This window comes from Achromobacter aegrifaciens, assembly GCF_902859735.1.
Classification (GTDB): Bacteria; Pseudomonadota; Gammaproteobacteria; order Burkholderiales; family Burkholderiaceae_B; genus Achromobacter; species Achromobacter aegrifaciens.
Window position 1 is genome coordinate 1 of the sequence record NZ_CADIJY010000005.1, and the last position, 227,104, is coordinate 227,104.

A 227,104-nucleotide genomic window follows, 5' to 3' on the forward strand; every position below is an offset into this window, starting at 1 on the left:
AGCTTACGGCCGCCCGCGCGGCCGTAAGCTACGGGCAACGCAAGACTCGTCACCGATCACGGATCTAGCAGCGCAGCGACCCAAGACGTACGTAGCCCGTAGGCGCGGGCGACCTACGAAGAACGCGCAGCCGCCAAAAAGATCAAGTCTTAACCGACCGATGCCGACTAACACTCATCATGATCCCAAACGCAATCCCCATGGTGAACAAAGCCGTCCCCCCATAGCTCATGAACGGCAACGGCACCCCCACCACAGGCAGAATCCCCGTCACCATCCCCACGTTCACGAATACATAGATGAACAGCATCATCGTCAGCGCCCCGACCAGCAACCTGCCGAACTGCGACGATGCCCGTGACGCGATCGTCAGTCCTCGCGCCATCATCAGCCCATACAGCACCAGCATGGCGATGCCGCCGTAGAGTCCGAATTCTTCCGCGTACACCGCGAAGATGAAGTCGGTGGTGCGTTCGGGGATGAAGTCCAGGTGCGTCTGCGTGCCCTTCATGTAGCCCTTGCCGTACACCCCGCCCGAGCCCACCGCGATCATCGACTGGATCGTATGGAAGCCCTTGCCCAGCGGATCGGAACTGGGGTTGAGCAGCGTGCACACCCGGTGCTTCTGGTAGTCGTGCAGCACCACCCAGTCCACGTCGGGCTCGCATAACTGGTCTTCGTAGTAGATCAGCGTGCCTATGCCGATGATGCCCGCCAGCATTACCGGCACCAGCAGCTTGAAAGACAGGCCCGCGAAATAGATCACGAAGAAGCCGGCGCCAAACACCAGCAGCGCCGTCCCCAGGTCGGGCTGCAGCACGATCAGGGCGAAAGGCGCGGCCAGCATGGCGGCGGCGGCCAGGAAGTCGCGGATGCGGACGGCGCCTTCGTGGCGCTGGAAGTACCAGGCCAGCATCATGGGCACGGCGATCTTCATCATCTCGGAAGGCTGGATGCGGGTCACGCCCAGGTTCAGCCAGCGGGTCGCGCCCTTGCTGGTTTCGCCGAAGAACTCCACGCCCAGCAGCAGCACTACCCCCACCACGTAGAAGGGCAAGGCCAGCTTCATCAGCCACTTCGGCGGAATCAGGGCCATGGTCCACATGGCAAAGAAGGCGATGATGAAATTGCGCGACTGTTCGGCGAAGCGCCAGTCCGTGCCGCCCACCGCGGAATGCATGACCGTCATGCCCAGCGCGGCGAACATCAGCAGGATCGCCAGCAGCGGCCAATCGAAGGCCGTGAACACACGTAGCAGGATAAGGCCCAGGCGTTTCATTATCGGCGCACCACGTCGGAAGCGATTTCCTCGACCGAGGCCAGGGGGTCGGCGCGCTCGGGCCGCACGATCTTGTCCTGACGGTCCTTGGCCAGCCAATAGTCGAACACCTTGCGCGCGACCGGAGCGGCGACGCTCGCGCCCCAGCCGGCGTTCTCGACGATCAGCGCCACCGCGATGCGCGGATGCTCAAGCGGCGCAAAGCCCATGAACAAGGCGTGGTCGCGCAGGCGTTCGTCGATGGCGCTGGCGCGGTAATGGCCGCCGCGCAGGCTGAACACCTGCGCGGTGCCGGTCTTGCCGGCCGCCTGGTAGGCCGTATTGGCGAACGCGCGCCGCGCCGTACCGGCGCGCACCACATCCGCCATGGCGTTCTTGATCACATCCACGTTGGCCTGCTTGAGGGGAATGCGGTAGTCGGGCGCGGACTCGGTGGCCTTGGCCACGCCGCTGCGCGGATCGCGCACCGCGTGCACCAGGTGCGGGCGGCGGTACAGGCCGTTGTTGGCCAGGGTGGACGTGCCCTGCGCCAGCTGCAACAGCGTGAAGGCGTTGTAGCCCTGACCCACCGCCACCGAAATCGTTTCGCCCGCGTACCAGCGCTGGCGGTCCTTGTCCTTGTAGGCCGAGCGTTTCCAGTCGGTCGAAGGCAGCACGCCGCGCTTTTCGCCTTCCAGGTCGATGCCTGTGATCTGGCCGAAGCCGAACTGCTTGGCGAAATCATGCAGCGCGTTCACGCCGATTTCCGGACCCAGCGAATAGAAATAGGTGTCGGACGACACCACGATCGCCTTGTGCATGTCCGTCATGCCATAGGCCGCGCCGCCGGCGTTGCGGAATTTCTGGCCGCCGAATTCGTAATAGCCGGGGTCGGAGATGCGATCGGTGGCGCGGCGCTTGCCCAGTTCCAGCGCGGCCAGGCCCACAAAGGGCTTGTAGGTGGAACCGATGGGATAGGTGCCGTACAGCGGCCGGTTGATAAGGGGATGGTCCGGCGATTCATTCAGCATGCGCCAATTGTCCACGTCGATGCCGTCCACGAACAGGTTCGGGTCGTAGGAAGGCTGCGAGACAAAGGCCAGTACCTCGCCGGTATCGGGGTCGATGGCGACCAGCGCCCCGCGCTGCCCCTCGAATGCGGCTTCGGCCACCTTCTGCAGCCCCAGGTCGATGGACAGCATGATGTCGGAGCCCGGCACCGGGTCGATCCGGCGCAGCGTGCGCATGGGGCGTCCGCCTGCGGTGACTTCGACTTCTTCCAGCCCGGTGCGGCCGTGCAGCTGCTCCTCCCAGGTCTTTTCGATGCCCTTCTTGCCGATGACGTCGGTGCCGCGATAGTTGCCCAGCTGGCCGGCGCGGTCCAGTTCTTCGATATCGCCTTCGGCGATGCGGCCGATGTAGCCGACCACGTGGGCCGCCGACACGCCCTGCGGATACTCGCGCACCCAGCGCGCGCGCAGCTCCACGCCCGGGAACTGGAACGAATGCGCGGCGAACCAGGCGGCTTCGGTTTCGTTGAGGTTATTGCGCAGCTGCAGGCTGGCGTAGCGGCTGGACTCGGCGGCGCGGCGCTTGAAGCGGCGCTGGTCGGCCGGGCTGATGTACACGACTTCGGTCAGGCGTTCGAACAGCGCGCTGAGGTTCCCTGCCTGTGCCGGCACGACCTCCAGCGTATAGGTGCGGTAGTTGCGCGCCAGCACCTCGCCGTTGCGGTCCAGGATCTCGCCGCGTCGCGGCGGGATGGGCACGACCGCGATGCGGTTGCGGTCGGCGCGCTCGGACAGACCCTCGTAGCGGTCGACCTGCAGGTACCAGAAGCGGCCGATCAGCACGCCGAAGCAGGCCAGCGCGAACAGCCCGCCCACCCAGGCGCGCAGGCGGAAACGCTGCTTCTGCTGCTGGCCGGTTTTCTTGAATTCGAACATGACGCGGCGCCGCCGTCAGGCGGAGGAGGATTCAGCGTCGTCGACACCGCGCTGCGGCAAGTGCAGAACCCAGCCCGCCAGCGGCCACAAGGCGGTGGTCAGGAGCACGCTGATGCCCCAGTCCCAACCCGGCCATTTGCCGGCCAGCCACGCATGGATGATCTGGGTCACGAAGCGGGCAATGAAGAACACAGGCAGCATGTGCATGGCCTGGCTCCAGAGGTCGAAGCGCTGCAGCCGGCGGTGCAACACCACCGCGCCGTAGGCGACCAGCGTGTACGACAGCGCATGCTCGCCCAAGAGGCCGGCGTCGTGCACGTCCATCAGCAGCCCAAAGAAGAAGGCGGTGAACAAGCCGACGCGGCGCGGCTCATGCACGCACCAGAAGGCGATGATCAGCAGCAGGATGTCGGGCGCGCCCTGCCACAGGCGCCAGGGCAGCAGCGACACCAGCCACGCCACCAGCACCGTGGCCCAGACGAACAAGCCGTGCGCCGGGCCGGAGAGCCGGTCGGGCTGCACGTTGCTGGGGGTGCCGAGGCGGCGCGCGGCCTGCCCCGAGGATTGATTAGTCCGATCCACCGGAATCGACCTCCTGACGGTTGGACTCGGCGCGCTCCACATCGACCTGCAAGACCAGGAAGTGGCGGTAGCGTTCGGGATGGGCCAGCGGTTCGCATACGGCGCGCGCGAAGCCGGAGGCGGTGTCGCGTTCGACCGAGGTCACCTTGGCCACCGGCAGGCCTGCCGGGAACAGCCCGCCGACGCCGCTGGTGACGATGGTATCGCCTTCCTTGATGTCGGCGTTGGCGGCAAGGTAACGAACTTCCATCTTGCCGGGCGAGTTGCCGCCGAACGCAATCAGTCGCAGGCCGTTGCGCAGCAGCTGCACGGGGATGGAGACCTGTTCGTCGGTGACCAGCGCCGCCTCGGCGGTCATGGGCGTGACGCGCACGATCTGCCCGACCACGCCGCCTTCGTCGATTACCGGCATGCCCGGGGCCAGCCCCGCCTTGCTGCCCTTGTTGAACACCAGGCGCTGCGTGAATGCGTTGGTGGGTTCATACATGACCTCGACCACCACCGCGGATTGCGCCACGGTATCGGTCACCCCGAGCAGCCGGCGCAACTGCGAGTTCTCGGCAGCCAGCTGGGCGCCATGCGTGGTCACCTGTGCCAGCTCGATGCGCTGGCGCTGCAAGGCTTCGTTTTCGCTACGGATGAGATTGGCCGCGTTGACCCATTCGTTCACTTGCTGGACGAGGTCTCGCGGCGCCATGACGGCGCGTTGGAAGGGATACAGCGCGACGGACATTGCGCGGCGCGCCGGTTCCAGCATGCGCCATTGCGAATCCATGACGATCAGGGCCAACGCAAGGACGACCAGAACGACCAGCCGCACCTCCGCAGGTGGGCCGCGCCTGAATAGGGGAGGAGTCCCTTGTCGTTGCATGAATATCAGCCCGGACGCCCGCGTCCGTCGCTCCGGCAGCGGCCGGAGCCGTGAAAAAGCGGGGCTCCGGGCTGGCGGGCAAAATTAGTCGTTGATGAAGATGGCGCCCAGTTTCTCAAGGTGTTCCAGCGCCTCGCCGCAACCGCGCACGACGCAGGTCAGCGGATCGTCCGCGACCACGACGGGCAGGCCGGTCTCTTCCTGCAGCAGGCGGTCCAGGTCGCGCAGCAGCGCGCCGCCGCCGGTCAGGGCGATGCCCTTGTCGGTGATGTCGGCGCCCAGCTCGGGCGGGGTCTGTTCCAGCGCGATCTTCACTGCCGAGACGATCTGGTTCAGCGGGTCGGTCAGCGATTCCAGGATCTCGTTGGACGAGACCGTGAAGCTGCGCGGCACGCCTTCGGCCAGGTTGCGGCCCTTGACCTCGATCTCGCGGACTTCGGATCCCGGGAACGCCGAGCCGATTTCCTTCTTGATCAGTTCGGCGGTGGGTTCGCCGATCAGCATGCCGTAGTTGCGGCGGATGTAGTTGACGATGGCTTCGTCGAACTTGTCGCCGCCCACGCGCACGGAGCCCTTGTAGACCATGCCGCCCAGCGAGATGACCGCCACTTCCGTGGTGCCGCCGCCGATGTCGACCACCATGGAGCCGCTGGCGTCGGACACGGCAAGGCCGGCGCCGATGGCCGCGGCCATGGGTTCTTCGATCAGGAAGACGTGGGACGCGCCCGCGCCCAGGGCCGATTCACGGATGGCGCGACGTTCGACCTGGGTGGAGCCGCAGGGCACGCAAACGATGATGCGCGGGCTGGGCGCCAGCATGTTGCGGGGGTGCACCATGCGGATGAACTGCTTGAGCATCTGCTCGGTGACCGTGAAGTCGGCGATGACGCCGTCCTTCATGGGCCGGATGGCTTCTATATTGCCGGGAACGCGGCCAAGCATCTGCTTGGCTTCATGGCCGACGGCTTGAATGATCTTCTTGCCGTGGGGACCGCCTTCATGACGGATTGCGACCACGGACGGTTCATCGAGCACGATGCCCTTGCCGCGGACGTAGATCAGCGTGTTGGCGGTACCGAGGTCGATCGCCATATCGCTGGAAAAATAACTGCGCAGGAATCCGAACATGGGAGCTCAGCTAAATTCTGGGGGGAATGAGGTACATGCCGCGGGGCGTAGGGCCCGTAAAACAACGGGTCCGCCTGTCATCACGGCGATTAAACCGTGAATCATAACTTATAATTTCCCCGGAAATAGCGCATAAATGCAGGCTATTCAAGCTTTGTAACGGGTTCGGCATATGCATACTGCCCTGTCCCGCCCCTCGGCCTTCGCTTATCGATTTGCAATCCCCCATGGCGCTCAATGACACAGATGTGGCCCGCATTGCCCGGCTGGCCAGAATCGAACTGACCCCCGACCAGCGCACCGTCGCGCAGGCCGAACTCAACGGCATCCTCCACCTGATCGAACGGCTCCAGTCCGTCGATACCCAGGGGGTCGAACCCCTGGCTCACCCGCTGTCCGCCCATGAGGACATCGTGCTGCGCCTGCGTGAAGATGTCGTGACCGAACCCAGCTCGGAGGCCCGCCGCGAGGAGCTGCTGGCCAACGCCCCCGACGCCCAGGAAGGCCTGTTCCTGGTTCCCAAGGTCCTGGATTAAGTCATGACGAAACCCGCTCTGCACACCCAATTCAAGGGGATCGCCGCCCTGCGCGCGGCCCTTGCGCAACGCCAGATCAGCGCCGTCGAGCTCGCCCAAAGCGGCCTGGCGGCCGCTGAAGCGGCCAGCGGCCTGAATTGCTTTTTACATATTGACGCCGAATTGACGCTGGCCCAGGCTCGCGCCGCCGACGCCGCGCTGGCGTCCGGCTCGGCCGGCCCGCTGGCGGGCATCCCGATCGCCCACAAGGACGCCTTCGTCACCCGCGGCTGGCGCACCACCGCCGGCAGCAAGATGCTCGAAGGCTACGTCAGCCCGTTCGACGCCACCGTCGTCGAACGCCTGGGCGAAGCGGGCGCCGTGTCGCTCGGCAAGCTGAACTGCGACGAATTCGCCATGGGTTCCGGCAACGAGAACTCCGCCTACGGCGCGGTCAAGAACCCCTGGGACCACGCCGCCGTGCCCGGCGGCTCCTCGGGCGGCTCGGCCGCTGCCGTGGCCGCCCGCCTGGTGGCGGCCGCCACCGGCACCGACACCGGCGGCTCGGTGCGCCAGCCCGCCGCCCTGTGCGGCGTCAGCGGCATCAAGCCCACCTACGGCACCGTATCCCGCTTTGGCATGGTGGCCTTCGGCTCCAGCCTGGACCAGGCCGGCCCGCTGGCCGAAAGCGCCCGGGACCTGCTCGAACTGCTGGACGTCATCAGCGGCTTCGATCCGCGCGACGCCACCAGCCTGGAAAAATGCGACGCCGCCGCCAACGCGCCCGGCCGCGTCCGGCGCGACTTCGAGGCGGCCCAGGGCCGTTTCGATGCCGCCGGCAGCCAGCCGTTGAAAGGCCTGCGCATCGGCGTGCCCGCCGAGTACTTCGGCGCCGGCCTGGCGCCCGACGTGGCCGCCGCGGTCGAGGCCGCGCTGGTCCAGTTCGAAGCCCTGGGCGCCGTGCGCGTGCCGGTGTCGCTGCCGCGCACCGAACTCGCCATTCCCGCCTACTACGTCATCGCCCCCGCGGAAGCGTCCAGCAACCTCGCGCGCTACGACGGCGTGCGCTACGGCCACCGCGCCGCCCAGTACGGCGACCTGAACGAAATGATCAGCCGCTCGCGCGCCGAAGGCTTCGGCGACGAGGTCAAGCGCCGCATCCTGATCGGCACCTACGTGCTGTCCCACGGCTACTACGACGCCTACTACCTGCAGGCGCAGCGCCTGCGCCGCATGATCGCGCAAGACTTCCAGCGCGCCTACGCCGACCAGTGCGACGTGATCATGGGCCCGGTGACGCCCACGGTGGCCAAGAACATCGGCGACAACCGCGACGATCCCACGGCCGACTGGCTGGCCGACGTCTACACGCTGGGCGTGAGCCTGGCCGGCCTGCCTGCGATGTCGATCCCCTGCGGCTTCGGTGGCGCTGGCAACCAGCGCCCGGTGGGTCTCCAGATCATCGGCAACTATTTCGACGAAGGCCGCCTGCTGGCCATCGCCGACCGCTACCAACAAGTGACGGACTGGCACACGCGTGCCCCGGTCCAGCAAGGCTGAGAACATGAACTGGGAAATCGTCATCGGCCTGGAAACGCACACCCAGCTTTCCACGGACTCCAAGATTTTTTCGGGTAGCAGCACCGAATTCGGCGCCGCGCCCAACACCCACGCCAACGTGGTCGACCTGGCGCTGCCGGGCAGCCTGCCGGTCATGAACCGCGGCGCCGCCGAACGCGCCATCCGCTTCGGTCTGGCCGTGGGCGCCACCATCGCGCCGCGCTCGGTGTTCGCGCGCAAGAACTACTTCTACCCCGACCTGCCCAAGGGCTACCAGATCAGCCAATACGAGCTGCCGGTGGTGGTGGGCGGCTCGCTGTCCTTCTTCGTCGGCGAGGAAGAGAAAACCGTCAATCTGACGCGCGCCCACCTGGAAGAAGACGCGGGCAAGTCCCTGCACGACGACTTCAGCCTGGCCAACGGCGCCCCCGGCAGCGGCATCGACCTGAACCGCGCCGGCACGCCGCTCCTGGAAATCGTGACGGAACCCGAAATGCGCTCGGCCGCCGAGGCCGTGGCCTACGCCCGCGCCCTGCACAGCCTGGTCGTGTGGCTGGGCATTTGCGACGGCAACATGCAGGAAGGTTCGTTCCGCTGCGACGCCAACGTGTCCGTGCGTCCCGTGGGCCAGAAGGAATTCGGCACCCGCACCGAGATCAAGAACGTCAACTCGTTCCGCTTCCTGGAACGCGCCATCGTCTATGAAGCGCGGCGCCAGATCGAGCTGATCGAGGATGGCGGCACGGTGGTCCAGGAAACCCGCCTGTACGATGCCGACCGCGACGAAACGCGCAGCATGCGCAGCAAGGAAGACGCGCACGACTACCGCTACTTCCCCGACCCCGACCTGCCCACGCTGGTGATCTCCAGCGCCTGGGTCGACGAGGTCCGCGCCGCCATGCCCGAACTGCCGGCCGCCCAGCGCGCCCGTTTCGAATCCGAGTACGGCCTGCCCGCCTACGACGCCGCCCAGCTGACCGTCAGCCGCGACCTGGCCGCCTACTTCCAGGCGGTGGCGAACGCGCTGCCGGCCGGCCAGGCCAAGCTGGCCGCCAACTGGGTCATGGGCGAAGTCTCCGCCGCCCTGAACAAGGACGAAAAGAGCATCGCCGACTCTCCGGTCCAGGCGCCGGCGCTGGCCGCCCTGATCGGCCGCATCATCGACGGCACCATCTCCAACAAGATCGCCCGCGAAGTCTTCGGCGCCATGTGGGCCGGCGAGAACGGCGGTCAGCCTGACGCCATCATCGAGGCGCGCGGGCTCAAGCAGATCAGCGACACCGGCGCCATCGGCGCCATGATCGACGAGGTGCTGGCCGCCAACCCGGCCATCGTGGAAGAGTACCGGGCCGGCAAGCAGAAGGCGTTCAATTCGCTGGTGGGCCAGATCATGAAGGCCGCCCGCGGCAAGGCGAATCCGCAGCAGGTGAATGATCTGTTGAAGCAGAAGCTGGACAGCTGACCGCGCAGGACGCCCCGGCAACGGGCGCATTCCTGACGTATCAGACGAAACGAAGGGCCGCGGCATATTGCCGTGGCCCTTCGTTTATCCAAGAATGATCCGGTCGACTTTTGCCCGGAGGCTTGGACATGAACTACCTGGAAATCAGCACCAGCGAACTACTGCACAGCTTTTCCGACCACCTGCAGGCGGTCCGCGAAGGCCAGCATTTCATCATTTCACTGGACGGCGTGTTCTGCGCCAGGTTGACCCCGGTCCTACCCAGCACGTCGCTGGATGCCCATGATGCGCTTGAGGCAATGAAAAGCTTCAAGCCAGCACCGGCCGTCCCCCACGAAGTCATCCGTTCCTGGGTCGAAGAGGGCCGGGAATGAATCCGATCCATTTGATACCGGACGCCTCGCTTGCGCTGGCGTGGCTGGTCGACCGCGCGGACGCCCACGAAGCGCTGATGGCCCGGCATCTGCTGGAAACGGCCCACGAATCTGAAAACACGGTGCCCCTCATCTGGCACACGGAAGTCGCGAACGGCATGTTGCGCGCCGAACGTAGCCAACGGGCGTCGGCGGGTCAGCTGTTCTCGTTCAGACAGCTACTCGAACGCCTGCCCATACTTCCGGATCCGGCCGCCCCATCTTCCAGCGTGGCCCGCAGCTATCTGCTGGCTCGAACGCACGGCTTGACCGTCTACGATGCCAGCTATCTCGAACTGGCCCAAAGAACCAACGGCTATCTGGCCACCTTTGACCGCAAGCTGGCGGATGCCGCCCGGGCGAGCGGTGTTGCCGTCTTTGGCCAACCCCACGGCGTCGCCGAGCCAGCGGCAAGCTACGGTTAAAAAAAGGGCAGCACCTGGCCGCCCCTTTCTACTCGCCAAGGACGAGGTTTACTTCACCCCGTACTTCGTCCGATAAGCCAACACCGCCTCACGGTGTTCGGCGAACGACGCATCATCCTGCAGCAAGGCCAGAATGTCCGCCAGCGACGCAATCGACACCACCGGCATGCCGTAAGTCTTGGCCACGTCCTGCACGGCAGAATGCGCCGACAGCGCGTCGTCCGGACCCGCGCGTTCCATGCGGTCCATGGCGATCAGCACGGCGGCAGGCTCGGCGCCGGCCGCGCGGATGATCTCGACCGATTCGCGCACCGAGGTGCCCGCGGTGATCACGTCGTCAATGATGACGACTTTGCCCTTGAGCGGCGCGCCGACCAGGGTGCCGCCCTCGCCGTGGTCCTTGGCTTCCTTGCGGTTGTACGCGAAAGGCACGTCGCCGCCCTTCATGTCCGGGTGGCCGGCCAGCGCCACGGCGGTAGCCGTGGACAGCGGGATGCCCTTGTAGGCCGGACCGAACAGCATGTCGAATTCCACGCCCGAATCCAGCAGCGCCTGGGCGTAGAACTGCGCCAGCTTGCCGACCGAGCGTCCGCTATTGAACAGGCCCGCATTGAAGAAATAGGGACTGATCCGACCCGATTTGACCTTGAAGCTGCCGAAACGCAGCACGCCCTCGTTCAGGGCGAAGCGGACGAAATCCAGGGCGGTGGCGGAAGATTGGGCGGCGGGCATGCGTAAAGGTCCGGTAGATGGCAAACGCCAGCATTTTATCCGCTGTCGGGGCTATTCCCGGGCGGCGGCGCGGAGTCGGTTAAATTGCTGCCATTGCCCCGGCCCTGGCGGCCGCTCAACAGGAGTTTCGCTTTGCTGCGCATCACGTCGATCAATCTCAACGGTATCCGGTCCGCCTTCCGCAAAGGCCTGCAACCCTGGATGGAAAAGCACGCCGCCGACGTGCTGTGCCTTCAGGAAATCAAGATATCCGACGAAGACCTGACCGACGACCTGCGCCACCCGCCCGGCTATACCGGCCACTTCCACCATGCCGTGAAGAAGGGCTATAGCGGCGTGGGCATCTATCTGCGCGACGCGGCCGAGCGGGTGAACGCCGGCCTGGAATGCGAGGAATTCGATCCCGAAGGCCGCATCATCCGCGCTGACTGGAAGAACCTGTCGGTCATCAGCGCCTACCTGCCCTCGGGCTCCAGCGGCGACGAGCGCCAGCAGGCCAAGTACCGCTTCCTGGACCGCTTCGGCCCCTGGATCGACGCCCTGATGCACGAACACAAAACCACCGGCCGCGAGTTCATCATCTGCGGCGACTGGAACATCGCGCACAAGGAAATCGACCTGAAGAACTGGAAGGGCAACATGAAGAACTCGGGCTTCCTGCCCGAAGAGCGCGCCTGGCTGACCGACGTGTTCGACAAGCGCGGCTTCGTCGACGTGTTCCGCACCATCGATGACCGCCCGGACCAATACACCTGGTGGAGCAACCGCGGCCAGGCCTGGGCCAAGAACGTGGGGTGGCGCATCGACTACCAGATCGCCACGCCGGGCATCGCCGCCCGCGCCCGCAATGTGGCCATCTACAAGGACGAGCGTTTCTCGGACCACGCTCCCCTGACGATCGACTACGACGCCACGCTCTGACCCGCCGCTTCCCCTAGCGTTGCGGCGGCTTCCCGGCGCAACCATTCCAGAAACGCTGCCGCCCGCGGATCTTCTGTACAAGGCCGCGGCGACAGCAGTACATAGGCCGAGCCGTCACGGGCAAAGCCGCAAGGCGCCTGCAGCCGGCGGTCGCGCAAGGCGTCGCACGCCATCAGCGCCGAACCTATCGCCACCCCCAAACCGGCGGCGGCGGCCTGCAAACTCAGATAGAAATGCTCGTAGGCCGGCCCGGTCCGGCGCGGGGGTTTCATGCCCGCTGCCCGCGACCATTGCCGCCAGGCTAGCGGACGCGTCGCGCTGCTGAGCGCTGGCGCCCCGCCCCAATCCGCTTCAGCCGGATCCGCGCCTGCGGCGCCGACCAATCCCGGCCGGCACACCGGTCCCGTCCACTCCTCGCAGACATGCTCGGCATACAGGGCCGGGTCCCAATCGAAGTCATTGCGGCGCAGGGCTACGTCCACACCCTGGGCGCCGAAATCGACCGGTCCGCCCGCAGCGTACAGATGCACCTGCACGCCGGGATGGGCGTGCTGGAAGTCCGGCAGCCGCGGGATCAACCACATCATGGCGATGGTGGGCTCGCAGGACAGCACCAGCGGCGCGTCCGCCGCCGGCTGGCGCAGCTTGGCCAGGCCAGTTGTCAGCTGCTCGAACAGCGCGCTCGTCACCTCGAACAGCTGCCTGCCGGCATCGGTCAGGAAAACAGCTCGATTGCGGCGCTCGAACAGCGCCACGCCCAGCGCATCCTCGAGCAGCCGGATCTGCCGGCTGACGGCGCCATGCGTCACGTGCAACGCTTCGGCCGCCTTGCCGAAAGCCTGATGACGGGCCGCGGCATCGAACACCCGCAACGTATTGAGCGGTGGCAGTTTCATGGCGAAAGGTGATTTTTTCTCACGGATAAGCGGCATTAGAAATCGTTTTTCCGGCGCGCGCCAGCGTCCCACAATGCCGGCTCCATTTCGCAACCTGCCGCCCTATTGCCATGACCGAACTGATCGCCGTCGCCCTCATCACCATTCTTGCCGTCATCAGCCCCGGGCCGGACTTCGCCATGGTCACGCGCAACAGTTATCTGTTCGGCCGCCGCACCGGCCTGATCTGCGCGCTGGGCATCGCGCTGGGCGTGCAGGTGCACGTGTTCTATACGATGTTCGGTGTCAGCCTGCTGGCGCATTACGCGCAGCCCGTGCTGCAGGGCATCAAACTCGCGGGCGCCTGCTACCTGGTCTACATGGGCTGGAAGACTTTCTTCAACCGCACCCAGGTCAGCCGCGACTTGTCGGCCCGCCCGCCGATCTCGGGCTGGCAGGCGCTATACAGCGGCTTTCTGACCAACGCGCTCAATCCCAAGACCACGCTGTTCGTGGTCAGCACCTATACCCAGGTCGTGTCGCCCGGCACGCCGCTGTCGTGGCAGTTCGGCTATGGCCTGTTCATGTCGCTGGCGCACTGGATCTGGTTCGGCGTGGTGGCGTGGTCGGTGTCCTCGCCTTTCCTGCGGCGGCTGCTGCTGGATCATCAGCTTGCGGCCGATCGGGTGGTGGGAGCGGTCTTGATGGCCTTGGGCGCGGGGCTGGCTGCCGCGCAGTTGTAATCCTGCCCCCGGGGAATGATTTCGCTCAAATAAATAACGGGGACGCATTAAGCAGACAACGACCTTCGTGCCAGCCCAAACCTGCCTCAGACCAGCGTTCCTTTCCTCTGCGGAAGTCGCAAGGGCGCAATACTACCTGGTGAAAATAAACGGGGACATATTTATTTCCCTAGGGAATTCAAGCATTTCTGCTCAAATCCCCCTCATGAACGCGTCATTCACCCAAATCCAGCCATCAATACGTCCCTATTAAAATAAAAGAAAAAGTGCTTTGATATCAAGGTGATGGCACTATTTTTCGGCTTTGCGCAGGGCAACATTTTGCCCCTACAATTCCCGCACCATACAGGTGCAGCCGTGCACCAAAAAGAATTTTCGCGCCCCAATCCGGCGCAGTCCGCACCTATTCGAAGCACCCCCAAGGAGATCATGTTGAAAGTGCAGAGTCTGGACGACTTCCTGCGTGGCGTCGCCGCGCGCGACCCGCAGCAGCCTGAGTTCATGCAAGCCGTCCAGGAGGTGATGCTGAGTCTCTGGCCTTTCATCGAGAAGCACCCCCACTACGCCGAGCATGCCGTACTCGAGCGTCTGGTGGAACCGGAACGCGTGATCCAGTTCCGCGTGTGCTGGACCGATGACCGCGGCCAGGCCCAGGTCAACCGCGCTTTCCGCATCCAGCACAGCTCGGCCATCGGCCCCTTCAAGGGCGGCATGCGCTTTCACCCCTCGGTGAACCTGTCCATCCTGAAGTTCCTGGCCTTCGAGCAGACCCTGAAGAACTCGCTCACCACGCTGCCCATGGGCGGCGGCAAGGGCGGCTCCGACTTCGATCCCAAGGGCAAGTCCGACGCCGAAGTCATGCGCTTCTGCCAGGCTCTGATGATCGAGCTGTACCGCCACCTGGGTCCGGACACTGACGTGCCGGCCGGCGACATCGGCGTGGGCGCGCGCGAAGTCGGCTTCATGGCCGGCATGATGAAAAAGCTGTCCAACTCCACCGCCAGCGTGTTCACCGGCAAGGGCCTGACCTTCGGCGGCAGCCTGATCCGCCCCGAAGCCACCGGCTACGGCACCGTGTACTTCGCTGAAGAAATGCTCAAGCGCGTGGGCAAGTCCTTCGACGGCCTGCGCGTGTCCGTGTCGGGCTCGGGCAACGTCGCCCAGTACGCAATCGAAAAAGCCATGGCGCTCGGCGCCAAGGTCGTGACCGTTTCCGACTCCAACGGCACCGTGGTGGACGAAGCCGGCTTCACGCACGAGAAGCTGGTGGCGCTGATGCACATCAAGAACGACTTGCGCGGCCGCCTGGACACCTATGCCCGCCAATTCGGCCTGACCTATGAGTCCGGCAAGCGTCCGTGGCACGTGCCGGTGGACGTGGCCCTGCCCTGCGCCACCCAGAACGAACTGGAATTGGCCGATGCGCAAACGCTGATCAAGAACGGCGTGCTGTGCGTCGCCGAAGGCGCCAACATGCCGGCCACGCTGGAAGCCGCCAAGGCCTTCATCGCCGCCCGCGTGCTGTACGCCCCGGGCAAGGCCAGCAACGCCGGCGGCGTGGCCGTGTCCGGCCTGGAAATGGCCCAGAATTCGGCCCGCCTGTCCTGGACGCGCGAGGAAGTCGACGCGCGCCTGCACGCCATCATGCGCGACATCCACGAGAACTGCGTGCGCCACGGCCATAGCGAGCGCGAATACGTGAACTATCTGGATGGCGCCAACATTGCCGGCTTCGTGAAGGTGGCTGACGCGATGCGTCAGCAAGGCTTGTATTAATCCCCCCCCCGAAGCGCTGCGCGCTTCCCCCCCAGGGGGGCGCCGCTGCGGACCGGCAGAGCCCGGCTCCGCGCGGCCCCGATTGGGGGAGACCGGCTTGATGCGGGCGGGTCTGCCTCTAGTCTGACGACGGACCTGCCCCAATAGCGAGGATCTGCCTGAGCCGGCCCCTGGGCCGGCTTAGTCTTTCATGCGACTACACCCGCGCCGTCAGGCGCGTGCAGCGCCTGGCGCTTAATGCTTCATCGTGCCGTGGTTCATGCTGCCGTGGTTCATGCCGGGGTTGTGCGAGGCCGGCTTGACCTTGAATTGCACGGCGACTTCGCCGGCTTTTTCGAACTTCAGCGTGGCCGGGACCGTGCCGCCTTCGGCGAACGGGGCCTTCAGCTTGATGAACATGACGTGGTAGCCGCCCGGGCTGAGCTTGACCTCGGTGTCCGCCGGCAACGCGATGCCGCCTTCCACCTGACGCATCTTCGAGACGCCGTTCTCGGTTTGCACCGTGTGCAGTTCGACGCGTTCCGCCGCGTCGGACGACACCGACAGCAGGCGGTCAGCAGCCTTGGCGTCGTTATCGATGTCCATATACCCCGCGCCATTGGACTGGCCAGGCGCCGACGCACGCACCCAGAGGTCGTCGACCTCGATCTGGCCAACCTTGTAGTCCTTCGCCCAGGCCGAGCCGGCCGTGCACAGGCCCAGTGCGGCAATGACAGCGAACTTGCGGATGTTCATGGGTTGTTCTCCTAGTGGGTTAACGCCGCCTGACCAGGCTGCGGGCAGCTGACAGGACCGAATCCGTCAGGGCTTCCATCGCTTCGGAGTTTACCCGCCAATGCTGCCAATACAGCGGTACATCCTCCCAGGCGCGGCCTCGAAGCAGCATCAGCTGACCTGCATCAAGGTGTTCCTGCACCAAGGGCAGCGGATTCATGGTCCAGCCCAGGCCGCCCAGCGTGGCCTGCACGAACGCGCGTGTCGACGGCACCCACCAGACCGGCGGCTGCCAGGGTGCGGGATCGGCGATCTTGTGCGCGAAGCGCGCCTGCAGCGCGTCCTTGCGGTTGAACACCAGCACCGGCGCCTGCGCCAGCGTCTGGGCGTTGACGCCCAGCGAAAAGTAGCGCTTGTGGAATTCCGGCGTGCAGGTGGCCACGTAGCGCATGCTGCCCAGCGCATGGATGCGGCAGCCCTGGACCGGCTCGGCCAGGGCGGTCACCGCGCCCAGCACCGAACCGTTGCGCAGCAGCGCCGCGGTGTGGTCCTGGTCTTCGGACTGCATGTCCAGCGTGGCGCGGGTGCGCGCGGAGAACTGCACCGCCGCGTCGACGAACCAGGTCTCCAGGCTGTCATGATTGACCGCGACGGGGATGCTGGCATACGGCACATCGTCGTCCGCCACGCCCAGGCGGTCGAGCGCGTCATGCTCCAGCAACGCCGTCTGCTCGGCCAGCCGCACCAGCACCTGCCCGTCCGCCGTGGCTACCGCCGGCACGGTGCGCTGGACCAGCAGGCGGCCCATGCGGTCCTCCAGCGCCTTGATCCGTTGCGACACCGCGGATGGCGTGACGCTCAGCGACAGCGCCGCCCGCTCGAAACTGCCTTCCCGCACCACCGCGGCCAGGGCGCGCAGGTTGCCGTGATCGATTTTCATGAGATTAGATTTACTTAAGATAGTGAAGGAAAATTAGCTTTATTTCATATTCACCGCAAGCGAAAATGCCTTATTACCGGAGCGCCGATAGCGCCCCGCGTTGTCATCCAAACGCCGCCACAGGCGTAGCAGCACAGGTGCAGGTCATGTTCGCCACGTTGTCATCCCCCCTCTTCTTCACTGCCTGGGCCAGCGGTACGGCCACCGGGCTGGGCCTCTTCGCTGTCGTGGGCGCGCAAAGCGCGTTCATCCTGCGACAGGGGCTGATGCGCGCCCACCTCTTGAGCGTGGTCGCCATCTGCGCGCTGATAGACGCCGTCTTCATCTTCGCCAGCGTGTCCGGCCTGCAGGCGCTCACCGCCTGGTTCCCCTGGCTGACAACCGCCGTGCTGTGGTTCGGCGTGGCCTTCCTGTCCTGGTACGCACTGCAATCTGCGCGCCGCGCCTGGACCGCCACCGGCGGCCTGGCCGCCGCCCGCGACGTGGTGCCATCGCGCCGCGCCGCCATGCTGGGCGCGCTGGGCTTTTCGTTGCTGAATCCGCACTTCTGGCTCGACATGGTGGTGGTCGGCTCGCTGGCGCACGGCTTCGAGGAAGCGCGCATGGCATTCGCCGCCGGCGCCTTCACCGCCAGCCTGCTGTGGCTCGCCGTGCTCGGCATCGGCTCCCGCCTGTTCGCCCCGTTCTTCGCCAGCGCGTCGGCTTGGCGCGTGCTGGACGGCATCATCGCCGTGGTCATGGCCGCGCTGGCGGTCAGCCTGGCGCTGAAGGGCGTGTAGACGCGTTTAAGCTACGTTTCCAGCAGTTCCCCCGATCGGCCGCCCGGACCTCCCGGCGGCCGGTTTTCCTGCTTGCCGCACCCGCCGCGTCCGGAGTCCCACATGTACAGCTCCACCTTCATCTTCGCCACCAAGCAGTTCGACGATGATTTTCACCGCCTGGATCAAGCCATCGCCGCTGCCGCGCGCGCCATTCCGGGCTACCTGGGCGAAGAGAGCTGGGCAGACACCGCGCGCGGCCTGATCTCCAACGTCTACTACTGGGAATCGCTGGAAGCGTTGGAACAACTCATCCGCCACCCTGCGCACCAGCAGGCCAAGGCCGCACAAGCGCGCTGGCTGGACGGCTATCGCGTGGAAATCTCCCAGGTGCTCCGGCGCTACGGCGCAGGGCTGGCGCCGCCGTCCTTATAATCGCCCGGTAGCCAATCTTTCGTCGGGCGCAACACCGGCCCGCCAGACGATCATGCGCGGTCCCAGCCCTTCCAAAGATGTGCGCCTGCCCCCCCTGGCAGCCATCCAGGCCTTCGAGGCAGCCGCCCGCCTGGGCTCCTTCGAACGCGCCAGCGAGGAACTCTTCGTCACTGCCAGCGCCATCGGCAAGCGCATCGCCGCGCTCGAGGCCATGCTGGACGTCACACTCTTCATCCGCAGCAGCCGCGGCGCCACGCTGAGCTCGGCCGGACGCGAGTACCTGGATCAGGTCCGCACCGCGCTGGACCTGCTGTCCGACGCCTCCCTGCACAAGCGCGGCGAACCCAAGCTCGAACCGCTGCGCGTCGTCTCCACCCCCACGTTCGCCCGCCAGGTGCTGATCCCCGCCCTGCCCGGCTTCACCGCCGCGCATCCCGAGGTGGAGCTGGAAATCATGCTGTCCATCCCCTACCTGGACATCATGCCGCCCAATGCCGACGTCTGGGTGCGCTTCGGCAGCGGCAAATATCCCGGCCTGAACGCGCACCAGTTGACGGCGGATCCGGTGTTCGCGGTCTGCGCGCCCGAATACCGCGACCGGCACGGCCCCTTCGAGCGGCCCGCCGACCTGGCCCGGGCGCAACTGCTGCGCTGCCCGATGGAACCGTGGCGGCCCTGGCTGGCCGCCGCCGGGCTGGACTGGCCCGAGCCCGCGCGCGGGGTGTGGCTGGTGGACCTGGGCATCATGTTGGCAGCCGCGCGCGCCGGCCAGGGCCTGGCGCTCACGCGGCGCGCGCTGGCGGCCGAATGGCTGGACGAGGGCAAGCTGGTGCGCGTCCTGGACATCGAAATTCCCGGCGAATGCCAGTATTACCTGTGCACCGAAACCTCGCGCCCGCCGGGCAGAGCGGTCCAAGCGTTTTCCCTATGGCTGGATGACGTGTGCAAACAGGTTTCTCAATGGCCGCAAGGCCTGCGGGCCGGTAAGGAATAAATTTCCAGGCCGGGGCGGAATGAAATTCCGCGCAGCCCGCCGCCGCGCTGGCTAGGATGCCGCCAATGCAATGTCCCGCCCATGCCCGCCACGGCATGCCGCCTTCCATTCCCTTCCCCACAGCAGGCAGCGCCATGGCGCATGACAGGAACCCTCGTGCGTCCGTACTAGGTATTTACGCGGAAAAACCCCGCCGGGTCAGTTTCGCGTAAGTGATTAGGCAGACAGTCACGACACGCCACACAGGAGAGCGCCGCAGCAACGATTTTCGCCGTCTGGCGCCGGCACACGGTTTTCCACGCAGTTCTACCAATTACAACGGAGACATCAATGGATTTTCGTTTGAAGCTGCTAGCAGGAACCCTTGCACTTGCCGCAACGGCCGCGTCCCACGCCGCCGACCCCATCAAGATCGGCGTGGCCGGCCCCTACACCGGCGGCTCGTCCTCCATGGGCGTCAGCATGCGCGACGGCGTGCGCCTGGCCATTGAAGAAATCAACAAGAACGGCGGCGTCATGGGACGCCAGCTGGTCGCCGTCGAACGCGACGACGAAGCCAAGAACGAGCGCGGCGTACAGATCGCCCAAGAGCTGATCAACAAGGAACAGGTCGCCGCCACCGTCGGCTACATCAACACGGGCGTGGCCCTGGCCTCCCAGCGCTTCTACCAGGACGCCAAGATCCCCGTGTTCAACAACGTGGCCACGGGCAGCGTGATCACGCACCAGTTCAAGGCGCCGGAATACCCGAACAACTACGTGTTCCGCAACGCGGCGCATGACAGCATCCAGGCCCCGATGATCGTCGAAGAGGCGGTGACCCGCCGCGGCTTCAAGAAGGTCGCGATCCTGGCCGACTCCACCAACTACGGCCAGCTCGGCCGCGAGGACCTGGAAAAGGCCCTGGACGCCAAGGGCATCAAGCCCGTGGCCGTGGAGAAGTTCAACATCAAGGACGTCGACATGACGGCCCAGCTGCTGAAGGCCAAGGCCGCCGGCGCCGAAGCCGTGCTGACCTACGGCATCGGCCCCGAACTGGCCCAGGTCGCCAACGGCATGACCAAGCTGGGCTGGAAGGTGCCGATCATCGGCAGCTGGACCCTGTCCATGGCCAACTACATCGACAACTCCGGCGCCAACGGCGAAGGCGCGCGCATGCCGCAGACCTTCATCCAGGACCCGGACACGCCCAAGCGCAAGGCCTTCATCGACGCCTACCTGGCCAAGTTCAAGCCCAAGAACAACCGCATCGATTCCCCGGTGTCGGCCGCCCAGGGCTATGACTCCATCTATCTGCTGGCCGCGGCCTTCAAGCAGGCCAACTCCACCGACGGCCCGAAGGTCCGCGAGGCCCTCGAAAACCTGCAGACGCCCGTCGAGGGCGTGGTCATGACCTACAACAAGCCCTTCAGCGCAGACAACCACGACGCGATCACCGTCAAGGAAGTGGTCATCGGCGAGGTCAAGGGCGGCCGCGTCGTCAAGGCCAACTAAGGTCCCGCAGCGCATCCCGGCGGCGGCTGCCCGGCCGCCGCCAGCCGCGCCCTGTCGCCCAGGGCGCGGGCTTGCCGCCGCCTGAAAACCGCGTTCTGCCCAAGGGGGTTGGGACGGAACCACAGCGCTACACGACACACACCATGATTCTTCTACAGCTCATCTATAGCGGTATCGCGCTGGGCATGATCTATGCCGTCATCGCGTTCGGATACCAGCTCACGTTCGCCACGTCGGGCACCCTGAACTTCGGCCAGGGCGAAGCCCTGATGCTGGGCGCACTGGTCGGCCTGACACTGGTCGGCCTGGGCGTGAACTACTGGGTGATGATACCCATCGTCTGCATCTTCGGATTCGCGCAAGGCGCGCTGGTCGAGCGCGTGGGCGTCAGGCCCGCCATCAAGACCCGCTCGGAGTTCGGCTGGATCATGGCCACCATCGCGCTGGGCATCATCTTCAAGAACGTCGCCGAGAACATCTGGGGCCGCGACGACCTGCGCTTCCCCTCGCCGCTGCCGGAAGCGCCCATCCAGGTGCTGGGCGCCAACGTGCTGCCCATGGAGCTGCTGGTGGTGTTCGGCGCCCTGGCGATGATGCTGCTGGTGGAAGTCTTCAACCGCAAATCCATCTACGGCAAGGCCTTCGTCGCCACGTCCAACGACCGCGACGCCGCTGGCCTGATGGGGATCAACACGGGCATGGTGATCACGTTTTCCTACGCGCTGTCCTCGCTGACTGCCGCGTTCGCGGGCGTGCTGGTCGCGCCCCTGACCCTGACCGGCGCCACCATGGGCGCGGTGCTGGGCCTCAAAGCCTTCGCCGTCGCCATCATCGGCGGCCTGTCCAGCGGCATGGGCGTGGTGGTGGGCGGGCTGATCCTGGGGATCGCCGAAACGACCACCGGTTTCTATCTTTCGACGGGGTACAAAGACGTGCCGGGATTGGTGTTGCTGCTGCTCGTACTGACCTTCAAGCCCGCCGGCCTGTTCGGCAAGACCGCGATCAAGAAGGTGTAAGCGATGAAACCCTTGCACCTTTTGCTATCCATCGTGGCCGTGGCCTGCCTGGCCGCCGTGCCGCTGGGCGTGACCAACACGTACTACCTGCACCTCATCGAAACCATCATGATCTATTCGATCCTGCTGTTCGGGCTCGATATCGTGGTGGGCTATACCGGCCAGGTGTCGCTGGGCCACGCCGGCCTGTTCGGCATCGGCTCGTATGTGGCGGGCGTGCTGTTCTTCCATCTGCAGATGCCCATCTGGGTGATCCTGCCCGCGGCCATCCTGATCGCGGCCGCCTTCGGCGCGGTGCTGGCGCTGCCGGCGCTGCGCGTCACGGGGCCGTACCTGGCCATGGTGACGCTGGCGTTTGGCACCATCATCCAGATCCTGATCAACGAAATGACCTTCCTCACCGAAGGCCCCCTGGGCATCAAGATCTCCAAGCCCGCCATCGCCGGACATGTGCTGACCAAGAGCGAGTACTTCTGGCTGGTCGCGGCGCTGCTGGTGCTGTCGCTGATCGTGGTGCACCGCATCCTGAAGTCGCACCTGGGCCGCTCGTTCGAGGCCCTGCGGGACAGCCCCATCGCGTCCGACTGCATGGGCGTGTCGGTCTACCGGCACAAGGTGTTCGCCTTCGTCATCAGCGCCGGCTTCGCCGGCCTGGCCGGCGCGCTGTACTCGTATTCCGAACAGTACATCTCGCCCAACACCTACAACTTCGAACTGACCATCCTGTTCCTGCTGGCCATCATCATGGGCGGGCGCAAGAGCCGCACGGGCGCGCTGCTGGGCGCGTCCATCATCGTGCTGCTGCCCAAGATGCTGGATGACATCTCGACCTTCAGGCTGATCGCGCTGGCCGTGGCCATCCTGGTCACCGTCGGCAGCGCCATCGCAATATCCAAGGGCCGCACCGAACCGCGCCGCGTCGTCGTGCCGGTCGTCGGCACCATCCTGCTGGCGGTGTTCTCGTACTGGCTGGAAGCGGTCACCGACTGGCGCCTGACGATCTTCGGCGCCATGATCCTGTTCGTCGTGTACTACCTGCCCGACGGCATCGTGGGCTTCGTGCGCAACCTGTTCTTCTCCAATCGCCGCGCCGCGCTCTCGGTCAAGTCGGACTTGGTGAAAGCCCAGGACGCCGTGCCCGATGCGGCCAAGGGCAAGGGCGACACGCTGCTGGCAGCCAAGGGCGTGCTGATGCAGTTCGGCGGCCTGAAGGCGCTGAACCAGGTCGACCTGACCGTCAAGCGCGGCACCATCCATGGCCTGATCGGTCCCAACGGCTCCGGCAAGAGCACCATGATGAACGTGCTGACGGGCATCTACGTGCCGACTTCCGGCGCCGTGGAATTCTCGGGCAAGTCGCTGGTCGGCATGACGCCGGCCGACATCGCTGAAACCGGCATTGCGCGCACCTTCCAGAACGTGCAGCTCTTCGGCGAAATGACCGCGCTGGAAAACGTGCTGGTCGGCCTGCACCACACCTTCACCACTGGGCTGGCCGGCATCGCGCTGCGCACGTCCAAGTGGAAAGGCGAGGAACAGGGCGCCCGCGCCCGCGCCATGGCGCTGCTGGAATTCGTGGGCCTGGAATCCCTGGCCAGCGAGGAAGCGCGCAACCTGCCCTACGGCAAGCAACGCCTGCTGGAAATCGCCCGCGCGCTGGCCCTGGATCCGCAACTCCTGCTGCTGGACGAACCCGCGGCCGGCCTGACCGCGCCCGACATCGTCGAACTGCTGGCCATCATCCGCAAGGTGCGCGACCACGGCATCACGCTGATCCTCATCGAACACCACATGGACGTGGTGATGGGGGTGTGCGACACCGTGTCGGTGCTGGACTTCGGCCAGAAGATCGCCGAGGGCCTGCCCAACGAAGTGCAAAGCAACGCCAAGGTCATCGAGGCGTATCTGGGCGGCGCGCCCGCCTGACGCCAAGGGGACAACAAGATGCTATCGATCAAGAATCTGGAAGCGGGCTACGGCAAGGTGAAGGTGCTGCACGGCATCAGCATGGAAGTGCCTAAGGCCAAGGTGGTGACGCTGATCGGCTCCAACGGCGCCGGCAAGACCACCACGATGCGGGCGCTGTCCGGCATGATCCGCCCCACCGCGGGCGAGGTCACGCTGAGCGGCAAGCGCATCGACGGCCTGGAGTCTCACCGCATCGCGCGGCTGGGCCTGGCGCATTCGCCCGAGGGCCGGCGAGTATTTCCAACGCTGTCGGTCACCGACAACCTGCTGCTGGGCGCTTTCCCGCGCCTGACAGGCAGCCGTCCCAAGGGCGACGTGCAGTCCGACCTGGGCCGGGCCATGGATCTGTTTCCGCGCCTGAAGGAACGGCGCGATCAGCTGGCCGGCACCTTGTCGGGCGGCGAACAGCAGATGCTGGCCATGGCTAGAGCGGTGATGCTGAATCCGGAACTGGTGTTGCTGGACGAGCCTTCAATGGGGCTGGCGCCGATCCTGGTGGAAGAAGTGTTCCGGATCATTGCGCGGCTCAAGGATGAAGGGGTGACGATGCTGCTGGTGGAGCAGTTTGCTGCTGCTGCATTGAATGTGGCGGATTATGGGTATGTGTTGGAGAACGGGCGGATCTCGGTGCATGGGAGTGCGGATAAGTTGAAGCATGATCCGGCTGTTGTGGCGGCTTACTTGGGTGGGTCGCATTAGAGGGACGGCGTTGTTGGCGTTCTTTTGACGCCTGCCACGTCGGGGACTCGCGCTGCGCGGGGCAACGATTGCGGCCCGGAGCCTTCGCTCCGGGCTTCCCCTTCGTCATCGTCGTTGCCGCCTACGGCGGCTGCCTTCCGATTCCCTCGGGCTTATCGACGCCCCGCGCAGCGCGAGTCCCCGACGCGGCAGGCTGTGCTGTTTGAATCTTCACGGGCGCTGGGGCGGGTGGTGTGCTTGGCGTTTTTTTCCGCATCGGGGTGTGGTGGGGGGTCTTGCGGGGCCCGCCCCAGGCCGGCCGCGCGGGCGGCCTTTTGGGGCTTACGCGGTGTCTTGCGTCACGTGATGGCGCTGCGCGCAGTGGCTGCGGCATAACGGCTATTCAGCTCAGCCCAGCCCAGCCCAGCATCTACATTTCAACTCCGATGCCGGATGGGCGGCGCGCGCGACACTCTTCATGCGCAAGTTACTGCCCAACGCGCGCCGCCCATCACCGCCCCACCTCCAAGACGGTGATGCCATCAGCAAGCGACTGCCTGCATTCGCGACAGCGAGCACTATCGAAATTTCAAAAATCACGTATGTCATTTACGGCCGCCCGCGCGGCCGTAAATGACGGGCAGCACAAGAATCGCCCCTGACCACTGCTCTAGCAGCGCAGCGCGCCAAGACGACGGGCGGCCTAAGAACAAGGCCGCCCGCCAACAGAACATCAACAACCCATCAACGATCAAACAATCGTCAACGTCACATCAATATTGCCCCGCGTAGCATTCGAGTAAGGGCAAACGATATGCGCCGCAGCCACCAGCTTCTCCGCCTCAGCCCGCTCCATCCCCGGCAACGAAATCTTCAATTCGACTTCAATCCCGAACCCCGTAGGAATAGGACCAATCCCAACAGCACCGTCGATCGTCGCATTCGACGGCATGGCGATCTTGTCGCGGCCGGCGACGAATTTCATGGCGCCCATGAAGCAGGCCGAGTAGCCCACGGCGAACAGTTGTTCCGGATTGGTGCCGGCCGCGCCCGCGCCGCCCAGTTCCTTCGGCGTGGTCAGCTTGACGTTCAGGTTGCCGTCGTCCGTGGCGCCCGTGCCTTCACGGCCGCCGGTGACGTGCGCATGGGCGCGGTACAGCACTTTTTCGATAGACATGATGCGTTTCCTTGTAGGGAAGTGGAGGTTGGACTGCCAGGCCTGGCGGGAACATCCCGCCGCGACCCTTACTATTTAAATAGTGCAATATTAAATAGCGCACTATTTATTTGATCTAACAATAGCGGGCCTGGCCCGCCGCTTCAAAGACTTGCGCTGAGCTTCTCCCGCAGCGCATGCAGCGTTTTCATCATACCTTGCGCCTCTTCCAGCGAACACTGCGCGGCGCCCGCGATCGAGTGCGGCACGGCCTCGGCTTGCGCGCGCAGTTCGCGGCCCTGGCGGGTCAGTCCGACGATCACCTGGCGCTCGTCTTCCACGGCGCGCTTGCGCGTTACCAGGCCTGCCGCTTCCAGGCGCTTCAGCAGCGGCGTCAGCGTGGCCGAATCCAGGAACAGGCGCTCGCCGATATCCGTCACTGTAATCTCGTCGCCTTCCCACAGCACCAGCATCACCAGGTACTGCGGATAGGTCAGGTCCAGACCGCGCAGCAGCTTGCGGTACACCTTGTTCATCGCCAGCGAGGTCGAGTACAGGGCGAAGCACAGCTGGCTGTCCAGCAGCAGCGGGTTGAATGCGGCCTTGGCTTTGGATCTGGATTTCATTGCGCAATATTAAATAGCGCGCGATCTATCGTCAACAACTATTTTGAACAAGCGCGGCCAGCGCTAGGCCGGCTCGCCCTCGGCCGCGGCGCGGTCCGACCCGTATTGTTTCAAGCCGTCCAGGTCCAGCACCCTGACCGCGCCGTATTCCACATTCAGCAAGCCCGCCTCTTCCAGCTTGCGCAGCGCCTGGTTGGCGCGCTGGCGCGACACCCGGGCCAGATAGCCGACTTCTTCCTGGGTAATCGCCAGGCGCATGCCCATGCCGGGATACAGCAAAGGGTTGAAGAGTTCGGCCAGGCAGCGGGCCACGCGCGCATCCGGATCCAGCAAACGGTCGTACTCCGCCTTGCCGATGAACTGCGCCACGCGCTCGTTCAATTGGTGGAGCAGATAGCGGTTGAACGGGATGCTGTTATCCAGCAGCCAATCGAAGGTAGCGGCCGGCAGGCGCGCGACCACCGAATCCCGCAGAGCAACGATGTCGTACTTGCGGATCTCGCGCTTGAGCAGCGAGCCCTCGCCGATCCAGCCGCCGGCAGGCACGCCGGTCAGCGACGCCACCTTGCCTTCGGCGTTACCCACCGAAACCTTCACCAGCCCCGCCAGCACCCCTATCCAAGCCTGGGCGAGTTCACCTTTGCGCTCTATGATCGACCCGGCAACCACCTGCTGCACGGTAAGGTCCCTCTCGACGCGCTCTTGCTGATCGCGGCTGAGCACGCGAAACCAGGCGGCGGCGAGTTGCAGGGAGTCGGATAGCTGCATCGGGAATACCCTAAAAGTTCCTTGAATGTCGCGATGGTGACAGTTGGTAGCAACCCAACCTTATACCTTAACTCCTGCCGTAAATCTAAAACCAACTGGTCAAGCGCCTCATCGCCGCCACCGCTCTCGCGGACTCCCGGCCCGATGCGCCCAAACCGGAGGAGACATCGTGGCACATACACCGCCCGCATCTGCACAGATGCCGGCGGCGCTGGATACCTTTCCGGCGCTGCTGTTCACGCATGCCAGCGTTCGCGGGTCGCGGCCCGCCATACGCGAAAAAGATCTGGGGATCTGGCAAACCCTAACGTGGTCCGACGTGGCGGAGCATGTCCGGCACGTTGCGCATGGCTTGGCTGCATTGGGCATCAAACCCGGCATGCACGTGGCCGTGATCGGTGAAAACCGTCCGCGCCTGTACATGGCCATGATGGCTGCGCAGTCGCTGGGCGCGATACCGGTGCCGCTCTACCAGGATGCCGTGGCGCAGGAAATGGTCTACGTGCTGCAGGACGCCGAGATCAGCGTGGCCATCGTCGAAGACCAGGAACAGGTCGACAAGATGCTCGAAGTCCACGAGCAATGCCCCGCGCTCAAGCATGTGGTGTACGACGATCCGCGCGGCCTGCGGCATTACACCGACCCGATGCTGCGCTCGTATGAACAGCTGGAAGAGCTGGGCCGCGAATACGCCAAGCAGCATCCCGGCTTCTTCGAGCAGGCCGTCGCCGCCGTGCAGCCGCATGACCCGGCCGCCATGTTCTATACCTCCGGCACCACGGGCAAGCCCAAGGGCGTGGTGCTCACGCACCATGCGCTGATCGACCGTGCGCGCGCCGTGTCCGATATGGAAAAGCTGACCGACCAGGAAGACGTGCTGGCCTATCTGCCGCCCGCCTGGATCGGCCAGAACATGTTCTCGTACACGCAACTGCTGGTCACGGGCTTTACCGTGAACCATCCTGAATCGCCCGACACCGTGTCAATCGACATGCGCGACATCGGCCCCACCTATTACTTCGCGCCGCCGCGCGTGCTGGAAGGCCTGCTGACGCATGTGATGATCCGCATGGAAGACGCGGGGCTGATCAAGCGCAAGCTGTTCGCGGCCTGCATGAAGCTCGCCCGCCGCGTGGGCGCCAGGATCCTGGACGGCGAGCAGGTCGGCGCCTGGGACCGCCTGCGCTACGCGCTGGGCAACATGATGATCTACGGTCCGCTGCGCAATGCGCTGGGCATGAGCCGCGTGCGCGTGGCCTACACCGCGGGCGAGGCCATCGGCCCCGACCTGTTCGTGTTCTACCGCTCCATCGGCATCAACCTCAAGCAGCTCTACGGCTCCACCGAAACCTCGGTCTTCGTCTGCGTGCAGCCCGACGGCCAGGTGCGCGACGACACGGTAGGCCCGCCCGTCGAGGGCGTGGAGATCCGCGTGGCCGACAACGGCGAGATCCTGGTCAAGAGCCCCGGGCTCTTCAAGGAGTACTACCGCAACCCCGAAGCCACCGCCGAAGCGCGCAGCGCCGACGGCTGGTTCCATACGGGCGACGCGGGCTATCTGGACACCGACGGCCAGCTGAAGATCATCGACCGCGCCAAGGACGTGGGCAAGCTTGCCAATGGCGCCCTGTTCGCGCCCAAGTACATCGAGAACAAGCTCAAGTTCTTCCAGCACATCAAGGAAGCGGTCGCCTTCGGCGCCAACCGCGACGACGTGTGCGCCTTCATCAACATCGACCTGGAAGCCGTGGGCAACTGGGCCGAGCGCCGCGGCATGCCCTATGCCGGCTACACCGACCTGGCTTCCAAGGACGAGGTCTACCAGCTGATCGCCGAATGCGTGGAGCAGGTCAACGCCGACCTGGCCACCGATCCCAAGCTGTCGGCCTCGCAGATCAGCCGTTTCCTCATCCTGCACAAGGAACTGGATCCGGACGACGACGAACTGACCCGCACGCGCAAGGTGCGCCGCGCCTTCATCGCGCAGAAGTATGGCGTGCTGATTGACGCGCTCTTTGGCGGCAAGCAATCGCAGTTCATCGAGACCGAAGTGAAATTCGAAGACGGACGCACCGGCAAGATCTCGGCGGACCTGAAGATCCGCCCGGTCAAGACCTTCCCCGCCATCACCGCCAAGGCCGCGTAGAGATCATGAGCAACAACGACCGCGACCAGCGTATTGGCGACGTCATGCTGGACATGCAGAACATCTCGCTGTCCTTCGGCGGCGTGAAAGCGCTGACGGACATTTCGTTCAACGTGCGCGAACACGAGATCCGCGCCATCATCGGCCCCAACGGCGCCGGCAAGAGCTCGATGCTCAACGTCATCAACGGCGTCTATACACCGCAGCAAGGCGGCATCGAATTCCGCGGCGAGCGCTTCTCGCGCATGAATCCGCGCCGCGCCGCTGAAATGGGCATCGCGCGCACGTTCCAGAACCTGGCCCTGTTCAAGGGCATGAGCGTGCTGGACAACATCATGACCGGCCGCAACCTGCGCATGAAGTGCGGACTGCTGGCCCAGGCCTTCCGCCTGGGCCCGGCCGAGCGCGAAGAAATCAAACACCGCGAGTTCGTCGAAAACATCGTCGACTTCCTGGAAATCCAGGCCTACCGCAAGACGCCCGTGGGCCGCCTGCCCTACGGCCTGCAAAAGCGCGTGGACCTGGGCCGCGCGCTGGCAATGGAGCCGCGCCTGCTGCTGTTGGACGAACCCATGGCCGGCATGAACATCGAAGAGAAGCAGGACATGAGCCGCTTCATCCTGGATGTGAACGACGAGTTCGGCACCACCATCGTGCTGATCGAGCACGACATGGGCGTGGTCATGGACATCTCGGACCGCGTCGTGGTGCTGGACTACGGCAAGAAGATCGGCGACGGCAAGCCGGACGAGGTCCGTGCCAACGAAGACGTGATCCGAGCTTACCTCGGCGTATCGCACTAAGGCGGACAGACATGGGATTTTTTCTAGAGACCTTACTCGGCGGCCTGATGAGCGGCATGCTGTACGCGCTGATCGGCCTGGGCTTCGTGCTGATCTTCAAGGCATCCGGCGTCTTCAACTTCGCGCAGGGCGCAATGGTGCTGGTCGCCGCGCTGTCCATGGCCCGCTTCTCGGAGTGGCTGCCGCGCTGGTTCGGCTTTGACAACATGATCCTGGCCAATGTGCTGGCCTTCATCGTCAGCGCCATCGTGATGTTCCTGCTGGCGGTCGCCATCGAACGCTTCGTGCTGCGCCACCTGGTCAACCAGGAGGCCACCACCTTGCTGATGGCCACGCTGGGCATCAGCTACTTCCTGGACGGCCTGGGCCAGATCACCTTCGGCAGCTCGGTGTACTCCATCAACGTCGGCATGCCCAAGGATCCCCTGATGATCCTGGACTCGGTCTTCGAGGGAGGGCTGCTGATCAACCTGGAAGACCTGACGGCAGCGGTGATCGCCGCCCTGCTGGTGGCCGCGCTGGCCCTGTTCTTCCAGTACACCTCGACCGGCCGCGCCCTGCGCGCGGTGGCCGACGACCACCAGGCCGCGCAGTCCATCGGCATTCCGCTGAACCGCATCTGGGTGATCGTCTGGAGCGTGGCGGGGCTGGTGGCGCTGGTGGCCGGGATCATCTGGGGCTCGAAATTTGGCGTGCAGTTCACGCTGTCCACCGCGGCGCTGCGGGCGCTGCCGGTGGTGATCCTGGGCGGCCTGACTTCGGTGCCGGGCGCCATCCTGGGCGGCCTGATCATCGGCGTGGGCGAAAAGCTGTCCGAGGTCTATCTGGGGTCGCTGGTAGGCGGCGGTATCGAAATCTGGTTCGCCTATGTGCTGGCGCTGGTGTTCCTGCTGTTCCGTCCGCAAGGGCTGTTCGGCGAGAAGATCATCGACCGTGTCTGAGCCCACAGGCCCTCTAGGATAAAAACATGTTCTATCGCGAAAACGGCCAATTCAAGACCAGCTATCGCGCTGACCAGCAGATCTTTCCGATCCGCCAGGACCGCATCTTCATCTGGCTGCTGCTGGCGGTGGCGTTCATCGCCATCCCGGCCATGGCCAGCGACTACCTGCTGCGCGCCATCCTGATCCCGTTCCTGATCCTGGCGCTGGCCGCCGTGGGCTTGAACATCCTGGTGGGCTATTGCGGCCAGATCTCGCTGGGCACGGGCGCCTTCATGGCGGTGGGCGCCTATGCAGCCTGGAACTTCGGCGTGCGCTTTCCCGGCATGCCGCTGGTCATCCAGATCCTGCTGGGCGGCTTCTTCGCCACCATCGTGGGCGTGATCTTCGGCATACCCAGCCTGCGCATCCGCGGCCTGTACCTGGCGGTGGCGACGCTGGCCGCGCAATTCTTCGTGGACTGGGCGTTCCTGCGCATCCCCTTCTTCACCAACTACTCGTCGTCCGGCAACGTCTCGGTGCCGCCGCTGACCGCCTTCGGCCTGCCGGTGCAGAGCGCGCTGGAGAAGTACCTGTTCGTGCTGATCCTGGTCGTCATCTTCAGCCTGCTTGCCAAGAACCTGGTACGCGGCGCCATCGGCCGGCAGTGGATGGCGATCCGCGACATGGACGTGGCGGCCTCCGTCATCGGCATCCGCCCGATGTACGCCAAGCTCACGGCCTTCGCGGTCAGCTCGTTCATCGTCGGCGTGGCCGGGGCCTTGTGGGGCTACATCCACCTGGGGTCCTGGGAACCGCTGGCGTTCGACCTGACGCGTTCGTTCCAGCTGCTGTTCATGGTCATCATCGGCGGGCTGGGTTCGATCATCGGCAGCTTCTTCGGCGCGGCCTTCATCGTGCTGGTGCCGGTGGCGCTGTCCAACATCCCGCATGCGCTGGGCATCCCCCTGTCGGTGGACACGGCCGCGCACATCGAACACATGGTGTTCGGCGCGCTGATCGTGTTCTTCCTGATCGCCGAACCGCACGGGCTGGCCAGGCTGTGGAGCATCGGCAAGGAGAAGTTGCGCATCTGGCCCTTCCCGCATTAAGGATAAGACCCACCCCCGAAGCGCCTTCGGCGCTTCCCCCTCAAGGGGGCGCCGCTGGGGACCGGCAAAGCCGGATCCGCCGCGGCCCGGATGGAGTGGCCTAAGTTTTGATCACCGTCGGCAGTAGCGGCATGAGCGCTGCAACCGGCATCCTGAATACCCGGCTCAAGACCGGGCCAATCCCGGTGTCCCAGGGTTTACTGACCCAAACACCACGCAGGAGGTAAATGGAGATGAAGCGTCTTAACCTGAAGTTGGCGGCAGCTTTGATGGCCGCAGCCGGCGCCGCAGGCGCCGTGGCCACGCCGGCAATGGCGGCGGAAGAGCAGTTCGTTCCGTTGCTGGTGTATCGCACCGGGTCCTTCGCGCCCCTGGGCATTCCCTGGGCCGACGGCAAGCTGGACTATCTGAAGCTGGTCAACGAACGCGATGGCGGCGTCAACGGCGTCAAGATCACGTACGAGGAATGCGAAACCGCCTATGCCACCGACCGCGGCGTGGAATGCTACGAGCGCCTGAAGGGCAAGGGCACCGGCGCATCGGGCTTCGACACCCAGTCCACCGGCATCACCTTCGCCGTCAGCGACAAGGCCATGGTCGACAAGGTCCCGGTCGAAACGATGGGCTACGGCCTGTCGCAGTCGGTCGATGGCAGCGTGTTCGAGTGGAACTTCCCGTTGCTGGGCACCTACTGGACCGCGGCCGACGTGATGATCCAGGACATCGCCAAGAAAGAAGGCGGCATGGACAAGCTCAAGGGCAAGAAGATCGCCCTGGTCTACCACGACTCGCCATATGGCAAGGAACCTATCCCCCTGCTGCAGAAGCGCGCGGCCAAGGAAGGCTTCGAGCTGGTGCTCTATCCCGTGACCGCTCCCGGCGTGGAACAGAAGTCCACCTGGCTGCAGATCCGCCAGGCGCGCCCCAACTACGTGCTGCTGTGGAGCGCCGGCATCATGACGCCGACCGCTATCCGCGAAGCCCAGGCCAGCGGCTATCCGCGCGACAAGATGTACGCCATCTGGTGGGCCGGCTCTGAAGGCGACGTGAAGGACCTGGGCGATGTCGCCAAGGGCTACAACGCCATCACCATCCACAACAGCGGCGCCGAGCACGACAAGGTCTACGACGACCTGAAGAAGTTCGTCTACGACAAGGGCCAGGGTTCGGACAAGACCGGCAAGACCACGCTGGGCACCATCGCCCACACCCGCGGCATGATGATCTCGATGCTGCAGGTGGAAGCGATCCGCACCGCGCAGGAAAAGTTCGGCAAGGGCAAGGCGCTGACGCCAGAGCAGGTCCGCTGGGGCTTCGAGAACCTGAACCTGACGCAGGAAAAGCTGGACAAGCTGGGCTTCGGCCAGATCATGCGTCCGGTCAAGACCTCGTGCAGCAACCACAAGGGCGACGACTGGGCCCGCATCGTGCAGTGGGACGGCGCGAAGTTCAAGGTGGTCTCCGACTGGTATCAGTCGGACAAGACCATCCTGGACCCCATGGTGAAGGAAGGCGCCGCCAAGTACGCGAAGGAAAAGAACATCACGCCCCGCAAGTGTGAGTAGTCCCCCCGAAGCACCTGCGGTGCCTCCCCCCAAGGGGCGCCGCGCGCGGACCGGCAAAGCCGGCTCCGCGGCGGCCCCGCTTGAGCCGCGCCGGCTGCATGCGGCGCAGGTACCGCCGATGCAGAGGATGTTGATACGAACCGGCTGCCGTCCCTTGGGACTGGCAGTCGCCACACCGCAGGAACCTTTATGAACGACGCCAATATTGCTGCCACGACAGACACCCCCAAGGTGCTGCTCGACGTGAACGGCATCGAGGTGATCTACAACCACGTGATCCTGGTGCTCAAGGGCGTTTCCCTGCAAGTGCCGGAAGGCAAGATCGTGGCCTTGCTGGGCGCTAACGGCGCGGGCAAGACCACCACCTTGCGCGCCATCTCGAACCTGCTCAAGGGCGAGCGCGGCGACGTCACCAAGGGCCATATCCAGTACCGCAACCAGCGCATCGAAAAGCTGTCGCCGGCGGAATTGGTCAAGCGCGGAGTGGTGCAGGTGATGGAAGGCCGGCATTGCTTTGCCCACCTGACCATCGAGGAAAACCTGCTGACCGGCGCCTACACGCGCAGCATGAGCCGCGCCGATACCGCGGCGGCGCTGGACCGCGTCTACCAGTATTTCCCCCGCCTGAAGCAGCGCCGCGCCAGCCAGTCCGGCTACACCTCGGGCGGCGAACAGCAGATGACCGCCATCGGCCGCGCGCTGATGGCCAACCCCAACATGATCTTGCTGGACGAGCCCTCCATGGGGCTGGCGCCGCAGATCGTCGAAGAAATTTTCGAGATCGTGCGCGACCTGAACCAGCGCGAGCGCGTCAGCTTCCTCTTGGCCGAGCAGAACACCAACATTGCACTGCGCTACGCCGACTACGGCTACATCCTGGAAAACGGCCGCGTGATGATGGATGGCGCGGCGGCCGACCTGGCCCAGAACGAGGACGTGAAAGAGTTCTATCTGGGCATCTCCAGCGGCGAACGCAAGAGTTTCCGCGACAACAAGTTCTACCGCCGGCGCAAGCGCTGGCTGGCGTGATTCCTGGCATACGAGAGGGTGTGATCCCATGTCCCAGTTTTTCGATGTTCTCGAAACCAGAGCGCCCGAGCAACGCGAGCGCGAGCTGATGGCCGCCCTGCCCGGCGCGATCGCGCGGGCCATTGCGCGTGCGCCCGCCATCGCCGAGCAGCTGCGCGGCATCGACCCCGCCACCATCACGTCGCGCGCAGCGCTGGCGACCCTGCCGGTGCTGCGCAAGCACGAACTGCTGGAACGCCAGCAGCACAGCCGCGCCGACGCGGCCGCGCCTGCCGGACCGCAGAAAGCCTTCGGCGGCTTCTCCGCCATCGGTTGGGGCGAGGCGATGCGGGTGTTCGCGTCTCCCGGCCCCATCTATGAGCCGGAGAGCGCGCGCAGCGATTATTGGCGCTTTGCCCGCGCCCTGCACGCGGCCGGGTTTCGCGCCGGCGAGCTGGCCTACAACTGCTTTTCCTATCACTTCACACCCGCGGGCTCCATGATGGAAACCGCGGCGCATGCCGTGGGCTGCACCGTGTTTCCCGGCGGCACCGGCCAGACGGAACAGCAGGTGCGCGCGATCCAGGATCTGGCGCCCACCGGCTATACCGGCACGCCCAGCTTCCTCAAGATCATCCTTGAAAAGGCCGACGAACTGGGTGTGAAGCTGGATTCGCTACGCCGCGCGCTGGTGTCCGGCGAAGCATTCCCCCCATCCCTGCGCGACTGGCTGGCCGCGCGCGGCATCGACGGCTACCAGGCCTACGGCAGCGCCGACCTGGGCATGGTCGCGTTTGAAACGCCGGCGCGTGAGGGCTTGGTGCTGGGCGAAGACATCATCGTCGAGATCGTGCGCCCCGGCACCGGCGAACCCGTGCCGGATGGCGAGGTCGGCGAGGTCGTGGTCACCACCTTGAACCCGGACTATCCGCTGGTGCGCTTCGGCACCGGCGACCTGTCCGCCGTCATGCCCGGCATCTCGCCCTGCGGACGCACCAACACCCGCATCAAAGGCTGGATGGGACGCGCGGACCAGACCACCAAGGTGCGCGGCATGTTCGTGCATCCGTCGCAGGTAGCCGACGTGGCGCGCCGCCACCCCGAGATCCTGCGCGCGCGGCTGGTGATCAGCGGCAGCACGGGTTCCGACCGCATGGTGCTCAAAGTGGAATCGCGGGTGCGCAGCGAAGAGCTCGGCAAGCGCATCGCCGAATCGGTGCGCGACGTGACCAAGCTGCGCAGCGACGTGGAGTGGGTGGATGCGGATGGCCTGCCGAACGACGGCAAGGTCATCGACGATATCCGCACCTACGAGTAAACCGCGCTGCTCACGGCCTCATGCGGCCGCGAGCAGCGCCAGCACACCCTTCATCAGCATCGCCACGGCCACCAGGCCCGCGAACAGCGCGAAACTCTGCTGCAGACGGCGCGGGGGAAACCGGTCGGCCACCTTGCGCCCTCCCAGCATGCCCAACACCGCCGCCGCGGTAAAAGGCGCGGCGATGCGCCAGTCCAGATGCCCGCCCGCCGCCGCGGCCACGACGCCGCTGGCCGACACCAACGCGATCACTGCCAGCGAGGTGCCGACGATGGCCTGCATGCTGAGGTCCGTGGCGCGCCGCAGCGCGGGCACGATGACGAAGCCGCCCCCCACGCCCAGGAGGCCGGAGAGGAAACCGGCGATCAACCCCGCCCCCGTCAAGGCGCGCGCGCAGGGCGCGGTCCAGCGCAGCCGGCCAGTGCTGGCATTGAGCTGGCAGGGCGGCGTGCGCGGCGCGGCCTGCGCCGCCGCGGGCTTGTTGCCCTGGTTCCACATGCGCCAGGCCACCATGCCCAGCACGCCGGCAAAGATGATGGCCAACGGCGCATTGGGCAGACGCCGCGCCGCCCACAAGCCCAACGGCGACACCAGGATGCCGGTGGCCGCCATGAAGCCCGCTGCGCGATAGCGCACCTGCCCTTTGCGCAAGCCCAGCACCGCGCCCAACGCGGCCGACAACCCCACCGCCAGCAAGGCGATGGGTGCGGCCTGCGACACCTGCAAATGCAGGCCGAAGACCAGCAGAGGCACCGCCATGATGGCCCCGCCCGCGCCGGTCAGCCCGAGTATCAGGCCGACGCACGCCCCCAGCGCCGCACTGACGGCCAATACCGTATCGATCATGAGACGCTCAGTTGCCCAACGGGCGGGCCAGCCATTCGCGGCCCTTTAGCATGCCGTTCCAGTAGATCCAGGGCAGCAGCGTCGCCTTGAGGAACCAGGCGCTCTTGCGCGGCACGGTCGGGTCCAGCGGGAAGGTGGGCAGGAGTTTGCCGCCGTAGCCGAACTCGGCCAGCACGATGCGTCCGCGCTCCACCGTCAGCGGGCAGGAGCCATAGCCGTCGTACTTGACGGGCATGGCATGGCCTTCGCGCAGCGCCAGCAGATTTTCCGCCACCGTGACGATCTGTTTGCGCGCAGCCGCGGCGGTCTTGGCGTTGCTGGTGCAGATGCCGTCGCCCAGCCCGAACACGTTGCCATGGCGCACGTGCAACAGCGTGGACGGGTCCACTTCGCACCAGCCGGCGGCGTCCGCCAGCGGGCTGTTCTTCAGGAAGTCATGCGGCACCTGCGGCGGGACCGCGTGCAGCATGTCGAAGGATTTCTCCACGCGCGTCACCGCGCCGTCGGCGTTCTTGAGATCGAACCAGGCCTTGCGCGCCGCGCCGTCCACCGCCACCAGCGCCGAGTTGAAGGCCAGCGCGATGCCATAGCTTTCGACATAGCGCATCAGCGGCGGAACGAACGTCGGCACGCCGAACAGCGCCGCGCCCGCCAGGTCGAACTCCACGTCGATGCGGTCCAGCACGCCGGTGCGCTTCCAGTGGTCGCAGGCCAGGTACATGGCCTTTTGCGGCGCGCCGGCGCATTTGATGGGCATGGCCGGCTGCGTGAACAGCGCCCGCCCGCCCTTCAACCCGCGCACCAGTTCCCAGGTATAGGGCGCCAGGTCATAGCGGTAGTTGGAGCTGACGCCGTTCTTGCCCAGCGTGTCGGCCAGGCCCTCGACCTTGTCCCACGCCAGGCGCAGGCCGGGGCAGACGATCAGTTGCTGGTAGCTCACCGCCCGGCCGTCGGACAGCAGCACGCGGTTGGCCTCGGGTTCGAAGCCCGCCGCTGCCGCCTGCAGCCAAGTGGCGCGCCTGGGCATGACGTCGCGGGTCGGGCGCACGGTCTTGGCGATGTCGAAAGCGCCGCCGCCCACCAGCGTCCAGGCCGGCTGGTAGTAGTGCTTGTCGCTGGGTTCGATGACGCCGATGCGCAGGTCCGGGCGGCGACGCAGCAGACTGGCGGTGACGCCTATGCCCGCCGATCCGCCGCCCACCACCACCACATCGAAATCGCGCTGCGCCTCTGCTGTCGGCATGCTTGTCTCCTCGCCGGTTTACCGGCTTTTGAATTTTTCCAGGACTGAAAATATCGCCATGCCGGCAACCATGGCGGCCACGAAGATCAGCGCTTCGGACACGCCGGCGGATGCGGCCACCAGCGCGGGTCCTGGGCAGAAGCCCGCCAGGCCCCAGCCCGCGCCGAACGCCAGGCTGCCCACGGCCAGTCGCACGTCCACGCGCGTAGCCGTGGGCCAGCGCAGCGGCTCGCCCGACAAGCTGGCACGACGCCGCCGCAAGAGCGCGAAGCCCGCCGCCGTGACCAGCACGGCGCCACCCATCACGAAGGCCAGTGACGGATCCCAGGCGCCGGCCAGGTCCAGAAAACCCAGCACCTTGGCCGGATTGGCCATGCCGGAAATGATGAGGCCCAGCCCGAACACCAGGCCCGACCCGAATGCGATCAATGCCACCATGTCAAAGTCCCCCCAGATGGCGGGTGACGTAGACCACGGCAAAACCCGCGGCCATGAACAAGGCGGTGGCGGTGAGCGACCGGCGCGATCCGCGCGACACGCCGCAGACGCCGTGGCCGCTGGTGCAGCCCGAGGCATAGCGGGTGCCGATCCCCACCAGCAGACCCGCCACGATCAGGCGCGTCGTGCCGGCTTCGACCACGATGGGCGGCAAGGCGCTGCCCAGGCGGTACAGCCAGGGCGCAGCGAACACGCCCAACAGAAAGGCCAGCCGCCACACGCCGCCGCGCTCGGGCGGCAGCAGGCCGCCCAGGATGCCGCTGATGCCCGCGATCCGCCCCGCCCCGGCCATCAGCAGCACGGCTGCGGCGCCGATGAGCAGGCCGCCCGCGCCAGCGGACCAAGGCGTGAAGGCGGACCAGTCCATGTTCATTTGAGCGACTCCAGTGACTCCATGGTCCGGCCGCAGTACAAACTGGAAAGCGTCTTCATCACTTGGCTGACCTCGAAACTGGCCATCTGGTAGTAGACGTACTTGCCCTCGCGCCGGGTCGCGACCAGGCCTTCGTCGCGCAGCACGCCCAGTTGCTGGGACAAGGTGGGCTGGCGGATGCCGGTGAGCGATTCGAGTTCGCTCACATTGCGTTCGTTCTGGACCAGCTGGCACAGCAGCAGCAGGCGGTCTTCGTTGGCCAGCGCCTTGAGGAGCGCGCAGGCCTGGGAGGCGGATTCGCGCAAGGCGGCGACCTCGCACTAGGTCAGGGCGTCATTCATTTGATGCGTATCAATCGGCTAGATGGAGTTTGATCATTATATTGACCAATATAATATCCAACAATATTATTGAAATATATATAGTGTTTCATCGTGCAGCGACTCGCTGCGATGCGAGCGTCCATGTCTCCCCAGATCCAGGCCTTTTTCGATCCCGTCACCGCCACCGTCACCTACGTCGTGCATGAGCCCGCGCCGGGCGGCGCCTGCGCCATCATCGACTCGGTGCTGGACTATGACCCCAAGTCCGGCCGCAGCAGCACCGCCAGCGCCGACCGGGTGGCGGATTACGTACGCCAGCATGGCCTGAAGACCGAATGGCTGCTGGAAACCCATGCCCATGCCGACCATCTGTCGGCCGCTCCCTACTTGCAGCGACAGCTTGGCGGCGTCATTGCCATCGGCCAAAGCATCCAGACCGTGCAGGGCGTGTTCAAAAAGATCTTCAACCTGGAGCCGGAGTTCCAGCTGGACGGCTCGCAATTCGGCCATCTGTTCAAGGACGGCGAAACCTTCCGCATCGGCGCGCTGACGGCGCAGGCCATCCACGTGCCTGGCCACACGCCGGCTGACATGGCCTACCTGATCGGGGACGCGGCCTTCGTCGGCGACACGCTGTTCATGCCGGACGTGGGCACGGCGCGCTGTGACTTCCCCGGCGGCGACGCCCATCAGCTGTACCGTTCCATCCAGCGCCTGCTGGGCCTGCCCGCCGAGACTCGGCTGTACATGTGCCACGACTACCCGCCGGCCGGGCGCGACGCCTCCTGGCAGACCACGGTAGCCGAACAGCGCCGCGCCAACATCCACGTGCGCGACGGCGTCGCCGAAGCAGACTTCGTGGCCATGCGCACGCGGCGCGACGCCACGCTCTCCATGCCCACCCTGATCCTGCCCGCCATCCAGGTGAACATCCGCGCCGGCCATTTCCCGCCGCCCGAGGACAACGGCGTGCGCTACCTGAAGATCCCCGTCGACGCGCTCTGACCGAGCCGCGCGCCGGGCTTGCGCGCCCGGGGCTTATCCCGCAAGATCGTCCGATCGCAGAATTGCCGATCAGACGGATCCCCCATGTTTGCAGAAGCCGAAGCCGACCCCAGCCTGTCCAAGGAAGAGTTCAAGCCATTGGAGGCGAAGCTGCGCGTCGCGCTGCTGAACGCGCAGTACCAGCGCCTGCAGAAAGCGGACAAGACGCTGCTGGTGGTCATCGCGGGCATAGACGGCGCCGGCAAGGGCGCCACCGTCAACCTGCTGAACGAATGGATGGATCCGCGCCACATCAAGACGCTGGCCTACGGCCCGCGCGAAGGCGCCGCGCTGGAGCGTCCGCCGTTCTGGCGCTACTGGAACGACCTGCCGCCCAAGGGCAGCACCGGCATCGTGTTCGGCTCCTGGTACGCATCGCTGCTGTATGAGGCCACGCGCAAGAAGCCCGACCAGAACAGCATCGAGGCGCAGGCCGCCGCGATCCGCCACTTCGAGGCCATGCTCGCCGCCGAGGGGGTGCAGATCGTCAAGCTCTGGTTCCATTTGTCGGCCAAGGCACAGAAAGAGCGGGCCGAGCGCCTGCTGGCCAGCCCGGAAACCTCCTGGCAGGTCAGCCCGATAGACCTGAAGGTCTACAAAAAGTACGACCGCATCCGCAACGCCGGCCAGGTGGTGCTGAACCGCACGGACTGCGGCCACGCCCCCTGGGTCGTGATCCCCAGCGCGGACGAAGACATGCGCGCCGCGCGCACCGCCGAAGCCGTGTTGGCCGCCATGCGCCAGCGCGGCGTGCCGCGCATTCCGGCCGCCTTCGTGGCGCATGCCAGGACCACGCGCGTCGTCGACCGCCTGGGCGAACTGGACTACGACGCCAAGACCGACAAGGACGACTACGAATCCGAACTGGGCCTGCTGCAAGGCCGGCTGGCGCGCGCCGCGCGTTCAAAGAAATTCCAGGAGCGTTCGCTGGTGCTGGTGTTCGAAGGCCAGGACGCGGCCGGCAAGGGCGGCGCGATCCGGCGCGTCACGCATGCGCTGGATGCGCGCCAGTTCGACATCACGCCCATATCCGCCCCCACCAGCGAAGAGCTGGCCCGGCCCTATCTGTGGCGCTTCTGGCGCCACGTGCCGCGCCATGGCCGCATCGCCATCTTCGACCGCTCCTGGTACGGCCGCGTGCTGGTCGAGCGCGTCGAAAAGCTGACCGCGCCCGCCAATTGGCGCCGCGCCTACGCCGAGATCAACGACTTCGAGGGGCAGTTGGCCGCCAGCGGCGCGCTGGTGCTGAAGTTCTGGCTGGCGGTGACGCCCGAAGTGCAGCTGGAACGCTTCAAGGAACGCGAGAACTCGCCCTTCAAGAACTTCAAGATCACGGCCGACGACTGGCGCAACCGCGACAAATGGAAGGACTACGCGGATGCCGCCAACGAGATGCTGGCGCGCACCGACCTCCCCAACGCGCCGTGGCATCTGGTGTCGGCCAACGACAAGCGCTACGCTCGATTGCAAGTGCTGCGACACATCGTCGAAGCCATGGAAGACCAACTCTGAATCCCGCCTGGAGGCCGCAAGCCATGAGTACCGCAGAAATCCGTCCCATCGTCGCCGCCGACTTCGAAGCCTGGCTGCCGCTATGGAAGGGCTACCAGGAGTTCTATCGCGTCAACATCGACGACGCGGTCACGCGCAACACCTGGGCGCGCTTCCTGGACCCCGCCGAACCCATGCATGCGGCGCTGGCGTACGAAAGCGGCCGGGCCATCGGCATGGTGCACTGGATCTTCCACCGCTCCACCTGGACCGCGGGCGACTACTGCTATCTGCAAGACCTGTACGTGGATCCGGACGTGCGCGGCACCGGCGCCGGCCGCAAGCTGATCGAACACGTGTACGCGCAAGCCGCCGCCGCCAATTGCGCGCGCGTGTACTGGCTGACGCATGAAACCAACGCCACCGCCATCCAGCTCTACGACCGCATCGCCGACCGCTCGGGCTTCATCCAGTACCGCAAGGTGATGCCGTGAGCGCACGCGACCCCAACTGTCCGCTGTGCCAGGAAGACGGCGGCACGCTGCTGTGGCGCGGCCCGCATCTGCGCATCGTCGAGGTCGACGACGCCGACTATCCGGGCTTCACGCGGGTAATCTGGAACGGCCATCTGGCCGAGATGACCAGCCTGTCCACGCACGGCCGCGACCTGCTGATGCGCGCCGTGTACGTGGTCGAAGAAGCGCAGCAATCGGTCCTGGGACCGGACAAGATCAACCTGGCCTCGCTGGGCAACATGGTGCCGCACCTGCACTGGCACGTGATCCCGCGCTGGCGCGGCGACCGCCATTTCCCCGACCCGATCTGGGCGCCGCCGCGCATCGCCGCCGGCGCGGAATCCGCCGAATGGAAGGAACGTCAGGCGCGCGTGCAGGCGCTGCTGCCGCGTTACCGCGACCGGCTGGTCGAGGCCATGAACGCCCTGCTCTGGCACTGAACCGCCGCCCGCCTCAGGCAGCGCGCGCAGGCCCCCGCAGTTCCGCCAGCCAGCCGGCGTAAGCCTGTTCAACCAGGCCGGCTGTGCGCTCGGCGGAAAACAGGCCTTGCCCGCGGATCAGCTCGCGGCCCGCATCGCCCATGCGGCGGCGCAGCGCCGGATCGGCCAGCAGGCTTTCCAGCGCTCCCGCCAGCGCCGCAGGATCGCCGGGCGGCACCAACAGGCCGGTCACGCCCGCCTGCATGGTTTCCGGCACGCCGCCCACGTCGGTGCCTATGACCGGCACCCCCATGGCCGCGGCCTCGATGAAGACAGTGCCCAGCGCCTCGCGCAGCGTCGGCAGCGCAAACACGTCGAAGGCTGTCAGGACATTGCCGATGTCGTCGCGCCGGCCGGTGAAATGCACGCGGTGCGCCAGGCCCAATGCCTCCACCTGCGCCTGCAACTGCCCCGCCATGGGCTGGCCCTCGCCCACCAGCACCAGATGCGCCTGCGGAAACGTGGCGGCGATACGGCGAAAAGCGTCGATCAGGTCGCAATGCCCTTTGTCCGCCCTCATGACGGCCACGCAGCCGACCACCAGCGCATCCTCCGGCAGGCCAAGCTCGCGCCTGACGCAGACGCCGCCATGCACCTGAGGCAGCACCACGGGCGAATGGATGGTGGCGATGGCCTCCGGCCGCGCGCCGCCGTCCAGCAACTGGCCGCGCACGTAACGGCTGACGGCGATGACGCGATGCGCCAGCCACGTATAGGCGTAGAGGGAATTGATGGGCTTGGCCAGATGGCGCGTGCGCACGATGAGAGGCGTGCCCGCCAGGCGCGCCGCAAACGCGCCCAGGACCGTATCGCGGCGACTGTGCGTATTGACCACGTCAAAGCGCCCGCGGCGCAACAGCCGGCGCACGAACGCGACGCCGCGCACGAAGTTGAGCGGGCCATCCATGGGAATGAGGTGCACGGTGAAGCCGGCCTCGCGCAAGCGCGTGCCGAGTTCCGCCTCCGGCTGGCAGACCGCTTCCAGATGGTGGCCGCGCTCGCGCATGGCTATCATTTCCTTGTAGATGCAGAATTCCTGGCCGCCGAACGAGGTGGCCGCTTCCGTGTGCAGGATGCGCAGGCGCGCTTCGGGGCCCGGCCGGCCCTGGAGGGATTCGATGGAATTCGGCATGATCAGGACTGGCCGCCTTGCGAGGCGTCCGCGTCGCTCCAGCAACGGCCCTGCGATAGCAGGTAGGCTTCCAGGTAGGCGATGTCTTCCTGCTCCAGGGCCGCCGCGCCCGCGCTAGCGCAGTCGCGCGGGCATTCGGCGGCGTGCAGCCGGCCATCGGACCAGACGCGCACGGAACCGGTGCGGGACAGATCGAAGCGCGCACCGGCCCGCGCCCAGCCCAACAGGCGTGTGCTGGGAATCAGTTGCCGGGTCTGATAGACGCCATGGGGACTCTGGGCCGCGGGCGCCGTGAGCGCTTCGCCAACATCCACCAGGCGGCTCGCGGCGCCGGGCTTGGCGGGCGTGTAGGTCAATACCGTAAGAGGGCGTAATGGCATTTGGCTAGCAAGAGTCGCCAGGCGGCGTTGCTGGCCACGGACTGGTCGGGATTCGAGGGAAAGGGTTTGGTCGCCGGACAAGCAACGCCAACAATTCGACGCTGATAAGCTGTTTTTTCGAATAATTGAAAGATGTTCGACGACGTAGAGGAATCCCGAAAGATGAATTCAGGTAAAATTCAGGAATGAAACGCGCATCTTATCAAAACGTAAGCAAGGGCGGTACTGCATGAGTTTCCAGGCCGTCCCTCCCCAAAAGCCGGTCTCGTTCCTGCAATCGTTCCTCCGTTCCGAGGCGCTGGGCGGCTATGTCCTGATGCTGGCCGCGCTGGTCGCGCTGGTGGTCGCCAACAGCCCGGCCGCCCCCGTCTATTTCAGCGTGCTGGAGACCAAGCTCGGCTTCCAGGCGGGGCCTGTCGTGCTCAAGGAAACCGTACTGCACTGGATCAACGACGGCCTGATGGCGGTGTTCTTCCTGCTGGTCGGGCTTGAGATCAAGCGTGAAGTCCTGGACGGCCAACTGCGCGGCGCCGCTCGCATCGTGCTGCCCGGCATAGCCGCCCTGGGCGGCATGGCCTTGCCCGCCCTGATCTATGTGCTGATCAACGTTGGCAGCCCCGACACTCTGCGCGGGTGGGCCATTCCGGCCGCGACCGACATCGCCTTTGCGCTGGGCATCCTGGCGCTGCTGGGCAGCCGCGTGCCGACCTCGTTGAAGATCTTCCTGACGGCGCTGGCCATCCTGGACGACCTGGGCGCCATCGTCATCATCGCCTTGTTCTATACCGCCGAACTCAACGTGTTCGCGCTGAGCATGGCGGGCGCCCTGCTGGTCTGCCTGTTCTGCCTGAACCGCGCTGGCGTGCTACGCCTGACGCCCTACCTGCTGATCGGCGCCGTGCTCTGGTACTTCGTCCTGAAGTCCGGCGTGCATGCCACGCTGGCCGGCGTGGCGCTGGCGCTGACTATTCCGCTGCGCCCGCAAAACCAGGGCCATCCCGGCGCGCACTCGCCCCTGCATACGCTGGAACATGCGCTGCACAAACCGGTCGCTCTGCTGATCGTGCCGGTTTTCGGCTTCGCCAACGCCGGCGTGTCGTTCGCCGGCATGGGCCTGGGCAGCCTGGCGGCGCCCGTACCCCTGGGCGTGGCGCTGGGCCTGTTCCTGGGCAAACAGCTGGGCGTGTTCGGCTTTGCCTGGTTGGCCATCAAGAGCGGCATTGCCACCCTGCCGCGCCACGCCAGCTACATGCAGCTGTACGGCGTGTCGCTGCTGTGCGGCATCGGCTTCACCATGAGCCTGTTCATCGGCGCCCTGGCATTCAGCGATCCGGCCGCCATCGACGCCACCAAGATCGGCGTGCTGACGGGCTCGCTGGCGTCCGCCGTGGTCGGCTTCCTGGTGCTGCGCGCCTGCGGCACGCGCGCCGGCGCCGCGGAAAATCCTTGAGCGCCGGTTGAATAGGGACGGCGGGCGCTAAAGTAGCGAGGTCCGCCACCCTTCCCTGGAGCCGCCATGAAACCATCCGCCATCGCCGTGCAACGCGTCTACGAGGGCTTGGGTCCGGAAGGCAGCTACCGGGCGCTGGTGGACCGCATGTGGCCGCGCGGACTGCGCAAGGCGGACCTGCACCTGGACGAATGGGCCCGCGACATCGCGCCCACCCAGGAGCTGTGCAAATGGTTCAGCCACATCGAAGAACGCTGGGAAGAATTCCGCCAACGCTACCAGGCCGAACTGGCCGAACCTGAACAGCAGGCGCGCATGGCCGCCCTGCTGGACGCGGCGGGCGACCGTCCGCTGACCCTGCTCTACGGCGCCCGCAACACCGAACACAACCAGGCCATCGTGCTGCGCGAGGTCCTGCAGGACTATGTCCGGCATCACCGCAAGCGCAAGGCCTGACGCCCCGCATGCTTTGATACCCTAGCCCGCTTTTATCGACCGGCGCGCAACCGCGCGCCGACAGTCTGTCTTGAGGAATCCCATGTCTTTCAGCTCCGACGCCTGGGCGCGCAACGCCGCACTCTACGAAACCACGCGCGACATGCCGTTCAACCGCGAACTGGCCAGCGGCCAGCTCGACGAGAACGCATTCAAGCACTACATGATCCAGGACGCCCACTACCTGGTGGCCTTCGGACGCGCGCTGGCCATCGCTTCGGCCAAGGCCGACGACGCCGACGGCGTGGTGCAATTTGCTGACGCCGCCAAAGGCGCGGTGGTGGCCGAACGCACCCTGCACGCGGGCTTCCTGAAGCAGTTCGGCATCGATGACGCCACCTTCGAAGCCACGCCGCTCACGCCTGCCTGCCACCACTACACCAGCTACCTGATCGCCACCGCCTGGAGCGCGCCGTACCCGGTAGCGCTGGCGGCCCTGCTGCCGTGCTTCTGGATCTACGCCGAAATCGGCCGCGAAATCCATGCGCGCGCGGCGCAGCCTAATCCTTACTCCGCCTGGATCGAGGCCTATGCCTGCGAGGACTTCCACGCCCTGGTGCGCCGAGTCATCACCACGGTCGACCGCGTCGCCGAAAAGGCGTCCGCCGAAACGTTGGAGCAGATGCACGCGGCGTATACGCGTGCCGCGCAGCTGGAATGGATGTTCTGGGATTCGGCGTATCGGCAGGATGGGTGGCCGGTTTGAATCGAGGGTAGCGATTTCGGAGTCGCCGCCGCCAGGTGTTGGCGGCACACTTGAGCGCCAGGCTATTGATGCCTGGCGTTTTTGTTTCAGCGGGTTGGATGCATCCGCCATCGCCCAATTGCTGCTGGAGAGTTGGATCCGGCCGATGAAGTCTTACAGCAGTGGGTAATACGCCAGCTCTCACTGTTTAAAACACCCTCACCCTATCGTCCGGATTACGCCCAGTTTCATGACGGGTGGCGCGGCATCTTTCTTGTGTCGTTTCAGATGGACTGTTTAATTTTCTGAAATCCACTTCCCCAACATTTCAGAAAACTGCGCAACCGAGGCAGTATCAACGCTCCACTGAGAAATCTTCATCCCATCCTCACTGATTTCCTCCCTCGGATAAATATGTAGATTTATATCTTCCGGAACAAATGGAACAGACAACTCATTCAAAAATATCACATGATTTTGAATGTAGGCCTGCTCACTTTCAATATAAATTACCCAGCAAAATACGAAATTGGATGAATTCGGATCATACATAGAGGTTGCCAGAGCCGCATGCCCATGACTTTGCAACCCCTGGTCCAGTGATTTCTTCCAACTCTTCAGATAATCCATGCGAGACCAGAATCTCACTGGAGAAAAGAAATTTTCCTTGTACCCATTGATTTCTATCTCTCCGAGCAACCCCTCCTCGTCAAACCTCGTCAGTACCTCATGGGACAAATCCATGCTGAAGCTCATTCTTTTATCCAACTCAGATTTCTAGATTTTTTTTTCGGTGGCATCGACGAAGGATGCCTTCATGCGATTGGCGATACTCTGACTCTTGCTCTTTCAATCGCGCTCTTTTAAGGAGCAACTTCAAACAGGGATATGTTCCAGAGAATCCCAACCTATACGAATCACCAAAACCGCTTTCATCTTCGCTTTCCAGAAAGACTAGATTTTCCCCCCACCCTGGCCCCTGCCTCTGGCCGAAACTTGATTGAAAAATCGGACTGACACCTGGCCTCCCTCACAGATACCTTTCGCCAAAAGGCATGCCTATGCCTGGAAAAATTAACGAGGCCACCTGGGCACTAAAGAATAACGCAACACTCTATTTTCAAATTTTTTTGTAGTGATTTACGGCATCAGATATTATCTTTTCAACCTCACTCTTATTTATATACACATCCCAATATTTAATATTAGGAACTGCCGACCAGTAGCCTCTTCCTGTCGCATCTCTCAAAAATTGGCTTATTTTCGCGCCTATAATTCGCACCTCATCGCCATAAGCAACGCAAAAAACATGACATCCTGCATCGTAGATGTTTTGGGTAGCTGCTTGATATAAATAGGACAAATTAAAATCATCCGGAACATCGGCGTCCTCGTCTACTAGCTCTGGGGAAATCAATCCCAGCATATGATTGAAAGCAACCTTTGCGTCTGCCTCAAATAATTCGCGATTTTCAGGAAAAGAGACCAGTGCGTTTTTAGCGTCTAACATACACACATCCACGTCTAAAGTGGCTGTATGCATTTCTTCAGGAAACATCTCTCCGCCGATAAAAAAATAAAACAGTCCATTCCGATAGTTCGAACCCCAAACAGGTATATGCTCCATAAGGATCGCAAATTTGTATGTATCACCAAAAATCACATTCACCCCCTCTTTCCGGATAAACCAAGTTTTCGTTTCACATCGATAGGAATAGCGCTCTTGTTCAACGAGTTATCTCTATCTGCGGTACTCCCCGTCCAGTGCCATTTTCCATCATTGCCGTCCGAAAACCGATGCACATTTCCGTTTTCATCCTTGGCATATCTATGCTTCCCACCCTCTTCAGGGGAAACGGAAGATTCAAACAAACCCAGCGAGTTTCTCGGCTCTAATCCGGCATTCGGCCTGTTCCCCTTATCGACGATCGGATTCAACGAATTCAACGTGTCGCTCGTATCGCGGTTCAGCAACGCGATGGTCTCGACCGCCGTCTTGCCCGTCAGCGCCTGCTGCCCCGCGACGTCCCGAATCTCCACCGTGCCGCCACTGATGCCGCTGAGCGTTTTGGAGTCGTTTTCGCCGAAGGCTCCAAGCGCCACCGGCGTCCCCGCCCCGCCGCTGCCGCCGCTCAGGGAGATCCGGTCGGCCTTGTAGCGCGCCACGTTCTTCACGTCTTCGGCCACCAGCGTGCCTGTCTTCAGCAGGTTCAAACCATCCGCCACGGCCTGGTCGCTGCTGGAGATGACGCCGCCTATCAGCGTGGTGTTGCGCTTGACGTCCACCACGAAGCCGCCGTCGCCCGCCATCAGCCCGGACTGCTCCTCCACCGACTTGTAGTCGCTCTTCATCCGGGTCTGCGAGACGTTGCCCGACACCGAACTCTTGCAATAGCCGTAGCACAGGCTGCCCTGCACCCCGCCACCCTGCTGCTTGGAGTCGTAGGTGCTGACGTCCTGCAGACTCTCGATGCGCAGGTCCCGTCCGACGTCGGCGATGATCTGATCGGCGCGGCCCGTCGCGCCGATCAAGGAGATGTCGCCGCCCGATTGCAGCGCCAGCACATTGCCCGCGGTCAGCTCGGTGTTGGTCCAGGTGGTGTCCTTGCCATCGCTGCGGCCGCGCGAGGCGTTGGCCCCGACAGTCGCCACAAAGCCGACGCCGTTGCTGCCCGCCGTCACGCCCACGCCCACGCTGGCGCCCGAACTCTTGTTCTGGGTGTGCTGTTCGTAGGTGTCGCGCGCGGCTTGCAGCAGGATGTCGCCGTCCGCCTTGAGCAAGGCGTTGTTCCCGGCGGACAGCCGCGAGCCCGTCACCGTGATGTCCGAATCGGCGCCTGCGCCCTTGGCGATGACGGTGAGGTCGTTGCCTGCCGCGATGTTGGAGCCGACCGAGGACGTCGTGTTGCGGTTGGTGATGGTCTGGCTCTTGCTGCTGCCGTAGTCGATGCTCAGCGTCATGCCGCCCGCGCTCTGCGGGTTCGCCATCACTCCGTCGTAGGTGTTGACCGCGGCCAGGCCCGTGGTCACCAAGGCCAGGGCCTTCTTGACCTCGCAGCCGGTGAGGTCGACAGTGGCGCCTAGCTTTTCATTTTTTTAAAGACCAACTTCATTGAATTGCGATTTCACATTCTTTCATTTGGAAAAGCGACTGATGAATTGACAAACGCATCGCCGATTTTTGAAGACTTCAGAGTCCATTCACCCTTCAACCAAGAAAATTCGCCCTGGCACTTTTTTAAAATCCGAGTACTGTCTACTTTCTCGAGCGTCCGACCAAAAAAGGACGACTTTTATCTTGAAAGCCAAATTATTTTAAACCCCTATTTTTCATATATTCCTCAAGATTAAATGGAAAATTTGTCTCGTAATAATTCACAGCGTCTTTGACGATTTTCTCAATCTCAATTTTTTCTAGATATATTTCTTTATATTCAATTTTCGGAACCGCGACCCAGCTCCATCGCCCAGTCTCATCATTCTTTACAGACTGCCTTATCTTCGCCCCGATTATCCGTGCCTCATCACCATATGCAACGCAAAATACGTGGCAGCCTGCATCAAAAATATTTTCAGTGGCGGCTCGATATAAATAGGAATTTTCGAAATCATCCGGAATATCAGCATCCTCATCCACCAATTCCGGAGAAATCAAGCCCAACATATAGTTGAAAGCAATCTCTGCTTTCGCCTCAAAAATCTCACGATTCTCGGGAAACGAAACCAATGAATTTTCAGCATCCAGAAAACCCACATCAACGCCCAATGTGGCTGTTGCTATTTTTTCCGGAAACATCTCTCCGTCTATAAAAAAATGAAATAGCCCATTCCGAAATGTCGAATCACTCCATTCCGGAATGTATTCCATGAGAATTGCGAATCTGTAGGGATCACCAAAAACCATATTCACCTCCACTTTCCAGAGAGACCAAATTTGCGTTTAACGTCAATAGGAATTTCAGATTTTGTTAACGAATTTTTTGAATCTTCGGTACTTCCCGACCAATGCCATGTCCCATCATTGCCATCCGAAAAACGATGCACATTGCCGTTTTCATCCTGGGCATATTTATGTTTTCCACCCTTTTCCGGAGAGATGGAGGATTCAAACAAACCCAGCGAGTTTCTCGGCTCTAATCCCGCATCCTGTCTATTCCCCTGCAGTCCTCGAGTATGCTTGGCGCTCGATTTATATACCAACCCATTCGGCAAAGGCACAGGCTCCGGCACAGGCAGCGGGCTTCCTTTACCGCCCCCCTTGCCCGACTCGGCAGTAGAACCATCCTTTCCTCCCTTCGCCGCTCTCCCGCCTATCGCTCCAGCACCGGCCGCCGCACCCTGTATCCCTTCCTCGGCCAGGCTTTCCCAAAACAGCTGCTTCGCTTCCTCACTTCCACGCTCCATGCCTCTTTTGATGGCGGTAAAGCGATCAGCCACGAGCAAGGGCATCCCGAAACGGAGGATTTCGAGCTCTTCTAATTCGGCAGTGCTTAGACCCTGAGCGCTTCTAGATTTCTCTACCAGCTCTCCTTGACGCTGGGTGGATTCGGCCAGACGTTGCGTGAGCTCATGCGCTATCTCAACGCAGTCGACCCCGCATTCCTGGAGTTCGCGACCCCGCTGCGTCGATATCTCTCTGTACTTTGCCGTTACCTCGTCCCGGCACTTCGTGGTTCCGCACGCCTCCATCTCGGCCAAGCGAGACTGATGTTCATCGACAGCAAGACGGTTATTCGTCGTCTCGTTGTTCGCCGCGAACACCGCTTCCGCGCCGTCGACGCCAGCCACCTTGGACATACCGGCCACCAGCGACTGGATCAGGTTGCTACGTTGCTCCTTCTCTTCAGGATTGAGCTTTGACGTCTCGCCCAGCAGAGCATTCAACACCGACCCGGCTCCAGCCCCCAACGCTCCCGCGCCGCAGTCGCTGCCTTTAGCCGCCGCCCCGGCGCAGCCCACGATCGCATGCAGCGCGGCGCGCGCCGCTTCCGCTTGCGGTCCATCGCCCAGATTGGATATGAACTTTTTGACTTCGGTGGCCGCCAACCCTTGCAGATAGTTGACCGCTACCGCCTGCACCATTTCGGTGACAGCGCCCGTAACGTTGCCGCTCACCGCGCCGGCTATTGCAGTGAACCAACGACGATTGTCGCCACCCGCTTCCCATTTCTTGGCGTCTTCGTATTGCGCTTTCAGCTCATCCCTGCGCGGACCCTCGGGTTCATTCTTCAAGGCCTCTTCAAGCGCCTTCGCCTTTGCCGCTCGATTCTCGAAGAACTGCCCCGCCTGTTTCCCCATTTCCTCCACGATGTCGAAACCCGCCTCGATCTGATCTTTATCGAAGATCGGATTCAACGAATTCAACGTGTCGCTCGTATCGCGGTTCAACAACGCGATGGTCTCAGTTGCCGTCTTGCCCGTCAGCGCCTGCTGCCCCGCAACGTCCCGGATCTCCACCGTCCCGCCGCTGATGCCGCTGAGCGTTTTGGAGTCGTTTTCGCCGAAGGCTCCAAGCGCCACCGGCGTCCCCGCCCCGTTGCTGCCGCCGCTTACAGAAATCCGGTCGGCCTTGTAGCGCGCCACGTTCTTCACGTCTTCGGCCACCAGCGTGCCTGTTTTCAGCAGGTTCAGACCATCCGCCACGGCCTGGTCGCTGCTGGAGATGACGCCGCCTATCAGCGTGGTGTTGCGCTTGACGTCCACCACGAAGCCGCCGTCGCCCGCCATCAGCCCGGACTGCTCCTCCACCGACTTGTAGTCGCTCTTCATCCGGGTCTGCGAGACGTTGCCCGACACCGAACTCTTGCAATAGCCGTAGCACAGGCTGCCCTGCACCCCGCCACCCTGCTGCTTGGAGTCGTAGGTGCTGACGTCCTGCAGACTCTCGATGCGCAGGTCCCGTCCGACGTCGGCGATGATCTGATCGGCGCGGCCCGTCGCGCCGATCAAGGAGATGTCGCCGCCCGATTGCAGCGCCAGCACATTGCCCGCGGTCAGCTCGGTGTTGGTCCAGGTGGTGTCCTTGCCATCGCTGCGGCCGCGCGAGGCGTTGGCCCCGACAGTCGCCACAAAGCCGACGCCGTTGCTGCCCGCCGTCACGCCCACGCCCACGCTGGCGCCCGAACTCTTGTTCTGGGTGTGCTGTTCGTAGGTGTCGCGCGCGGCTTGCAGCAGGATGTCGCCGTCCGCCTTGAGCAAGGCGTTGTTCCCGGCGGACAGCCGCGAACCCGTGACCGTGATGTCCGAATCGGCGCCTGCGCCCTTGGCGATGACGGTGAGGTCGTTGCCTGCCGCGACGTTGGAGCCGACCGAGGACGTCGTGTTGCGGGTGGTGGTGGTCTGGCTCTTGCTGCTGCCGATGTCCAGGCTCAGCGTCACGCCGCCCGCGCTCTGCGGGTCCTTCATCACTTCGTCGTAGGTGTTGACCGCCGCCACGCCCGTGGTCACCAAGGCCAGGGCCTTCATGATCTTGTTGTCGGTCTTGCCGGCGGCGTTGCCCATGCGGTTCGCGGTTTGCATGGCATCAAGCAAGGGGTTCTTGGCGTTGATGCTGAGGCCGCTTTGCTTGACCTCGTGGAACTCTCTTTCACGGGCGGAGTCCTGGGCGGCGGCGATGTTGACCTGCTGGCCGATCAGGGTCACGTCGCCCTTGGGCGCGACCACGTTGCTGCCCACGATATTCAAGGTCTTGCCGGCGTTGATGAGCACGTCGCCTTCGACGCTGCCCACGGTGCTGGCCGTGTGGAAGACTTTCTTGCCCTCGAGCGAGTCTGTCTGCTGGCGTTTGCCGTAGCTCAGGCCGCCGGTCGCGCCGAGGCCGGACTTGGTGACTTTCTTGTAGTCGTAGCTGTCCGTGGTGTTGACGCCGGGCAGGATGTTCACGTCGCGCTCGGCGTTCATGACCAGGTTCTTCTGCGCGCCGACGTTGGAGCCGATGACGTTCAAATCCCTTCCGGCCATCAGCACGGCGGTATCGCCGGTGAAGGTCGAGCCCTGCGCCTGCGTCCAGTCGCCCGACTTGATGGTGTGGGTGGTCTTGGAGGACAGGAAGCCCTTGGTCTTGTAGTGGACCTCGTCGCGCGCAGAGCCCGTCTCCACGCCCGCGGTCAGGTTGATGTCGCGCCCCGCCGCGACCGCCAACTGCTTGCCGGCGGTGACATCGGCCGCACGAGCGTTGACATCCTGGCCTGCGATCAGGGTCAGGTTGCGGCCGGCGTCGATGACGGAGCCGATTTCCTTGCTGGTGCTCAGGTCATGACGATTGCGCCGGTTGAGCGCCATGCTTTCGCCATGGCTTTCCGTCAGCGTGGCCAGCGTGATGTCGCGACCGGCTTGCAGACGCGCGTCGTCCTTGACCATGACCTGCGCGGCGGTCAGCGTCAGGTCGCGGCCGGCCTGCATGTCGAGGGTGCCCGCCTCTACCCGCGCCACGCCGGTGAGGTGCGTGCCCCAGGTGCTGCCGTGGTTTTCGGAACCGGCGGTCGAGGTCAGCGCGATGTCGCGCCCGGCGGTCAGGGCGACCTTGTCGCCTTTGATCAGGGACGCGATGTTGGCCAGGTCTTCCCGCGCGGCGAGATTGACGCTGCCGCCCTGAATGGTGCCGCCAGCTTGGTTGACGATGTTGCCGGCGGTGACGACGGTGGCTTGCCGCGAACCGATGGTGCCGCTATTGGTGACTTTGCCTTCGGCGGCGATTTTCACGTCGCGCCCGGCCATGAGCGTGCCGTCGCCCTTGAGGTCGCCTTCGCGCACCACCAGGTAGACCTGCGGCACCAGCACGGTTTCGGTGCTGCCGTCGGGCAAGGTGACGGTCTGTTCCACCAGCCAGACCAGGTCGGTGGTGAGCTGACGCTGCTGGGCCTCGGTCAGCGCGGAGCCAAGCTTGACGCCGTTGTCTAGCGCGAACTTGGCGCCCGCTGCGAGCAGGGCCTTGTACTGCGCGTCGTTGTCGCTGTAGTTCTCCAGGAAGCGCTGGCCGGTGGTGGCCAGGATCTGATCGGACACCGCCTTCTGTTCATAGAAGCCGTCGCCCAGGCGCCGAGGTTGGCCCGAGGGCGTGAGGAACTTGGCGCCCGGCGGAATCAGCGCGGCCCAACCGCCCAGCCGGGACCCGGTCAGCGCGCCGCCGGCGGCAACCCCGGTCCCCGAGGAACCGCCGGACACATGGCCATCGGCGCCTGTATTGGCGTTGACGCCGCCAGACGGGTTGTCCCCCTGCTTGCGATCTCCCGTCAGGCCAGCGCCCGCGCCTGCCGTGTTGTCGATCGAGGTTCCCGGCAACGCGCCGGGCTGGCGCAGCAGGTCGAACAGATAGTCGCTGGAGACGTAGGGGCGTTGGCCCGTGAAACGCGGATCGGTGGACACGATGTACTGCGCGTCCGGCCGGCCGTTGATGGTGAACAGTTGGCTGTCGGGAATGCTGGCCGGATTGGATACGGTGCGGACGGCCTTGCCGCCCGGGAGGTCGAGGCTGGCGACCTGAACCGCGCCCGGCTTGCCGATCGCCGTAGAACCGGGCGTCTTGCCGCTCAGGCCGACCTGCACATTGCCGCCCGCTGTGGCGATGGGCAATTCGATGGGCTGGGCGGCCAGCGTGACGGTGTAGGGAGTGGAGTATTCCTTGCGGTCCCGGCGGCGCTCCTGCGTCACGGTTGCCGTGCCGTTGCGGGTGATGGTGCGCGTGCCGCCGGCGCCGATGTTGTTGATTTCCGGTCCGGATATCGACAACGCGCCGCCCGCCGCGATCTGACTCTTGTTGTTGGTGACGGCGCCGGTCAGCGTCATATTGCCGCCCGACAGGATGCGGGCGGGATCGGTGGAGGTCGTGCGCGATTCGGTGACGGTTTCGGTCACCTGGTAGTAGGTGAAATTGCCCACCAACCGATTGGCGTGGTCGGCGTTGAACTCGTGGATGCGCGCGTCCAGTTCCAAATGCCGGGCCTTGTAGGCGGCATAGGCCTCGTCGTGAGCCTTGCGGCGTTCGCTTTCCGCCGTGCATTCGGCACTCGTCCTGCAGGGACGATCCGGTTCCCGCCAAACGGGCATATCGCCCGCGGGCGGAGTCACGCCGAAGACCGCCCATACGCGCGCATCGTTGGCATACTTGAACTTTTCGGGCACTTGCGTGCAGTCGCCGCCGTTATCGCCGCCGGAGCAGACGTCGTAGGCCTTGGCATAGGCCGGCGGAATGGGCACATCCCGGCCCGCCTTGCCTTTGGTGCGCGGCACATAATCGAACGGAGGGCCGTAGCGATCCGCCGGGTACTTGGTCGACGGCAACAACAGCTTGCGTTCGGGATCGTCATTCAGCCACGCCGGATCCTTGCTGCACATGGGCGTGACTTCGTCGCACAGCCAGTTGGTTTCGGCGTCGTACATGTCCGTCGTGCCTTCTGGCGTGAAGTACACCTTGGGCTTGGACGACACCACCACGGTTTCGTTGGCGTAGTGATCGTTCCGGTTGATCAGCGATGCGGCCGAAATGCGGGCATCGCCGGCGGCTTCGATGGTGGCCGATGCGTTGATCAACGACACGGCCTGGCCGACGGCGCGGCCAATGGCGTCCAGCGCGCCGCCGATGCGCAGGTCTTTCGCCGCGTAGATCAGCGCATGCTCGCGGTTCACGAGGTTGGTGGCGCCCAGATCCAGATCGCCGCGCGAGGCGATCACGGCCCCGCCGCCCGCCCCCACGTCGTTGACCAGCGTACCCGCGCCGATGGAAATGGCGTCGCCGAATATGCGGCCCAGGTTGTTCAGGCTGCCGGCCCTGATGTTGGTGACGCCGCCGTCTATCAAGCCCTCGTTGGTCAGACCATTGGTGACGTTGAGGTTGTTGTTGCGCCCCGCCAGCAGTTCGCCCGTGGCCTGGTTGTGCAACGAGTCGGCCTTGATGTTCAGGTCGCGGCCGGCGCTGAGCCGGGCGCTGTTGTCCATGGCGCCACCCACCGCCAGGTTCAGGTCGCGGCCCGCGATGATGTCGCCGCTCTGGTTCAGCGCGCCGGCATATTCGAAGGAAAGATCGCCGGCGGACTCCACCACCCCCAGACCTTCCAGGGTTTTGACGATGACGGCCAGGCTCTTGCCCGCCAACACCTTGCCCTGCACGTTTTTCAGCGTGTCGGTCTCGATGCGCGCGTCGCCCTGCGAGACCACTTCGCCGGCGGTGTTGTCGACCTCCCTGGTCTTGATGGCGAGGCTCTCGCCCGCGTTGACGGCGCCGCCCCGGTTGTCCACCCCGTCGGCCACGATGCTCACGATCTTGCCCAACACGCCGCGCGCGGACGTGCCGGTGCCATTCAGCGTGTCGCGGTTATCCAGGCGGGACGCCAACAGCGTCAGCGTCCGATCGGCCTGGATCAGTCCGCGCTGGTTGTTGAGCGTGTCCGCGACGGTGACGTTCAGGTCGCCGCCCGCCACCGTGCCATCGCGGTTGTCCAGCGTACCCGCATTGATGCGCGCGTTGCCCGCGGCCGCGATCAGGCCGCCGGTGTTGTCCAGCGTCCCGCCCGCACCCAGATCGATGCGGGCATCGCCGGCGGAGGTGATCTTGCCGCCTGCGTTGCGCAAGTTGGCGGCGGACAAGTCCAGGCCGCCGCCATGAAGGGTTGCGCCGGCGGTGTCGATATCGCCCTTGGCCGACAGCGTCATCAGATTGTTGGCCGACAGCGTACCGCCCGCGAGCGACATATCGCCCGCCGCCGCGCCCGAGTCCGTGGCCGTCAGCGTCATGTCCTTGCCGGCGAGACTGGCGCCGGCATGCTGAATGGAGCCTGCCGTCAAACGCAAGCTGCCTGGCTGATTGAGCACGCCATCCGCGCCCACGCCCGCAGCCAGCCTGCCGGCATTGTCCAGCAGGCCTTGGGTGCGAACGTCGAGATCGCCGCCGGCCAGCACCGCGCCGGTGTTGGCGAGCGAGAAACCTGCGGTCAGGGTGGCATTCGTGGCCGCCACGGCCACGCCCGCATTGGCGAGCTTCCCGCCTGCGTCCAGGATCAGTGCGGCCGCGGATTGCAGGCGGCCGTCGGCGGCGATCCGCAAGTCGCCCGCCGCACTGGCGGACAGCGCGCCCGCCTGCGTGGCGATGATGCCGCCGAGCAGCGCGTCCTTGGCCGCGCGCAGCGTCAGACCGCGGCCGGCGGAAGCCGACCCCAACGTCTGCAACGTGCCTCCCGCAGCGGCAACCAGGACGCCGCCCGCCTGCACCTGCGAACCGGCGCCGAGCGTCAGATCGCCGCGCGCGGCCTGCAGCGACAGGTCGCCTTGCAGCGCCGCGACTGTGCCATCAATCTTGACGCGGTCACCCGCGGTCAGGGCCTGTTCGCGGCCGGCCAGCATGCGGCCCGCCACGTCCAGGAGTTCGTCCGCCGTCGCGGCGAGCTTGTTTGCGGCCTGCACCAGACCGTTCGCGCCCACTTCGATATTCCGGCCCGTCATGGTCAGATTGGCATCGCTGGCAACGGACCCTTCCACTCGCGCATCGCGTGCAGCCGCCAAGGCCAGGTCGCGCACCGACGCCAAAGCGCCAGCGACAAAGAGGTCGCGGCCCGCGAGCGCGTTCAAGGCGCCTGCTGCCTGCACCTGGGCGCCCTGTTTGACGATCAGGTCACGCCCCGCCAACACGGACATGTCGCCAGCCTTGGACGTGGCGATCTCGCCCAACGCGGCCACCACGCCACCCAACCTGGCGTCGCCCCCGGCTTGCAGCATCAGCGCGCCGCCGGCAGCCAGCGTGCCGTCGGTGCCGACATCTCCCGCTGCGAGCAGGGACAGGTCCGTGGCGGCCTGCATGCGGCCGCCGGCAGCGACTTTAAGATCGCCTCCGGCGTCGGCGGTCAATCCGCCAGACAGCGCGGTGACGGTGCCATCGATGCCGATATGCCTGCGCGCCGCGAGGCTGGCTGGTGTGCCGCCGGTCACCACGCCGGTCACAAAGAGATCCCGGCCCGCTTGTGCACGCAGCGTGCCGCCGCTGCCCGCGCCGTCTGCCGTGCCGGCGGTGCCCGCGATATGCAGATCCTGTCCCGCGTCGAGCATCAGGCTGCGGCTGCCTTGCGCCAGCCCGTCCTTGCCCACGCGCAGATCTCCGCCAGCCGTGACGTTCAACAGGCCGTTGGCGATCGTCTTGCCGTTCAACAGCGCATCCGTCGTGGCCGTCAGGCGGATATCCTTCTCGCCGGAGAGGGTCCCGTCAAGAATCAGCTTGCCGCCGGACTGCGCCTCCAACAGCCCGCCTGCCTGCAACGCGCCCGCCGCGCCCAGCGCGAGATCGCCGCCGCTGACAGCAGAGAGCGCGCCGTCGCGCGCCAGGACGGAACCGTCGACCTTCAAGTCCCCGCGGGTGCGCAGATCTGCGCTGCGGCCGGCGATCCACTGGCCGGCAAGCGCGGCCGTGGCCGCGTCCGCGACCACCGAGCCGTCGGCCTGTATGCGCGCGTCCGAGGTCGAAGCCAGCGTCCCGTCCGTGCGCAATCGCAGATCGCCCACAGCCAAGGTCTGGCCCTTGAGCGTCAGGTCCGCGGCCGCGTCCAGCGCCACATCGGCCAGCGATGACACGATGCCGGCAGCCGTCAGGGAGGCGCCCGCCAGTGCGCTCAATGCGCCGCCAGCCAGCGCCTGGCTGCCGGCGCCAAAAGCCATATCCCGCCCGGCGCGCAATGCGAGTTCGCCCTGGGCCGAGGCGGCCACGCCATCCAGTTTCAGGTCGCCTGCGGCTTGCAGGCTCGCGCCTTGATTGCCGCGCAGCTCGCCCGTCATGATTACGTCGCCGCCGGCGCTCAAACGCGCGACATCAGCCGACTCGATCCGACCCGTCGCGGCGATTTGCGCCGTCCCGCCAGCGGTAAGGTCCAACCTGCCGTCTGCGCTGATCGTGCCTTGGGCCGCGACATCGCCGCCGGCCGTCAGCGCCGCATCGGCCGTGGACACCAGCGTGCCGTCGGCCCGCGCGTCGCGGGTCGCGTCCAGGCTCACGCCTTTGCCCTGCAATCTGCTGGCAGCGCCCAGCGACAAGTCCCGCCCGGCGGATGCGCGCAAGCGATCGCCGAAAGCCAACGCATCACCAGTCACGCGCAAATCGCGCACGGCTTCCAGCGTCATGCCGCCATCGGTCAACGTCGTGCCGGCCAATGTGAGGTCCTGGCCTGCGTTCAGGCGCAGCGTCCGGTCGCTCTGCACATGCCCGCCTTGGCTGACGGCGAGATCGGCGCGCGCACGCAGATCCAGCGGACCCGCGGCATACAGCTTGCCGCTCACCGTGGCATTGCGCACCGCCTGCGCGGACAATTCATCCAGGGAACTCAAGGCGCCGGAGACCAGCAGATCACCGCCCGCCAGGGCTTCCACACGCCCCTTGGCCGCCACGCGGCCTTGCGCGCCGATCGCCAGGTCGCTCCCTGCTGCCAAGCGCAAAGCGCCCGTGGCGGCGGTCAACGTGCCATCCACGGTTGCGTGGCGCGCGGCGATCAATTCAATGCCGCCATTGCTTTGCAATGCGCCCACGAGCGCCAGATCCTGACCGGCTTGCGCCGCCACGCCGCCCTCGACTTCCCACTGCGCCTGCGTATTGCCTCGCAAGTCGCGCGCGGCCCGCAGATCCAGGTTCCCGGCCGTCGAACCTTTGCCGGCAAGCGATATGTCGCGGCCGGCGGTCAATGCGATGTCTGCGCGTGAACCCATGGCGCCGGCTGCGGTCAGGTCGCCGTCGGCCCGTGCGGCGATGCCTACGCCCTGGGTACGGCTGGCAGCCCCCAGCAACAGATCGCCGCCGGCGGCAAGCGACAAGGTGCCGCCATACGCCAGAGCGTTGCCGTCGATGCGCATGCCCTGACCCGCCTGAAACGCCAATCCCGCATTGGTTTCAGCAACCCCAGCGAGCGTCAGTTCGCGTCCCGCCCGCAACTGCATCGCGCCTTCGGATTGCAGGATGGAACCCGCGCCCGCGACGAGCTTGCCGATGCTATCCACCGACAGCGGACCTCCGGCAAGCAGCTTGCCATCGACGGCGGCATCGCCTGCGGCCACCACCGTCAACGCCTGCACCGATGACACCTCGCCCGCCGACCGGAACGCAGCGCCCGTGCGCAGGTCCGCCAGGCCGCCCGCCTGCGCCACGCCGCCCGCGCCGATGCTCAGGTCGCCGGCCGATGCCAGCCTCAGCGCGCCAGCCGTGGCGCCGGCCGTACCATCGAGCGACAGCTTACCGTCCGCCCGGACGTCGAGGTCGCCATTGCTGCGCACGCTGCCCGTCAGCGCCGCGTCGCCGCCTGCTTGCAGCCGCGCCTTGCCGGTGCTGGCCAGTTGCCCGCTCACCTGCATGCCGCCCCGCGCTTCCAGCGTCAGGTCGCCATCGGCGCCGATGGCCGCGGAGACGGCCGTATCGCGGCCGGCTTGCAGGCGGACGTCGCCCGCCGCCGCCATGGTTCCGCCGGCCCGCAGGTCGCGCGACGCCACGGCGTCGACGACGCGTCCCTGCGTCTTGCTGGCGGCGCCCAGCTGGATATCGCCGCCACTGCGCATCTGCAGCGCGCCGCCGTAGGCCAGCGCACTGCCGTCCACCTTCAGGCCGCGCGCGCTGTCGATGGACAATGCGCCATCCGTCAACGCCGATCCTGCCAGGCTTACGTCTTCGCCCGCGCGCAGGCTCATCGACTTGCCCGACTGCAACTTCGCGCCCGCAGCGGATGAAAGTTCGCCGCCGGCCTGGACCTGCAACTCGCGCGATGCGACGACGCGGCCCGGCAATTGGATGTCTCGTGCGGCCTGTAGCGCCACCGTCCCCTTGGCCGACACCAGGCCGGCGGAGCCATCGCCCGCTGCCGTCTCGCCGGACTTCGCCCGCGGCGGATTACCATCCTGGCCGGACCCCGAACCCGTACCCGAACCAGCGTCCGTTGCCGGGTCGCCGCCCGAATCCGAACCGCCGGTCACGGGCGGCACAGGATCCGGCACGCGGGTCGCAACGCCGGCGCGCACATGGCGGCCGGCCTGCGCGCTCAGATCCTGATCGCCCATCAGCAACGAGCCCGACAAGGCCAGGTCTCGCCCTGCGGCCACACGCAGCGCGTCCTGGGTCTGCAGGCTGCCCTGCGCCCCCACGGTCACGTCGCCCAGGGCGTTGACCGCCAGTTCCCCGCCCGCGCTCACCGCCCCGCGAACCGCGGCTTGCCCGCCTGCGCGCAAAGCCACCGTGCCCGACGCCTGCGCCGCGCCTGCGACTTCAAGATCGCGGCCCGCCGCCATCTGCAAGTTCTTCGCGGCCTGCACCGTGCCGCTGGGAGTGATGCGCAGGTCCCCGGCGGCGCTCACCTCCAGATCACCCGTAAGCGCCACGAGATTGCCGCCCACGTTCACGCCCACGCCGGCTTCCGTGCCGATCAGCCGTATGCTGTTGGCGTACATGCCGCCCAGTGCCGCCGTGTCCAGCGCCACCGCAGGCGCGGCGCCCTCGCCTTCGCGAGCCGACACCGCGCCAGAGCCGTAATCCACCCGCGATGCACCCGCCGTTACGTTCAGGCGCTGCGCCCAGATGCCCGCGTTGATCTCCAATGTGCGCGCCATCAGGTCCACCTGGCCGACGTTCCCGCCGAGCAGGCCGTCGCCTTCGACCCGGATCTTGCCGCTCGCGACGTCCAGACCGATGCTGCCGTCCGGCCCGACAGCGGGCTTGCCGGTGGTGAGCGTGGCGCGGTCCGCGTTCAGGAAGCCGCAGCCGTTGCAGGTGATGCCGGCCGGGTTGGCGACGATGACATTGGCCCGGTTGCCCGCCACTTCAAGCGCGCCGGCGAGCTGCGACGGATTGGGGGCAGTGACCTGATTCAGGATGGTCGTCGCGCGCTGGTTGCCCAGCATGGGGTTGCCCGCGACCTGGCCCGCCAGTTGCGTCTGGCTGGCCCCGCCGCTGTTGTTCAACACCACGCCGGAGCGGCCGACGCTGAAGTCCGTGAACTTGTTGTTCGACACCCCGCCCGCGGAAGGCGGCGCGATGTTCACTACCGGCACCCCGTTGGTCACGCCCACCACTGGCCGTTGGCCCGGAGCATTCCGGTCCACTGAGATAGGTAGCGTCTGCGCCAGGACCGGCGTCCAGACCTGGGTGTACAGCACGAGCCACACGATGGCGGAACGGAATTTGGACATGAGGCACACTCGGTAGTCGGTTCTTGTGGCGCGCTGCGGGACTCGCGGCGCAAGGAGCGAGGCGCGGGCGTGGCCCGGCCGCGCTTGACGCTAAAACTCGAACATCAGTGACGCAGCCAGTACGGTGCTCTGCGTCTTCAGGCTTTCTGGTTTCTTCAAGGGCCAACCCGCCGACAGGTCGTAACTCGCGCTCAGGCCGGGCAGGGCGATCCGGCCGCGCATGCCGGTCACCGCGCCGATCAGCGTGCGGCCGGACAGGTACTCCGCCGACGGGCCTCCGACCCGTCCGACGTCAAACCCGGTGTAGAGCTGCTGACCCAGATCGCCGAGGTTCAGCGACAGGTCTTGGCGCAACGTCCAGCCGTCTTCGGCGGCCAGCGTCATCTCGCCATCGAAGCCGCGCACGGCGTAGCGATTGCCGATGGTGAAGTAGTCCGCCGGCACCACCGCGGTCTTGGCGTGCTGGATCTGCCAATTGGCCTGATACGCCACTTGCTGGCCCGCCACCTTGAACGGCAGATGCAGTCCGGCGTTGGCCGTGAGCAGGGTGCTGCGCCCGTTCCAGTCGGGATCGCCGTAGATGTAGCCGGGACGGTCGGAGAACTGCGGCAGCGTTCCGCGCACGCCGCCACCCACGTCCAGCGCGGCGGGGCCGATGTACTGGCGATGCCCATAACCGAACTCATAGCCAGCGATGTCGCGTCGCTGCACGTCGATATCGACGTCGTTGATCGTGCTGTTGACGCGCTTGCGCAGGAATTTCAGCGTCACCGTGCCCTTGTAGGCGCCAGCCCGATAAGGCACCACGGACACGCCCGCCTCGATCTGCTTGGTGGTGCCGCCGTAGATGACCGGCTCGTCCAGACCCGCCACGGTCTGGCGATAGCGCGAACGGCTGGCGCCGGCGAACAGCGTCCAGTACCCGAAGGGAATGCTGTAGTTCATGGAGGCCGCGCGCGTTCCGGCGTCATCGCGGCGCAGCGCGGCGTTGCTGTTCCATGAAACCGACAACTGGTCATACAGGAACAACGGAGAATCCAGCGTGAGGCCGGCGTTGATCTGTTCCTTGCCGGTGGACTCCATGCCGCCGTTGTCACCGCCCAGGTAGGCGTGCCAACGCTTGCCGCTGCCGGGTTTGATGAGGATGTCGGAGTCGCCGACGCTCGGACCTGGCTCCACGTCTATGGTGGCATCGGCCTGGCCGCCAAGCCGCCGGATGTTTTCCAAGGCCTGGTCCAGATCGCGCTGATTCAGTTCGCCGCCCGGGCCGGTCGGCAGCGCCGTGCGCCACCAGCCCGCGGCGCCCTCGCTCTGGACTGCCGAAATGCGGCCTGGCACGTAACGCAACTGCAACTCGCCTGCGGCCAAGGATTGCTCCGGCACCAGTACGCGCGCGGTGATCAATCCTTGAGCGATGAGCAGCGCGTGCAAATGCTCCTGCAACTTCTTCAAACCCTGTCCGCCCAGGCAGGGGCCGATGGCGGACTCGGCCGCGCGGCGCAGCGCCGACGGCGGTTCGGGGGAGTCCCATTGCACTTCGCGCAGCACGAAGCACCGGCTTTCCTCGGGAAAGACCAGCGGCCCTTCCCCCGCGGCCGGCGCCTCGGGCGCGGACAGGACGTCTGGACGCTGCGCGGCGCGCGCGCGCTGCGCCTCGAGCTCCTGTTCCTGGCGGCGCTGGATCTCGGTGGCGCGGTCAGCGGCCGCGGGCAGTATGGGTTGGGCTGCCAAGGGGGATGCGAACACCGCCAGCAAGGCCACTGCGGTCAGCTTCATATGAAAGCTATTGCTTCTGGATTTTTCTTAATGAAACCGCCCGCGGATGCAGCGATTGCGCCTACCTGCAAAGGTCTGTTCGTTTTCATTTGGGAGGGACTACGTGCAAATGCGCGGTTCTGGTTGTTTGGCGCAATGCACGAATTCTGGTCAGCAAGATTTGTCGCAAGTTAAGCGAATGGCAGGCCGTTCCGCACCAGAAAATTCTGATAGTTGACAGTAGAAGAGCGCTTTTTCGGCCCTCAATGCCCCGCCCGGCGTCCTCGGAAGGCTGTGCCACAATTGCGCCCATGCACCAGGACAACCGCCTACTCCACTCCTCCCTGGCCACTCAGGCCGCGCAGCTCTCCTCCGCCTGGAAAGTCGCTTTCGAGACACGCGCCGTGGCCGACGCGCTGGCCGGCGTGATCGCCCATGTGGACAAGCGCCTGGAAGAAGGCGCGGTGGTCTATCCGGCCACGCCTTTCCGCGCCCTGCACGGCCTGGAGCCGTCGGACGTGCGCGTGGTGATCCTGGGACAAGATCCGTACCACGGCCCCGGTCAGGCCCAAGGTCTGGCCTTCTCAGTACCCGACGACTGCAAGCGGCCGCCCAGCCTGCGTAACATCTTCAATGAGATCGCCCAGGAGTTTCCGGGCACCCGCGTGCCGGCCGGCAACGACCTGAGCGTTTGGGCGGATCAGGGCGTGCTGCTGCTGAACACCGCGCTGACCGTGGAAGACGGCCAGCCCGCCTCGCATGCCAAGCGTGGTTGGGAAACGGTGACGGATGCGTTGATCGCCCTGGTCGCGCGCGACCCGTCGCCCAAGGTTTTCATGCTGTGGGGAGCCCATGCCCAGGCCAAGCGGGCGTTGCTCCCGGACAACAGCGGCCACCTGGTCCTGATGTCCAACCACCCCTCGCCCCTGTCCGCCAGAAGGCCCCCAGTACCCTTCCTGGGCTGCGGCCACTTCCTGGCCACCAATCAGTGGCTGACCAACCAAGGGAAAAACCCTATTGATTGGGAGCTGGACAAAAAAATAATTCCCATGCAGGGCGAATTCGGGTTATGATCGCCGCACTGCACAAAACGAGTTCGGCATTTACCGCCTTGATTTAGCGGAAATTTTCGCAGTCTGCCGGGTGACACAGCCCCGGCCCCATGCCGAACATCATCGATTCCTGACCTCCTTTCCTTTCGCCCTGCGTTCCACTCAGTACACGAGAACGCGCCACGCGCACGGTTGATTCGGTCGGCACGATGCTCCATCAACCGTCGCCTGGATCCGGCCGCCTAATCCCCTGGCCCGACCAAGCACTGCGTCGCATTGATTGCGGCAAGGGAAAGTAATGTCTTTCGAAAACCTGGGTCTTGCGCCCGCTCTGTTGTCGGCCATTCAAGACGCTGGCTTCACCTCCCCCACTCCCGTCCAAGCTTCGGCCATTCCGCAAGCGCTGGCTGGCCACGACCTGATGGTGTCCTCGCAGACGGGTAGCGGCAAGACCGCGGCCTTCATGCTGCCGGCCCTGCACCGCATCGCCCAGATGCCCGCCAACAAGGGCGTCGGCGTGCAAGTGCTGGTGCTGACCCCGACCCGCGAACTGGCCCTGCAAGTCACCGACGCCACCGCCACCTACGGCCGCAAACTGGCCGACCTGCGCACCGCCACCGTCGTCGGCGGCATGCCTTACGGCGCGCAGCTGAAGGCGCTGTCGCGCCGCGTGGACGTGCTGGTCGCCACCCCCGGCCGCCTCATCGACCACCTGAACTCGGGCCGCGTCAAACTGAACACCGTGCACACGCTGGTGCTGGACGAAGCCGACCGCATGCTGGACATGGGCTTCATCGAAGATATCGAGACCATCGTCAGCCGCCTGCCGGAAGGCCGCCAGACGCTGCTGTTCTCGGCCACGCTGGACGGCACCGTCGCCAAGCTGGCCTCGCGCATGATGCGCGAGCCGCAGCGCATCGAGATCGCCGGCGCCAAGGAAAAGCACACCAACATCACGCAAAGCCTGCTGTACGCGGACGATGCCAGCCACAAGATGCAGCTGCTGGACCACGTGCTGCGCGACGCCTCGCTGGACCAGGCCATCGTCTTCACGTCGACCAAGCGCGGCGCCGACGATCTGGCCGACCGCCTGGCCGACCAAGGCTTTGCCGCCGCCGCCCTGCACGGCGACATGAACCAGCGCCAACGCACCCGCACGCTGTCGCAACTGCAGCGCGGCCAACTGCGCATCCTGGTCGCCACCGACGTGGCTGCCCGCGGCATCGACGTGCAAGGCATCAGCCACGCCGTCAACTTCGACCTGCCGATGCAAGCCGAAGACTACGTGCACCGTATCGGCCGTACCGGCCGTGCCGGCCGCAGCGGCCTGGCCTTCACGCTGGCAACGCATTCCGAGCGCCATAAGGTCCGCCGCATCGAGCACTACATCGGCCAATCGATCACCCCCGAAGTGATCGCCGGCCTGGAACCCAAGCGCACCCCGCGCCCCTCGGCTGGCGGCGCCGGCCCGCGTGGCGGCAAGCCGTTCGGCAAGCGTCCCGGCGGCGGCTACCAGGGCAACCGCGAAGGCCGTTCCTTCGGCGGCCCGCGTGGCGAATTCAAGCCGCGTGAAGGCGGCTATCAAGGCAACCGCGAGGGCGGCCCGCGCGAAGGCGGCTACCAAGGCAATCGCCCGTTCGGCGACCGCCCGGCCCGTTCCTTCAGCGATCGTCCGAGCTTCGGCGACCGTCCGCAGCGTGAAGGCGGCTACCAGGGCAACCGCCCCTTCGGTGACCGTCCGCAGCGCGAAGGCGGCTTCCGCGGCGGCGACCGCGATTCGCGTCCCAGCTTCGGCGACCGCCCCAGCTATGGCGACCGCCCCCAGCGCGATGCCCGCCCGTTCAGCGAGCGCGGCCCGCGTGAAGGCGGTTTCCGTGGCGGCGACCGCGACTCGCGCCCCAGCTACAACGACCGCGCCAGCTTTGGCGACCGTCCCAGCTTCGGCGACCGTCCGCAGCGTGAAGGCGGCTTCCGCGGCGGCGACCGTCCGGAAGGCGGTTTCCGTGGCAAGCCCTCGTTCGACAAGCGCCCCGGCGGCCCCGCCAAGCGCTTCGGCAAGTCGGCTGACCGCCGCGGCTAATCCGCCCGCTTGAACCCAACACAAACCCCGCGCCTGTCGCGGGGTTTGTTTTTTGGGAAAATGACCGCTTGTCCACGCACCGCCCGACCATGCAACGATCCGCCCCCGCCAACCTGCCCGCCCTTACTCCCGCCGCCGAGGAACACAGCGCAGCCGCTGCCGCGCATCTGCGCGCCACCATCGCCGCCCATGGCGGCTGGCTGTCGTTCGACCACTGGATGGCGCAGGCTCTATACGCGCCCGGGCTGGGCTATTATGCGGCCGGCAACGTCAAGCTGGCCGAGGCCGACGGCGACGTCCGCACGCCTGCCGGCGACTTCGTCACCGCGCCCCAGCTGACGCCGCTGTTCGCCCGCACGCTGGCCCGCCAGGCCGCCCAGGTGCTGCGCCAGACGCAGACCGACGCCGTGCTGGAATTCGGCGCCGGCACCGGCGCCCTGGCCGAAGGCGTGCTGCGCGAACTGGATGCGATGGGCCTGGATCAAACCCGCTACCTGATCCTGGAAGTGTCGGCCGACCTGCGCGCCCGCCAGGCTGAAAGGCTGGCGGCATTCGGCGAGCGCGTGCAATGGCTGGACGCGCTGCCCCAGCGCTTTGCCGGCTGCGTGCTGGCCAACGAAGTGCTGGACGCGATGCCGGTGTCGATCTTCCGCTGGAGCGATACGGGCGAGGTGCTGGAGCGCGGCGTGGCGGTGGACGCCGCGCAAGGCTTCGTCTGGGAAGACCGCCCGGCGCCGCCGGCGCTAGCCGCCGCTGTCGCCGCCCGCATGCCGGCCCTGCCCGGTTACGTGTCCGAGATCAACCTGCAAGGCGAAGCCTGGATCGCCGCCATGGGCGGCTGGCTGGAACGCGGCGCGGCGCTGCTGCTGGACTACGGCTTTCCGCGCAGCGAGTACTACCATCCGCAGCGGGCAGGCGGCACTCTCATGTGCCACCTGCGCCATCACGCCCACGGCGATCCGTTCACCGCGCCGGGCCTGCAGGACATCACCGCGCACGTCGATTTCACCGCCATGGCGGATGCCGCGCTCGAGGCCGGCATGCAAGTCCTGGGCTATACCTCGCAGGCCCGCTTCCTGATGAATGCGGGGCTGATGGATCTGTTGGCGCAACTGGATCCGAGCGACGTGCAGCAATACGCGCAAGCCGTGGCGCCCGTGCAGAAGCTCTTGTCCGAATCGGAGATGGGCGAACTGTTCAAGGTATTGGCGGTGGGACGCGGCATCACCGAACCGCTGGCAGGGTTCTCGCGCGGCGACCGGTTGGGCAAGCTGTAGGAACGCGTGGCGGCCTCATAGGCATGGCCGCCATGTTTTCAGATCCATAGCGGAATCACTGCGCCCGCAGGCGCTCCAGACGCGCGGCGCGCACCTGCTCCTTGATGCGCGCCGGCTCTCCGGCGCAAGCTTTGGCGATAGCTCCGGCATCCACGCCGCGCACGATCGCCACGCGCGATTGCCAGGCCGCTCGGTCCACGGCGCGCAGCACGGCCGCCGCGTCCAGCAGATCCAGAAAACGCTCCGGCTTGCGCAGCGCATCGGCGCGCTCCATCAGCGCCAGTTGCGCGTCGACAGGATCGCCGCCCTGCTCCACGGCATCCAGACCCGCCAGCACTTCCGGCAACAACCGCGCGTAATCATTGCATTCCGTGGGCACGCGCAGGCGGCGGCCCATGGCGTCGCGCTCAGGCGTCAGTCGACACAGCAAGGCATAGCGCCCCGGCAGCGACAGGCCCTGCGCGGCCGCGCGGTCCACATCGGCCGCGGTCTGCTCCACCCCTTGCAGCTCGGGCATCACGCGCGCCAGCGCGCCGCATTGCTGCAGGATGCCCAGCATGCGCGACGGCGCCGCCGCCATCAAGCCGCGCGACAATTCCTTCCAGACCCGTTCTGCCACCAGCGCGTCGGCCTCGCCGGCCTCGACCATGCGGCGGCACAGCGCCAGGGTCTCGGGCGCCACCGAAAAATCGGCAAAGCGGGCCGCGAACCGGGCCAGCCGCAGAATGCGTACCGGATCCTCTTCGAAGGCCTCGCCGACGTGGCGGAAGATGCGGTCGCGCACGTCGGCGGCGCCGCCCAGGGGATCAACCAGTTCGCCGTCCTGCTTCTGCGCGATGGCGTTGACGGTCAGGTCGCGGCGGCGCAGGTCTTCTTCCAGCGTGACGTCGGCGCCCGTATAGAACGTGAAGCCCTTGTAGCCCCGCCCCGACTTGCGTTCGGTGCGCGCCAGCGCGTATTCCTCTTTGCTGCGCGGATGCAGGAACACCGGAAAGTCGCCGCCGACCGGCACGAAACCGCGGCGCGCCATGTCCTCGGGCGTGGCGCCGACCACGACCCAGTCGTGGTCTCCGGGCGTCAGGCCGAGCAGCGCATCGCGCACCGCTCCGCCCACGATATAGACCTGCAGGCCGTCCGTGGCCGGATCCCGCGTCATGGGATCGAAGTGCTTTCCGCGCCCAGCGGCACAATGTTGCCCAGGCGTTCCTTCAGGGACTGGGGCTGGCCGGTGAACATGGCGGCGTAATACACCGAGTTGGACATCACGTTCTTGACGTAGGTGCGCGTCTCGTTGAACGGGATGGTCTCGGCAAAGATCGCGCCTTCCACTGGATGCGTGAAGGTCGAGCGCCAGTTGTGCGGACGGCGCGGGCCGGCGTTATAGCCTGCGCTGGCCAGCATCTGCGAACCGTTCAGGTCACGCAGCACCATGTTCAGGTAGTTGGTGCCGAGTTCCGTGTTGGTGTCGAAGTCGTTGACGCTGTCGGGCGTGAAGTTGCTCATGCCGATTTTGCCCGCGACCCACTTGGCCGTAGCCGGCATCAGCTGCATCAGGCCGGAAGCGCCGACGTGCGAGCGCGCGTCCATGATGAAGCGCGATTCCTGGCGGATCAGGCCATAGACCCAGGCCGGATCCAGCGCGATGGCGTTGGCCTTGGCGGTGACGCGGCCTTCGAAGGGCGCGATGAAGCGCTGGCTGAAGTCGAACTCTTTTTCCGTGCGGTCGGAGGTGTTGACCACGCGGTCGTAGATGTTCTCGGCGCGCGCCAGTTCGGCGGCGGCCATCAGCTGGCGGTCGCTCATGCCGCGCAGCGTGAAGTTCCATTCCGGCACGGCTTCGGCGCGCCAGCCCAGGCGGAAGAGCTGGATCGCCCGGCGCAGGCCGGGGTTGGCGCGGGCCTCGGTGATTTCCTGGTCGCTAATGGGCGCGGGGCGCGGCGGCACGGTGATGCGGCGGCCCAGTTCCTCGGCGGCCAGCTGGCCGTAGAAGTCGAAGCGGTCGGCGATGCTGGCGTAGGCGGTGGCGGCCTGTTCCTTGTTGCCGCGCGCGGCCTGGCCGCGGGCCTTCCAGTAGATCCAGGACGAATCGGCCTGCTGCGAGGCGGGCATCTGGTCGATGGATTCCATGACCCATTTCCAGTCGATCTTGGGCTGGCGCAAGGCGGCGCGCACCTTCCAGGCGGCGTTGTATTCCGTCATGCGGATGTGGCCGGCCTCGTGGTACCAGTCGTCGGCGCGGCTGTCGAGGTTCAGCGCGGCGACCAGCGCGTACTGGCCGCGAACCCAGGCCAGGTTCGACTTGGCCATGGACTTGGACCAGTCCCCGGACTTGCCCCATTCGCGGCGCAGGTAGGAATCCGCCACACTGACGTCGGAACGCGCCAGGCGCGCCAAGGCGATCGTCACCAGTTCCTTCTCGTTGCGGCCCACGGGTTGACGGCTCTGGCGCGTCAGCCACTTCATGGGGTCCTTCATGAGCTGGTCATAGGTTTTCAGGTCGCCCGGCTCGAACATGTACTGCGCGAACTTGCGCGCGTCGGCGGTCTTGTTGGCTTCGATGGCGTCGCGCAGCTGGGGTTCCAATTGCTCCCAACCCATGATGCCGTCGGCGACCAGCTGGTCGTACAGCGCCCAGCAGGCGCCGCCCGGCGCGAACACGGCCGCGGCCTGCGCCGCCGTGGCGCGCTGCCCGGTCATGTGCTTGGCATCGAGGATGGCGCACTCGATCTGCGCATTGCTGTTCTTCACGGGCGCGAGCTTGCGCACGGTTTCGAAGTCCCCGCTGCGGGCCGCGGCCAGCAACCAGTCGCCGCGCAGGCGATCGGCCAGGTAGGCGTCGGAATTGCCGCTGATGAACTTCTGCAGGTCGGCGGTGGGCCGGCCGGTGGCGGGAGGCGTCCACAACTGGTAGCGCAGCAGCCAGTATTCGGGGTACATGCCCAGCGGATCCGGCTTGGCCTGCGGCACCAGCGCACCCAGCACGGACCACTGCTTGCGGTTCATGGCTTCGCGCGCGGCAACCACGGCGGCCAGCGCGGGCGTCTGGGAGGTCGGCGGCAGGCCGGCCAGCACCGCGGGCGGCACGGAAATGGCGGGTTGCGCGGCCTGAACGGCTGGCTGAGGCTGGGGCTGGGTGTTGACCGACGCGCTGCGCTGCTGCGCGTCCACCGGTGCACAGGCCGCGGTGAACAGCGCCAGAAGCGGCAGCCAGCGGCGCAGGCCGGGAGCGGCCTCGGTGGCGGCGGCGGACCCGGATTTCCGCGCGGTTTTCTGATACCGTCCGGGTTGCAGAGTCTGTGTCATGCCCTGTCCCTCATACACTGGCCTTGCCGTACGCCAGCATGCCGGCAATCCACCTGTTCGTCCGCATGCGTCCGCACATTCGCCATCATTTGTCCATCCCTCTTACAGCCACCGCATGACTACGCAAAATACTCCAGAGGATACCGCAGTACCGCTACGCGCGCGATTGCGGAAACTGCGCGCCGAACTGCCGGAAGACCAGCGTAGCCGCGGCGGCCTGCTCATGCGCGCGCGCCTGTTCACCTGGCTGAATGTGGCGCGCGATGAGGCCGTGCGCGCGGGCCGCCCCGCGCCCGCTACCGTGGCCGCCTTCTGGCCCATGGCCGACGAACCGGACCTGCGCCCGCTGCTAGAACAATGGGTCGAAAACGGCGTGACCGTGGCCCTGCCCGTGGTGCGCGAACGCAATGCCCCGCTGGCCTTCCTGCCCTGGACGCCGGATGCCGAATTGCGTGCCGGCCCCTACGGCATCCAGGAACCCGTCGCCGGCGCCGAACTGCTGCCCGACGTGGTGCTGGTCCCCACCCTGGGCTACACCGAACAGGGCGACCGCCTGGGCTATGGCGGCGGCTATTACGACCGCACCCTGGCCGCGCTGCGCGACCGCGGCCACCCGTTCATCGCCATCGGCATCGCCTGGAGCTGCGGCGAGCTGGACGCCGGTTATGAACCCGCCGCCCACGACTTCCCGCTGGACGCGGTACTGACCCAGGACGGCTGGGTGCCCCAGGCGCCGCTGGAACAAGGCGGCACCAGCGGCACCACGCTGCACAGCTTCCGCATGAACTGACGCACCAGTTCTGCTCCACCAGTTTGCACCAATACGGTGCACGACCTATCATAGGGACTGCTGCCGGGCCTAGCCCAGACCCCGGCCGCAGCACGCAGCGCCCGCGCACTTCCGGGCGCTTTCTTCGGCAGCGCCGCCCCACCCGTTCCCCTGGCCAAGCATTTCCGCGCCAGCCCCGCTGACCCCGATCCACCCGCCAGCCCCGGCCAATCCGCGCCTGGCGCCCACGCCATCCCCTGGCCTCAGCCGCCGCGGCGATGGCGCCGCAACGCCCTTCGGAGGATATTGGTCCTCAGGGGCGCCCCCCGCGCGTGCCGGCCAGGCTGGCATGCGGGTTGCTTAATCCATTGCAACCGGCCGGACATTGGCCGGACGGCGGCCGTGCGCGAGCCGGCTGCCAGCACCTGTACCGGAGGAGCCATGAAGGACAGATCATCCCGTCCCGCCGCCTATGACGAAATGCGCGACAGCGCCGGCGGCATACGCTCCCACTACCAGGCTTTCGAGCGCTGGCATGACGAGCAGTCCGCGCAGGCCATGGCCGCGCGCCGCCTGGAAGCGGACCTGAGCTTTCGCCGGGTCGGCATCACGTTTTCGGTGGCGGGCGACGCGGCCGGCACCGAACGCCTGATCCCCTTCGACCTGATCCCGCGCGTCATCCCCGCCGCCGAATGGCGTCTGCTGGAAGCCGGCCTGAAGCAGCGGGTACGCGCGCTCAACATGTTCATCCACGACATCTATCACGGGCACGACATCGTGCGCGCGGACGTGGTGCCCGCCGAGCAGGTATTCCTGAACGCCCAGTACCGCCCCGAGATGCAGGACGTGGACGTGGCCGAGGACATCTACTGCCACATCGCCGGGGTGGACATCGTGCGCGCGGGCGCGGGCGAGTTCTATGTGCTGGAAGACAATTTGCGAGTGCCGTCCGGCGTGTCCTACATGCTGGAGAACCGCAAGATGTCGATGCGGCTGATGCCCGACGCCTTCAGCCGCATCAAGGTGGAGCCGGTGGCGCACTACCCGGACCTGCTGCTGGACAACCTGCGCGAAGTCGCGCCGCACGGCGGCGACGATCCCACCGTGGTGGTGCTGACGCCCGGCATGTACAACTCGGCCTACTTCGAACACGCCTTCCTGGCGCAGCAGATGGGCGTGGAGCTCGTCGAAGGCCAGGACCTGTTCGTCGAGCAGAACACCGTCTACATGCGCACCACGCAGGGGCCGCGCAAGGTGGACGTGATCTACCGCCGCCTGGACGACGACTTTCTAGATCCGCTGTCGTTCCGCGCCGATTCCGCGCTGGGCGTGCCCGGCCTGCTGTCGGTGTACCGGGCCGGCCGCGTGACGCTGGCCAACGCCATCGGCACCGGGATCGCCGACGACAAGTCCACCTACCTGTACGTGCCCGACATGATCCGCTTCTATCTGGGCGAGGAGCCGATACTGTCCAACGTCCCCACCTGGCGCTGCAACCGGCCCGACGAGCTGTCGCACGTGCTGGCCCACATGCACGAACTGGTGGTGAAGGAAGTCCATGGCTCGGGCGGCTACGGCATGCTGGTGGGGCCGTCTGCCTCGCGCGCCGAGGTCGAGGCCTTCAAGGACCGCGTGCGCGCCAACCCCGCCAATTACATCGCGCAGCCCACGCTGGCGCTGTCCACCGTGCCGACCTACGTGGAATCGGGCGTGGCGCCGCGCCATGTGGACCTGCGCCCCTACGTGCTGTGCGGCAAGGACATCCGCACCGTGCCGGGCGGCCTGTGCCGCGTGGCGCTGACCGAGGGCTCGCTGGTGGTCAACAGCAGCCAGGGCGGCGGCACCAAGGACACCTGGGTGCTGGAGGAGGACTGAACATGCTGAGCCGAACCGCCGACAATCTGTTCTGGATGTGCCGCTACACCGAACGCGCCGAAAACACCGCCCGCATGCTGGACGTGAACCTGCAGATGTCGCTGCTGCCGCAGGACGCGCAGCGGCGCGAAGGCTCGTGGCTGGGCGTGCTGCGCATCTCCGAGCTGCAAGGCCTGTACCAGAGCAAGTACGCCTCCATCTCGCCGCACGACGTGCTGCAGTACATGGTGCGCGATCCCGAGAACCCCTCGTCCATCTATTCCTGCATGCGCGCCGCCCGCGAGAACGCGCGCGCCGTGCGCGGCAGCCTCACCACCGAGGTCTGGGAAACCTACAACACCACCTGGCTGGAACTGCTCAAGCACCTGCACACGGGCTTGCTGGAACGCAACCCGGGCGAGTTCTTCGAATGGGTCAAGTTCCGTTCGCACCTGGCGCGCGGCGTCACCATCGGCACCATGCTGGAGGACGAGGCCCTGTACTTCCTGCGCATCGGCATGCACCTGGAACGCGCCGACAACACCGCGCGCATGCTGGACGTGAAGTTCCATGAACGCGGGTCCAACGGCCACGATAGCCGAACCGAGGGAGCCGGCGCGGCGGCGCTGCAAAGCGAGTTCTACCGCTGGTCGGCGCTGCTCAGCTCGGTGTCCGGCCTGGAGATTTACCGCAAGGTATATCGCGACGTCATCACCCCCGACCGCGTGGCCGAGCTGCTGATCCTGCACGGCGACATGCCGCGCTCGCTGCTGGCCTCGATGCGCGCGGTGGCCGACGACCTGGCGCGTGTCTCCAACCAACGCTCGACCGAAACCGAGAGGCGCGCCGGCATGCTGTGCGCCGAACTGCAATACGGTCGCGTCGAGGACATCCTGGACAGCGGCCTGCATCAATACCTGGAGCACTTCCTCGACCGCATCAACGATCTGGGCAACCGGATCAGCCAGGATTTCCTGGTGCCGCTGTCGGCCTAGACCGGAGACCGGAATGAAACAGATCATCACCCACGTCACTCACTACCGCTACACCGCCCCGGTCACCTACAGCATCCAGACCTTACGCCTGACCCCGCGCGACGACGAGCACCAGCGCGTGCTGCGCTGGCATATCGAAGCCCCCGGCGAACTGGACAAGCAGGTGGATGCCTACGGCAACATCACGCATACGCTGACGCTCAACCAGCCGCACACCGACATCGAGTTGCGCGTGGTCGGGCAAGTGCTGGTGGCGCCGCTGGAACGCGGCCTGCTGGGCAGCGAGGACAGCCGTCTGCCAGTGCACGCCTATTGCGTGCAGACGCCGCTGACCCAGGCCGACGACACCGTCATGGCCTTCGTGCGCGACGCGCTGCCGGGCGGTCTGCATACGCCGGACGACGTGCTGGCCCTGGCGACCGCGGTCAGCGACCGCGTTGCCTACGAGCCCGGCACCACCGATGTCACCACCGCCGCCAACCAGGTGCTGGCCATGGGCCACGGCGTCTGCCAGGACCATGCCCACCTCTTCCTGGCCTGCGTGCGCGGCCTGGGCGTGCCCGCGCGCTACGTCAGCGGCTACCTGTACACCACCGCCGAACACGCCGCCAGCCACGCCTGGGCCGACGTCTGGCTGCCCGACGTGGGCTGGACCAGCGTGGACATCACCAACCGCCAGTTCGCCTCGGACTGCCATTGCCGGCTGGCGGTGGCGCGGGACTATGACTCGGCTTCACCGGTGCGCGGCGTGCGCAGCGGCGGCGGCCAGGAATCCATGGAGGTCAGCGTGCAGGTCCAGACCAGCGCCCAGCAGTAACATCCCGCCGGCCGCGCCGCAATACAATGCGGCGTGGTTTTCCCTAATTCTGATCATGACCTACTGCGTCGCAGCCCGCCTTGATTCCGGCCTGGTATTCCTGGCCGACTCCCGCACCAACGCCGGAGTCGACCAGATCAGCGTCTTCCGCAAAATGACCGTGTTCGAGCGCCCGGGCGACCGTGTCATGGTGCTGATGAGTTCGGGCAACCTGGCGGTCAGCCAGGCGGTGCTGAACGCGCTGGCGCGCCAGCACGACGAAGGCGGCGAAACCGTCTGGAACGCGCCCGACATGTTCGAGGCCACCCGCCGCGTCGGCGCCGCGGTGCGCTCGGTCTATCACCACGAAGCCCCGGCCCTGCGCGAGCAGGGCGTGGACTTCAACGTCAACCTGATCTTCGGCGGCCAGATCGGCGCCGAACGCTGCCGCCTGTTCCAGGTGTATTCGGCCGGCAACTTCATCGAAGCCGGCCAGGAATGCCCGTACTTCCAGATCGGCGAAGCCAAATACGGCAAGCCCATCCTGGACCGCGTGCTGCGTCCCGACACCTCGCTGGACGAAGCGGCCAAGTGCGCCCTGATCTCCATGGACTCCACGCTGCGCTCCAATATCTCGGTGGGCCTGCCGCTGGACCTGCTGGTCTACGACACGCACTCGCTGCGCGTCACGCATTTCGCCAGCATCGACGAGCACAACGAGTACTTCCGCATGATCCGCGGCACCTGGGGCGAACGCCTGCGCCAGGTCTTCGCCGAGATCCCGGACCCGCTGTGGACCAATCCCGACTCGCCCGATTCGCTGGTCCCTCCCAGCCGCGTGCACCAGCCGCTGCGCGCAGAGCCGATGGATGCGCCCGTGTCGAACTATCCGGCGCCGCAGGTGTTGGCTGAAGATCCGGGGAAGGATCAGGCGAACTAGGGGCGGTTTCCGGCAGGAACATGCCAAGCCTCCCAGGCCAGAACCCGGGACTCCGTCTGATACCGCAGGCTTCCGCGCGCATTTATGTGTTCCGGACGCCTTGATCCCTTGCAGCACGACCGGAATCTGCTTTACAGTTTCTTCAACGTATATGCACGCCATATGCCCACCTTCCGAGGCCCGCGCAATTCATTGCTGCGGGCTTTCGTGTTTTTGTGCGGCATGAATCGTTGCCATTTTGAATTTGGGTGCGATCTTTCCATTCACTGAAGGAAAGCCAGCCGTCTCCCGCGCCCTACACTGCTTCGATTCGTATGCAAGCCACGTGTCGGACAAAGTGTTACGTCATGCATTACGTCATGTATCTGGACGAGTTCGGCCACATTGGCCCATTCGTCTCTCGGGATCACGACAAGCACCGGACAAGCCCGGTGTTCGGCTTCGGGGGGTTGGTCCTGCCTGTTGAATCCGTGCGCGAATTCGCCATCTACTTCTACAAACTGAAATGCCATCTATTGAAGTTCGAACTGGAACGGCAAGACCAACCTGCGTACCGCTGGGAAAAGAAGGGCGCGCAACTCTATACCGTCCGGAATGTTGAAAAGTACCAGCAGTTGCGGACCGCAACGGGGCGTTTGCTGAACCGGATCAGACAGATTGGCGGACACGTGATTTACAGCGGCGAGCAAAAGACAACAGACGCGGCATCGCATCAACCCGCGGAGATCTTCAAGCAGCAATTGCTACGCATAGTCCGGCGCGCGGATCGCTTTTTCTCGGCAAGGCAGGCCACCTTCATGCTTTTGATCGACGAGCAACAGGCGGGCAGCCGATGGCGCGAAATGAATGTCGAAGCCTGCACGCTGGCGATGTTCGAAGATGCCACCGACCGATGCAGAACGCTGGTCGAGCCGCTGATTCAAGGTGAGAGCCACCTGTTCCAGACCCTTCAATGTGCTGACTGGATCTGCAGCTTGGTGGGCCGGCTGTGCGCCTTCCAGGTGGCGTCCGCGCAGTACCGGGACTGGGAGATTTTTCACCGTTACTTTCATGACCGCGTGCAAGCCGCAGCCCTCCCGTGCAGCGGACTCGGTTCGCAGGAAGAGCAGGAAAATCCCCCGCTCATATCGCCTTCCGCGTAAACCCTCCTTTCCAGCAGCCGAAACCCGGCTTGCGGAACCGCGAATTCTCATCCGGGCGCTGTCGCGCCACACTGGTGTCCGGCCGTCATGCTTTGCCTTGGGGGCCCCGACAACACCACAAGGAGCGAGACATGCCCCCTATCTACGCGCGCGCCCTCAAGCGTGCAGCATGGCCCATGCTGGCCCTGTCCTGCCTGGTTTCTGGCACCGCCGGCGCGCAAGGCGCCTATCCCAACCATCCCATTTCGCTGGTCGTGCCGTTCGCAGCGGGCGGGCCGACCGATGTCGTGGCGCGCAGTCTGGGCGCGTCCATGTCCAAGACGCTGGGCCAAAGCATCATCATCGAGAACCGCACCGGTGCGGGCGGCACGCTGGCGTCCCAGCACGTGGCGCGCGCCGCGCCCGATGGCTACACCTTCCTGATTCACCACAACGGCATGGCCACCGCGCCGGCGCTGTACCGCAAGCTGTCATTCAACCCGCTGACGGACTTCGCCTATGTCGGCCAGGTGGCCGACGTGCCCATGACGCTGCTGGGCCGCAAGGACCTGCCCGCGGACGGCATGAAGGACTTCATCAAGTACGCCAAGGAAAACGGCAACAAGATCAACCTGGCCAACGCCGGGCTGGGCGCGGTGTCGCAGCTCTGCGGCATGTTGCTGCAGGAATCGCTGGGCGTGCAGTTCACCACCGTGCCCTATGCCGGCACGGCGCCGGCGATGACCGCGCTGCTGGGCGGCCAGGTGGACGTGCTGTGCGATCAGACCACCCAGACCATTCCGCAGATCAAGGCCGACCGCGTGAAGCTGTACGGCGTCACCACGCTGGAGCGCATCAAGACGCTGCCTGATGCGCCGACCCTGCAGGAGAACGGCCTGAAGGGCTTCGAGGTCAAGGTGTGGCATGGCGTCTACGCGCCCAAGGGCACGCCGCCAGAAGCCGTCGCGAAGTTCAACGAGGCCCTGCGCGCCGCGCTGAAGGATCCTGCCTTCACGCAGAAGATGGCGGAACTGGGCGCCGAGATCGTGCCGGAATCCAAGCAGACGCCGCAAGGCCTGCAGACCTGGCTGCAATCCGAGGTCGACAAATGGGGCGGCATCATCGGCAAGGCGGGGGTGTACGCCGACTGATGGCGCGGCGGGCGGCGGCGGTTGCTGCTGCCCGTTCATGAATATATATTCGCGTGCATGAGTACGAACGACGTAAAAAGCGCCAGGCGCGTCCTGGACATCCTGCAATTCTTCGCCGCGACGCGGGCGCCGGCCACGCTGTCGCAGCTTTCGGCCGGACTGGGCATCCCCAAGTCCAGCTGCCTGGCCTTGCTGGACACGCTGGAAGGCGACGGCTACGCGCATCAGACTGCGGGCCGTTATTACCTCACCCGCCGCTGGCTGAACGAGGCCCGCACTGTGGCCGAGCATGACCAGCTGACCACACGCATCCGGCCCACGCTGGAGGCGCTGCGCGACGAATTGGACGAGACCCTGATCCTGGCGCAACGGTCGGGCGACCAGGTGGTCTACCTGGACGTGGCCGAGCCCGAACGCATCGTGCGCTTCACGGCCAGGGTCGGCCAGCAAAAACCGCTGCATGCATCGGCCTCCGGGCGTGCCCTGCTGGGCGCCATGCCGCCTGCCGAACGCGAGGCGCTGGTCGCGCGCCTGCCCCTGGACCGCTATACCAGCAAGACGGTCAAGACCCACAAGCAACTGCTGCAGCTGATCGATTCCGAAGCCCGGCGCGGCTGGCACGTCAATCTGGCGGAGCATCAGGCCGATACCCTGTCGGTTGCCGCGCCGCTGGTGTTGTACGGCGCCGTGCTGGCGCTGGTCGTGGGCGCTCCGCTGGACCGTTCCGCCTCCCGCGCCGACCTCATCGGCCAGACCTTGCTTGCCGCCGGCCGCGAACTCACGCAACGCCTGGACAGCCCGGCGCCCGCCGTGACTGCCTACTAAGGCCAGCCCCTAAAAGGGCTTTCGCCGCTCCGGCCGCCTGGCTGCCCCGAGAGGCGCCTGGCGGCCGCGCCTTTACCTCCCCTTCCTGCTTTCCGCCGCGTCACCCGCGCTGGCGGCGCGCGCCTGCGTCCTCCGCGGCTGCGCAGGCTCCTGCGGGTTTACGACTAGCCAAAACCATTGCCCGCCTTCGTTCATGAATATAAACTTTTGTTCAAGAGTAAGAACGCGGATCGGGATTACCGGTAGCGGCCGCTCGAATTCCGGGCCAATACCCCGGCGCTCTCTACATGAAGGAAAGAACATGGCTGGCCTTTATTACGAACAGTTTTCGCCCGGGCAGGCGTTCGAGCATGCCTGGACCCGCACCCTGACCGAAATGGACAACGTGCTGTTCAGTTCCCTGACGATGAACGTGCAGCCGCTGCATCTGGACGCGCATTTCGCCGCGCAGACGGAGTTCGGCAAGCCCCTGGTCAACAGCCTGTTCACGCTGGGCCTGCTGATCGGCATGACGGTCAACGACACCACCCTGGGCACTACCGTGGCCAATCTGGGCATGACCGACGTGAACTTCCCCAAGCCGGTTTTCGCTGGCGACACCTTGCATGTGCACACCCGCGTGCTGTCGGTGCGCGAGAGCAAATCGCGCCCCAACGCGGGCATCGTCGAGTTCGAGCACACCGCGCTGAACCATCGCGACGAAGTCGTGGCCACGTGCAAGCGTTCGGCCTTGATGCGCAAGCGTCCGGCCTGAGCTTGCCGCCGTCCAGGAGGACCACGATGACCCGCTCCCTGCTGTTCGTGCCCGGCGATTCCGGGCGCAAGTTCGATCACGCGGCCGCCAGCGCCGCCGATGCCCTGATCCTGGACCTGGAAGACTCCGTCGCCCCGGACCAGAAGCCTGCTGCGCGCAAGGAAGTCCGCGCCATGCTGGAACGCGGCGCGGCAGGCAAACAACTATGGGTGCGCATCAACGCGCTGGAGGGCGGCGACGCCCTGGCCGATCTGGCCGCCGTGATGCCCGCCACCCCCTACGGCATCGTGCTGCCCAAATGCGCCGGCCGCGATGGTCTCCTGCACCTGTCGCACTATCTTGACGCCTTCGAGGCCACGGCCGGCACGGCCCCAGGCGTCACACGCATCCTCGCCATCGTCACCGAGACTGCGCAGTCCCTATTCAGCCTGCACGACTACCGCGACGCCACGCCGCGGCTGTGGGGGCTGTCCTGGGGTGCGGAAGACCTGGCCGCCGACGTCGGCGCGCTGCGCAACCGCGAGGCGGGCCGCTACACGGAGCCCTTCCGTCTGGCGCGCTCGCTGTGCCTGATGTCGGCCGCCGCGGCCGGCGTGCGCGCCATCGACACGGTCTGCGTCGACCTTGACGCGCCCGAGGTTCTGGCAGCCGAGGCCGGCGAAGCCTTTCGCGATGGCTTCGTCGGCAAGATGGCCATCCATCCGCGCCACGTAGCCGCGGTCAACGCGGCGCTGAGCCCGGACGACGGCCAATTGCAATGGGCCCGCGCCGTCATTGCCGCCTTCGCCGCCAACCCGGGCGCGGGCACCTTGCGGCTGGACGGCAAGATGATCGACCGCCCGCACCTGCGCCTGGCGCGCCGCCTGCTGGGGGAGGACTGAACATGCCCGGACCACTGCACGGCATACGCGTCGTCGACATGACCAGCGTCGGCATGGGGCCCATGGCCACCCAGATGCTGGGCGACATGGGCGCCGACGTCATCAAGGTGGAATCCGCCGAGGGCGACGTATTCCGTCACGTCACCCCCCAGCGCCATGCCGCCATGAGCCATACCCATCTGAACCTGAACCGCAATAAGCGCAGCGCGGTGATCAATGCCAAGACCCCCGAAGGCCGTGCGCAACTGGACGCGTTGATCGGCGGCGCCGACGTCTTCATCTCCAACATGCGCGCCCCGGCGATGCGCCGCCTGGGCCTGGATTACGCGACGCTGCAGCCCCGTTTTCCCGAACTGGTCTATTGCGCCTGCTATGGCTATTCGGAGCAAGGCCCTTACGCGGGACGCGCCGCCATCGACGACACCATCCAGGCCGCGTCGGGCATGGCCTGGCTGCAGGGCGGCGCGGGCGAGCAGGCGCCGCGCTATGTCAATTCCGTGGTCGCCGACAAGGTGGTGGCGCTGTACGTGGCCAACGCCGTCACCAGCGCCCTGTTGGCGCGCGAGCGCGGCGCGGGCGGCCAGGCCGTGGAAGTGCCGATGTTCGAATGCATGGTGGCCTTCCTGGCGCCGGAACATCTGGCGGGGCTGACCTTCGTGCCGCCCGAAGGGCCGGCGGGCTATACGCGCCTGCTCAATGAGTACCGCCGCCCGTTCCGCACGCAGGACGGCTACATGAGCGTGGTGCCTTACACCACGCCGCAATGGCAGCGCTTCTTTGCGCTGGCCGGCAACCCCGAGATGGCGCAGGACCCGCGCTACTTGACGCTCAACAGCCGCAGCAAGCATTTTCCCGAGCTATACAGCTACGTCGAAGGCGTGCTGGGCAAGCGCACCACCGCGCAATGGATCGAACTGCTGGCGACCGCCGACATCCCCTATGCGCCGGTCAACGGCTTCGAGGAACTGCTGGCCGACCCGCACTTGCGGGCCACCGGCTTCTGGCATGAATCCGAGCACCCCACCGAAGGGCGGCTGATCCAGGCGGGCCTGCCCGTCCGCTTCAGCCGCACGCCGGCAGAGATCCGGCGGCATCCGCCCGGCCTGGGCGAACACACAGCCGAGATCCTGGCGGAAGCCCAGGCCGGCCGGACGTCCTAAGGTTCCAAAGCACGAGGAGACAGACATGAAAAACAACATCCGATCCGCCCTGATCGCCGCCGCGCTGTGCCTGCCGTCCCTGACAGGCGCAGCCCCCGGCTATCCGCAGGCGGACAAGCCCATCCATTTCGTGGTCGGCTTTCCTGCCGGTAGCACCATCGACAACGTCTCGCGCGTGGTGGTGGACGATATCCGCGCCCGCACCGGCGCGCAGATCATCGTCGAGAACAAGCCCGGCGCGCTGGGCGTGCTGGGCGTGGACACGGTGGCACGGGCCGCGCCCGACGGCTACACCATGATGCCGAGTTCCAGCGCCACCAGCTCGTCCGGCCCCTACCTGTCCAAGGCCTTCCAGCGCTATGACGCCATGAAGGACTTCACCCAGGTCGGGCGTGTGGTGCGCTTCGACGTGGTCATCGTCACGCGCGCCGCCGGCCAGCATGGCGACGCGCGCCAACTGGTGGCGGCAGCCAAGGAAAAGCCGAATTCGGTGACCAGCGGCTATGGCTCGGGCACGGGCCAGGTGGTCGCGGCGGCGTTCAGCCGCGCAGCGGGCGCCGAGGTGCTGGCCGTGCCCTATAAGGGCCAACCGGCAGCCATCACCGATCTGCTGGGCGGGCGCATCGATTTCGTGGCGGCCGACCTGGGGGCCGTGCTGCCGCAGATCCGCGCCAAGAACCTGAACGCCGTGGCCCTGGTTTCCAACAAGCGCTCGACCATCCTGCCCTCCGTGCCCACCGCCCAGGAACTTGGCATGGGCAGCCTGGACCTGACCGGCTGGATCGGCGTGGCCGGCCCCGGCGGCCTCGCGCCCGAGGCGGCGAAGTGGTGGTCCGAGCAACTGACGGCCACGATGCGCGAGCCTGCGATCCAGGAAAAACTGCGCGCCATGGGCATGGAGCCCGACCTGGCCACGGGTGATCCCTTGCAGCAATTCGTGCGCGGCCAGTACGACGCCTGGGGTCAGCAGATCCGGCAGGCGGGAATCCAACCCGAGTAAGCAGCGGGCTGCCCAAAGAAAAGCCCACCCTCGCGGGTGGGCTTGGCCTTTATGGCGAGTGCAGCCTGTTACGCCTGCACCGCTAGCTCCTTCCACACCGCCAGCGGCGCTTCCGCGTGGTTCAAGGTGTAGAAATGCAGGCCCGGCGCGCCGTTGTCCAGCAGCGTCTGGCACAGTTCGGTCACCACGTCCACGCCGAAGGCGCGGATGGAGGCCTTGTCGTCGCCGAACTCGGCCAGGCGCAGGCGGATCCAGCGCGGCACTTCCGCGCCGCACATTTCCGAGAAGCGCAGCAGCTGCGTGTGGTTCGTGATGGGCATGATGCCCGGCACGATGGGCACGTTCACGCCCTTGGCCTGGGCCCGGTCGACGAAGTCGAAGTAGGCGTCGGCGTTGAAGAAGTACTGCGTGATCGCGGCGTCGGCGCCGGCTTTCACCTTGTTCACGAAATGGTTCAGGTCGGCGGAGGGATTGGCCGCCTGGGGATGCATTTCGGGATAGGCCGCCACTTCGATGTGGAACCAGTCGCCCGTTTCCTCGCGGATGAACGACACCAGCTCGTTGGCGTAGCGCAGTTCGCCCGCATCGCCGCCCATGCCCGAGGGCAGGTCGCCGCGCAGGGCCACCACGCGCCGCACGCCCTCGTTCTTGTAGGCCTGGAGGATGTCCCGCAGATCCTGGCGCGTGGCGCCGACGCACGACAGGTGCGGCGCCGCCTCGCAACCCAGGTTGCGCAGCGTGCGCACGGCGTCCGCCGTGCCGGCGCGGGTGGAGCCGCCCGCGCCGAAGGTCACGCTGACGTACTTGGGCTGGATGGCCAGCATCTGCTTGGCCGCGCGCACCAGCCGCTCCTGGCCGGCCAGGTCGCGCGGAGGGAAGAATTCCAGACTGAAAGCGGGAGTAGTCGAGTCAGACATTAGGGGATCAGCTTCGTGAGCAGGCCAGAGATGATGCTGTACAGGATCGCACCGCCCACGGCCCACCAGAACCCGTTGACCTGGAAGCCCTTCAGCACGGAGCCGACGAACCAGAACAACAAGGCGTTGATGACGATGAGGAAGAGACCGAGAGTGACGATCGTGATGGGCAGTGTCAGCAGCACCAGCACCGGTTTGACCAGCATGTTCACCAGGCCCAGCACCAGCGCGGCGATGAGCGCCGATCCGAAGCTGGCCACGGTGATGCCGGGCAGCAGGTAGGCCACGGCCAGCAGGGCCACCGCGTTCAGGATCCAGACGAGTATCAATGCCATGTTCGATCTCCTGTTGTGAGCCCGCCGGCCCTGCCGCGGCGATACGTACGCGACAGGGGTCCTGCGGACCGGAAAGCCCGCGCCGGCATGGCGCGGCACTTTCCTATTTTGCTACAACCATCAATAGCGGTAGTGCTCGGGCTTGTAGGGGCCTTCGACCGGCACGTTGATGTAGTCGGCCTGATCCTGGCGCAGCGTCGTGAGCTTCACGCCCAGCTTCTTCAGGTGCAGGCGGGCGACCTTCTCGTCCAGGTGCTTGGGCAGCACGTAGACCTGACCCGACTGGTAGGCTTCGTTGCGCGTGAACAGCTCGATCTGGGCGATGGTCTGGTTGGCGAACGAGGACGACATCACGAACGACGGGTGGCCGGTGGCGCAACCCAGGTTCACCAGGCGGCCCTGGGCCAGCAGGATGATGCGCTTGCCGTCCGGGAAGATGACGTGGTCGACTTGCGGCTTGATCTCTTCCCACTTGCAGTCGGCCAGGCTGGCGACGTCGATTTCGTTGTCGAAGTGGCCGATGTTGCACACGATGGCCTGGTCCTTCATGGCATTCATGTGCTCACGCGTGATGACGTGGTAGTTGCCGGTGGCGGTGACGAAGATGTCGCCGTGCGCGGCGGCTTCTTCCATGGTCACGACCTTGAAGCCTTCCATGGCGGCTTGCAGGGCGCAGATCGGATCGACTTCGGTGACCCAGACCTGGGCGCGCAGCGCGACCAGCGCCTGGGCGCAGCCCTTGCCCACGTCGCCGTAGCCGGCCACGACGGCAACCTTGCCGGCGACCATCACGTCGGTGGCGCGCTTGATGCCGTCGACCAGCGATTCACGGCAGCCGTACAGGTTGTCGAACTTGGACTTGGTGACCGAGTCGTTGACGTTGATGGCGGCAAAGGCCAGCTCGCCCTTTTGCGACATCTGGTACAGGCGATGCACGCCGGTGGTGGTTTCTTCCGTCACGCCCTTGATCAGGGCCAGGCGGGTCGAATACCACTTGGGATCGCGCTTGAGGGTTTCCTTGATGGCGGCGAACAGGATGCGCTCTTCGTCGCTGCCCGGGTTGGCCAGCACCGAGATGTCCTTCTCGGCCTTGGTGCCCAGGTGCAGCATCAAGGTGGCGTCGCCGCCGTCGTCGAGGATCATGTTGGCGTTTTCGCCATTGGGCCATTCGAAGATCTTGTGGGTGTACTGCCAGTACTCTTCCAGCGTTTCGCCCTTGACGGCGAAGACCGGGGTGCCCGACGCGGCGATGGCGGCGGCGGCGTGGTCCTGCGTGGAGAAGATGTTGCACGAGGCCCAGCGCACTTCGGCGCCCAGGGCCACCAGCGTTTCGATCAGCACGCCGGTCTGGATGGTCATGTGCAGGCTGCCGGCGATGCGCGCGCCCTTGAGCGGCTGCTTGGCGGCGAATTCCTCGCGGATGGCCATCAGGCCGGGCATTTCGGTTTCGGCGATGGCGAGTTCGCGGCGGCCCCAGCCGGCCAGCGACATGTCGGCGACGAGGTAGTCGGAGAAGGATTTATCGGTCACAGCGTTCATGGTGTGTAGGCTCCACGTGAAATACGAACGGCGCAGGATATGGCCGGACAACGCGAAGGCACCACGAAGGTCGAGTGCTCGCCTTTCCCGCCATATGCGACAAAGGTGAGCGCCGTTGCTGTAGCGCCGCGCAAGGCGCGCCGCTTGAACAAGGATTCCTGAGCCTGGCGAGCCTGGATCCGCTTGCCGTGCCGGCTGGCGGGAACCGCAGGGTCGTCGCAACGCTCCTCAGGATTGCCGGGCATTGTACCCGGGAACCGTGCACCAGGGATCAAACCCCTGGCTCCCTGGCGGGCATTTCGCCACCCGGCCGCCGCGCAAGCATGGCCCCTTCAGGGACGCACGACGCCTCGGCATGTTCCGCGCCGCGGGCGCTCCCATCCAGCGGCACCAGTGCAGCCAGCAGGGTCGCGGCCACCGAGTCCCAGCTGCGCGTCAGGGCATGTTCGCGCACCGCATGGCGGTCCAGCGACAGGGCCGAGCGGCAGGCATGGGCCAGGTCTTCGTCCAGGAAACCGGTGACGCCCTGGGTCACCACCGCCAGCGGCGCTTCGCTGCGGAAAGCGGCCACCGGCGTGCCGCAGGCCATGGCCTCCAGCATGACCAGACCGAAGGTGTCCGTCAGGCTGGGGAAGACAAAGGCGTCGGCCGACCCGTAGAGCGCCGGCAGCGCTTCGTCTTGCCGCATGCCCAGGAAAATTGCGTCGGGAAAGCGCTTCTTCAGCCGCGCCTCATCCGGCCCCGCCCCCACCACTACCTTGCTGCCCGGCAGGTCCAGCGACAGGAAGGCGTCCAGATTCTTCTCGCGCGCCACGCGGCCCACGCTCAGGAATACGGGACGGGGCAGGTCCGGGAAGGCCTCGCCCGCCCCCGGCTGGAACTTGCGCGGGTCCACCCCGCGCGACCAGATCTGCAGGTTGGCGAGGCCGCGCCGCGCCAGCACGTCGCGCACCGTGGGCGTCGGCACCAGCACCCGCTGCGAGGGCCGGTGAAACCAGCGCAGATAGCGCCAGGGCAAGGCCGCCGGGATGCCCATGCGCGCCTGCAGGTAGTCCGGGAACATGGTGTGGAACGAAGTCGTGAAGCGCCAGCCCCGCGCCAGCGCCATGCGGCGGGCGGCCAGTCCCAGCGGACCTTCGGTGGCGATATGCAGGGCGTCGGGCACGAGGTCGCCCAGGATGCGGCGCAATTGCCGGCCGGGCTGCAGACACAGCCGCAGGTCGGGCTCGGAAGGCGCCGGCACGGTGCGGCTGCCCTGCGGGTTCACCACGATCAGCTCGTGGCCCCATTCTCCGAGGATCTGCTGCATGGTCGTCCAGGTGCGGACGACGCCATTGACTTGCGGATGCCAGGCATCCGTGACCAGGACGATGCGCATGATGGAGCCGGAAGTGGGCAATAGCGCGATTTAGCCCGCGCCATGTGACATGCCCAAGACGGCCTGCGCGGCCGCCTGCTAGTTGTTGCGGCGGGGATACCCTTGCGCCGTGATGCGCACCCAGACTTCGCGCTTTTCCTCTTCCGTCATGAACACCCAGTTGGCGACTTCCATGGCGGTGCGGCCGCAGCCGCGGCAGATGTCGTCAAACAGCGTGGAGCAGACGGCCACGCAGGGCGAATCCGAAGCCTTGAAGGCGCGTTGCGCGTCTTCGGCGTCGGGGAGTTTGGAGAGGTCGACGTGGTGCTGATTCATCGGGCGTAGGTTAACACCGGCAGTGCGTCCCCTTTTAGAAGGCCCTATGCCCCGCCCGGACTTGAATGCCTGTCCGCGCGCGGGGTGCTACATGCGGGCCGAGCCCTGCCGCTAGCGCCAGCCGAAGAACTCTCCGGCCTGCGCCAGCAGCGCGTCCGGGCACTCTTCCGCAAGATAGTGCGCGCCCGGCAACGGGCCTCCGGACACCTCGTCGGCGATCGCGCGCCACAGCGCCAGCACGTCGAAGTTCCGGCCCACCGCGCCGCGCTCGCCCCACAGCGCACGCAGTGGCATGCGCAGGCGTTCGCCGGCCTCCCGGCCGGCGCGGTCGTGCTCCAGGTCCAGCGTGGCGGAAGCGCGGTAGTCCTCGCAGATGCCCGTGGCCCAGCCGGGCAGTTGCGCCGCGCGTTCGTACTCGGCCATGGCCTCGGCGGAAAAGTGCGCCAGCCCGCCAGGCCGTCCGCCCATCACGGAACGCAGGTAGAACACCGGGTCGCGCTGGATCATGGTTTCGGGCAGCGGCGCCGGCTGGATCAGCCAGAACCAGTGGAAATAGGCCTGGGCGAAGGCGCGCGTGGTGCCTTCGTACATGTCCAGCGTGGGCGCGATGTCCAGCAGCATCATGCGGCTGACGGCGGCGGGATGGTCCAGCGCCAGCCGGTGCGCCACGCGCGCGCCGCGGTCGTGCGCCAGCACCTCGAAGCGCTCGTGGCCCAGGGCGCGCATCAGCTCGATCATGTCGGCCGCCATCTCGCGCTTGGAATGGGCAGAATGGTCCGGCGATGCGGCAGGCTTGTCGCTATCGCCGTAGCCGCGCAGGTCCGCCGCCACGCAAGTGCGGTGGCGCGTCAGTTCCGGCCAGACGCGATGCCAGATGGCGTGGGTCTGGGGATGGCCGTGCAGCAACAGCAACGGCGGGCCAGCGCCGTCGACGCGGGCTGCGATCTCGATGCCGTTGGCCGCGATGCGGCGCACGGGCAGGTCGAAGAATGCGGTCATATGGCCTCTCGGTCCAGGCGGTCGCGCACGCGGCGCGCCAGGTCTTTCATCCAGGGGTGCCGCGCCCAATGCCCGGCCTCGAAACGTTCCACCTCGTCCAGCTGCTGCAATGAGGCGCCCACCATGTCCTGCCCCTGCACGTACATGCGGCGGTGACGTTCTGGCAGCGTGAACGCCGCTGTCCAGCCGTTCATGGCGGTGACGCTCCCTGCCGCCACATCGATGCTGACGCGGCTGGTGGCCGTATTGGACACCCTGGCGAGCAAGGCGTCGATCTCGGCCGGCGCCAGGCTGATCAGCAGCAGGCCGTTGTTTACGGCATTGAAGTAGAAGATCTCGCCGAAGCTGGGCGCGATCACCGCGCGGATGCCGAACTGCTGCAAGCCCCACACCGCATGCTCGCGACTGGAGCCGCAGCCGAAATTCGGCCCCGCGACCACGATGGACGCCCCGGCATAGGCGGGCTGGTTCAGCACGAAATCGGGCCTGGGCGCGCCGCCCGCATCAAAGCGCAGGTCATGCAGCAGGCCGCGGTCCAGCCCTGCCTTGTCGATGATGCGCAGAAACTGCTTGGGCATGATCTGGTCGGTGTCCAGATTGGAAAAAGGCAGCGGCGCGGCAACGCCCTCGATGGTTGCGGTCATGCGTGTTGCTCCCAGACGCGGACGTCGACAATGCGGCCGGCCAGCGCGGCGGCGGCGGCCATCGCCGGAGACATCAGGTGCGTGCGGCCCGCGCGCCCCTGCCGGCCTTCGAAATTGCGGTTGGTGGTGGAGGCGCAGCGCTCGCCCGGGTTGAGCACGTCGTCGTTCATGGCCAGGCACATGGAACAGCCAGGCTGGCGCCATTCGAAGCCGGCCTCGATCAATTGCGCCGCAATGCCTTCGGCCTCGGCCTGTGCGCGCACCGCACCCGATCCGGGCACCACCATGGCCCGCACGCCGGCCGCTACCTTGCGGCCGCGCACCACGGCTGCCGCCGCGCGCAGATCCTCGATGCGTCCGTTGGTGCAGGAGCCGATGAACACGCGGTCTATCGGCACGCCGGCTATCGGCGTACCCGGCGTCAGGCCGATATAGTCCATGGCCTTCTCCAGCGCCAGGCGGGCCAACGCGTCGGGCTCGGCCTGCGGGTCCGGCACCACGCCATCCACCGGCATGGCCTGGTCCGGGCTGGTGCCCCAGGTGACGAAGGGCGCGATCGCGGCGGCATCCAGCACGTGCTCGGCATCGAACACGGCGTCCCCGTCCGAGCGCAGCGTGGCCCAATAGGCGCGGGCCTGGGCCAGCGTCTCGCCTTGAAGTTCGGGCGCATGCGCGGCGACGTAGGCCTCGGTGGTGGCGTCCGGCGCGATCAGCGCGGCACGGGCGCCGGCTTCCACCGTCATGTTGCACAAGGTCATGCGGGCCTCGGCGGACAGCGCGGCGATGGCCTCGCCGCAGAACTCCACCGCATGGCCGCGCGCGCCTTGCGCGCCGATGCGGTGCACGACGCAGATCACCAGGTCCTTGGCGGTGACGCCGGCCGGCAGCGCGCCATCGACGCGAATGCGCATGTTGCGCGCCACGCGGTACGCCAGCGTCTGCGTGGCCAATATGTGTTCGACCTCGGACGTGCCGATGCCGAAGCCCAGCGCGCCCAGCGCGCCGTAGGTGGTGGTGTGGCTGTCGCCGCACAGCACCACCATGCCCGGCAGCACCATGCCATGCTCGGGCGCGATCACGTGTTCGATGCCTTGCAGCGGATCGGTGGTGTCGAACAGCGCGATGCCCTGCTCGTCGCAATTGCGCTTGAGGTTCAGCGCCTGGCGCGACGAAGCGTCGTCGGCGATCACGCGCAGTGCCGCCGGCACCGGATGCGTGGGGATGATGTGGTCCACCACCGCCATCTGCTGCCCGGGGCGCAGCACGCCGCGCCCGCGCGCGGCCAGGCCGCTGAAGGCCTGCGGGCTGGTGTATTCGTTCATGATGTGCAGGTCGACGTAGAGCAGGATGTGCTCGTCGTCGATCCGGGCCACCTCATGGCTGGCCACCAGTTTGTCGTACAGCGTCTTGCCGGGCATGTCTTGCGTCCTTCGTAGTTGGGTCTTGCGGCCCGGTCAGTTGGCCTGGATGCCGGCGTCCTTGACGATGCCGGCCCAGCGCGTCATCTCGGCGGCTACCATGGCGTCCGTCTTGGCGGGCGAGGAAATCAGCGGATCGAAGCCCTCGCGGCCCATGCGCTGCGCCAGCTCCGGCGAACGCAGGGCCTGTTCGAGCTTGGCGTTCAGCGTGTCGATCACGGCTTGCGGCGTGCCCGCGGGCGCGCTGATCACGAACCAGGTGTTGAACTCGTAGCCGGGCAGCCCGGACTCGGCGATGGTGGGCACGTCGGGCAAGAGCGGCGAACGCGTGGTGCCGGTCACGCCCAACGCCTTGAGCTTCTTGCCGTCGACCTGTGGCTTGGCTGCGGACAGCACCGGAAAGCTCATCTGCACCTGGCCGCTGATGGTGTCCACCATGGCCGGGCCGCCGCCCTTGTAGGGCACGTGCAGGATCTGGGTCTTGGACACCGACTTGAACAGTTCCGCGGCCATGTGGAACGTGCTGCCCGTGCCTGCCGAACCGAAGCTCAGGTCGTTGGCGGGCCGCGCGCGCACATAGGCCAGCAGCTCGCTCACATTGGCCACGGGCAACTGGTTGGTCACCGTCAGCACGTGCTGCGACGTTCCTATCGTGCCGACCGAACGCAGGTCCTTGGCCGTGTCGAACGGCATGTTCTGGAACAGCGCCGGGTTGATCGCCAGCGACATGGTGTTGACGGCCAGCGTGTAGCCGTTGGGCTCGGCGCGCGCCACTGCGGCCATGCCGATGTTGCCGGAAGCGCCGGCGCGGTTCTCCACCACGACACTCTGCCCCAGGGCGCGGCCCCAGGCGTCCGAAATCAGTCGCGCGGCGATATCCACGCTGCCGCCGGGCGCGAACGGCACGATGAGCGTCACGGCGCGCTGGGGAAAGGCGTCGGCGGCGGCGGCCGGTTGGGTCCAACAGGATGCGGCAATGGCCGCGCATAGAACGCCGGCCGCTTTGTTGATCTTCATTCCTGGTCTCCTCGGTTGGCCGCGCAGGCGGCTCTTTAGTGGTGAGGCCAGTGTATAAGCGGGTCTTCTTCTTATAATTGCTTATCCAGATAAAGCTTTATTAAATTCAGTTTATAAATAAGCGCATGGACGCCCTCTCCGATCTCGCCTTCTTCTCACTGGTAGTGAAGCACGGCAATCTGTCCGCCACCGCCCGCGAACTGGGCCTGACGCCGCCCGCGGTCAGCACGCGCCTGGCCAAGCTGGAGCAGCGCCTGGGCGTGCGGTTGCTGAACCGCACCACCCGCCGGGTCAGCGTCACGCAGGAAGGTGAGCTATATCTGGCCGAGGGCGCACGTATCCTGACGGACCTGGAGGCGCTGGAACGTTCCGTATCGAGCGCCCGCGCCCGTCCCCAAGGGCTGCTGCGGCTGAACGCCACGTTCGGCTTCGGCCGCGCCCACATCGTGCCCGCCGTGTCGGACTTCGCCCGCCAGTACCCGGAAGTGGAAGTGCAGATGCGGCTGACCGACAGGCCGCTGAACCTGATCGAGGAAGGCTTCGACGTGGCGGTGCGTTTTGGCGACCTGCCCGATGCGCGCCTGACCGCGCGCAAGATCGCCTCCAATCGGCGGCTGCTGTGCGCGTCGCCGCGCTACCTCGAAATCCATGGCGAGCCGCGCGCGCCGGGCGACCTGCAACGCCACCGCTGCATCGTGGTGCGCGAGAACGACGTGGCCTACGGCACCTGGCGGCTGGAATCGGGCCAGCGTGCGGAGACCGTGAAAGTGCGCGGTCCGCTCAGTTCCAACGACGGGCAAAGCGCCCTGGAATGGGCGCTGGACGGTCACGGCATCGTCATGCGTTCGGAATGGGAAACGGCCGAGCACCTGCGCGCCGGCCGCCTGCGCGCGGTGCTGGCCGACTGGCGCACGCCGCCCGCGGACATCCACGCGCTGTATCCCGAACGCCTGAACCTGCCGGCCAAGACGATCGCTTTCGTGGAGTTCCTGTCGCAGCGCTTCGCCCGGCATCTGCGCGCGCCGGGTTCGGACGACGCGGTCTGGTGAACACGCCGCGTCATATTCCGCACTGACGGGGACGCAACGCTACGCGTCCGCCCCCAGCCGCGCGCCGGCGCGCACGATGCCGCAGCGCTTGTGCGCCCGCATCACCACGCCGACTTCGCTTTTCAACACGCCATCCAGCTCGCCCAGGCGGCGCGTCACCACGTCCCACAGGTGCAGGCTGTCGCGGCACAGCACGTGCCAGAACAGCTGCGACGCGCCGCTGGTGCCGAACAGGCAGCGGGTGTTGGGATCCAGCGCCAGATGCGCGGCCAGCGCGTCCACGGCTTGAGGGCGCACTTGCACGGAGATAACCGCCTCCACCGGAAAGCCGACCAGCGCCGGCTCCACTTCCACACGGAAACTCAGCGCGCGGCGCTCCACCATGTTGTGCAAGAGACGCTGCGCGGTGGGCTCGCTGACGCCAGCCTGCTCGGCCAGTTCGGCCAGGCTGGCGCGGCCATCACGCATCAGCCAGGCCACCATGCGCTGCTCGGCGTCCGTCAACGCCGCGGGCGGCTGCGCCATGGCGGACTCGGCCGCCGCTGCGTCGGGCAGGGCCTGGATGCGCCACTGGCCGGCGCGCCGGAACGGCCGCAACACCAGCCGCGCCTCCACGTGCTCCACCCCGTCGATGGACGGCAGCACACGCGTGACCACGTCCGGCATGTCGGCCGCGTCCGCCAGCGTCAGCTCGGCCATCAGGTCGGCCGAACCGGCCAGCGTGACCACCAGCTGGCTCAGGTCCAGCCGCGCCAGCTGATCGGCCACCTCGGGCACGCGGCCCGACCGGCAGCGCACCCAGGCGTGCAGCACCACGCCGCGGCCGGTGGCCAGGGGATCGGGTTCCGCGATGACACGCAGGGCATCGGCATCCATCAGGCGCTTGATGCGGCGCGCGACAGTGCGCTCGGGAATGCCGGTGGCGGCTCCCAGCTCGCGCCAGGACGCGCGCGGGTCCGCCTGCAGCGCGATGAGACAGGCGAGATCGGTGTCGTCCAGCCCCGGAGCTAGGGGCTTACCCTTACTTGACGTGTCCATATTCATTAAATTAACGTTCGCGCATTGATAAAAACACAAAATTAAACGGTCTTTTTGACCAAAAATAAATTCTTATTTGAGGTTTTCATGAGCAGCACTTCAGCGCCCCTGCGCAAGCCGCAGGGGGCAGCCGCCTCGGCCGGCACCGCGCCCGTTTCCCGCTCGCGCACCATTCTGGCCGGTAGTGTAGGCAATGCCGTCGAATGGTTCGACTGGACCATCTACGCGTCCTTCGCCATCTTCTTCTCCAGCCAGTTCTTCCCCGAAGGCAATGAAACCACGGCCCTGCTGGCGACCTTCGGCATTTTCGCGGTGGGCTTCTTCATGCGTCCGGTCGGCGGCTGGCTGCTGGGCATCTTCTCCGACCGCTACGGCCGCAAGGCCGCGCTGGGCCTGACCATCCTGATGATGGCCGGCGGCTCGCTGATCATCGCCGTCACCCCCACCTACGCCTCCATCGGCCTGGCTGCTCCGTTGCTGCTGACCGCTGCGCGCCTCTTGCAAGGCCTGTCGCTGGGCGGAGAGTATGCCTCGGCCACGACCTTCCTGGCGGAAATGGCGCCGCCCAACAAGCGCGGCTTCTATTCCAGCTTCGTGTTCTTCAGCGCCGCCGTGGGCATCCTGGCCGCCTCGGCCATCGGCTGGGTGCTGACCTCGACCTTGACCAAGGTCGAGATGGCCGCCTGGGGCTGGCGCATTCCGTTCTTCCTGGGCGCGCTGGGCGGCCTGGCCGGCATGTGGATCCGCCGCTCGATCCCGGAGACCGAAGCGTTCTCGCACGCCAAGAAGGCTGGCGTCGAAAAGCAGCCGCTGCGCACGCTGCTGCGCGACCATCCGCGTGAAGTGCTGCGCATCGTGGGCTTCTCCATCCTGACCACGTTCGCGTTCTACATCTTCGTGGCCTACGTGCCCACCTACGCCATCCGCCAGGTGCATGCCGACCCGAAGACCGCGTTCGCCGCCAACACCGTCGCGCTGATCGTGTTCATGCTGGTGCAGCCGCTGTTCGGCATCCTGTCCGACCGCATCGGCCGCAAGCCGCAGCTGATCTTCTTCGCCGCCGGCTACCTGGTGTTCTTCTATCCGCTGATGACCACGCTGGGCCCGTCGTTCGGTTCGATCCTGGCGGTAGAGCTGTTCGGCCTGGTGCTGTACGCCATGTACACCTCGATCGCGCCGGCCATCATGTCGGAACAGTTCCCCACCAGCGTGCGCGCCGTCGGCATCGGCACGCCATACAACCTGGTCGTCGCGCTGCTGGGCGGCACCACGCCCTACCTGCTGACCTGGCTGCAAAGCAAGGGCATGGAGCGCTGGTTCTTCTACTACGTGCTGGCGGGCGCCGTGATCACCCTGATCACCTTCATCCGCATGCCGGAAACCAAGGGCCAGAGCCTGAAGTAAGCAGAGAGAACGAACGTCACGCAATAGCGCTTTCCGGTTCCCGCGGGACCGGAAAGCTTTTTCTTTTCCGATGAGACCCATGCCAGCACTAGACACCGCCCTGCACTTCCAAGACGCCCAGGCCCTGGCCGGCGCCATCCGCCGGCGCGAACTGAGTTCGCGCCAGGTCACCACCCACTTCCTCGACCGCATCGAGCGCGCCCCCGCGCTGGCCGCCTACAGTGAAGTCACGGCCGAGCGCGCGCTGGCCCAGGCCGACGCCGCCGACCGCCTGCTGGCCGCGGGCATTGTGCTGGGTCCCCTGCACGGCGTGCCCGTGGCGGTGAAGGACAGCGTGCAATGGGACGGCGTCAGCGCCAGCCTGGGTTCGCTTGCCTTGCAAGGCCGGATCAGCGGTGAAACGGCGGTGCCGCTGCACAAGCTGGCCGCCCAAGGCATGGTGGTGCTGGGCAAGACCCGCATGACCGAGTTCGCCTTTGGCCTGTCGGGCCAGAACCCCACCCAAGGCACGGCGCGCAACCCTTGGGACGCGCAGACGGCGCGCGCGCCGGGCGGCTCGTCCAGCGGCGCCGGCGTGGCCGTGGCCGCGGGCCTGGCGCCGCTGGCGCTGGGTGGCGACACCGGCGGCTCGGTGCGCGCGCCGGCGGCTCTGAATGGCCTGGTGGGCTACAAGCCGTCCACCGGCGTGATCAGCCGCGCCGGCTGTCTGCCCTTGTCGGACACGCTGGACGTACTGGGTCCGATCACACGCACGGTGGCGGATGCCCGGCTGCTCACCCGACTGCTGGCCGGCCCCGACATCGGCGACGCGGCCACGCTGGAATTTCCCGCAAGCGCCATCGCCGCCTTGCGCCAGCCCACCGCGCGCGCCCCCGGTCCGGTGGCGGTACTGGCGCCCGACGCCTGGCCCGCTTCCTTGGCCGACGCCGGCCTGCGGGCCTGGCGCGAAGCCGAGGAAAACCTGGCGCGGGCCGGCTACACGCCCACGCCCTGGCATCCGCCCGCGGCCCTGTCCTTTGCCCGCATGGCCGACGACAACTCGCTGGTGCTGGCCTATGAGGCCTACCGCTATTACGGCGCGCTGGCCGAAGACCCGGCCACGCCGCTGTGGGAAGTGGTGCGCAAGCGCATCGCGGCCGGCGGCCGGATCGCGCAGGCCGACTACGAAGCCGCGCTGCAACGCCGCGCCGCCGACATGGCCGCGTTCGCGCAAGCGATGCAAGGCCTGGACGCCCTGCTGATGCCCGCCTGCGACCAGGCCGCGCAAGCGCTGGACGCCGACGATACGCGCCACGCCGGACTGGGCAAGCTGCTGCGTCCCGCCAACTTCCTGGGCGCGGCCGCCATCTCGCTGCCCGTGGGCTTCGATGCCGAAGGCATGCCCATGGCGGTGCAATTGCTGGCGCCGGCAGGCGGCGACGCGGCAATGCTGGATTGCGCCGCGGCGCTGGAGCCGGTGCTGGCGCCTAAGCTGCGCCGGCCCGATCTGTCGGCCTGGGGACTGTAAGGTCCCTGCCGCAATGAAAAAGCCCCCGCGTTTTTTCGCGGGGGCTTTTCTTATTCAAGCGCCAGGAAGGTTACGCGCTCTTCTTCAGCGCCTGCACCTTGTCCGTGGCTTCCCACGAGAATTCCGGCTCGGAACGGCCGAAGTGGCCATAGGCCGCGGTCTTGGCGTAGATCGGGCGCAGCAGATCCAGCATGTTGACGATGCCCTTCGGACGCAGATCGAAGTGCTCGCGCACCAGCTTGGCGATCTGGTCGTCGGGGATGACGCCCGTGCCTTCCGTGTAGACGGTGATGTTGATGGGCTCGGCCACGCCGATGGCGTAGCTGACCTGCACCTGGCACTGGCGCGCCAGGCCGGCGGCCACGATGTTCTTGGCCACGTAGCGGGCGGCGTAGGCGGCCGAGCGGTCGACCTTGGAAGGATCCTTGCCCGAGAACGCGCCGCCGCCGTGCGGGCATGCGCCGCCGTAGGTGTCGACGATGATCTTGCGGCCGGTCAGGCCGCAATCGCCTTGCGGACCGCCGATGACGAAGCGGCCGGTCGGGTTGACCAGGAACTTCGTTTGCGGCGTGATCAGGCCTTCGGGGAAGCTGGGCTTGATGATGTCTTCGATCACCGCTTCGCGGATGGTCTCTTGCGAGACCTCGGGCGCGTGCTGGGTCGACAGCACAACGGTGTCGACTTCAGCCGGGCGGCCGTCGATGTAGCGGAACGTCACCTGCGACTTGGCGTCGGGACGCAGCCACGGCAGACGGCCGTCCTTGCGCAGTTCGCTCTGGCGCTGCACCAGGCGGTGCGCGTACCAGATCGGGGCCGGCATCAGGTCGGGAGTTTCGTCGCAGGCATAGCCGAACATCAGGCCCTGGTCGCCCGCGCCCTGGTTCAGGTAGTCCTCGGAGCTGCGGTCCACGCCCTGGGCGATATCCGGCGACTGCTTGTCGTAGGCGACCAGCACCGCGCAGCCCTTGTAGTCGATGCCGTATTCGGTGTTGTCGTAGCCGATGCGGCGGATCGTGTCGCGCGCGACCTGGATGTAGTCGACGTTGGCGGTGGTGGTGATTTCGCCAGCCAGCACTACCAGACCGGTGTTGCAGAGGGTCTCGGCTGCGACGCGCGCATTCGGGTCCTGCGTGAAGATCGCGTCCAGGATCGAGTCGGAGATCTGGTCGGCAACCTTGTCGGGGTGCCCTTCGGAGACGGATTCGGAAGTAAAGAGAAAGTCGTTGTTGGCCACAGATGCGTCCTTGGTGGCCGGCGTTGCCGGCGCATAGGTTCACGAGGCGCGTTGCACCCCTGACCGCAAGACATACGCAAATCTGGGCGCGACGCTTTAGCGGATTTGGCAAGAGGCGCGCAAAGCGCTGTACCCTTGCCGTCGCCCCGCAAGTTGTCGGTTAACTCGGCGACTGCGCTATTTTAAGCGAAAATGCGGTTCTGCCGCCAAAGCTGGGGGACGTATGCATATAGCCCCAGACCCAGGCGCACTTTCTGTCCGTCCCATTTTTCTGCCGCATGCTGCTCTTCCTGTTCAGATCATTCGCCGCCCTGCCCCTTTCCGTCGCGCATGCCGTGGGGCGGCTGGCCGGGCGTGCGATCTACGCCTGGCCGGGCAAGTATCGCCGGCGGCTGCAGGCCAACGCGGCCCAGGCCGGCTACCCCGATCCGGCCTTCGCGCGACGCGCGGCGGGCGAAATCGGCGCCATGATCCTGGAGAGCCCGCGGGTCTGGTTCCGCAATGAACAAAGCCTGGCCCAGGTGATCTCGGACGACAACGACGTGGTCAGCGCGGCCCGCGCCGAGAACCGCGGCATCCTGTTCCTGACGCCGCATCTGGGCTGCTTCGAGATCACCGCGCGCTACCTGGCCCGCCAGATGCCCATGACCGTCATGTTCCGGCCGCCGCGCAAGGACGTCCTGGCCCCGCTGCTGGAAACCGCGCGCAACACCTCGGCCGTCAACGCCGTGCCGGCCACCATGCAGGGAGTGCGCGAATTCGTGCGCGCCCTGCGCCGCGGCGAATCCGTCGGCATGCTGCCCGACCAGGCGCCCAGCGTGGGCGACGGCGTCTGGGCGCCGTTCTTCGGGCGCATGGCCTACACCATGACGCTCCCCGGCAAGCTGGCCACGCAGACGGGCGTGCCCATCATCCTGACCGCAGGCGAACGACTGCCGGGAGGCCGGGGCTGGCGCATCCACTATGTGCGCGTGCCCGAGCCGCTGCCCGCCGACGCCGCCGAGCAGGCCGCGCTGCTCAACGCCGCCATGGAAACGCTGATCCGCCGCTGCCCGGAGCAATACCTCTGGAGCTACAACCGCTACAAGACGCCGCGCGGCGCGCCGCCGGCTCCCGCCGCCGACGCTGCTACTCCGGCAAGCTGAACCACCGCGCCCTGTCCGCTCCCTATTACCGACCATGACTGATTTCAAAACGCGCGCGCTGACATCCCTGTTGAAATGGTTCGGCCGCATCAAGCCGTCGACCCGGCAGCGCATCGGCGCAACCCTGGGCTGGCTGGCCCCGCGGCTGGCCAAGTCGCGCGCCCGCATCGTGCGCCGCAATCTGGAACTGTGCTTTCCCGACCAGCCGGAACACGTGCGCGAACAGTGGGTCGCGGACCATTTCCGCGCGCTGGCGCAATCCATCGTCGACCGCGGCGTGCTCTGGTACGGCACGCCCGAAGCCATCAAAGACATGGTTACGCAAACTGGCGCGGACCGCATCAACGCGCTGACCGCGCAGGGCCGCCCGGTCATCCTGCTGGCGCCCCATTTCATCGGGCTGGACGCGGCCGCGACGCGGCTCACCATGGAGGTGCCCAGCGCCGCCACCATGTACACGCCCCAAAGCGATCCCCAGGTCGACGCCATCGTGGCCGCCGGCCGCAAGCGCTTCAACGAGGTCTTTCTGGTCAGCCGCAAGGACGGCGTGCGCGACCTGATCCGCCACCTGCGTGAGCCCCGCCCCGTCTACTACCTGCCGGACATGGACTTCGGCCGCCAGGGCGCCACCTTCGCGCCGTTCTTCGGCGTGCCTGCGGCGACGTTGCTCGCCACCGCCCAGCTGGCCAAGAAATGGGATGCCGCCGTGCTGCCCATCCTGGACTTCTGGAACCCGGATACCGGCCGCTACCACGTCGAAGTGCTGCCGCCGCTGGCCGACTTCCCCGGGACCGAATCGCTGGAAGACGCCACCGCGCGCCTGAACCGCGAGCTGGAATCCTGGGTGCGCCGCTGCCCCAGCCAGTACTACTGGGTCCATCGCCGCTTCAAGACCCGTCCGCCGGGCGAACCCAAACTCTACTGAGTCCGCAGCTCGCGCCCCAATATGGGCGATAATCCAGTGATGAACTGGAACTTCACCAAAATGCATGGCGCGGGCAACGATTTCGTCGTGCTCGACGGGGTCCGCCAGACCATCGAAATGACGCCCGAGCGCGCCCGCGCCTTGGGCGACCGGCATTTCGGCATCGGCGCCGACCAGATCCTCCTGGTCGAACGCGCGACCCGGCCCGATGCCGATTTCCGTTACCGCATTTTCAATTCCGACGGCAGCGAGGTCGAGCACTGCGGCAATGGCGCGCGCTGCTTCGTGCGCTTCGTGCACGAGCAGGGCCTGTCCGACCGCAACCCGCTGCGCGCCGAAATCGCCACCGGCATCCTGGTGCTGGATCAGGGCGACGACGAGCAGGTCACCGTCGACATGGGCAGCACGCGCTTCGAGCCCGCCGCGCTGCCGTTCGACACCGCTGGCCTCGCCTCGCGGGTCGAAGGCCAGGACACGCTGTGGGAACTGGAACTGGACGCGCCCGCCGGCCTGCCGCGCACCGTCGCGCTGTCCGCCGTGGCGATTTCCAATCCGCACGCCGTGCAGGTGGTGGACGACGTCGACACCGCGCCCGTGTCCGTTCTCGGTCCCCTGATCGAAACCCATCCGCGCTTCCCGCGCCGCGTCAACGCCGGCTTCATGCAGATCGTGGATCGCAACAACATCCGCCTGCGCGTGTTCGAACGCGGCGCCGGCGAAACCCTGGCCTGCGGCACGGGCGCCTGCGCCGCCGTCGCGGCCGGCATCCGCCGCGGCCTGCTGGACTCGCCGGTGCGCGTGCAAGCGCGCGGCGGCGTGCTGACCGTCGCCTGGAACGGCGAGCAATTGCGCATGACCGGCCCTGCCGAGTCCGTCTTCACGGGGCAGGTCGATATCGACAAGCTCGTCTTCTCCATGGGGCTGAACCGATAAGCCATGACTGATACCGCTATTAACGCTCAGGACGTCGCTGATTTCCTGCAAGAGAACCCCGGCTTCTTCGACGATCACGCTGACGTCTTCGCCACGTTGCAGGTGCCGCATCCGCATGGCTCGCGCGCCATTTCGCTGGGCGAACGCCAGATCCTGACGCTGCGCGAGCGCAACCGCGAACTCGAATGGCGCCTGAACGAACTCGTGCGCAACGCCACCGCCAACGAAAGCATCGGCACCCATGTGGCCAAGTGGTGCTGCCGCCTGCTGTCCGAATGCGATCCGCAGCATGTACCAGGCGAAATCGCCCTGGGGCTGGCCGAACAATTCGAGCTGAACCATGTGGCGCTGCGCCTGTGGGACCTGTCGGAACTGCCCGCAACCGGCTACGGCGAACCCGTCACGCAGGACGTACGCACCTTTACCGACAGCCTGAAGACGCCGTACTGCGGCACCGACACCGAATTCGAAGCGGCCGGCTGGCTGGATGCCAAGCCCAAGTCGCTGGCGCTGGTGCCGCTACGCCTGGAAGCGGACGGCCCCGCCGTCGGCCTGCTGGTGCTGGGTTCGGACGACGCCGAGCGCTTCACGCCTGAAATGGGCACGACCTTCCTGGAATCCATTGGCCAGCTGGCTTCCGCGGCGCTGCATCGGCTGAATCCGGCCTCGCCCAAGGCCTAGCGGTGACACGGGCGGACGCCATGCCGACAGCCACGCAAGCGCAAGACGCGGCCCCGCCCGATACTCCCCTGCCGGACGCCATGAGCGCCTGGCTGCGCCATCTGGAAACCAACCGGCGCTACTCGCCCCACACACTGGACGGCTATCGCCGCGAACTGCATTTCCTGCGCGAACTTGCCGAGCAGGCCAAGCTGCCGCTGGACAAGATCGGCAACGGCCACATCCGCCAGTTCGTGGCGCGCCTGCATGCCCAGGGCCGCGGGCCCCGCAGCCTGGCGCGCACGCTGGCGGCCTGGCGTGGCTTCTATCAATGGTGGGCCCCGGCCATCGAGCTGGCCGGCAATCCGGTGGCCGGCGTGCGCGCCCCCAAGGCGCCGCGCGGCCTGCCCAAGGCCCTGTCCGTGGAGCAGACCCAGGCCTTGCTGGACCGCGCGCCCGCGCAAGTGGCGAACGAACCCGCGGCGCTGCGCGACCAGGCCATGTTCGAACTGCTCTATTCCAGCGGCCTGCGGCTGTCGGAGCTGGTCGGGCTGGACCTGCGCTATGAACGCTCCGGCAATTACGAATCGCGCGGCTGGCTGAGCCTGGAAGAGGCCGAGGTCATCGTGCTGGGCAAGGGCGGCAAGCGCCGCTCGGTGCCGGTGGGCCAGGCGGCTCTGGCCGCCCTGCGCAAATGGATCGCGGCGCGCCCGCAGCTCACGCCCTTCACGGCGCAGCCCGAGGACGCAGCCGCGTTGTTCCTGGGCGCGCGCGGTCGGCGCATCTCGCCGCGCGTGGTGCAGCTGCAGCTCGCGCGCATCGCGCAGCAGGCCGGCGTGCCCACGCACGTGCACCCGCACGTGCTGCGCCACAGCTTCGCCAGCCATGTGCTGCAATCCGCGCAGGACCTGCGCGCGGTGCAGGAAATGCTGGGCCACGCCAACATCTCCACCACGCAGATCTATACGCGGCTGGATTTCCAGCACCTGGCCCGCGCCTACGACCAGGCGCATCCTCGGGCCGGACGCAAATCCTGAACGCGTCGGGTCCGACGCATTCTGGTGAAACAGCTACGCAAATTCGCGCGACCGTTCCCTAGCCACCTCCCGCGATCACGCCGCCCAGCAGCATCACCCCCAGCAACAGCACCGCCAGTGCCGCCAGCGCTTCCACGCCATAGCGCAGGCGCGCCGCGCCAACACCGGACAGCCGGCTGCCGACGCGCGTGGCCGCGCCCCCGGCCGCAACCGCCAGGCACGCCAGCGCCGCCACCGTCAGTCCGGTACCCAGGCCCATCGCCAGGGCCGAAGCCACGCCGGCCAGAAAAAAGCCCTGCGCCAGCGCGAACACCAGCACGATCAACGCGCCGCTGCACGGGCGCAAGCCCACGGCCAGGATCGCCGTTGCCGCGCGACGCCAGTTCAACGGGCCAGACACCTGCGCCGGCGCGGGCACATGTGCGTGGCCGCATCCGCAATCGTGATCGTGATCGTGGTGATGATGGTGAGTGTGCTCATGTCCATGCCCATGGCCGTGCTCTGGCATCGACCCCGTAGACGCCCGTCCAGCACGGGTCCGCAACAGCGGACGAACCGCCTTGACCCACACCAGCCACATGCCCAACAAGGTCACCAGCGCATAGGAGCCGAGTTCCAGCCAGCGCGTCGCGTTGTTCATCGTGGCCGCGGTGGCGTTGAAGATCAGCGCCAACACCGCCACCAGCGCAATCGCCACCAACGCCTGGATCAGCGCGGACGCCAGCGCCAGCAGCGCGCCGTTGCGCGCGGTCTGGCGGTTGGCCAGCACGTAGGAAGAGATCACGGCCTTGCCATGTCCCGGCCCCAGGGCATGGAGTACGCCATAGGCAAAGGACAGGCCGATCAAGGCCCAGGCCGCGCCGCCTTCGGCCTGCCAGGCGCGCACCGCGCCCGTCAGCTGCCGGTAGAAATGGCTTTGCCAGACCGCTACCTGACCAAAGAAGCCGGCCAGCCAACCCGGCCCGCCCGCGCCCGCCCCGCTCTCCGGCACGCCGAAGGGGTGCGCGCCCTGGGCCGCGGCCGCGCCCGCACCGCCCAGCAGCAGCACGGCCAGCAGCGCGAGCATTACCCGCAACGCACCTCGATGCGGTGCGTCAGCCCCTTGGTGATCGCAAAAAGCTCGTCCGGCAAGGCGTCCGGGTCGGCCGGGATCGCGGCCAATTGCTGCATGGTTTTCCAATCCAGTTCCTTGGGCTTGCGGTAGGCGGACGTGCAGGTCTTGGCGCCCTGTCCGCCCAGCGATACCGCGCCGCTCTCATCGAAGGCGTAGGCCACGAAATAGGTGGGATCGTAGATGTCCACCTGCGCGCCGCCTGCGTCCGGCGCCACTGGCGTGGCCAGCGGCAAAGTGAAGGACAGCGTCAGCCGCGTGGTCTTTGGGTTCCAGTCGACGCGCGCATCTTGCGGGGCCGCGAAAGCCAAGGTCTTGCCGTCCACGGTGACGCGGGTGAAGTAGTGCGAGATCGGTTCGCCCAACGCCTGCATCCAGTCCCGCGCCATGCCCTGCAGGATCTCGGGCGACAGCGAACCGTCCTTGCCCTTCTTCAATCCCTGCGTGGCGTAGGCGCCGAACATCTCGTCAAACAGCCAGACCTGCCGCACCGCCGTGATGCGCTGCTGTCCATCGATATCGATCGCCGCGCGGGCATCGATCCACATATGCGGGTGCGCGCTGGCGGCGCCTGCCGCCAGCAGCATCGCCGCCGCGGTCAGGGCTGCATGGCCGCGGCGAGCTGACGTGCGTTCCATTCAAACATTTCCAGGTAGGTGGCGCCGGGCTGTCCGGGCTTGGACAGGGCGTCGGAATAAAGCGTACCACCCACCTTGGCCCCGGTTTCGCGGGAGATCTGTTGGACCAGCTTGGGGCTGCTGATGTTCTCCACGAATACCGCAGGCACACGCTCGCGCTTGACCTGTTCGATGATGCGGGCCACGTCGCCTGCGGCGGGTTCCGCATCCGTCGACACGCCCATCACGGGAATGAACGCCACGCCGTAGGCATCGCCGAAATAACCGAAGGCGTCATGGGAAGTCACGATCTTGCGGCGCTCGGCCGGAATCGCGGCAAAGGTCTTGCGGACCTGCGCGTCCAGCGCCTGCAGGCGCGCGATATAGGCTTGCGCGCGCTGGCGATAGGCGTCGGCATGCGCGGGATCGGCGGCAGCCAACCCTTCGGCCACATTGCGGGCGTAGATGACGCCATTGGCCAGGTTCTGCCATGCGTGCGGATCGGCGCCGCCGTGATGGTGATGACCATGATCATGGCCATGGTCGTGGTCGTGGTCGTGGTCGTGGTCGTGGTCGTGGTCGTGGTCGTGCCCATCATCATGCCCGCCGCCCGCGAACGTGCGCGTCTTCACGCCCTGGGACGCGACCACGGTAGCGCCGGCAAAACCCGACGCCTTCGCCAGGCGCGGCATCCAGGTCTCGAAATCCAGGCCGTTGACGAACAGCACGCGCGCGGCAGCCAGCTTCTTCGCATCGCCCGGCGTCGGCTCATATTCGTGCGCGTCGCCATCGGGCCCCACCAGCGTGGCCACGCTGACGTCGGCGCCGCCCACTTCCCGCACGATGTCGCCCAGGATGGAAAAGCTGGCCACGGCCTTCAACGGTTCGGCGGCCTGCGCGGTTCCGAACAGCGCCGACAGGCACAGGCCGGCCGTGGCGAGCAGCGCGCGGCGGCGCGCCAGGGAATGGAAACGCATGGCGTATCTCCTATTGGATGAGTCAGGCGCGGCGCATGCGGCGTCGCGCCGGCAGCAGCCCGCCTTGCGGGCCGCCCACGATGGAAAACAGATAAAAGGCGCCGGCCGCCAGGATGATCGCGGGCGAGGCCGGCACATTGAAGTGGTACGAAATGAGCAGACCGGTCGTCGAGGCTGTCACGCCCAGTCCCGCGGCCAGCGGGATCTGGCGGGCGGCAGAGCGGACCCAGAAGCGCGCGGCGGCGGCCGGCAGCATCATGATGCCGACCACCATCAACGTGCCCAGCACCTGAAAGCCCGCCACCAGGTTCACCACCACCAGCACCAGGAAAGCCATGTGGACCCAGCCTCCGCCGCCGCCGCTGGCGCGCAGGAAACCCGGGTCCAGGCATTCGGCCACCAGCAGCCGGTAGATCGCGGCCAACGCCAGGAGGGTCACGCTGGCCGTGGCCGTCACCAGCAGCAATGCCGCGTCGTCCAGCCCCAGCACCGTGCCGAACAACACGTGCAGCAGATCCATATTGGAGCCGCGCAGGGACACCAGCAGCACGCCCAGCCCCAGCGATATCAAATAGAACGCGGCAAAGCTGGCGTCCTCGCGCAGCGGCGTCATGCGCGCCACCAATCCCGCCAGCAACGCCACGGCCAGCCCCGTGACGATGCCGCCCAGCATCATTGCGCCCAGCGACAGTCCGGCCAGCAGAAAGCCCGCCGCCACGCCTGGCAGGATGGCATGCGACATGGCATCGCCCATCAGGCTCATGCGCCGCAGCACCAGGAACACGCCCAGCGGCGCCGCGCCCAGCGACAGGGCGCAGGCGCCGGCCAGCGCGCGTCGCATGAAACCGTAATCCAGGAAGGGCGACGCCACCCATTGCGCCAGGCTCATGCGCGGACCTCCGCCAACCACTGCCGCGCCCGCTTCAGATGCGCGTCGTTCAGCGTGTGCTCGGTGTCTCCCCAGGCCACCACCGAACCGGACAGCAGCAGGCACTCGGGAAAATGGTCACGCACCAGATCCAGGTCATGCAGCACCGCAATCACGGTGCGGCCCTGGCCATGCAGGCCGCAAAGCAGGGCCATCAGGTCGTCCGCCGTGTGGCTGTCCACGGCGGCGAAGGGTTCATCCAGCAGCAGCACGGGCGCGTCCTGCACCAGCATCCTCGCGAACAGCGCACGCTGCATCTGCCCGCCCGACAGCGCGTCCACGCCGCGTCCGGCCGCGTCGGCCATGCCCACGGTCTCCAGCGCGTCCATGCAGCGCTCGAGCTCCTGGTTCGCATATCTGCGCCATCCCCCCACTCGGCACCAGGCGCCCATTGCCACCAGGTCCAGCACCGACACCGGGAACGAACGGTCCAGCTCCGCGGCCTGGGGCAGCCAGGCCAGTTCCGAACGGCCCGCGCCGCTGATGCGCACGCTGCCGGCCATGGGACGCAGCACACCCATGATGCCCTTGATCAGCGTGGACTTTCCCGCTCCGTTGGGACCCACCACGGCGGTCATGCCGCCCGCGGCGAAACGCCCCGACACCGATTTGAGCGCGGCGTGCCCATGCCAACCGAAGGACGCGTCGTCCAGCTCGATGGTGACCGGCGCGTTCATCGCACCCACCAATCCAGCGCCCAACCGGTCAAGGCCCACAAGGCCGCCGCAGCGACCACGGCCGCGGCCATGCGGCGCCAGGCGGAGACCAGGAAGGCGGAACGCGGCGGGAGTGTTTGCCGCGGCGCGGCACCGGGCCGCCGGGGCAAAAGCGTGAAATGGGACATGGAAAGAATGCGGAGGCAAATAGCGGCTACAGCCAGTTTTATTATGTTATATCATAACTAAACGGCTTGATTCCACGGCGTTCGCCCGCATCTGGATGTTTTCTGCTACCTTCCAGGCATCTCGCGCGCATCGCGCGCGTTTTCCATAGAGATAAAGCCAGCCATGTCCGCACCGCCCCGCACCCCTCGCAGCGATACCGTCGGCGCCCAGCTCAGCGTCGCCGAAGCGCTGTGCGAGCAGCGCGGGCGCCGCCTCACCCCCATCCGCCGCAAGGTGCTGGAACTGCTGCTGCGCCATGGCCGCAGCCTGAAGGCCTATGAATTGCTGGATGCAATGCGCGCCGTGCATCCGGGCGCCGCGCCCCCGACCGTGTACCGCGCCCTGGACTTCCTGATGGACGAGGGCCTGATCCACCGCCTGGACGCCGTCAACGCCTGGAGCGCCTGCCACGACGCGGGCGGCGCGCCCCACGACCTGCTGGTCGTCTGTACGGGCTGCGGCGCAGTCGCGGAAGTGTCCGACCCCGCCATGAGCCGCCAACTGGCCGAACGCGTCGCCCAGACCGGCTATGCCCTGGCCACCCACGAAACCGAAATCCGCGCGCTGTGCCCCCAATGCCAGCAGAAGCAGCCCGCCGCGGACGCCGGCCACGGCCACCACCATCATTAAGAACTAGTGCTGGCGGGCAGCCCGCCCGCGGTTCTCCGCCATCGGCAGCAAGCCCGTACAGGCCGTTTCATCCGGATGCGCGCATCGCGCTCTTGAAATCGGGCAAACCGCCCCCAAATAGTGGTATCGCCCGATACTTGACGGCGTACGGACGCCATCTGGATGGCTACGGCCCCAGGGTTGACCCTGGGTTTGCCCCCTGCCCCCGACTGTGCTGTAATCCTGCGTCCGGCCGCTGCAGGCGGCCCACGCAGCCTGCGGCAAACACCCTCCGGCAAAGACTGGGAAACCCCGTCGAAACGTCGCAAGACGGCGTTGCAAGACAGGGTTGCGATCCCCGCCGAGAGTTCCTGTTTAACGCCTTGACTTCACGCTAGCAGCTTCGCCATGAACACCCCGCGCAGTTTGGACAAAATGGTTCCCGTCACCATCCTCACCGGCTTTCTCGGTGCGGGCAAGACCACCCTGCTCAAACGCATCCTGACCGAATACCATGGCCGCCGCGTGGCGGTCATCGAAAACGAGTTCGGGCCGGAAAGCATCGACAACGACCTGCTGGTGCAGGACCGCGACGAAGAAATCATCGAGCTGTCCAACGGTTGCGTCTGCTGCACGGTGCGCGGCGACCTGATGCGCACGCTGGGCGAACTGCGCGCCAAGCGCGAAGCCGGCGAACTGTCTTTCGAACGCGTCATCATCGAAACGACCGGCATGGCCAACCCCGGCCCCGTCTGCCAGACGTTCTTCATGGATGACGACATTGCCGAGTACTACCGCCTGGACGCGGTGGTCACGGTGGTCGACGCCAAGCACGGCATGGCCACCCTCGACGCCCAGCCCGAAGCCCAGAAGCAAGTCGGTTTCGCCGACCGCATCCTGATCTCCAAGCGCGACCTGGTCAACGAAGTCGACTACGAAGCGCTGCGCCACCGCCTGGTTCACATGAACCCGCGCGCGCCGATCACGCCGGTCAACTTCGGCGAAGTCGACCTGAAGTCCATCATCGACATCAGCGGCTTCAACCTGAATTCCATTCTGGACATCGACCCGGATTTCCTGGCCGATGAGCACCCCGACGCCGCCCATGACCACGGCCACGATCACGACCATGGGCATGACCATGGCCACGATCATGACCATGACCATGATCACGAAGGCGACTGCGGGGCGCATTGCAATCATGCCCACCATCATCACCACCACCAGCACGACGACGAAATCGGCGCGTTCGTGTTCCGTTCCAACAAGCCGTTCGATCCCGCGCGCCTTGAGGAATTCCTGGGCGGCGTGGTGCAGGTCTATGGTCCCGACCTGATGCGCTACAAGGGCATCCTGTACATGAAGGGCATCAACCGCCGCATGTTGTTCCAGGGTGTGCACATGATGATGGGCGCCGAACCCGGCAAGCCGTGGACCGCAGCCGAAAAACCGTCCACCAAGATGGTTTTCATCGGTCGTAAGCTGCCCCAGGAGATTTTCACCCGGGGCTTGGAGCAGTGCCTGGCGGGGTAATCCCCCTTCCTGACGTGACGTGATGCGACGAAGGCAGTACTGTGAGGTACGAATAGCGTAGGCAACAAGTAATACGGACCGGGAATGAACGCCCGCGCCAGGATCGATTCATAGTGGAGTGTTTTCATGGCTACCAAGGCAGCAACCAAGAAATCAAGCAAGTCGACGAGCGATACGGCGATTGATCTGCCCAGCGAGAAGGAATTGCTGGCCATGCCCGAGTCCGACTATATGAACGAACGCCAGCTGGCTTTCTTCAAGGAACGGCTCAAACAACTCGAGCAGGACATCCTGGCCAACGCCGGCGAAACCACCGAGCACCTGCGCGAAACGCAGTTCGTGCCCGATCCCGCCGACCGCGCCACGATCGAGGAAGAACACGCCCTGGAGCTGCGCACCCGCGACCGCGAGCGCAAGCTGCTGAAGAAGGTGCAACAGTCCATCGCCCGCATCGACAGCGGCGAATACGGCTGGTGTGAGGAAACCGGCGAACCCATCGGCATCCCGCGCCTCTTGGCCCGCCCCACGGCCACCCTGTCGCTCGAAGCGCAGGAACGCCGCGAGATGCGCCAGAAGCTCTACGGCGACTGATCCGTCCCGTATTCAAGCCCTACGCTGAAAGGCTATGCTGGTTTCCAGCATGGCCTTTTTTCTTGGGCCGGCACGCAAAGGGGACGCAACCGTCCCGCCTTGATTTCCCCAGAACCGCCCCCAGCTAATCCCTTCATAGGAAGGAACGCATGGAACAATTTCACGCCACCACCATCGTGTGCGTGCGCCGCGGCAACCGCGTCGCACTGGGCGGCGATGGCCAGGTCACCCTGGGCAACATCGTCATCAAGGGCACGGCCCGCAAGATCCGCCGCCTGTACCACGACAAGATTCTGGCCGGCTTTGCCGGCGCCACCGCCGACGCGTTCACCCTGCAGGAACGCTTCGAGGCCAAGCTGGAAAAACACCAGGGCAACCTGATGCGCGCCGCGGTCGAACTGACCCGCGACTGGCGCACCGACCGCGTCCTGCGCCGCCTGGAAGCCATGCTGATCGTGGCCGACGCCGAGCACACGCTGGTGTTGACTGGCAACGGCGACGTGCTCGAGCCGGAACACGGCCTGGCGGCCATCGGCTCTGGCGGCGCCTATGCGCAGTCGGCCGCGCTGGCGCTGCTGCGCAACACCGAGCTTTCGCCGGAAGCCGTCGTCAAGCAATCGCTGGAAATCGCCGGCGACCTCTGCATCTACACCAACCAGAACCACGTCATCGAAACGCTGGGCGACTGACGCCCGCCACGCGGCGCGCCTGTCGCGCCGCGGCCGCCACCCCAGCCCGCCCTAGCTTCAAGGATCCGCCCTCATGTCCGCATCCAACATGACGCCCGGAGAGATCGTCTCCGAACTCGACAAGTACATCGTCGGCCAGAACCGCGCCAAGCGCGCCGTGGCCGTGGCGCTGCGCAACCGCTGGCGCCGCCAGCAGGTCGCCGAACCCCTGCGCCACGAGATCCATCCCAAGAACATCCTCATGATCGGCCCCACCGGCGTGGGCAAGACCGAAATCGCGCGCCGCCTGGCCAAGCTGGCCAACGCGCCCTTCATCAAGATCGAAGCCACCAAGTTCACCGAAGTGGGCTATGTGGGCCGCGACGTCGACACCATCATCCGCGACCTGACCGAATACTCGATCAAGCAGACCCGCGAACTGGAAATGCGCCGCGTGCGCACCCAGGCAGAAGACGCCGCCGAAGACCGCATCCTGGACGCCCTGGTGCCGCCCCCGCGCGGCGCCTCCGGCGAGCCGGAACGCGGCGAAGACAACAGCGCCCGCCAGACCTTCCGCAAGCGCCTGCGCGAAGGCAAGATCGATGACCTGGAAATCGAAATCGAAGTCGCCCAGGCCGTGCCGCAAATGGACGTCATGACGCCCCCCGGCATGGAAGAAATGGCCGAGCAGCTGCGCGGCATGTTCGCCGGCATGGCCCGCGACAAGAAGAAGCCCAAGAAGATGAAGGTGCGCGAAGCCTTCAAGCTGATCGTCGACGAAGAAGCCGCCAAGCGCGTCAACGAAGAAGACCTGCGCACCGTGGCGATCAACAACGTCGAGCAGAACGGCATCGTCTTCCTGGACGAAATCGACAAGATCGCGGCCCGCCAGGAATCCGGTGGCGCGGACGTCTCGCGCCAAGGCGTGCAGCGCGACCTGCTGCCGCTGGTCGAAGGCACCACCGTCAACACGCGCTACGGCATGGTCCGCACCGACCACATCCTGTTCATCGCGTCTGGCGCCTTCCACCTGTCGCGCCCTTCGGACCTGATCCCTGAACTGCAGGGCCGTTTCCCGATCCGCGTCGAACTGGAATCGCTGACCGCCGAGGACTTCGTGCGCATCTTGTCCGACACGGACGCCTCGCTGACCAAGCAGTACACGGCGCTGATGGCCACCGAGGACCTGCAGCTGGAGTTCACGGAAGAAGGCGTGCGCCGCCTGGCGGAGCTCGCCTACGAGGTCAACGAAACCACCGAGAACATCGGCGCCCGCCGCCTGTATACGGTAATGGAGAAACTGCTGGACGAACTGTCCTTCGACGCGACCTCCAGCAGCGACAAGCATGTGAAGATCGACGCCGCCTACGTCAACGCGCAGTTGGCCGAAGCCGCCAGCAGCCAGGATCTGGCGCGCTACGTGCTGTAAACCGCGGGCGCGCCTTGCGCGCCCCCAGCAAAACGCCGTCCGCAGCCTGGCGCTGCGCACGGCGTTTTCTTTTGACCAGCAGGCCCGCTGCGCCGCCCGGCGTGCGCGCGGCGCCATCCCGGCGACGCTAGTTGCTGATCGCCGTCACGATGTACTTGCCGTCCTTGCGGACCGCCGTGAAGCGCACCTTGTCGCCCGCCTTGATCTTGGCCAGCAGCGCCGGATCCGCTTCATAGACCAGCGTCATCGCGGGCAGGTCCAGCGCCTTGATGGCGTCGTGCTTGATCGTGACCTTGCCGCCCGCGGGGTCCACCCGCCGCACTTCCCCGCTGGCATCGGCCTGCTGCGCGAACGCCAGCGGCGCGGCCAGCGTGACGACGGCCACGGCTGCCGCGGCGGCCATGGGTATTGCATACTTGCGGTCAAAAATCATGCAGATATCCTCCGATTGCAGGGAAAGTACGGAACCGGCGTCCCCGCTTTCCACAGTGCTAGGATACCGCCCTTGTGCAACAGTTCCCTCGCCCGGACGCAACAATTCTGACAGTTGATTGCGGAACCCGCGACGCGCCCCCCCATGTTTCATGGCTGGACGCAAAACCCATACCTTTCGTCACTCATTTCAGGAGCTCCCATGGCCAATCGCTTATCCGTCATCGCCACCCGCACGGGAGACGACGGCACCACGGGCCTGGGGGACGGATCACGCACGCCCAAAGACGCGCCGCGCATCGCGGCCATCGGCGACGTTGACGAACTGAACAGCGTGATCGGCGTACTGCTGACCGAAGACCTGCCCGCCGAGATATCCGCGGATCTGCTGGCCATCCAGCACGACCTGTTCGACATGGGCGCGGAACTCTGCATCCCTGGCCATACCGCGCTCACGGACGACCACATCGCCCGCCTGGACGCGCGCCTGGCCCACTACAACGCGGCGCTGCCGCCTCTGCGCGAATTCATCCTGCCCGGCGGTTCGCGCGGTTCGGCGCAGGCGCACATGGCGCGCACGGTCTGCCGCCGGGCCGAGCGCGCCGTGGTGGCGCTGGCCCGGGTCGAACCGGTGAACCCGCCCGTGCGGCAATATCTGAACCGGCTGTCGGATCTGATGTTCGTGCTGGCGCGTTGTATAAACCAGCATGCGGGACAGAAAGACACGTTCTGGGCGGGCGCCCAGGCGCGCAAGTAGTCTCGCGGCCCTGCCGCGCCTGGCGCCGCAGGGACCTGAGGATTTGAAGAAATGAGTATTGTGGTCACCGGAGGAGCCGGTTTCATCGGTTCCAATTTCGTATTGGATTGGCTTGCCCGCAGCGACGAACCCGTCGTTACGCTGGACAAGCTCACCTACGCCGGCAACCCCGACAATCTGGCGCCGCTGCGCGGCGATCCCAGGCACACCTTGGTGCAGGGAGATATCGGCAATCAGGAGGCGGTTGCGCGCCTGTTGCGTGCCCATAAACCGCGGGCCGTGATCAATTTCGCTGCCGAAACCCACGTCGACCGCTCAATCGCCGATCCCGAGCCCTTCATCCAGGCCAACATCGTGGGCACGTCCCGCCTGCTGACGGCGGTGCGTGACTACTGGACCGGCCTGCCGGCAGGCGAGCAGGCGCGCCTACGCTTCGTGCATGTGTCCACCGACGAGGTCTACGGCACACTGGGAAACACCGACCCCGCGTTCACGGAAACGACTCCCTACGCGCCCAACAGTCCCTATTCCGCCAGCAAAGCCGCCAGCGACCATCTGGTGCGGGCATTCCACACCACCTACGGCCTGCCGGTGCTGACCTCGAACTGCGCCAATAACTACGGCCCCTACCAGTTCCCGGAAAAGCTGATCCCGCTGGTCATCCGCAACGCGCTCGCCGGCAAGTCCCTGCCGATCTATGGCGACGGCAAGCAGATCCGCGACTGGCTGTATGTGGCGGACCATTGCGATGCGATCCGCAAGCTCCTGGAGGCCGGGCAACCGGGCGCGACCTACAACGTGGGCGGTTGGAACGAAAAAACCAACCTCGACGTAGTGCGCCACGTCTGCGCGCTGCTCGATGAACTCAGCCCCAGGGCCGACGGGCAGCCCTATTCAGCCCAGATCAAGCATGTCACCGACCGGCCTGGCCATGACCGCCGCTATGCGGTCGATGCCGGCCGCCTGCGGCGCGAGCTGGGCTGGACGCCCGCCGAAACATTCGAAACCGGCATTCGAAAAACGGTACTCTGGTACCTGGGCCACCCCCAATGGGTGGCGAACGTCGCCAGTGGCGCGTATCGCGACTGGGCCAAAAAACGCTACGAGACTTAGCAAGGGCCGCGTGAAGATCTTATTGCTGGGCAAGGACGGCCAGGTCGGCCGGGAACTGTGCCGCGCCCTGCTCCCCTTGGGAGAGGTCGTGGCGCTGGGCCGCGGCGACGCCGACCTGCGCGACCAGGATGCACTGCTCACGATTCTGACGCTCCACCGGCCTGACGTGATCGTGAATGCGGCCGCCTGCACGGCGGTGGACCAGGCTGAGAGTGATTCCGACACCGCCCACCAGGTCAATGCGCTCGCGGTAGCCGCCCTGGCCCGCCATGCGCGCGCGGCCGGCGCCTTGCTGGTGCACTATTCGACCGACTACGTATTCGACGGCACGCAGGAGCGGCCCTACACGGAGACCGACGCTCCCAACCCCCTGAACGTGTACGGCCGCAGCAAGCTCGAAGGCGAACACGCCATCCAGGCCAGCGGCTGCGATGCATTGATATTCAGAACCAGCTGGGTCTACTCCACGCATGGCGGCAATTTCCTGGCGACGGTGCTGCGCCTGGCGCGGGAACGGGAAAGCCTGGACGTGGTTGCGGACCAGCATGGCGCGCCGACGTCGGCCACACTGATCGCCGACTTGACGGCGCTGGCGATCCAGCGCCGCCGCGCGGACCAGCTGCCCGCAGGCACCTACCATCTGGCCGCCGCCGGCTCCACCAGCTGGCACGGCTACGCACAGTACGTCGTCGCTGGTGCCGCCGCGCGCGGCGCCACCCTGGCGCTGGCTCCCGAGCGGATTCGCGCCGTCGCCACGCGCGACTATCCCGCTGCTGCGCAACGGCCGCTCAATTCCGTGCTGGACACCGCCGTGCTGTCGCGCGCGCTGCAACGGCAAATGCCGCCCTGGACCGAACAGGTCGACCGTACCCTGGATCAACTCGTCAACCCTGGAGACCCCGCATGGCGCGCAAAGGCATAGTTCTGGCGGGCGGCTCGGGCGCCCGGCTGCACCCGGCGACGCTGGCGATCAGCAAGCAGCTGCTGCCGGTCTTCGACAAACCGATGATCTATTACCCGCTGAGCACGCTGATGCTGGCAGGCATCCGCGACATCCTGGTCATTTCCACGCCGCAAGACACGCCGCGCTTCCAGCAACTGCTGGGCGACGGCTCGCAGTGGGGGCTGAATCTCGAGTATGCGGTGCAGCCTGCGCCCGACGGCCTGGCGCAGGCATTCCTCATCGGCGCGCCCTTCATCGGCCAGGATGCCTGCGCCTTGGTGTTGGGCGACAACATCTTCTACGGCCATGAACTGCCCCGACTGCTGCAACGGGCCGACGCGCGCACGGAAGGCGCTACTGTGTTCGCCTACCATGTCCAGGACGCGGAACGCTACGGCGTGGCGGAATTCGACCAGCACGGCAAGGTACTGTCCATCGAGGAAAAGCCTGTGCAGCCGCGCTCCAGCTATGCCGTGACCGGGCTGTACTTCTACGACAACGACGTCATTGATATCGCCCACGGCATCCGGCCGTCCGCGCGCGGCGAACTCGAGATCACCGACGTCAACCAGCGCTACCTGGAACAGGGCCGGCTGGCCGTAGAAATCATGGGCCGCGGCTACGCCTGGCTGGATACCGGCACCCATGAATCATTGCTCGAGGCCAGCCAGTTCATCGCCACGCTGGAACATCGCCAGGGACTGAAAGTAGCCTGCCCCGAGGAAATTGCCTTCCGCCAGGGCTGGATCAACGCCGACGCGCTGGCAAAGCTGGCCGCCCCCCTGGCCAAGAGTGGCTACGGCGAATATCTGATGCGCATCCTGGTGGACAAGGTATTTTGATGAAAGCCATCCCTCAAGCCATTCCCGATGTGCTGATCCTGGAGCCCAGGGTAGTGGGCGACGAACGCGGCTTTTTCTTCGAGAGCTATAACCAGGCCGCGTTCGAAGCAGCGACGGGGCTGCGCCCCAGCTTCGTGCAGGACAATCATTCGCGTTCGGTACAGGGCGTCTTGCGCGGGCTGCACTATCAGGTCGAACAGGCGCAGGGCAAGCTGGTGCGCGTGTGCGCGGGCGAGATCTTCGACGTAGCGGTGGATCTGCGGCGCGGCTCGCCGACATACGGGAAATGGGTGGGCACGCTACTCAGCGCGGAGAACAGGCGCCAGGTGTGGATACCGGAAGGCTTCGCCCACGGCTTCCTGACGCTGTCCGAGTTTGCCGAGGTGCTGTACAAGACCACGGACTATTACGCGCCGCAGCACGAACGCTGCATACGTTGGAACGATCCGCAGCTGGCAATTGCCTGGCCCTGCGTGCAACCGCCCCTGCTGTCCGAGAAGGACCGCAACGGCGCGCCGTTCGCCGACGCGCCGGCCTGCTGAATCAGTTCACGCCAGCGGCGTGGGCCTGTTCATCCGCATGGTACGAAGACCGCACCATCGCGCCCACCGCCGCATGCGAGAACCCCATCGCATAAGCCTCGCGCTCGAACATGGCGAAAGTATCCGGATGCACGTACCGCAGCACCGGCAGATGGTGTTCCGACGGCTGCAGATACTGCCCGATCGTCAGCATGTCCACGTTGTGCTCGCGCATATCCCGCATCACCTGCAGGATTTCCTCGTCGGTCTCGCCCAGGCCCAGCATCAGGCCGGACTTGGTGGGGACTTCGGGGTGCAGCTTCTTGAACTCGGCCAGCAGCTTCAGCGAGTGCATGTAGTCCGAGCCCGGGCGCGCCTGCTTGTACAGGCGCGGCACGGTTTCCAGGTTGTGGTTCATGACGTCCGGGGGACCGGCGTTCAGGATGGTCAGCGCGCGGTCCAGGCGGCCGCGGAAATCGGGCACCAGCACCTCGATGCGGGTGCTGGGCGACAGTTCGCGGATGTGCGTGATGCAATCCACGAAGTGGCCGGCGCCGCCGTCGCGCAGGTCGTCGCGGTCCACCGAGGTGATCACGACATAGGACAGCTTCATCGCGGCGATGGTGCGCGCCAGGTTCAGGGGTTCGTTGGTGTCCAGTGGATCCGGGCGGCCGTGGCCCACATCACAGAAGGGGCAGCGGCGGGTGCACTTGTCGCCCATGATCATGAACGTGGCCGTGCCCTTGCCGAAGCATTCACCGATGTTCGGGCAGGACGCTTCCTCGCACACCGTGTGCAGGTTGTGCTCGCGCAGGATGCGCTTGATGTCGTAGAAGCGCGAGCCGGGCGCGGCGGCCTTCACGCGGATCCATTCAGGCTTCTTCAGGCGCTCGGCCGGAACGATCTTGATGGGGATGCGCGCGGTCTTGGCCTGCGATTTCTGCTTTTGCGTCGGATCGTAGACCGCTTCCGCGGGCGCAGCGGCGGATTCGTTCGAGGGAACAGGAGACTCGGCGAGCGTGGACATGGAGCACCTTCATGACCGGCGCGAGCGCGCGCCGGGTCTGAGACAAAAACGGCATTTTACCCTCCGCCGCCCGGATCCGCCGCGCGGGGTCCCGTCCCCCGGGCGGCAAGCCTCCTTGGCCGCAGCCGGGCTGGGTTATCGTCACGCCTGACGAATCCGCCGGTTTTGCCCATGTCTTCCCTGCCCCCGCCCCGCCCCATCGCCCTGATCGCACCCCGACTGGACTGGGCGCCCGCGGCCCGCGCCATCCAGGCCTGCGCCGGATTGCTGCTGCCTGCGGGCTACTATCTGGCTGCCGGCCCCTGGCATGAGGCCCAGTCACAGCCCCTGCTGGGCGAGCTGCGCCCCGCCGCCGCCCTGGCCATCGGCCCGCTGGACGATCCCGCCCTGCGCGCTGCCCTGGCGGCGCTGGAGATCCCCGTCGTGGAGACCTGGAGCCTGTCCGCACAGCCGCTGGACGGCGCCGTGGTGGTCGACAACGCGGAAGCCGGCCGCTTGGCGGCGCGGCACCTGGCCGCCAAGCGCCATGCGCGCGTCGCCTGCGTCAGCGCCGACAACCCGTGGGAACGCGCCCGGCGCGAAGGCTTCATCAGCAGCGCAGCCGCACTCGGATTGGAACTGGCAGCGGACATCGTGCAGCCTGAAGTGCAGCACATGAACGACGGCCGCATGGCCTTCCTGCGCTTGCTGACCACCAACACGATCTTCGATGCGGTGTTCTGCACGAGCGATCTGCTGGCCGCGGCCTCGGTCTCGGAAGCCCACAACCGCGACCTGCACGTGCCGCAGGACCTGGCGGTGCTGGGCTACTCGGACGACGGCAGCGCCGCGCAGTGGGCGCAGGGCTTGACCACCCTGGGCGCCGACGCCGCCCTCCTGGGTCGGCGCGCCGGCCAGTTGCTGCTGGACCGCCTGGATGGCGAATGCGGCACGGGCGAGCGGATTACGGTGGAAGTGGTTTTTGAGGAAAGACTGAGCACGTAGGATGCGTAAAGCGCGAGAGTGCTTACCTCTGCCCTGCCGCGCTACACCTCTCCTACTCGTACAACGCCGGAAAACCGCTGTCCTGCAGCATGGTGTTGGCTTCCTGCAGAAACGCAGGCGTGGCGGTTTCAGGCACGCGCACCAGCCATTGCACGGCGTCCTGCTTCCGTCCGCGCAGCAACAGCAGCCGGCCCAGGTGGAACATGCCGCGGAAATCGCCGCCTTCGGCGCAGCGTTGATAACAGTCGAAGGCGCGTTCCATGTCCTGCTCGACCACCTCGCCAGCCTCGTAAAAGCGGCCGACGACGCCGATGGACTTCACGTGGCCGGCGTCTGCCGCCTTTTGGTAAAGGGCCAGCGCCGCCGCGGGATCCTGCGCCACGCTGCCGCGGCCGCTGCGCAGCATGTGAGCATAGTTGTACATGCCCCAGTCCAGACCCTTGTCCGCGGCCAGGCGGAACCAGTAGGCCGCGACCGTGTCGTCACGCGGCACGCCCCAGCCGTTCTCGTAGCAGCGGCCCACCATGTTGATGGCCATGGGGTGATCGGCATGGGCGGCGCGCTTGAACCACGTCAGCCCCTGTTCCGGATCGCGCTCCACGCCGGCGCCGTCCAGCAGCATCTGGCCGTAGATGGTCTGGGCTTCGATCAGCCCCAGTTCGGCCGCCGCGCGGATCCAGGCCGCATAGTCCTCGGCCGGCCCTTGTTCGCGCAGGCGGGCCAGTTCTTCTGGCGTGGTTGCGGCCACGTCGGCCGCGCTAAAGGTCTTCATGTTTTGTTCCTTGCGCGGTCCCAGGCCTGCGCCAGATTGCGCGCCAACGCCTCGCCCGTCTCGGTGGGCTCGCGGCGCGCGCCACAGGCCGCCATGTCCACGGTGCGCAGGCCCGCATAGCCGCAGGGATTGATGCCCAGGAACGGCGTCAGGTCCATCTGCACGTTCAACGACACGCCATGGTAGGCACGGCCGTTGCGGATCTTGATGCCCAGCGCCGCGATCTTGGCCAGCTCGCCCCCGTCCGGATCGGGCACGTAGACGCCCGGCGCGCCGGGCTTGCGGCAGGCGTCGGCCACGCCCATCTGGGCCAGCGTGTCGATGACCGCGCCTTCCAGCAGATTGACGTATTCCTTGACGTAGATGTCGGCGCGGCGCAGGTCGAACAGCGCATAGGCCATGACCTGGCCAGGACCGTGGTAGGTCACCTGCCCGCCGCGGTCGCAATGGACGATGGGAATGTTGCCGGGGTTGAGCACGTGCTGGGGCAGGCCTGCCTGCCCCAGGGTGTAGACCGGCGCGTGTTCGCAGAGCCAGATCTCGTCAGGCGTATCGGCGCCGCGCAGATTGGTGTACGCCTGCATGTCGTGCCAGACCGACAGGTAGTCGGCGGGCCGCGCGAGCCACTTGATCACAGCTGTCCTGCTCTTGCGCTAGAGGACGATGGACACCATCGGATGACCGTGCAGGGCGCGGTAGAGCGCGTCCAGCTGCTCGCGCGAGGTCGCGCGCACCGTGAAGGTCAGGCCCATGTAGTTGCCGCCCTTGCTGGGCCGCATTTCCACCGTGGCGGCGTCGAACTCGGGATCGAACTGCAGCACGACTTCGGTCAGCGTCTGCGCGAATTCGGGATGCTGCTTGCCCATGACCTTGATGGGAAAGTCGCTGGGATATTCGATGAGGGAGTCTTCGGGCGGGATATGTTGCATGATGTGCCTATTACCTGTTTGGTGGTGCCCCCCAGGGCGCGGCCACGGCTCGATACTGCACCCGGGGATGCCTGCCACGGGGCGGCCAGATCCTGTCTATATGGGGGCAAACCGCCAGCCGGCAAGGCCGCCGGGGCGGCCCCGCGGGAGCCACCCGGTAACGCCGGCCTAGAGCGCGGCGATGCGGGCATCATAACCCGCCCGCAATTGCGCAAAAACAGGGCCGGGCTTGCCCGAGCCCACCGGCTTGCCGTCCAGCGAGACGATGGCCAGCACTTCCTTGGTGGCCGAGGACAGCATCAGCTCGTCGGCCTCTTCCACCTCTTGCCGCGAGATCGGGCGCGACTCGAACGGGATGCCGGCCTCGGCGGCCAGCTCGCCCATCAGACCATAGCGGATGCCTTCCAGGATGAGGTTGTTCTTGGGCGGCGCCAGCAGCTTGCCGCCGGAGACCACCCAGATATTGGTGGACGAGCCTTCGGTCAGATAGCCGTCGCGGAACTGCACCACTTCGTCGACCTGCGCATCGACGGCCTGCTGCTTGGCCAGCACGTTGCCCAGCAACGACACCGATTTGATCTCGCAATGCAGCCAGCGCTCGTCCGGGATGCTGATGGCGCTCAAGCCGCGTTCGCGCTGCGCGGCAGGCGGCGGCGCCCACGCCGAGATCATGCCGAAAACCGTCGGAGCCACGGGCGTCGAGGGGAACTGGTGGTCGCGCTTGGCCACGCCACGCGTCACCTGCAGGTAGACGATGCAGGTTTCAAGGTTGGTGCGCGCCAGCAATTGCTGGATCAGGTCGATCCAGCCCGCGCGGTCGAAGGGCTGCGCGATCCGCAAGGCAGCCAGGCTGCGGTCCAGGCGGTTGAGGTGTTCGGCCATGCGGAACGCATTGCCTTGGTACACGGGGACGACTTCGTAGATGCCATCGCCGAAAATGAAGCCGCGGTCCAGGACGGAGACCTTGGCCTCGTCCACACGCAGAAACTCACCGTTGAGATACACCTGGCTTTCGCCCGGCACGCCCGGAATCATGAGGCACTCCTGAATATGAAATGGAGAGGGACGAACCGTCCGGTCCGTCCCGTGAATAAAGCACGGGCGTTTCATGCGAAACGCCCGTTGCTAGCTTACACCCGCGGCAGCGCCCGCGGCGCGGCGGGTTTACTCGAACCAGCGCTTGACGGTATCGACCATGCGGCCGAAGAAGCCGGCGCGTTCGATCGCGTCCTGCACCACCAGCGGTTCGGTGCGCAGCACCTTGCCGTCCAGCGTGAACTGCAGGGTGCCGACCTGCTGGCCCTTGGCCAGCGGGGCGATCAGCGGATCCGTGCGCTGCGCCACCGGCTTCAGATCGCCGGCCTTGCCGCGCGGCACTGCGATCGACACGGGGTTGGGCGGGCCCAGCTTGACGCTTTCAGCCGTGCCTTCCCAGACGCGCGCATCGATGCCGGGCTGGCTCTTGTCGAACAGCTTCACGGTATCGAAGTTCTGGAAGCTCCAGTTCAGAAGCTTCAGGCTTTCCTCGGCGCGCGTGGCTTCGCTGTCCGTGCCCACCACGACCACCAGGATGCGGCGGTCGCCGCGCACCGCGGTCGACACCAGGCAATAGCCGGCCGAATCGGTGTGGCCGGTCTTCATGCCGTCCACCGACGGGTCGGCCCACAGCAGGCGGTTGCGGTTGGGCTGGGTGATCTTGTTGTAGGTGTAGCTCTTCTGCTTGTAGTAGTGGAAGTGGTCCGGATGATCGGTGATCAGGTGCGACGACAGGATCGCCAGATCGCGCGTGGACGTCATGTGCTGCGGATCGGGCAGACCCGTGGCGTTCATGAAGTGCGTGTTGCGCATGCCCAGGCGTTCGGCTTCCTGGTTCATCAGCGAAGCGAACGAAGCCTCGCTGCCGCCCACGGCCTCGGCCAGGGCCACGGAGGCGTCGTTGCCGGACTGCACGATCATGCCCTGGTTGAGTTCGTCGACTGTGACCGGCTTGCGCGGTTCGATGAACATGCGCGAACCGCCCGTGCGCCAGGCGCGCTCGGACACCGGCACGGTCTGCTCCAGCGTCAGGCGCTTTTCGTCCAGCGCGTTGAACACGACATAGGCCGTCATGATCTTGGTGAGCGATGCCGGTTCCACCTTCATGTCCGGGTTGGAAGCGGCCAGGGTCTGGCCGCTGTTCACGTCCATCACGATCCAGGCCTTGGCCGCGATCGTGGGGGCCGGCACGGCCGAGACGTCGCCCACGGGCACCACCGCCGAAGCATTCGGCGCCGGGGCCGCGGCGCCGGCGGCTGCGGCGGGCGCCGCGGCAGGAGCCTGCTGCGCCCAGACCGGCATCGAAGCCGCCAGCATGGCTGACAGCACCGCGCCTGACAGCAGGCGACGGGTAAAGACAACGGGGGAGTGAGCGGAGTAAGGCAAATTCTTCATCGGCAACATGGGTCCAGTAATGACGCCCGCCGGCGCGGGGCAAGTGGCTGACAATTATAGGCAGTCGATCAGACCCGTCCGGCCCGCCCGGGGTTCCCGCGCATTTAAAACATGCAACTTGATGCAACCTGCCGGCCTCGGGATGTGGCAACGGATCAATCCGTACCGCCGCCGTGATGCCGGCGGTACACGGCCGGAGAAACCCCCACGTGCTTGACGAAGGCGCGACGCAAGGTGTCGACGTTGGCAAAGCCGCATTGCGCGGCCGCCTGCTTGGGCGTGGCGGCGCCCGCCTCCAGCAGCGCGCGGGCCGCGGCGATGCGCGTCATCTCCACCCACGCGGCCGGCGTGACGCCGACCTCGGCATGAAACAGCCGCGCAAAATGCCGGGGACTCAGGCCGGCGTGCTCGGCCAGCGCGTCCACCGACAACGGCAGCCCAGGATTGCCGGCGACCCAGCGCTGGACTTCTTGCAGGGCCGAGCGCCCGACCGGACCGGCCTGCCCCTTGCGGCTGAACTGCAGTTGTCCGCCGGGGCGCTTGAAGAACATCACCAACTGCGCAGCCACGTTGGCGGCCACCTCCCGGCCCAGATCCTCCTCCACCAGCGACAGCGCCAGATCCAGGCCGGCCGTGACGCCGGCGGAAGTGCGCACCTTGCCGTCGCGCACATGCAGGGCGTCTTCCTCGACGGTCACCTTGGGATAGGCCAGGCGCAATTGCGCAGCCGCGTTCCAATGGGTCGTCACGCGCCGGCCATCCAGCAGGCCGGCTGCGGCCAGCATGAACGCGCCAGTGCAGACGGAGCCATAGCGCCGGGCGCCCCGGGCCGTCACGCGCAGCCAGCGCAAGGCGGAACTGCTGAGCATTGCGCTGGCGGCCTGCGGCGTGCCGGCGACCAACAGGGTATCGAGACGCGCGATCGGATCGCCCACCGCCAGGTCGGGCAGCAGGCGCGCGCCCGACGAACAGCGGATGGGCCCGGCCTCATAGCCCACCACGCGCAGCGCATATAGCTCGCGTCCAAGTTCGGCATTGGCCTGGGCGAATACGTCCAGGGGCCCGGAGACATCCAGCATCTGGACGCCGGGCAGCGCAAGAATGGCTATCGTCTTGGTCATGGCATCGCGCCTGGCCCCCAGGCGTCGGGAAATCGCATATTTTGGCGGAATCTGGCGTATTACGACAATTGAAGCCATTCTAGTGCGGCGGGAGAATTTATCGAACCCCCACCCCACGCAAGGACTCCCGCCATGAACCCTGTCATCGACGGCATTCAGATTCCCGACAGCAAGCTCGCCCGCGAAATCACGGAATTGGTGCGCGACACCGCCACGCCGCTGCTGTTCCACCACTCCAGCCGGGTCTACTACTTCGGCGCGCTTGCCGGCAAGCGGCGCGGACTGAAGTTCGACCCGGAATTGCTCTATTGCGGCTGCATGTTCCACGACATGGGCCTGACGCATCAGCACAGCAGCGACTGCTGCCGCTTCGAAGTGGACGGCGCCAACGCAGCGCGCGATTTCCTTGGCAGCCGCGGCATCGCCCAACAGGACATCGATCTGGTGTGGACCGCCATTGCGCTGCACACGACGCCCGGCATTCCCGAATTCATGCATCCGGTGGTCGCGCTGGTGACGGCGGGCGTGGAAATGGACGTGCTGGGCCTGACCTACGGCGACTACAGCGACACCCAGCGCGAAGCCGTGGTCGCTGCGCATCCACGCGGGCCAGGCTTCAAGGAAGAAATCATCCAGGCGTTCTACGACGGCATCAAACACAAGCCGCAGACGACCTTCGGCAACGTCAAGGCCGATGTCATCGCCGACAAGGAACCGGCCTTCAGGCCCGGCAATTTTTGCAGCGTGATCCGCGGCTCGCGCTGGCCGGGCTGAACCTGCTGCGCCGCGCAAGCGGCGCCCCCGGTTTTAGTCCAGCGCAACCTTCAGCCGCGCCTGCACCAACTGGCGCAGCACCAGGAGCTTGCCGTGGAAGAAGTGCGATGCGCCCGGCACCACCACCACGGGGATGGAACGCGGGCGCGCCCAGTCCATGGCTTCGGACAGCGGCACGACTTCGTCTTCCTCGCCGTGCACCATCAGCGTATCGTCCGGCACCTGCACTTCGTGCGACTGGAAGCGATTCACGGCGGGGCCCATCAGCATCAGGGCGGAGGGCAGTACCGTGTCGCCCTGCTCGGCGAGGGCGGCATAGGTCTGCGCGGCGACGGCAGTGCCGAACGAAAAACCAGCCAGTACCCACGGCGCCCGGGCCAGTTCCGGGTGCAGCTCGCGCATCTGCGCCACGACCGCCAGCATGTCCTGGGTTTCGCCCACGGATTTGTCGAAGGTGCCTTCGGACTGCCCAACGCCGCGGAAATTGGGCCGCACCGCCACCAGGCCGTGCTGCACGCAGGCGCGCGACAGGGTCGTGACCACCTTGTTCTCGCGCGCGCCGCCCTGCAGCGGGTGCGGATGCAATACCAGCGCCCAGCCTCGCGGCGTACCCGCCGGCCAGTCCACGGCGCAATCGATGCGGCCGGCGGCTCCGTTGAAGGCGTGGGTTTCAGTGCGTGCGGACATGGCGTGACTCAGGATGCGGGAAAAACAGCGATCTTAACCGCCCGGCCTGGCGGCGGGCTTGGGCGTCGTGGCAAGCCACTGCGCCAATTGGTCCGCGGCATCGTCCGTCGCCTGACGCAATGCCGCGACTCCGCCCTGCGCGTCCTGCGTGGGCGCGGGCGCGCGGGCCTCGATGCGCGTCTGGCCCACCACGCTGCGGCCGCTGAGCAAGACCGCCTGCAGCAGCACGCGGCCTTCGCTGGACTGGCCGTCGGCCGCGAATACCTGTTCGAACTGGGACAACGACACCTGCAATTGCGGCGTCTGCAGGGTGACGCGCTCGTCCAGCACCGGCCCCTGGCGCGACAGGCGCTCCGTGAGGCGCTGACGCACCAGGTCCGCCGGCGGCGAGGCCCAGCGGTAACTGGCATAGGCCTTGGGCGCGGCGCTGTCTCCCACGCGCCAGATCACCCCCGTGTCGGACAGGCTGGGCACGGCCTGGAAGACCAGCGCAAGCGGCGCGCGCGCGGGCAAGGCCGGCGTGGGCCGGGAGTCCAGGCCCAGGTCGAATACCGAAGGCGGGGCTGCCACGCGGCCGATGCCGCAACCGGCCAGGGCCAGCGTCAGGATTAGAACGGCGCTACGCATCTTCATCATTTGGGCGATCTCCCGAAGCCTGCAAAACCGGCCTCGCCGGGCCCGGGCTCGCGGGGCGCCGGGCCGAACAGGAACGATTGCGGCGTGTTGTCCACACGGCGCAGAGTAACGGTGGCGCCGCGCGCGGCCGCGCTGACGTTGGTGGCCATGCTGGTGATGGCGGGCAGGGTCTCGCCATCCAGCCGCGCGGCGGCCAGGGCGATGTCGTTGAGGCTGCTGGTGGCGGCGGACAGGGGACCATCCGGCGCGTTCAGGCGCGCCAGCGACTGGCGGGCCTGCGCCGCCAGGTCGCCGACTTCCCGCGCGGCGCGGTCGGCCTGGCGCGAGGTCTTGTCCAGCGAATCGATCAGGGGACCGAGCTTGGCCAGCGTAGGCGCCAGATCCTGGCTGGCCCCCCTGAGCGACTGGGTGATGTCGTTGGCGTTCTGCAGGCTGGCGGTGAGCGCCTGCACGTTCTGCTCGCTGAGCACGCGCCGCAGCTGCTCGGTGACCTCCTCGACGTTGGAGATCAGCTTGCCGCCGCGCTGCTCGATGCGGTCGAGAAAACCGGGGCGCAGCGGAATGGCTGCCGGATGCGCGGCCGACGACGCCAGCCGCTTCATCGAGGTGCCGTCATCGCGCAGCTCCACGTTGGAAATGCCGGTCACGCCCTGCACGCCCAGTTCGGCCCAGGTGGACTCGGTGATCGGCGTGTTGGGCGCCACGCCGATGCGGATGCGCACCTGCCCGGGCTTGTCCGGGTTCAGGGCCAGGGACTGCACCTTGCCCACCGGCACGCCCTGATAGCGCACCGTGGACTGCGGGTTAAGGCCGCTGACGGCGGTCGCGGAGATGATTTCGTATGGCTGCAGCTGAGTCCGGTCGCGTCCGATCCAGATGGCCACCAAGGCGGCTGCGGCCAGCAAGGCCAGCGTGAAGATGCCGGCCATGAGCGCATGACTACGGTTTTCCATGATGCAATCCCTTCGGCGCCAGATCCCCCAGCGCGCGCAGGCCGCGCTCGCCCAGGAAGAACGTGTGAATGAACGGGTGATCGACCTTCAATACTTCCGGCACCGTGTCGCACACGATCACCCGTTTGTCCGCCAGCACGGCGACGCGCGTGGCCAGCGCCAGCAGCGTGTCCAGGTCGTGCGTCACCATGACGACGGTGAATCCCAATTGCCGGTGCAGGCTGCGCACCAGGTCCACGAACTCGTCGGAGCGCAGCGGGTCCAGGCCAGCCGTGGGTTCGTCCAGGAACAGCAATTCCGGATCCAGCGACAGCGCACGCGCCAGCGCCACGCGCTTGACCATGCCGCCAGACAGGTCCGACGGCCGCTTGTCGGCATCGCGCGCCGACAGGCCCACCATCGCCAGCCGGCACATGACGACATCGCGCACCAGGTCTTCCGGCACGGTGCGCAGTTCGCGCAGCGGCAAGGCCACATTGTCGAACACCGACAGCGCGGAGAACAACGCCCCCGCCTGGAACAGCATGCCCCAGCGATAGGACAACCGCCGGCGTTCAGCCGCCGTCAGTTCGAACAGCGAATGACCAAGCACCCGCACCGTGCCCGCGGCCGGCCGGTCCAACCCGATGATCTGCCGCAGCAGCACCGTCTTGCCCGTGCCCGAGCCGCCCACCAGCACCAGGATCTCGCCGGGGAAGACGGTCAGGTCCAGATTGTCGTGCACCACGTGGTCGCCAAACGCCGTGCGCAGCCCGCGCACGGTGATGACGGGTTCTACCGTAACGCCATCGTCGGTGAAAAGCTTGTGCTGGGCGGCGCTGTTCATCAGATGCCCACCGAGCTGAAAATCACGGCATACAGCGCGTCCAGCAGGATCACGCCGGTAATCGAGGTGACCACCGATGTGGTGGTGCCGCGACCCAGGCTTTCCGTGTTGGGCTGGATGCGCAGCCCGAAATGGCAGGCGATCAGCGCGATCAGCATGCCGAAGGTCACGCCCTTGAGGATGCCGATCCAGTAGTTGGTCAGCGAAATCGCGTCCGGCAGCGACTGCAGGAACCATTGCGCCGACACGCCCAGCTGCATCTGCGCGGCGAGCATGCCGCCCAACAGCGCCATGGCGTCCGTCCACAGCACCAATAACGGCATGGTCACAGCCAGCGCCACCACCCGCGGCAGGATCAGGCGCTGCCCATGCGAAATGCCCATGACCAGCATCGCATCGAGTTCCTGCGTCACCCGCATCACGCCGATCTGTGCCGTGATGGCCGAGCCCGAACGGCCCGCCACCAGGATGGCGGCCAGCACCGGCCCCAGTTCGCGCACGATGGATACGCCCAGCAGACGCACGATGAAACGGTCGGCGCCGAACATCTGTAGCTGCTGCGCCGACAGGTAGGACAGCACCACGCCGATCAGGAACCCGACCAGCGCCGTGATGCCCAGCGCCTGAGCGCCGGTGCGGTACACCTGCGCCGAAATTTCGCGCCACGGCCCCAGCCGCGGGCGCAGCAGCATGCCGCCCAGGTCCAGGACCAGTTGCCCCAGCATGATGAGCAAGGCGCGGCCATTGTCGATAGCCTGGAAGATCGCCTCGCCCATCGCACGCAGCCAGCTCAATGGGTCGCGCTTGGGCGCGGCGGCCGGGGTCTCGCCCTTGTTCAGGGCCAGCGCGTTGAAAACGTCCTGCTGGCCGGCGGACCAGCGCACGCGCTCGGGCAGCTTGTGGCCCCAGGCTTCCCAGATCAGCAGCGCGCCTATCGTGTCCAGCCGGCCGATGCCGTGCAGGTCCCAGCGCGCGCCGCCATCGGTGGCGCAGGCCAGCGCCTCGCGGCGGCGTTGGACCTCTCCAGGCTCTGCCAGCGCCAGCACGCTCCAGTCGCCGGCCACATGGCACACGCCTCCTTCGAAACGGAAGGGCGCGGCGGCGGCAGGTGCGGACGAAGCGGAATGCGGCATGAAGACAGAATACCGATGCAAAATGTATCGCCAATCATAAACGCTGGCGCCGGCAGACCGCGAGCGCGGGCCGCGTGCCCTACAATCGCCGCCATGTCCGCTCAAGCCAGCCCCATCGACCTGCCCGCGCCGGAAACCCTGGCCCGCACGCTCAGCACGCGCCTGCCCGCCTTCCAGGACATCTCCTGGATCGGTAGCACCGGATCGACCAATGCCGACCTCCTGGCCCGCGCTCGCGCAGGCAGCGGCGGCAAACCCTGGCTGCTGGGCACGCACCTGCAGGAAACCGGCCGCGGCCGCGCCGGCCGTCCGTGGCAGAACCGCACGGGCTCCACGCTGATGTTCTCCTGTGCCTTCGACGTGCACCTGCCGCCCGCGCAACTGCCCGCCCTGTCGCCGCTAGCCGGCATCGCCGCCTGCGAAGCTCTGCGCACCGTCGCCGGCCCGCAAGCCGCCGGGCTGTGCATGAAGTGGCCCAACGACGTGCAGTGGCACGACGCCAAGCTGGCAGGCGTACTGGTCGAGACCACCCGCAACCCCGGCGGCAGCGAGGCCGGCCATACGGTCGTCATCGGCATGGGCGTGAACCTGACCGACGCCGCCCGGCTGTCGCTGGCGCTGGAACGCGAAGTCGCCGACTGGAGCCAGGTGCAGGCAGTCGCCGCCCGCCAGGCCTCCGCCGCCGACCTGGTCTGCGCCAGCGCCATGGCCTGGCTGGAAGCGGTCCAGACCCTGGAGCGCGAAGGCTTTGGCGCCTTCAGGCCGCGTTTCGACCAGGTGGACGCTTTGGCCGGCCGCAAGGTCAACGTGCTGGACAAGGGCGCTATCCTTCTAGGCGGCACCGCCTGCGGCGTGGACGAACAAGGCCGCCTGCTGGTGCAAACCCCCGAGGGCACCCAACCGATCCTGGTCGGTGAAATCTCGATTCGACGCCAAGCATGATTATTCTCATCGACTCCGGCAACAGCCGTCTCAAGGTGGGTTGGCTGGACGCCAGCAACCCCGACACGCCGCGCGAACCCGCGGCGGTCGCCTTCGACGGGCTGGACCTGGACGCCCTGGACCGCTGGCTGTCCGCCTTGCCGCGCCGCCCCTTGCGCGCGCTGGGCGTGAACGTCGCCGGCGAGGCCCGCGGCGCGGCCATCGCCGCCATCCTGCAAAAACATGGCTGCACGGTGACCTGGTCGCCGTCGCAAGCAACCACGCTGGGGTTGGTCAACAGCTACAAGACGCCCACGCAGCTGGGCGCCGACCGCTGGGCCTCACTGCTGGGCGTGCTGTCGCGCCTGCCTGGCGCGCACCCGCCCTTCGTGCTGGCCAGCTTCGGCACCGCCACCACCATCGACACCGTCGGCCCCGACAACGTCTTTGCCGGCGGCCTGATCCTGCCAGGCCCGGCCATGATGCGCAGCGCCCTGGCCCACGGCACCGCCAACCTGCCCATCGCCAACGGCCAGGTCGTGGCCTATCCCACGGACACGCACGAAGCCATCGCCTCCGGCATCGCCGCCGCGCAGGCCGGCGCCGTCGTGCGCCAATGGCTGGCGGGACGCCAGCGCTACGGCCAGACGCCGCAGATCTACGCGGCGGGCGGCGGTTGGCCCGAAGTGCATCAGGAAATCGAACGCCTGCTGGCGGACGCGGGCGGCACCGAAGGTGCGGCCCCCGTGCCCATCTATCTGGATCACCCCGTCCTGGACGGCCTGGCCGCGGTCGCCCGCGCCACCCTGGACGACCAAGCCTGAACGGGAGACCCCGGCCATGCGCGTGCTCTTCATCCTCATCCTGCTGGCGAATCTGGGGGTTTATGCGCTGGGCCAGGGCTGGCTGGGCGTGCGTCCCGAGGACGAAGGCCGCGACCCGCGCCGCTTCAATCAGGAACTGAATCCGGGCGCGGTGACCCTGGTTCCCAAGACCGCGGCTGCCGCCCCCTGAAGCCCCAGCCGGCGCACACGCCGGGGAACCCGGGCGCTACCCCCCCTTTTCTGCCTCCAACCAAGGCGCCAGCGCGTCCAGCGTGCGCCCCGTGGCTCCCGAATGCATGCGAAACCATGCCAGCGCCGCCTCAGCCGTGCGCTGGCGGCGCGGTTCGTCCGTCAGCAATGCCATGGCCGCTTCCACCGCCTGGCCGGCGTCGGCCGCGCGCAGCACCGCGCCCGCCGCGATGGCGTCTTCCGCCGCCTGCTTGAAATTGAAGGTGTGCGGACCGACGATGACCGGCACGCCCGCCGCACAGGCCTCGATCAGATTCTGCCCGCCCAGCGGCGCGAAACTGCCCGCCACGATCGCCACATCCGAAGCGGCATAGTGGAACGCCATCTCGCCCAACGTGTCGCCCAGCAGCACCGCCGTACCCGGCCCCGGCGCTACGCCTTCGGAACGCCGGACATACGGCAGCCCGGCCTCCGACAACAGACGCGCAGCCTCGTCAAAGCGCTGCGGATGACGCGGAATCAACAGGAACAAGGGCGCGCCCGGCATCGCGGCGTGACGCTTGATGGCCTCGATGAAACCGCTATCCTCGCCCTCCCGCGTGCTGGCCACCGCCACCACACGTCGGCCCAGCTGTTCGCGCCAGGCTTGCCCCGCGGCAACCTGCGGCGCCGGCAAGACCAGATCGAATTTCAGATTGCCCGTCACGACGGGCTGCGGCGCCCCAGCCTGCACCAGCCGGTCCGCGTCCTCCGCGGTCTGCGCCAGCACCGAATCAAGCCCGCCCAGCGCTTCACGCATCACGCCGCCCATCCTGCCCGCCTGGCGCAGCGACGAGGCCGAAAACCGGGCGCTCACCAACGCCATGGGCACGCCGGCGCCGCGCGCGGCCGCCAGCAGGTTCGGCCAGATCTCGCGTTCGATGAGCAGGCCGCAACGCGGCCGATACGCCGCCATGAAACGGCGGGTCGCGCCGGGAAAGTCATAAGGCAGCCATGCCTGGCGCAACTGGCCGCGGGCGATCGCATCCGCGTACTGGCGTGCGCCCTCGGCCCGGCCGGTGGCTGTCATGTGCGTCAGCAACACCGGCAGGCTGCGGTCCAGCAAGGCTTGCAGCAGAGGCTGTGCGGCGCGCGTCTCGCCCAGGCTGACGGCATGCACCCAGACCGGTGCGGTCCAGGACGCGGCAGCGGCTGTAGCCGTGGCAGGCGCGGCGTGGCCGAAGCGTTCAGAAGAGAAGATTTCCCATTGTCCGCCCGCGCGCCGGGCGCGGTGGCCCATCCAGAGCCAGACCAGCGGTGATAGAGCCCTGAGCGCCAGCGAGTAAACGCCGCGATTCATGTCACTGGGCGGCCAAGGCCTGCTCCACCGCCGCCATCACGGCCTCGCGCGACGGCGAAGCCCCGCGGTCGCCCAGGCTGGCGGTGTAGCTGGAACCGACCAGCGGCGTGCGCACCGGCGTGGACGCACGGTAAATGCCGATGGTGGGCCGGCCCAGGGCGGCCGACAGGTGGGTCAGACCGCTGTCCAACCCCACCATCAGGCGCGACCCAGCCAGCAAACGCGCCACCGCCGTCAGGTCCATGCGGGGCATCACCTCAGCCCCATCCATCCCGGCGATCAGCAAGCGGGCCCGCTCGGCCTCCTGCTCGTTCCCCGCCAACAATTTCAGGGTGCAGCCGGCCTCGCGCAGGCGGCGGAACACGACGCGCCAGTCTTCTTCCGGCCAGAGTTTGTCGTCGCGGCTGGCCGACGGCATGATCACGGCGTAGCCGCGGTCCGTATCCAGATGGTGCAAGCGCGGCAGTTCGCCGACGTTCATACCCTCGCTGCCGACTTCCAGCACCGGGTCCGCCGCAGGCTGCGTCGCCTGCCGCGCAAAAGCCTGCAGACCGAAATCGGGCGCACCGGCGTATTGGTAGCCGAACGTCAGGGCGGCCAGCTTGCGCTGGCGGATCACCGCCGGCTGCCAGAATTCCACCCTGTGCCGCACGTTGTAGAACAGCGACGCCAACGGCTCGCGCGCCGAGCGCCAGTCCAGCCCGTGCCGTACGCCACGGGTCTGGCGCACCAGCCAGGCGGATTTCAGCAAGGCCTGCATGTCGAGCACGATGTCGTACTGCTTGGACCGCAGGCGTTCCTTTAGCGCGTGACGCTCTGCCCTGACCTGGCTCGACCACCATGCCTTGCGCCAGCGGCGATGCGCCACCTTGATCACCTCATTGACCGCCGGGTGCCAACTGGGGATCTCGGCGAATGCTTCTTCCGCCACCCAGTCGATTTCGGCGTCCGGCATATATCGGGCGATATCAGATATAGCAGGCAGCATGTGCACCAGATCGCCGAGGGACGATGTGCGAACGATGAGAATGCGTGTTGGCATCAAAGCAAAGACGGTTCAGTCAGAAACGCGAATGTACAACACAACGCCTTCCTTCTCCCGGGTTCGCGGCCGAAACCAGGCGCTATGATCCCTACAACACATCACGGCGGGACGGTCACAATTCCACATACAGTGAGGCGCAGACTTGCCCGCCATATTGACCGGTTGACATACAATCACAGTCTCATCATTGAGTTCGACCGAAATGCAATCCAAATCTGGCGATTTCCCGAATATTGTCGGCCTGCTGCTCTCCTATAGGAAATTGCTGGTTTTGGCCATTATTTTGGGAACCATCATCGGCGTCACCATGCCCAAGCGCACCCCGCTTTGGACGGCCAGCGGACTCATTAGGCTCGGGCAGATCAGCGGGACCCTCCTTACAGATGGGGCGACGATCGGATCGATTTCGCAGCAACCCAGCTTCCTGCACGATACCCTCGAGAAAGCCGGCATGCCGAGCGATTTGCGCGACCCGAAAGCCCTGCTGGCGTCGCGCACGTTCACCGCGCTCGCTCAAGGCACCCCGAGTCTCGTCCTGTTGCGGGTAAATGCATATTTTCCGGACGAAGCCAAGCGCATCGTGGAGGTCGCGATTGCCACGGTGCAGCAACAGACCGAGGCAGTCTTCCACGACGAAGTCGAGCTGCGCAAGCGCAAGCTCGCAGCTGCGGAAAAACAGTTGGCGGAAAACCTCAGCGAACGAGACATGGTCGTTACGGCGCTCCAATCGGGGCAAATTGCTCCTGCGACGGCCGTGATGGATTCGCTGGTGGTGTCGTATCTGCTGCGCGCCACCCAAGCCGATTCTGACCGCTTGCGCCTCTTGATCGAGTCGCTGCAGGATCAAATCAATCCGATCCGCACCTTCAACACAAAGCTGGAGACGCCGATTTCGGTCACGACGCCTCTGGGCGGCAGCTTGATCGTCAGCGGTGCAATAGGCGCCATCGTCGGTTTTATCATCGCCTTCCTATTGGCGCTGATTCAAACCTTGATTCGTACCCGCCATCCCGTGAGCAATCTCCTGAATCGCGAATAACGCATCGGTTCAAAGTGATGCCGTGTGCAACTATGTCAACTGATCGTCGTCATCCGAACAGGACGGCGGGGTGGTTGGCGTTTGGTGCATTTTGCATCATGTTTCCGGTCTACATCGCCTACCAAATTTTCGTGCAAAAGGGGGTAATCCACCCATACCTGGGTGGGTACTTTTCAGCCGGGATGGCAATCAGCTTGCCACTGTTGCTGCTTGCCGCCTCTGTCAAACCACACTCGCATATCCCACCGGACTTGGTGGAATGGCTGTTCGTCCTGTTCATGTTGCTTTTCGGCATGAGCCTCGCCGTAGGCGTGTATACCAATGTCACGCCCGATATCCTGAGGCCCAATGCGATTACATGGTGCTCGTTCGTTGTGCTGTACCTGCTGGGATTGCTTTTCCCCTGGGGCGATAAGGCTGCGACGCACTACGCGCAACTCATTTTCGTCGGTCTTCTACTTCTCATCCTGCTCAATACGAAGGGAGGCCAACTGATCGGCGTAGGCTACATCTCGCCGGGAGCCGACAAGGAATTGAATTACCAAGCCGTCGCGCTGGCCTACATCGTGGCGACCCTGGCCGCGCTGCCCCCCGCACGGGTTCTGATCAGGTACGCCGGCTACGTATTCTCGATCATTGCTCTATACATAGTCGGCGCACGCTCCGAATTCGTGGCCTTTGCGTTCATCGCCGGCACCATCGAGTTCTGCATGGCCAAACGAAAAGCGCTGTTCGTCGCGCTGGGCATCGTCGGAATCGTCGCGCTTCTCGCGCTGGCCCATGCCATGCTCGGCACGCTGCCGGGCAGCCGTATCCTGGGCCTGTCCGATGTTAGCGAAGACGCGTCCAGCATCGCCCGGGCCGCGCTAACCACTGATGCCTGGCTGTCGATCAGCCTGGCGCCATTCCTGGGTGAATACGGCAGCTACCTGCCCGGCAACTACGCCCACAACATTCTTTCCGCCTGGGTCGACATGGGCTTGGCAGGCATCGTCACGTTGGCACTGTTGCTGACGTTCGCCAGCGCCAGCATCATGCTCACTTACCGCAACTGGGTCCGTACGCCCGTGTTCCTCGTAACGGCGGCGCTGCTTGTGGCGAGCATACTGCTTATGCTCTTCGCCAAGTACTACACCTATCAGTTGCTGCCTATTGCAATCGGCGCCTATGGGAACCTGCGGCGCCGGGATGCCGGCTACTCCACGTGACGAATGTGCTTGGCGGGGTTGCCCGCCACGATGCTCTTGTCATCGACATTGCGCACAACCACAGCGCCAAGGCCAACAATGGCCTTCTCGCCGATTTTCAGCTGATTTAGTACCGATGCATTCGGCGCGACCCAAGCCTGGGCGCCAATGCGTACGCCGCCGCTGATCTCCGCGCACGCGATGACGAACGCATCCTCGCCCACCTCGACGTTATGCGCGATATGCACGTGATCGTCAATCTTTGCGCCGCGCCGGATCAGCGTATCGCCCAGCGTTCCACGGCAAACGGTAGTCAACGAGCCGATCTCTACATCGTCTTCGATGATCACTCGGCCCAAATGGGGGAGCCGCAGCGCCTTGCCATCCACATCACGTTCGAATCCAAAGCCATCCTCACCAACGACCGCGCAGGACTTGATGATGCTGCGTGCGCCGATGGTGACTTCATCCTGGATCACAACGTTGTGCAAGATCCGCGCACCCGGTCCAACCACCACCCCCTTGCCAAGCACCACGTTCTGCCCGATGGAGGCAGTTGGATGAATGTCGGGTTCGGCCTGGGACCAGACATAGCCCGCCGTCTCTTCGATATAAGCCAATGCCCGCGCGAAATCCAGCCTGGGAGTCGGCGACACCAGCGCGTGGCCTCTCACCAAAGCGGCGTGCTCCGGGGAGACGATCACCACGGCTCCGTCCGGCGCCTTTTCCGCCCAAGGACCCGATTTCGCGAAGCTCAGCGCTCCCGCGACCGCTTCGTCGACCGCCGCGATCGACGTAATCTCGACATCGCTCGCCAAGGCCGGCAACCCCAGATATCGGGCGACGTCATTGGCCGAAACCGGCTTGCTTATTGCTCTACCCATCGAATCACCTCGAAAGCTTCCGCATAGCGCATGCCGACCTGGCAACCACGCTGTACAGCTAGACTGTGGATCAATTCATCGTAGTTCGGCGCACGGAATGCCTGTGACTTATACGCAGCCAGTGCGCGGATCTTGCATTGCAGATGCTTCTCTTCCACTCCGTGGAAAAACGTCAAATCCGTTCGACGATTATTCCAGGGAATTTCGTAACCCAGAATCGTTGCGCGCTTGAATGCCCTGAACGCTTCACGATTGATGACTTCGTGGTCCTGGTGCGTGTCGTAGGAATTCGGGCCCACCACCACATCGGGATCGATCTCCTTGCGAAGGCGGACCATTGCTTCCAGGATTTCCTGGCGGTCACGCGGGAAATACCGCACGCGGAACTGGAACACCTGCAATTGTGAGGCCGGCAGGTTGATTTCTTTCGCCGCATCCACGATTTCGGTGCGCAGGATGTCCTGCGGCAGGCCTGCGGGTACGGATTCCTCGGCAGCGGAAAACGCCGCATAGTGCACTTCGTGCCCTTGCTCCGCCCATTTCGCCATCGACGCGCCGCAGCCCCATTCGCCATCGTCCGTGTGGGGACCCAAGATCAGATACTTTTTCTTCTTCAAACCTATTCTCCTGGAGCAGGTCATTGTGCTCGGCTGGACCGCACCTCGCCCACTCCTGTTCGGCTTGCCCTACCGTAGGGCTGCCGCGTACGCCGGCCTAGCAGGCCCGGCATTCAACCCGGAATTATGCCAAAACATGGAAACCCGCATCGTTCAGCAGCATTCCCAACGCAGCCAGACCGACGCCAGGCCAGAGCGTACCCTCAGGCGGCCTTGACTGCAGCATGAAGAGCAAGGCATGCATGGCGCAGAAGCCGGCGACCAGAAGTATCACTGATTAAAAAGGAAATTCAAGACGTAATACCACACCCAAAACGGTCGCAATTCTCGCAACTTCTGCCCTGGGCTCGCAGATTCACACATCTTCGCCGACGTGCGTTTTCGGTTTCCAGGAGTACACGTGGCGCGACAGCTTCGTCTTGACGCTGTCTTGAAGGAAAAGAGAACCGGGCTCGTGGACACATGTACGAGCGGATGCCGTGCGCCGCCTACGGCCACGCCCGTGGCGATCGGGTCTACGCGGATACGTTAAACGGTGACAGATTGTGCGCCGCAAAATTTATCCCGCATGTAGTTTTCGGCAGCAAAATGCAAAATCGGGATACCGGCCGATGTTCACGCCGGCCGCAACGAGTTGATTCCTACGGGCAGACCGCGCCACTAAATCCAGCTGCCCATTGCTTATCCCTGTGGCAGAACCCGAGCGGCTATAGTATAGTCCTCTGGACCTTCCCGCACGGTTCCCGCGAATGTCGTAAGCACCGACCACACACATGGTCTGCCAGCGATGCGCGCCATTGCTCCGTGCTTGCCTACTCTTTCGCTCTACAGCCACCAAAATGAAGAACGCAGCCCAGGTGGACAGCTGGGGCGACACGTGAACTGGCATCCAGGCGGGCTGTCGCCCCTCCTCTATCCTCAAGCTGACGCTAGGCGTTTCGCCTTCCTGCGTTGCCATTGCAGCGCGCTCGGCTGCGGCTACCGATCCAAGGCCTGTCGTCGACGCTTGGCGAGCCGGCACGGGGCGATGTTGCAAATACCCCACCATAACCCGGTGGCAGTACATATGCTTTCATGTGAATCCGGACAACAGGGCATAGTTGGTCCTGCCGCTTTCGCTTTGTCCATGGCCTATCAATCTACCGCTAGATATTCAACCCTATGAAGAATTTTGCCCTCATCGGCGCCGCCGGATACATTGCACCGCGCCACATGATTGCCATCAAGGAAACCGGTAACGACTTGGTCGCCGCGTTGGACCCCAATGACTCCGTAGGCATTATTGACAGCCATTTTCCGAATGCCGACTTCTTTACAGAATTCGAACGATTCGATCGCCATCTGGACAAACTGCATCGCGCCGGCGATTCCAAGCGCGTAGATTATGTCTCTATTTGTTCGCCGAATTATCTTCACGATTCGCATATGCGGTTTGCGCTACGCTCTGGCGCCGACGCCATCTGCGAAAAGCCGCTCGTCTTGAATCCCTGGAACATTGATGGCCTGCAGGATATCGAGCGCGATACCGGCCGCAAGGTAAACACCATTCTTCAACTGCGCGTTCACCCCGCAATTGTCGCCTTGCGCGAAAAAGTGCAAAAGGAAAAAAAGGCCACCAAGCATGAGGTCGATCTAACGTATATCACGTCGCGTGGCCATTGGTACTTGCAGTCCTGGAAGGGAGATTTGAAAAAATCTGGTGGCATCGCAACCAACATCGGCGTGCATTTCTTCGACATGCTCCATTTTATTTTTGGAGCGTTGCAAAATAACGTCGTGCACCTGTCGGATGACACCAAGGCCGCAGGCTATCTCGAATACGAACACGCTCGTGTCCGCTGGTTCCTGTCGGTCGACTTCGCCGACGTCCCCGAAACACAGCGCAACGCAGGCCAACGCACCTTCCGCTCCATCACCGTTGACGGCGACGAGATCGAATTCTCCGGCGGTTTCACCGACCTGCACACGCGCAGCTACCAGGAAATCCTGGCGGGCCGTGGCTTCGGACTCGAAGAGAACCGCGTGGCAATCAGCACCGTTGCAGCGATTCGCCAAGCACCGCTCGCGCCGCGCACGGGCGACTATCACCCGTTCCTGAAGAAATGAGCCACTACCAGCACCCCAGCGCCATCGTCGACGAAGGCGCTCAAATCGGCGACGGTTCGCGCGTCTGGCACTTCGTGCACGTATGCGGCGGCGCGCGCATCGGCACGGGCGTATCGTTGGGGCAGAACGTCTTCGTGGGCAACAAGGTCGTTATCGGAAATGACTGCAAGGTGCAGAACAATGTCTCCGTCTACGACAACGTCGTGCTTGAAGATGGCGTTTTCTGTGGGCCGAGCATGGTCTTCACGAACGTGTACAACCCGCGATCCCTTATCGAGCGCAAGGATCAATACCGTGACACGCTCGTCAAGCGCGGCGCCACCCTGGGCGCCAACTGCACCGTGGTTTGCGGCGTCACCGTGGGCGCCTTCGCATTCGTCGGCGCCGGCGCCGTCGTCAATCGGGACGTCCCCGACTACGCGCTCATGGTGGGCGTACCGGCCCGACAGATCGGCTGGATGAGCGAATTCGGCGAGCAACTCGACCTGCCGCTGCAGGGCAATGGTGAAACGCTGTGCCCCCATACCAATGCCCGATATGTGCTCAACGACGGCGTTTTGACCAAAACGGAAACCAACTCATGATCGATTTCGTTGACCTCAAGGCTCAACAGGGCCGCATTAAAGACAAGATCGACGCGGGCATCCAGCGCGTACTGGCGCACGGCCAGTTCATTCTCGGCCCCGAAGTCGCTGAACTTGAACAAAAGTTGGCAGCCTACGTCGGCGCCGAATTCTGCATCAGCTGCGCAAACGGCACGGACGCACTGCAAATCGTGCAAATGGCGTTGGGCATCGGGCCTGGCGACGAAGTCATCACACCCGGCTTTAACTACATCGCGACCGCCGAGACCGTCGCGCTGCTGGGCGCCAAGCCTGTTTACGTGGACGTCGACCCGCACACGTGCAACCTCGACCCCGCGAAGCTCGAAGCGGCGATCACCCCCAAGACCAAGGCCATCATTCCGGTTTCGCTCTATGGACAATGCGCCGATCTCGACGCAATCAACGCCATCGCCGAGCGCCACGGCATCCCGGTGATCGAAGATGCCGCCCAGAGCTATGGCGCGACCTACAAAGGCCGCAAATCCTGCAATCTGAGCGCAATTTCGTGCACCAGCTTTTTCCCGAGCAAGCCTTTGGGCTGCTACGGCGATGGCGGCGCAATCTTCACCAATGACCCCGAGTTGGCCCGCGTTATCCGCCAGATCGCCCGTCACGGCCAGGACCGCCGCTATCACCATGTCCGCATCGGAGTGAACAGTCGACTCGACACTCTGCAGGCGGCCGTTCTGCTTCCGAAGCTGGAAATTCTCGACGAAGAACTGGCCCTGCGCGACCAGGTTGCAACCCGCTACACTGCCGCGTTCCACGCCGCGGGCATCACGCAGACGCCTTTCGTGGCCGATGGCAACGTCAGCGCATGGGCGCAGTACACGATCCTGGTGCCGAACCGCGCCGCGCTACAGGAGCACCTGAAAGCCCAGGGCATCCCGACGGCCGTGCACTATCCAATCCCGTTGAACAAGCAGCCTGCCGTGCGTGACGACTCGGCCAACCTGCCGATCGGGGATCAGCTTGCAGAACAGGTCATGAGCTTGCCCATGCACCCGTACCTGGAGCCGGATGTCCAGCAACAAATCGTTCAGGCAGTCGCCCAAGGCATAGAACGTAGCGCCAGCCGCTGATGCCCCGCTGGCATCGCTAACGGCAGCCCTGGACCATGTCTCCCTCCACATGCCCAGTATCAATATCCGGGCTTGGCCCACTCAGTTGAGTCGCCAGACTTTATTGTGAAGGGAGATACACCCATTTGGGAGTCGAACCTGGCCAGGTACAGTGCTTCGCTGCCTTAAAACTGCCTGCGATGCTATCGGTGAAAGGCTGATTGATTCATGTCTAGTAGATTGCGCTATACAAACATAAAGAGTTTTTTCCAAAACCACGGACTGTTGCGTTCAATATTGATCTTGGTAAGTGGCGCGGGGCTGGCCCACCTTATCACAGCGCTCGCCCTGCCATTTCTTACCCGGCTGTATACGCCAAGTGAGTTCAGTACATTGGCGGCATTTTCCGCCGTGCTGTCCACCATTTCCGTAGCCGCATGCCTGCGATTTGATATTGCAATTCCTCTGGCCAGCCGCGATGAAGAAGCCCGCCACCTGCTTGGATTTGCGCTAATTTCGACTTCCGTCATAGCTTTCATCGCTGCGGTCGTAGTCTTTTGGAAAGGCGATGCGCTCGCTGCACTATTCGGCAGAGGCCTGTCAGTTGCCCATCTTTGGCTTATTCCTCTGGGCATCATATGCGCGGGAGCTTACGCAGCATTTCAAAATTGGTTCATACGAGAAAAGAAATTCTGGTCGATAGCAAAGAGTAGAATCGCCCAATCAATAGCAAGCGTTGGCACACAAGTCACACTCGGAATTTTAGGTGCGGGCGCGATAGGATTGCTGACCGGATATATATTTAACACTGGCATTGGTTTTCTAATTCTTTGTGGAATTTGGTGGCACTGGAGACGATCGCGACCAACCCTTCAGGCCCAACCCTCGACGAGTGCGAAAGCAACCTGGAAAAAATATGACCAATTTCCAAAATTCTCAGTTATAGAGGCATTAGCCAATAGCGCCTCCACGCAAATACCGCTAATGATAATAGCCGCCTCCCTCACCGGGCCGGAGGCGGGCTATCTATTATTGGGGATAAATATAATACAGGCTCCCATGGCCGTACTGGGATCATCCATTTCCCAAGTATTTATTTCCCAAGCCCCAGAAAAAAATCGGCAAGGAAAACTCAATCAGTTTGTTTTCACTATGCTGAAAAACCTGCTGAAAACAGGTGGTCCGCCGTTATTGATTTTAGGCGCCGTTTCCCCATTTTGCTTTGGCGTGATCTTTGGAGCTGGATGGGAGCGAGCAGGGATTTTAGTGGCATGGATGACCCCATGGTTTATCTTGCAGTTTATCGTTGCCCCCGTATCTTCGAGCTTGCACATTATTGGCGCACTCAGGCTCGCACTATTGGTACAAGTGGTGGGATTCTTATTGAGGACGGGCGCAGTCTATCTTTGCACGCGCTTTGCTTCGGATTGGGTTTCTGAGGTCTACGCCCTAACAGGCGCATTATTTTATTTATTCTATTTAGCAGTAACGATGATGGCCATCAAGAAGTATCGTTAGACCCATGCATCTCTGGATCTTGTTTCAAACGATAGCGCACATTATCCAGGGAAAGTCACTACAATCGCCCCCTGCCTACCGTACTTGTTAGCCCTTTATGCAGTTCTGTTCCGTACTATCAAAATTTTCCTGCAAACGATGAGCAACCGCAAAAGAGTCCTCTATATCGATGGCGCCGGCCCTTTTGGCGGGGCAAGCAGAAGCCTTTTTGAAGCGGTAAGACGCATGAAAGATACGGGCTTTATTTCTCCGTATTTTTTGACGACCAAAGGGTCTTCCAACGACTACTATCAGATGGTGGCAGAGGATATTATTGCCACTGTGGGTTTGACGCGGTTTGACAACACCGAGTATAGCCACTACAGAGGGGTCCGGTGGCTGGTGCTATTGCGCGAACTTTGGCATTTGCCGTTCATGTTGTTCGCTCTGTTTCAAGCCAAACGGCGATGGAAAAAATTTGACCTCATTCATGTCAATGAGATCACGGAACTTATTCCTGGACTGCTGGCCAAGTATTTGTTCGGATGCCCGTTGGTAGTGCATGTAAGATCAGTTCAGTCAAAAAAAGACAATCTGAGAACCAAATGGATAACCAGATTGCTGAGAAAAGTCGATGGAATTGTCTGTATTGACGAAACGGTATCAAGAAGTGTTGATGCGCAGAACAAGGTTGTAATTCACAATTCTTTTACTGTTGACTCAGATAAATCAGACCCGGACTTTGAAGGCAGGATCTCCACTTACAAGGATTTCTTCCGCGTGGGCTTTGTGGGCAATTTCCAGGAGAACAAGGGGATTGCCGACCTGGTTGAGGCTGCTGTTTATTTGAAAGATCATGGAAACATAAAATTCCTGATCGTTGGCGATGAAACGGAAAAGAAAAAGCTTTTCAGGAGGCTAGTTGAACGTGTGCTCGGGCTAAGCCAGGATGCAAAAACACGGATTATTGGCCGAGTGCAAGAAGCGAGCATCGAGGATAATGTAATTTTTTTCGGAAAAACCTGGGACATTTCGTCTGCGTACAAGAACTTTGATGTCTTGTGTTTTCCATGCCATGCGAATGCTCCAGGACGTCCAATTTTCGAAGCAGCCTTTTTCAAGGTTTCATCAATCGCTTGCATCGAAAGCCCGACAGCAGACACTTTGATTCCCGATGTAACGGGCGTGACCGTGCCAGAGAAGGCGCCGAGGGCCTTGGCGGACTCAATTCTTTCTTTGTCAAAAGATATATCCCGAGTGGAAGCAATGGGCGCAGCCGCCTTTGAGCTGGCTCAACGAAATTTCGATCCAAAAAGGAATTCGGAAAGAATGAAAATTTTCTATAATTCCATTCTTGACAAAGTTTAGAGCTACACTGGACGGCTATTGCACGTTGCCTCCAAGTTCGTTTTTTTTAATATTTTTATGCCTTCTACGGCCCGAGTGCATGGCGGGCCTACGGCGGAATGATTGACCTGGAAGTGATATGGCGACAGATGGGAATTACAGGATTTGTAATCGCACCATAATGGACACCAGCGATCCGAACATTACGTTCGACGAACGCGGCGAGTCCGATTACTGCGCGAATTTCGACACGCAGATCAAACCCAATTGGCATACGGATGCGCGCGGCGAAGCCGAACTCATGCGGACGGCCGAGAAGATCAAGGCCGCCGGCAAAGGCAAAGACTTCGACTGCATCATCGGCTTGAGCGGCGGCCTGGACAGCTCGTACACGGCTTACATCGCGAAGGAAAAGATGGGCTTGCGCCCATTGCTGTTCCACGTCGACGCCGGTTGGAATACCGACCAGGCCGTCGGCAACGTGGAAAAGCTGGTCGATGGCCTAGGGCTGGAGCTGTATACCGACGTCATCAACTGGGAAGAAATGAAGGACCTGCAGGTCGCCTTCCTGAAAGCGCAGATCCCCGACCAGGACTTGCCCCAGGACGTTGCGTTTTTCTCGGGGCTGTATAAGTTCGCCAACAAGCACAAGCTCAAGTATGTGTTGACGGGCGGCAACTATTCGACCGAATGCTGTCGCGAACCGGAAGAATGGGGCGGCTACCCGGGTATCGACAAGCGCCTCATCCTGGATATCCACAAGAAGTTCGGCAAGCGTCCGCTCAAGACCTTCCCGATCGTCGACATCCTGACGTACAAGCTGTACTACCGCTACGTGCTGGGCATGCAGGTCTTCAAGCCATTGAACCTGGTGCCGTACATCAAGGCCGACGCAGAACGGGAGCTGGAGACGCGCTTCGGCTGGAAGAAATTCCAGCACAAGCATCACGAATCGCGCTTCACCCGCTTCTACGAAGACTACTGGATGCCCCGCAAGTTCGGCTACGAAAAGCGCCGCGCCCACTTCTCCAGCCTGATCCTGACCGGCCAGATGACGCGTGACGAGGCCCTGGACCGGATTTCACGTCCCGAACTCGATGAGCATTTTTCGCGCCAGGAATTCCGCTACGTCGCTCACAAGCTGGACCTGACCGAAGACGAGCTGCAGGCGATATTCGACGGCCCGAACCGGACCTTCCGCGATTACGCCAACAAGAAGGCGCTGATTGGGCTGGGCGCGACCGTCATGCAGAAGATCGGCCTGGAAAAGAGGCTTTTCCGATGATCGCCATTATTGACTACGGCCTGGGCAACGTCCTGGCATTCGCCAATATGTACCGCCGCATGGCGGTGCCTGTGTCCATTGCCCGCACCGCCGAAGACCTGGCTGGCGCAACCAAGCTGATCCTGCCCGGCGTGGGCGCATTCGACTACGCCATGGATTCGTTCCGCCGTTCCGGCATGTACGCCGCCGCGGTCGAGCGCGTGACCAGGGACGAGGTCCCGGTCCTGGGCATCTGCGTCGGCATGCAGATGCTGGCGGGCGGCAGCGAGGAAGGCTCCGAGCCCGGCCTGAACTGGGTGCCCGGCATGGTCCGCAAGCTGGATACCACCCATTTCACGCAGCGCACCCAGTTGCCGCACATGGGCTGGAACGACGTTTATCCCCGCCAGGCCTCGCCGCTGTTCGCCGGCCTGGAAGCGGATGCGCGCTTCTACTTTCTCCACTCGTACTATTTCGACTGCCAGAACCAGGACGACATGCTAGCGAGCGCCGAATACGGCACCAAGTTCGCCTGCGCGGTCAATCACAAGAACGTCTATGGCGTGCAATTCCACCCAGAGAAAAGCCACGAATTCGGTGCGCGGCTTCTGAAGAACTTCGCGGATATCTAACGTGCTTCGTCCCAGAATCATCCCCTGCCTGCTGGTCCGAGATAAAGGTCTGGTCAAGACCGTGAAGTTCTCGTCCGACAAGTACGTCGGCGACCCGATCAATGCCGTCCGCATCTTCAACGAAAAGGAAGTGGACGAGTTGATCGTCGTCGACATCGACGCCACCACCAAGGGTCATGGCCCCGATCTGCAAATGATCGAACGCCTGGCCGCCGAATGCCGCATGCCGTTCTGCTATGGCGGCGGCGTCAAGACGGTCGAACAGGCGCAAGCCATCATCAGCCTCGGCGTGGAGAAGGTCGCCCTCAGCTCCGCGCTGGTCGAGGACCCCTCGCTCGCAAGCCGGATCGCCGACAAGCTCGGCCGTCAAAGCGTGGTCGCCGTCCTGGATGTCAAGAAGAAGCGCTTCAGCTCGCGTTACGAGGTCTGGACGCACAATGCCAGCAAGAACACACACCTGAACCCGATTGAGCTTGCCCCCCTGCTACAGCAACATGGCGTGGGCGAGATCGTCGTCAACTCCATCGACCATGACGGCGTCATGAAGGGTTATGACCTCGGCATCGTCGAGCAGATCCGCAATGTGACGACCGTGCCGATGTCGGTGCTGGGCGGCGCGGGCTCCGTCGCTGACCTCGGCGAACTCATCAAGAAGTTCGGGATCATCGGCGCCGGCGCCGGCAGCCTGTTCGTGTTCAAGGGCGCCTACAAGGCCGTGCTGATCAACTACCCCACCTTGGCTGACCGCGAAGCGCTGGTACGCGCGGCGCATCTGCACAGTGCCTGAACGGCATTGCGTCGGCCCACAGAAAGAGACTTGCGAATATGTTGAAACCTAACGCCAAACTGCTCATCACCGGCGGCACGGGATCCTTTGGCAATGCCGTCCTCAAGCGCTTCCTTCAGACGGATATCGGTGAAATCCGGATCTTCAGCCGCGACGAGAAGAAGCAAGATGACATGCGCAAGCGCTACTCGCATCCGAAGTTGAAGTTCTACCTCGGCGACGTCCGGAACAGCCAGAGCCTGCTGAACGCGACGCGCGGCGTGGACTACATCTTCCACGCTGCCGCGCTCAAGCAGGTGCCTTCCTGCGAATTCCACCCGATGGAGGCGGTCTACACCAACATCCTTGGAACTGAAAACGTCCTGGAAGCCGCCATCCGCAACAAGGTGAGCAAGGTAGTCTGTCTAAGCACGGACAAGGCGGTCTATCCCATCAATGCAATGGGCATTTCCAAAGCCATGATGGAGAAGGTCATGGTCGCGAAATCGCGCGACCTGGATGCGTCCGAGACCGTGATCTGCGGTACGCGCTATGGCAACGTCATGGCCTCGCGCGGCTCCGTGATTCCGCTGTTCATCGAACAGATGCGTGCCGGCATTCCTCTTTCCATCACCGACCCCGACATGACCCGCTTCATGATGACGCTGTCGGATGCGGTGGACCTGGTGCTGTACGCGTTCGAACATGGCAACAACGGCGATCTGTTCGTGCAGAAGGCGCCTGCGGCTACCGTCCAGACCCTGGCGGCGACCCTGGCCCGCATGGTCGGCAAACCCGAACACCCGATCAACGTGATCGGCACGCGGCACGGAGAGAAGCTATACGAAGTCTTGCTGAGCCGCGAGGAAATGGCGTGCGCCGAGGACATGGGCGATTACTATCGCATCCCGCCCGACCTGCGCGACCTGAATTACGCGAAGTTCGTCGAACAAGGCGAAGAAAAGATTTCGCGCAGCGAAGACTACAACTCGCACAATACCCAGCGCCTGGATACCCACGGCATGGAGCAGTTGCTGCTGAAGCTGGAATTCATGCAAGCCATCCAGCGCGGCGAGCAAGTAACGCCGGAGGAATAAGCCATGAAGGTTCTCATCACCGGCAGCAACGGGTTCGTTGCGCAGAATCTCATCGCCACGCTGCAAGAGCGCAAGGACATCGAGGTCTTGCGCTTCACGCGTGACGACGACGCTTCATGCCTGGACGAATTGGTGGCCGAAGCCGATTTCGTCTTTCACCTGGCCGGCGTGAACCGGCCCAAGGATCCCGCCGATTTCCAAAGCGGCAACGCTGGATTGACGCAACAGCTCTGCGCCAGCATCGCCCGTAGCGGCCGGCGCACGCCCGTGATCTACACCTCATCGACCCAGGCAAGCCAGGACAATCCTTATGGCCTGAGCAAGCGAGAGGCCGAGGATGCGCTGTCGCAGCTGGCGGATCAACACGGCTCGCCCGTCCATCTCTTCCGCCTGCCCAACGTGTTTGGCAAGTGGGCGCGCCCGAACTACAACTCCGCAGTAGCCACGTTCTGCCACAACGTCAATCGTGACCTGCCCATCCAGATCAATGATCCGGCCGCGACAATCACGCTGGTTTACGTGGATGACGTTGTCGCCCGCTTCATCGAGCTGATGGACGGCGCCGTCGCCGACGACCGGTTCTGCACCGTCGCGCCCCAGTACCGGATCACGGTCGGCGACCTCGCCGCGCAGCTGGAGACGTTCCGCGACAGCCGCAACACGCTAATCACGGCGTCCGTCGGCACCGGCCTTGTTCGTGCACTGTATGCCACCTACATCAGCTACCTGCCGCCCGAGCGCTTTTCCTATGAAGTACCCAAGTACGGCGATCCGCGCGGCGTGTTCGTCGAAATGCTCAAGACGCAGGACAGCGGCCAGTTCTCCTACTTCACCGCCCATCCCGGTGTGACGCGCGGCGGCCACTACCATCACTCCAAAACCGAGAAATTCCTGGTCATCAAGGGACGCGCACGCTTTCGCTTCCGCCACATTCTGACCGGTGAATTCCACGAGCAGGACACGGATGGCGAAAAGCCGGAAATCGTGGAAACGGTGCCCGGCTGGACGCACGACATCACGAATATCGGCGACGACGAAATGGTCGTCATGCTTTGGGCCAACGAGATCTTCGACCGCGCCCGTCCCGACACTTATGCCCGCCCGCTCTGACATGAAAAAACTCAAAGTCGCCACTGTCGTTGGCACTCGCCCCGAAATCATCAGGCTGTCGCGCGTGCTCGCGAGCCTGGATCGCCATTGCGATCACGTGCTCGTGCACACTGGCCAGAATTACGACTACGAACTCAACGAGATCTTCTTCCAGGACCTGGGCATCCGCAAGCCGGACCATTTCCTGAATGCTGCGGGCGCCACTGGCGCGGAAACGATCGGCAAGGTAATCATCGCAACCGACCAGGCCCTGGCCGAGATTCAACCGGATGCAATGCTGGTGCTGGGCGATACCAACAGCTGCATGGCGGTCCTGCCCGCCAAGCGCCGCAAGATCCCTACCTTCCACATGGAAGCGGGCAACCGCTGCTTCGACCAACGCGTGCCTGAAGAGATCAACCGCCGCATCGTCGACCACACCTCCGACATCAACCTGACGTACAGCGACATCGCGCGCGAGTATCTGTTGCGTGAAGGCCTGCCCTCTGACCGGATCATCAAGACCGGCAGCCCGATGTTCGAAGTGCTGAATCATTACCGCGACGGCATCGAGGCGTCCGACGTTCTGGATCGCCTGGGCCTGACGCCTGGCCAATTCTTCGTCGTGAGCGCCCACCGCGAAGAGAACATCGATTCGGACCACAACTTTTCCAAGCTGGTGAAGTTGCTGAATACGGTGGCCGCCACCTACGATCTGCCCGTTATCGTCTCGACCCATCCGCGCACGCAAAAGCGCGTGGACGCGATGGGGGTCAAATTCCACGCGAACGTGCGCCTGCTGAAACCGCTCGGTTTCAAGGACTACAACAAGCTGCAGGTGTCCTCGCGCGCCGTGCTGTCAGACAGCGGCACAATCACCGAAGAATCGTCGATCCTGAACTTCCCCGCGCTCAACATCCGCGAGGCGCACGAGCGCCCCGAAGGCATGGAAGAAGCGTCCGTGATGATGGTTGGGCTGGAGACCGACCGGGCGTTGCAGGCGCTGGAACTGCTTGCGCACCAGTCGCGCGGCGCGAACCGCGATTTCCGTCTGGTGGCGGACTACAGCATGCCGAACGTGTCCGAGAAAGTGGTGCGCATCATTCATAGCTACACCGACTACGTCAATCGCGTCGTATGGAAAAAGGCGAATTGAAGATCGCGCTCGTTACCCAGTACTTCTGGCCCGAGTCCTTCTCGATCAACGACCTGGTTGAAGCCTTGGTGGCCCAAGGCCATACCGTGGAAGTCTTCACGGGCAAGCCGAACTATCCTGACGGGAAGATCTTCCCTGGATACCAGGCAGAGGGCGCGTCCGAAGAATTGTTTGCCGGCTCCGTCGCCGTGCATCGGGCGCCGTTGCGCCCGCGCGGCGGCGGCGGCGCGGCCAACCTCGCACGCAATTATCTATCCTTCGTCTGGAATGGCCTGCGGCATTTTCCGCGGCAAGCCAAGGGCAAGTCGTTCGATATCGTTTTCGTATTTTCGCTATCTCCGATCACGGCGGCCATTCCCGCGATCTATCTGAAATGGCGTCTGCGCAAACCCATGGCGATGTGGGTGCTGGACCTGTGGCCGGAAAGCCTCAGCGCAACCGGCTTCATCAAGAACAAGTTCGTGCTGAGCGCCATCGCCCTGATGGTGCGCGGCATCTATGCGTGTTCCGGCCTGATCATGGTGCAGTCGCGTGCGTTCATCGACGCTGTTTCTCGCTATGCCGACCCGCGCAAGCTGGTCTACTACCCGAACTGCTCGCGCGACACGCCGAACACGCTGTCCGCCGACACGCAGGTACCGCGCGCACTGCTGGATGAAATGGAGTCGCGCTTTTGTGTCGTGTTCGCGGGCAACCTCGGAACCGCGCAGGCCGTCGAGACCCTGGCCGAGGCCGCCGAACGGCTCAAGCATCTGCCCGATGTCCGCGTCGTGCTGGTCGGCAGCGGAAGCATGTCGTCTTGGCTGGCGGAACAGAAACAGGCGCGCAACCTGGACAACCTGGTCCTTGCCGGCCGCTTTCCGGCCAGCGAAATGCCACAGTTCCTGACGCGCGCGCAAGGACTGATCGTTTCGCTCAAGCGCAGCGAAATCTACGCGCAGACGGTACCCGCGAAGATCCAGACCTACTTGAGCGCCGGCCGCCCCATCCTCGCCTCGATCGACGGCGAAGGTGCCCGCGTCGTCGAGGAAGCTGGCGCCGGGCTGGTCAGCCCTGCCGAGGACGCCGAGCAGCTGGCTTGCCGCATCGAACAGCTGCACGCCATGTCCAGCGAAGCGCGCGCCGCCATGGGCGAGCGCGGCCGCGCCTACTTCCTGGAGCATTTCGAGCTGGAAAAGCAGGCCGCCCGCCTGGCCGAGCTGCTACAGCAACACATAGATCGAGGTGGACGATGAGCCAAGCGATTACCGTAGGCGTCCTGGGCGCGACTTCCCCGGCGGGCCGGCAGGTGCTGGCCAAGCTCGCCGCAGCCGGCCATCGCGTGGTGGCATTCTCGCGCAGCGCGCAGCCAGCCGGCGAAGCCGATGCCGTGCGCTGGATATCGCTGGCCGACAGTCAAGCGGAAGATGCAGCCCGGGCCGCAGGCCCGATTACGGTCTGGATTGCGCTCTGCCATATCTGGGTAGTCGGTGAACATTTCGATTTCATGCGCAGGCTGGGCGCCCAGCGCGTCGTCTGTCTGTCGTCGACCCGCCGCTACACCAAGGTCAGCTCCCAGAACGCCTATGAAGAAGCGCTGGTACGGCGTCTATCCGACGGCGAACGCGCCCTGGCCGAATGGGCCGAGGGCGCTGGCATCGGCTGGACCGTGCTGCGCCCCACGCTGATCTACGGACGCAGCACCGACCGCAACCTGTCGGAGATCGTCCGCATCATCCGCAAGCTCCACATCTTTCCCGTGTTCGGGCGTGCCGGCGGACTACGCCAGCCCGTCTATGTGGATGACGTCGCGCAGGCTGCCGTGCTCGCGGCGTTCGCGCCGCAAGCCGCCGACAAGGGATACAACATTTCCGGCGCGGAAGTGCTGAGCTATCGGGAAATGGTGACGCGGATTTTCAAAGCCATGGGCCGGGCCCCGCGCCTGCTGACCGTGCCGATCTGGCTGTTCAATTCCGCCCTGTTCTTCCTGCGCCTGATTCCGCGCTACCGGGGCTGGAATAGCGACATGGTGCAACGCATGAACCGCGACATGGTATTTGCGCATGACGACGCGACGCGGGATTTCGGCTTCAAGCCGCAGCCGTTCGTCCTGCACGATATCGACGTTCTCTGAATTCGCGAGCGTGTCTATTTTTCACCGGCCCGAGTCCGGCCATTTCTGCACTAGAAAATAATGGATGCCCTATCGCTACCGTGGTGGTTATTCGCAGTATTCGCAGCGCTGGCCTGGCTGTTGACAGGCGCGCTGCGCCGCTATGCGCTAAAGCATGATGTCATCGACGTGCCGAATGCGCGCAGTTCGCACAAGACGCCCACGCCGCGCGGCGGCGGTATCGCGTTTGTCATCAGCTTCCTGCTGGGATTGGCGACGCTGGCCGCGACCGGAAATGTCGCCCCCGTGGACGCGATTGCCCTGGGCGGCGCGGGCGCCTGGATCGCGCTCATCGGTTTTCTCGACGACCATGGCCATATCCCGGCACGCTGGAGATTGCTGGCCCACTTCACCGGGGCAGCCTGGGTGCTCTACTGGATAGGCGGCGTACCCTCGATGTCGTTTTGGGGGCTGGAACTGCAAACCGGCTGGTTGCTCTCGATCCTGGGCGCGTTGTACCTGGTATGGATGCTCAATCTCTACAATTTCATGGACGGCATCGATGGCATCGCCAGCATCGAGGCGCTCTGCGTCACGGTGGGCGGCTGCATTCTGTACGCGATGGCCGGCCAACCGTTGGCAGGCATTCCCAGCGCGCTGCTGGCGGCCACGGTGGCGGGCTTCCTGATCTGGAATTTTCCGCCGGCGAAGATATTCATGGGCGATGGCGGCAGCGGCTTCCTCGGCCTGATTCTCGGCGCCCTGTCGCTCCTGGCTGGATGGCATTCTCCGGCCATGTTGTGGGCGTGGCTAGTGCTGCTGGGTGTTTTCATCATCGACGCAACCGTCACCCTGATACGCCGGCTTGGGCGCGGAGAAAAAGTTTATGAAGCGCACCGGACTCACGCGTACCAATATGCGAGCCGCAAATATTCCAGCCACAAAAAGGTCACGCTTGCGGTGCTTTTAATTAATGTCGTGTGGCTGTTCCCGTGGGCTGCGGCAATATCGACAGGATTAATCGACGGCCTGACTGGCGTACTTTGTGCATATATACCGCTAATAGCCCTGTCCATACGGCTTAAGGCGGGAACCCCGGAAACCACAAACTGAACATTTGGTAGCCCGGCAGCGGGCGCATCTTGAGTAGAATTCCGTCTGCGTGCGTTTGGCCGCAAGACACAGGCATGAATGGCGTAATTATGAATTCCAAAGGCATCTTGCTCATCATCGGCAGCGGCGGGCATGGACGCGCGGTCGCCGAAGCCGCCGAGCTGACAGGCGAATGGACCGGTATTGACTTCGCCGATGACGCGTATCCCGCCCTGCAGCAGTCGGGCGACTGGCGCATCGTCGGCTCGACCGGCCAGCTGCCGGAGCTGGCCCGCAACTATCAGGCGGCGGTCGTGGCCATCGGCAACCAGGCCGTGCGCCAGCGCTTGACCGACACGCTGACCGATCTCGGCATACCGCTGGCGACCATCGTCCACCCGCGGGCCTGGGTCAGCGCGCTGGCCGAAGTCGGCGCCGGCTGCGCCATCATGGCCGGCGCCGTGGTCGGCGCCTGCGCGCGTTTGGGGCGTGGCGTCATCGTCAATGCCAACGCCACAGCGGACCACGATGTCGTGCTCGGCGACTATGCCCATCTTGGCGTCGGCGTCCAGCTCGCGGGCGGCGTAGTCATTGAAGACCGCGCCTGGCTGCAGGCCGGATCCTGTGCTGGATACCGGGTCCGGGTGCCAGCGGACGCCGTGTTGGCCCCAGGTTCGCGCCTGATCGCGGATTGATTCCAGACTACCTATAAAATGATCGTTCCTACCCGCTTTCGAACCGCACTGGTGTTTCTGTTTGACCTGGCGGCGATCCTCATCGCCTGGCTGGGGGCATTCCTCATCCGCCTCAATTTCGAATGGCCGACAGAGTGGGAAGGCCCCATAGCGCGGGCGCTGCTCGTCCTGCTGCCCGTGCAGATCATCGCCTGCCGCTGGGCGGGCCTGTATCGCGGCATGTGGATCTTCGCCAGCCTGCCGGACCTCAAACGCGTCCTGAACGTGGTGCTCGCCTCGACGGTCGCGCTGCTGCTCTTTGCCTTCCTGAATCGTGGCCAGCCCGCATTGCCGCGTTCCATCCTTGTGCTGTATCCCTTGCTGCTGCTCTTGGTCATGGGCGGCGGACGCGCCGCCTGGCGCATGTGGAAGGAACACCGGCTCTACCGCGCGGGCTTCGGCCAGGGCACGCCGGTCGTCGTGATCGGCGCGGGCACGGCCGGCGCCATGCTGGTCCGCGAACTGGGTCGCAGTTCCGATTGGCATGTGGTGGCGCTGGTGGACGACGATCCCGCCAAGCGAGGCCTGGAAATCTCCGGCTGTCGCGTGGCTGGCGGCACCAACAGGTTGCCCGAAATCCTCAATGACTACGGCGCAAAGCACGTCATCCTGGCCATTCCTTCCGCCAAGGGAACCGCCATCCGCCGCGTGTCCGACATCGCGACCCGCGCAGGCGCGTCGCTGTTCACCGTGCCGGGGTTGAGCGAGCTGATGAGCGGCCGTGTCGCCATCAACATGATGCGTCCCGTAAAGATCGAGGATCTGTTGGGCCGCGAATCCGTGCATATCGACAACATCAATATCCACGAAATGATTGCCGGCAAGCAGATCCTGGTGACCGGCGCGGGCGGCTCGATCGGCAGTGAACTGTGCCGTCAGCTTGCGCGCTTCGCGCCGGCCGCCATCATCCTGTACGAGGTGAGCGAGTTCGCCCTTTACACCATCGAACAATGGTTCACCGACAATCAGCCCTCGGTGCGCGTCATCCCGCTGGCGGGAGACGTCAAGGACGCCACGCGCGTGGATGAAGTCTTTGCGCGCTACAAACCGGACATCGTGTTCCATGCGGCAGCGTACAAGCACGTGCCTCTCATGGAGATCGACAATGCCTGGCAGGCCGTGCGCAACAACGTGCTTGGCACCCTGAACGTGGCCCAGTGCGCCGAACGCTACCAGGCGCAGCGCTTCGTCCTCATCTCGACCGACAAGGCCGTGAACCCCACCAACGTGATGGGCGCCACGAAGCGCATGGCTGAAATGGTGTGCGAAGTGCTGCATGGCCGCAACGGCAAGACACGGTTCCAGATCGTCCGTTTCGGGAACGTGCTGGGCAGCACGGGCAGCGTCATTCCCAGGTTCCAGTCCCAAATCTCGCGCGGCGGCCCCGTTTCCGTCACTCACCCCGAGATTACGCGCTACTTCATGTCCATTCCCGAAGCGGCCCGGCTGGTGTTGCAGGCGGCCGCCATGGGCAACGGCGGAGAAATCTTCGTGCTGGACATGGGCGAACCCGTCAAGATCGCCGATCTGGCGCGCAACATGATCCGCCTCTCGGGATTCACCGAAGACGAGATCCACATCGAATTCACGGGGTTGCGCCCGGGCGAAAAGCTCTATGAAGAGCTGCTCGCCGATTGCGAGGAAACGCTGGAAACGCCCCATCCCAAACTGCGGATCGCCCGCTCGCGCCCCGTGCCCGACGGTTTCCGGGAAACGGGTTTCAGCTGGATTGCTGGTTCCACCTCAGTCGCGGACGGGGATGTCCGTGCCGAGTTGAAGCGCTGGATGCCCGAGTACGAACCGTCAAAGCAGTAACAGCCAATCAGGTCTAGCGTCCGGCTCTCGCGGCGACACAATTTCGTGCCGCAGTCGCCGTGTCGGGCCACGCCGGCCAAGCTGATGACCACCCTGCGCATGCTCAGTTTGCGAGCACTCACCAGATAAATGGCGCCAAGCGCTACCATGGCAAGCGCAATGGTGGGCTTCGCCGTGAATGTATTGACCCCGTCGTGACAACCTGCTCACGTCATAACCGGGGAAATGGACGCCGCCCCCACTAGGCGCTCCAGCGGGCCAGCCGCGTACCGAGCGGGCTAGGATGGCTGCCCCAGCCGCTCGCGCTGATAGCTACCGTCCTGCACGCGCCGACACCAATCCTGATTATCGAGATACCACCTGACGGTCTTGCGAATGCCGGTATCAAAAGTTTCGACGGGTTCCCAACCCAGACAACGTTGGATCTTGCCGGCGTCAATGGCATAGCGGCGGTCATGGCCAGGACGATCCGGCACAGGCGCAATCAGATCCCGATAGTGTTGGATCGATGATGCAGGATCGAGCGGGACGAGTTCCTGCAAAATATCGCAGAGCGCGCGCACCACTTCAATGTTCCGCTTTTCGTTGTGGCCGCCGATGTTGTAGGTCTCGCCAACGGCTCCTTCCGTGACCACCTTATAGAGCGCCCTCGCGTGGTCTTCGACATACAGCCAATCGCGTATCTGGTCACCCTTCCCGTAAATCGGCAGCAACCGTCCTTCCAGCGCGTTAAGAATCATCAGCGGGATGAGTTTTTCCGGAAAATGATAGGGTCCGTAGTTGTTTGAGCAGTTCGTAACTATTGTGGGCAGGCCGTAGGTCCGCATCCAGGCACGTACCAAGTGGTCGGAACTCGCCTTGCTGGCGGAATAGGGACTGCTGGGGCCATATGAGGAATTCTCGGTAAAAAGAATCTTCCCGGCGCCGTCGACCTCGTCAGGATGGGGCAGGTCGCCATAAACCTCATCAGTGGAAACATGATGGAAGCGAAACGCCTGCCGGCGTTCCTTGCTCAAGCCACTCAAATAGCCTCGCGCCGTCTCCAGCAACGTATAGGTCCCGACGACGTTTGTCTCGATAAAGGCTGCCGGACCATCAATGGAACGGTCGACATGACTCTCAGCCGCCAAATGCATGACCACATCAGGGCGGTGGGTGGCGAATACCCGCTCCAGCTCGACGCGGTTGCAGATGTCGACCCGTTCGAACGCATAGCGTTCCGAGGCAGAGATTTCACGCAAGCTATCAAGATTACCTGCGTAGGTCAGTTTGTCGACGTTTATGACATAGTCTTCCGTCTCATGAATGACATGCCGTATGACTGCCGAACCGATGAACCCCGCCCCGCCCGTGACTAAAATCCTCATGCCGACCTCACCCTCCCGGCGGCATGCGCGGCGGCGTCGGCCAGAATCCTGGCGATCTCCTCCTGCAGGTCGGCAGTCAGGCCGACCCACAGCGGCAGGCGCACCAGCCGTTCCGCTTGCCTGTTGGTAATCTCCAGCTCGCCTTGCGTACGACCATAACGCTTCCCGGCCGGAGAAGAATGCAGTGGCACATAGTGGAACACTGAATAGATGCTGTTCTTCTTCAGTTCGCTCAACACGGCCTGCCGATCAAGCTCAGGGGCCAGCAGCACATAGTACATATGCGCATTGTGGCCGCACTCGTCGGGCACAACAGGTCGTCGCAGCAGCCCCTTGGCTTCCAACGGCGCCATCAGGGCGTGATAGCGCTCCCAGATTTTCAGACGCTCTTGTGTGATTTGCGTGGCGTTCTCAAGCTGAGCCCATAGAAAAGCCGCTATGAGCTCACCAGGGAGGAATGAAGAACCGACTTCCTGCCACGTGTACTTGTCGATCTCGCCGCGAAAAAAGCGACTACGGTCAGTACCCTTCTCCCGAATGATCTCGGCGCGCAGCGCCAACGAGGGGTCATTCACTAGCAGCGCGCCGCCTTCCCCCGAGATCACGTTCTTGGTTTCATGAAAACTATAGGCCCCCATATCGCCGATGCTGCCCAAGGCATGGCCCTTGTAGGACGCCATCACGCCCTGCGCCGCATCCTCGAGGACCTTAAGGCCATGGCGCCTGGCAATGCCCATGACGGCGTCCATCTCGCAGGCCACGCCAGCATAATGAACCGGCACGATAGCCTTGGTGCGCGGGGTGATTGCGGATTCGATCAGGCGTTCATCAAGGTTCAGGGTATCTTCGCGGATATCGACAAATACCGGCACGCCCCCGCGCAGCACGAAAGCGTTCGCCGTCGACACAAAGGTGTAGGACGGCATGATGATTTCGTCGCCTGGCTCGATGTCCATCAACAAAGCCGCCATCTCCAGCGCGGCGGTACATGAATGGGTAAGCAGAGCTCTGTCGCAACCACTCTGCCGCTCCAACCACTCATGGCAACGTTTCGTGAAGGGCCCATCGCCGGCCAGCATGTTGCCCAGCTTGGCCTGGGTGATGTAGTCGAGCTCCTGACCGGTCAAGAACGGTCGATTGAATGGAATCTTCTGCGTCATTGCCTTTCCCTTTGAAGCCTGTGCCGCTCATCGGCCACGCCGCGCAGGTACTCGCTGTACTCGCACGCTGGCATGTTCGAAATCAACTCTTCAAACTGGTCGAGCGAAAGAAAGCCCCGCACCAATGCGGCCTCCTCCGGACAGCCGATCTTTATGCCCTGCCGCCGTTCGATAGCTTCGATGTACGAAGATGCCTCGTGCAGCGCGGTGCTGGTGCCGGCATCGAGCCACGCGAACCCACGGCTCAGGCGGCGCACCTGCAGTGTGCCGCGCCTCAGGTATTCGCGGTTGACGTCGGTTATCTCCAACTCGCCTCGCGCCGAAGGCTTGACCGACCTCGCAATTTCCAGCACGTCGTTGTCGTAGATATATACCCCGGGAACCGCGTAGTTACTTTTCGGCTTCGAAGGCTTTTCCTCTATCGAGATAGCCTTGCCGGTGCGATCGAACTCGACCACACCATAGCGCTCGGGGTCTTTGACATGATATGCAAAAATGGACGCGCCGCCCTTGAAGCCATGCACTGCGCGCGGGAAGTCGTCACCGCCCGAGAAGATATTGTCGCCGAGCATCAGGATCACGTCGTCCCCGCCTACAAAATCAGCCGCGATCAGAAATGCCTGCGCGATCCCTTCGGGGCGCGCTTGCTCACGATATTCGATCGTGACGCCCCATTGACGTCCGTCGTTCAGCAAGTTCTTGAACCTGCCCAGATCCTGCGGCGTCGAGATCAGGCAAAACTCCCTCACCCCTGACGCGATCAGCACCGTCAGCGGATAGTAGATCATCGGCTTGTCGAACACCGCCTGCAACTGTTTGCTCGACACCTGCGTCAGAGGATAAAGGCGAGATCCTGCACCGCCAGCCAGAATTATTGCTTTCATTTCGATATCCAAAGAAGCGCCCTGCAAGCAGATCACTGGTTGGCAGGGCGCATGCGTATGCCATGAAAATCATCTGCGCCGCAAAACCACCAATCTGGATCCGCCGATCGGCAAGCGCAGGCTCGCCTTGACCAGGACGAGCTCGATCCGCATCACGATCTCCAACAGCTTGTTCTGCAGCGGCCCCATTTCCAGCGCCTCGCTCGCCTGGTCTTTGCCGGACCGCCGAGCGGCCAGGCGGGACAGCAACATGAGAGGCAGCAGCAGCATGACGAACGAGGTGCTATGGACGATATCGAAGCCGGCCGCCTTCATCTTCGAATGCAGCTCCTGTGCCGAGTATCGCCGTTGATGGCATGCTGCCTCGTCCACCGAGCTCCATAACCATTGGTGCTGCGGCACGGTAATCAAGCAACAGCCACCCGGCCGGACCGCTCGATGGAGATTCTGCAGGACCAGTTCGTCCTCCGCGATATGCTCGATGACGTCGAACGCAGCGACGACGTCGAATTCTGCGTCATAAGGCAGCTTGCGCGCGTCCACCTGGATCAGCTCGGTGCGCGGCAACCGTTCCGCGGCGTATGCAAGACCCGAAACGTGAATCTCGCTGCCGACGGATCGTGCGTCAGGAAATTCCCGCGTAATGCCGGAAAGAACGAAGCCGGTACCGCAACCGACTTCCAACACGGATTCAAACCTTGGGTGGTACTTGCGCAAAGCCCAGAGCACTATCCGGTTACGCGCGCGGAACCAGAAATTGTTTTCCTCGACTTTGGCCAAAGCCGCAAAGCTGTGCTCGCGAAAGCCATCGTTCCGATGCGCAAGCTCGGGAGCCCAGGCCAAGAAACCATTGATCCGGGCCGGCTTGAATCCGCACTCGACGCATCCGCCTTCCGCATCCGTTTTCCTGGTACCACAGGCAGGGCAAATAATCATGACAGACCTCAGCGGGATCCGCTGGATTTAGGAAAGACGAAGTACCGGAACAGCACAAAGAGCAGGACGGCAACGCTAAAGATCGCCCCTATTTGCACCAGCTGATGAGGAAAACCCATTCGATCGACAAAAAAATACAACATGCCCACGTTTGCGCCATAACCGATTGCGTGGGCAAGCGCGTAGCGGATCACACCGCCTGCCGTGTGGCCTTTCGCCGCAAACGTGTACTTCGCATGTCCGAAGTACGCGGTCGCGGCGCCGATGGGATACATGAGAGTCACCGCTACTTTCGGCTCCAGCCACAGCCAGGTTATCAAGAGGTAAATCAGATAGCCACGCAGATTGTTCAGCAACCCCACCACGCCATAGCGAACCAGCTGCGAAAAAAGCGCCCTGCGCTCGGCACCCGTCATATATCCGATTCCGCCCGTCCGATATGGGTCAACCTAAGCATGCATTCAGGTACTCAGTTATCTCCTCGATCGAAGTGAGGCGATCCGCATCGTCATCTGAAATTTCAATTCCGTACTTTTCCTGCACGGCAAGCATCACGCTGAACATGTCTAGCGAATCGATGCCTTGGTCGGTCAGCTTCATATTCGTGCGCAGCTTTTCCGGGGATTCGACCACCTCGGCCTGTCGAATCGCTGCAATAATATCGTCATGCGTCACTTTCATTTTTTATTCCTTGCGTTGAATTACCGTACTGGCCCAGGACAGCCCCAATCCGAATCCACATAGCAACATGCGCTTGCTGGCAGGATCCTGCAGCAGCTCGCTTAACATGAGCGGGATGGATGAGGACACGGTGTTGCCATATGCGGCGGACATGAACGGAGCCTTGTCCCTACTCACTTTCAAGCGATCAGCGATGGTCTGCACAATGTAGCGGCTACCTTGATGCAAGACGTAACGGTCGATATCGTCCAGGGTCAGGCCGTTGAGGGTCACCGTTTCCCGAATATTCGCAGGCACTTGCTGCGCGGCGAAATTGAATACGGCGCGGCCGTTCATGAAAAGCACACCGTCGTTGCAGGCAAGCTTGTCCGCCTCGCTGCCCTGGGTTCCAAACGTGAATCGTCCGAGCGAATACCGGGCATCCTCCTCCAGCAGGGTAGCCGTGGCCGCGTCGCCAAAGATCAGGGCGGTGGCCTTGTCCTCCGGATCAACGATGCCCGAATAGGGATCGGCGGTCACCAGCACACCGCGCCTCAGTCCGTTGGCCTGCATGAAAGACGCCAGGACCGACAAGCCGTACACGTAACCGGAACATCCCAAGCCCAGATCGAAACAGGCACAGTGGGTGGCGAGCCCCGCCTTGCCGTGCAGTTCGGCGGATAGGTGAGGAATATTGCGGTCAGGATTCTGGGTAACGACTACCAGGGCGTCGATCTCCTGCGGCGCGATACCGCCATCGTGAAGCAGCCGCGACAGCGCCTCCGTTGCCATATCCAGGGCTCCGTGTCGCTCGGCCATGCGCGCAACCTGAGTGAAACCGATACGCTCGCTGACCTGCTCCGGCGTCGAGCCCAATGACTCGGCGCGCGCCAGGTTGTCGATTCGATCGGAGGGAATAAAAGTTGCTATCCTGCTTATCCCGATCATGACGCCGCCTTTGCGCTGAAATAGATTTCGCCCAATTTCTGCTGTCCCAATTCCACTCCCGCGCGCGTCAGTCGCGTGCCCAGGGCCTGCTTCAATGTTATGGTCACCCCGCTCAGGTCACTCACGCGCACTGGCCATGCTGGGCAGTCCAAGCGACAGAACACCCAATTGGTAGCTTCGGATTTTTCGAGCACGGCGAGATGCAAGGCCTTGTTCATCGAAACAAACACTTCGATCGGGCTGAAGCCAAAGTCATGTTGCGTCAGCCGAATGCTGCGAGCCGCGGGATCTATCTGGCAGCGGCTCACAATGGCCGACTCGTCGTAGGGCACACGCACATGCGGACTGCCTTCAACCTGCCTGATCCGCGCCTGCGTTACCTCGCCATCGGCTTCAAAACTGAGGATTGCGACGGAGTCGGCCGCGGGAGCCTTGTCGCGCAGCGCCTCGACGGTCATCTCCAGATTGGAGTTCGTCATTTCGTAAATTAGAAACTTCACGCCAGCCAGTTGTGGGTATCCAGCCTCTCGCAACAAGCGGGTCGCCTCGTCAAGAATGGTCGAACCCTGCACGTAGTTGCGCGTACCTTTGAGCACGAGTTTGAGTTTGCGATCGTTCATTAAACGGCACCCTTGATATATCGCGCCATATTGATGCGGTGATTGACTGCAAAATTGCCGGAAACCGTTGCGCCGGCGGGCACATCGGCCACCACCACCGCGCCCATCTTGATCTGTGCGCCCTCGCCGATCGTCAAGCCCTGGGCGATCGATGCCGAAGTGCCAACCCATACCCTATTCCCCAGGTGACTGCGGCCCGCGACTACGCTATTGCCGGAGACCACGCACTCATCGCCGACCTGGGCGCCGTGGCCGATATTGGTCATGATGCCGACCTGACCATGCTTGCCAATGCGCGTAAAGCGGCGGAAAAGCGATTTGGCAATGACAACTCCCGCCAAAATCTGGCAGCCATCGCCAACTTCCACCCCTCCGGCATGGCGGATCCGCATCAGGCTGCCATCCGGTCGGCGTATGGTCAGCAGCCCTTCAGCGCCGATCACGACGTTAGGTCCGATTTCGACATCATCGCCAATACGGCAATAATCCTCGATCACCGCGTGAGGCCCCACGACGACCCGATTGCCCAGCAAAGCTTTAGGCGAGATCACCGCCGAAGGGTGCAACAGGCAATCCTGGCCAATTCCGAAATCCATTTCCGGAAATATCTCACCGCTTGTCGTCAATCGCAGATAAAGGTCGAAAAACCAGCGCCGGGGGTCATCTGCCGCAATCACCGCAACGGCTGAATCCGTCAGTTCGCCAGTCAACTCGCGCGGACAAAGAATGGCTGAGACACAGGCGTTTTCCGCAGCCTTCTGCAAGTAATGCAGAGTCTGGCAATAGACCAGACTGCCCGCGATAGAGGTATCGACTTCGTCGAGTGTGGCGAAACTGCCGTCCCGAATGATTGCCTCAGCCGGAAAAAAATCGCTGATAGGCAGAGGGTGACCGCCGCGTTGATTGGCTTGCATTAGAGACGCTCTTCAAATACGGAAAACTGCTGGATGTTGCTCGATTCCTCCACCAGCCGGCCAAGATACTCACCCAGGATCCCGAGCGCCAAGAGGATATTGCCGGATAAAAATGAGACCAACACCGCCAGCGAAGCCCAACCGGGCAGCCCACCGCCTTCCATCATCAGCGCTCTCACCATTGTCCACACGGCATAAGCCATGCTCAACAGGCTAATGGTCAACCCCCAGCCCACCATGAAACGCAAAGGCATGTAGGAGTGGTTGATGATGAGATAGGAAAGGATCTTGACCAGCTTGCGCAGCGAATAGGAAGTAGGCTTGCCGTCGTCCCTGGGCGCGTGGCGGATGCCAACATTGCTAATGAGGAAAGGCGGTACCGATTTAAACAGCATCGCCGCAACGTGCGGGTGCGCGCCTTTGTACGAAACCAGTTTGCGCGCTACGTTCTGCGTCATGGCGCGAAAACTGGAAAGGCGCATATGTTTCGGTTTTCCGATTATCTTGCCGGCCAGGTATTGGTTGAGCCGGGAACCGATGTTGCGCCACCAGTGATGCTGCTTCTCGTTGCTATCGATCCTCCCGATTACCACGCTTTTTCCAGCATCAAGCTGTTCGACAAACAACGGCATATCCTCGGGATAGCATTGCAGATCATCGTCGATGGTAAAGACGTAAGCCTTGCTGGCATAGTGCAATCCGCACAAAGTGGCATGTTGCTGACCTTGGTTGCGCGCAAAGCGAATACATTTGACACGTGTGTCAGCCGCGCGCAGTTCGCCGGCAATCATCCAGGAATCGTCCTGGCTTGCATCGTCAACCAGAATCAATTCCCAATCTTCGGTCAAGATATCAAGCTGCGCTCGCATACGTTCGTAAAAGGTCCGCAGGCTGCCCGAACTACAAAAAACGGGCACCACGACACTGATCCCGGCGTTCACTGGTTGCAATCCGTCGCGAGCTTCCCGCCGTTCGGCACTCGTTTCTTGATACATCATTTTTCTCTATTGGCTCGACAGGACGTGGAATTTTCCTGCGGTTTCAAGGGCGCATACAGATACTGTTGGCGCTTTTCATTGAAGCTGCCTGCTCCTTCGGCGGTAAACCAGGTTCCTACCATTTTGTAGTCCTCAGGAAAGCGAAGGCCTTGCCCAAGCAGGAGGTCAATCGAAATTGCGCGAGGCCCGAGCGGCTCGGAAAGAACCCAGGCCGACCCGATTTTCGTGCAGTCCACGCGGTTCAACGCAATTGCGGCCCGCTTGAGGCTGCCTGGATACCCGCCGATGTTCCATGCCTGTCCCAGGCTTTCGCCACCCATCACGTACAGGATTCCCGGCGATTGTCCCGACAGGTCTATTACAGGCGTGCCGGGTTGCAACTTTGCATTTTTTGCCGCCGTCGCGGCGGCTTCCACGTAGGCCGCATACCCTGTCGACAACATGAGGGGCGATGGGCTCGAACCGAATTGCGAAGGCGTCTGGTTGGTCCTCAATGGGCCAGGCTGGCGATACGGCTGCTCCAGAGCTGTATGCAATAACACCGCCACCACCGCTTGCGCAACAAGCACGGCCGGCATTGCAATCGCCCAGGCGGGGCGCAGCCGGCTGGTCAACGTCATCAAACCGATACTGGCGAGCAACCAAAAAATTCCTGCCGAACTGCCACTAGCCCAGTAATTGTTGTTCGTGCCAAACGCGTAGACGTGTGGCATCACAACGAAGCAAGCAAGAAGCGCCAGGTCGGATAAAGTTATGGATTCCCATTCTTCGATTCTGCCAAAAGCGAAACTTACCGCCACGGCGGAGTATGCAACTCCTAAAACCAATAAGCTCTCGAAGGGACCAAGATCCGCGACCTGATGAATCGTGCCACTAACTAGCGTCGCAATCAGCAGAAAGCAAGCCAATAGTATTGGACTTGCCATTGCTAATCCCTTCTTGTTTTTGGCAATCACGCCCCATGTTGCAAGAAATGTCGCGAGCGCAGCACCAAAAGTGGCCGCTTCGGCTTTCTCGCCAAGCTGAAAATCGTCGATACGTAATATCTGCTCCCAGGTATGGCCGGCACCCAGGATTTGATTGGATTCGAGGCCCCATTCAAAACGTTGGACAAAGCCCGCTATGGACCCATCGATCAGCCACGCGCTTGCCAGAAAAAGCACGACAATAGTGGTTGTTCCAACCAGAACCAGACGCATAGTGAGCTTGCGCGAAATCAGCAGATAAATCGAGATAGTGGCGGCCAACGCCAACGCGGCGCTTGGCTTTGCCATGAAAGCTAGCCATCCGCCAATCCCAATCAAACCCGCCCCAGCAATACTCACCCGGGTTGCGGCCTTGTCCGAGAGAAGCAGGCCTATGCAAGCCAGCAGGAGCGCCTGCAACGTCAGACTGTTGTAGTTGGGCAAAAGCAGCCAGGTATCGAAAACCAGGAGTGCGCTGGTGGCTAGCCCCGCAGCGATCACTATCGGGACTGTCCTGGTACCGTCAGGCTGTTGTGCAAAACTCGTCAACGAGAGGTAAATCAACACCCAAGCAATAATAAATGTAATCAGAATATTGGCTTGTCGCAAAGCCGCGACATCACCTCCAAGCAGTATGTAGAGAGGATGATAAATAAAGCCAAACTGCGTTGTAGAAGAGTCGTAGTTGAAGGGATTGGAAATCCAAATTAGATAGAAACTCTCATCAGTAAATTCAATGCCATAGGCGCTGTATTTGAGAACCTGGGCCAGCACCAAGAGTGTCGCAATTGCGGAGAGTGCAGTAATTGCGTGCCACGAGACTGCAATAGCGGCACTTTGTTTGTTTTGACCCGTGGCCATGTGGCACCACTCGCTTAGCAGCTAAAAAATATTACAGTTTATTACTGATCCGGACGACCCCGTCAAGTCGGGCTTTACCCCCGGTAAAGCCGGACCCGTATGATCGCCAATCCTGGCTACACAGGCCAGCACATTAAGGTTACGTTTTGATTATCAGAGGCCGATCCCGAGCATGTCTACGCAGCGACGGAGTGCGAGGCAACGCGCTGGCGCAGCCTGTTCCATGGGTCGGACGTCCAGAGCAGCGGTTGAACGATGACGATCACCGATGCAGAAGGGGAGCGTGCCCTCAACGGGTCTCTGCATGCTGGCGCCGGCCGCAGCGAGCGCCCGTCTGGCAGCCCGCCTCTTGGCGTTTCGCCGCATTGGGTCCAAAATGAAATCTCAGCGTCATCACACGAGGAGACAGCCATGCGCATTGTAGATGCTCAGTGGATTCCTTCAACCCAGCACCAGACCTGGGATGCGTTGACTGATCCGGTTGTTCTTCAACGGTGCATACCTAATTGTGTCGAGGTCTCCCGCGTAAGTCCGACCGAATATGCCGTCAAGCTCCGCGCCAAGGTTGCCGGCATCGACACCGACTACGACGGCGAAATTCTGATGTCCGATGTCGACCCGCACAATAGCTGCACGCTGGTCTTCGAAGGCAAGGGCCGCGCTGCCTGCCTGGCCATCGGTACTGCACAGATCAACCTCAGCACCAAGGACCAAGGCACGCGGGTAGCCTATACCGTCGCCGGCATGACAGGCGGCAAGCTGGCCGAGTATGGCGAGAACCTGGTGCTGAAGGCCGGCGAGAAGATCATCGAGAAGTTCTTCGCCACCTTCATCGACTACATGGCCGCCCAGCCCCGCCTCGCGCCGCCGCCCCCTCCCCCCGAACCAGAGCCGCGCGGACTGTCCAATTCGCGTTGGTCTTGGATCATGGTGGTGCTGGTCATCGCGGTTTTCTGGGGTTATCACACCTTCTATAAGTGAAATCCCTGACGCGCGGGTGATATGCTCTGCGGCATGACGCCGCCGCCCGAATCACCGCCCCCAACCGCCCCCGCCCATACACGACGCGACCTGCTGATGGGCATGGCGGGGGTTTCGGCGACGGTAGTCCTGGCCGCGCTGGATTCCACCATTATCAGCACCACGCTGCCGCGCGTGGCCGAGGCGCTGAACGGCATGGCGCTGTACGCCTGGGTGGGAACGGGCTATCTGCTGGCCACCGCGGCGTCCATCCTGATTTTCGGGCGGCTGGGCGACATGTTTGGCCGCAAGCCCCTGATGTTGCTGTCGGTGCTGATCGTGGCACTGGGCTCTATCGCCTGTGGCCTGTCGCAAAGCATGATGCAGCTGATCATTTTCCGGTCGCTGCAAGGCATAGGCGGCGGGATGATGATCGCGACCGCATTCGCCGCGCCGGCTGACCTGTTCCCCGATGCCAAGCAGCGGGTGCGCTGGATGGCGCTGGTGTCAGCGGCGTTCGCCATGGCCAGCGGCATCGGCCCGGTTCTGGGCGGGGCCGCGACGCAGGCGCTGGGCTGGCGCGCGGCCTTCTTCATTGCGCCGATCGCGGCCGCGGGTGCGTTTTTCCTGCTGGCCCGCTACTTTCCCCGCATCCGCCCCATCCACGACGGCAGCCGCAAGATCGACTGGCTGGGCGCCATCCTGCTGGTGCTGGCGGTGGGCGCGCCGCTGGCCGCGCTGGAACTGGCGTTTGCCAGCGGCGACCATGCCCACCCCATGCTGGGATTGGCCCTCGCGGTGGTGGGTGTGGCGGCTATCGCCATCCTGATTCCCACGGAACGGCGCGTAAGCTCACCCATCTTTCCGCTGCGCGTGCTCGGCGGCGCGGAATCCCGCCTGCTGAACCTGGCGGCGATGATGGTGGGCGCGGTGATGTTCGTGCTGATCTTCTACAGCCCGCTGCTCTTGCAACAGGTACTGAACTACACCCCCAGCGAGGCTGGGCTGCTGCTCACGCCGCTGGTTGCCGCGATTTCGGTGGGCAGCATCATCAACGGCCGCCTGTTCCCCAAGCAGACCGAACCGCAGCGCCTGATGGTGTTCGGCGGCTGCCTGCTGGCAGCTGGTTCGCTGATGGTGCTGCTGATCTCGCCGGGGACCTCGGCCTGGTGGATCCTGGCCGCCTTCTTTGTCAACGGCTGTGCGCTGGGCTTCCTGCTTCCGAACCTGACTCTGTTCATGCAGATGCTGAGCGAGCGGCGCGACGTGGGCGTGGCCTCCGCCCTGGTCCAGACCACGCGCGCCATCGGCAGCGCGCTGGGGACTGCCGTGGTCGGCATCATCATTTCCCATAGCACAGTACTAAACGGAGTGCGCGCGGGTCTGGTGCTGTGTATCGTCCTGTCGCTGACCTGCGCCCTGCTGGCCTACCGGGTCAAGATGAAGAACCTGGCCACAAACCGCAAATGAGCCCCTCGCGGGACTGAACATGCGTCAACGCAATTTGCTGGATCTGCTGCTCCTGGCCGCCGTTTGGGGCGGCTCCTTTCTGTTCATGCGCCTGGCGGTGCCGGAATTCGGACCGATTGCACTGATCGAGCTGCGCGTAGGGCTGGCCGCGCTGGTCCTGCTGCCCGCCGCGCTGTGGCGCGGCAAGCTGCCCGTCATCGCCCGGCACTGGAAAGCCTTGCTGATGGTGGGCGTGCTGAACGCGGCCGTGCCGTTCCTGCTGTTCGCCTATGCAGCGCAATCGCTGGGCGCAGGCTTCCTGTCGGTAGCCAATGCCGTGACGCCGGTATGGGGCGCGGTCATCGGCTGGCTGTGGCTGAAGGACAAGCTCGCCTGGACGCGCTCCCTGGGGTTGATGATAGGCGTGGTCGGCATCGTCGTGCTGGTGTGGGACAAGCTGAACTTCAGCGATGGCGGTACCGGACCAGCGGTCCTGGCCGCAGTGTCGGCGCCGGTGTTCTATGGCATTGCAGCAAACTGGACCAAGCGTTTCCTGACAGGCGTGGATGCCCTGGCCAACGCCACCGGCAGCATGATAGGCGCGACGCTGGTGCTGCTGCCGCTTGCGGTCACGCACTGGCCCGAAGCGCCAGCGTCCATGCAGGCCTGGATTGCCACCATCCTGCTGGCGGTGCTGTGCACGGGCGCGGCGTACATCATTTTCTTCCGTCTGATCGCCAATGTCGGCCCCACCGGCGCCGTCAGCGTCACCTTCCTGGTGCCGATCTTCGGCGTGCTGTGGGGATCGTGGTTCCTGGACGAGAGCATCACGCCGTCGATCGCGGCAGGCGCGGCCATTATCCTGGTCGGCACGGCGCTGGCGCTGGGCTTGCTGAAGCGGCGCGCCTGAACGCCCGCGCTCAGTACTTGTCCGACGTCCCCGTCAGCGCCACCCCTATGCGCAGCAACGTGTAGGACACCGCGTCGACCCAGCGCCGCAGCCATCCCCGGCGCTGATACTCCAGTGGCCGGATGAAGCGCCCGCCTTCCCGGATGGCGGTCTCCAGCCGTTCCTGCAGATCCCACGAGAATGGCTGGTCGTCCACCACCACGTTGGCTTCGCGCGCCAGCAGCAGGCTGAAGGGGTCGAGGTTGGACGAGCCCACCGTCGCCACGTTGTCGATGACCGCCACCTTGGCGTGCAGGTAGCTCGGCATGTATTCGTAGATCTCGATGCCGTCACGCAGCAGCTGGTCGTACAGCGAGCGCGTGGCGTGGTACTGCATGCGGTACTCGATCTTGCCCTGCAGCAAGAGGCGCACGCGCACGCCGCGCGCCGCAGCCTTGGCCAGCGCGCGGCGGAACTGGCGGCCGGGGAAGAAGTAGGCGTTGGCGATCAGGATGTCGCGGCGCGCATGCGCGATGCCGTATAGATAGGCGCGCTCGAAGGTCTGGCGAAAGCGCAGGTTGTCGCGCAGCACCAGCGCGGCGCGCAGGTCGCCACAGGGCGCCACGGAAGCGTGGCGCGGCTTGAGCAGCCGCATGCGGTTCCAGTCGCGCGGATGACGGCGCAGGCGCGCCCAGTTCAGCCGCACCCACAGCAGTTCCTGGGCATAGGCGGCCTCGGTGACCAGCGGCCCCTGCACCTGCACGGCGAAATCGAAGCGCGGCCCGGTGATGCCGTCCGTCGGATCGCGGTCATCGTAGTCGTCGATGATGTTGATGCCGCCGATGAAGGCGATGCGCCCGTCGACCACAGTGACCTTGCGGTGCAGGCGGCGCAGCCGGCTGCGCGACGGAATGTAGCGCGCGAACCAGCGCGGCTCGGGACGGAAGATGCGGCACTGCGCGCCGGCGTTGGTCAAGCGCGTACGCAAGGGATCGACGAACTCTGCGCTGCCGAAGCCGTCGAGCACCACGCGCACCTTGACTCCGCGCCGCACGGCCGCCTCCAGGCAGTCCAACACCTGGGAACCGGTGCGGTCCGGGGTGAAGATGTAGGTTTCCAGGTGCACGCTGACCTGGGCGGCGTCGATGGCCGCGCACAGCGCCGGAAAGAAGTCGGAGCCGTTCTGGAGCAACCGGATATCGTTGCCCACCGTCCAGTCCAGCTTGGACTGCTCTGCCCTCACGGCAGTTCCAGCTCGGCCAGCAAGGGGGAATGATCGGAAAGCCTGGCCCATTCGCGGCCGCGCAACACGCGCGCGCTGCGCACGGCAAAGCCGCGCTGGTAGATGCGGTCCAGACGGAACCAGGGGAACACCGCGGGGAAGGTGCGGGGCGGCGGCAGCAGCAGGCGCGAATTGCCATCCATGCCGAGTTGATTGGTGCGTTCCATGACGGACACGCCGCTATTGGGCAGCCCGCGCAGCGCGTTGCTCAGCCGTTTGACGGAGTCGCGCAGGCGCGGCAATTCGCCGCCATGGCTGCGCGGGGCATGCGAGAACACTTCATACAGGCCCAGCTGCTGCACGAACAGGGGCGCCAGACGGTCGCCCCAGTCGTTGAAATCACCCGCGATGAGGATCGGCTCACCGTCCGGCACCATGCGGCGGATGCGCTCGGTCAGCGCCAGGATCTGGCGGCTGCGGCTGCCGGCGAACAAGCCCAGGTGCACGACGAAGCAATGCACCGCGCGCCCGCCCAGTTCTATGCGCGCGTGCAACAGCCCGCGCTGCTCCAGCCGGTGGTCGGAGATGTCCAGGTTTTCGTGGTCGAGAATAGGGAAACGCGACAACAGCGCGTTGCCGTGGTCCGTCTCATGGCGGATGGCATTGCGGCCGTAGGCCACGTCCAGCCGCAAGGCGGCGGCAAGCGATTCGTGCTGTGCGTCGAGCAGGGATTTCTGCTCATTGCGGCCCTGGACTTCCTGTAGGAAGACCAGATCCGGACGCAGGCCATACAGGCCCAGACGCAATTCGTTCAGGGAGTCGCGCCGGCCCAATGCCGAGCGGCCCTTATGTATGTTGTAGCTGACGACGCGGATGAGCGACATGGAAAATGGCGCCTTTCAAAACTGGGGAACCACCGGCCGCAGCAAAAAAAGCAGCCCGGCCAGCACCGCCCACAAGCAGGCGGCGTTTGCCAGATTACTCCAATTCAGAAGACAGTTCCTGCGCTTGCGGCGCACGCCCCTGCCCTCCAGGAACAACAACTTTCACTGCTCAATCGAGGCGCGAACCCCGCAAGCAAACAACGCCCCCCAAGCCGGGCTGCACGGATCCGGCTCCGCCGGTCCGTAGCGGCGCCCCCCTGGGGGGGAAGCGCCTACGGCGCTTCGGGGGGGATCACTTCGTTTCTACGTTGCGCAGACGGATGTGCAGTTCGCGCAATTGCTTCTCGTCGACCTCGGACGGCGCTTGCGTCAGCAGACACTGGGCGCGCTGGGTCTTCGGGAAGGCGATCACGTCGCGGATCGATTCGGCGCCAGTCATCATCGTGACGATGCGATCCAGGCCGAAAGCGATGCCGCCATGCGGAGGCGCGCCGTATTGCAGTGCGTCGAGCAGGAAGCCGAACTTCTCGCGGGCTTCCTCGGCGCCGATCTTGAGCGCGCGGAACACCTTGCTCTGCACTTCCTCGCGGTGGATACGGACCGAGCCGCCGCCGATTTCCCAACCGTTCAGCACCATGTCGTAGGCCTTGGCGAAAGCCTTGCTGGGATCGGATTCCAGGAAGTCCTCGTGGCCGTCCTTCGGGCTGGTGAAGGGGTGGTGGGCGGCGGTGTAGCGGCCGTCTTCCTCGTCGTATTCGAACATCGGGAAGTCGACAACCCACAGCGGCTTCCAGCCGGCGGTGGACAGGCCGGTCTTCTTGCCGAATTCGCTGTGGCCGATCTTCACGCGCAGCGCGCCGATGGCGTCGTTGACGACCTTTTCACGGTCAGCGCCGAAGAAAATGATGTCGCCGTCCTGCGCGCCGGTGCGCTTGACCAGTTCGGCCAGGGCAGCGTCATGCAGGTTCTTGACGATGGGCGATTGCAGGCCGTCGCGGCCCTTGGCCACTTCGTTGACCTTGATGTAGGCCAGGCCCTTGGCGCCGTAGATGCCGACGAACTGGGTGTAGCCGTCGATCTCGCTGCGCGACATCTCGGCGCCGCCCGGCACGCGCAAGGCGACCACGCGGCTGCCGGGCGCCGTGGCGGCGGCGGCGAACACCTTGAAGTCCACGTCGCGCATGACGTCGGTCATGTCGGTGAATTCGAGGTTCACGCGCAGGTCCGGCTTGTCCGAGCCGTAGCGGCGCATGGCTTCGGTCCAGGTCATGATCGGGAACGGCGTCGGCAGATCGACGTCCTGCACCACCTTGAACACGTGGCGGATCATGTTCTCGAAGATTTCACGGATCTCGAACTCGTTCAGGAACGAGGTTTCGCAGTCGATCTGGGTGAATTCGGGCTGGCGGTCGGCGCGCAGGTCTTCGTCGCGGAAGCACTTGGTGATCTGGTAGTAGCGGTCGAAACCGGACACCATCAGCATCTGCTTGAACAGCTGCGGCGATTGCGGCAGCGCGAAGAAGTGGCCGGCGTTGACCCGCGAAGGCACCAGGTAGTCGCGCGCGCCTTCGGGCGTGCTCTTGGTCAGCATCGGGGTTTCGATGTCGATGAAGCCCAGCTGGTCCAGGAACTTGCGCACTTCGATGGACACGCGGTAGCGCAGCATCAGGTTGCGCTGCATCTGCGGACGGCGCAGGTCCAGCACGCGGTGCGTGAGGCGCGTCGTTTCCGAGAGGTTGTCGTCGTCCAGTTGGAACGGCGGCGTGACCGACGCGTTCAGGATCTCGACTTCCTTGCAGAGCACTTCGATTTCGCCCGAAGCCAGCTCGGCGTTGGCGGTGCCCGCCGGACGCTCGCGCACCAGGCCGGTGACGCGGATGCAGAATTCGTTGCGCAGGCGCTCCGCGGTGGCGAAGGCGGCATTGTCCGGATCGAACACGATCTGCGCCAGGCCCGCGCGGTCGCGCAGGTCGATGAAGATGACCCCGCCGTGGTCGCGGCGGCGGTTCACCCAGCCGTACAGGGTGACGGTCTGGCCGAGATGGTCACGGCAAACCTGGCCGGTGTAGCAGGTACGCATGCGGGGGACTCCGTTTATGTGCTTGGTTATAGCGTAAGGGTTACAAATCGGCGCGAGGCGTGTCTTGCACGCCGGGAGCCGGGACGGGCGCGGCCGGCCGGTCCGCGGGCGTCGCCGCCTGGACCGGGGCGACCACGCCCATGGAAACGATGTACTTCAATGCCGCGTCCACGCTCATCTGAAGATCCATGACGTCAGCGCGCGGAACCATCAGGAAAAAGCCGGACGTGGGATTCGGCGTGGTCGGCACGTACACGCTGATGTGATCGCCGGGAAGCCGGTCGGCCACTTCGCCGCTGGGCGTGCCGGTAACGAAAGCGATGGTCCAGCTGCCGGCGCGCGGATACTGCACCAGCACCGCGCGGCGGAACGCCTGACCATTCGGAGCAAGCACGGTATCGCTGACCTGCTTGACCGAGTTGTAGATCGAACGCACCAGCGGTATGCGTCCCAGCAGGTTTTCCCACTGGTCCACCATGGTGCGGCCGATCAGGTTGGCGGCGAATACGCCCGTCAGAAGCACCACCACGATGACCAGGACGAAGCGGAAGCCGGGGATGTCGATGCCGAACAGCGATTCGGACGACAGGAAGCCGGGCACGAACCCTTCGAGGGTCGCGACCAGCAAGCCCAGCACCCACACCGTGATGACCAGGGGAACCCAGATCAGCAGGCCGGTGATGAAGTACTTCTTGATGACGCGCATACGCATCGCGTGTGCTCTAGGATGCGGCGCTACCGGCTGCAGGCGTCGCCGGGGCGGCCGGAGCTGCGGGCGCGGCTGCGGCTGCGGGCGCGGCGCTTTCAGCCGGGGCCGGCGTGCTGGCCGAGGCCGAACCGCCGCTGCCGTTGCCGCGGAAGTCCGTGACATACCAGCCGGAGCCCTTGAGCTGGAACCCAGCCGCGGTCACCTGCTTGGAGAACGTGCTTTCGCCACATTCGGGGCAAACCGAAAGCGGCGCATCGGAAATCTTCTGCAAGACGTCTTTGGCATGGCCGCAGGCGCTGCACTTGTAAGCGTAAATGGGCATCTAGGGCTCCCAGGCGCGGGCCCGGCATATCAAGAGCCGCTGTCGCCGGACGCAATGTCCGGGGCCGGATCGGGTCGCAAGACCTGGTCCGAACGGAAAGCGGCGGGTGGGCGAGGCCGGAAAAAATACGGGAAAGTCTTGAATTTTAGCGGTTTTTCGTGAACGGCCGGTGTCCGGCCCCGGCGGCCCGCCTTGGGCGGCGCCTCAGGGGCATCCCGAGGGCCGTCTCCCTAGACAGGAAGCAGGAACATGACCGCCGCCACCAGGGTCGGCGCCAGGGCCGACAGGAACAGCCGCCCCGACGAAATGCTGCCGTCCGGGAAGTGGTTCTTCAGGATGGCGAAGCCAGCCGGGTTGGGCGCATTGGCGATCACCGTCAGCCCGCCGCCCGTGACCGCGCCGGCCACCAGCATGTAGCGCCAGGCCTCGCTGGTGCCTTCGACCAGCGAACCCAGGTAGGTCAGCGCGGCGTTGTCGGTGATGGCGGTGAGCGCGGTAGCGCCCCAGAACAGCACGAAAGGTTCAAGCCCGCCCAGCAGGTCCTGCAGCCACCACTTCTGCAGGCCGCCCAGCACCACCAGCCCGGCCAGGAAGAAGCCGACCATCAGGCCTTCCTTGATCATCAGGCGGCTCTGGTGGCGCTTGTAGGCTTCGGCAAAGCCGATGAACATCATCAACAGGCCCAGGAAGATGGCCGGATGATGCGCGCTGAGCACCACGGCGACCAGGAAGACCAGGTGCACCAGCATGACCAGCAGCGGCACCGGCCCGCGCGCATCGCCGCCTTCGGGCGCGTCGACGCCGCCGCCCGTGCCCACCGAGCGCTCCAGCAGCGCCTTGCGGCAGATGAAGGTCAACAGCGCCGCATTCAGGCAGACGGCAATCGCGGCGCGCCAGCCGAAATGCTGCACCATGAAGGTGGAGTCCCAGCCGAAGGTGGAGGCCACCATCAGCACGGGCGGCGCGGCATAGGAAGTCAGCACGCCGCCGATGGAGACGTTGACGAACAGCACGCCCAGCGTCAGGTATTTGAAGCCCGCGCGCCCGCTGCTGCGGAAATAGGCGTCGCGCAGCAGAATGGCAGCCAGCGTCATCGCGGCGGGTTCGGTGATGAAGGAGCCGCCCAACGGCACCAGCGACATCACGACAAAAAAAGTGGCGAGTTCGCGCGGCAGCGGCAGCACGCGCGCCACCAGGCGCACCAGCGTCCCCACCAGTTCCAATATAGGCCGGCTGGCCGCCACCACCATGATCACGAAGACGAACAGCGGCTCGGTGAAGTTGCGCGTGTCCATGTACTCGATGGCATGCGAGGGGCCGGCCAGCGCCGCCATCGCCACGATCAGCACGAAGGCCCAGACGCCGAACACGGCCTCGACTTCGGAGAACAGATGCCAGAAGCCCGCATGCGGTCCGCCACGGTGCGCGAGCCGCGCGAAGAACGGAACCGAGAAGGTATGAAGAACCGCCACGGCGAACAGGAGGGTGGCGATGACTTCAAGTGTCTGGGGCATGTAAACGACTTCCGGAAGAGGGATACGACAGCGCGGACGCCGCCCGGCGGGCCTGCGGGACAAGGGTCGCAATATAGCGCAAGGCCCTTGCCGTGTAACGCAGGGTCAACACCAAGGCGCGCACGTCCGCGCCGCTATTCCCGCGGGTCTTGCGCGCTGGTCAATGCGTCCTGCGCGCATGCCGGAACGGCAGCAGCCGCAGGTCCAGCGCCGCGGGGCCGGGCGCGTCGACGTCGATGATCGCAGCGCACAGCGGCAGGAAGGCCGCTCGGAAGTGGTTCTTGGCCTTCACGCACAGCAGCCGCACCTGATCGAGATCGACGCCATGCAAGGTGAAGAAGCCCGGATCGTTGGCCGGCGCCACCAGCTCGGTGACGATGACCTGCACATTGGGCCTGTCGCGCAGCGACAGCAGCGCGGTGCGGCCGCAGCTCGTGCGCACGCCCGTTTCCATCGGACCCGTATTGCTGAATTCGCCATCGGTGTAGCGTTCGACCCGGAACGCCGCACGCACCGGCGCGCCGAAATCGCGGCTCACGCGGCCGCCCAGTTCCAGTTCGCAGTCGCCGCCCAAGCCCGCTTCGTGCGCGCGCTGCACTGCCTCCGGATCCGCGAAACTGGCGAACACGCAAGGCAGGTCGATCGACGCATCCAGCAAGGCGCGGAACAGCGCCGGCGTGTCGCACACGCCTCCCGACAAGGGGTTGTCGCCCGGGTCGGTGACGGCCACCAGGCCGCCCGCGCGCGCCGCTTCCACGGCTTGCGCCAATCCCTGTTGCGGCGTCGGCAAGGTGACCGCAAACGCGGGCTCCAGACGCCGCATCGCCGCCTTCATGGTTTCGGCCACGGCCTGCGCCCGCGCGCCGGCGGCATCGCGAGTCATGTCGGCCACCACCAGCACCGATGCCCCGGTATCGACGGTGTCCGCATACGGAAAGCCGCCAAACACCGAGACTTCGACCACGCCCTCGCCGCACTGGACTGCCGCGAGATCCTGCAATTCGCGCATGGGCCCGGCATCGGTGCGCATGTTGAAGCTGGACAACAGCAGGTCCGGCTTGGCCACCAGCACCCGCGGCGACAGCGTGCCGGCCTGCGTGCGCAGCAACATATCAAGCACGCGGCTCGCCGCCTCGCGCATGTCTATGTGGGGATAGGTCTTGTAGCCGCTGGCGCAGTCCAGCAGGCCGCCCAGCTCAGGGGCCAGGTTGGCGTGCAGGTCGAAGCTCGCGCCCAGGGGCACGTCGGGCAACAAGGCCCGCACGGCCCGCACGAAATCCAGATCGGGTGTCTGGCGCAGGTCGGTGATGGCGGCGCCATGCAGCGACAGGTAGACGGCGTCCCAGCCATCCTCGTCCGCGGCCAGTCCGGCCAGCACCTCTTCGGTAAAGGCACGGTGCACGGCGTCGTCTATCGGCCCGCCAGGCAGAGCGGACGCGCAGCGCAAGGCCACGACCTCCCAGTCCGGATGCGCGCGGGCGAACTCGGCCACTTCGCCCAGTTCGGTGGCCGTGCCGGCGGCGGCGGCCAGGGCGTCGCCGCCCTTGCGCCACTCGCGTCGTTCGAAATCCGCCATGGTGCAGGGCGCCGGACAGAAGGCGTTGCCTTCGTACCAGAAGCGCGCCACCGCCAGCCTTTTCTTCGTGCGCTTGCCCATGCGTTTCCCCGCTTATTCCGGACGGATGTCGGTGCCTTCGATCAGGACGCGGTACTTCTCGCGCTCCGTCTGCAGATGCTGCGCCAAGGCTTGCGGCGTGCCGCCCATGGGCTGCGCGGCCAAGGCGGCCAACCGTTCGCGCGTGGCGGGCGCATCCAGCACCCGCTGGGCGGCGGCGTTCAGTTTGTCGATGACGGGCTGCGGCGTGCCGGCCGGCGCCATCACCACGAACCACGAGGTCAGTTCGAATCCCGGCACGGACTGCGCAATGGCGGCCACGCCCGGCGCGGCGGCCACTGGTTGGGCCGAGGTCACGCCCAGCGCCACCAGCTTGCCCGCCTTGATCAGCGGCAAGGCGGTGGGCAGGTTGTCGGCCGACAGGTCGATCTGGCCCCCCAGCAGGTCATTGTTGGCCTGGCTGGCGCCCTTGTACGGCACATGGCGGATGTCCACCTTGCCCATGCGCTTGATCATCTCCAGCGCCAGATGGCCCGAGCTGCCCACGCCGGGCGATCCCCAGTTCAGGCGGCCGGGCTCGGCGCGCGCGGTACGCAGCAGGTCGTCCATGTTCTTCAGGCCAGAGCCGGGATGCGTCAGCACCACGTTGGGCACCTGCGCCACGTAGGCGACCGGCGCGAAGTCCTTGGCCGGGTCGTAGCCGATCTTCTTGTAGACGTAGGCGTTGATGATCTGCGTGCCGGGCGTGCCCAGCAGCAAGGTGTAGCCGTCCGGCTGTGCATGCGCCACCTCGGACGCGCCCAGGCTGCCGCCCGCGCCGGCCTTGTTGACCACCACCACGGACTGGCCGAGCTCCGCGCCGAGGCCTTCGGCCATCAGGCGGCCCAGCAAGTCGGTCGTGCCGCCAGCGGCGAACGGCACCACCAGGCGCACCGGCTGCTCCGGCCAGGCGGCGCTGGCCGGAGCAGCCGCGCCCAACGCGGCAGCCGCCGCAATCCCGAAAGTCCAACGACGCAACAGATGGGAAAACTTCATGACGCCCCCTTGAGCGAATGATGACGATGCAACGGCCTACGTGGCAATAAAACCGTTTGGTTTATTTTTACAACAAATATACCATGTGTTTTATTTGACAAACCACACCACTCACGACGCCATGAGCCGCATCATCCATCGCAACTCCAGCCCCCTGCCCATCGCCATCAAGGGCGAAGGCAGCTTCATCGTCGACCAGGAAGGCCGACGCTACTTCGACGCCTCGGGCGGCGCGGCGGTCTCGTGCCTGGGACACGCTCACCCCGAAGTGCGCGCCGCGGCCGTCGCGCAGCTCGACGCGCTGGAATACGCGCACACCAGCTTCTTCACCACCCCGGCCGCCGAAGAACTGGCCGATCTCCTGGCGGCCAACAGCCCGGCGGGCCTGGGCAACGCCTACTTCGTTTCGGGCGGTTCGGAAGCGGTCGAGACCGCCCTGAAGATGGCGCACCAGTACCACGTCGAGCGCGGCGAGCCCGGGCGCTACCGCTACATCGCACGGCGCCAGAGCTATCACGGCAACACGCTGGCGGCCTTGTCGGTGGGCGGCAACGCCGGCCGCCGCGCGCTGTACCAGCCCGTGTTGATCGAAAGCCATCACGTCTCGCCCTGCTTTGCCCTGCACTACCGCGAAGCCGGGGAAAGCGACGAGCAATACACCGACCGCCTGGCGGCGGAACTGGACGCAGAGATCCTGCGGCTGGGTCCGAACACGGTGTCCGCGTTCATCGCGGAAACCGTGGTCGGCGCCACTGCGGGGACGGTCGCGCCGGTACCGGGCTACTTTCGCAAGATCCGCCAGGTGTGCGACCGCCATGGCGTGCTCTTGATCCTGGACGAGGTCATGTGCGGGCTGGGCCGCACCGGCAGTTATCACGCCTTCGAGCAGGAAGGCGTGGTGCCGGATCTGCTGACGCTGGCCAAGGGTCTGGGCGGCGGTTATGTGCCTATCGGCGCCGTGCTGGCGCACGACCGCGTCATCGGCGCCATCAACGCGGGCTCGGGCTCGTTCCAGCACGGCTACACCTACGTCGGCCATCCGGTGGCTTGCGCCGCGGCGCTGGCAGTGCAGCGCATCGTGCTGCGCGACAAGCTGGTGGCGCGCGTCGCCGACATGGGCGCGCAGTTCGGCGCCATGCTGGCAGCGCGCCTGGAACGACACCCGCACGTCGCCGACATCCGCGGCCGGGGCATGTTCTGGAGCGTGGAGCTGGCCGAGGATCCCGGCAGCCTGCGCGCGTTCGCGCCGCAGCGCCGCCTGCATGCGCGCATCAAGACGCAGGCGCGCGAACTGGGCCTGCTGTGCTATCCGGGCGGCGGCACCATAGACGGCAAGCTTGGCGACCACGTGCTGCTGGCGCCGCCCTACCTCAGCACGGCCGATGAACTGGCCTTCGCGGTGGACGCGCTGGCCCGCGCCATCGACCTGGCGCTGGCGGACGATGCGCCATAATACGCGGCACCTTACCCGGAGCGCAGATGGATAAAGCCGCCATCGACAAACTGATCGAAGCCCAGTTTTCCGCCCTGCCGCCCAAGCTGCGGCAGGCGGCCCGCTATGCGATCGATCATCCCAAGGACATCGCCCTGGAGTCGATGCGCGCCGCGGCCGGCCATGCCGGCGTGCAGGCCGGCGTCATGCTACGCCTGGCGCGGCAGCTGGGTTTCGATACCTACGAAGCGTTCCGCCAGCCCTACCGCGACTGGTTGGCCGAAGGCGGGTCCAGCTTCGCGGGCCGCGCCACCGCGCTGCGCAAGCGTCCACAGCACGACGCAGACGCGGGGCTGGTCGCCGACATCCTCGACGCCGAAGTGCGCAACCTGGGCAGCAGCCTGGGTCCCGCCGCCCTGCCCGCGCTGAAGGCCGCGCATGGCCTGCTGGCGGGCGCGCGCCGCATCTATGTCATCGGTCTGCGCAGCCTGTATCCAGCCGCCTATCACTTCAGCTATGCCTGCGGCATGTTCCTGGACAAGGTGACCTTGCTCAGCGGCGTCGGCGGCACCTTGGCCGATGAGTTGCGCCGCATCGGACCGGATGACGCGCTGGTCGCCTTCAGCCAGGCGCCTTATGCGCAGGCGGCAGTCACGGCCGTGGAATTCGCGCGTGAGCGCGGCGCCGGCGTGGTGGCGGTCACGGACAGCGCAGTGTCGCCGATCGCCCCGGGCGCCAAGGCGCTGCTGCTGGTGGCCAACGACACGCCCTCGTTGTTCCCCTCGGTGGTGCCTGCGCTGTCCATCGCGCAGACGCTGGCCGCCATGCTGGTGGCGCACAGCGGCGAGGAGAGCCTGCGCGAAATCGGCAACAGCGAAGCCCAGCTGCAACGCTTCGGCGTATACGCCGAAAAGCGGTAAGGACTCAGGCGATCGGCGCGGGCGGCTCCCCGCCTTGCTGCGCCTCTTTCATTTCCATCAGCAGGCTGTGCAGCATCTCGGTGGACAGCCCGTGCAGCACCAGCCGGTAGCCCGCGCGCAGGGTCGACATCGGCACCAGCGGATGGTTGTTGTTGACCAGGATCAGGTGCTGCGGCGCGCCCAGCAGCTTGGCCGCATAGATGCCGATGGTCTCGTCCAGCTGCAGCGAATTGGCCGCGCGCCAGAAGTCATTGTCGGTCAGCATCAGCTGATATAGCGGCGTGAAAAGCTCGATGGCGCTTTGCAGGTCCAGGAAATTCAGCTTGCCCTGCGGCATGTCTTCGAGCCGCAGATCGGGATCACGGATCATCGAAAAATCGACCCGCTGCGGCGCATGCATTTCCACGCCCGCATCGCGCAGCGCCTGGTTCAGGCGGATGACGAAGTTGAACAGGTTCAGGTCATGCTTGACGAAGAGTTCGTCCTTCAGGTCATCGATATCGCGCGGCTCCAGCGGCGTGGTCGTGACCGGCACCGGCGAGTTGGCGGCGATGAACGACAGAATCTGCGCGCCCAGGTGGAAGTGGCGCAGGATCAGCCAGTTGGCCTCCGGCGACACGAAGCGCTTCAAGCCCCACGCCAGGATGCGGTGCAGCAGCTTCGAATGCGACCAGCGGCGCGGCAGGAAGGTCTTGATGACCTGGATCAGGATGATGAAGGCGCGCGCCAACGGCCGCAGGAACGGCAGCAGGTATTGGCGCGAAGCGCAGCTGGAATCCGTCAGCCAGGCCTTCTTCACCTTGTCCGGCAAGGGCGTGCTGCGGTCCAGGTAGAGCGCAAGCCAGGGGCTGGGATCGGCGGGATCGTGCGGCTTGGCGAGGAACTCGGGTTCTTTGCTCATCACGCCTCGCCTTCCATCACGTGGTGGAACTGCATCAGGTAAAGCGCGGCCGTGCGGCGCGCCGTGTCGACGATGCGCTGCTCGGCGCGGCCGTCCTCATCGCAATCCAGCGCCAGTTCCACCGCCGACAGCCAGCGCGCCAGGTGATGCTCGTCGTTGTGGCCGTGATACTCCAGGAAGCGGAAGGCGTCCGGCGGCAGTTTCAGGCTGGCCTTGAGCAGCGGCAGCAGCGCCGGCACGATGCGCTGGCCCGTGCCTTCGATGATGTAGATGGCGCCCAGCAGGCCGATGGGGTCGCGCGTGGCGGCCAGGCCGTGCAGATAGGCGTTGAGCGCTTCGCCGCCGGGATTGCGGCGCAGGGCGTCAATGTCGGCGACCTCGCCGCCCGCGGTGCGATAGTCCTGGAACAGGATCTGGAAGTCGTTCTGCTCTTCGCCCGCATGCGTGTCGATCAACGCCGCAAGCGGCGCGTATTGCTCCGTCAGCGAGGCCGCGCCTGCGCGCATCCACTTGCTGCCTTCGCGCACCTGCGGAATCCAGTTCTCCATCCAGTTCAGGTAGTCGGCCGTCTGGAATTGGCGGTTGCGCAGGCGCCGCACCACCGGCGTGCGCCACACGCGCGAGCGGTAGTCGTGCCAGATTGCGGCCAGTTCGGTCAGCAGCTGGCCCAGGCCTTGGGGCGCCATGTCCGGGTCATGCGGCGGCGCGATGACGGCAGCGTCATCGCTGTTCGCGTCCTCGCGCGGCGCAGCTGCGGCCGGCGCGCCCGCGGCGACTTGCGGGGCGTGGACGGCCTCGGCCTCCAGCAGCATGTAGGCGGCCATGAAACGGCCTGATTCCGGGATGTAGCAGAAGATCTGCTCGCCCGGTTTCACTTCGCGCGTTTCCAGGAACTCCGCCAGCATGATCAGGATGGACGCCGCGCCGGTATTGCCGCGCCACGCCAGGTTGCTGAACCAGCGCTCGCGCGGGATCACCAGGCCGGCCTTCTCCATCAGGTCTTCCACCACCGGAATGAACTTCTCCGATGAGTAGTGGCACAGGAAGTGGTCGACCTGATCCGGATCCACCCAGCCGTCGCGCACCAGCTTGGCGTATTCATGGATGCCGATGTCGAACAGGTGCGGCAGCAGGCGGATGTCCTGGCGCAGCGACAGCGCACCGTCGGCCTCGGCCTCGTTCCAGGACGGATAGTCCAGATGGCCGCGAGCGCGGTCGGCCGAAAGGCCCAGCTGCATGCACACCGGATAGTCGCCCGAGAACGAGCGCTGGTGCACCCACTTCAAGCGCAGGCGCACGCCCTGCGAAGCGCCCGGCAGGGGCCGGCCGCTATTGCCCAGCAGCACCGCTCCCGCGCCGTCGGACAGCATCCAGCGCAGGAAATGCGCGTCGAAGTCGGCGTCGTAGCCGCGCGCCGCAAAGCGCGAACGCTTGAACAGCCGCGACGGCAGCTCGCTGGCCACGGCCAGGGCGCTGGCATGGCCGCCCAGCTCCACGCCCTGCGCGGCCGTCTGGATGGCCGATACGCCCGCGGCGCAGATGCCGTGCACCGACAGGGTTTCCATCGGATGCGCGGCCAGCTCGCCCTGGATCATGTTGGAGAAGCCCGGCATCAGCGCGTCCCCGCCCGACGAGCCGCTGGCCAGCAGCGACACGGCGGACAGGTCGCTGTCGTTGCGCCGCAGGCAATCGCGAATGGCATTGGCCGCCAGTTGCGCGTTGCTGAACACCGTGGCGCCTTCCTGGTCGATCGCGTAGTAGCGCTGCTTGATGCCGTTCTCGGCCAGGATGCGGCTTTTGATGCGGCTGGACATGCGGTTCAGCGGCGCGATGTAGCTGTCCATGGCATCGTTGGACACGGGTTCGCCCGGCATGAAATAGCCGGCGCTTTCCAGATAGACACGATGAAACGCGATGGGCATGAGAGGCCTCTGGTGGATATAGGGTGTGTGGCGCTAGCGGATGTGCTCGGGCGCCATGCATGAACGGCTGCGAAAGCGCGGCAGGAAGGCGCCCAGCACGAACACGCGGAACATGTAGGGCGTGAGGCCGGGCTCGTTCAACGCCGGATTCACGCGGCTGCGGTATTGCTCGCGATGCAGGCGCTCCAGTTCGGACCAGTGCGCCCGCGGGTGCTCGTGGTGCGCGGTATGCAGGCCGATGTTGAAGAGCAGCGGATTGACCAGCCCTTCGAAATTGCGCGCATAGTTCAGGCCCGCGACGGCCCGGGGGCCGCCGTCGGCATGGGCATGCTGCAGATAGTTGGTGGCCAGCAGCCAGTGCAGGCCGTGCAGCTGCGGCACGATGACGAACACCAGCGCCTTCATGGGATTCACGGCCAGCAGTCCGCCCCACAGGCCCAGCCACACGCCGTACTGCGCCATGCAATAGCGCCAGGCGCCCGGCCAGTGGCGGCGCAGGCGGCCCAGCCAGGCGAAGAACAGCGGGTACAGCACCCAGCCGGCCTGCAAGGGATGGATCAGGTAGCCCCACAGATGGTTGGTGTCGCCGCCGAAGCGGTAGGTGCGCGCCACGTCGCGCGCGCCGTGCTTGTAGCGGTGGTGATTGGCCACGTGCGCCGGGTAGAACACGAAGGTCGGATGGCCCTGCAGCAGCGTGATCCAGAAATCGGTGGCGCGGTTGGTCCAGCGTCCCCGCCACATGCGGATATGCGTGTGGTTGTGATGGATGACGCCCACGCCCAGGGTCAGGAACAGCATCAGGCCGTACAGCGGCCACCAGAACCCGTGCACCCATTGCCAGGCCGCCAGCGCGGGCAATGCGCCCAGATAGGCCAGGCTTTGCCAGTCGCGCCGGTTGCGCAGCGACGGCAGCCGGCGCTGCCGCTTAAGCGCGCCCGCCAAGCGATTCTCGTTGCCGGAAAGCATTCAGCTGGGACTGCGCCGCCTCGGCCTTCAGGCGGGTGCGGAACAGGCGGTCCATGAAGGTGAACTGGAAGCCGTAATTGCCGTTGTAGCAGGCGTGGTGCAGATGATGGCGGCGGCTGGCGGCGAACCAATGCGCGTAGGACACATTGGGGAAGAAGTCGTAGTTGGCGTGGCCGATGCAGTTGAAGAACAGGCTGAACAGCGGCACCGACGCCAGCGACCAGAAGCTGAAGTCATGCAGCACCATGGGCAGCATGATCACGTTGCCCAGCATCAGCGCCTCGATGGGATGAAAGCTATAGGTCGAGAACGGCGTGGTCACGACCGAACGGTGATGCGGCAAGTGGAAGCGGCGCAGCAGCTTGGTGTGCAGCAGGCGGTGGTTGATCCAGAAGTGCACGTCGTTCCAGGCCACCAGCACCAGGATCTCGAGCGTGATCTTTTGCCAGCTGGCGTCTGGGTCCAGGTGCGCCCAGCCCAGCTGCAACAGGCCCCAAGGGAAAATCATGCCCGTGCCGAACAGCAGGATGGACAGGCCGGATTGCGCGAACTCGCGCCGCAGCTGGCCCGGCGCCAACGGACGCGGGTCCAGCGGGCGGCCGATGCCCAGAGCCGGCAGGATGTAGTGCGTCAGCAGCCAGGTGGCCGCGCCGAAGACCAGATAGATGCCGCCGAAGAAAAGCAGGCCCGCCAGCATGACTTGCCAGGCGGACAAGGCTACAAAAGCTTGGGCCATGAACGTTCTGTTTCACCCGAAGAATGGGCGCATGATAAGCAATCCGTCAGCTTCCCGGTAGGACATTTATTACAAAATGAATCCGAAGGCCACAAAGCTGGCGGACTGCTCACCAAGTTCGGGCTACTGGCAGGGATATTGCCGGTTCAGCCCCGCCACGGCGGCGTCCATGCGCGCGGCCAAGCCCGCGCTGGCGGACGGCATGGGCATGCGCAGCTCCTCGCTCAGCAGGCCCTGCCGTCCCAGCTGCGCCTTCAGGGGGCCGGGATTGGGCTCGGCGAACGTCAGCTGGATGATGGGGACCAGCGCGTGGAACAGCTTCCTGGCCAAGTCCAGCTGCTGCGCCTTCACCGCCTGATGCATGGCCACGAACAGATCGGGGCGGATATGCGCGGCGGCCGCGATCATGCCCGAGCCCCCCAGGCTCATCACGGACAGCGCCTGCAGGTCCTCGCCTGCCAGCACGTGCATGTTGCCGTCGGCGATCAGCGCGATGGTCTTTTCCAGCGAACCGCCGCAGTCCTTGATCGCCGCGATGTTCGGGTGCGCGGCCAGCGCCAGCAGCGTCGCCGTGTCCAGCGTCGTACCTGTGCGGTAGGGAATGTCGTAAAGCACCAGGGGGAAGCGCGAGGCATCGGCCAGGCAGCGGAAATAGGCGGCAGCGCCTTCCTGGCCGGGCCGCACGTAATACGGCGCGGGCGCCAGGATGCCGGCCAGCGGACGCGTGCCGAAGGCGGCCAGGCGCTGCATCACGTGTCCGTGGTGGTTGCCCGCCAGGCCCATGATGACGGGCAGCCGGCCCGCTTCGGTCAGCACGGCGTCCAGCACCGCCAGTTGCTCGGCGTCATCCAGCGCCGCGGCCTCGCCGGTGCTGCCGCACACGACCAGCCCGTCCACGCCCGCGGCGGCATAGTGGCGCACCAGCCGGCGCAAGGCCCCGCCATCCACGGCGCCGCCGGCAAACGGCGTGACCAGCGGCACCCAGACGCCCTGGATCGGAGATTGATGATGAGATTGCATGAGAACACTCCTTCGGTGTAAGCGGACCGTGGTTGGGGACCGTACAGAAGTGCTCGGGATACTAGAGGATGCGCGGACGGCGCCAAGCGCCGCCAGGAGGCCGCCGTTCCGTCGCCCATCTGACGGAACAGCATGCTCCGGTCAGATGAGCGGCTGTTTTTTGGATTTCAGGCCGGCGCAAACCAGCACCACGCCCTGGGCGCGGAACGGGAAAGCGGATTGGTTGGCCTGATGAATCATGTATGGATTGAATGCAGTGGTCTGCAAGCGCAGATGCGGGAATCTACCGGGAGCCCGCAACGCTGTCAACGCCGCGCCTCAGCCCAGGCTGGCCAGGAACACCGCGCACAGGGCTTCCATGCCCTGGCGGTCGTCCTCGTCAAAGCGGTCGGGCACGGGGCTGTCCACGTCCCACACGCCGATCAACTGGCCCTGGTGCACCAGCGGCACCACGATCTCGGAACGCGAGGCCGCATCGCAGGCGATGTGGCCGGGAAAGGCATGCACGTCGGGCACCAGTTGGGTCTGGCGCTGGCTGGCGGCCGCGCCGCACACGCCGCGGTTCAGCGGGATGCGCACGCAGGCCGGCTTGCCCTGGAAGGGGCCCAGCACCAGTTCCGTGCCGTCGTAGAAATAGAAGCCCGCCCAGTTCAGGTCAGGCAGGGCCTGATAGGCCAGCGCGCTCAGGTTGGCGGCATTGGCGATGCGGTCATGCTCGCCTTCGAGCAGGGCGCGGGCCTGGGCGACCAGTCCGGCATACAGGGCGGCCTTGGAATCGGCGACGATGGGAGCGGCTTCGAACATGGGAAATGTAACTGTACAGGCGGTTATCGATGCAGGTGATTTTAGGGCTTGGCGCCATTAAGGGGGCCGGGCCGCTGCCGTGTGGGACAATAGTTTTTTGCCGAATGTTTTTTCCGCCGGGCCACCCCAAGGGATCAACCGCCCGTATTTTCCTACCCTTCTTGATCAAGAAGCACTCCATGGACAAGCCTCTCGAACCTGCGTTTTCCTTTTCGGAACGCGCCCAGCAACTCACCAGCTCCGCCATCCGCGAGATCCTCAAGGTAACCGAGCGCCCCGAAGTCATCTCGTTCGCTGGCGGCCTGCCGGCGCCCGGCGGCTTCCCGGTAGAGGTAGTTCGCGCGGCATTCGACAAGGTACTGTCCACCAACGGTCGCGCCGCGCTGCAGTACGGCCCCACCGAAGGTTTTGCGCCGCTGCGCCAATGGGTTGCTGATGACCTGAACAAGGCCGGCGCCAGCGTCGCCGCCGACCAGATCCTGATCGTGTCGGGTTCGCAGCAAGCGCTGGACCTGCTGGGCAAGGTGCTGATCGACAAGGACAGCAAGGTGCTGGTCGAAGACCCCAGCTACCTGGGCGCGCTGCAATCGTTCAGCCTGTACCAGCCCAACTTCGTGCCGGTGCCCACCGACGAAGGCGGCCTGATCCCCGAAGCCATCACGCCTGAACTGGCCGAAGGCGCCCGCTTCCTGTACGCCCTGCCCAACTTCCAGAACCCCACCGGCCGCACGCTGAGCCTGGAACGCCGCATCGCGCTGGTCAAGCGCGCCGCGGAACTGAACCTGACCATCGTCGAGGACGATCCCTACGGCGAACTGCGCTACGCAGGCGAACCGCAGCCGGGCCTGATCGCGCTGGCCGCCGAGTACGGCGCCAACGTCGTGCGCCTGGGCACGTTCTCCAAGGTGCTGGCCCCCGGCCTGCGCCTGGGCTACATCGCTGCCGCGCGCCCGCTCATCAACAAGCTGGTGCAAGCCAAGCAGGCCACCGACCTGCACACGCCCACGCTGACGCAGATGGCCGTGTACGAGATCGTCAAGGAAGGCTTCCTGGAAGAGCACCTGCCCAACGTCCGCGAGATCTACCGCGCCCAGGGCAGCTGCATGCTGGATGCCATCAAGCAGGAATTCCCGGACACCGTCACCTGGACCAAGCCGGAAGGCGGCATGTTCATCTGGCTGACGTTGCCCGAGCACATCGACAGCACCAAGCTGCTGGAAAAGGCCATCGCGCAAAACGTGGCGTTCGTGCCCGGCGCGCCGTTCTATTGCGGCGCCGGCAAGACCAACACGCTGCGCCTGAGCTTTGCCACCGTGCCGGAAGACAAGATCCGCCGCGGCATCGCCATCCTCGGCAAGCTGCTAAAAGCCGAGGTGTAGTAGGTCCCCCCCCGAAGCGCCTGTGGCGCTTCCCCCCCAGGGGGGCGCCGCTACGGACCGGCGGAGCCCGGATCCGTGCGGCCCCGCTTTCGCCACGACAGTGACGATATGACGCGGGTGCCTCGAAGGGGGGGGTAGGACATGAACGGCGGCCGGGCGCGATGTCCGGCCGCCGTTGTTTTATGCTCTTGGTTTTCCCATTCCGTTTCGCCGTGACAGTGAGCGCCCCCCAACAATCTCCCGTCGACCTCAGCGACATCGTTTTCACCGACTGGGTCGAACGCTGGCTGCCCAAGTCCTGGCGGCCCTATGCCCGCCTGTGCCGCCTGGACCGCCCGATCGGCACCTGGCTGACCCTGCTGCCGGCCATTGCGGCGCTGATCCAGGCCGCGGGCGGCCTGCCGGACCTGCAGCGGCTGATCGTGTTTTCGCTGGGCGCCCTGCTGATGCGCGGCATCGGCTGCACCGTCAACGACATGTGCGACCGCAACTTCGACAAGCACGTCGAGCGCACGCGTTTCCGCCCTCTGACCAGCGGCCAGCTGACGATGAAGAACGCGGTCTGGTTCCTGCTCGGGCAATTGCTGGTCTGCGGGTCGCTGCTGTTCTTCCTGAACGAAATGAGCCGCTGGCTGGCCGTGGCAGTGCTGCCTTTCGTCTTCATCTACCCGCTGTGCAAGCGTGTCACCTACTGGCCGCAAGTGGTGCTGGGCATCTGCTTCAACTGGGGCATGCTGATGGCCTGGTCGGACACGCAGAACCACGTGCCGCTGGCCGCCATCGCCATGTGGGCGGGCGCCGTGCTGTGGCAGGTGGGCTACGACAGCATCTACGCCTACGTGGACGTGCGCGACGACCGCAGCCTGGGCCTGCATTCCACCGCCATGCGCTTTGGCGACCAGGGCAAGCTCTGGATCGGCGGCTTCTATCTGGCCACCATCGTGCTGTGGGCCTGGGGCGGCTACGCCATCGGCCTGTCGTGGGCCTATCAGGTCGGCATGGTGGCGGTGGCCGTGCACCTGGCGTGGCAGTTGAAGGTCTTCGACATCCAGCGCCCCGACCGCAACTTCATGCTGTTCCGCGCCAACCTCTGGCTGGGCGCGCTGCTGGTCGCCGCCGCACTGGCCGGCACGCTGATTCGCTGACGTCCTGCCGGCGCGGCAATGAACCCGGTCGATCGGCGGGGTCCGCGCCGCGCTGAGGCTGCGTTGATGCCGCGCATTGCGAGCATCGCGCGCAAGGCCCATGATGGAACCTCCGCAACGCATTACGGAGACCACGCATGCCCTCATTGCTCAAATCCCTGGCCTTGACGGCCGCCGCAGCCGCCGCCTTCGTGGCCATTCCGGCCCAGGCCGCCAGCGATTGCTCGGCCCAGCGCGGCTGCGCCGCCAAGTTCTGCGAAATCGAAAACGACATCGCCGCTGCCAAGGCGCAGAACAATACCCGCCGCGAAGCCGGCCTGCGCAAGGCCCTGGCCGAAGCCAAAGCGAATTGCACCGACAGCCGCCTGCAATCCCAGCGCGAAGCCGACGTGCGCGAGAAGCAGAACAAGGTCGCCGAGCGCGAAAGCGAGCTCAAGCAGGCCCGCGCCAAGGGCAAGCAGGACAAGATCGACAAAGCCCAGCGCAAACTGGACGAAGCCCAGGCGGAATACAACGCCGCGCTGGTCGAACTGAACCGCTGATTCCCTCCTCCTTGCCGGTCCCGGGCTTTTCCGGGGCTGCGCCCCCCACTCCCCCCGCCGCCAGACCTCCGCCCTACCGGGTGGACTACCTCCTATGGTGTCATCAAATGGAAATTCCACCACCCATGGTGCCATTTGGTGAAATGGAAACCTATTAGTCTTCTTTTTGGAAAGATGTTTTCAGAGAATCAGGGTTTATCCGGAGATGATTTGCGCCCAGAATGCATCTCATCGGGACACAGCAAGCGAACCCCAGGCAATCAGGCCAGCGGTTCGGCTCCCAAGCTCAAGACATTGGAGGTCTGCTATGAAAACCCTTGCTACCGCTTTGATGCTGTCCATGTCCGTTCTGGCTGCCGGCGCCCAAGCCGCCGAGGCTGATCAGGGCCCGACCCGCGCTCAGGTCCAAGCCGAACTGCAACAAGCCAAGGCCTCGGGCCAATACACCTTCGGCGAAGAAGGCTACCCCGCCGCCATCGCCCCGAAGTCGACCCTGACCTCGCAGCAAGTGCAAGCTGAACTGCAACAAGCCAAGAACGCCGGTGAAGTGACCTTCGGCAACCTGGACTACCCGCCCGTCGCCGCGGCTGAACAAGCCACCTCGCTGACCCGCGCCGAAGTCCGCACCGAACTGGCCCAGGCCAAGTCGGAAGGCCTGGTCACCTTCGGCAACCTGGACTACCCGCCCCTGGGCAGCTGATCCCCCCCTGGCCTCCCCGGCCAGGCAGCGCCCCAAAGCCCTCCGGCCCCAAACCGGAGGGCTTTGTTTTTGACGTTTCGATATTTAATTAAGTCGAATTGACGTTACCTATGGCCGATTCGACTATTTAGTCTCTACACATCGACAGCGACCGCGCATAGGATGAGCTCACCCTCTCCCCCATCCATGCAGGAGCCGCACCATGACCACCGCCTCTCCCCGGCCCGTCGTACTTCTGGGCGCCGGAAAAATCGGTTTCGCCATTGCCCTGATGCTGGAACGCAGCGGCGGCTATTCGGTACTGGTAGCCGACCAGGATCCCGAACGGCTGCGCATCGTGGCCGAACTGGGTTGTGAAACCCGTCAGATTTCCGGCGACGACTCCGTGGCGCAATGCATCGAGGGGCGTTACGCGGTCATCAACGCGCTGCCCTTTCACCGCGCCGCCGCGGTGGCCGGCCTGTGCGCCAAGGAGGGGGTGCACTACTTCGACCTGACCGAAGACGTGGCCAGCACGCACGCCATCCAGGCGCTGGCGGAAGACGCCCGCAGCGTGCTGATGCCGCAATGCGGCCTGGCCCCGGGTTTCATCGGCGTGGTCGGCAACGCGCTGGCGCGCCGCTTCGATACCCTGCTGGATCTGCGCATGCGCGTGGGCGCCCTGCCGCGCTATCCCTCCAACAGCCTGCGCTACAACCTGACCTGGAGCACCGAGGGACTGATCAACGAGTACTGCAATCCCTGCGAGGCCATCGTCGACGGCCAACTGACCAGTGTGCCCGCGCTGGAAGGCTACGAGACCTTCGCGCTGGACGGCGTGGAGTACGAAGCCTTCAACACGTCCGGCGGACTGGGCACCCTGCCCGCCACCTTGCGCGGCCGCGCCCGCAACGTGGACTACAAATCGGTGCGCTACCCGGGCCACTGCAGCATCATGAAATTGCTGCTCAACGACTTGCGCTTGCGGGACCGCCGCGACCTGCTCAAGGAAATTTTCGAAGCCGCCATTCCCACGACCGAACAGGACGTGATCGTGATCCAGGCTTCGGCATCGGGCCGCCGCCATGGCCGGCTGGAAGAGGAGTCCTACCCCATCCGCATCTTCGGCGCGGACGTCGACGGCCATCGCCTGAGCGCGATCCAGCTGTCCACCGCCGCCGGCATCTGCGCCGCGCTGGATCTGGTGGCGCAGGGCGCATTGCCGCAACGCGGGTTCGTCGGGCAGGAAGCCATCGATCTGGACGCGTTCATCAACAACCGCTTTGGCCGCGTGTACGCGGGCAAGCCGCTGGCGCTGGCGGGCAGCGGCGCCATGGCCGACCGCTGAACCACGACGCGCCCTCATGCGTCCTGCCCCGCGAGAGCGCAGGACGCTAGCTCCAGCCTTCCAGCCGCAGCGTCGCGCGCACCAGGCGCTGCTCTTCCTGCTCGATATCGGCCAGGCTCTGGCGCACGCTGTCCACGTGGTCCGCGGCCGCCTTGCGCGCCTGCTCCGGCTGGCGCGCCGTCACGGCGTTGAACAGCCGCGTGTGCTGCCGATCGATCTGGCGCTTCTCGGGTTGGCGGTGGTACAGGTTGTTGACGCAGGCGAAGACCGAGCCCAGCAGCAAGTCCGTCAGCGATTGCAGCGTGTGCACCAGCACCGGATTGTGCGAAGCCTCGCAGATGGCCAGGTGAAAGGCATGGTCCAGATGCGCGTGCGTCGCCGTGTCGGTGGCCGTGCCCTGCGCCGCCACCATTTCGTCATAACGGCGGCGGATCATGATGAAATCCGCCTCGGTGCCGCGTATGGCCGCCAGCCGGGCAGACTCGGCTTCCAGCAGCGAACGCACTTCCAGCAGGTCGTAGAGCGTGCGCGGCTGCGAATTGAACAGGTGCATCAGCGGACCGGCATCCACCTTGGATATGTGCGCCACATACGAACCCTTGCCTTGCGCGGTGTGGATGATCTCGCGCGCGCGCAAGAGCTTGAGCCCTTCGCGTAAGGCCGTGCGCGACACGCCCAGCTTCTCGGTCAGACGCCGTTCGGAAGGCAGCGCCTGGCCGGCCTTCAGCACGCCGTCCAGGATCAGGCGTTCGATCCGTTCGGCGACCTCGTCCGCCACCTGGCGAGGCTTTTCTTCAGTTTCCGCGTACATGCACTCTCCGCACCAGTGGTATGACCAAGTGCATCCCCGATCGGACCTCTTGCATAACACCCCCGTAAGTAGCTGATATAAAACCATAAAAATTACGGCTTTGCCCATACGGCAGTGCACAAACTGGTATGACCAGTGGGTTTTGATATGGACATTGCGGCAGGCGCGAACGATGATGTCGAGACCAGATACGCCCGGCGCGCGGCGTCGGCCAGTCCCTTACCGCTAGAGAACCGCATGACTCAACGCATCCAGCATCACGGCCTGCAAGTGGCGGCCAATCTCAATCAATTCATCGAACAGGAAGCCCTGCCCGGCACCGGCCTGGATGCCGAAGGCTTCTGGCAAGGCTTCGCGGCCCTGGTGGACGACCTGGCTCCGAAGAACCGCGCGTTGCTGGCCGAACGCGACCGCCTGCAGGCCGAGCTCGACGCATGGCACCGCGCCCACCCCGGCCCCATCGCCGATCCGGCCGCCTACCGCAAATTCCTGGAAGGCATCGGCTACCTGCTGCCGCAGCCGGCCAGTGTGCGCGCCACCACCGACAACGTCGACACCGAGATTTCGCAGCAGGCCGGCCCGCAGCTGGTCGTGCCCATGTCCAACTCGCGCTACGCGCTGAACGCCGCCAACGCGCGCTGGGGCAGCCTGTACGACGCGCTCTACGGCACCGACGCCATCCCCGCCACGCCCGGCGACACGGGCCGCGGCTACAACCCGGAACGCGGCGCCGCCGTCATCGCCCGCGCCCGCGCCTTCCTGGACACCGCCGCCCCGCTGGCCCAGGGCTCGCATGCCGACGCCCGCGGCTACACCGTGGAAAGCGGTCAACTGCGCGTGGCACTGGCCAACGGCTCGACCGGCCTGAAGAATCCCGCGCAATTGGCCGGCTACCAGGGCGAGGCCTCCGCGCCTACGGCCATCCTGCTCAAGAACAACGGCCTGCACTTCGAAATCCAGATCGACCGCAGCCACAGCATCGGCGCCACCGACGCCGCAGGCGTCAAGGACGTGCTGGTGGAAGCCGCGCTCACCACCATCATGGACTGCGAGGATTCCGTCGCCGCCGTGGATGCCGAGGACAAGGTCCATATCTACCGCAACTGGCTCGGCCTGATGAAGGGCGACCTGACCGAAGAGGTCACCAAGGGCGGCAAGACCTTCACCCGCAAGCTCAACGCCGACCGCGACTACACGCGTCCCGACGGTTCACCGCTGACCCTGCATGGCCGTTCGCTCATGTTCGTGCGCAACGTCGGCCACCTGATGACCAACCCGGCCATCCTGGACCGCGAGGGCCGCGAAATCCCCGAAGGCATCCTGGACGCCGTGGTCACCAGCCTGGCCGCGCTGCAGGACCGCAAGCACAAGCTGAATTCGCGCACCGGTTCCGTCTACATCGTGAAGCCGAAGATGCACGGCCCCGTCGAAGCCGCCTTCGCCAGCGAACTTTTCGACCGCGTCGAAGACCTGCTCAAGCTGCCGCGCAACACCCTGAAAATGGGCATCATGGACGAAGAGCGCCGCACCAGCATCAACCTCAAGGCGTGCATCGAGGCCGCCGCCGCGCGCGTGGCCTTCATCAACACCGGCTTCCTGGACCGCACCGGCGACGAAATGCACTCCAGCATGGAAGCCGGCCCGATGCTGCGCAAGGGCGACATGAAGTCCACCGCCTGGATCACCGCCTACGAGCGCAACAACGTGCTGGTCGGCCTGGATGCCGGCCTGCGCGGCCGCGCCCAGATCGGCAAGGGCATGTGGGCCATGCCGGACCTGATGGCCGCCATGCTGGAACAGAAGATCTCCCATCCCAAGGCCGGCGCCAACACCGCCTGGGTGCCTTCGCCCACCGCAGCCACGCTGCACGCGTTGCACTACCACCAGATCGACGTGCAGGCGGTGCAGCAGGAGCTGGAACGCACCAAGCTCGACAGCGTGCGCGATGACCTGCTGGGCGGCCTGCTGACGGTGCCGGTCGGCGATCCGTCCAAGTGGTCCGCGCAGGACATCCAGCAGGAGCTCGACAACAACGTGCAGGGCATCCTGGGCTACGTGGTGCGCTGGATCGACCAGGGCGTGGGCTGCTCCAAGGTGCCGGATATCCACAACGTCGGCCTGATGGAAGACCGCGCCACGCTGCGCATCTCCAGCCAACACATCGCCAACTGGCTGCGCCACGGCGTGACCAACCGCGAGCAGGTCATGGAAACCTTCAAGCGCATGGCCAAGGTGGTCGACGGCCAAAACGCGGGCGATACGCTCTACCGCCCGATGGCCGGCAACTTCGACACCTCGCTGGCATTCAAGGCTGCCTGCGCGCTGGTGTTCGAAGGCCTGACCCAGCCCAACGGCTACACCGAGCCGCTGCTGCACAAGTACCGCCTGGAGTTCAAGGCCAACCAGGCCTGATCCCGGCGCGCTTTTGCCGCAACAAGACCGGACAGCCTGGCTGTCCGGTTTTTTTTCGGGGCGCGACCCTGAAAAAAGCCAGGTCAATTTCGCACGGTCGTGCTAAATTTGCCGCATGACTGCCAAAACCGAGAAAAGCGAGCTGACCTTCGCGGCCATTGTGGACGCGGCCCTGGACATGGCCGCGGCGCAAGGCATGGAGAGCCTGTCGCTCGGCCAGGTGGCCAAGCGCCTGGGCATCAGCAAGAGCGGCGTGTTCTCGCGCGTGGGCTCGCTGGAAGCCCTGCAGCAGGCGGTGCTGGACGAATACGACCGGCGCTTCCTTGAAGCCGTGTTCACCCCGGCCCTGGCCCATCCCCGCGGCCTGCCCCGGCTCAACGCCCTGGTCTCGCTCTGGATCGAGCGCGCCAGCAATGTCGAAACGCTGACGGGCTGCATCTACGTGGCCGGCGCCTTCGAATACGACGACGTGGAATCCCCGCTGCGCTCGGTGCTGGAGGGCAATCTACGGCGCTGGCGCAGCGCCATGCTGCGCACGGTCAACCAGGCGCTCGAAGCCGGCCACGTCAGGCCGGACACGGATCCCGAGCAGCTCGTATTCGAGGTCTACAGCTTGATGATCGGGCTGATGCACGATGCCCGCTTCCTGCGGGATCCCAAGGCTCCCCAGCGCGTGCGGGCGGCCTATGAACGATTGATTTCCACCTACCGCAGTTTCAAGTACCTCGAGTAGCCGTATTTCCAGCGCCGGCCCGTGCCGGCAATTCTTTACTTCAATTTCGCACGGTCGTGCGAAATTTTCCAGGAGCCTGACATGTGGATCGTTATCGCAGTGATCGCCGTTTCAGCCGGGGGCAGCGTCTGGCTGCAGTGGCGCGAGCTGCTCAAGCAGTTACCAGACCGCGCCGAGCATCTGGTACTTTTCTAGAAAGACATGGCCATCCCGTTCTATATTTCGAGTTCGCCTGTCCCGAACGTCGTCATGCCGCGCTCCAATCATCTACTGATCATCGATCCGCAGAATGACTTCTGCGACCTGCCCGAGTCGTACCTGCCCACGGATCCCGTGACGGGCGCCGCGCACGCGCCCGCCCTGCCTGTGGCCGGCGCCCACGCCGACATGCAGCGGCTCGCGCACTTCATCGACACGACCGCGCCCGCGCTTACCTCGATCACGGTGACGCTGGATTCGCACCACCGCCTGGACATCGCCCATCCGACCTTCTGGTCCACCGGCGACGGCCAGCCCGTGGCGCCGTACACGCAGATCACGGCGGCACAGCTGCGCGCGGGCGATTTCCGGCCGCGCCACGACGACGACCTGCCGCGTACCCTGTCGTACCTGGACGAACTCGAAGCGCGCGGCCGCTACACGCTGATGGTGTGGCCGCTGCATTGCGAAATCGGCACCTGGGGCCATAACGTGCATGCGGACGTGCGCGCGGCTTACAGCCGTTGGGAAGACGAGCGCCAGTTCATCGTGCGCAAGGTGCCCAAGGGCATGAACCCCTGGACCGAACACTACAGCGCGCTGATGGCCGAAGTCCCCGATGCCGACGATCCGCGCAGCCAGCTCAACCGCAGCCTGCTCGATTCGCTGGACCGCGCCGAACTCATCCTGATCGCCGGCCAGGCCGGCAGCCATTGCGTCAAGGCCACTGTCGAACACCTGGCCGAGCACCTGCCCGGCCGCGACCTGTCGCGCCTGGTGTTGCTGACGGACTGCATGAGCCCCGTCGCGGGCTTCGAAGACGCACAGGCAACCTTCCAGCAACGCATGCGCGACCTGGGTATCCAGGCGCGCACCAGCGTCGACATGGCGCGGGCGCTGCTCGCGGCCTGATCCCGCCGCGCAAAACACAACGGCCGCCTGCTTGCGCATGGCGGCCGTGGTTGATGGGCTGCGTGGAGCGGGAACGCTCAGGCGGCGCCGCCGTGCTTGCCGTCGCACTCCACGTACAGCGCGCCGATGGCCTCGCACAATGCCGCGGGCTGTTGGAACAGGCGCGCCACCAATATGCAACCTTGCACCGTGGCGAACACCGCGCGGCCAGCCGCCTCCGGCGTGCCAGAGAACTTCATCGTGCCCTGCGCCGCCCCTTCGGCCAGCACGCGTGCCAACCAGGCTTCGTGCGCGCGGAAGAATCCTTGCAATGCGCCACGCACGCGTTCGGGCAGCGAATTGACCTCGGCCGCCAGCATGCCGGCCAGGCAGAGCTCGCCCGACCCGCAGGCGCGCGATTCCATCATCGACAGATATTGGTCGAGCTGCGCTTGCGCCGGCAGCGACGTGTCGATCCCGCGCATCGCGGCCAGCGCGCGCGCGCTGTAGGCTTCGACCGCCTCGTAGAGCAAGTCGTCCTTGCCAGGAAAGTAATAGTGGATGCTGGACGTCTTTACGCCCACGTGCTCAGCCAGGTCGCGGTAGCTGAAGCCGTTGCATCCGCGCGTGCGGATCAGCTTCTCGGCATGGGCCAGAAGCTGTTCGCGAGTGGTGTTGGAAGTAGGAGTGTCCATGGCTGAATATTACCTACTAATAGGTTGATTCGTCATCGGTTCCGGCAGCGTTGCCACTGCTCCAAAACCCTTGCGGACCCCGGCCGGGAATCATCCCGCCCCCCGGGATCCGCATGTACCGGCATGAAGCTCAGCCTTGCACGGGCGGGTAGTCCAGCTCACCGCTGTCGGTCAGGCCATGCGCGCGGGCGGCGGCCAATTCCTGCTGCACTTGCTTGCGGCTCTTGTCGCCGGCCGAGGCAAACATCGTGGCGGCGTAGCCTTCTTCGCCCGACACCAGCTCGCCATTGGCGCGCGCTTCGGCCAGTTCCTGCTGCACCTGGGCGCGGGTCACCGTGCTTTCCGTGTTCAGGGGAGGCGGATAGTCCAGTTCGCCGGCTTGGGCGGCGCCGATGAAGGAAGCGGACAGGATCAGGGCGGATACGAGGGTCTTCATGGTTGATCTCCAGTAAGGATCAGGTGCTGCGTCAGGGTTTCGATGGAGCTATCTACTTATAGATAGACATCGAGGGAAAAAAACTCAGCCTTGCACGGGCGGGTAAGCCAGTTCGGCGCTGTCGGTCAGGCCTTGGGCGCGGGCGGCGGCCAGTTCCTTCTGGACCTGGGCGCGGCTCTTGTCGCCAGAGGCGGCAAAGATCGTGGCGGCGTAGCCTTCTTCGCCAGACACCAGTTCGCCATTGGCGCGGGCCTGGGCCAGCTCTTGCTGCACTTGGGCGCGGGTCACCGTGCTTTCGGTGTTCAGGGCAGGCGGATAGTCCAGCTCGCCGGCTTGGGCGGCGCCAATGAAGGAAGCGGACAGGATCAGGGCGGATACGAGGGTCTTCATGGTTGATCTCCAGATAACGATTGCGTAGCGGTTCAAAAAACTATCTACTTATAGGTAGACAAGAAGGGAAATAAAAAAGCGGTCCTACTGTATTTCTGGTTTCGACGTCGGCGGGTGTTTGGTTTGCTGCGTCGATGGATGAATCTTATCTACTACTAGGTAGATAGCGCAAGGGGATTTTGTGAAACAAAATAATTCCAGCAACACCAGGACTTCGCCTCACCTATGCCGGAATGGCGCCCCATCCGCGAGTCGGCCTCTCGAACGCGTCGGCCCACACTACCGCCAGGGGCAACAAAAAACCCGGTAAATCAGGAATTTACCGGGTTCTTGTTGAAGTCTGATGCCGCGCTGTGGCTTAGAACGGAATATCGTCGTCCATATCCGCCAGATTAGCGCCGCTGCTGGCCGGAGCCGCGGCGGGAGCCGGGCGCTGTTGCGGGGCCGGGCGTTGGGCCGGGGCGCGCTGCTGCTGCGGGCGCGAAGGCGCGTCGTCGTAGCCGCCACCGCCGCCGAAGCTTGCGCCACCGCCGCCGCCGTCTTCGCGGCCGCCCAGCATCTGCATCTGGTCGGCAACGATTTCGGTGCTGTAGCGGTCAGCGCCGGTGTCCTTGTCTTGCCACTTGCGCGTCTTCAGGCGGCCTTCGATGTAGACCGAGCGGCCCTTCTTCAGGTACTCGCCGGCGATTTCAGCCAGGCGGTTGTACATGACGACGCGGTGCCATTCCGTTTCTTCGCGGCGTTCGCCCGAAGCCTTGTCTTTCCAGGTGGAGGTGGTGGCAATGGACATATTGCAGATTGCCGCCCCTTCGGGGCTGTAGCGGACTTCCGGGTCGCGTCCCAGATTGCCCACGAGTATGACTTTGTTAACCGATGCCATGCCGTTGTCCCTCTGTTGTTGACAGCCTGCGTGTGCGTTGCCGCGGAGGCGCCGGCAACAACATAAAAGCGATGATGTTGAAGACCGGCTTCATGAAACACGCCGGTCACCGCAACGATGACCGGCGACGCCGGGTTGAACCCTGAGTGAAGCCCTGATTTGATGCGTATTATCGACGAAAAGCGCCCGCCGCGCCAAACCAGGATGTGACAAAGCCGTCCACCCCAGCCATGGAATTTTCGCGTCTGTTGGGCGCTTTTCGGGGTGGGATCCCGACTTTTCAGCCGGCCCGCGCCGATGCCTGGCGGTCCGGTTCGGGCAACGGCCGCAGGGCCCAGGTCACCGCCAGCCAGATCGCCGACAGGGCGGCGGCGGCGATGAAAACGGCGCTGGAACCGGAATGCGAGGCCAGCCAGCCGCCCAGCGCGCCACCCGCGAACAGGCCGGCGGCCTGGGCGGTGTTGTAGAAGCCCAGCGCCAGGCCCTTGTAGGCCTGCGGCGCGACCCGCGACACCAGCGACGGTTGCAGGGCTTCCAGCACATTGAAGGCCACGAAGAAGCCCGTCAGGGCGGCTGCCAGGGTGTAGAAACCATGGCTGGCCGCGGGCAGCAAGGCGCACACCAGCACCAGCCCGGCCACGGCGGCGCGCAGGGCGCCGCGATGGGCGCGGCGCTTTTCGGCGACGAACACCACCGGCACCATCAGCACGAAGGAAACCAGGATGACCGGCAGGTAGACCTTCCAGAGCTCACGCGCGTCCAGGCCGCCCACCTTCGCCAGCAGGGCGGGCACCACGACAAACAGCGCCACCTGGATCAGGTGCAGGACAAAAACGCCGAAATTCAGGCGCAGCAGGTCGCTGTGGGTCAGGACTTCGCGCGGCCGGGCCGCCTGCATGGTGCGGGCCTGGGTCAGCGGCACCACGGGCACCACCCAGCCGGCCACGGCCAGGCAGATCACGCCCAGACAGGCGATGGTCCAGAACAGGCCGGACAGGCCCCACCAGCCCACCAGCACGGGCGACAGGACCAGCGACACGGCGAAGGACAGGCCGATCGACCCGCCCACCATGGCCATGGCCCGGGTGCGGACCTCGTCGCGGGTGGAATCCGCCAGCCAGGCGGTGACGGCCGCGGAAATCGCCCCGGCGCCCTGGATGGCGCGGCCGATGGTGATCCAGTACACGTCGGACGCCTGTGCACAGACGATGCTGCCCGCCACGAACAGCAGCAGGCCGAACAGCACCACGGGACGCCGGCCCCAGCGGTCGGACGCCAGGCCGAAGGGAATCTGCATGAAGGCCTGGGTCAGGCCGTACATGCCCAGCGCCAGGCCGACGCGGGCCGGATCGTCCCCGCCCGGCATGCCGGCGGCGGCCACGGCGAAGACGGGCAGCAACAGGAACAGCCCCAGCATCCGCGCGGCGAACAGTCCGGCCAGCGCCACGCTGGCGCGGCGTTCGGACGGGGTCAATTTCAGTTTTTTATCTGCCTGCATGCGAAAAATTCAACGATGACTAGGACTCGCCCGCGCGCGTGGATGTCACACGCCCACGGTCTGATCTGGCGGTGCGGCGCCGCCCCCCGGGTCTATCCAGGCTGGAGTACTGCCCCGAACGCAGGGGGATTCGGCGCGCTATAGTACCAAGTTGGCCTTTGAAACCGCTTAAAAGAGCCCGATGGACGTGACAATACGCATTCGGGGTGCGCGCACCCACAATCTCAAGAACGTCTCGCTCGACCTGCCACGCCACAAGCTGGTGGTCGTCACCGGCTTGTCCGGCTCGGGCAAATCGTCGCTGGCCTTCGACACGCTGTACGCGGAAGGCCAACGCCGCTACGTGGAAAGCCTGTCCGCCTACGCCCGCCAGTTCCTGCAGCTGATGGACAAGCCGGACGTGGACCTGATCGAGGGCCTGTCCCCGGCCATCTCCATCGAACAGAAGGCCGCGGGCCACAACCCCCGCTCCACCGTCGGCACCATCACCGAGATCCACGACTACCTGCGCCTCCTGTACGCGCGGGTCGGTACGCCCTATTGCCCTGACCACGGCCTGCCATTACAGGCGCAAAGCGTCAGCCAGATGGTGGACGCGGTGCTGTCCTGGACGCCCGAAACCCGGCTGGCGGTACTGGCGCCCATAGCCCGCGGCAAGAAAGGCAGTTTCGAGGACGAATGCGCCAGCCTGCAGGCGCAGGGCTACGTGCGCCTGCGCGTGGACGGCCAGTTGACCGAAATCGACGGCATGGCGCCGCTGAAGAAGACCGAGAAGCACGACATCGACGTCGTCATCGACCGGCTGCGCATCAAGCCTGAAAGCAAGCAGCGCCTGGCGGAAAGCTTCGAGACCGCGTTGCAGCTGGCCGAGGGCCGCGCCCTGGCGCTGGACATGGACAGCGGCCGCGAACAGGTCTTCTCCAGCCGCTACGCCTGCCCGGTGTGCAGCCACAGCCTGCCCGAGCTGGAGCCGCGCCTGTTCAGCTTCAACAATCCCATGGGCGCCTGCCCCAGTTGCGATGGCATCGGCCAAGTCGGCTTCTTCGACCCCAAGCGCGTGGTCGCCTTCCCGGAGCTGAGCCTGGCGGCCGGCGCCATCCGCGGCTGGGACCGCCGCAACGCCTTCACGCATTCGCTCTTGACCAGCCTGGCGGCGCACTATGAATTCGACATCGAAGCGCCCTTCGAGGAACTGCCCGAGGCGTTGCGCGACAAGGTGCTGTACGGCTCCGGCGACGAAGAGATCTCGTTCCTCTACCTGAACGAAAAAGGCCGCAGCACGGTCAAGCGCCATACATTCGAAGGCGTGATCCCGAACCTGGAGCGCCGCTGGCGCGAAACCGATTCGGCCACCGTGCGCGAAGAGCTCGGCAAGTACCGCAACATCAAGACCTGCCCGGATTGCGGCGGCTCGCGCCTGCGGCCCGAGGCCCGCAACGTGCTGATCGGCCAGGATCCGCGCGGCGGCGAACGCCACGGCCAGGCCATCTACGAGGTCGAGGCCATGCCGCTGTCGACCTGCCTTACCTGGTTCCGCGACCTGAGCCTGACGGGCGCCAAGCAGGAGATCGCGCAACGCATCGTGCGCGAGATCGAGGCGCGCCTGAGCTTCCTGAACAACGTGGGCCTGAACTACCTGTCGCTGGACCGCAGCGCCGATACCATCTCGGGCGGCGAGGCGCAGCGCATCCGGCTGGCCAGCCAGATCGGATCAGGCCTGACCGGCGTGATGTACGTGCTGGACGAGCCCTCCATCGGCCTGCACCAGCGCGACAACGACCGCCTCATCGGCACCCTGCAGCACCTGCGCGACCTAGGCAATAGCGTCATCGTCGTGGAGCACGACGAAGACATGATCCGCATGGCCGACTGGGTCGTGGACATGGGACCGGGCGCGGGCGAGCACGGCGGCCAGGTGGTGGCGCAGGGCGACCCGGAAACCGTGCAGCACGACCCCCAGTCGCTGACCGGCCAGTACCTGAGCGGCGCGCGCGCCATCGCCATCCCGAAGCGACGCCCCGTCAACGACGAACTGTCCTGGCTGACCCTGACGGGCGCCAGCGGCAACAACCTGAAGAACGTCGACCTGCGCATCCCCGCGGGCCGGCTGGTGTGCGTGACCGGCGTGTCCGGTTCGGGCAAGTCCACGCTGGTCAACGACACGCTGGCGGTCGCCGTGTCGCGCCAGCTGCATCATGCACAGAGCGAACCCGCTCCTTACGTGTCGATGCAGGGGCTGGAGAACTTCGACAAGATCATCAGCGTGGACCAGAGCCCCATCGGCCGCACGCCGCGCAGCAACCCCGCGACCTACACGGGCCTGTTCACGCCCATCCGCGAACTCTTCGCGGGCGTGCCGGAAGCGCGCACCCGCGGCTACGACCCGGGGCGCTTCAGCTTCAACGTCAAGGGCGGGCGCTGCGAGGCCTGCCAGGGCGACGGCGTGGTCAAGGTCGAAATGCATTTCCTGCCCGACATGTACGTGCCTTGCGACGTCTGCCACGGCAAGCGCTACAACCGCGAAACGCTGGAAATCCGCTATCGCGGCCGCAACATCAGCGAAGTGCTGGACCTGACGGTGGAACAGGCGCTGGAATACTTCGAGTCCGTGCCGGCCATCGCCCGCAAGCTGCACACGCTGATCGACGTGGGCCTGTCGTACATCCGGCTGGGCCAGAGCGCGACCACCCTGTCGGGCGGCGAAGCGCAGCGCGTGAAGCTGTCGCAGGAACTGTCGCGGCGCAGCACCGGCCGCACGCTCTACATCCTGGACGAGCCCACCACGGGCCTGCATTTCCGCGACATCGAGCTGCTGCTGCAGGTGCTGAACCAGCTGGTCGACAGCGGCAACACGGTGCTGATCATCGAACACAACCTGGACGTCATCAAGACCGCGGACTGGGTGGTCGACATGGGTCCCGAAGGCGGCGACGGCGGCGGGCGCGTGGTGGCGCAGGGCACGCCCGAAGACGTGGCCGGCACGTCCGCCAGCCACACCGGACAATACCTGGGCAAGCTGCTGCGCCGCTGAACCGGCGCCTGAATCATCACATCAACGGCTAGGAAGGATCGCGGCATGTACACCTTGATCATCGGCAACAAGAACTACTCGTCCTGGTCCCTGCGGCCGTGGATCGCCTTGCGCGCCGCAGGCATACCCTTTACCGAGCAGAAGCTCGGCTTCTTCACCGAGGAATTCTCGCGCCGCGTGGGCGCGGTGTCGCCCGCGGGGCTGGTTCCGGTGCTGCTGGATGGCGAGTTCGCGATCTGGGACACGCTGGCGATCTGCGAGTACCTGGCCGAACGCCATCCCGAAGCCCGCCTGTGGCCCCAGGACGCGCGCGCCCGGGCCCGCGCGCGGTCGCTCACCGCGCAGATGCACAGCGGCTTTGGCGCGATGCGCCAGGCGCTGCCCATGAACGTCGAAGCGCACCTGCCCGGCATCGACTTTCCTGCGGCCGCGCAACAGGACATCGAGCGCCTGCAAGCGATCTGGCGCGACACGCGCGCGGCATTCGGCCAGGGCGGGCCGTTCCTGTTCGGCGAGTTCTCGATCGCCGACGCCTTCTTCGCGCCGGTGGTCTCGCGCTTCACGACCTATGGCATCGCGGCGTCCGGCCCGGTGCGCGACTACATGGACGCCGTGCTGGCGCTGCCCGCCATGCAGGAATGGACCCGCGACGCGCTCGCGGAAGCCACCTTCGTGCCCGAGGACGAGCCCTACCGCAAGCAGCGCTGAAGCACGTCAATCGGCGCGTTCAATCGCGCAGGCGCTGGGCCACGAATTCACGCACCAGCGCCATCGCCGGCGCCTCGGTGCGGCCCGTCAGCGTCACCATTGCAAACAGCGCGTGGCTGCGCAGCGGCGGGTCGGTAGGCAGTTCCGTCAGTTCGCCCGCGGCGATGCCGACCCGCGCCGCGCCCACGATGCCCAGGAATACCGCGTCCGACACGCGCACCGCTTCCAGCACGCTGCCGATTTCATCGCAGCGCAGGCGCATCGCGGTCTGCGGATCCGCCTCGACGCCGAAATGGTCGACCACGATGCGCACGGTATCCGCTGCGAGAAACGTGGACGCCAGCGGATAGGCCGCAACCTCCGCGAAGCGCGCCGGCCGCCCGGCCTGGGCCAGCGGATGGCCGCGGCGGCAGATGAATCCGGCGCGCATTTCCGAGATGGGTTCGATGCGCAGGTCGGCCGCCGGCACGATGCCGCGCGTATCGACCACCAGCGCGTCCAGGCGCCGCTGGCGCAACAGCGCCAGATGGGCCTCGGGCGAGCCGCGCATCACGTCCAGCCGCAACTGCGGATAGTGCTGCGCCACGTGGGCCAGCAGCGGCGTCATGAGCATGACGCCCGGCCCTGAACCCAATCCGATGCTGATGCTGCCCCGGTCGCCCTGGGTCAGCAGTTCCGCGCTGCGGCGCAGCTCGCCCGATTCGAACAGGATGCGCCGCGCGCGGCCGGCGACGGTCAGGCCCAGCGGGGTCAGCTCCGTGCGCTTGCCCATGCGGTCCAGCAGGCGCGCGCCCAGGTCTTCTTCCAGCAGGCGGATGCTGCGGCTGAGCGCCGACTGGGTCAGGTACAGGCGTTCGGCCGCACGGCTGAAGGAACCCGCCTCGGCCACGGCCAGCAGATGTTCGAGCTGCTTGAGATTCATGCCCGGGTCCCGATTAAGTATGAGTTTTTTTTCTAGCTTCCAGAATAACAATTCGTTAGACAACTAGCGAGGCCTGTCCCTAGCATGCGGATCACGACTAGATCATTCCAAGGGGAATTTCGTGAGCATGCTTTCCAATGGCCTGCGCCTGGCCGGCTGTGCGCTGGCGCTGGGCGCGGCGCTGCTGGCCCAGGGCGCCCGGGCCGCAGACTATCCCGACCGGCCCGTCATGATGATGGTGCCCTACCCGGCCGGCGGCGCGTCCGATTCCATCGCCCGCGTGGTGGCCCCGCCCGTCTCCAAGCAACTGGGCCAACCCGTGCTGGTGGAGAACCTGGGCGGCGTGAGCGGCGCGCTGGGCGCGCAGAAGGTGCTGGGCGCCAAGGCTGACGGCTATTACCTGTTCCAGGGCTCGCCCAACGAGCTGATCCTGTCCCCCATCGCCAATCCCGCGGTCAAGCTCAAGAGCGAGGATTTCCGCCTGGTGCAGATGATCGGCATGGCCCCATTGGTGATCGTGGCGCGCGCCGACCTGCCCGCCAACAATGCCGACGAGCTGGTCACGCTGGCGCGCTCGCGCTCGGCCACCCAGCCGCTGACGTTCGGCAGCGTGGGTGTGGGTTCGCTGTACCACGTGCTGGGCGAGCACATGGCGCGCACCATCGGCGCCAACATGATGCATGTGCCCTACAAGGGCGGCGCGCCGTTGATGCAGGACATCGGCGGCGGCCAGGTGGACCTGGCCATCCTGCCGCTGTCGCAGCAGCAGGTGGCGCTGGCCGAGCAGGGCCGCATCAAGCTGCTGGCCAGCCTGGACCCGCAGCGCAGCCAGTTGCCCGCGCTCAAGACCGTGCCGTCGGTCAACGAAGGCCAACTGCTCAAGGGCTTCAACTTCACCACCTGGACTGGCTACTTCGTCAAGCGCGACACGCCGCAAGACGTGGTGGCGCGCCTGAACGCAGCGCTCAACGCCGCCATGCAGGATGCGGCGGTGAAGGACAGCCTGGCGCACCAGAACATCGAAGTCTCCGCCCCCATGAGCGCGGAACAGGCCGACGCCATGTACCGCGCCGAGACCGAGCGCTTCCGCGAAATCTCCAGCCACGTGAAACTGGCAGGCAACCAGTGACCCGATTCCAGGACCTCTCCGACATGCATCCCATCCTGCAGGCGATGACCGCCCAGGCCGACGAATTCGTCTCGATCCGCCGCGACATCCACCGCCACCCCGAACTCGGCTTCCAGGAATTCCGCACCAGCGACCTGGTGGCGCAGTGCCTGACGCAATGGGGCTATGAAGTGGAACGCGGGCTGGGCGGCACCGGCGTGGTGGGGCAGTTGCGCCGCGGCAGCGGCGGCAAGCGCCTGGGCCTGCGCGCCGACATGGACGCCCTGCCCATCCAGGAAGCGACGGGCCTGGAACACGCCAGCTGCAACGAAGGCGTCATGCACGCCTGCGGCCACGACGGCCACACCGCCATGCTGCTGGCGGCCGCGCACCACCTGGCCAGGCATGGCGACTTCGACGGCACGCTCAACCTGATCTTCCAGCCCGCCGAGGAAGGCCTGGGCGGCGCCAAGCGCATGATGGAAGACGGACTGTTCAGCAAGTATCCCTGCGACGCCATCTTCGCCATGCACAACATGCCGGGCCATCCGCAAGGCCGCCTGCTGCTGCGCGACGGCGCCGCGATGGCTTCGTCCGACAACGTCACCATCGTGCTGGAAGGCGTGGGCGGGCACGGCGCGATGCCGCATTGCGCCGCCGATCCGGTGGTGGCTGGCGCGGCCATCGTGCTGGGCCTGCAAAGCATCGTCGCCCGCAATATCGATCCCCTGCACATGGCGGTGATCACGGTCGGCGCATTCAACGCGGGCAAAGCCAACAACGTCATCCCCCAGACCGCTACGCTGAAACTCAGCGTGCGCGCGCTGGACCGCGGCGTGCGCGACACGCTGCAAGCCCGCATCACGGAACTGGTCCACAGCCAGGCGGCCAGCTATCAGGTGCGCGCCACCATCGACTACGGCCGCGGTTATCCCGTGCTGGTCAACACCCGCGAAGAAACCGATTTCGCGCGCCAGGTGGCGGTGGAACTGGTGGGCGCCGACCAGGTGGAACTCCAGACCCGCGCGCTGACCGGCAGCGAGGACTTCGCCTTCATGCTGGAGGAAGTGCCAGGGTCCTACCTGCTGGTGGGCAATGGCGATGGCTCGGCGGAAGGCTTCAACAGCGGGCATGGGGCCTGCATGGTGCACAACCCGGGCTATGACTTCAACGACCACAGCCTGCCCGTGGGCGCGGCCTACTGGGTGCTGCTGACGCAGCGCTATCTGGCGGGCTGAGGCCGCGGCGCAAGCCTGAGGCCCGCGGGCCTCAGGCCATCTCGAACAGGCGCTTGTGCTCGCGGATGGCGTAGCGGTCCGTCATGCCCGCGATGTAGTCGGCGATGGCGCGGGCCTGCTCGTTGAAAGCCGGCCGGCGATAGTCGGGCGGCAACAGCCGCGGATCGTCCAGGAAAGCCGCGAACAGCTCGCGCACGATGCGCCGCGCCTTGGTCGTCATGCGCAACACGCGGTAGTGGCGGTACAGGTTGTCGAACAGGAATTTCTTCAGCGCGTCGGCCTCGCTCCGGATCTCGGGCGAAAAGGTCGCCAGCGGCGGCGCGCGGCGCACGTCGTCGGCAGTGGCGGGAGCGAACTCGCGGATGCGCGCCAACGAGGTCCGCGTCAGGTCGACGATCAGCGTATTGATCATGCGGCGTATGGTCTCGGCCACCGCGCGACGCGCAGCCAGCCCCGGATAGCTTTCCAGCACGTGGGCGTGGTGGCGCTCGAAGATCGACACTTCCTTCAGCTGTTCCAGCGTGATCAGGCCCGAGCGCAGGCCGTCGTCGATGTCGTGGTTGTTGTAGGCGACCTCGTCCGCCAGGTTGGCCAACTGCGCCTCCAGCGAGGGTTGGGTGCGGTCGAGGAAGCGCTGGCCCACGTCGCCCAGCTGCCGCGCATGCGCGGCCGAACAATGCTTGAGGATGCCTTCGCGCGTTTCGAAGCACAGGTTCAGGCCGTTGAAGTCCGCGTAGCGTTCTTCCAGTTCGTCCACCACCCGCAGGCTTTGCAGATTGTGCTCGAAGCCGCCCGCCTCCGGCGCCAATTCGCGCATGCAGGCGTTGAGTTCATCCTGGCCCGCATGACCGAACGGCGTGTGGCCCAGGTCGTGCGCCAGCGAGATGGCTTCGGTCAGGTCTTCGGACAGGCCCAGGCTGCGCGCCAGCGTGCGCGCAATCTGGGCCACTTCCAGGCTGTGGGTCAGGCGGGTGCGGAACAGGTCGCCCTCGTGGTTCACGAAGACCTGGGTCTTGTACTCCAGGCGCCGGAAGGCGCTGGAATGGACGATGCGATCGCGGTCGCGCTGGAACTCCGTCCGGTTTTCCGGCGGCGGCTCGGCATAGGTCCGCCCGCGCGATTGAGACGGGTGGGATGCATAGGAAGCCAGTTCTTTCATCTGCAACACCGTCTCCATCACGGCTATTGGGTGGTGCGGGCCAGCACGGCGCGCACGGCGTCGTCGGGGGCCGCGCGCATCATGGCCTCGCCGATGCGGGTCATGAGCACGTAGCGGATCGAGCCGCCTTCGGTCTTCTTGTCGACCTGCATCAGGTCCAGCCAGCGGTCGGCGCCCAGGTCGGGGGCCACGACGGGACAGCCGATGGCGACCACCAGCGCGCGCACGCGCTCCACGTCGGCACGGTCAAAGCCGGCGACGTCGGCCGACAGCTCGGCAGCCTGCACCATGCCGCAACCGACGGCTTCGCCATGCAGCCAGGCGCCGTAGCCCAGGCCGGATTCGATAGCGTGGCCGAAGGTGTGGCCCAGGTTGAGGATGGCGCGCAGGCCCGACTCGCGCTCGTCCTTGCCCACCACTTGCGCCTTGAGTTCGCAGGAGCGGCGGATGGCGTAGGCGACCGCCTCGGGGTCCAGTTCGCGCAGCTTCTGCGCATTGTCCTCGCACCAGGACCAGAATTCCGGGTCCAGGATCAGGCCGTACTTGATCACTTCCGCCAGGCCCGCGGACACCTCGCGCGCCGGCAGCGTGTTCAGCACGTCGGTGTCTATTTCGACTGCGACCGGCTGGTAGAACGCGCCGATCATGTTCTTGCCCAGCGGATGGTTGACGGCGGTCTTGCCGCCCACCGACGAATCGACCTGCGACAGCAGCGTCGTGGGCACCTGCAGGAAGCGCACGCCGCGCATATAGACCGCGGCCGCGAAACCGGTCATGTCGCCGATGACGCCGCCGCCCAGCGCCACCAGCACGCAGCGGCGGTCCAGGCGGTTGCCCAGCAGCGCGTCGAAGATCAGGTTCAGCGACTGCCAGTCCTTATAGGCCTCGCCGTCGGGCAATTCGATGCGCAGCACCCGCTTGCCGGTCCGGGCCAGCGCGGCTTCGGCGCGCTCGCCGTACAGGGCGGCGACGGTCGGGTTGGTCACCACGGCGATCGCGGTGGCGTCGGCGGGGATGCACTGGTCCAGGGCGTCCAGGCGGCCGGGGCCGATGTGGATCGGGTAGGCTCCGCCCGGGGTGTCCACGTGTACTACGTTCATATGCGCTTCTCGAAGGCTTGCAGTTGCGGCAGCAGCGCCTTGACCAGGGTGTGTATGGGCATGGCGCCCGTCTCCACCACCAGGTCGGCTACTTCCTTATAGAGGGGTTCCCGCAGGGTCATGAGGTCGCGCAGCGTGCCGCGCGGGTCGGCCGTGGCCAACAGGGGACGGTTGCGGTCGCGGCAGGTGCGGCGGAACAGTTCGTCCACGCTGGCGCGCAGGTAGACCACGATGCCGCGCTCGCGCAGGCGCTGACGGTTTTCCGGCGCCAGGATCGCGCCGCCGCCGGTGGCAAGAATTATGTTGCGCCGTTGGGTACACTCTTCCAAGGCGGCAGATTCCCGGCGACGAAAACCGGCTTCGCCCTCGATTTCGAAGATTACCGGCACCCGCACGCCGCAACGCGCCTCGAGCTCATGATCCAAGTCCATAAACTCGCGCCCCAGGGCACGCGCCAGGCCACGCCCTATAGTGGTCTTGCCCGCGCCCATCATCCCGACCAGGAAAACCGGCAGGTCATGCGGCAGCGTGGCGGCCTTGCCTGTGCACTCGATCGCGCAAGGCTGGTTTTCGGGCGTCTCGCAGGAGGACGCCGGGTCCGGGTCAGCCTCCGGACATGAGTTAGCGGAAAAGTTCATGACGGCATTATCACATCAGCCGCCAGTTGCCCGCCTACCACACTGAACGATTTTGTTACAGAAACCGGTGCCCCGTGCCAAGACGGACCCGGAGATACCCGTAAAATCGCCGCGATGAGCAAGCCCCAGAATTCCTCCAAGAAAGACAAGCCCGCCAAGAGCGGTTCCCCGATACTGCGATTCTTCGTAAAAACCGGCATTTTCTTTGCCGGCCTGTTCCTGTGCGGCGTGCTGCTGGCTGGGATGGCGTTGGCGCTGGCCTGGCCCAACCTGCCCGACCTGAACGCCATGACGGACTACCGCCCCCGGGTGCCGCTGCGCGTCTTTACGGCGGACCGCGTCCTGATCGGCGAATTCGGCGAAGAGCGCCGCAACGTGCTGCGCTTCAACGAAATCCCGGACGTCATGAAGTCCGCGGTGCTGGCGGCCGAGGACGACCGCTTCTACCAGCACGGCGGGATCGACTGGATGGGCGTGGCGCGCGCCGGCCTGACCAACCTGGTCAGCATGTCGAAGTCGCAGGGCGCCAGCACCATCACGATGCAGGTGGCGCGCAACTTCTACCTGTCGTCGGAAAAGACCTATTCGCGCAAGTTCTATGAACTGCTGCTGACCTTCAAGATCGAGTCGGAGCTCACCAAGGACCAGATCCTCGAGCTCTACATGAACCAGATCTACCTGGGCCACCGCGCCTATGGTTTCGCGGCCGCCTCGCGCACCTACTTCGGCAAGCCCCTGTCCGAAGTCACGCCTGCGGAAGCCGCCATGCTGGCCGGCATCCCCAAGGCGCCCTCGCGTTTCAACCCTATCGCCAACCGCCCGCGCGCCGAGCTGCGCCAGCGCTACGTGCTGGGCCGCATGCACTCGCTGGGCTACCTGACCGAACCGGAATACCAGCAGGCGCTGGCCCAGCCCATCGTCATGAAGTCCGCGGAAGGCACGCCGGCCGGCGGCTATTCCATCCATGGCGAGTACGTGGCGGAACTGGCACGCCAGCTGTTGTTCAACGTGTACCAGGACAACGTCTATTCGCGCGGCATCAATATCTACACCACCGTGCAGTCCAAGGACCAGGAAGCGGCCTACCGCGCCGTGCGCGAAGGCGTGCTGGAATACACGCGCCGCGCGCCCTACCCCGGCCCCGAGGAACAGCTCGACCTGCCGCCGGGCACCGAGAACAACCCGCAGGCGCTGGACGAATTCCTGGACGGCGTGTTCGACAAGTTCAGCGACAGCGGCGACCTGCTGACGGCGCTGGTGCTGTCGGCCAGCCCCACCGAAGTGAAGCTGGCGCGCAGCTCGCGCGAGATCATCACCGTCACCGACAAGAAGGTGCTGGGCGTCGTGGCGCGCGCGCTGAACGACAAGGCCAAGCCCGAGCAGCGCATCAAGCGCGGCTCCGTGGTCTACATCCGCAAGTTCGGCGACAACTGGGAAATCATCAACCTGCCTTCGGTGCAGGCGGCCTTCGTGGCGCTGTCGCCGCAAGATGGCGCCATCCGCGCCATGGTCGGCGGCTTTGACTTCTACCGCGGCAACTTCAACCGGGTGACGCAAGCCTGGCGCCAGCCGGGTTCGAACATCAAGCCCTTCATCTACGCCGCTTCGCTGGAACGCGGCCTGACCCCGGGCACGCAGATCTCGGACCAGCCCTTCGAACTGACGGCCGCGCAGACCGGCTCCAAGGCCTGGAACCCGAAGAACTACGGCAATCAGTACGAACCCATGCTGACCCTGCGCCAGGGCCTGTACAAGTCCAAGAACATGGTGTCGATCCGTATCCTGCAGGCCATCGGCCCGCAGTACGCGCAGGACTACCTGACCCGCTTCGGCTTCGACAAGGCCCGCCAGCCCGCCGTGTTGCCGCTGGCGCTGGGCGCGGGCTCGGTCACGCCCTTGCAGCTGGCCGGCGCCTTCTCGGTGTTCGCCAATGGCGGCTACCGCGTCACGCCCTACCTGATCGACCGCGTCACCGACAGCAGCGGCAAGGTCATCATGCAGTCCAAGCCGGTCGTGGCCGGCGACGCCGCGGCCCGCGCCATCGATCCGCGCACGGCCTGGGTCATGGACGACATCCTGCGCGGCGTGGCCACCTACGGCACCGCAGCGCGCGCCCGCGTCCTGCTCAAGCGCAACGACATCGCAGGCAAGACCGGCACCACCAACGAATCGGTGGACGCCTGGTTCTCCGGCTACACCCCGTCGCTGGTCGCCACCGCCTGGCTGGGCTTTGACCAGCCCAAGTCCCTGGGTTCGCGCGAAACCGGCGGCGGCGTCGCCATGCCGATCTGGGTTGATTACATGCAGACGGTCCTCAAGGGCGTGCCCGAAGAGAAGCCGCGTCCCCGCCCCGATGGCCTGCTGGTCGAAAACGGCGAGTTCTACTTCTCCGAATTCCCGCCCGGACAAGCGGTGGCGCGCCTGGGCTTGCCCGAGGCCGACACGCTGGGTGAGTTCCTCAACGGCCTGAACGGCAGCACCAGCGAGGAAACCCGGATCAAGGTGGCGCCGGGCGTAGGCACGCAAGGCAACACGCCCTGGTCCCAGAAGATTCCGTTCTGACGCGCAAATGACAAGGCCGGCCCCATGGGGCCGGCCTTTTTTTCGCCTGAAGCTGACGTTTTACAGGCGTATCGTCACGGGTACGCCGGCTGCCGCGGAACAGATCTGCGACAGGGCATCCGGCAACTGCGGGCCGCCTCGGGTATCGTTCCAGTGCTGGCCATCGTAGCGGTAGTGAAAGCCGCCGCTGCGCGCCGCGACCCACAGCTCCTGCATGGCAGCCTGGCTGTTCACCACCACATGGGTGTTGTCCTCGAAAACCATCGTCAGCACATTGCCGCTGCGGCTGGTTTCGACGTCGACATCGAGCGAAGCCGCCCAGTCATCGGCCTGGCTTTCGATGCTGTTCAGCACCTGGTCGATCAACGCAAGAAATTCGGTTTCGGTCATAATCGAGCCTGCAAGATTTAGGAGTTCCCAGTGTTCCACTTGGCATTTCGCCGCATGGTCCTTCGCATTGTAGCCACGCTGCTGGCGACCGGCATGGTTGCCGCCTGCGGGTATAAGGGCCCCTTGTACATGCCGACGCCGGACGGCAAGCCGCCCTCGCGCACGCAGCCGCAGCCGCAACCGACGGCCATCCCGCCGGTGCAGTCCATTCCATGACACCCCGATTCCCCGCGCAGCCTGAACTGGCCGGTCATCCGTACTTCCAGTTCCGCAACAATGTCCTGTACGCCGAGGACGTGCCGCTGGATCACCTGGCCGAAAAGCTGGGCACGCCGCTGTACGTTTACTCGCGCGCCGCGCTCAAGGCTGCCTGGGAATCCTACCGCAATGCCGTCGGCCAGCATCCGGTGCTGGTCTGCTACGGCATGAAGGCCAATTCCAACCTGGCCGTCCTGAAGGAATTCGCGCGCCTGGGCGCGGGCTTCGACATCGTTTCCGGCGGCGAGCTCAAGCGCGCCCTGGCGGCCGGTGCGGACCCGTCCAGGATCGTATTTTCCGGCGTGGGCAAACAGGCCTGGGAAATGCGCGCCGCGCTGGCCGCCAAGGTCAAGTGCTTCAACGTCGAGTCCGAAGCCGAACTGCGCCGGCTGTCGGAAATCGCGCATGACATGGGTCTGCGCGCGCCCGTTTCGCTGCGGGTGAATCCGGACGTGGATGCGCAGACGCATCCATACATCTCCACCGGCCTGAAGGAAAACAAGTTCGGCATCGCCATCGAATCGGCGCTGGACGTCTACCGCCTGGCCCAGTCGCTGCCGGCCCTGGAAATAGTGGGCGTGGACTGCCACATCGGCTCGCAGCTCACCGACATCAGTCCCTATTTCGACGCGCTGGAAAAGCTGCTGGACCTGATCGAAAAGCTGGATCAGGCCGGCATCCGGATCGTCCATCTGGACCTGGGCGGCGGCCTGGGCATCCGCTATACGGATGAGATCCCGCCCTCGCCCCAGGCCTTGCTGGACCGTGTCTTCGAACGCCTGAACGCGCGCGGCTTCGGCCATCTGCACCTGGTGCTGGAGCCCGGCCGCTCGCTGGTGGGCAACGCCGGCGTGCTGCTCACGCGGGTCCAGTACCTGAAGCACTCGGAAGCGCGCAACTTCGCCATCGTCGACGCCGCCATGAACGACCTGCTGCGTCCCGCGCTGTACGAAGCCTTCCACGGCGTGCGCCCCGTGCATCCGCGCGCGGGCGACGAAACCCTATACGACATCGTCGGCCCGGTCTGCGAAAGCGCCGACTGGCTGGCCCGGCAGCGCAAGCTTGCTCTCCAACAGGGCGACCTGCTGGCGGTGGAGTCCGCGGGCGCCTACAGCATGGCCATGGCCAGCAATTACAACGCCCGCCCCCGCGCGGCCGAAGCCATGGTCGACGGTGACAAGCACTACGTCGTGCGCCAGCGCGAAACGCTGGACGACCTGCTCAAGGGCGAATCCACGCTGCCCTGAGGGGCTGCCGCCATCCGCGGCGCGGACCGCGCGCCGCATATGGGCGCGATGCCGCTCGTTTCACTCGAACTCATGCGTAATGGAAGCCGGCCGGCCTGGCGCTACTGTCAGGGTCATGCGGTAATCGCCCGCTGATGCGTTGCGCACCGTCACCTGGTAACGGCCTGGCGGCAGGGACAGTTCGCGCAGCGGCGGGCTGACGCCGCGCGAGCGGCCATTGACCACCACCTCTCCCCACGGACGCACGGCCACGCGCACCGTGACAGGCGCCGCCTGAGGCGGCGGCGTCGCGGGCGCGGCGGGCTCTGACGCGGCGGGCTCTGACGCGGCGGGGGCTGCCGCGGCTTCAGGCTCAGGGGCGCTATCTGGCTTCGGGCTGGCGGACGGCATGGTGGAGCCAGTGGCTGCGGCCTGCGGCGGCGAGGCTGGTAGGGCCGCGGCGGGGGAATCCGGCGGGGTCGGTGGAGTCGGCGCGGGCGCGGGTTGCGGCTGTGGTTCCGACGGCGGCAGGGGTTGCGGCGGCGGTTGGGACGGTGGCTCCGATTGGGGCTGGGGTTGCTGCTGAGCTTGAGGCGGCGCCACGCCAGCCAGCTCCACCGGCGGCTGTGCCGGCCGCAGCCATGCATATCCCCCCGCCGCAAGCAGCAAAAGGCCCGCCACGGCCAGCGGCAGCATGCGCCGCGCGCGCGTCGGGTGTTCCGGCCGCATCGCGGTCAGGCGAGCGGCGGCCGGCGGCGGATCGGCAAGGTCGCCGGCGGGCGTCTCCATCATCAATGAAGGCGCGGTCATGTCCGGCTCCGGATCCTCCACAGGAGCGGCCACAGAAACCGCCGCAGGAGCCGGCACCGCCGGCGGGATCACGCCCATCGCCGCAGCAAGCGCCACGGCTGTCCGCGGCCTCGCCTGCGCCTCCATCGCCAGGCCCTCGTCCACGGCGGCGCAGAAGGCCGCCCGATAGGCGCCCGGATGCCACTCATCCAGAGGCGGGCAATCGTCCCGTACACGGCGCGCCAGCGCGCCTGGAGGGGCCGCGCCCGTCGCCAGGAAGTACGCCAGCGCCGCCAGCCCATACACGTCCGTCCAGGGGCCGCAAGAATGCCCCGGATCGTCCGTGTACTGTTCGAACGCGGCGTAACCGGCATGCCGCGCTGCGTCTTCGTCATCGGGCGCCGCATCGAAAGGCGGCGCCAGGACGGCAAAACCCTGCCCGTCGCGGACCACGGCATCTGGGCAAATGCCGCCATGCGCCCGGCCGCCTTCGTGCATGGCGGCCAGGGACGCGGACAGGCCGGCGACCACTCGCAGGATCTCCTGTTCACGCTGCCGCCCGGGCGGCAGGCGCAGGATATCGTCCAGGCGCTCCACATCTGGCGCGGCCGGGAAGCCCCCCGCGCCCGGTCCAGGCGGCACAGCTGAAGTTCGTAGCATGCGCGGTCCTCCGGCAGATTCAGGGATGCCAGGTCGGCAGGGATGAGAACAGCCTGGCGAACAGCGTCGCGTTCAGCGCGCCGCCATGGATGTAGGTCTGCAAGGCCGCGCCGTCCGCCTGGTTGGTCCACCAATAACTGGTGTGGGAACTGGGGTTGAAGCAGAACGGCAGGTCGGGCCAGGCGCCCAGCGCGCGGCGCGCCAGCGGCGCGGAATCCTGCTCGCGGCCGGCGCTCAGGATGTCCATGATGTCGCTGCCGCCGCGCGGCGCGGCGGCGCCCGGCGCTGCGGCAGGCGTACGCACCTGCTGCAGGCTGCGGTCGAACTGCTCCGCCGGGCAGCCATGGCGCACCGCCGCCAGCATGCTGGCGCCGATCTGCCGGTAGTAGTCGCTGGCGCCATCCAGGATGCTGCTGTGGTACTGCGCGGGCGGTACGGCCATGACCACGCACAGCGGGTAGCCCCGGCCCACCCGGTCGCGGCTGGGCGTGATGCAGCCCAGCTGTGCGACACCCGCGCCCGGCCCGGCGGGAATCGCGAAATTCCAGATGGGCGCCGACGCGAAGCCGCGCGCGGCATTGACGTCCGGCGCCTGCTTCAGCGCCGCCAGCCCGAACTGCAGCCAGCGGTCCCACCAGGTGATCAGCTCGCGCGGCAGGCGCCGGTGCACGAAGTCGCCCGCCGCCGGAATCTTGCCGTACCAGCCCACACGCCCACGCTCCACTGCTAGCTCCATGTCCATGTCCTGTTCACGACGCGCCCGGGCAGGCGAACGCCTGCATCTCGGCCAGATGGAAAGGGCTCTTGACGCTGCTGGCGGTGATCTCCAGCACCACCTTGCGCCCGCCCAGATCGAATGTGGCCAGCGTGACCTCCGGCGTGGCCCCCCGCCGCAGCTGGGCGCGGTCCAGCATGCGGTTCAGCGCCCAGGGGCCCGACGTGGTCATGCCAGCCGCGCCGACCTGCGGCGTGAGCTCGATGCGCACCTGGTTGCTGCCGCGCGGACCGGGCCACTGCACCGTGGTCGCCACCTGCGGACCATGCGCGTAGCGCACCGCCTGGCCATCCACGTCCATCACGAACTGGGTAATGCCCGCGTCCATTTCCACGGGCCTGATGGCCACCCGATACGAGGGCATGGGGTTGCCCGCCATGAAATACACGTCGCGGATCACGCCCGCGCGCTGGAACGCGTCCAGCGTGGTGGAGTTCTCCCCCGACTTGCCGTCGATGCCGGGCTTGAAGCGCCAGCGCTGTCCGGAAACGTCGATCTGGTTCGCCAGGTTCTTCTGGAAGAAGTCGTCCATCAGGCCATTGGGCCCGAACAGCCGCGCCATATCGTTGGGCGCCACGTCGCGCGCCGAACGGCTCGAAAACGGATAGCGTCCGGCCACGGACTGGCCGCAGAACATGCCGATGGTGGCGGACACGGTCTCGCCCATGCGCGCGCGGGCCACGTCGGACACCTCGCCGGACGCGTTCACCGACAGCGAGTTGAGCACGTCGCGCAGCGGCCCTGGCAAGCGGCCCGCCTCGGCCCTCAGCTTGGTCACGGAATCCGAGCTGGGTGCGGGGCTGCCGCTGCGCAAGGCCGCATCCGCCGCCGTCAGATAGGTATAGAGCTCGTTGATGAGGCCGGTGGTGGCTGCGATCGGCGAGGTGGCGCCGGCCGCCGCGCCCTCGCCTTCGGCCAGCCGCCGGTACGGCTCGAAATGCTGGTCTACGATGCGCTCCAGCTTCTCGTCGGTGGCGTCGGCCCGCATGGCCGCGCCGGGCCCGGTTGGCCCGAACATCTGCTCCAGCGCCTCGCGCGTGCTGCTGACGCGGTCGCGCGCCTGGTCCACCAGCGAGCGGTCATCCTTGCCGGTATCGCGCAGCAAGGAGGTCTCGCGCGCAACGCCGCGCACCAGCTGCACCAGCGGAGACTCCGGCGCGGACAAGGTGCGCGCCATCTGGATGTTCTGCAGCAGCGACTTGCTGGGCGCCAGCTGCATATCGTTCAGATAGCCGTCCCACTGCGCCACGTAGTCGTTCATGTACAAGCGCTTGATGTCGACCACCAGCTGGCGTTGCGCCGTCTGGTCCAGCTGGCTGCGCAACGGGATGTTCAGGATCCACGCATCATCCGAACGCAGCACCTCGGCCACGCCGGTCACGCGCTTGTTGAACACGTCCCAATAGCCGCGATAGCTGTAGAGCGCGGGAATGCCCTGGCTCAACGGCTTGCCGCTCTTGCGCACGAAGACGGCGCTGGCCTGCGCGCCGCCCAGCGTCACCACCGTGATCTCGGGCGCCGCGTCGGCGTTGGCCAGGGTGCGGCGCAGCCGGCTGTAGGCGCGTTGCGCCAGCGTGTAGCGCGCCAGCTTCTCGCGCGCCTGGGCCACCAGCGCGTCGTCCTTGGGAAACGGCGATGCAAGCACGTGGCTCTGCGTCAGGTTGCGCAGGTGCAGCGACAGCTGCTCATACTGGCGCCGCGTGTAGCCTTCAGGCAGGGTGGCCTGCATGTCCGAGAGCAGCCACGCATGCATGAACTCCGCGTCGTAGCGTTCGGCCTCGTACAGCATCAGATAGGCCCTCAGCGCCTCGTAGGAATACTCCAGGTCGCTGGCCGAGGCGTCGCGCAGGGCGGTCTCGACGCGCCGCGCCACCTGCGGCAGCAGCACCTGGTCCAGCGTGTTGCCGTACACGCCCTGCGCCGCCGCCCGCAGCTTCTGGCCCTGGTAGAGGCCATAGCGATAGCTCAGGGGCGGATTGTCGATCTCGAAGCCCTCGTGCTGGGGCAGGTACCAGAGGCTGTCCAGGAAGGGCATCAGCCCCAGCAGGTCGCCGGTGCGCGTGATCTTGATGTCGCGGCTCAGCTTCTCCACCGCCGGCACCCGCCGCGCCACCTCTTCCACGTAATCGGCGTTGTTGCGATAGCTCATCGTCCAACCCGCGACCAAGGCCAGGAAGGCCGCTGTCACCAGGCCGTACCCCGCCCAGTGCAACTGCCGATAGCGGCGTTCCCAACGCAGGTTGCGGCTGGCCAGGCCGGCCTCGCGGAAGATGACGTCCTGCAGCAGGTTCTTCAGGAAGTAGCTGCGTCCTTCCGCCTCGCCCGGCACGCTGGCCGCGGGCGCGGCGCCGCCGTCGATGCGCAGGTAGCGCTTCAGATGGCCAGTCACCTGGTCGAAGGTCTCTCCGCCCTGCGTGCCGCTGGTGAAGTAGACGCCTCGCGGAATGACCCGCGCCTCGAACTTCGAAGTCGCGAACACATCGCTCAGGAAATGGCCCAGGATGGCCTGCAGGCCCGCGAACTGCTGCGGCAACATGTAGGCAAGCGCGCGCCGCGCAGGATCGCTCTCGGCCGCCACCACTTCAGGCAAGGCGTCATCCAACCGCCGCTGCAACAGCGCATACTCTTCGTGAAAGGCTTCATACAGGTCGAAACCCGGCTCCTGCGCGCGCGCATACGGCAAGGTAAAGCCCCAGATCTGCGCCAGCTCCTCTCGGGTAAAGGAAGCGAAGTACTCTTCGAAACCGGACAGCAGATCCGTCTTGGTCACCAGCACATACACCGGGAATGCGATGCCCAGCTGCTCGCGCAATTCCTGCAGGCGGCGTCGCAGCACTGCCGCATGCTGCGCCCGTTCCGCATCCGACGCCGACAGCAGGTCTTCGACGCTGACAGTGAGCATGGCGCCGTTGATGGGCTGGCGGCCGCGGTACTTGGACAGCAGGCCGAGAAAGCCGCGCCACTCTTCTTCGTCGCCGGTCGGATCGCTTTCGTGCGTGGTGTAGCGCCCCGCCGTGTCCAGCAACACGGCATCGTCAGTGAACCACCAGTCGCAATTGCGCGTGCCGCCCACGCCGCGCAAGGCCACCTTGCCGTAGCGTTCGGCCAGAGGAAAGTTCAAGCCTGAATTCACCAGCGCGGTGGTCTTGCCCGCGCCCGGCGCGCCGATGATCACGTACCAGGGCAGCTGATACAGGTACTGCTTGGAGAACCGGTCCAGCGCGCCGCGCCTGCCGCGGCTCTCGAAGCGGGTCTTGCGCAGCAGTTCCACGGCCTCGTGAAAGCGCGCCTCCAGCTGGCGTATCTCGTCGTTGCCGGCGGCTTCCTCCAGCGGCTTTTCCGCCTTGGGCCGGGGCCGCCGCAACTGGCTCAGCAGCTGCGCGTTCAAGCGCCCTTCGCGCCATTTGCGCCACAACAGCCGCAGCAGCCAGATCGCGAACATCGCCACGATGACGGCGATGCGCACCGTTTCGCTTTCCAGCGGGCGCACCGTGCCGATGGCGATGAGCGGCCCCGCGATCCAGATCAGCACCGCCAGGGCCACCAGCCCCAGGAAGTTCCACACGCGGCGGCTGAAGAACCATCCGAACAGCCTGTAGATCATTCCTGTCCTCCCTGCTCGTGCGCCACCGGCGGCACCAGCACCGTGATCTCCACCCGCCGGTTCAGCGCGCGGCCCGCGGCCGTGTCATTGGGCGCCACCGGATCAGCGTCGCCGCGCCCTTCCGCGCGCACGCGGGCCGTCTGGCCCAGGCGTTGCTCCAGCATGTCCTTGACCGCATCCGCGCGCGCCTGCGACAAATGCCAGTTGGACGGAAAGCGTGCGCTGCGCATCGGCGTGTTGTCGGAGTAGCCGCGCACCAGGATGCTGCCCTGCGTCTCGCGCAAGGCATCGGCCACGCGCGACAGCACCGGCAGGTACTGGTCGCGCACGGAACTGGCGCCAGATTCGAATACGCCATCGCCCCGCAGCACCACCACGCTGCGGTCCACCTCATCGCGCACGGTGACCAACTGGTCGCGGATCTCGGGCGCCAGGAACACCGCCAGCCGCGGCGCGGGCGCAGGCCGCTTCACGGCGGTCGGGGCGATCTGCACCGTGGGCGGACGCAGCTTGGCGATGGACGCGAACACGCCGTCGGACTCGCTGCCCAAACGCCAGCCCAGGCCCCAGTACAGGGCCAGCGCCAGGACGGCTGCCAACGCGCCGAACACCCACAGCGGCACGGGCAGGCGGCGCAATGGCGTCTGCGCCGGCTCGTCGCGCCAATGCGGAGACAGCGCCAGCGGATAATCGCCGCGCGCGCCGCGCAGGATGCGCAAGAGGCGCTGGCGCAGCGTTTCCAGCTGCGAGCGGCCGTTGTCGATCACGCGGTAGCGCCCTTCGAAGCCCAGCAGCAGGCAGTAATACAGCAACTCCAGCAGATCCAGGTGCTGCCCGGGGTTCTGCGACAGCTTGGCCAGCAGCTGGAAGAACTTTTCTCCGCCCCAGGTCTCGTTGTGGAACGTGACCAGCAGGCTGTGCGCGGACCACACGCCGCCCCCGCCCCATGGCGTGAGCGCCGCGGCCTCGTCCAGCGCCGTGCACAGGCAGTAGCGCGCGCCCAGTATGGTTTCGTTGGGGATGCCCGCCTGCTGCGCGCGCAGCTCGAACTGCCGCACTTCGTCCAGCAGGTGCTCGCGCAGCATCGCAGGCGAGGGATGCGTCGCCGTGGCGCGGATCTGCGGGATCAGGTCCAGCAGCGGGTTGGCCGCCGCCACCAGCGGATTGGCGCCGCTGATGACGTAATCGTGGGGACGCAGCCTGCCCGCCGTATTGGCAGCGCCTTCGCCGATGCCGCCCGGAGGGCCGGCCAGCGTGTGATCCGAAGCATGCATAGTTGTCTCCGCCTGGTTTGGCCGCGCTCAGTCGCGCAGCGCCCAGAACTCCATCGTCAGCCCGGGAAAATCGCCCGCCAGATGCAACGCCAGCGCGCCGGTGCGCTCCAGCTGCTTCCAGAATTCGCCGCTCTTATCCAGTTCGAAATAGACATGTCCGGCGCTGTACGGAATCTGTCGCGGCGCCACGGGCAGCGCGCGCACGGCGACGCCCGGCAATTGCAGGTGCACCAGGTCGCGGATGCGTTCCACCGGACCGATCTTGACCTGCGCCGGAAAGCGCGCCCGCACGGTCTCCACGCCCAGGTCCGCATGCACCGCCAGCACGAAGCCGGCCGACTGCAACAGTTCCGCGTCCTGGATCTGCGCCACGCGCACGCCCTGGCCGCGGTCCTGCAGCGGTATCTGCAAGGCGCGCTGCTCCAGCACGGCCGACAGGGAGCGGCGCAGCTCGTTCATCAAAGGCGTGAAGCTGCCCTGCAGATCATCGTGCACGTAGTCCGGCAGCACACCGGGCCGGCGCGTGGCGGACGTGAAGGTGGCCAGGTCGCAGGCCAGCATCAGCCAGTCGTGGAACAGGCGTTCGGGATGCTGCGCGGGAAGCTGCCGCACATGCCAGATCGAACCCATATAGCGGTTGACGGTTTCCAGCAGCATGAAGTCCGACACCTCGGAAACGCCGCCGCGGCCGGGCTGCGACAGGCGCGAGGCCAGCGCCTCGCTGCGCGCGTCGAGCAGCCCCTGCAGTTCATCGACGAAGCCCCGCAGAACCGGATGCTCGCCCGCCGCCAGCCACGGCGCCACATAGCCTTCGTCCAGCACCACCCGGTTGTCTGAACGCCGCTCCAGCACGCGCGCCACGCCCAGGCCCAGCCAGTCGTCGGTAAGTTCGTCCTCCAGCATCAATCGCAACCGCAAGCGTCCGAGCTGCATCAGGACGGGTTCCAGCGCCACGGAGCCGCTGTCTTCCACTTCGGCCTCGTGCACCAGATAGCGCGCCAGCGTGTCTTCCTCGCCTTCGTAGATGACGTCGCTGGCGCCGGCGCGCACGCGCGGCAGGGCCAGCATGATGCGCGCGCCGCGCGTCTGCGCCGGTACTTCGAACGCCGCGGGCGCCGCGTCCGGATGCGAGAAATCGAAAGGCGTGCCGTCGGGCATGACGCCTTGCGCCCGGGTCAGCGCCACCTTGCCGATCGCCAGCGCGTCGCGGTCCAGCGACAGCTGGCCAAAGCCCCAGAAGCATCCCTGGAGCGTGGCTGCGCGCTGCTGCGCGGTATGCAGCATATGGCGTTCAAACTGCTGGAAATGCTGCGGCCGCAGGAACATGCCCTCCGACCAGATCACTTTGTCTCTACTCACCATGTGCGGTTCTCTTCGCTTCTAAAAGGGCCACCACGAACGGCTGCGATCCACTTCTTCCAGCCCGTCGCGCTTGACCGCGACCTTCACCGTCTCCTCGTTCGGCGAAAACTGCCAGACCTTGTAGATGTTGGTGTTCTGCGCCTCGGGCAACGACACCAGCAGCCGCCACTTGCTTTGCTCCAGTTCGCGATAGGCCGCCACCACGCCCACCACGCGCGCCTCGGCGTTGCCTGGGTACTGCACCACCTTGGTTTCACCCGGTTTCAGGATGACCTGGTCGACATTGAGCAGCTCCGCGCCCAGCGCCGCATGCGCATCGCCCTGCAAGGTGAAGAAGTCGCGCGATTCGAAGATGCTGGCCGATTTCAGTTCATAGATCGTCACCTGCACCGGCGAGGGCCTGCCGCTGGCGTTCTGGTTCACTTTCGGATCCGCGCGCAGTTCGATCGCGTACGGCACGGGCACTCGCTTGGCCGTCGACGAGCATGCCGCGAGCATCGCCGCCGTCAACGCAGCCGCGAGAATCGCCGCGGTGCGCCGCCGTCCCGTCGGAATCACTCGTAGGCATGGACCGTTCATAAGACCTCGGAAATAAAAGTACACACGTCTGTTACGCCGCGACGCATACCTTGCACGGCGGGCCGCTATCATCGGCGGAATGACCAGGCCTACACACTCCGAACGACACGCCCGCGCCATGAAACAGTCCGCACGCATTTGCTTGATATCCACGCTCGCGCTGCTTGCAGCCTGTGCTTCCACCCCATCGCCGCAAGCCGTGGAAGCGCTGCAGCAGGTGCGCGACGAATATGCCGCCAGCCGCTTCGGAGCCGTCGTGCGCACGGTGGCGACTTCCGACGCGCTTGCCACCGCGCCCACGCCCATGCGGGTCGAAGCGCTCAAGCTGCAGGCCTTCAGCTACTGCGTGACCAACTATCGCCAACTGTGCGAGGACAGCTTCGCGCGCATCCTGCAGCTGCAGCCCTCGTTCCAGCTCGCGCCGAATGAGGCCGGACACCCCCAGTGGGGACCGGCATTCCAGGCGGCGCAAGCGTCCCAGATCCGTTAACGCGCCGACGGCGCCCAGGAGACAGGCGTGAAACTCACCGTGTTCCAGCGTGCCGGCGATCCGGCCTTCGAACCCATCCACGCCGTGTTCACGGCGCCCGGCGGCACGGTAGGCCGCAGTCTCGACAACCAATTGGCCCTGCCCGATCCGACGCGCGGCATCTGCCGCGTGCAGGCGGCGATCCGCGTCAACGACGAGGACGCCGGCTTTCTGCTCAACCTGAGCGACATGAGCACGGTCAGCGTCAATGGCCAGGCGCTCGCGCGCGACCAGGAAGTGCCGCTGCATCCAGGCGACGAGCTGCAGATCGGCGACTACCGGCTGCGCGCCGCAGCGGCCGCGCCGGAGGCTCCGGCGGCCAGCGCGGCCGCCGTGGTCGACGACGACATCTTCAGCGACCTGATCGGCCCCGGCACCCTGCCCGTGGGCAGCGCGCCGGACGTCTCCACACACCCCTTCGATCTGGACTCCGCGCAGGCGCGCAACCCGGAAGATCCCCTGCGCCACCTGCCGCCCGGCGACGGCGCGGTGTCGCGCCCGCCCACCGATCCCCTGGCGCTGTTCGATGCGCCGGGCGACGACACACCCAGCATCTTCTCGGACGGCACCCCGTCCGCCCTGCCCGCGCACGACGCATTGGCCGAGCACCGGGCCCATCCCGTCGACGACGCGCTGGGCCGCCCGCGCGACGCGGCAGACGGCCGCAGCGCGTCCGATCATCTGCGCGAGATCGGCGGCTACCTGCGGCCCGCGCCCGTCAAGCCAGAACCCGGCGACAAGAACCGCTGAGGCCTCAGGCGTAGTCATAGCGGAACTCCCCGTCGGCGACCGACAGGCTTACTTTGCTCAGCCTGCGGTCCTGCATGGAGGCGCCCAGCAGTTCCCGGCTGATCCGGGGCAGCACGGTATTGGTCAGGACGGCATCCACCATGCGCGCCCCCGACTCCACTTCCGC

General features: G+C 65.3%; 211 protein-coding genes and 1 riboswitch (1 of these 212 cut by a window edge). Of the genes, 108 read left to right on the plus strand and 103 right to left on the minus strand.

What is annotated here, in order from left to right; translation table 11 throughout:
• Positions 1-142 precede the first annotated feature (142 nt).
• From rodA to HV766_RS16080, 5 genes are all read right to left on the minus strand, one after another.
• Positions 143-1,279: a rod shape-determining protein RodA gene (rodA, locus tag HV766_RS16060; RefSeq protein WP_054456885.1), complete on the minus strand. Its 1,137-nt coding sequence runs from the start codon at positions 1,277-1,279 to the stop codon at positions 143-145.
• Positions 1,279-3,204 (minus strand): penicillin-binding protein 2, encoded by a 1,926-nt coding sequence (mrdA, locus tag HV766_RS16065; RefSeq protein ID WP_054456887.1) that lies wholly within the window; start codon positions 3,202-3,204, stop codon positions 1,279-1,281. The genes rodA and mrdA overlap by 1 nt, the downstream gene beginning before the upstream one ends.
• A gap of 15 nt (positions 3,205-3,219) precedes the next feature.
• Positions 3,220-3,786, minus strand: a complete 567-nt coding sequence (gene mreD, locus HV766_RS16070) for a rod shape-determining protein MreD (protein ID WP_054456889.1) — start codon at positions 3,784-3,786, stop codon at positions 3,220-3,222.
• Entirely contained in the window at positions 3,773-4,657 is an 885-nt protein-coding gene (gene mreC / locus HV766_RS16075) for a rod shape-determining protein MreC (protein WP_042796087.1), read from the minus strand. The genes mreD and mreC overlap by 14 nt, the downstream gene beginning before the upstream one ends.
• Before the next feature lie 84 nt (positions 4,658-4,741).
• Positions 4,742-5,785: a rod shape-determining protein gene (locus tag HV766_RS16080; protein WP_006216320.1), complete on the minus strand. Its 1,044-nt coding sequence runs from the start codon at positions 5,783-5,785 to the stop codon at positions 4,742-4,744.
• Positions 5,786-6,012: 227 nt separating this feature from the next.
• On the opposite strand from HV766_RS16080, the gene gatC reads away from it, so the two are divergent.
• From gatC to HV766_RS16105, 5 genes are all read left to right on the plus strand, one after another.
• A complete protein-coding gene (gene gatC / locus HV766_RS16085) occupies positions 6,013-6,321 on the plus strand; it encodes an Asp-tRNA(Asn)/Glu-tRNA(Gln) amidotransferase subunit GatC (RefSeq protein WP_054456891.1) in 309 nt (102 codons plus the stop codon).
• 3 nt (positions 6,322-6,324) lie between these two features.
• Positions 6,325-7,860, plus strand: coding sequence for an Asp-tRNA(Asn)/Glu-tRNA(Gln) amidotransferase subunit GatA (gene gatA / locus HV766_RS16090; protein ID WP_175162430.1), 1,536 nt, complete (start codon positions 6,325-6,327; stop codon positions 7,858-7,860).
• Positions 7,861-7,864: 4 nt separating this feature from the next.
• On the plus strand, positions 7,865-9,322 hold the full coding sequence (gene gatB, locus HV766_RS16095) for an Asp-tRNA(Asn)/Glu-tRNA(Gln) amidotransferase subunit GatB (RefSeq protein ID WP_054456895.1): 1,458 nt from the start codon (positions 7,865-7,867) through the stop codon (positions 9,320-9,322).
• A 128-nt stretch (positions 9,323-9,450) separates the two neighbouring features.
• Positions 9,451-9,696, plus strand: coding sequence for a type II toxin-antitoxin system Phd/YefM family antitoxin (locus HV766_RS16100; RefSeq protein ID WP_054456897.1), 246 nt, complete (start codon positions 9,451-9,453; stop codon positions 9,694-9,696).
• Positions 9,693-10,160, plus strand: coding sequence for a type II toxin-antitoxin system VapC family toxin (locus HV766_RS16105; RefSeq protein WP_054456899.1), 468 nt, complete (start codon positions 9,693-9,695; stop codon positions 10,158-10,160). The genes HV766_RS16100 and HV766_RS16105 overlap by 4 nt, the downstream gene beginning before the upstream one ends.
• 48 nt (positions 10,161-10,208) lie before the next feature.
• Here HV766_RS16105 and pyrE read toward each other — a convergent pair whose 3' ends face one another.
• Positions 10,209-10,892 (minus strand): orotate phosphoribosyltransferase, encoded by a 684-nt coding sequence (gene pyrE / locus HV766_RS16110; protein WP_054456901.1) that lies wholly within the window; start codon positions 10,890-10,892, stop codon positions 10,209-10,211.
• 132 nt (positions 10,893-11,024) lie between these two features.
• Between pyrE and HV766_RS16115 the strand changes: the two genes are divergently transcribed.
• Positions 11,025-11,813: an exodeoxyribonuclease III gene (locus HV766_RS16115; protein ID WP_054456902.1), complete on the plus strand. Its 789-nt coding sequence runs from the start codon at positions 11,025-11,027 to the stop codon at positions 11,811-11,813.
• On the opposite strand, the gene HV766_RS16120 is transcribed toward HV766_RS16115, so the two are convergent.
• Positions 11,795-12,709 carry a LysR substrate-binding domain-containing protein gene (locus HV766_RS16120; RefSeq protein ID WP_175181508.1) on the minus strand — a complete coding sequence of 305 codons (915 nt, stop codon included), beginning with the start codon at positions 12,707-12,709 and terminating at the stop codon, positions 11,795-11,797. The genes HV766_RS16115 and HV766_RS16120 overlap by 19 nt on opposite strands.
• A gap of 110 nt (positions 12,710-12,819) precedes the next feature.
• On the opposite strand from HV766_RS16120, the gene HV766_RS16125 reads away from it, so the two are divergent.
• Together HV766_RS16125 and gdhA are read left to right on the plus strand one after the other, a co-directional pair.
• Positions 12,820-13,431, plus strand: a complete 612-nt coding sequence (locus tag HV766_RS16125; RefSeq protein WP_175181509.1) for a LysE family translocator — start codon at positions 12,820-12,822, stop codon at positions 13,429-13,431.
• 429 nt (positions 13,432-13,860) lie between these two features.
• Positions 13,861-15,207 carry an NADP-specific glutamate dehydrogenase gene (gene gdhA / locus HV766_RS16130; protein WP_054456908.1) on the plus strand — a complete coding sequence of 449 codons (1,347 nt, stop codon included), beginning with the start codon at positions 13,861-13,863 and terminating at the stop codon, positions 15,205-15,207.
• A gap of 234 nt (positions 15,208-15,441) precedes the next feature.
• Here gdhA and HV766_RS16135 read toward each other — a convergent pair whose 3' ends face one another.
• On the minus strand, positions 15,442-15,942 hold the full coding sequence (locus HV766_RS16135; protein ID WP_119450180.1) for a copper chaperone PCu(A)C: 501 nt from the start codon (positions 15,940-15,942) through the stop codon (positions 15,442-15,444).
• Between the two features lie 19 nt (positions 15,943-15,961).
• Positions 15,962-16,861, minus strand: a complete 900-nt coding sequence (locus HV766_RS16140) for a LysR family transcriptional regulator ArgP (protein WP_125471798.1) — start codon at positions 16,859-16,861, stop codon at positions 15,962-15,964.
• Positions 16,862-17,007: 146 nt separating this feature from the next.
• Here HV766_RS16140 and HV766_RS16145 point away from each other — a divergent pair, with 146 nt between their 5' ends.
• The 7 genes from HV766_RS16145 to HV766_RS16175 all read left to right on the plus strand — a co-directional run bounded on the left by HV766_RS16145 (position 17,008) and on the right by HV766_RS16175 (position 24,225).
• Positions 17,008-17,640, plus strand: coding sequence for a LysE/ArgO family amino acid transporter (locus HV766_RS16145; RefSeq protein ID WP_054457287.1), 633 nt, complete (start codon positions 17,008-17,010; stop codon positions 17,638-17,640).
• Positions 17,641-17,742: 102 nt separating this feature from the next.
• Entirely contained in the window at positions 17,743-18,054 is a 312-nt protein-coding gene (locus HV766_RS16150; RefSeq protein ID WP_054456914.1) for an antibiotic biosynthesis monooxygenase, read from the plus strand.
• A gap of 52 nt (positions 18,055-18,106) precedes the next feature.
• The gene (locus HV766_RS16155; RefSeq protein WP_054456916.1) at positions 18,107-19,048 is read left to right on the plus strand and encodes a LysR substrate-binding domain-containing protein; all 942 of its coding nucleotides are present in this window, start codon (positions 18,107-18,109) and stop codon (positions 19,046-19,048) included.
• Positions 19,049-19,378: 330 nt separating this feature from the next.
• Positions 19,379-20,542, plus strand: a complete 1,164-nt coding sequence (locus tag HV766_RS16160; RefSeq protein WP_054456918.1) for an ABC transporter substrate-binding protein — start codon at positions 19,379-19,381, stop codon at positions 20,540-20,542.
• Positions 20,543-20,685: 143 nt separating this feature from the next.
• Positions 20,686-21,558 (plus strand): branched-chain amino acid ABC transporter permease, encoded by an 873-nt coding sequence (locus HV766_RS16165; RefSeq protein WP_054456919.1) that lies wholly within the window; start codon positions 20,686-20,688, stop codon positions 21,556-21,558.
• A 3-nt stretch (positions 21,559-21,561) separates the two neighbouring features.
• Entirely contained in the window at positions 21,562-23,484 is a 1,923-nt protein-coding gene (locus HV766_RS16170; protein WP_119450178.1) for a branched-chain amino acid ABC transporter ATP-binding protein/permease, read from the plus strand.
• Between the two features lie 18 nt (positions 23,485-23,502).
• Positions 23,503-24,225: an ABC transporter ATP-binding protein gene (locus tag HV766_RS16175; RefSeq protein ID WP_013396767.1), complete on the plus strand. Its 723-nt coding sequence runs from the start codon at positions 23,503-23,505 to the stop codon at positions 24,223-24,225.
• A 730-nt stretch (positions 24,226-24,955) separates the two neighbouring features.
• Here the strand turns inward: HV766_RS16175 and HV766_RS16180 are convergent.
• From HV766_RS16180 to HV766_RS16190, 3 genes are all read right to left on the minus strand, one after another.
• Positions 24,956-25,381, minus strand: coding sequence for an organic hydroperoxide resistance protein (locus HV766_RS16180; RefSeq protein WP_013396768.1), 426 nt, complete (start codon positions 25,379-25,381; stop codon positions 24,956-24,958).
• Between the two features lie 143 nt (positions 25,382-25,524).
• Positions 25,525-25,986, minus strand: coding sequence for a MarR family winged helix-turn-helix transcriptional regulator (locus tag HV766_RS16185; RefSeq protein ID WP_054456924.1), 462 nt, complete (start codon positions 25,984-25,986; stop codon positions 25,525-25,527).
• 63 nt (positions 25,987-26,049) lie between these two features.
• Positions 26,050-26,754, minus strand: coding sequence for a Crp/Fnr family transcriptional regulator (locus tag HV766_RS16190; RefSeq protein WP_054456926.1), 705 nt, complete (start codon positions 26,752-26,754; stop codon positions 26,050-26,052).
• 169 nt (positions 26,755-26,923) lie between these two features.
• Here HV766_RS16190 and HV766_RS16195 point away from each other — a divergent pair, with 169 nt between their 5' ends.
• From HV766_RS16195 to HV766_RS16225, 7 genes are all read left to right on the plus strand, one after another.
• Positions 26,924-28,900, plus strand: a complete 1,977-nt coding sequence (locus tag HV766_RS16195) for an AMP-dependent synthetase/ligase (protein WP_175181510.1) — start codon at positions 26,924-26,926, stop codon at positions 28,898-28,900.
• Positions 28,901-28,905: 5 nt separating this feature from the next.
• Positions 28,906-29,703, plus strand: a complete 798-nt coding sequence (locus tag HV766_RS16200; RefSeq protein ID WP_054456930.1) for an ABC transporter ATP-binding protein — start codon at positions 28,906-28,908, stop codon at positions 29,701-29,703.
• A gap of 11 nt (positions 29,704-29,714) precedes the next feature.
• A complete protein-coding gene (locus HV766_RS16205; protein ID WP_042796065.1) occupies positions 29,715-30,644 on the plus strand; it encodes a branched-chain amino acid ABC transporter permease in 930 nt (309 codons plus the stop codon).
• 26 nt (positions 30,645-30,670) lie between these two features.
• Positions 30,671-31,735: a branched-chain amino acid ABC transporter permease gene (locus tag HV766_RS16210; RefSeq protein ID WP_054456932.1), complete on the plus strand. Its 1,065-nt coding sequence runs from the start codon at positions 30,671-30,673 to the stop codon at positions 31,733-31,735.
• Positions 31,736-31,962: 227 nt separating this feature from the next.
• Complete coding sequence (locus HV766_RS16215; protein WP_082401208.1) at positions 31,963-33,300, plus strand: ABC transporter substrate-binding protein; 1,338 nt, start codon at positions 31,963-31,965, stop codon at positions 33,298-33,300.
• 189 nt (positions 33,301-33,489) lie between these two features.
• Entirely contained in the window at positions 33,490-34,329 is an 840-nt protein-coding gene (locus tag HV766_RS16220) for an ABC transporter ATP-binding protein (RefSeq protein WP_054456934.1), read from the plus strand.
• A 28-nt stretch (positions 34,330-34,357) separates the two neighbouring features.
• Complete coding sequence (locus HV766_RS16225; RefSeq protein WP_054456936.1) at positions 34,358-35,626, plus strand: phenylacetate--CoA ligase family protein; 1,269 nt, start codon at positions 34,358-34,360, stop codon at positions 35,624-35,626.
• A gap of 18 nt (positions 35,627-35,644) precedes the next feature.
• Here HV766_RS16225 and HV766_RS16230 read toward each other — a convergent pair whose 3' ends face one another.
• The 5 genes from HV766_RS16230 to HV766_RS16250 are packed head-to-tail and all read right to left on the minus strand — an operon-like array spanning position 35,645 to position 38,891.
• Positions 35,645-36,472: a sulfite exporter TauE/SafE family protein gene (locus tag HV766_RS16230; RefSeq protein WP_054456937.1), complete on the minus strand. Its 828-nt coding sequence runs from the start codon at positions 36,470-36,472 to the stop codon at positions 35,645-35,647.
• Positions 36,473-36,479: 7 nt separating this feature from the next.
• Positions 36,480-37,715, minus strand: coding sequence for an NAD(P)/FAD-dependent oxidoreductase (locus HV766_RS16235; protein WP_175181511.1), 1,236 nt, complete (start codon positions 37,713-37,715; stop codon positions 36,480-36,482).
• Positions 37,716-37,733: 18 nt separating this feature from the next.
• The gene (locus HV766_RS16240) at positions 37,734-38,153 is read right to left on the minus strand and encodes a DUF6691 family protein (protein WP_054456941.1); all 420 of its coding nucleotides are present in this window, start codon (positions 38,151-38,153) and stop codon (positions 37,734-37,736) included.
• A gap of 1 nt (position 38,154) precedes the next feature.
• Entirely contained in the window at positions 38,155-38,586 is a 432-nt protein-coding gene (locus HV766_RS16245) for a YeeE/YedE family protein (protein ID WP_175181512.1), read from the minus strand.
• The gene (locus HV766_RS16250) at positions 38,583-38,891 is read right to left on the minus strand and encodes an ArsR/SmtB family transcription factor (RefSeq protein WP_175181513.1); all 309 of its coding nucleotides are present in this window, start codon (positions 38,889-38,891) and stop codon (positions 38,583-38,585) included. Before HV766_RS16250 ends, HV766_RS16245 begins: the two co-directional genes overlap by 4 nt.
• Positions 38,892-39,050: 159 nt before the next feature.
• Here HV766_RS16250 and HV766_RS16255 point away from each other — a divergent pair, with 159 nt between their 5' ends.
• The 4 genes from HV766_RS16255 (at position 39,051) to HV766_RS16270 (ending at position 42,399) form a co-directional block, all read left to right on the plus strand.
• A complete protein-coding gene (locus HV766_RS16255; protein ID WP_119450173.1) occupies positions 39,051-39,914 on the plus strand; it encodes an MBL fold metallo-hydrolase in 864 nt (287 codons plus the stop codon).
• An 84-nt stretch (positions 39,915-39,998) separates the two neighbouring features.
• Positions 39,999-41,465 carry a polyphosphate:AMP phosphotransferase gene (gene pap, locus HV766_RS16260; protein ID WP_175181514.1) on the plus strand — a complete coding sequence of 489 codons (1,467 nt, stop codon included), beginning with the start codon at positions 39,999-40,001 and terminating at the stop codon, positions 41,463-41,465.
• 23 nt (positions 41,466-41,488) lie between these two features.
• Positions 41,489-41,938: a GNAT family N-acetyltransferase gene (locus tag HV766_RS16265; protein ID WP_054456950.1), complete on the plus strand. Its 450-nt coding sequence runs from the start codon at positions 41,489-41,491 to the stop codon at positions 41,936-41,938.
• A complete protein-coding gene (locus tag HV766_RS16270; RefSeq protein ID WP_119450171.1) occupies positions 41,935-42,399 on the plus strand; it encodes an HIT family protein in 465 nt (154 codons plus the stop codon). Before HV766_RS16265 ends, HV766_RS16270 begins: the two co-directional genes overlap by 4 nt.
• A gap of 13 nt (positions 42,400-42,412) precedes the next feature.
• Here HV766_RS16270 and HV766_RS16275 read toward each other — a convergent pair whose 3' ends face one another.
• A complete protein-coding gene (locus tag HV766_RS16275; RefSeq protein WP_054456954.1) occupies positions 42,413-43,570 on the minus strand; it encodes a glycosyltransferase family 4 protein in 1,158 nt (385 codons plus the stop codon).
• A 2-nt stretch (positions 43,571-43,572) separates the two neighbouring features.
• Positions 43,573-43,950 (minus strand): hypothetical protein, encoded by a 378-nt coding sequence (locus HV766_RS16280; RefSeq protein WP_054456956.1) that lies wholly within the window; start codon positions 43,948-43,950, stop codon positions 43,573-43,575.
• A gap of 229 nt (positions 43,951-44,179) precedes the next feature.
• Between HV766_RS16280 and nhaA the strand changes: the two genes are divergently transcribed.
• The 3 genes from nhaA to tenA all read left to right on the plus strand — a co-directional run bounded on the left by nhaA (position 44,180) and on the right by tenA (position 46,601).
• The gene (gene nhaA, locus HV766_RS16285) at positions 44,180-45,400 is read left to right on the plus strand and encodes a Na+/H+ antiporter NhaA (protein ID WP_175181515.1); all 1,221 of its coding nucleotides are present in this window, start codon (positions 44,180-44,182) and stop codon (positions 45,398-45,400) included.
• Positions 45,401-45,466: 66 nt separating this feature from the next.
• Entirely contained in the window at positions 45,467-45,856 is a 390-nt protein-coding gene (locus HV766_RS16290) for a DUF488 domain-containing protein (RefSeq protein WP_119450169.1), read from the plus strand.
• An 82-nt stretch (positions 45,857-45,938) separates the two neighbouring features.
• The gene (gene tenA, locus HV766_RS16295) at positions 45,939-46,601 is read left to right on the plus strand and encodes a thiaminase II (RefSeq protein ID WP_054456962.1); all 663 of its coding nucleotides are present in this window, start codon (positions 45,939-45,941) and stop codon (positions 46,599-46,601) included.
• A 276-nt stretch (positions 46,602-46,877) separates the two neighbouring features.
• On the opposite strand, the gene HV766_RS16300 is transcribed toward tenA, so the two are convergent.
• From HV766_RS16300 to HV766_RS16325, 6 genes are all read right to left on the minus strand, one after another.
• Complete coding sequence (locus HV766_RS16300; protein WP_175181516.1) at positions 46,878-47,336, minus strand: hypothetical protein; 459 nt, start codon at positions 47,334-47,336, stop codon at positions 46,878-46,880.
• 364 nt (positions 47,337-47,700) lie between these two features.
• On the minus strand, positions 47,701-48,249 hold the full coding sequence (locus tag HV766_RS16305) for an immunity 42 family protein (RefSeq protein WP_217472162.1): 549 nt from the start codon (positions 48,247-48,249) through the stop codon (positions 47,701-47,703).
• Positions 48,246-49,610: a hemagglutinin repeat-containing protein gene (locus HV766_RS16310; RefSeq protein WP_254593334.1), complete on the minus strand. Its 1,365-nt coding sequence runs from the start codon at positions 49,608-49,610 to the stop codon at positions 48,246-48,248. Before HV766_RS16310 ends, HV766_RS16305 begins: the two co-directional genes overlap by 4 nt.
• Positions 49,611-49,890: 280 nt before the next feature.
• Positions 49,891-50,484 (minus strand): immunity 42 family protein, encoded by a 594-nt coding sequence (locus tag HV766_RS16315; protein WP_175181663.1) that lies wholly within the window; start codon positions 50,482-50,484, stop codon positions 49,891-49,893.
• Between the two features lie 2 nt (positions 50,485-50,486).
• Complete coding sequence (locus HV766_RS16320) at positions 50,487-62,714, minus strand: hemagglutinin repeat-containing protein (RefSeq protein ID WP_175181517.1); 12,228 nt, start codon at positions 62,712-62,714, stop codon at positions 50,487-50,489.
• A 90-nt stretch (positions 62,715-62,804) separates the two neighbouring features.
• Positions 62,805-64,490 carry a ShlB/FhaC/HecB family hemolysin secretion/activation protein gene (locus HV766_RS16325; protein ID WP_175181518.1) on the minus strand — a complete coding sequence of 562 codons (1,686 nt, stop codon included), beginning with the start codon at positions 64,488-64,490 and terminating at the stop codon, positions 62,805-62,807.
• 290 nt (positions 64,491-64,780) lie between these two features.
• On the opposite strand from HV766_RS16325, the gene HV766_RS16330 reads away from it, so the two are divergent.
• From HV766_RS16330 to HV766_RS16340, 3 genes are all read left to right on the plus strand, one after another.
• Positions 64,781-65,542: a uracil-DNA glycosylase gene (locus HV766_RS16330; protein WP_175181519.1), complete on the plus strand. Its 762-nt coding sequence runs from the start codon at positions 64,781-64,783 to the stop codon at positions 65,540-65,542.
• Positions 65,543-65,819: 277 nt separating this feature from the next.
• Positions 65,820-67,601, plus strand: coding sequence for a DEAD/DEAH box helicase (locus tag HV766_RS16335; protein ID WP_175181520.1), 1,782 nt, complete (start codon positions 65,820-65,822; stop codon positions 67,599-67,601).
• Between the two features lie 89 nt (positions 67,602-67,690).
• Entirely contained in the window at positions 67,691-68,878 is a 1,188-nt protein-coding gene (locus HV766_RS16340) for a class I SAM-dependent methyltransferase (protein ID WP_054456968.1), read from the plus strand.
• A gap of 55 nt (positions 68,879-68,933) precedes the next feature.
• On the opposite strand, the gene HV766_RS16345 is transcribed toward HV766_RS16340, so the two are convergent.
• Together HV766_RS16345 and HV766_RS16350 are read right to left on the minus strand one after the other, a co-directional pair.
• Positions 68,934-70,034, minus strand: a complete 1,101-nt coding sequence (locus HV766_RS16345; protein WP_175181521.1) for a tRNA nucleotidyltransferase/poly(A) polymerase-related protein — start codon at positions 70,032-70,034, stop codon at positions 68,934-68,936.
• A complete protein-coding gene (locus tag HV766_RS16350) occupies positions 70,031-72,181 on the minus strand; it encodes a lytic transglycosylase domain-containing protein (protein ID WP_119450166.1) in 2,151 nt (716 codons plus the stop codon). The genes HV766_RS16345 and HV766_RS16350 overlap by 4 nt, the downstream gene beginning before the upstream one ends.
• Before the next feature lie 115 nt (positions 72,182-72,296).
• Between HV766_RS16350 and HV766_RS16355 the strand changes: the two genes are divergently transcribed.
• The 12 genes from HV766_RS16355 to HV766_RS16410 all read left to right on the plus strand — a co-directional run bounded on the left by HV766_RS16355 (position 72,297) and on the right by HV766_RS16410 (position 84,427).
• Positions 72,297-72,971, plus strand: a complete 675-nt coding sequence (locus HV766_RS16355; protein ID WP_054456975.1) for a 5-formyltetrahydrofolate cyclo-ligase — start codon at positions 72,297-72,299, stop codon at positions 72,969-72,971.
• Between the two features lie 420 nt (positions 72,972-73,391).
• Entirely contained in the window at positions 73,392-74,825 is a 1,434-nt protein-coding gene (locus HV766_RS16360; protein WP_119450165.1) for a circularly permuted type 2 ATP-grasp protein, read from the plus strand.
• Positions 74,826-74,827: 2 nt separating this feature from the next.
• On the plus strand, positions 74,828-75,799 hold the full coding sequence (locus tag HV766_RS16365; protein ID WP_175162373.1) for an alpha-E domain-containing protein: 972 nt from the start codon (positions 74,828-74,830) through the stop codon (positions 75,797-75,799).
• A gap of 13 nt (positions 75,800-75,812) precedes the next feature.
• Positions 75,813-76,616, plus strand: coding sequence for a transglutaminase family protein (locus tag HV766_RS16370; RefSeq protein ID WP_054456981.1), 804 nt, complete (start codon positions 75,813-75,815; stop codon positions 76,614-76,616).
• 55 nt (positions 76,617-76,671) lie between these two features.
• The gene (locus tag HV766_RS16375) at positions 76,672-77,535 is read left to right on the plus strand and encodes a proteasome-type protease (protein WP_054456984.1); all 864 of its coding nucleotides are present in this window, start codon (positions 76,672-76,674) and stop codon (positions 77,533-77,535) included.
• Positions 77,536-77,894: 359 nt separating this feature from the next.
• Positions 77,895-78,677 (plus strand): DUF3800 domain-containing protein, encoded by a 783-nt coding sequence (locus HV766_RS16380; RefSeq protein WP_254593329.1) that lies wholly within the window; start codon positions 77,895-77,897, stop codon positions 78,675-78,677.
• Positions 78,678-78,808: 131 nt separating this feature from the next.
• Positions 78,809-79,807 (plus strand): tripartite tricarboxylate transporter substrate-binding protein, encoded by a 999-nt coding sequence (locus tag HV766_RS16385; RefSeq protein WP_175181523.1) that lies wholly within the window; start codon positions 78,809-78,811, stop codon positions 79,805-79,807.
• A gap of 57 nt (positions 79,808-79,864) precedes the next feature.
• Complete coding sequence (locus tag HV766_RS16390) at positions 79,865-80,632, plus strand: IclR family transcriptional regulator (RefSeq protein WP_054456990.1); 768 nt, start codon at positions 79,865-79,867, stop codon at positions 80,630-80,632.
• Between the two features lie 301 nt (positions 80,633-80,933).
• The gene (locus tag HV766_RS16395; protein ID WP_054456992.1) at positions 80,934-81,386 is read left to right on the plus strand and encodes a MaoC family dehydratase; all 453 of its coding nucleotides are present in this window, start codon (positions 80,934-80,936) and stop codon (positions 81,384-81,386) included.
• A gap of 26 nt (positions 81,387-81,412) precedes the next feature.
• The gene (locus HV766_RS16400; RefSeq protein ID WP_119450162.1) at positions 81,413-82,267 is read left to right on the plus strand and encodes an HpcH/HpaI aldolase/citrate lyase family protein; all 855 of its coding nucleotides are present in this window, start codon (positions 81,413-81,415) and stop codon (positions 82,265-82,267) included.
• Between the two features lie 2 nt (positions 82,268-82,269).
• Positions 82,270-83,427, plus strand: coding sequence for a CaiB/BaiF CoA transferase family protein (locus HV766_RS16405; RefSeq protein ID WP_175181524.1), 1,158 nt, complete (start codon positions 82,270-82,272; stop codon positions 83,425-83,427).
• A gap of 25 nt (positions 83,428-83,452) precedes the next feature.
• Positions 83,453-84,427 carry a Bug family tripartite tricarboxylate transporter substrate binding protein gene (locus HV766_RS16410; protein WP_125471149.1) on the plus strand — a complete coding sequence of 325 codons (975 nt, stop codon included), beginning with the start codon at positions 83,453-83,455 and terminating at the stop codon, positions 84,425-84,427.
• A 68-nt stretch (positions 84,428-84,495) separates the two neighbouring features.
• On the opposite strand, the gene metF is transcribed toward HV766_RS16410, so the two are convergent.
• The 9 genes from metF to HV766_RS16455 form a co-directional block, all read right to left on the minus strand.
• Positions 84,496-85,344, minus strand: a complete 849-nt coding sequence (gene metF, locus HV766_RS16415) for a methylenetetrahydrofolate reductase [NAD(P)H] (RefSeq protein WP_119450159.1) — start codon at positions 85,342-85,344, stop codon at positions 84,496-84,498.
• The gene (locus HV766_RS16420) at positions 85,344-85,679 is read right to left on the minus strand and encodes a phage holin family protein (RefSeq protein ID WP_006389784.1); all 336 of its coding nucleotides are present in this window, start codon (positions 85,677-85,679) and stop codon (positions 85,344-85,346) included. The genes metF and HV766_RS16420 overlap by 1 nt, the downstream gene beginning before the upstream one ends.
• A 120-nt stretch (positions 85,680-85,799) precedes the next feature.
• Positions 85,800-87,218, minus strand: a complete 1,419-nt coding sequence (gene ahcY, locus HV766_RS16425) for an adenosylhomocysteinase (protein WP_054457001.1) — start codon at positions 87,216-87,218, stop codon at positions 85,800-85,802.
• Positions 87,219-87,318: 100 nt separating this feature from the next.
• Positions 87,319-87,454, minus strand: a riboswitch (S-adenosyl-L-homocysteine riboswitch).
• A gap of 35 nt (positions 87,455-87,489) precedes the next feature.
• Positions 87,490-88,596: a glycosyltransferase family 4 protein gene (locus tag HV766_RS16430; protein WP_175162368.1), complete on the minus strand. Its 1,107-nt coding sequence runs from the start codon at positions 88,594-88,596 to the stop codon at positions 87,490-87,492.
• 78 nt (positions 88,597-88,674) lie between these two features.
• Positions 88,675-88,911 (minus strand): DUF1289 domain-containing protein, encoded by a 237-nt coding sequence (locus HV766_RS16435; protein WP_054457003.1) that lies wholly within the window; start codon positions 88,909-88,911, stop codon positions 88,675-88,677.
• 111 nt (positions 88,912-89,022) lie between these two features.
• Positions 89,023-89,910: an alpha/beta fold hydrolase gene (locus HV766_RS16440; protein ID WP_175162366.1), complete on the minus strand. Its 888-nt coding sequence runs from the start codon at positions 89,908-89,910 to the stop codon at positions 89,023-89,025.
• Positions 89,907-90,554 (minus strand): 3-isopropylmalate dehydratase small subunit, encoded by a 648-nt coding sequence (gene leuD, locus HV766_RS16445; protein ID WP_175181525.1) that lies wholly within the window; start codon positions 90,552-90,554, stop codon positions 89,907-89,909. The genes HV766_RS16440 and leuD overlap by 4 nt, the downstream gene beginning before the upstream one ends.
• Positions 90,551-91,972 carry a 3-isopropylmalate dehydratase large subunit gene (gene leuC, locus HV766_RS16450; RefSeq protein ID WP_175181526.1) on the minus strand — a complete coding sequence of 474 codons (1,422 nt, stop codon included), beginning with the start codon at positions 91,970-91,972 and terminating at the stop codon, positions 90,551-90,553. The genes leuD and leuC overlap by 4 nt, the downstream gene beginning before the upstream one ends.
• Positions 91,973-92,008: 36 nt before the next feature.
• Positions 92,009-92,989, minus strand: a complete 981-nt coding sequence (locus HV766_RS16455; RefSeq protein ID WP_054457011.1) for a Bug family tripartite tricarboxylate transporter substrate binding protein — start codon at positions 92,987-92,989, stop codon at positions 92,009-92,011.
• A gap of 125 nt (positions 92,990-93,114) precedes the next feature.
• Here HV766_RS16455 and HV766_RS16460 point away from each other — a divergent pair, with 125 nt between their 5' ends.
• Positions 93,115-94,038, plus strand: a complete 924-nt coding sequence (locus HV766_RS16460; protein ID WP_054457013.1) for a LysR family transcriptional regulator — start codon at positions 93,115-93,117, stop codon at positions 94,036-94,038.
• 39 nt (positions 94,039-94,077) lie between these two features.
• Here HV766_RS16460 and HV766_RS16465 read toward each other — a convergent pair whose 3' ends face one another.
• A complete protein-coding gene (locus tag HV766_RS16465) occupies positions 94,078-95,082 on the minus strand; it encodes an Lrp/AsnC family transcriptional regulator (protein WP_175181527.1) in 1,005 nt (334 codons plus the stop codon).
• 81 nt (positions 95,083-95,163) lie between these two features.
• Here HV766_RS16465 and HV766_RS16470 point away from each other — a divergent pair, with 81 nt between their 5' ends.
• Positions 95,164-96,480: an MFS transporter gene (locus HV766_RS16470; RefSeq protein WP_054457017.1), complete on the plus strand. Its 1,317-nt coding sequence runs from the start codon at positions 95,164-95,166 to the stop codon at positions 96,478-96,480.
• A 79-nt stretch (positions 96,481-96,559) separates the two neighbouring features.
• Complete coding sequence (locus HV766_RS16475; RefSeq protein WP_175181528.1) at positions 96,560-97,987, plus strand: amidase; 1,428 nt, start codon at positions 96,560-96,562, stop codon at positions 97,985-97,987.
• A gap of 70 nt (positions 97,988-98,057) precedes the next feature.
• Here the strand turns inward: HV766_RS16475 and metK are convergent, their stop codons facing one another.
• On the minus strand, positions 98,058-99,221 hold the full coding sequence (metK, locus tag HV766_RS16480) for a methionine adenosyltransferase (protein ID WP_059374170.1): 1,164 nt from the start codon (positions 99,219-99,221) through the stop codon (positions 98,058-98,060).
• Between the two features lie 278 nt (positions 99,222-99,499).
• Here metK and HV766_RS16485 point away from each other — a divergent pair, with 278 nt between their 5' ends.
• The 5 genes from HV766_RS16485 to xerC are packed head-to-tail and all read left to right on the plus strand — an operon-like array spanning position 99,500 to position 103,921.
• On the plus strand, positions 99,500-100,366 hold the full coding sequence (locus HV766_RS16485) for a lysophospholipid acyltransferase family protein (protein ID WP_054457024.1): 867 nt from the start codon (positions 99,500-99,502) through the stop codon (positions 100,364-100,366).
• 34 nt (positions 100,367-100,400) lie between these two features.
• Positions 100,401-101,291 carry a lysophospholipid acyltransferase family protein gene (locus tag HV766_RS16490; RefSeq protein WP_054457026.1) on the plus strand — a complete coding sequence of 297 codons (891 nt, stop codon included), beginning with the start codon at positions 100,401-100,403 and terminating at the stop codon, positions 101,289-101,291.
• 21 nt (positions 101,292-101,312) lie between these two features.
• Entirely contained in the window at positions 101,313-102,224 is a 912-nt protein-coding gene (gene dapF, locus HV766_RS16495; protein WP_125471156.1) for a diaminopimelate epimerase, read from the plus strand.
• 3 nt (positions 102,225-102,227) lie between these two features.
• Positions 102,228-102,905 carry a DUF484 family protein gene (locus HV766_RS16500; RefSeq protein ID WP_175181529.1) on the plus strand — a complete coding sequence of 226 codons (678 nt, stop codon included), beginning with the start codon at positions 102,228-102,230 and terminating at the stop codon, positions 102,903-102,905.
• 20 nt (positions 102,906-102,925) lie between these two features.
• Positions 102,926-103,921 carry a tyrosine recombinase XerC gene (gene xerC / locus HV766_RS16505; RefSeq protein WP_054457032.1) on the plus strand — a complete coding sequence of 332 codons (996 nt, stop codon included), beginning with the start codon at positions 102,926-102,928 and terminating at the stop codon, positions 103,919-103,921.
• A 58-nt stretch (positions 103,922-103,979) separates the two neighbouring features.
• Here xerC and HV766_RS16510 read toward each other — a convergent pair whose 3' ends face one another.
• The 5 genes from HV766_RS16510 to HV766_RS16530 are packed head-to-tail and all read right to left on the minus strand — an operon-like array spanning position 103,980 to position 108,231.
• Positions 103,980-104,987 (minus strand): nickel/cobalt transporter, encoded by a 1,008-nt coding sequence (locus HV766_RS16510; protein ID WP_175181530.1) that lies wholly within the window; start codon positions 104,985-104,987, stop codon positions 103,980-103,982.
• Positions 104,987-105,670, minus strand: a complete 684-nt coding sequence (locus tag HV766_RS16515; RefSeq protein WP_054457036.1) for a DUF1007 family protein — start codon at positions 105,668-105,670, stop codon at positions 104,987-104,989. Before HV766_RS16515 ends, HV766_RS16510 begins: the two co-directional genes overlap by 1 nt.
• Positions 105,631-106,626, minus strand: a complete 996-nt coding sequence (locus HV766_RS16520) for a metal ABC transporter substrate-binding protein (RefSeq protein ID WP_175181531.1) — start codon at positions 106,624-106,626, stop codon at positions 105,631-105,633. The genes HV766_RS16515 and HV766_RS16520 overlap by 40 nt, the downstream gene beginning before the upstream one ends.
• Positions 106,627-106,648: 22 nt before the next feature.
• Entirely contained in the window at positions 106,649-107,515 is an 867-nt protein-coding gene (locus HV766_RS16525; protein ID WP_054457039.1) for a metal ABC transporter permease, read from the minus strand.
• Entirely contained in the window at positions 107,512-108,231 is a 720-nt protein-coding gene (locus HV766_RS16530; RefSeq protein ID WP_175181532.1) for a metal ABC transporter ATP-binding protein, read from the minus strand. Before HV766_RS16530 ends, HV766_RS16525 begins: the two co-directional genes overlap by 4 nt.
• A gap of 330 nt (positions 108,232-108,561) precedes the next feature.
• Here HV766_RS16530 and HV766_RS16535 point away from each other — a divergent pair, with 330 nt between their 5' ends.
• The 5 genes from HV766_RS16535 (at position 108,562) to hslU (ending at position 113,268) form a co-directional block, all read left to right on the plus strand.
• Positions 108,562-109,068, plus strand: coding sequence for a Fur family transcriptional regulator (locus HV766_RS16535; RefSeq protein ID WP_013396835.1), 507 nt, complete (start codon positions 108,562-108,564; stop codon positions 109,066-109,068).
• A 387-nt stretch (positions 109,069-109,455) separates the two neighbouring features.
• Positions 109,456-110,580 (plus strand): CobW family GTP-binding protein, encoded by a 1,125-nt coding sequence (locus HV766_RS16540; protein WP_059374111.1) that lies wholly within the window; start codon positions 109,456-109,458, stop codon positions 110,578-110,580.
• Positions 110,581-110,706: 126 nt separating this feature from the next.
• Positions 110,707-111,171, plus strand: a complete 465-nt coding sequence (dksA, locus tag HV766_RS16545; protein ID WP_006389752.1) for an RNA polymerase-binding protein DksA — start codon at positions 110,707-110,709, stop codon at positions 111,169-111,171.
• A gap of 149 nt (positions 111,172-111,320) precedes the next feature.
• Entirely contained in the window at positions 111,321-111,860 is a 540-nt protein-coding gene (gene hslV / locus HV766_RS16550) for an ATP-dependent protease subunit HslV (protein ID WP_013396837.1), read from the plus strand.
• A 73-nt stretch (positions 111,861-111,933) separates the two neighbouring features.
• Positions 111,934-113,268: an ATP-dependent protease ATPase subunit HslU gene (gene hslU / locus HV766_RS16555; protein ID WP_054457045.1), complete on the plus strand. Its 1,335-nt coding sequence runs from the start codon at positions 111,934-111,936 to the stop codon at positions 113,266-113,268.
• A gap of 127 nt (positions 113,269-113,395) precedes the next feature.
• Here the strand turns inward: hslU and HV766_RS16560 are convergent, their stop codons facing one another.
• Positions 113,396-113,701, minus strand: coding sequence for a copper-binding protein (locus tag HV766_RS16560; RefSeq protein ID WP_054457046.1), 306 nt, complete (start codon positions 113,699-113,701; stop codon positions 113,396-113,398).
• Between the two features lie 201 nt (positions 113,702-113,902).
• Between HV766_RS16560 and HV766_RS16565 the strand changes: the two genes are divergently transcribed.
• Genes HV766_RS16565 through rfbC form a run of 5 tightly spaced genes read left to right on the plus strand, consistent with a single transcriptional unit; the run spans position 113,903 to position 117,897 of the window.
• Positions 113,903-114,457, plus strand: a complete 555-nt coding sequence (locus tag HV766_RS16565) for a cob(I)yrinic acid a,c-diamide adenosyltransferase (RefSeq protein ID WP_054457048.1) — start codon at positions 113,903-113,905, stop codon at positions 114,455-114,457.
• A 51-nt stretch (positions 114,458-114,508) separates the two neighbouring features.
• Entirely contained in the window at positions 114,509-115,570 is a 1,062-nt protein-coding gene (rfbB, locus tag HV766_RS16570; protein WP_175181533.1) for a dTDP-glucose 4,6-dehydratase, read from the plus strand.
• A 10-nt stretch (positions 115,571-115,580) separates the two neighbouring features.
• Entirely contained in the window at positions 115,581-116,492 is a 912-nt protein-coding gene (gene rfbD / locus HV766_RS16575) for a dTDP-4-dehydrorhamnose reductase (protein WP_054457052.1), read from the plus strand.
• Complete coding sequence (gene rfbA, locus HV766_RS16580) at positions 116,474-117,355, plus strand: glucose-1-phosphate thymidylyltransferase RfbA (protein ID WP_054457054.1); 882 nt, start codon at positions 116,474-116,476, stop codon at positions 117,353-117,355. Before rfbD ends, rfbA (HV766_RS16580) begins: the two co-directional genes overlap by 19 nt.
• On the plus strand, positions 117,355-117,897 hold the full coding sequence (gene rfbC, locus HV766_RS16585) for a dTDP-4-dehydrorhamnose 3,5-epimerase (RefSeq protein ID WP_175164188.1): 543 nt from the start codon (positions 117,355-117,357) through the stop codon (positions 117,895-117,897). The genes rfbA (HV766_RS16580) and rfbC overlap by 1 nt, the downstream gene beginning before the upstream one ends.
• Before the next feature lies 1 nt (position 117,898).
• Here the strand turns inward: rfbC and lipA are convergent, their stop codons facing one another.
• The gene (gene lipA, locus HV766_RS16590; protein WP_054457058.1) at positions 117,899-118,903 is read right to left on the minus strand and encodes a lipoyl synthase; all 1,005 of its coding nucleotides are present in this window, start codon (positions 118,901-118,903) and stop codon (positions 117,899-117,901) included.
• Between the two features lie 171 nt (positions 118,904-119,074).
• On the opposite strand from lipA, the gene HV766_RS16595 reads away from it, so the two are divergent.
• Positions 119,075-119,887 (plus strand): substrate-binding domain-containing protein, encoded by an 813-nt coding sequence (locus HV766_RS16595; protein WP_175164186.1) that lies wholly within the window; start codon positions 119,075-119,077, stop codon positions 119,885-119,887.
• 52 nt (positions 119,888-119,939) lie between these two features.
• Here the strand turns inward: HV766_RS16595 and HV766_RS16600 are convergent, their stop codons facing one another.
• The 6 genes from HV766_RS16600 to HV766_RS16625 form a co-directional block, all read right to left on the minus strand.
• Complete coding sequence (locus HV766_RS16600; protein WP_175181534.1) at positions 119,940-120,659, minus strand: tetratricopeptide repeat protein; 720 nt, start codon at positions 120,657-120,659, stop codon at positions 119,940-119,942.
• Positions 120,656-121,294 carry a lipoyl(octanoyl) transferase LipB gene (gene lipB, locus HV766_RS16605; protein ID WP_054457064.1) on the minus strand — a complete coding sequence of 213 codons (639 nt, stop codon included), beginning with the start codon at positions 121,292-121,294 and terminating at the stop codon, positions 120,656-120,658. The genes HV766_RS16600 and lipB overlap by 4 nt, the downstream gene beginning before the upstream one ends.
• Positions 121,295-121,312: 18 nt before the next feature.
• Positions 121,313-121,588: a YbeD family protein gene (locus HV766_RS16610; protein ID WP_054457066.1), complete on the minus strand. Its 276-nt coding sequence runs from the start codon at positions 121,586-121,588 to the stop codon at positions 121,313-121,315.
• Positions 121,589-121,756: 168 nt separating this feature from the next.
• On the minus strand, positions 121,757-122,623 hold the full coding sequence (locus HV766_RS16615; RefSeq protein ID WP_054457068.1) for a D-amino acid aminotransferase: 867 nt from the start codon (positions 122,621-122,623) through the stop codon (positions 121,757-121,759).
• 129 nt (positions 122,624-122,752) lie between these two features.
• The gene (locus tag HV766_RS16620) at positions 122,753-124,018 is read right to left on the minus strand and encodes a D-alanyl-D-alanine carboxypeptidase family protein (RefSeq protein WP_175181535.1); all 1,266 of its coding nucleotides are present in this window, start codon (positions 124,016-124,018) and stop codon (positions 122,753-122,755) included.
• A 155-nt stretch (positions 124,019-124,173) separates the two neighbouring features.
• Positions 124,174-125,139 carry a GlxA family transcriptional regulator gene (locus HV766_RS16625; protein ID WP_175159963.1) on the minus strand — a complete coding sequence of 322 codons (966 nt, stop codon included), beginning with the start codon at positions 125,137-125,139 and terminating at the stop codon, positions 124,174-124,176.
• A 132-nt stretch (positions 125,140-125,271) separates the two neighbouring features.
• Between HV766_RS16625 and HV766_RS16630 the strand changes: the two genes are divergently transcribed.
• A complete protein-coding gene (locus tag HV766_RS16630; RefSeq protein WP_125471172.1) occupies positions 125,272-125,913 on the plus strand; it encodes an HD domain-containing protein in 642 nt (213 codons plus the stop codon).
• A 33-nt stretch (positions 125,914-125,946) separates the two neighbouring features.
• Here the strand turns inward: HV766_RS16630 and HV766_RS16635 are convergent, their stop codons facing one another.
• Genes HV766_RS16635 through HV766_RS16655 form a run of 5 tightly spaced genes read right to left on the minus strand, consistent with a single transcriptional unit; the run spans position 125,947 to position 130,148 of the window.
• On the minus strand, positions 125,947-126,600 hold the full coding sequence (locus HV766_RS16635) for an alpha/beta hydrolase (protein WP_175181536.1): 654 nt from the start codon (positions 126,598-126,600) through the stop codon (positions 125,947-125,949).
• 33 nt (positions 126,601-126,633) lie between these two features.
• Entirely contained in the window at positions 126,634-127,233 is a 600-nt protein-coding gene (locus HV766_RS16640; RefSeq protein WP_054457293.1) for an ABC-type transport auxiliary lipoprotein family protein, read from the minus strand.
• A complete protein-coding gene (locus HV766_RS16645; RefSeq protein ID WP_175159965.1) occupies positions 127,233-128,189 on the minus strand; it encodes an MlaD family protein in 957 nt (318 codons plus the stop codon). Before HV766_RS16645 ends, HV766_RS16640 begins: the two co-directional genes overlap by 1 nt.
• On the minus strand, positions 128,176-129,015 hold the full coding sequence (locus tag HV766_RS16650; RefSeq protein ID WP_175181537.1) for an ABC transporter ATP-binding protein: 840 nt from the start codon (positions 129,013-129,015) through the stop codon (positions 128,176-128,178). Before HV766_RS16650 ends, HV766_RS16645 begins: the two co-directional genes overlap by 14 nt.
• The gene (locus HV766_RS16655; RefSeq protein ID WP_054457082.1) at positions 129,015-130,148 is read right to left on the minus strand and encodes an MlaE family ABC transporter permease; all 1,134 of its coding nucleotides are present in this window, start codon (positions 130,146-130,148) and stop codon (positions 129,015-129,017) included. Before HV766_RS16655 ends, HV766_RS16650 begins: the two co-directional genes overlap by 1 nt.
• A 93-nt stretch (positions 130,149-130,241) precedes the next feature.
• On the opposite strand from HV766_RS16655, the gene HV766_RS16660 reads away from it, so the two are divergent.
• Genes HV766_RS16660 through HV766_RS16670 form a run of 3 tightly spaced genes read left to right on the plus strand, consistent with a single transcriptional unit; the run spans position 130,242 to position 132,083 of the window.
• Positions 130,242-131,090, plus strand: a complete 849-nt coding sequence (locus tag HV766_RS16660; RefSeq protein WP_054457083.1) for a biotin--[acetyl-CoA-carboxylase] ligase — start codon at positions 130,242-130,244, stop codon at positions 131,088-131,090.
• Positions 131,087-131,893: a type III pantothenate kinase gene (locus HV766_RS16665; RefSeq protein WP_054457085.1), complete on the plus strand. Its 807-nt coding sequence runs from the start codon at positions 131,087-131,089 to the stop codon at positions 131,891-131,893. The genes HV766_RS16660 and HV766_RS16665 overlap by 4 nt, the downstream gene beginning before the upstream one ends.
• A 16-nt stretch (positions 131,894-131,909) precedes the next feature.
• Positions 131,910-132,083, plus strand: a complete 174-nt coding sequence (locus HV766_RS16670; protein ID WP_175181538.1) for a hypothetical protein — start codon at positions 131,910-131,912, stop codon at positions 132,081-132,083.
• A 36-nt stretch (positions 132,084-132,119) separates the two neighbouring features.
• Here HV766_RS16670 and HV766_RS16675 read toward each other — a convergent pair whose 3' ends face one another.
• Complete coding sequence (locus HV766_RS16675) at positions 132,120-133,421, minus strand: 3-deoxy-D-manno-octulosonic acid transferase (RefSeq protein WP_175181539.1); 1,302 nt, start codon at positions 133,419-133,421, stop codon at positions 132,120-132,122.
• Between the two features lies 1 nt (position 133,422).
• Complete coding sequence (gene waaC, locus HV766_RS16680; protein ID WP_175181540.1) at positions 133,423-134,463, minus strand: lipopolysaccharide heptosyltransferase I; 1,041 nt, start codon at positions 134,461-134,463, stop codon at positions 133,423-133,425.
• A gap of 205 nt (positions 134,464-134,668) precedes the next feature.
• Between waaC and HV766_RS16685 the strand changes: the two genes are divergently transcribed.
• On the plus strand, positions 134,669-135,505 hold the full coding sequence (locus HV766_RS16685; RefSeq protein WP_175181541.1) for a hypothetical protein: 837 nt from the start codon (positions 134,669-134,671) through the stop codon (positions 135,503-135,505).
• A gap of 98 nt (positions 135,506-135,603) precedes the next feature.
• On the plus strand, positions 135,604-136,713 hold the full coding sequence (locus HV766_RS16690) for a hypothetical protein (protein WP_175181542.1): 1,110 nt from the start codon (positions 135,604-135,606) through the stop codon (positions 136,711-136,713).
• Here HV766_RS16690 and HV766_RS16695 read toward each other — a convergent pair.
• Both HV766_RS16695 and HV766_RS16700 read right to left on the minus strand, forming a co-directional pair.
• Positions 136,701-137,576: an LpxD N-terminal domain-containing protein gene (locus HV766_RS16695; protein ID WP_175181543.1), complete on the minus strand. Its 876-nt coding sequence runs from the start codon at positions 137,574-137,576 to the stop codon at positions 136,701-136,703. The two genes, HV766_RS16690 and HV766_RS16695, sit on opposite strands and share 13 nt — an antisense overlap.
• Positions 137,561-138,193: a PIG-L deacetylase family protein gene (locus tag HV766_RS16700; RefSeq protein WP_175181544.1), complete on the minus strand. Its 633-nt coding sequence runs from the start codon at positions 138,191-138,193 to the stop codon at positions 137,561-137,563. The genes HV766_RS16695 and HV766_RS16700 overlap by 16 nt, the downstream gene beginning before the upstream one ends.
• A 1,161-nt stretch (positions 138,194-139,354) precedes the next feature.
• Here HV766_RS16700 and HV766_RS16705 point away from each other — a divergent pair.
• The 16 genes from HV766_RS16705 (at position 139,355) to HV766_RS16780 (ending at position 156,546) form a co-directional block, all read left to right on the plus strand.
• Positions 139,355-140,299 (plus strand): Gfo/Idh/MocA family oxidoreductase, encoded by a 945-nt coding sequence (locus HV766_RS16705; RefSeq protein ID WP_175181545.1) that lies wholly within the window; start codon positions 139,355-139,357, stop codon positions 140,297-140,299.
• Positions 140,296-140,883 (plus strand): UDP-2-acetamido-3-amino-2,3-dideoxy-D-glucuronate N-acetyltransferase, encoded by a 588-nt coding sequence (gene wbpD, locus HV766_RS16710; protein ID WP_175181546.1) that lies wholly within the window; start codon positions 140,296-140,298, stop codon positions 140,881-140,883. Before HV766_RS16705 ends, wbpD begins: the two co-directional genes overlap by 4 nt.
• A complete protein-coding gene (locus HV766_RS16715) occupies positions 140,880-141,986 on the plus strand; it encodes a DegT/DnrJ/EryC1/StrS family aminotransferase (RefSeq protein ID WP_175181547.1) in 1,107 nt (368 codons plus the stop codon). The genes wbpD and HV766_RS16715 overlap by 4 nt, the downstream gene beginning before the upstream one ends.
• A 207-nt stretch (positions 141,987-142,193) precedes the next feature.
• Entirely contained in the window at positions 142,194-143,483 is a 1,290-nt protein-coding gene (locus HV766_RS16720) for a lipopolysaccharide biosynthesis protein (RefSeq protein WP_175181548.1), read from the plus strand.
• Between the two features lie 138 nt (positions 143,484-143,621).
• Positions 143,622-144,830, plus strand: coding sequence for a glycosyltransferase family 4 protein (locus HV766_RS16725; RefSeq protein WP_175181549.1), 1,209 nt, complete (start codon positions 143,622-143,624; stop codon positions 144,828-144,830).
• A 118-nt stretch (positions 144,831-144,948) separates the two neighbouring features.
• A complete protein-coding gene (locus HV766_RS16730; RefSeq protein ID WP_175181550.1) occupies positions 144,949-146,094 on the plus strand; it encodes an N-acetyl sugar amidotransferase in 1,146 nt (381 codons plus the stop codon).
• A complete protein-coding gene (hisH, locus tag HV766_RS16735; protein ID WP_175181551.1) occupies positions 146,091-146,705 on the plus strand; it encodes an imidazole glycerol phosphate synthase subunit HisH in 615 nt (204 codons plus the stop codon). Before HV766_RS16730 ends, hisH begins: the two co-directional genes overlap by 4 nt.
• Before the next feature lies 1 nt (position 146,706).
• Positions 146,707-147,492: an AglZ/HisF2 family acetamidino modification protein gene (locus HV766_RS16740; RefSeq protein ID WP_175181552.1), complete on the plus strand. Its 786-nt coding sequence runs from the start codon at positions 146,707-146,709 to the stop codon at positions 147,490-147,492.
• Positions 147,493-147,530: 38 nt separating this feature from the next.
• Positions 147,531-148,568: a polysaccharide biosynthesis protein gene (locus HV766_RS16745; RefSeq protein WP_175181553.1), complete on the plus strand. Its 1,038-nt coding sequence runs from the start codon at positions 147,531-147,533 to the stop codon at positions 148,566-148,568.
• A 3-nt stretch (positions 148,569-148,571) separates the two neighbouring features.
• The gene (gene wbjC, locus HV766_RS16750; RefSeq protein ID WP_175181554.1) at positions 148,572-149,678 is read left to right on the plus strand and encodes a UDP-2-acetamido-2,6-beta-L-arabino-hexul-4-ose reductase; all 1,107 of its coding nucleotides are present in this window, start codon (positions 148,572-148,574) and stop codon (positions 149,676-149,678) included.
• 1 nt (position 149,679) lies between these two features.
• Positions 149,680-150,813, plus strand: coding sequence for a non-hydrolyzing UDP-N-acetylglucosamine 2-epimerase (wecB, locus tag HV766_RS16755; RefSeq protein ID WP_175181555.1), 1,134 nt, complete (start codon positions 149,680-149,682; stop codon positions 150,811-150,813).
• Complete coding sequence (locus HV766_RS16760) at positions 150,810-152,048, plus strand: glycosyltransferase family 4 protein (protein WP_175181556.1); 1,239 nt, start codon at positions 150,810-150,812, stop codon at positions 152,046-152,048. The genes wecB and HV766_RS16760 overlap by 4 nt, the downstream gene beginning before the upstream one ends.
• Complete coding sequence (locus HV766_RS16765; protein ID WP_175181557.1) at positions 152,045-152,926, plus strand: NAD-dependent epimerase/dehydratase family protein; 882 nt, start codon at positions 152,045-152,047, stop codon at positions 152,924-152,926. The genes HV766_RS16760 and HV766_RS16765 overlap by 4 nt, the downstream gene beginning before the upstream one ends.
• 60 nt (positions 152,927-152,986) lie before the next feature.
• On the plus strand, positions 152,987-154,018 hold the full coding sequence (locus HV766_RS16770) for an MraY family glycosyltransferase (protein WP_175181558.1): 1,032 nt from the start codon (positions 152,987-152,989) through the stop codon (positions 154,016-154,018).
• Between the two features lie 89 nt (positions 154,019-154,107).
• Positions 154,108-154,692, plus strand: a complete 585-nt coding sequence (locus tag HV766_RS16775; RefSeq protein ID WP_175181559.1) for an acetyltransferase — start codon at positions 154,108-154,110, stop codon at positions 154,690-154,692.
• Between the two features lie 18 nt (positions 154,693-154,710).
• Positions 154,711-156,546, plus strand: a complete 1,836-nt coding sequence (locus HV766_RS16780) for a polysaccharide biosynthesis protein (protein WP_175181560.1) — start codon at positions 154,711-154,713, stop codon at positions 156,544-156,546.
• Between the two features lie 278 nt (positions 156,547-156,824).
• On the opposite strand, the gene rfbB (HV766_RS16785) is transcribed toward HV766_RS16780, so the two are convergent.
• From rfbB (HV766_RS16785) to HV766_RS16835, 11 genes are all read right to left on the minus strand, one after another.
• Positions 156,825-157,913: a dTDP-glucose 4,6-dehydratase gene (rfbB, locus tag HV766_RS16785; protein WP_175181561.1), complete on the minus strand. Its 1,089-nt coding sequence runs from the start codon at positions 157,911-157,913 to the stop codon at positions 156,825-156,827.
• On the minus strand, positions 157,910-159,073 hold the full coding sequence (gene rffA / locus HV766_RS16790) for a dTDP-4-amino-4,6-dideoxygalactose transaminase (protein WP_175181562.1): 1,164 nt from the start codon (positions 159,071-159,073) through the stop codon (positions 157,910-157,912). The genes rfbB (HV766_RS16785) and rffA overlap by 4 nt, the downstream gene beginning before the upstream one ends.
• The gene (gene rfbA, locus HV766_RS16795) at positions 159,070-159,957 is read right to left on the minus strand and encodes a glucose-1-phosphate thymidylyltransferase RfbA (RefSeq protein WP_175181563.1); all 888 of its coding nucleotides are present in this window, start codon (positions 159,955-159,957) and stop codon (positions 159,070-159,072) included. The genes rffA and rfbA (HV766_RS16795) overlap by 4 nt, the downstream gene beginning before the upstream one ends.
• A gap of 69 nt (positions 159,958-160,026) precedes the next feature.
• Positions 160,027-160,893 carry a class I SAM-dependent methyltransferase gene (locus HV766_RS16800; protein WP_175181564.1) on the minus strand — a complete coding sequence of 289 codons (867 nt, stop codon included), beginning with the start codon at positions 160,891-160,893 and terminating at the stop codon, positions 160,027-160,029.
• A gap of 8 nt (positions 160,894-160,901) precedes the next feature.
• The gene (locus HV766_RS16805) at positions 160,902-161,309 is read right to left on the minus strand and encodes a GtrA family protein (RefSeq protein ID WP_175181565.1); all 408 of its coding nucleotides are present in this window, start codon (positions 161,307-161,309) and stop codon (positions 160,902-160,904) included.
• 28 nt (positions 161,310-161,337) lie between these two features.
• A complete protein-coding gene (locus HV766_RS16810; RefSeq protein ID WP_175181566.1) occupies positions 161,338-161,574 on the minus strand; it encodes an acyl carrier protein in 237 nt (78 codons plus the stop codon).
• 3 nt (positions 161,575-161,577) lie between these two features.
• Positions 161,578-162,501 (minus strand): ketoacyl-ACP synthase III, encoded by a 924-nt coding sequence (locus tag HV766_RS16815; protein WP_175181567.1) that lies wholly within the window; start codon positions 162,499-162,501, stop codon positions 161,578-161,580.
• Complete coding sequence (locus HV766_RS16820) at positions 162,498-163,121, minus strand: hypothetical protein (protein ID WP_175181568.1); 624 nt, start codon at positions 163,119-163,121, stop codon at positions 162,498-162,500. The genes HV766_RS16815 and HV766_RS16820 overlap by 4 nt, the downstream gene beginning before the upstream one ends.
• Entirely contained in the window at positions 163,121-164,035 is a 915-nt protein-coding gene (locus tag HV766_RS16825; RefSeq protein ID WP_175181569.1) for a DapH/DapD/GlmU-related protein, read from the minus strand. Before HV766_RS16825 ends, HV766_RS16820 begins: the two co-directional genes overlap by 1 nt.
• Positions 164,035-165,033 (minus strand): glycosyltransferase family 2 protein, encoded by a 999-nt coding sequence (locus tag HV766_RS16830; protein ID WP_175181570.1) that lies wholly within the window; start codon positions 165,031-165,033, stop codon positions 164,035-164,037. The genes HV766_RS16825 and HV766_RS16830 overlap by 1 nt, the downstream gene beginning before the upstream one ends.
• Positions 165,030-166,859: a hypothetical protein gene (locus tag HV766_RS16835; RefSeq protein ID WP_175181571.1), complete on the minus strand. Its 1,830-nt coding sequence runs from the start codon at positions 166,857-166,859 to the stop codon at positions 165,030-165,032. Before HV766_RS16835 ends, HV766_RS16830 begins: the two co-directional genes overlap by 4 nt.
• Before the next feature lie 411 nt (positions 166,860-167,270).
• On the opposite strand from HV766_RS16835, the gene HV766_RS16840 reads away from it, so the two are divergent.
• The 3 genes from HV766_RS16840 (at position 167,271) to HV766_RS16850 (ending at position 170,178) form a co-directional block, all read left to right on the plus strand.
• On the plus strand, positions 167,271-167,840 hold the full coding sequence (locus HV766_RS16840; RefSeq protein ID WP_175181664.1) for an SRPBCC family protein: 570 nt from the start codon (positions 167,271-167,273) through the stop codon (positions 167,838-167,840).
• Between the two features lie 96 nt (positions 167,841-167,936).
• Positions 167,937-169,289 (plus strand): MFS transporter, encoded by a 1,353-nt coding sequence (locus tag HV766_RS16845; protein WP_175181665.1) that lies wholly within the window; start codon positions 167,937-167,939, stop codon positions 169,287-169,289.
• A gap of 19 nt (positions 169,290-169,308) precedes the next feature.
• Entirely contained in the window at positions 169,309-170,178 is an 870-nt protein-coding gene (locus HV766_RS16850) for a DMT family transporter (RefSeq protein WP_054457120.1), read from the plus strand.
• A gap of 10 nt (positions 170,179-170,188) precedes the next feature.
• Here HV766_RS16850 and clsB read toward each other — a convergent pair whose 3' ends face one another.
• Entirely contained in the window at positions 170,189-171,400 is a 1,212-nt protein-coding gene (gene clsB / locus HV766_RS16855; RefSeq protein ID WP_054457122.1) for a cardiolipin synthase ClsB, read from the minus strand.
• Positions 171,397-172,263, minus strand: coding sequence for an endonuclease/exonuclease/phosphatase family protein (locus tag HV766_RS16860; protein ID WP_175181572.1), 867 nt, complete (start codon positions 172,261-172,263; stop codon positions 171,397-171,399). The genes clsB and HV766_RS16860 overlap by 4 nt, the downstream gene beginning before the upstream one ends.
• Between HV766_RS16860 and HV766_RS16865 the strand changes: the two genes are divergently transcribed.
• Positions 172,253-172,510 carry a hypothetical protein gene (locus tag HV766_RS16865; protein WP_175181573.1) on the plus strand — a complete coding sequence of 86 codons (258 nt, stop codon included), beginning with the start codon at positions 172,253-172,255 and terminating at the stop codon, positions 172,508-172,510. The genes HV766_RS16860 and HV766_RS16865 overlap by 11 nt on opposite strands.
• A 45-nt stretch (positions 172,511-172,555) precedes the next feature.
• Here the strand turns inward: HV766_RS16865 and aspS are convergent, their stop codons facing one another.
• The 6 genes from aspS to HV766_RS16895 form a co-directional block, all read right to left on the minus strand.
• Positions 172,556-174,343 (minus strand): aspartate--tRNA ligase, encoded by a 1,788-nt coding sequence (gene aspS, locus HV766_RS16870; RefSeq protein WP_054457125.1) that lies wholly within the window; start codon positions 174,341-174,343, stop codon positions 172,556-172,558.
• 40 nt (positions 174,344-174,383) lie between these two features.
• Positions 174,384-175,049, minus strand: a complete 666-nt coding sequence (locus HV766_RS16875; protein ID WP_370881493.1) for a DUF502 domain-containing protein — start codon at positions 175,047-175,049, stop codon at positions 174,384-174,386.
• Positions 175,050-175,065: 16 nt separating this feature from the next.
• Positions 175,066-175,374, minus strand: a complete 309-nt coding sequence (locus HV766_RS16880) for an FmdB family zinc ribbon protein (RefSeq protein WP_054457129.1) — start codon at positions 175,372-175,374, stop codon at positions 175,066-175,068.
• A 230-nt stretch (positions 175,375-175,604) separates the two neighbouring features.
• Positions 175,605-176,888, minus strand: a complete 1,284-nt coding sequence (locus HV766_RS16885) for a putative Na+/H+ antiporter (RefSeq protein ID WP_054457131.1) — start codon at positions 176,886-176,888, stop codon at positions 175,605-175,607.
• Positions 176,889-177,048: 160 nt separating this feature from the next.
• Positions 177,049-178,545 (minus strand): M81 family metallopeptidase, encoded by a 1,497-nt coding sequence (locus HV766_RS16890; RefSeq protein ID WP_175181575.1) that lies wholly within the window; start codon positions 178,543-178,545, stop codon positions 177,049-177,051.
• A gap of 12 nt (positions 178,546-178,557) precedes the next feature.
• Positions 178,558-179,538, minus strand: coding sequence for a Bug family tripartite tricarboxylate transporter substrate binding protein (locus tag HV766_RS16895; RefSeq protein WP_054457135.1), 981 nt, complete (start codon positions 179,536-179,538; stop codon positions 178,558-178,560).
• 121 nt (positions 179,539-179,659) lie between these two features.
• On the opposite strand from HV766_RS16895, the gene HV766_RS16900 reads away from it, so the two are divergent.
• Together HV766_RS16900 and HV766_RS16905 are read left to right on the plus strand one after the other, a co-directional pair.
• On the plus strand, positions 179,660-180,991 hold the full coding sequence (locus HV766_RS16900) for an aspartate aminotransferase family protein (RefSeq protein ID WP_175181576.1): 1,332 nt from the start codon (positions 179,660-179,662) through the stop codon (positions 180,989-180,991).
• 26 nt (positions 180,992-181,017) lie between these two features.
• Positions 181,018-181,890: a MurR/RpiR family transcriptional regulator gene (locus tag HV766_RS16905; RefSeq protein ID WP_119451790.1), complete on the plus strand. Its 873-nt coding sequence runs from the start codon at positions 181,018-181,020 to the stop codon at positions 181,888-181,890.
• 4 nt (positions 181,891-181,894) lie between these two features.
• On the opposite strand, the gene HV766_RS16910 is transcribed toward HV766_RS16905, so the two are convergent.
• The 6 genes from HV766_RS16910 to HV766_RS16935 all read right to left on the minus strand — a co-directional run bounded on the left by HV766_RS16910 (position 181,895) and on the right by HV766_RS16935 (position 188,239).
• Positions 181,895-182,791 carry a DUF6999 family protein gene (locus HV766_RS16910; protein WP_054457139.1) on the minus strand — a complete coding sequence of 299 codons (897 nt, stop codon included), beginning with the start codon at positions 182,789-182,791 and terminating at the stop codon, positions 181,895-181,897.
• Complete coding sequence (locus HV766_RS16915) at positions 182,791-184,713, minus strand: iron-containing redox enzyme family protein (protein ID WP_175181577.1); 1,923 nt, start codon at positions 184,711-184,713, stop codon at positions 182,791-182,793. Before HV766_RS16915 ends, HV766_RS16910 begins: the two co-directional genes overlap by 1 nt.
• 33 nt (positions 184,714-184,746) lie before the next feature.
• The gene (locus HV766_RS16920; protein WP_254593331.1) at positions 184,747-185,679 is read right to left on the minus strand and encodes a fatty acid desaturase family protein; all 933 of its coding nucleotides are present in this window, start codon (positions 185,677-185,679) and stop codon (positions 184,747-184,749) included.
• Entirely contained in the window at positions 185,639-186,415 is a 777-nt protein-coding gene (locus tag HV766_RS16925; protein WP_088154586.1) for a sterol desaturase family protein, read from the minus strand. Before HV766_RS16925 ends, HV766_RS16920 begins: the two co-directional genes overlap by 41 nt.
• A 123-nt stretch (positions 186,416-186,538) precedes the next feature.
• Positions 186,539-187,435 carry a 4-hydroxy-tetrahydrodipicolinate synthase gene (gene dapA, locus HV766_RS16930; RefSeq protein WP_175181578.1) on the minus strand — a complete coding sequence of 299 codons (897 nt, stop codon included), beginning with the start codon at positions 187,433-187,435 and terminating at the stop codon, positions 186,539-186,541.
• 318 nt (positions 187,436-187,753) lie between these two features.
• Positions 187,754-188,239 carry a GAF domain-containing protein gene (locus tag HV766_RS16935; RefSeq protein WP_119451789.1) on the minus strand — a complete coding sequence of 162 codons (486 nt, stop codon included), beginning with the start codon at positions 188,237-188,239 and terminating at the stop codon, positions 187,754-187,756.
• Between the two features lie 179 nt (positions 188,240-188,418).
• On the opposite strand from HV766_RS16935, the gene HV766_RS16940 reads away from it, so the two are divergent.
• From HV766_RS16940 to HV766_RS16960, 5 genes are all read left to right on the plus strand, one after another.
• Positions 188,419-189,618 carry an aminotransferase-like domain-containing protein gene (locus HV766_RS16940; RefSeq protein WP_119451792.1) on the plus strand — a complete coding sequence of 400 codons (1,200 nt, stop codon included), beginning with the start codon at positions 188,419-188,421 and terminating at the stop codon, positions 189,616-189,618.
• Between the two features lie 218 nt (positions 189,619-189,836).
• Entirely contained in the window at positions 189,837-190,763 is a 927-nt protein-coding gene (ubiA, locus tag HV766_RS16945; RefSeq protein WP_054457303.1) for a 4-hydroxybenzoate octaprenyltransferase, read from the plus strand.
• 137 nt (positions 190,764-190,900) lie between these two features.
• Positions 190,901-191,305, plus strand: a complete 405-nt coding sequence (locus HV766_RS16950) for a DUF1090 domain-containing protein (RefSeq protein ID WP_054457151.1) — start codon at positions 190,901-190,903, stop codon at positions 191,303-191,305.
• Positions 191,306-191,612: 307 nt separating this feature from the next.
• The gene (locus HV766_RS16955) at positions 191,613-192,005 is read left to right on the plus strand and encodes a DUF4148 domain-containing protein (RefSeq protein WP_082401215.1); all 393 of its coding nucleotides are present in this window, start codon (positions 191,613-191,615) and stop codon (positions 192,003-192,005) included.
• 202 nt (positions 192,006-192,207) lie between these two features.
• The gene (locus HV766_RS16960) at positions 192,208-193,332 is read left to right on the plus strand and encodes a saccharopine dehydrogenase family protein (RefSeq protein WP_175181579.1); all 1,125 of its coding nucleotides are present in this window, start codon (positions 192,208-192,210) and stop codon (positions 193,330-193,332) included.
• Positions 193,333-193,378: 46 nt separating this feature from the next.
• Here the strand turns inward: HV766_RS16960 and glcC are convergent, their stop codons facing one another.
• Positions 193,379-194,143: a transcriptional regulator GlcC gene (gene glcC, locus HV766_RS16965; RefSeq protein ID WP_013396917.1), complete on the minus strand. Its 765-nt coding sequence runs from the start codon at positions 194,141-194,143 to the stop codon at positions 193,379-193,381.
• Between the two features lie 237 nt (positions 194,144-194,380).
• On the opposite strand from glcC, the gene HV766_RS16970 reads away from it, so the two are divergent.
• The 3 genes from HV766_RS16970 to HV766_RS16980 all read left to right on the plus strand — a co-directional run bounded on the left by HV766_RS16970 (position 194,381) and on the right by HV766_RS16980 (position 198,398).
• On the plus strand, positions 194,381-196,555 hold the full coding sequence (locus HV766_RS16970; protein WP_175181580.1) for a malate synthase G: 2,175 nt from the start codon (positions 194,381-194,383) through the stop codon (positions 196,553-196,555).
• 115 nt (positions 196,556-196,670) lie between these two features.
• Positions 196,671-197,288, plus strand: coding sequence for a TetR/AcrR family transcriptional regulator (locus tag HV766_RS16975; protein ID WP_175181581.1), 618 nt, complete (start codon positions 196,671-196,673; stop codon positions 197,286-197,288).
• Between the two features lie 249 nt (positions 197,289-197,537).
• Positions 197,538-198,398, plus strand: a complete 861-nt coding sequence (locus tag HV766_RS16980) for a cysteine hydrolase family protein (RefSeq protein ID WP_054457305.1) — start codon at positions 197,538-197,540, stop codon at positions 198,396-198,398.
• Positions 198,399-198,475: 77 nt separating this feature from the next.
• Here the strand turns inward: HV766_RS16980 and HV766_RS16985 are convergent, their stop codons facing one another.
• The 5 genes from HV766_RS16985 to HV766_RS17005 form a co-directional block, all read right to left on the minus strand.
• On the minus strand, positions 198,476-199,072 hold the full coding sequence (locus HV766_RS16985) for a TetR/AcrR family transcriptional regulator (protein ID WP_054457159.1): 597 nt from the start codon (positions 199,070-199,072) through the stop codon (positions 198,476-198,478).
• 130 nt (positions 199,073-199,202) lie between these two features.
• Positions 199,203-199,508: a DUF4148 domain-containing protein gene (locus HV766_RS16990; RefSeq protein WP_054457161.1), complete on the minus strand. Its 306-nt coding sequence runs from the start codon at positions 199,506-199,508 to the stop codon at positions 199,203-199,205.
• A gap of 84 nt (positions 199,509-199,592) precedes the next feature.
• A complete protein-coding gene (locus HV766_RS16995; protein WP_042795957.1) occupies positions 199,593-199,898 on the minus strand; it encodes a DUF4148 domain-containing protein in 306 nt (101 codons plus the stop codon).
• Between the two features lie 358 nt (positions 199,899-200,256).
• On the minus strand, positions 200,257-200,778 hold the full coding sequence (ssb, locus tag HV766_RS17000) for a single-stranded DNA-binding protein (protein WP_119449719.1): 522 nt from the start codon (positions 200,776-200,778) through the stop codon (positions 200,257-200,259).
• Positions 200,779-201,058: 280 nt separating this feature from the next.
• Positions 201,059-202,276: an MFS transporter gene (locus HV766_RS17005; RefSeq protein WP_054457175.1), complete on the minus strand. Its 1,218-nt coding sequence runs from the start codon at positions 202,274-202,276 to the stop codon at positions 201,059-201,061.
• A gap of 187 nt (positions 202,277-202,463) precedes the next feature.
• Here HV766_RS17005 and uvrA point away from each other — a divergent pair, with 187 nt between their 5' ends.
• Complete coding sequence (uvrA, locus tag HV766_RS17010) at positions 202,464-205,307, plus strand: excinuclease ABC subunit UvrA (protein WP_415823086.1); 2,844 nt, start codon at positions 202,464-202,466, stop codon at positions 205,305-205,307.
• Positions 205,308-205,352: 45 nt separating this feature from the next.
• Positions 205,353-206,015, plus strand: coding sequence for a glutathione S-transferase family protein (locus HV766_RS17015; protein ID WP_054457179.1), 663 nt, complete (start codon positions 205,353-205,355; stop codon positions 206,013-206,015).
• Positions 206,016-206,034: 19 nt separating this feature from the next.
• On the opposite strand, the gene HV766_RS17020 is transcribed toward HV766_RS17015, so the two are convergent.
• The gene (locus HV766_RS17020) at positions 206,035-206,937 is read right to left on the minus strand and encodes a LysR family transcriptional regulator (protein WP_054457181.1); all 903 of its coding nucleotides are present in this window, start codon (positions 206,935-206,937) and stop codon (positions 206,035-206,037) included.
• A 127-nt stretch (positions 206,938-207,064) separates the two neighbouring features.
• On the opposite strand from HV766_RS17020, the gene HV766_RS17025 reads away from it, so the two are divergent.
• Complete coding sequence (locus HV766_RS17025) at positions 207,065-208,066, plus strand: tripartite tricarboxylate transporter substrate binding protein (protein ID WP_054457183.1); 1,002 nt, start codon at positions 207,065-207,067, stop codon at positions 208,064-208,066.
• 23 nt (positions 208,067-208,089) lie between these two features.
• Complete coding sequence (locus HV766_RS17030) at positions 208,090-209,283, plus strand: M20 aminoacylase family protein (RefSeq protein WP_054457184.1); 1,194 nt, start codon at positions 208,090-208,092, stop codon at positions 209,281-209,283.
• A 31-nt stretch (positions 209,284-209,314) separates the two neighbouring features.
• Here the strand turns inward: HV766_RS17030 and HV766_RS17035 are convergent, their stop codons facing one another.
• The 3 genes from HV766_RS17035 to HV766_RS17045 are packed head-to-tail and all read right to left on the minus strand — an operon-like array spanning position 209,315 to position 212,180.
• Positions 209,315-210,442, minus strand: a complete 1,128-nt coding sequence (locus HV766_RS17035; RefSeq protein WP_175181583.1) for a deoxyguanosinetriphosphate triphosphohydrolase — start codon at positions 210,440-210,442, stop codon at positions 209,315-209,317.
• 23 nt (positions 210,443-210,465) lie between these two features.
• Positions 210,466-211,542, minus strand: a complete 1,077-nt coding sequence (gene aroB / locus HV766_RS17040; RefSeq protein WP_125472556.1) for a 3-dehydroquinate synthase — start codon at positions 211,540-211,542, stop codon at positions 210,466-210,468.
• Positions 211,539-212,180 (minus strand): shikimate kinase, encoded by a 642-nt coding sequence (locus HV766_RS17045; protein ID WP_054457189.1) that lies wholly within the window; start codon positions 212,178-212,180, stop codon positions 211,539-211,541. The genes aroB and HV766_RS17045 overlap by 4 nt, the downstream gene beginning before the upstream one ends.
• 114 nt (positions 212,181-212,294) lie before the next feature.
• Between HV766_RS17045 and HV766_RS17050 the strand changes: the two genes are divergently transcribed.
• Positions 212,295-214,742 carry a penicillin-binding protein 1A gene (locus tag HV766_RS17050; RefSeq protein ID WP_054457191.1) on the plus strand — a complete coding sequence of 816 codons (2,448 nt, stop codon included), beginning with the start codon at positions 212,295-212,297 and terminating at the stop codon, positions 214,740-214,742.
• 60 nt (positions 214,743-214,802) lie between these two features.
• Here HV766_RS17050 and cyaY read toward each other — a convergent pair whose 3' ends face one another.
• Positions 214,803-215,132 carry an iron donor protein CyaY gene (cyaY, locus tag HV766_RS17055; protein WP_013396958.1) on the minus strand — a complete coding sequence of 110 codons (330 nt, stop codon included), beginning with the start codon at positions 215,130-215,132 and terminating at the stop codon, positions 214,803-214,805.
• Positions 215,133-215,186: 54 nt separating this feature from the next.
• On the opposite strand from cyaY, the gene lptM reads away from it, so the two are divergent.
• Together lptM and lysA are read left to right on the plus strand one after the other, a co-directional pair.
• Positions 215,187-215,348 (plus strand): LPS translocon maturation chaperone LptM, encoded by a 162-nt coding sequence (gene lptM / locus HV766_RS17060; RefSeq protein ID WP_225589042.1) that lies wholly within the window; start codon positions 215,187-215,189, stop codon positions 215,346-215,348.
• Positions 215,345-216,637, plus strand: a complete 1,293-nt coding sequence (lysA, locus tag HV766_RS17065; protein ID WP_175181584.1) for a diaminopimelate decarboxylase — start codon at positions 215,345-215,347, stop codon at positions 216,635-216,637. The genes lptM and lysA overlap by 4 nt, the downstream gene beginning before the upstream one ends.
• A gap of 60 nt (positions 216,638-216,697) precedes the next feature.
• Here the strand turns inward: lysA and HV766_RS17070 are convergent, their stop codons facing one another.
• Genes HV766_RS17070 through tssJ form a run of 6 tightly spaced genes read right to left on the minus strand, consistent with a single transcriptional unit; the run spans position 216,698 to position 225,659 of the window.
• Entirely contained in the window at positions 216,698-218,065 is a 1,368-nt protein-coding gene (locus HV766_RS17070; protein WP_175181585.1) for a peptidase associated/transthyretin-like domain-containing protein, read from the minus strand.
• A gap of 19 nt (positions 218,066-218,084) precedes the next feature.
• The gene (gene tagF / locus HV766_RS17075; RefSeq protein ID WP_054457308.1) at positions 218,085-218,801 is read right to left on the minus strand and encodes a type VI secretion system-associated protein TagF; all 717 of its coding nucleotides are present in this window, start codon (positions 218,799-218,801) and stop codon (positions 218,085-218,087) included.
• A 13-nt stretch (positions 218,802-218,814) separates the two neighbouring features.
• Positions 218,815-222,444, minus strand: a complete 3,630-nt coding sequence (tssM, locus tag HV766_RS17080; protein WP_054457198.1) for a type VI secretion system membrane subunit TssM — start codon at positions 222,442-222,444, stop codon at positions 218,815-218,817.
• Entirely contained in the window at positions 222,441-223,718 is a 1,278-nt protein-coding gene (locus HV766_RS17085) for a DotU family type VI secretion system protein (protein ID WP_054457200.1), read from the minus strand. Before HV766_RS17085 ends, tssM begins: the two co-directional genes overlap by 4 nt.
• A 27-nt stretch (positions 223,719-223,745) precedes the next feature.
• The gene (gene tssK, locus HV766_RS17090) at positions 223,746-225,080 is read right to left on the minus strand and encodes a type VI secretion system baseplate subunit TssK (RefSeq protein WP_175181586.1); all 1,335 of its coding nucleotides are present in this window, start codon (positions 225,078-225,080) and stop codon (positions 223,746-223,748) included.
• A gap of 18 nt (positions 225,081-225,098) precedes the next feature.
• Positions 225,099-225,659 (minus strand): type VI secretion system lipoprotein TssJ, encoded by a 561-nt coding sequence (gene tssJ / locus HV766_RS17095; protein ID WP_054457203.1) that lies wholly within the window; start codon positions 225,657-225,659, stop codon positions 225,099-225,101.
• A 118-nt stretch (positions 225,660-225,777) separates the two neighbouring features.
• On the opposite strand from tssJ, the gene HV766_RS17100 reads away from it, so the two are divergent.
• Both HV766_RS17100 and HV766_RS17105 read left to right on the plus strand, forming a co-directional pair.
• A complete protein-coding gene (locus tag HV766_RS17100; RefSeq protein ID WP_054457206.1) occupies positions 225,778-226,149 on the plus strand; it encodes a TssQ family T6SS-associated lipoprotein in 372 nt (123 codons plus the stop codon).
• A gap of 27 nt (positions 226,150-226,176) precedes the next feature.
• Positions 226,177-226,938, plus strand: coding sequence for an FHA domain-containing protein (locus HV766_RS17105; RefSeq protein ID WP_054457208.1), 762 nt, complete (start codon positions 226,177-226,179; stop codon positions 226,936-226,938).
• Positions 226,939-226,942: 4 nt separating this feature from the next.
• On the opposite strand, the gene tssH is transcribed toward HV766_RS17105, so the two are convergent.
• Positions 226,943-227,104: the final stretch of a type VI secretion system ATPase TssH gene (tssH, locus tag HV766_RS17110; protein ID WP_125472569.1), read on the minus strand. It continues 2,448 nt past the right edge of the window; 162 of the gene's 2,610 nt are visible here — the last part of the coding sequence; its start codon lies beyond the right edge, outside the window; the stop codon is at positions 226,943-226,945.

What these genes read in the sequence shown, in the direction of transcription:
- HV766_RS16560 (WP_054457046.1), bottom strand. Translation starts at nt 113,701, where the DNA reads ATGATTTTTGACCGCAAGTATGCAATACCCATGGCCGCCGCGGCAGCC.
- HV766_RS16205 (WP_042796065.1), top strand. Translation starts at nt 29,715, where the DNA reads ATGGGATTTTTTCTAGAGACCTTACTCGGCGGCCTGATGAGCGGCATG.
- dksA (WP_006389752.1), top strand. Translation starts at nt 110,707, where the DNA reads ATGGCTACCAAGGCAGCAACCAAGAAATCAAGCAAGTCGACGAGCGAT.
- HV766_RS16120 (WP_175181508.1), bottom strand. Translation starts at nt 12,709, where the DNA reads ATGAAACTGCCACCGCTCAATACGTTGCGGGTGTTCGATGCCGCGGCC.
- HV766_RS16635 (WP_175181536.1), bottom strand. Translation starts at nt 126,600, where the DNA reads ATGTCCGCACGCACTGAAACCCACGCCTTCAACGGAGCCGCCGGCCGC.
- HV766_RS16995 (WP_042795957.1), bottom strand. Translation starts at nt 199,898, where the DNA reads ATGAAGACCCTCGTATCCGCCCTGATCCTGTCCGCTTCCTTCATTGGC.
- HV766_RS16910 (WP_054457139.1), bottom strand. Translation starts at nt 182,791, where the DNA reads ATGAGCAAAGAACCCGAGTTCCTCGCCAAGCCGCACGATCCCGCCGAT.
- HV766_RS16835 (WP_175181571.1), bottom strand. Translation starts at nt 166,859, where the DNA reads ATGGCCACGGGTCAAAACAAACAAAGTGCCGCTATTGCAGTCTCGTGG.
- HV766_RS16240 (WP_054456941.1), bottom strand. Translation starts at nt 38,153, where the DNA reads ATGGTGGCATTGATCGCATTCGGGTCGGGCCTGGTGTTCGGGCTGGGC.
- tenA (WP_054456962.1), top strand. Translation starts at nt 45,939, where the DNA reads ATGTCTTTCAGCTCCGACGCCTGGGCGCGCAACGCCGCACTCTACGAA.
- HV766_RS16815 (WP_175181567.1), bottom strand. Translation starts at nt 162,501, where the DNA reads ATGATCGGGATAAGCAGGATAGCAACTTTTATTCCCTCCGATCGAATC.
- HV766_RS16765 (WP_175181557.1), top strand. Translation starts at nt 152,045, where the DNA reads ATGAGCCAAGCGATTACCGTAGGCGTCCTGGGCGCGACTTCCCCGGCG.
- HV766_RS16915 (WP_175181577.1), bottom strand. Translation starts at nt 184,713, where the DNA reads ATGCCCATCGCGTTTCATCGTGTCTATCTGGAAAGCGCCGGCTATTTC.
- ahcY (WP_054457001.1), bottom strand. Translation starts at nt 87,218, where the DNA reads ATGAACGCTGTGACCGATAAATCCTTCTCCGACTACCTCGTCGCCGAC.
- HV766_RS16715 (WP_175181547.1), top strand. Translation starts at nt 140,880, where the DNA reads ATGATCGATTTCGTTGACCTCAAGGCTCAACAGGGCCGCATTAAAGAC.
- wecB (WP_175181555.1), top strand. Translation starts at nt 149,680, where the DNA reads ATGAAAAAACTCAAAGTCGCCACTGTCGTTGGCACTCGCCCCGAAATC.
- HV766_RS16885 (WP_054457131.1), bottom strand. Translation starts at nt 176,888, where the DNA reads ATGCCCCAGACACTTGAAGTCATCGCCACCCTCCTGTTCGCCGTGGCG.
- HV766_RS16465 (WP_175181527.1), bottom strand. Translation starts at nt 95,082, where the DNA reads ATGAATATGGACACGTCAAGTAAGGGTAAGCCCCTAGCTCCGGGGCTG.
- tssJ (WP_054457203.1), bottom strand. Translation starts at nt 225,659, where the DNA reads ATGAACGGTCCATGCCTACGAGTGATTCCGACGGGACGGCGGCGCACC.
- rfbA (WP_175181563.1), bottom strand. Translation starts at nt 159,957, where the DNA reads ATGAAAGCAATAATTCTGGCTGGCGGTGCAGGATCTCGCCTTTATCCT.
- HV766_RS16515 (WP_054457036.1), bottom strand. Translation starts at nt 105,670, where the DNA reads ATGGAACGCACGTCAGCTCGCCGCGGCCATGCAGCCCTGACCGCGGCG.
- HV766_RS17050 (WP_054457191.1), top strand. Translation starts at nt 212,295, where the DNA reads ATGAGCAAGCCCCAGAATTCCTCCAAGAAAGACAAGCCCGCCAAGAGC.
- HV766_RS16225 (WP_054456936.1), top strand. Translation starts at nt 34,358, where the DNA reads ATGTCCCAGTTTTTCGATGTTCTCGAAACCAGAGCGCCCGAGCAACGC.
- HV766_RS16315 (WP_175181663.1), bottom strand. Translation starts at nt 50,484, where the DNA reads ATGGTTTTTGGTGATCCCTACAGATTCGCAATTCTCATGGAATACATT.
- HV766_RS16410 (WP_125471149.1), top strand. Translation starts at nt 83,453, where the DNA reads ATGAAAAACAACATCCGATCCGCCCTGATCGCCGCCGCGCTGTGCCTG.
- hslV (WP_013396837.1), top strand. Translation starts at nt 111,321, where the DNA reads ATGGAACAATTTCACGCCACCACCATCGTGTGCGTGCGCCGCGGCAAC.
- HV766_RS16470 (WP_054457017.1), top strand. Translation starts at nt 95,164, where the DNA reads ATGAGCAGCACTTCAGCGCCCCTGCGCAAGCCGCAGGGGGCAGCCGCC.
- HV766_RS16320 (WP_175181517.1), bottom strand. Translation starts at nt 62,714, where the DNA reads ATGTCCAAATTCCGTTCCGCCATCGTGTGGCTCGTGCTGTACACCCAG.
- HV766_RS16455 (WP_054457011.1), bottom strand. Translation starts at nt 92,989, where the DNA reads ATGAAGATCAACAAAGCGGCCGGCGTTCTATGCGCGGCCATTGCCGCA.
- HV766_RS16345 (WP_175181521.1), bottom strand. Translation starts at nt 70,034, where the DNA reads ATGACGCGGGATCCGGCCACGGACGGCCTGCAGGTCTATATCGTGGGC.
- mrdA (WP_054456887.1), bottom strand. Translation starts at nt 3,204, where the DNA reads ATGTTCGAATTCAAGAAAACCGGCCAGCAGCAGAAGCAGCGTTTCCGC.
- HV766_RS17015 (WP_054457179.1), top strand. Translation starts at nt 205,353, where the DNA reads ATGTACACCTTGATCATCGGCAACAAGAACTACTCGTCCTGGTCCCTG.
- HV766_RS16420 (WP_006389784.1), bottom strand. Translation starts at nt 85,679, where the DNA reads ATGGCATTGATACTCGTCTGGATCCTGAACGCGGTGGCCCTGCTGGCC.
- HV766_RS16625 (WP_175159963.1), bottom strand. Translation starts at nt 125,139, where the DNA reads ATGACCAAGACGATAGCCATTCTTGCGCTGCCCGGCGTCCAGATGCTG.
- HV766_RS16805 (WP_175181565.1), bottom strand. Translation starts at nt 161,309, where the DNA reads ATGACGGGTGCCGAGCGCAGGGCGCTTTTTTCGCAGCTGGTTCGCTAT.
- HV766_RS16300 (WP_175181516.1), bottom strand. Translation starts at nt 47,336, where the DNA reads ATGAGCTTCAGCATGGATTTGTCCCATGAGGTACTGACGAGGTTTGAC.
- HV766_RS16640 (WP_054457293.1), bottom strand. Translation starts at nt 127,233, where the DNA reads ATGAAGATGCGTAGCGCCGTTCTAATCCTGACGCTGGCCCTGGCCGGT.
- HV766_RS16990 (WP_054457161.1), bottom strand. Translation starts at nt 199,508, where the DNA reads ATGAAGACCCTCGTATCCGCCCTGATCCTGTCCGCTTCCTTCATCGGC.
- waaC (WP_175181540.1), bottom strand. Translation starts at nt 134,463, where the DNA reads ATGCCAACACGCATTCTCATCGTTCGCACATCGTCCCTCGGCGATCTG.
- cyaY (WP_013396958.1), bottom strand. Translation starts at nt 215,132, where the DNA reads ATGACCGAAACCGAATTTCTTGCGTTGATCGACCAGGTGCTGAACAGC.
- HV766_RS16960 (WP_175181579.1), top strand. Translation starts at nt 192,208, where the DNA reads ATGACCACCGCCTCTCCCCGGCCCGTCGTACTTCTGGGCGCCGGAAAA.
- HV766_RS16080 (WP_006216320.1), bottom strand. Translation starts at nt 5,785, where the DNA reads ATGTTCGGATTCCTGCGCAGTTATTTTTCCAGCGATATGGCGATCGAC.
- rodA (WP_054456885.1), bottom strand. Translation starts at nt 1,279, where the DNA reads ATGAAACGCCTGGGCCTTATCCTGCTACGTGTGTTCACGGCCTTCGAT.
- HV766_RS17035 (WP_175181583.1), bottom strand. Translation starts at nt 210,442, where the DNA reads ATGAAAGAACTGGCTTCCTATGCATCCCACCCGTCTCAATCGCGCGGG.
- HV766_RS16475 (WP_175181528.1), top strand. Translation starts at nt 96,560, where the DNA reads ATGCCAGCACTAGACACCGCCCTGCACTTCCAAGACGCCCAGGCCCTG.
- leuD (WP_175181525.1), bottom strand. Translation starts at nt 90,554, where the DNA reads ATGACCGCAACCATCGAGGGCGTTGCCGCGCCGCTGCCTTTTTCCAAT.
- HV766_RS17085 (WP_054457200.1), bottom strand. Translation starts at nt 223,718, where the DNA reads ATGCATGCTTCGGATCACACGCTGGCCGGCCCTCCGGGCGGCATCGGC.
- HV766_RS16350 (WP_119450166.1), bottom strand. Translation starts at nt 72,181, where the DNA reads ATGACACAGACTCTGCAACCCGGACGGTATCAGAAAACCGCGCGGAAA.
- HV766_RS17025 (WP_054457183.1), top strand. Translation starts at nt 207,065, where the DNA reads ATGCTTTCCAATGGCCTGCGCCTGGCCGGCTGTGCGCTGGCGCTGGGC.
- HV766_RS16200 (WP_054456930.1), top strand. Translation starts at nt 28,906, where the DNA reads ATGAGCAACAACGACCGCGACCAGCGTATTGGCGACGTCATGCTGGAC.
- rfbB (WP_175181533.1), top strand. Translation starts at nt 114,509, where the DNA reads ATGAGTATTGTGGTCACCGGAGGAGCCGGTTTCATCGGTTCCAATTTC.
- HV766_RS16705 (WP_175181545.1), top strand. Translation starts at nt 139,355, where the DNA reads ATGAAGAATTTTGCCCTCATCGGCGCCGCCGGATACATTGCACCGCGC.
- HV766_RS16630 (WP_125471172.1), top strand. Translation starts at nt 125,272, where the DNA reads ATGAACCCTGTCATCGACGGCATTCAGATTCCCGACAGCAAGCTCGCC.
- xerC (WP_054457032.1), top strand. Translation starts at nt 102,926, where the DNA reads ATGCCGACAGCCACGCAAGCGCAAGACGCGGCCCCGCCCGATACTCCC.
- HV766_RS16865 (WP_175181573.1), top strand. Translation starts at nt 172,253, where the DNA reads ATGAGCGACATGGAAAATGGCGCCTTTCAAAACTGGGGAACCACCGGC.
- HV766_RS16660 (WP_054457083.1), top strand. Translation starts at nt 130,242, where the DNA reads ATGTCCGCTCAAGCCAGCCCCATCGACCTGCCCGCGCCGGAAACCCTG.
- lysA (WP_175181584.1), top strand. Translation starts at nt 215,345, where the DNA reads ATGACACCCCGATTCCCCGCGCAGCCTGAACTGGCCGGTCATCCGTAC.
- HV766_RS17045 (WP_054457189.1), bottom strand. Translation starts at nt 212,180, where the DNA reads ATGAACTTTTCCGCTAACTCATGTCCGGAGGCTGACCCGGACCCGGCG.
- hslU (WP_054457045.1), top strand. Translation starts at nt 111,934, where the DNA reads ATGTCCGCATCCAACATGACGCCCGGAGAGATCGTCTCCGAACTCGAC.
- HV766_RS16190 (WP_054456926.1), bottom strand. Translation starts at nt 26,754, where the DNA reads ATGCAGCTATCCGACTCCCTGCAACTCGCCGCCGCCTGGTTTCGCGTG.
- HV766_RS16335 (WP_175181520.1), top strand. Translation starts at nt 65,820, where the DNA reads ATGTCTTTCGAAAACCTGGGTCTTGCGCCCGCTCTGTTGTCGGCCATT.
- HV766_RS16235 (WP_175181511.1), bottom strand. Translation starts at nt 37,715, where the DNA reads ATGCCGACAGCAGAGGCGCAGCGCGATTTCGATGTGGTGGTGGTGGGC.
- HV766_RS16690 (WP_175181542.1), top strand. Translation starts at nt 135,604, where the DNA reads ATGTTTCCGGTCTACATCGCCTACCAAATTTTCGTGCAAAAGGGGGTA.
- HV766_RS16880 (WP_054457129.1), bottom strand. Translation starts at nt 175,374, where the DNA reads ATGCCCATTTACGCTTACAAGTGCAGCGCCTGCGGCCATGCCAAAGAC.
- HV766_RS16215 (WP_082401208.1), top strand. Translation starts at nt 31,963, where the DNA reads ATGGAGATGAAGCGTCTTAACCTGAAGTTGGCGGCAGCTTTGATGGCC.
- HV766_RS16265 (WP_054456950.1), top strand. Translation starts at nt 41,489, where the DNA reads ATGAGTACCGCAGAAATCCGTCCCATCGTCGCCGCCGACTTCGAAGCC.
- HV766_RS16925 (WP_088154586.1), bottom strand. Translation starts at nt 186,415, where the DNA reads ATGGCCCAAGCTTTTGTAGCCTTGTCCGCCTGGCAAGTCATGCTGGCG.
- HV766_RS16530 (WP_175181532.1), bottom strand. Translation starts at nt 108,231, where the DNA reads ATGAACGCGCCGGTCACCATCGAGCTGGACGACGCGTCCTTCGGTTGG.
- HV766_RS16810 (WP_175181566.1), bottom strand. Translation starts at nt 161,574, where the DNA reads ATGAAAGTGACGCATGACGATATTATTGCAGCGATTCGACAGGCCGAG.
- HV766_RS17005 (WP_054457175.1), bottom strand. Translation starts at nt 202,276, where the DNA reads ATGCAGGCAGATAAAAAACTGAAATTGACCCCGTCCGAACGCCGCGCC.
- HV766_RS16775 (WP_175181559.1), top strand. Translation starts at nt 154,108, where the DNA reads ATGAATTCCAAAGGCATCTTGCTCATCATCGGCAGCGGCGGGCATGGA.
- HV766_RS16650 (WP_175181537.1), bottom strand. Translation starts at nt 129,015, where the DNA reads ATGAACAGCGCCGCCCAGCACAAGCTTTTCACCGACGATGGCGTTACG.
- HV766_RS16920 (WP_254593331.1), bottom strand. Translation starts at nt 185,679, where the DNA reads ATGCTTTCCGGCAACGAGAATCGCTTGGCGGGCGCGCTTAAGCGGCAG.
- HV766_RS16825 (WP_175181569.1), bottom strand. Translation starts at nt 164,035, where the DNA reads ATGCAAGCCAATCAACGCGGCGGTCACCCTCTGCCTATCAGCGATTTT.
- aspS (WP_054457125.1), bottom strand. Translation starts at nt 174,343, where the DNA reads ATGCGTACCTGCTACACCGGCCAGGTTTGCCGTGACCATCTCGGCCAG.
- HV766_RS16510 (WP_175181530.1), bottom strand. Translation starts at nt 104,987, where the DNA reads ATGCTCGCGCTGCTGGCCGTGCTGCTGCTGGGCGGTGCGGGCGCGGCC.
- HV766_RS16975 (WP_175181581.1), top strand. Translation starts at nt 196,671, where the DNA reads ATGACTGCCAAAACCGAGAAAAGCGAGCTGACCTTCGCGGCCATTGTG.
- HV766_RS16600 (WP_175181534.1), bottom strand. Translation starts at nt 120,659, where the DNA reads ATGAAGACCTTTAGCGCGGCCGACGTGGCCGCAACCACGCCAGAAGAA.
- HV766_RS16610 (WP_054457066.1), bottom strand. Translation starts at nt 121,588, where the DNA reads ATGCAACATATCCCGCCCGAAGACTCCCTCATCGAATATCCCAGCGAC.
- HV766_RS16255 (WP_119450173.1), top strand. Translation starts at nt 39,051, where the DNA reads ATGTCTCCCCAGATCCAGGCCTTTTTCGATCCCGTCACCGCCACCGTC.
- HV766_RS16180 (WP_013396768.1), bottom strand. Translation starts at nt 25,381, where the DNA reads ATGTCTATCGAAAAAGTGCTGTACCGCGCCCATGCGCACGTCACCGGC.
- HV766_RS16395 (WP_054456992.1), top strand. Translation starts at nt 80,934, where the DNA reads ATGGCTGGCCTTTATTACGAACAGTTTTCGCCCGGGCAGGCGTTCGAG.
- HV766_RS16355 (WP_054456975.1), top strand. Translation starts at nt 72,297, where the DNA reads ATGACTACGCAAAATACTCCAGAGGATACCGCAGTACCGCTACGCGCG.
- HV766_RS16830 (WP_175181570.1), bottom strand. Translation starts at nt 165,033, where the DNA reads ATGATGTATCAAGAAACGAGTGCCGAACGGCGGGAAGCTCGCGACGGA.
- gdhA (WP_054456908.1), top strand. Translation starts at nt 13,861, where the DNA reads ATGTTGAAAGTGCAGAGTCTGGACGACTTCCTGCGTGGCGTCGCCGCG.
- HV766_RS16165 (WP_054456919.1), top strand. Translation starts at nt 20,686, where the DNA reads ATGATTCTTCTACAGCTCATCTATAGCGGTATCGCGCTGGGCATGATC.
- HV766_RS16125 (WP_175181509.1), top strand. Translation starts at nt 12,820, where the DNA reads ATGACCGAACTGATCGCCGTCGCCCTCATCACCATTCTTGCCGTCATC.
- HV766_RS16370 (WP_054456981.1), top strand. Translation starts at nt 75,813, where the DNA reads ATGAAACAGATCATCACCCACGTCACTCACTACCGCTACACCGCCCCG.
- HV766_RS16385 (WP_175181523.1), top strand. Translation starts at nt 78,809, where the DNA reads ATGCCCCCTATCTACGCGCGCGCCCTCAAGCGTGCAGCATGGCCCATG.
- HV766_RS16525 (WP_054457039.1), bottom strand. Translation starts at nt 107,515, where the DNA reads ATGAGCCTGGCGCAATGGGTGGCGTCGCCCTTCCTGGATTACGGTTTC.
- HV766_RS16665 (WP_054457085.1), top strand. Translation starts at nt 131,087, where the DNA reads ATGATTATTCTCATCGACTCCGGCAACAGCCGTCTCAAGGTGGGTTGG.
- HV766_RS16175 (WP_013396767.1), top strand. Translation starts at nt 23,503, where the DNA reads ATGCTATCGATCAAGAATCTGGAAGCGGGCTACGGCAAGGTGAAGGTG.
- HV766_RS16725 (WP_175181549.1), top strand. Translation starts at nt 143,622, where the DNA reads ATGAGCAACCGCAAAAGAGTCCTCTATATCGATGGCGCCGGCCCTTTT.
- wbpD (WP_175181546.1), top strand. Translation starts at nt 140,296, where the DNA reads ATGAGCCACTACCAGCACCCCAGCGCCATCGTCGACGAAGGCGCTCAA.
- HV766_RS16280 (WP_054456956.1), bottom strand. Translation starts at nt 43,950, where the DNA reads ATGCCATTACGCCCTCTTACGGTATTGACCTACACGCCCGCCAAGCCC.
- HV766_RS16220 (WP_054456934.1), top strand. Translation starts at nt 33,490, where the DNA reads ATGAACGACGCCAATATTGCTGCCACGACAGACACCCCCAAGGTGCTG.
- HV766_RS16685 (WP_175181541.1), top strand. Translation starts at nt 134,669, where the DNA reads ATGCAATCCAAATCTGGCGATTTCCCGAATATTGTCGGCCTGCTGCTC.
- HV766_RS16800 (WP_175181564.1), bottom strand. Translation starts at nt 160,893, where the DNA reads ATGATTATTTGCCCTGCCTGTGGTACCAGGAAAACGGATGCGGAAGGC.
- HV766_RS16675 (WP_175181539.1), bottom strand. Translation starts at nt 133,421, where the DNA reads ATGAATCGCGGCGTTTACTCGCTGGCGCTCAGGGCTCTATCACCGCTG.
- HV766_RS16325 (WP_175181518.1), bottom strand. Translation starts at nt 64,490, where the DNA reads ATGAAGCTGACCGCAGTGGCCTTGCTGGCGGTGTTCGCATCCCCCTTG.
- HV766_RS16845 (WP_175181665.1), top strand. Translation starts at nt 167,937, where the DNA reads ATGGGCATGGCGGGGGTTTCGGCGACGGTAGTCCTGGCCGCGCTGGAT.
- HV766_RS16170 (WP_119450178.1), top strand. Translation starts at nt 21,562, where the DNA reads ATGAAACCCTTGCACCTTTTGCTATCCATCGTGGCCGTGGCCTGCCTG.
- rfbC (WP_175164188.1), top strand. Translation starts at nt 117,355, where the DNA reads ATGAAAGCCATCCCTCAAGCCATTCCCGATGTGCTGATCCTGGAGCCC.
- HV766_RS16840 (WP_175181664.1), top strand. Translation starts at nt 167,271, where the DNA reads ATGCGCATTGTAGATGCTCAGTGGATTCCTTCAACCCAGCACCAGACC.
- HV766_RS16160 (WP_054456918.1), top strand. Translation starts at nt 19,379, where the DNA reads ATGGATTTTCGTTTGAAGCTGCTAGCAGGAACCCTTGCACTTGCCGCA.
- HV766_RS16905 (WP_119451790.1), top strand. Translation starts at nt 181,018, where the DNA reads ATGGATAAAGCCGCCATCGACAAACTGATCGAAGCCCAGTTTTCCGCC.
- HV766_RS16565 (WP_054457048.1), top strand. Translation starts at nt 113,903, where the DNA reads ATGGCCAATCGCTTATCCGTCATCGCCACCCGCACGGGAGACGACGGC.
- HV766_RS16490 (WP_054457026.1), top strand. Translation starts at nt 100,401, where the DNA reads ATGACTGATTTCAAAACGCGCGCGCTGACATCCCTGTTGAAATGGTTC.
- HV766_RS16950 (WP_054457151.1), top strand. Translation starts at nt 190,901, where the DNA reads ATGCCCTCATTGCTCAAATCCCTGGCCTTGACGGCCGCCGCAGCCGCC.
- HV766_RS16745 (WP_175181553.1), top strand. Translation starts at nt 147,531, where the DNA reads ATGTTGAAACCTAACGCCAAACTGCTCATCACCGGCGGCACGGGATCC.
- HV766_RS16670 (WP_175181538.1), top strand. Translation starts at nt 131,910, where the DNA reads ATGCGCGTGCTCTTCATCCTCATCCTGCTGGCGAATCTGGGGGTTTAT.
- gatC (WP_054456891.1), top strand. Translation starts at nt 6,013, where the DNA reads ATGGCGCTCAATGACACAGATGTGGCCCGCATTGCCCGGCTGGCCAGA.
- tagF (WP_054457308.1), bottom strand. Translation starts at nt 218,801, where the DNA reads ATGGAGCTAGCAGTGGAGCGTGGGCGTGTGGGCTGGTACGGCAAGATT.
- HV766_RS16620 (WP_175181535.1), bottom strand. Translation starts at nt 124,018, where the DNA reads ATGAAGAATTTGCCTTACTCCGCTCACTCCCCCGTTGTCTTTACCCGT.
- HV766_RS16440 (WP_175162366.1), bottom strand. Translation starts at nt 89,910, where the DNA reads ATGACCGCATTCTTCGACCTGCCCGTGCGCCGCATCGCGGCCAACGGC.
- HV766_RS16500 (WP_175181529.1), top strand. Translation starts at nt 102,228, where the DNA reads ATGACTGATACCGCTATTAACGCTCAGGACGTCGCTGATTTCCTGCAA.
- HV766_RS17020 (WP_054457181.1), bottom strand. Translation starts at nt 206,937, where the DNA reads ATGAATCTCAAGCAGCTCGAACATCTGCTGGCCGTGGCCGAGGCGGGT.
- HV766_RS16860 (WP_175181572.1), bottom strand. Translation starts at nt 172,263, where the DNA reads ATGTCGCTCATCCGCGTCGTCAGCTACAACATACATAAGGGCCGCTCG.
- HV766_RS16895 (WP_054457135.1), bottom strand. Translation starts at nt 179,538, where the DNA reads ATGAAGTTTTCCCATCTGTTGCGTCGTTGGACTTTCGGGATTGCGGCG.
- HV766_RS16595 (WP_175164186.1), top strand. Translation starts at nt 119,075, where the DNA reads ATGTCTTCCCTGCCCCCGCCCCGCCCCATCGCCCTGATCGCACCCCGA.
- HV766_RS16155 (WP_054456916.1), top strand. Translation starts at nt 18,107, where the DNA reads ATGCGCGGTCCCAGCCCTTCCAAAGATGTGCGCCTGCCCCCCCTGGCA.
- HV766_RS16770 (WP_175181558.1), top strand. Translation starts at nt 152,987, where the DNA reads ATGGATGCCCTATCGCTACCGTGGTGGTTATTCGCAGTATTCGCAGCG.
- wbjC (WP_175181554.1), top strand. Translation starts at nt 148,572, where the DNA reads ATGAAGGTTCTCATCACCGGCAGCAACGGGTTCGTTGCGCAGAATCTC.
- HV766_RS16720 (WP_175181548.1), top strand. Translation starts at nt 142,194, where the DNA reads ATGTCTAGTAGATTGCGCTATACAAACATAAAGAGTTTTTTCCAAAAC.
- HV766_RS16230 (WP_054456937.1), bottom strand. Translation starts at nt 36,472, where the DNA reads ATGATCGATACGGTATTGGCCGTCAGTGCGGCGCTGGGGGCGTGCGTC.
- leuC (WP_175181526.1), bottom strand. Translation starts at nt 91,972, where the DNA reads ATGCCCGGCAAGACGCTGTACGACAAACTGGTGGCCAGCCATGAGGTG.
- HV766_RS16955 (WP_082401215.1), top strand. Translation starts at nt 191,613, where the DNA reads ATGAAAACCCTTGCTACCGCTTTGATGCTGTCCATGTCCGTTCTGGCT.
- tssM (WP_054457198.1), bottom strand. Translation starts at nt 222,444, where the DNA reads ATGATCTACAGGCTGTTCGGATGGTTCTTCAGCCGCCGCGTGTGGAAC.
- gatA (WP_175162430.1), top strand. Translation starts at nt 6,325, where the DNA reads ATGACGAAACCCGCTCTGCACACCCAATTCAAGGGGATCGCCGCCCTG.
- HV766_RS16380 (WP_254593329.1), top strand. Translation starts at nt 77,895, where the DNA reads ATGTATCTGGACGAGTTCGGCCACATTGGCCCATTCGTCTCTCGGGAT.
- HV766_RS16780 (WP_175181560.1), top strand. Translation starts at nt 154,711, where the DNA reads ATGATCGTTCCTACCCGCTTTCGAACCGCACTGGTGTTTCTGTTTGAC.
- HV766_RS16105 (WP_054456899.1), top strand. Translation starts at nt 9,693, where the DNA reads ATGAATCCGATCCATTTGATACCGGACGCCTCGCTTGCGCTGGCGTGG.
- HV766_RS16460 (WP_054457013.1), top strand. Translation starts at nt 93,115, where the DNA reads ATGGACGCCCTCTCCGATCTCGCCTTCTTCTCACTGGTAGTGAAGCAC.
- HV766_RS16875 (WP_370881493.1), bottom strand. Translation starts at nt 175,049, where the DNA reads ATGCGCGTCATCAAGAAGTACTTCATCACCGGCCTGCTGATCTGGGTT.
- pyrE (WP_054456901.1), bottom strand. Translation starts at nt 10,892, where the DNA reads ATGCCCGCCGCCCAATCTTCCGCCACCGCCCTGGATTTCGTCCGCTTC.
- HV766_RS16540 (WP_059374111.1), top strand. Translation starts at nt 109,456, where the DNA reads ATGAACACCCCGCGCAGTTTGGACAAAATGGTTCCCGTCACCATCCTC.
- dapF (WP_125471156.1), top strand. Translation starts at nt 101,313, where the DNA reads ATGGGCGATAATCCAGTGATGAACTGGAACTTCACCAAAATGCATGGC.
- pap (WP_175181514.1), top strand. Translation starts at nt 39,999, where the DNA reads ATGTTTGCAGAAGCCGAAGCCGACCCCAGCCTGTCCAAGGAAGAGTTC.
- HV766_RS16970 (WP_175181580.1), top strand. Translation starts at nt 194,381, where the DNA reads ATGACTCAACGCATCCAGCATCACGGCCTGCAAGTGGCGGCCAATCTC.
- lipA (WP_054457058.1), bottom strand. Translation starts at nt 118,903, where the DNA reads ATGTCCACGCTCGCCGAGTCTCCTGTTCCCTCGAACGAATCCGCCGCT.
- HV766_RS16150 (WP_054456914.1), top strand. Translation starts at nt 17,743, where the DNA reads ATGTACAGCTCCACCTTCATCTTCGCCACCAAGCAGTTCGACGATGAT.
- HV766_RS16485 (WP_054457024.1), top strand. Translation starts at nt 99,500, where the DNA reads ATGCTGCTCTTCCTGTTCAGATCATTCGCCGCCCTGCCCCTTTCCGTC.
- lptM (WP_225589042.1), top strand. Translation starts at nt 215,187, where the DNA reads ATGGTCCTTCGCATTGTAGCCACGCTGCTGGCGACCGGCATGGTTGCC.
- HV766_RS16185 (WP_054456924.1), bottom strand. Translation starts at nt 25,986, where the DNA reads ATGAAATCCAGATCCAAAGCCAAGGCCGCATTCAACCCGCTGCTGCTG.
- HV766_RS17030 (WP_054457184.1), top strand. Translation starts at nt 208,090, where the DNA reads ATGCATCCCATCCTGCAGGCGATGACCGCCCAGGCCGACGAATTCGTC.
- HV766_RS16375 (WP_054456984.1), top strand. Translation starts at nt 76,672, where the DNA reads ATGACCTACTGCGTCGCAGCCCGCCTTGATTCCGGCCTGGTATTCCTG.
- HV766_RS16645 (WP_175159965.1), bottom strand. Translation starts at nt 128,189, where the DNA reads ATGGAAAACCGTAGTCATGCGCTCATGGCCGGCATCTTCACGCTGGCC.
- HV766_RS16535 (WP_013396835.1), top strand. Translation starts at nt 108,562, where the DNA reads ATGTCCGCACCGCCCCGCACCCCTCGCAGCGATACCGTCGGCGCCCAG.
- HV766_RS16980 (WP_054457305.1), top strand. Translation starts at nt 197,538, where the DNA reads ATGCCGCGCTCCAATCATCTACTGATCATCGATCCGCAGAATGACTTC.
- HV766_RS16435 (WP_054457003.1), bottom strand. Translation starts at nt 88,911, where the DNA reads ATGAATCAGCACCACGTCGACCTCTCCAAACTCCCCGACGCCGAAGAC.
- HV766_RS16140 (WP_125471798.1), bottom strand. Translation starts at nt 16,861, where the DNA reads ATGAAAATCGATCACGGCAACCTGCGCGCCCTGGCCGCGGTGGTGCGG.
- HV766_RS16135 (WP_119450180.1), bottom strand. Translation starts at nt 15,942, where the DNA reads ATGAACATCCGCAAGTTCGCTGTCATTGCCGCACTGGGCCTGTGCACG.
- dapA (WP_175181578.1), bottom strand. Translation starts at nt 187,435, where the DNA reads ATGCAATCTCATCATCAATCTCCGATCCAGGGCGTCTGGGTGCCGCTG.
- tssK (WP_175181586.1), bottom strand. Translation starts at nt 225,080, where the DNA reads ATGGTGAGTAGAGACAAAGTGATCTGGTCGGAGGGCATGTTCCTGCGG.
- HV766_RS16245 (WP_175181512.1), bottom strand. Translation starts at nt 38,586, where the DNA reads ATGAACATGGACTGGTCCGCCTTCACGCCTTGGTCCGCTGGCGCGGGC.
- HV766_RS16695 (WP_175181543.1), bottom strand. Translation starts at nt 137,576, where the DNA reads ATGGGTAGAGCAATAAGCAAGCCGGTTTCGGCCAATGACGTCGCCCGA.
- HV766_RS16210 (WP_054456932.1), top strand. Translation starts at nt 30,671, where the DNA reads ATGTTCTATCGCGAAAACGGCCAATTCAAGACCAGCTATCGCGCTGAC.
- HV766_RS16655 (WP_054457082.1), bottom strand. Translation starts at nt 130,148, where the DNA reads ATGCCGCATTCCGCTTCGTCCGCACCTGCCGCCGCCGCGCCCTTCCGT.
- mreC (WP_042796087.1), bottom strand. Translation starts at nt 4,657, where the DNA reads ATGCAACGACAAGGGACTCCTCCCCTATTCAGGCGCGGCCCACCTGCG.
- HV766_RS16340 (WP_054456968.1), top strand. Translation starts at nt 67,691, where the DNA reads ATGCAACGATCCGCCCCCGCCAACCTGCCCGCCCTTACTCCCGCCGCC.
- HV766_RS16405 (WP_175181524.1), top strand. Translation starts at nt 82,270, where the DNA reads ATGCCCGGACCACTGCACGGCATACGCGTCGTCGACATGACCAGCGTC.
- HV766_RS17070 (WP_175181585.1), bottom strand. Translation starts at nt 218,065, where the DNA reads ATGCTACGAACTTCAGCTGTGCCGCCTGGACCGGGCGCGGGGGGCTTC.
- HV766_RS16820 (WP_175181568.1), bottom strand. Translation starts at nt 163,121, where the DNA reads ATGAACGATCGCAAACTCAAACTCGTGCTCAAAGGTACGCGCAACTAC.
- metF (WP_119450159.1), bottom strand. Translation starts at nt 85,344, where the DNA reads ATGTCTGACTCGACTACTCCCGCTTTCAGTCTGGAATTCTTCCCTCCG.
- rffA (WP_175181562.1), bottom strand. Translation starts at nt 159,073, where the DNA reads ATGACGCAGAAGATTCCATTCAATCGACCGTTCTTGACCGGTCAGGAG.
- HV766_RS16390 (WP_054456990.1), top strand. Translation starts at nt 79,865, where the DNA reads ATGAGTACGAACGACGTAAAAAGCGCCAGGCGCGTCCTGGACATCCTG.
- HV766_RS16360 (WP_119450165.1), top strand. Translation starts at nt 73,392, where the DNA reads ATGAAGGACAGATCATCCCGTCCCGCCGCCTATGACGAAATGCGCGAC.
- nhaA (WP_175181515.1), top strand. Translation starts at nt 44,180, where the DNA reads ATGAGTTTCCAGGCCGTCCCTCCCCAAAAGCCGGTCTCGTTCCTGCAA.
- HV766_RS16400 (WP_119450162.1), top strand. Translation starts at nt 81,413, where the DNA reads ATGACCCGCTCCCTGCTGTTCGTGCCCGGCGATTCCGGGCGCAAGTTC.
- HV766_RS16365 (WP_175162373.1), top strand. Translation starts at nt 74,828, where the DNA reads ATGCTGAGCCGAACCGCCGACAATCTGTTCTGGATGTGCCGCTACACC.
- HV766_RS16730 (WP_175181550.1), top strand. Translation starts at nt 144,949, where the DNA reads ATGGCGACAGATGGGAATTACAGGATTTGTAATCGCACCATAATGGAC.
- HV766_RS16145 (WP_054457287.1), top strand. Translation starts at nt 17,008, where the DNA reads ATGTTCGCCACGTTGTCATCCCCCCTCTTCTTCACTGCCTGGGCCAGC.
- gatB (WP_054456895.1), top strand. Translation starts at nt 7,865, where the DNA reads ATGAACTGGGAAATCGTCATCGGCCTGGAAACGCACACCCAGCTTTCC.
- HV766_RS17100 (WP_054457206.1), top strand. Translation starts at nt 225,778, where the DNA reads ATGAAACAGTCCGCACGCATTTGCTTGATATCCACGCTCGCGCTGCTT.
- HV766_RS16520 (WP_175181531.1), bottom strand. Translation starts at nt 106,626, where the DNA reads ATGCGTTTCCATTCCCTGGCGCGCCGCCGCGCGCTGCTCGCCACGGCC.
- HV766_RS16290 (WP_119450169.1), top strand. Translation starts at nt 45,467, where the DNA reads ATGAAACCATCCGCCATCGCCGTGCAACGCGTCTACGAGGGCTTGGGT.
- HV766_RS16890 (WP_175181575.1), bottom strand. Translation starts at nt 178,545, where the DNA reads ATGGGCAAGCGCACGAAGAAAAGGCTGGCGGTGGCGCGCTTCTGGTAC.
- HV766_RS16985 (WP_054457159.1), bottom strand. Translation starts at nt 199,072, where the DNA reads ATGGACACTCCTACTTCCAACACCACTCGCGAACAGCTTCTGGCCCAT.
- HV766_RS16100 (WP_054456897.1), top strand. Translation starts at nt 9,451, where the DNA reads ATGAACTACCTGGAAATCAGCACCAGCGAACTACTGCACAGCTTTTCC.
- rfbB (WP_175181561.1), bottom strand. Translation starts at nt 157,913, where the DNA reads ATGAGGATTTTAGTCACGGGCGGGGCGGGGTTCATCGGTTCGGCAGTC.
- glcC (WP_013396917.1), bottom strand. Translation starts at nt 194,143, where the DNA reads ATGTACGCGGAAACTGAAGAAAAGCCTCGCCAGGTGGCGGACGAGGTC.
- aroB (WP_125472556.1), bottom strand. Translation starts at nt 211,542, where the DNA reads ATGAACGTAGTACACGTGGACACCCCGGGCGGAGCCTACCCGATCCAC.
- rfbA (WP_054457054.1), top strand. Translation starts at nt 116,474, where the DNA reads ATGGCGCGCAAAGGCATAGTTCTGGCGGGCGGCTCGGGCGCCCGGCTG.
- HV766_RS16430 (WP_175162368.1), bottom strand. Translation starts at nt 88,596, where the DNA reads ATGCGCATCGTCCTGGTCACGGATGCCTGGCATCCGCAAGTCAATGGC.
- HV766_RS16935 (WP_119451789.1), bottom strand. Translation starts at nt 188,239, where the DNA reads ATGTTCGAAGCCGCTCCCATCGTCGCCGATTCCAAGGCCGCCCTGTAT.
- ssb (WP_119449719.1), bottom strand. Translation starts at nt 200,778, where the DNA reads ATGGCATCGGTTAACAAAGTCATACTCGTGGGCAATCTGGGACGCGAC.
- HV766_RS16900 (WP_175181576.1), top strand. Translation starts at nt 179,660, where the DNA reads ATGAGCCGCATCATCCATCGCAACTCCAGCCCCCTGCCCATCGCCATC.
- HV766_RS16615 (WP_054457068.1), bottom strand. Translation starts at nt 122,623, where the DNA reads ATGATTCCGGGCGTGCCGGGCGAAAGCCAGGTGTATCTCAACGGTGAG.
- HV766_RS16330 (WP_175181519.1), top strand. Translation starts at nt 64,781, where the DNA reads ATGCACCAGGACAACCGCCTACTCCACTCCTCCCTGGCCACTCAGGCC.
- HV766_RS16275 (WP_054456954.1), bottom strand. Translation starts at nt 43,570, where the DNA reads ATGCCGAATTCCATCGAATCCCTCCAGGGCCGGCCGGGCCCCGAAGCG.
- HV766_RS16940 (WP_119451792.1), top strand. Translation starts at nt 188,419, where the DNA reads ATGGACAAGCCTCTCGAACCTGCGTTTTCCTTTTCGGAACGCGCCCAG.
- HV766_RS16850 (WP_054457120.1), top strand. Translation starts at nt 169,309, where the DNA reads ATGCGTCAACGCAATTTGCTGGATCTGCTGCTCCTGGCCGCCGTTTGG.
- hisH (WP_175181551.1), top strand. Translation starts at nt 146,091, where the DNA reads ATGATCGCCATTATTGACTACGGCCTGGGCAACGTCCTGGCATTCGCC.